Annotated in this window: 185 protein-coding genes, 2 tRNA genes and 19 pseudogenes (1 of these 206 running past the window's edge); 97 read left to right on the top strand and 109 right to left on the bottom strand. The window is 35.0% G+C overall.

From position 1 onward, the window contains the following. The 4 genes from AAGD79_RS03705 to AAGD79_RS03690 form a co-directional block, all read left to right on the top strand. Window positions 1–160: the final stretch of an AAA family ATPase gene (locus AAGD79_RS03705; RefSeq protein WP_341811127.1), read on the top strand. The gene continues 458 nt to the left of window position 1, outside the view; the window shows 160 of its 618 coding nt (coding positions 459–618); the start codon falls outside the window, past its left edge; the stop codon is at window positions 158–160. 176 nt (window positions 161–336) lie between these two features. Beyond that, entirely contained in the window at window positions 337–1,659 is a 1,323-nt protein-coding gene (locus AAGD79_RS03700; protein ID WP_341811126.1) for a hypothetical protein, read from the top strand. A 30-nt stretch (window positions 1,660–1,689) separates the two neighbouring features. Then, window positions 1,690–2,364, top strand: coding sequence for an orotidine-5'-phosphate decarboxylase (gene pyrF, locus AAGD79_RS03695; protein ID WP_265042827.1), 675 nt, complete (start codon window positions 1,690–1,692; stop codon window positions 2,362–2,364). Window positions 2,365–2,413: 49 nt separating this feature from the next. Beyond that, a complete protein-coding gene (locus AAGD79_RS03690) occupies window positions 2,414–3,211 on the top strand; it encodes a hypothetical protein (protein ID WP_341811125.1) in 798 nt (265 codons plus the stop codon). A 192-nt stretch (window positions 3,212–3,403) separates the two neighbouring features. Here AAGD79_RS03690 and AAGD79_RS03685 read toward each other — a convergent pair whose 3' ends face one another. Further along, the gene (locus tag AAGD79_RS03685; protein ID WP_010962608.1) at window positions 3,404–3,697 is read right to left on the bottom strand and encodes a hypothetical protein; all 294 of its coding nucleotides are present in this window, start codon (window positions 3,695–3,697) and stop codon (window positions 3,404–3,406) included. 48 nt (window positions 3,698–3,745) lie between these two features. On the opposite strand from AAGD79_RS03685, the gene AAGD79_RS03680 reads away from it, so the two are divergent. Then, window positions 3,746–4,945 carry a phage major capsid protein gene (locus AAGD79_RS03680; RefSeq protein WP_065094900.1) on the top strand — a complete coding sequence of 400 codons (1,200 nt, stop codon included), beginning with the start codon at window positions 3,746–3,748 and terminating at the stop codon, window positions 4,943–4,945. A gap of 356 nt (window positions 4,946–5,301) precedes the next feature. On the opposite strand, the gene AAGD79_RS03675 is transcribed toward AAGD79_RS03680, so the two are convergent. From AAGD79_RS03675 to AAGD79_RS03665, 3 genes are read right to left on the bottom strand one after another with little or no spacing between them, the layout of a single operon-like run. Further along, on the bottom strand, window positions 5,302–5,934 hold the full coding sequence (locus AAGD79_RS03675) for an amino acid ABC transporter ATP-binding protein (RefSeq protein ID WP_341811124.1): 633 nt from the start codon (window positions 5,932–5,934) through the stop codon (window positions 5,302–5,304). Further along, window positions 5,927–6,574 (bottom strand): amino acid ABC transporter permease, encoded by a 648-nt coding sequence (locus AAGD79_RS03670; protein ID WP_022626279.1) that lies wholly within the window; start codon window positions 6,572–6,574, stop codon window positions 5,927–5,929. Before AAGD79_RS03670 ends, AAGD79_RS03675 begins: the two co-directional genes overlap by 8 nt. Continuing rightward, complete coding sequence (locus tag AAGD79_RS03665) at window positions 6,574–7,308, bottom strand: substrate-binding periplasmic protein (protein ID WP_265042817.1); 735 nt, start codon at window positions 7,306–7,308, stop codon at window positions 6,574–6,576. The genes AAGD79_RS03670 and AAGD79_RS03665 overlap by 1 nt, the downstream gene beginning before the upstream one ends. 125 nt (window positions 7,309–7,433) lie before the next feature. Here AAGD79_RS03665 and AAGD79_RS03660 point away from each other — a divergent pair, with 125 nt between their 5' ends. Then, window positions 7,434–7,889 carry an arginine repressor ArgR gene (locus tag AAGD79_RS03660; protein WP_010081874.1) on the top strand — a complete coding sequence of 152 codons (456 nt, stop codon included), beginning with the start codon at window positions 7,434–7,436 and terminating at the stop codon, window positions 7,887–7,889. A gap of 53 nt (window positions 7,890–7,942) precedes the next feature. Here AAGD79_RS03660 and tatC read toward each other — a convergent pair whose 3' ends face one another. Both tatC and AAGD79_RS03650 read right to left on the bottom strand, forming a co-directional pair. Then, on the bottom strand, window positions 7,943–8,704 hold the full coding sequence (gene tatC, locus AAGD79_RS03655) for a twin-arginine translocase subunit TatC (protein ID WP_341811123.1): 762 nt from the start codon (window positions 8,702–8,704) through the stop codon (window positions 7,943–7,945). Next, window positions 8,701–9,798 (bottom strand): type I glyceraldehyde-3-phosphate dehydrogenase, encoded by a 1,098-nt coding sequence (locus AAGD79_RS03650; protein ID WP_341811122.1) that lies wholly within the window; start codon window positions 9,796–9,798, stop codon window positions 8,701–8,703. The genes tatC and AAGD79_RS03650 overlap by 4 nt, the downstream gene beginning before the upstream one ends. Before the next feature lie 1,253 nt (window positions 9,799–11,051). Here AAGD79_RS03650 and AAGD79_RS03640 point away from each other — a divergent pair. Continuing rightward, window positions 11,052–11,585: an HK97 family phage prohead protease gene (locus AAGD79_RS03640; RefSeq protein ID WP_174515881.1), complete on the top strand. Its 534-nt coding sequence runs from the start codon at window positions 11,052–11,054 to the stop codon at window positions 11,583–11,585. A gap of 135 nt (window positions 11,586–11,720) precedes the next feature. Next, window positions 11,721–13,301, top strand: a complete 1,581-nt coding sequence (locus AAGD79_RS03635; RefSeq protein ID WP_341811121.1) for a hypothetical protein — start codon at window positions 11,721–11,723, stop codon at window positions 13,299–13,301. A gap of 282 nt (window positions 13,302–13,583) precedes the next feature. On the opposite strand, the gene AAGD79_RS03630 is transcribed toward AAGD79_RS03635, so the two are convergent. After that, window positions 13,584–14,756 (bottom strand): CCA tRNA nucleotidyltransferase, encoded by a 1,173-nt coding sequence (locus AAGD79_RS03630; protein WP_341811120.1) that lies wholly within the window; start codon window positions 14,754–14,756, stop codon window positions 13,584–13,586. A 75-nt stretch (window positions 14,757–14,831) separates the two neighbouring features. Further along, window positions 14,832–15,764 (bottom strand): hypothetical protein, encoded by a 933-nt coding sequence (locus AAGD79_RS03625; protein WP_341811119.1) that lies wholly within the window; start codon window positions 15,762–15,764, stop codon window positions 14,832–14,834. A 117-nt stretch (window positions 15,765–15,881) separates the two neighbouring features. Between AAGD79_RS03625 and ychF the strand changes: the two genes are divergently transcribed. The 5 genes from ychF (at window position 15,882) to AAGD79_RS03600 (ending at window position 23,296) form a co-directional block, all read left to right on the top strand. Continuing rightward, window positions 15,882–16,976: a redox-regulated ATPase YchF gene (gene ychF, locus AAGD79_RS03620; RefSeq protein WP_341811118.1), complete on the top strand. Its 1,095-nt coding sequence runs from the start codon at window positions 15,882–15,884 to the stop codon at window positions 16,974–16,976. A 102-nt stretch (window positions 16,977–17,078) separates the two neighbouring features. Next, window positions 17,079–18,272 carry an ankyrin repeat domain-containing protein gene (locus tag AAGD79_RS03615; RefSeq protein WP_070356816.1) on the top strand — a complete coding sequence of 398 codons (1,194 nt, stop codon included), beginning with the start codon at window positions 17,079–17,081 and terminating at the stop codon, window positions 18,270–18,272. Next, window positions 18,265–20,070: a pentapeptide repeat-containing protein gene (locus AAGD79_RS03610; RefSeq protein WP_341811117.1), complete on the top strand. Its 1,806-nt coding sequence runs from the start codon at window positions 18,265–18,267 to the stop codon at window positions 20,068–20,070. The genes AAGD79_RS03615 and AAGD79_RS03610 overlap by 8 nt, the downstream gene beginning before the upstream one ends. After that, complete coding sequence (gmk, locus tag AAGD79_RS03605; protein WP_341811115.1) at window positions 20,054–20,662, top strand: guanylate kinase; 609 nt, start codon at window positions 20,054–20,056, stop codon at window positions 20,660–20,662. The genes AAGD79_RS03610 and gmk overlap by 17 nt, the downstream gene beginning before the upstream one ends. A 282-nt stretch (window positions 20,663–20,944) precedes the next feature. Further along, window positions 20,945–23,296: an ankyrin repeat domain-containing protein gene (locus tag AAGD79_RS03600; RefSeq protein WP_341811114.1), complete on the top strand. Its 2,352-nt coding sequence runs from the start codon at window positions 20,945–20,947 to the stop codon at window positions 23,294–23,296. Here the strand turns inward: AAGD79_RS03600 and sdhA are convergent, their stop codons facing one another. Both sdhA and gltX read right to left on the bottom strand, forming a co-directional pair. Continuing rightward, the gene (sdhA, locus tag AAGD79_RS03595) at window positions 23,297–25,096 is read right to left on the bottom strand and encodes a succinate dehydrogenase flavoprotein subunit (RefSeq protein ID WP_044471210.1); all 1,800 of its coding nucleotides are present in this window, start codon (window positions 25,094–25,096) and stop codon (window positions 23,297–23,299) included. Between the two features lie 845 nt (window positions 25,097–25,941). Continuing rightward, window positions 25,942–27,363, bottom strand: coding sequence for a glutamate--tRNA ligase (gltX, locus tag AAGD79_RS03590; protein WP_341811113.1), 1,422 nt, complete (start codon window positions 27,361–27,363; stop codon window positions 25,942–25,944). A gap of 150 nt (window positions 27,364–27,513) precedes the next feature. Between gltX and AAGD79_RS03585 the strand changes: the two genes are divergently transcribed. Together AAGD79_RS03585 and AAGD79_RS03580 are read left to right on the top strand one after the other, a co-directional pair. Beyond that, window positions 27,514–28,281 carry an ankyrin repeat domain-containing protein gene (locus AAGD79_RS03585; protein ID WP_341811112.1) on the top strand — a complete coding sequence of 256 codons (768 nt, stop codon included), beginning with the start codon at window positions 27,514–27,516 and terminating at the stop codon, window positions 28,279–28,281. Between the two features lie 72 nt (window positions 28,282–28,353). Continuing rightward, window positions 28,354–30,567: an acetyl-CoA carboxylase biotin carboxylase subunit gene (locus AAGD79_RS03580; protein ID WP_341811111.1), complete on the top strand. Its 2,214-nt coding sequence runs from the start codon at window positions 28,354–28,356 to the stop codon at window positions 30,565–30,567. Here the strand turns inward: AAGD79_RS03580 and AAGD79_RS03575 are convergent. Genes AAGD79_RS03575 through AAGD79_RS03550 form a run of 6 tightly spaced genes read right to left on the bottom strand, consistent with a single transcriptional unit; the run spans window position 30,516 to window position 35,341 of the window. Further along, window positions 30,516–31,790: a COX15/CtaA family protein gene (locus tag AAGD79_RS03575; protein WP_265042791.1), complete on the bottom strand. Its 1,275-nt coding sequence runs from the start codon at window positions 31,788–31,790 to the stop codon at window positions 30,516–30,518. The two genes, AAGD79_RS03580 and AAGD79_RS03575, sit on opposite strands and share 52 nt — an antisense overlap. Continuing rightward, the gene (locus AAGD79_RS03570; RefSeq protein WP_341811638.1) at window positions 31,748–33,346 is read right to left on the bottom strand and encodes a glycosyltransferase family 2 protein; all 1,599 of its coding nucleotides are present in this window, start codon (window positions 33,344–33,346) and stop codon (window positions 31,748–31,750) included. The genes AAGD79_RS03575 and AAGD79_RS03570 overlap by 43 nt, the downstream gene beginning before the upstream one ends. 14 nt (window positions 33,347–33,360) lie before the next feature. Next, window positions 33,361–33,837 (bottom strand): hypothetical protein, encoded by a 477-nt coding sequence (locus AAGD79_RS03565; protein WP_065094793.1) that lies wholly within the window; start codon window positions 33,835–33,837, stop codon window positions 33,361–33,363. 8 nt (window positions 33,838–33,845) lie between these two features. Continuing rightward, on the bottom strand, window positions 33,846–34,325 hold the full coding sequence (locus tag AAGD79_RS03560) for a hypothetical protein (protein ID WP_065094794.1): 480 nt from the start codon (window positions 34,323–34,325) through the stop codon (window positions 33,846–33,848). Between the two features lie 3 nt (window positions 34,326–34,328). Next, window positions 34,329–34,556, bottom strand: a complete 228-nt coding sequence (locus AAGD79_RS03555) for a F0F1 ATP synthase subunit C (RefSeq protein ID WP_006014985.1) — start codon at window positions 34,554–34,556, stop codon at window positions 34,329–34,331. A 59-nt stretch (window positions 34,557–34,615) separates the two neighbouring features. Further along, window positions 34,616–35,341: a F0F1 ATP synthase subunit A gene (locus tag AAGD79_RS03550; RefSeq protein ID WP_022626288.1), complete on the bottom strand. Its 726-nt coding sequence runs from the start codon at window positions 35,339–35,341 to the stop codon at window positions 34,616–34,618. Between the two features lie 229 nt (window positions 35,342–35,570). On the opposite strand from AAGD79_RS03550, the gene AAGD79_RS03545 reads away from it, so the two are divergent. Both AAGD79_RS03545 and pheT read left to right on the top strand, forming a co-directional pair. Beyond that, a complete protein-coding gene (locus tag AAGD79_RS03545) occupies window positions 35,571–35,858 on the top strand; it encodes a hypothetical protein (RefSeq protein ID WP_077188073.1) in 288 nt (95 codons plus the stop codon). 120 nt (window positions 35,859–35,978) lie between these two features. Continuing rightward, window positions 35,979–38,318 (top strand): phenylalanine--tRNA ligase subunit beta, encoded by a 2,340-nt coding sequence (gene pheT / locus AAGD79_RS03540; RefSeq protein ID WP_253303032.1) that lies wholly within the window; start codon window positions 35,979–35,981, stop codon window positions 38,316–38,318. Here the strand turns inward: pheT and AAGD79_RS03535 are convergent. Together AAGD79_RS03535 and AAGD79_RS03530 are read right to left on the bottom strand one after the other, a co-directional pair. Continuing rightward, window positions 38,309–41,056 carry a hypothetical protein gene (locus tag AAGD79_RS03535; RefSeq protein ID WP_341811110.1) on the bottom strand — a complete coding sequence of 916 codons (2,748 nt, stop codon included), beginning with the start codon at window positions 41,054–41,056 and terminating at the stop codon, window positions 38,309–38,311. The genes pheT and AAGD79_RS03535 overlap by 10 nt on opposite strands. Window positions 41,057–41,114: 58 nt before the next feature. Next, complete coding sequence (locus tag AAGD79_RS03530; protein WP_341811109.1) at window positions 41,115–44,456, bottom strand: class I tRNA ligase family protein; 3,342 nt, start codon at window positions 44,454–44,456, stop codon at window positions 41,115–41,117. A 176-nt stretch (window positions 44,457–44,632) separates the two neighbouring features. Between AAGD79_RS03530 and AAGD79_RS03525 the strand changes: the two genes are divergently transcribed. Then, entirely contained in the window at window positions 44,633–46,099 is a 1,467-nt protein-coding gene (locus AAGD79_RS03525; protein WP_007548626.1) for a peptide MFS transporter, read from the top strand. A gap of 139 nt (window positions 46,100–46,238) precedes the next feature. Here AAGD79_RS03525 and miaB read toward each other — a convergent pair. Continuing rightward, a pseudogene (miaB, locus tag AAGD79_RS03520) lies at window positions 46,239–47,557 on the bottom strand (tRNA (N6-isopentenyl adenosine(37)-C2)-methylthiotransferase MiaB). Between the two features lie 879 nt (window positions 47,558–48,436). On the opposite strand from miaB, the gene AAGD79_RS03515 reads away from it, so the two are divergent. Together AAGD79_RS03515 and AAGD79_RS03510 are read left to right on the top strand one after the other, a co-directional pair. Beyond that, complete coding sequence (locus AAGD79_RS03515) at window positions 48,437–48,766, top strand: transposase (protein WP_141456678.1); 330 nt, start codon at window positions 48,437–48,439, stop codon at window positions 48,764–48,766. 122 nt (window positions 48,767–48,888) lie between these two features. Then, on the top strand, window positions 48,889–49,377 hold the full coding sequence (locus AAGD79_RS03510; RefSeq protein ID WP_341811108.1) for a transposase: 489 nt from the start codon (window positions 48,889–48,891) through the stop codon (window positions 49,375–49,377). Here the strand turns inward: AAGD79_RS03510 and AAGD79_RS03505 are convergent. Both AAGD79_RS03505 and hemJ read right to left on the bottom strand, forming a co-directional pair. Then, entirely contained in the window at window positions 49,370–49,546 is a 177-nt protein-coding gene (locus AAGD79_RS03505; RefSeq protein ID WP_341811107.1) for a hypothetical protein, read from the bottom strand. The two genes, AAGD79_RS03510 and AAGD79_RS03505, sit on opposite strands and share 8 nt — an antisense overlap. Beyond that, window positions 49,543–49,971 carry a protoporphyrinogen oxidase HemJ gene (hemJ, locus tag AAGD79_RS03500; RefSeq protein ID WP_010082641.1) on the bottom strand — a complete coding sequence of 143 codons (429 nt, stop codon included), beginning with the start codon at window positions 49,969–49,971 and terminating at the stop codon, window positions 49,543–49,545. The genes AAGD79_RS03505 and hemJ overlap by 4 nt, the downstream gene beginning before the upstream one ends. 55 nt (window positions 49,972–50,026) lie before the next feature. Between hemJ and pdhA the strand changes: the two genes are divergently transcribed. Next, on the top strand, window positions 50,027–51,007 hold the full coding sequence (pdhA, locus tag AAGD79_RS03495) for a pyruvate dehydrogenase (acetyl-transferring) E1 component subunit alpha (protein WP_341811622.1): 981 nt from the start codon (window positions 50,027–50,029) through the stop codon (window positions 51,005–51,007). A gap of 408 nt (window positions 51,008–51,415) precedes the next feature. Continuing rightward, a complete protein-coding gene (locus tag AAGD79_RS03490) occupies window positions 51,416–52,339 on the top strand; it encodes an RluA family pseudouridine synthase (protein WP_265042769.1) in 924 nt (307 codons plus the stop codon). A gap of 7 nt (window positions 52,340–52,346) precedes the next feature. Here the strand turns inward: AAGD79_RS03490 and AAGD79_RS03485 are convergent, their stop codons facing one another. Together AAGD79_RS03485 and aspS are read right to left on the bottom strand one after the other, a co-directional pair. Then, window positions 52,347–53,609 carry an MFS transporter gene (locus tag AAGD79_RS03485; protein ID WP_341811621.1) on the bottom strand — a complete coding sequence of 421 codons (1,263 nt, stop codon included), beginning with the start codon at window positions 53,607–53,609 and terminating at the stop codon, window positions 52,347–52,349. Between the two features lie 61 nt (window positions 53,610–53,670). Then, a complete protein-coding gene (gene aspS, locus AAGD79_RS03480) occupies window positions 53,671–55,473 on the bottom strand; it encodes an aspartate--tRNA ligase (protein ID WP_007548818.1) in 1,803 nt (600 codons plus the stop codon). Between the two features lie 196 nt (window positions 55,474–55,669). Here aspS and AAGD79_RS03475 point away from each other — a divergent pair, with 196 nt between their 5' ends. The 3 genes from AAGD79_RS03475 (at window position 55,670) to AAGD79_RS03465 (ending at window position 59,113) form a co-directional block, all read left to right on the top strand. After that, the gene (locus AAGD79_RS03475) at window positions 55,670–56,101 is read left to right on the top strand and encodes a hypothetical protein (RefSeq protein ID WP_174515653.1); all 432 of its coding nucleotides are present in this window, start codon (window positions 55,670–55,672) and stop codon (window positions 56,099–56,101) included. 3 nt (window positions 56,102–56,104) lie between these two features. Then, window positions 56,105–56,728, top strand: coding sequence for a heme ABC exporter ATP-binding protein CcmA (ccmA, locus tag AAGD79_RS03470; protein ID WP_155968378.1), 624 nt, complete (start codon window positions 56,105–56,107; stop codon window positions 56,726–56,728). Window positions 56,729–57,817: 1,089 nt separating this feature from the next. After that, window positions 57,818–59,113: a Na+/H+ antiporter NhaC family protein gene (locus AAGD79_RS03465; RefSeq protein WP_174515651.1), complete on the top strand. Its 1,296-nt coding sequence runs from the start codon at window positions 57,818–57,820 to the stop codon at window positions 59,111–59,113. A gap of 613 nt (window positions 59,114–59,726) precedes the next feature. On the opposite strand, the gene AAGD79_RS03460 is transcribed toward AAGD79_RS03465, so the two are convergent. Next, window positions 59,727–59,951, bottom strand: coding sequence for a hypothetical protein (locus AAGD79_RS03460; RefSeq protein ID WP_341811620.1), 225 nt, complete (start codon window positions 59,949–59,951; stop codon window positions 59,727–59,729). A gap of 288 nt (window positions 59,952–60,239) precedes the next feature. On the opposite strand from AAGD79_RS03460, the pseudogene AAGD79_RS03455 reads away from it, so the two are divergent. Further along, a pseudogene (locus AAGD79_RS03455) lies at window positions 60,240–61,104 on the top strand (IS982 family transposase). On the opposite strand, the gene AAGD79_RS03450 reads toward AAGD79_RS03455, so the two are convergent. The 4 genes from AAGD79_RS03450 to AAGD79_RS03435 form a co-directional block, all read right to left on the bottom strand. Continuing rightward, entirely contained in the window at window positions 61,082–61,399 is a 318-nt protein-coding gene (locus tag AAGD79_RS03450; RefSeq protein WP_341811619.1) for a type II toxin-antitoxin system RelE/ParE family toxin, read from the bottom strand. The pseudogene AAGD79_RS03455 and the gene AAGD79_RS03450 sit on opposite strands and share 23 nt — an antisense overlap. Beyond that, window positions 61,377–61,601: a hypothetical protein gene (locus tag AAGD79_RS03445; protein WP_010962565.1), complete on the bottom strand. Its 225-nt coding sequence runs from the start codon at window positions 61,599–61,601 to the stop codon at window positions 61,377–61,379. The genes AAGD79_RS03450 and AAGD79_RS03445 overlap by 23 nt, the downstream gene beginning before the upstream one ends. Window positions 61,602–61,695: 94 nt before the next feature. After that, complete coding sequence (gene argS / locus AAGD79_RS03440; protein WP_341811618.1) at window positions 61,696–63,402, bottom strand: arginine--tRNA ligase; 1,707 nt, start codon at window positions 63,400–63,402, stop codon at window positions 61,696–61,698. A gap of 95 nt (window positions 63,403–63,497) precedes the next feature. Further along, window positions 63,498–63,716, bottom strand: a complete 219-nt coding sequence (locus tag AAGD79_RS03435) for a hypothetical protein (protein ID WP_010962563.1) — start codon at window positions 63,714–63,716, stop codon at window positions 63,498–63,500. Window positions 63,717–63,933: 217 nt separating this feature from the next. On the opposite strand from AAGD79_RS03435, the pseudogene AAGD79_RS03430 reads away from it, so the two are divergent. After that, window positions 63,934–64,798, top strand: a pseudogene (locus AAGD79_RS03430) (IS982 family transposase). Here the strand turns inward: AAGD79_RS03430 and AAGD79_RS03425 are convergent. The 4 genes from AAGD79_RS03425 to AAGD79_RS03410 form a co-directional block, all read right to left on the bottom strand. After that, window positions 64,795–66,570 (bottom strand): ankyrin repeat domain-containing protein, encoded by a 1,776-nt coding sequence (locus AAGD79_RS03425; RefSeq protein WP_341811617.1) that lies wholly within the window; start codon window positions 66,568–66,570, stop codon window positions 64,795–64,797. The pseudogene AAGD79_RS03430 and the gene AAGD79_RS03425 sit on opposite strands and share 4 nt — an antisense overlap. Before the next feature lie 787 nt (window positions 66,571–67,357). Next, the gene (locus tag AAGD79_RS03420) at window positions 67,358–67,936 is read right to left on the bottom strand and encodes an RlmE family RNA methyltransferase (RefSeq protein ID WP_264719218.1); all 579 of its coding nucleotides are present in this window, start codon (window positions 67,934–67,936) and stop codon (window positions 67,358–67,360) included. A gap of 76 nt (window positions 67,937–68,012) precedes the next feature. Continuing rightward, complete coding sequence (locus AAGD79_RS03415) at window positions 68,013–68,588, bottom strand: PopZ family protein (RefSeq protein ID WP_010082598.1); 576 nt, start codon at window positions 68,586–68,588, stop codon at window positions 68,013–68,015. Between the two features lie 19 nt (window positions 68,589–68,607). Beyond that, on the bottom strand, window positions 68,608–69,843 hold the full coding sequence (locus tag AAGD79_RS03410; RefSeq protein ID WP_341811616.1) for a TolC family protein: 1,236 nt from the start codon (window positions 69,841–69,843) through the stop codon (window positions 68,608–68,610). Between the two features lie 129 nt (window positions 69,844–69,972). Here AAGD79_RS03410 and rplM point away from each other — a divergent pair, with 129 nt between their 5' ends. The 3 genes from rplM (at window position 69,973) to AAGD79_RS03395 (ending at window position 71,355) form a co-directional block, all read left to right on the top strand. Further along, entirely contained in the window at window positions 69,973–70,431 is a 459-nt protein-coding gene (rplM, locus tag AAGD79_RS03405; RefSeq protein ID WP_010082596.1) for a 50S ribosomal protein L13, read from the top strand. A 10-nt stretch (window positions 70,432–70,441) separates the two neighbouring features. Further along, window positions 70,442–70,897, top strand: a complete 456-nt coding sequence (rpsI, locus tag AAGD79_RS03400; RefSeq protein ID WP_341811615.1) for a 30S ribosomal protein S9 — start codon at window positions 70,442–70,444, stop codon at window positions 70,895–70,897. A gap of 146 nt (window positions 70,898–71,043) precedes the next feature. Continuing rightward, window positions 71,044–71,355 carry an HU family DNA-binding protein gene (locus tag AAGD79_RS03395; RefSeq protein ID WP_006279876.1) on the top strand — a complete coding sequence of 104 codons (312 nt, stop codon included), beginning with the start codon at window positions 71,044–71,046 and terminating at the stop codon, window positions 71,353–71,355. On the opposite strand, the gene AAGD79_RS03390 is transcribed toward AAGD79_RS03395, so the two are convergent. After that, window positions 71,348–72,055 (bottom strand): pyridoxine 5'-phosphate synthase, encoded by a 708-nt coding sequence (locus tag AAGD79_RS03390; RefSeq protein WP_006279877.1) that lies wholly within the window; start codon window positions 72,053–72,055, stop codon window positions 71,348–71,350. The genes AAGD79_RS03395 and AAGD79_RS03390 overlap by 8 nt on opposite strands. A 136-nt stretch (window positions 72,056–72,191) precedes the next feature. Between AAGD79_RS03390 and AAGD79_RS03385 the strand changes: the two genes are divergently transcribed. The 7 genes and pseudogenes from AAGD79_RS03385 (at window position 72,192) to AAGD79_RS03360 (ending at window position 75,193) form a co-directional block, all read left to right on the top strand. Next, entirely contained in the window at window positions 72,192–72,494 is a 303-nt protein-coding gene (locus AAGD79_RS03385; RefSeq protein WP_213863658.1) for a transposase, read from the top strand. Further along, a pseudogene (locus tag AAGD79_RS03380) lies at window positions 72,479–72,697 on the top strand (IS3 family transposase); the annotation flags it as partial. The gene AAGD79_RS03385 and the pseudogene AAGD79_RS03380, both read left to right, overlap by 16 nt. Before the next feature lie 18 nt (window positions 72,698–72,715). Next, entirely contained in the window at window positions 72,716–72,898 is a 183-nt protein-coding gene (locus tag AAGD79_RS03375; protein WP_341811145.1) for a hypothetical protein, read from the top strand. 122 nt (window positions 72,899–73,020) lie between these two features. Then, window positions 73,021–73,197: a hypothetical protein gene (locus AAGD79_RS03370; RefSeq protein WP_182319925.1), complete on the top strand. Its 177-nt coding sequence runs from the start codon at window positions 73,021–73,023 to the stop codon at window positions 73,195–73,197. After that, a complete protein-coding gene (locus AAGD79_RS03365; RefSeq protein ID WP_341811362.1) occupies window positions 73,191–74,855 on the top strand; it encodes a recombinase family protein in 1,665 nt (554 codons plus the stop codon). Before AAGD79_RS03370 ends, AAGD79_RS03365 begins: the two co-directional genes overlap by 7 nt. A 19-nt stretch (window positions 74,856–74,874) precedes the next feature. Further along, entirely contained in the window at window positions 74,875–75,036 is a 162-nt protein-coding gene (locus tag AAGD79_RS06995) for a DDE-type integrase/transposase/recombinase (RefSeq protein WP_010082071.1), read from the top strand. Further along, window positions 75,029–75,193, top strand: a complete 165-nt coding sequence (locus AAGD79_RS03360) for an IS3 family transposase (protein ID WP_084741697.1) — start codon at window positions 75,029–75,031, stop codon at window positions 75,191–75,193. Before AAGD79_RS06995 ends, AAGD79_RS03360 begins: the two co-directional genes overlap by 8 nt. Before the next feature lie 100 nt (window positions 75,194–75,293). Here the strand turns inward: AAGD79_RS03360 and AAGD79_RS03355 are convergent, their stop codons facing one another. The 3 genes from AAGD79_RS03355 to dnaG form a co-directional block, all read right to left on the bottom strand. Beyond that, a complete protein-coding gene (locus tag AAGD79_RS03355) occupies window positions 75,294–76,376 on the bottom strand; it encodes an efflux RND transporter periplasmic adaptor subunit (protein WP_341811614.1) in 1,083 nt (360 codons plus the stop codon). Window positions 76,377–76,577: 201 nt separating this feature from the next. Next, the gene (locus tag AAGD79_RS03350) at window positions 76,578–77,660 is read right to left on the bottom strand and encodes a Fic family protein (RefSeq protein WP_341811613.1); all 1,083 of its coding nucleotides are present in this window, start codon (window positions 77,658–77,660) and stop codon (window positions 76,578–76,580) included. A 237-nt stretch (window positions 77,661–77,897) separates the two neighbouring features. Then, complete coding sequence (gene dnaG / locus AAGD79_RS03345; protein WP_341811612.1) at window positions 77,898–79,646, bottom strand: DNA primase; 1,749 nt, start codon at window positions 79,644–79,646, stop codon at window positions 77,898–77,900. A gap of 900 nt (window positions 79,647–80,546) precedes the next feature. Between dnaG and ubiG the strand changes: the two genes are divergently transcribed. Next, window positions 80,547–81,722, top strand: a complete 1,176-nt coding sequence (ubiG, locus tag AAGD79_RS03340) for a bifunctional 2-polyprenyl-6-hydroxyphenol methylase/3-demethylubiquinol 3-O-methyltransferase UbiG (RefSeq protein WP_341811611.1) — start codon at window positions 80,547–80,549, stop codon at window positions 81,720–81,722. 11 nt (window positions 81,723–81,733) lie between these two features. Here the strand turns inward: ubiG and AAGD79_RS03335 are convergent, their stop codons facing one another. After that, a complete protein-coding gene (locus tag AAGD79_RS03335; RefSeq protein ID WP_341811610.1) occupies window positions 81,734–82,174 on the bottom strand; it encodes a TrbC/VirB2 family protein in 441 nt (146 codons plus the stop codon). Window positions 82,175–82,313: 139 nt separating this feature from the next. Here AAGD79_RS03335 and metG point away from each other — a divergent pair, with 139 nt between their 5' ends. Then, on the top strand, window positions 82,314–83,903 hold the full coding sequence (gene metG, locus AAGD79_RS03330) for a methionine--tRNA ligase (RefSeq protein ID WP_341811609.1): 1,590 nt from the start codon (window positions 82,314–82,316) through the stop codon (window positions 83,901–83,903). Between the two features lie 73 nt (window positions 83,904–83,976). On the opposite strand, the gene AAGD79_RS03325 is transcribed toward metG, so the two are convergent. Continuing rightward, a complete protein-coding gene (locus tag AAGD79_RS03325) occupies window positions 83,977–85,134 on the bottom strand; it encodes a hypothetical protein (protein WP_341811608.1) in 1,158 nt (385 codons plus the stop codon). A gap of 121 nt (window positions 85,135–85,255) precedes the next feature. After that, window positions 85,256–86,707, bottom strand: coding sequence for a replicative DNA helicase (locus tag AAGD79_RS03320; protein WP_015589094.1), 1,452 nt, complete (start codon window positions 86,705–86,707; stop codon window positions 85,256–85,258). 114 nt (window positions 86,708–86,821) lie between these two features. Between AAGD79_RS03320 and AAGD79_RS03315 the strand changes: the two genes are divergently transcribed. The 4 genes and pseudogenes from AAGD79_RS03315 to radC all read left to right on the top strand — a co-directional run bounded on the left by AAGD79_RS03315 (window position 86,822) and on the right by radC (window position 88,545). Then, a tRNA-Leu gene (locus AAGD79_RS03315) sits at window positions 86,822–86,904 on the top strand. Window positions 86,905–86,928: 24 nt separating this feature from the next. After that, entirely contained in the window at window positions 86,929–87,525 is a 597-nt protein-coding gene (locus tag AAGD79_RS03310; RefSeq protein ID WP_015589093.1) for an RDD family protein, read from the top strand. 192 nt (window positions 87,526–87,717) lie between these two features. Beyond that, a complete protein-coding gene (locus AAGD79_RS03305) occupies window positions 87,718–87,897 on the top strand; it encodes a hypothetical protein (RefSeq protein WP_065094818.1) in 180 nt (59 codons plus the stop codon). Continuing rightward, a pseudogene (radC, locus tag AAGD79_RS03300) lies at window positions 87,872–88,545 on the top strand (RadC family protein). The gene AAGD79_RS03305 and the pseudogene radC overlap by 26 nt, the downstream one beginning before the upstream one ends. A 404-nt stretch (window positions 88,546–88,949) precedes the next feature. Here the strand turns inward: radC and AAGD79_RS03295 are convergent. Then, the gene (locus AAGD79_RS03295; protein ID WP_341811607.1) at window positions 88,950–92,282 is read right to left on the bottom strand and encodes a UvrD-helicase domain-containing protein; all 3,333 of its coding nucleotides are present in this window, start codon (window positions 92,280–92,282) and stop codon (window positions 88,950–88,952) included. Window positions 92,283–92,363: 81 nt separating this feature from the next. On the opposite strand from AAGD79_RS03295, the gene AAGD79_RS03290 reads away from it, so the two are divergent. From AAGD79_RS03290 to AAGD79_RS03225, 15 genes and pseudogenes are all read left to right on the top strand, one after another. Continuing rightward, window positions 92,364–93,230: a 4-(cytidine 5'-diphospho)-2-C-methyl-D-erythritol kinase gene (locus AAGD79_RS03290; protein WP_006280386.1), complete on the top strand. Its 867-nt coding sequence runs from the start codon at window positions 92,364–92,366 to the stop codon at window positions 93,228–93,230. 3 nt (window positions 93,231–93,233) lie between these two features. Then, a complete protein-coding gene (locus AAGD79_RS03285) occupies window positions 93,234–93,590 on the top strand; it encodes an Mth938-like domain-containing protein (RefSeq protein WP_341811606.1) in 357 nt (118 codons plus the stop codon). 1 nt (window position 93,591) lies between these two features. After that, a complete protein-coding gene (locus AAGD79_RS03280) occupies window positions 93,592–94,392 on the top strand; it encodes a metal ABC transporter permease (protein ID WP_010962536.1) in 801 nt (266 codons plus the stop codon). 131 nt (window positions 94,393–94,523) lie between these two features. Then, complete coding sequence (locus tag AAGD79_RS03275) at window positions 94,524–94,703, top strand: hypothetical protein (protein ID WP_010082539.1); 180 nt, start codon at window positions 94,524–94,526, stop codon at window positions 94,701–94,703. A 5-nt stretch (window positions 94,704–94,708) separates the two neighbouring features. After that, complete coding sequence (gene holA, locus AAGD79_RS03270) at window positions 94,709–95,701, top strand: DNA polymerase III subunit delta (RefSeq protein ID WP_341811605.1); 993 nt, start codon at window positions 94,709–94,711, stop codon at window positions 95,699–95,701. A 169-nt stretch (window positions 95,702–95,870) separates the two neighbouring features. Continuing rightward, window positions 95,871–96,905, top strand: coding sequence for a Fic family protein (locus AAGD79_RS03265; RefSeq protein WP_209472855.1), 1,035 nt, complete (start codon window positions 95,871–95,873; stop codon window positions 96,903–96,905). A 363-nt stretch (window positions 96,906–97,268) separates the two neighbouring features. Beyond that, a complete protein-coding gene (gene dapB, locus AAGD79_RS03260) occupies window positions 97,269–98,054 on the top strand; it encodes a 4-hydroxy-tetrahydrodipicolinate reductase (protein ID WP_010962542.1) in 786 nt (261 codons plus the stop codon). After that, window positions 98,051–98,809 carry a phosphate ABC transporter ATP-binding protein PstB gene (gene pstB, locus AAGD79_RS03255; RefSeq protein ID WP_065094809.1) on the top strand — a complete coding sequence of 253 codons (759 nt, stop codon included), beginning with the start codon at window positions 98,051–98,053 and terminating at the stop codon, window positions 98,807–98,809. Before dapB ends, pstB begins: the two co-directional genes overlap by 4 nt. 239 nt (window positions 98,810–99,048) lie before the next feature. Then, window positions 99,049–99,913: pseudogene (locus tag AAGD79_RS03250) on the top strand (IS982 family transposase). A 243-nt stretch (window positions 99,914–100,156) separates the two neighbouring features. Further along, window positions 100,157–100,375, top strand: a pseudogene (locus AAGD79_RS03245) (IS3 family transposase); the annotation flags it as partial. A gap of 18 nt (window positions 100,376–100,393) precedes the next feature. Continuing rightward, entirely contained in the window at window positions 100,394–100,576 is a 183-nt protein-coding gene (locus AAGD79_RS03240; protein ID WP_341811145.1) for a hypothetical protein, read from the top strand. Window positions 100,577–100,698: 122 nt separating this feature from the next. After that, window positions 100,699–100,875, top strand: coding sequence for a hypothetical protein (locus tag AAGD79_RS03235; RefSeq protein ID WP_182319925.1), 177 nt, complete (start codon window positions 100,699–100,701; stop codon window positions 100,873–100,875). Continuing rightward, the gene (locus AAGD79_RS03230) at window positions 100,869–102,533 is read left to right on the top strand and encodes a recombinase family protein (protein WP_341811362.1); all 1,665 of its coding nucleotides are present in this window, start codon (window positions 100,869–100,871) and stop codon (window positions 102,531–102,533) included. The genes AAGD79_RS03235 and AAGD79_RS03230 overlap by 7 nt, the downstream gene beginning before the upstream one ends. Before the next feature lie 19 nt (window positions 102,534–102,552). Beyond that, on the top strand, window positions 102,553–102,714 hold the full coding sequence (locus AAGD79_RS06990; protein ID WP_010082071.1) for a DDE-type integrase/transposase/recombinase: 162 nt from the start codon (window positions 102,553–102,555) through the stop codon (window positions 102,712–102,714). Next, entirely contained in the window at window positions 102,707–102,871 is a 165-nt protein-coding gene (locus tag AAGD79_RS03225; RefSeq protein WP_084741697.1) for an IS3 family transposase, read from the top strand. Before AAGD79_RS06990 ends, AAGD79_RS03225 begins: the two co-directional genes overlap by 8 nt. Window positions 102,872–103,343: 472 nt before the next feature. Here AAGD79_RS03225 and AAGD79_RS03220 read toward each other — a convergent pair whose 3' ends face one another. The 8 genes from AAGD79_RS03220 to AAGD79_RS03185 all read right to left on the bottom strand — a co-directional run bounded on the left by AAGD79_RS03220 (window position 103,344) and on the right by AAGD79_RS03185 (window position 112,084). Next, complete coding sequence (locus AAGD79_RS03220; RefSeq protein WP_155968855.1) at window positions 103,344–103,979, bottom strand: hypothetical protein; 636 nt, start codon at window positions 103,977–103,979, stop codon at window positions 103,344–103,346. Between the two features lie 128 nt (window positions 103,980–104,107). Beyond that, the gene (gene leuS, locus AAGD79_RS03215) at window positions 104,108–106,624 is read right to left on the bottom strand and encodes a leucine--tRNA ligase (RefSeq protein WP_341811604.1); all 2,517 of its coding nucleotides are present in this window, start codon (window positions 106,622–106,624) and stop codon (window positions 104,108–104,110) included. Between the two features lie 12 nt (window positions 106,625–106,636). Further along, window positions 106,637–107,233 carry a murein hydrolase activator EnvC family protein gene (locus AAGD79_RS03210; protein WP_006279879.1) on the bottom strand — a complete coding sequence of 199 codons (597 nt, stop codon included), beginning with the start codon at window positions 107,231–107,233 and terminating at the stop codon, window positions 106,637–106,639. A gap of 45 nt (window positions 107,234–107,278) precedes the next feature. After that, window positions 107,279–107,605 carry a MerR family transcriptional regulator gene (locus AAGD79_RS03205; RefSeq protein ID WP_341811603.1) on the bottom strand — a complete coding sequence of 109 codons (327 nt, stop codon included), beginning with the start codon at window positions 107,603–107,605 and terminating at the stop codon, window positions 107,279–107,281. Next, a complete protein-coding gene (locus AAGD79_RS03200; protein WP_006279881.1) occupies window positions 107,605–107,910 on the bottom strand; it encodes an integration host factor subunit alpha in 306 nt (101 codons plus the stop codon). Before AAGD79_RS03200 ends, AAGD79_RS03205 begins: the two co-directional genes overlap by 1 nt. A gap of 60 nt (window positions 107,911–107,970) precedes the next feature. After that, entirely contained in the window at window positions 107,971–109,149 is a 1,179-nt protein-coding gene (locus AAGD79_RS03195) for an MFS transporter (protein ID WP_264953844.1), read from the bottom strand. Between the two features lie 694 nt (window positions 109,150–109,843). Further along, complete coding sequence (locus AAGD79_RS03190; RefSeq protein WP_265044058.1) at window positions 109,844–111,346, bottom strand: leucyl aminopeptidase; 1,503 nt, start codon at window positions 111,344–111,346, stop codon at window positions 109,844–109,846. A gap of 96 nt (window positions 111,347–111,442) precedes the next feature. Continuing rightward, window positions 111,443–112,084 carry a protocatechuate 3,4-dioxygenase gene (locus AAGD79_RS03185; protein WP_010962336.1) on the bottom strand — a complete coding sequence of 214 codons (642 nt, stop codon included), beginning with the start codon at window positions 112,082–112,084 and terminating at the stop codon, window positions 111,443–111,445. Between the two features lie 423 nt (window positions 112,085–112,507). Here AAGD79_RS03185 and AAGD79_RS03180 point away from each other — a divergent pair. The 3 pseudogenes from AAGD79_RS03180 to AAGD79_RS03170 all read left to right on the top strand — a co-directional run. Continuing rightward, window positions 112,508–113,120 (top strand): annotated as a pseudogene (locus AAGD79_RS03180) (IS66 family transposase); the annotation flags it as partial. A 54-nt stretch (window positions 113,121–113,174) separates the two neighbouring features. Then, window positions 113,175–114,485 (top strand): annotated as a pseudogene (locus AAGD79_RS03175) (IS4 family transposase); the annotation flags it as partial. 96 nt (window positions 114,486–114,581) lie between these two features. Next, window positions 114,582–115,446 (top strand): annotated as a pseudogene (locus AAGD79_RS03170) (IS982 family transposase). A 95-nt stretch (window positions 115,447–115,541) separates the two neighbouring features. On the opposite strand, the gene AAGD79_RS03165 reads toward AAGD79_RS03170, so the two are convergent. Then, a complete protein-coding gene (locus AAGD79_RS03165; protein ID WP_341811602.1) occupies window positions 115,542–117,257 on the bottom strand; it encodes an ABC transporter ATP-binding protein in 1,716 nt (571 codons plus the stop codon). An 811-nt stretch (window positions 117,258–118,068) separates the two neighbouring features. On the opposite strand from AAGD79_RS03165, the gene AAGD79_RS03160 reads away from it, so the two are divergent. After that, entirely contained in the window at window positions 118,069–118,932 is an 864-nt protein-coding gene (locus tag AAGD79_RS03160; protein WP_182320143.1) for an Rpn family recombination-promoting nuclease/putative transposase, read from the top strand. Window positions 118,933–119,302: 370 nt separating this feature from the next. Here the strand turns inward: AAGD79_RS03160 and AAGD79_RS03155 are convergent, their stop codons facing one another. The 8 genes from AAGD79_RS03155 to rpsD form a co-directional block, all read right to left on the bottom strand. After that, entirely contained in the window at window positions 119,303–120,418 is a 1,116-nt protein-coding gene (locus AAGD79_RS03155; protein WP_341811601.1) for an FtsW/RodA/SpoVE family cell cycle protein, read from the bottom strand. Beyond that, window positions 120,415–121,131, bottom strand: coding sequence for a bifunctional demethylmenaquinone methyltransferase/2-methoxy-6-polyprenyl-1,4-benzoquinol methylase UbiE (ubiE, locus tag AAGD79_RS03150; protein ID WP_341811600.1), 717 nt, complete (start codon window positions 121,129–121,131; stop codon window positions 120,415–120,417). The genes AAGD79_RS03155 and ubiE overlap by 4 nt, the downstream gene beginning before the upstream one ends. 60 nt (window positions 121,132–121,191) lie before the next feature. Beyond that, window positions 121,192–122,055 (bottom strand): lipoyl synthase, encoded by an 864-nt coding sequence (gene lipA, locus AAGD79_RS03145; RefSeq protein ID WP_010082514.1) that lies wholly within the window; start codon window positions 122,053–122,055, stop codon window positions 121,192–121,194. After that, window positions 122,048–122,362: a 50S ribosomal protein L28 gene (gene rpmB / locus AAGD79_RS03140; protein ID WP_006279619.1), complete on the bottom strand. Its 315-nt coding sequence runs from the start codon at window positions 122,360–122,362 to the stop codon at window positions 122,048–122,050. The genes lipA and rpmB overlap by 8 nt, the downstream gene beginning before the upstream one ends. Before the next feature lie 37 nt (window positions 122,363–122,399). Further along, window positions 122,400–122,741, bottom strand: coding sequence for a DUF721 domain-containing protein (locus AAGD79_RS03135; RefSeq protein WP_010082513.1), 342 nt, complete (start codon window positions 122,739–122,741; stop codon window positions 122,400–122,402). 439 nt (window positions 122,742–123,180) lie between these two features. Beyond that, a complete protein-coding gene (gene iscX, locus AAGD79_RS03130; RefSeq protein ID WP_007552114.1) occupies window positions 123,181–123,381 on the bottom strand; it encodes a Fe-S cluster assembly protein IscX in 201 nt (66 codons plus the stop codon). A gap of 30 nt (window positions 123,382–123,411) precedes the next feature. Next, window positions 123,412–123,498, bottom strand: a tRNA-Leu gene (locus tag AAGD79_RS03125). A 9-nt stretch (window positions 123,499–123,507) separates the two neighbouring features. Next, a complete protein-coding gene (gene rpsD / locus AAGD79_RS03120; protein WP_010962555.1) occupies window positions 123,508–124,122 on the bottom strand; it encodes a 30S ribosomal protein S4 in 615 nt (204 codons plus the stop codon). A gap of 113 nt (window positions 124,123–124,235) precedes the next feature. Here rpsD and tkt point away from each other — a divergent pair, with 113 nt between their 5' ends. Further along, entirely contained in the window at window positions 124,236–126,269 is a 2,034-nt protein-coding gene (gene tkt / locus AAGD79_RS03115; RefSeq protein ID WP_341811599.1) for a transketolase, read from the top strand. Window positions 126,270–126,806: 537 nt separating this feature from the next. On the opposite strand, the gene AAGD79_RS03110 is transcribed toward tkt, so the two are convergent. The 5 genes and pseudogenes from AAGD79_RS03110 to AAGD79_RS03090 form a co-directional block, all read right to left on the bottom strand. Beyond that, on the bottom strand, window positions 126,807–127,880 hold the full coding sequence (locus tag AAGD79_RS03110) for an ankyrin repeat domain-containing protein (protein ID WP_341811598.1): 1,074 nt from the start codon (window positions 127,878–127,880) through the stop codon (window positions 126,807–126,809). Beyond that, complete coding sequence (locus AAGD79_RS03105; RefSeq protein WP_341811597.1) at window positions 127,877–129,619, bottom strand: ankyrin repeat domain-containing protein; 1,743 nt, start codon at window positions 129,617–129,619, stop codon at window positions 127,877–127,879. Before AAGD79_RS03105 ends, AAGD79_RS03110 begins: the two co-directional genes overlap by 4 nt. A gap of 132 nt (window positions 129,620–129,751) precedes the next feature. Then, a complete protein-coding gene (locus AAGD79_RS03100; RefSeq protein ID WP_341811637.1) occupies window positions 129,752–130,906 on the bottom strand; it encodes a multidrug effflux MFS transporter in 1,155 nt (384 codons plus the stop codon). A gap of 185 nt (window positions 130,907–131,091) precedes the next feature. Beyond that, window positions 131,092–131,907 carry a hypothetical protein gene (locus AAGD79_RS03095; protein WP_341811596.1) on the bottom strand — a complete coding sequence of 272 codons (816 nt, stop codon included), beginning with the start codon at window positions 131,905–131,907 and terminating at the stop codon, window positions 131,092–131,094. Between the two features lie 57 nt (window positions 131,908–131,964). Beyond that, window positions 131,965–134,406 (bottom strand): annotated as a pseudogene (locus AAGD79_RS03090) (glycoside hydrolase TIM-barrel-like domain-containing protein); the annotation flags it as partial. A gap of 98 nt (window positions 134,407–134,504) precedes the next feature. Here AAGD79_RS03090 and AAGD79_RS03085 point away from each other — a divergent pair. Continuing rightward, a pseudogene (locus AAGD79_RS03085) lies at window positions 134,505–135,369 on the top strand (IS982 family transposase). On the opposite strand, the gene AAGD79_RS03080 reads toward AAGD79_RS03085, so the two are convergent. Continuing rightward, a complete protein-coding gene (locus AAGD79_RS03080) occupies window positions 135,328–136,161 on the bottom strand; it encodes a hypothetical protein (RefSeq protein ID WP_341811595.1) in 834 nt (277 codons plus the stop codon). The pseudogene AAGD79_RS03085 and the gene AAGD79_RS03080 overlap by 42 nt on opposite strands. 427 nt (window positions 136,162–136,588) lie before the next feature. On the opposite strand from AAGD79_RS03080, the gene AAGD79_RS03075 reads away from it, so the two are divergent. Continuing rightward, window positions 136,589–137,593: a hypothetical protein gene (locus AAGD79_RS03075; protein WP_341811594.1), complete on the top strand. Its 1,005-nt coding sequence runs from the start codon at window positions 136,589–136,591 to the stop codon at window positions 137,591–137,593. A 3-nt stretch (window positions 137,594–137,596) separates the two neighbouring features. On the opposite strand, the gene dcd is transcribed toward AAGD79_RS03075, so the two are convergent. Then, a complete protein-coding gene (dcd, locus tag AAGD79_RS03070) occupies window positions 137,597–138,154 on the bottom strand; it encodes a dCTP deaminase (RefSeq protein WP_006280485.1) in 558 nt (185 codons plus the stop codon). 141 nt (window positions 138,155–138,295) lie between these two features. On the opposite strand from dcd, the gene AAGD79_RS03065 reads away from it, so the two are divergent. Then, entirely contained in the window at window positions 138,296–139,312 is a 1,017-nt protein-coding gene (locus AAGD79_RS03065) for a substrate-binding domain-containing protein (protein WP_341811593.1), read from the top strand. Between the two features lie 72 nt (window positions 139,313–139,384). Here the strand turns inward: AAGD79_RS03065 and AAGD79_RS03060 are convergent, their stop codons facing one another. Both AAGD79_RS03060 and AAGD79_RS03055 read right to left on the bottom strand, forming a co-directional pair. Then, window positions 139,385–139,876: a hypothetical protein gene (locus tag AAGD79_RS03060; RefSeq protein ID WP_341811592.1), complete on the bottom strand. Its 492-nt coding sequence runs from the start codon at window positions 139,874–139,876 to the stop codon at window positions 139,385–139,387. A gap of 95 nt (window positions 139,877–139,971) precedes the next feature. After that, a complete protein-coding gene (locus tag AAGD79_RS03055) occupies window positions 139,972–140,142 on the bottom strand; it encodes a hypothetical protein (protein ID WP_341811591.1) in 171 nt (56 codons plus the stop codon). A gap of 141 nt (window positions 140,143–140,283) precedes the next feature. Here AAGD79_RS03055 and AAGD79_RS03050 point away from each other — a divergent pair, with 141 nt between their 5' ends. After that, window positions 140,284–141,744 (top strand): TrkH family potassium uptake protein, encoded by a 1,461-nt coding sequence (locus AAGD79_RS03050; protein WP_341811590.1) that lies wholly within the window; start codon window positions 140,284–140,286, stop codon window positions 141,742–141,744. Window positions 141,745–142,007: 263 nt separating this feature from the next. Here AAGD79_RS03050 and mgtE read toward each other — a convergent pair whose 3' ends face one another. Continuing rightward, window positions 142,008–143,378 carry a magnesium transporter gene (gene mgtE, locus AAGD79_RS03045; protein ID WP_006280192.1) on the bottom strand — a complete coding sequence of 457 codons (1,371 nt, stop codon included), beginning with the start codon at window positions 143,376–143,378 and terminating at the stop codon, window positions 142,008–142,010. A 153-nt stretch (window positions 143,379–143,531) separates the two neighbouring features. Here mgtE and prfB point away from each other — a divergent pair. Then, window positions 143,532–144,636, top strand: a protein-coding gene (gene prfB / locus AAGD79_RS03040; RefSeq protein ID WP_341811589.1) for a peptide chain release factor 2 whose coding sequence is annotated in 2 segments (ribosomal slippage) — window positions 143,532–143,606 and window positions 143,608–144,636 — 1,104 coding nt in all. Because the reading frame shifts where the segments join, the coding sequence is not laid out codon by codon here. A gap of 179 nt (window positions 144,637–144,815) precedes the next feature. On the opposite strand, the gene AAGD79_RS03035 is transcribed toward prfB, so the two are convergent. From AAGD79_RS03035 to AAGD79_RS03020, 5 genes are all read right to left on the bottom strand, one after another. Beyond that, window positions 144,816–144,980, bottom strand: coding sequence for an IS3 family transposase (locus AAGD79_RS03035; RefSeq protein WP_084741697.1), 165 nt, complete (start codon window positions 144,978–144,980; stop codon window positions 144,816–144,818). After that, complete coding sequence (locus AAGD79_RS06985; protein WP_010082071.1) at window positions 144,973–145,134, bottom strand: DDE-type integrase/transposase/recombinase; 162 nt, start codon at window positions 145,132–145,134, stop codon at window positions 144,973–144,975. The genes AAGD79_RS03035 and AAGD79_RS06985 overlap by 8 nt, the downstream gene beginning before the upstream one ends. Before the next feature lie 19 nt (window positions 145,135–145,153). Next, on the bottom strand, window positions 145,154–146,818 hold the full coding sequence (locus tag AAGD79_RS03030; RefSeq protein WP_341811362.1) for a recombinase family protein: 1,665 nt from the start codon (window positions 146,816–146,818) through the stop codon (window positions 145,154–145,156). After that, the gene (locus tag AAGD79_RS03025; RefSeq protein WP_182319925.1) at window positions 146,812–146,988 is read right to left on the bottom strand and encodes a hypothetical protein; all 177 of its coding nucleotides are present in this window, start codon (window positions 146,986–146,988) and stop codon (window positions 146,812–146,814) included. The genes AAGD79_RS03030 and AAGD79_RS03025 overlap by 7 nt, the downstream gene beginning before the upstream one ends. 109 nt (window positions 146,989–147,097) lie before the next feature. Beyond that, a complete protein-coding gene (locus tag AAGD79_RS03020; protein WP_341811588.1) occupies window positions 147,098–147,697 on the bottom strand; it encodes a helix-turn-helix transcriptional regulator in 600 nt (199 codons plus the stop codon). Window positions 147,698–148,451: 754 nt separating this feature from the next. Here AAGD79_RS03020 and ltrA point away from each other — a divergent pair. After that, complete coding sequence (gene ltrA / locus AAGD79_RS03015; RefSeq protein WP_264731897.1) at window positions 148,452–149,933, top strand: group II intron reverse transcriptase/maturase; 1,482 nt, start codon at window positions 148,452–148,454, stop codon at window positions 149,931–149,933. Next, window positions 149,930–150,949: an Rpn family recombination-promoting nuclease/putative transposase gene (locus AAGD79_RS03010; RefSeq protein WP_341811587.1), complete on the top strand. Its 1,020-nt coding sequence runs from the start codon at window positions 149,930–149,932 to the stop codon at window positions 150,947–150,949. The genes ltrA and AAGD79_RS03010 overlap by 4 nt, the downstream gene beginning before the upstream one ends. Window positions 150,950–150,953: 4 nt before the next feature. Here the strand turns inward: AAGD79_RS03010 and AAGD79_RS03005 are convergent, their stop codons facing one another. The 7 genes and pseudogenes from AAGD79_RS03005 to AAGD79_RS02975 all read right to left on the bottom strand — a co-directional run. Beyond that, window positions 150,954–156,194 carry an ankyrin repeat domain-containing protein gene (locus AAGD79_RS03005; protein ID WP_341811586.1) on the bottom strand — a complete coding sequence of 1,747 codons (5,241 nt, stop codon included), beginning with the start codon at window positions 156,192–156,194 and terminating at the stop codon, window positions 150,954–150,956. A 125-nt stretch (window positions 156,195–156,319) separates the two neighbouring features. Beyond that, a complete protein-coding gene (locus tag AAGD79_RS03000; protein ID WP_341811585.1) occupies window positions 156,320–162,346 on the bottom strand; it encodes an OTU domain-containing protein in 6,027 nt (2,008 codons plus the stop codon). A 204-nt stretch (window positions 162,347–162,550) separates the two neighbouring features. After that, complete coding sequence (locus AAGD79_RS02995; protein ID WP_341811584.1) at window positions 162,551–163,801, bottom strand: hypothetical protein; 1,251 nt, start codon at window positions 163,799–163,801, stop codon at window positions 162,551–162,553. A 646-nt stretch (window positions 163,802–164,447) separates the two neighbouring features. Then, window positions 164,448–166,949 carry a hypothetical protein gene (locus AAGD79_RS02990; protein ID WP_341811583.1) on the bottom strand — a complete coding sequence of 834 codons (2,502 nt, stop codon included), beginning with the start codon at window positions 166,947–166,949 and terminating at the stop codon, window positions 164,448–164,450. Window positions 166,950–167,017: 68 nt separating this feature from the next. Further along, on the bottom strand, window positions 167,018–167,251 hold the full coding sequence (locus AAGD79_RS02985) for a hypothetical protein (protein ID WP_341811582.1): 234 nt from the start codon (window positions 167,249–167,251) through the stop codon (window positions 167,018–167,020). Window positions 167,252–167,462: 211 nt separating this feature from the next. Continuing rightward, a complete protein-coding gene (locus AAGD79_RS02980; RefSeq protein ID WP_341811581.1) occupies window positions 167,463–168,950 on the bottom strand; it encodes a recombinase family protein in 1,488 nt (495 codons plus the stop codon). 9 nt (window positions 168,951–168,959) lie between these two features. After that, window positions 168,960–169,121 (bottom strand): annotated as a pseudogene (locus AAGD79_RS02975) (DUF2924 domain-containing protein); the annotation flags it as partial. 96 nt (window positions 169,122–169,217) lie between these two features. Here AAGD79_RS02975 and AAGD79_RS02970 point away from each other — a divergent pair. Then, window positions 169,218–170,082 (top strand): annotated as a pseudogene (locus AAGD79_RS02970) (IS982 family transposase). A 251-nt stretch (window positions 170,083–170,333) separates the two neighbouring features. On the opposite strand, the gene AAGD79_RS02965 reads toward AAGD79_RS02970, so the two are convergent. Beyond that, window positions 170,334–172,580 (bottom strand): hypothetical protein, encoded by a 2,247-nt coding sequence (locus tag AAGD79_RS02965; protein WP_341811580.1) that lies wholly within the window; start codon window positions 172,578–172,580, stop codon window positions 170,334–170,336. Further along, window positions 172,555–173,940, bottom strand: coding sequence for a hypothetical protein (locus AAGD79_RS02960; RefSeq protein ID WP_264685343.1), 1,386 nt, complete (start codon window positions 173,938–173,940; stop codon window positions 172,555–172,557). The genes AAGD79_RS02965 and AAGD79_RS02960 overlap by 26 nt, the downstream gene beginning before the upstream one ends. Before the next feature lie 184 nt (window positions 173,941–174,124). Here AAGD79_RS02960 and tnpA point away from each other — a divergent pair. Beyond that, window positions 174,125–174,421 (top strand): annotated as a pseudogene (gene tnpA / locus AAGD79_RS02955) (IS200/IS605 family transposase). Between the two features lie 325 nt (window positions 174,422–174,746). Here tnpA and AAGD79_RS02950 read toward each other — a convergent pair. Then, the gene (locus AAGD79_RS02950) at window positions 174,747–175,820 is read right to left on the bottom strand and encodes a hypothetical protein (RefSeq protein ID WP_264685342.1); all 1,074 of its coding nucleotides are present in this window, start codon (window positions 175,818–175,820) and stop codon (window positions 174,747–174,749) included. Between the two features lie 177 nt (window positions 175,821–175,997). Between AAGD79_RS02950 and AAGD79_RS02945 the strand changes: the two genes are divergently transcribed. Then, the gene (locus AAGD79_RS02945; RefSeq protein ID WP_341811579.1) at window positions 175,998–176,426 is read left to right on the top strand and encodes a hypothetical protein; all 429 of its coding nucleotides are present in this window, start codon (window positions 175,998–176,000) and stop codon (window positions 176,424–176,426) included. On the opposite strand, the pseudogene AAGD79_RS02940 reads toward AAGD79_RS02945, so the two are convergent. The 4 genes and pseudogenes from AAGD79_RS02940 to mutL all read right to left on the bottom strand — a co-directional run bounded on the left by AAGD79_RS02940 (window position 176,385) and on the right by mutL (window position 180,423). Continuing rightward, a pseudogene (locus tag AAGD79_RS02940) lies at window positions 176,385–177,249 on the bottom strand (IS982 family transposase). The gene AAGD79_RS02945 and the pseudogene AAGD79_RS02940 sit on opposite strands and share 42 nt — an antisense overlap. 77 nt (window positions 177,250–177,326) lie before the next feature. Then, a pseudogene (locus AAGD79_RS02935) lies at window positions 177,327–177,446 on the bottom strand (DNA repair protein RadC); the annotation flags it as partial. 171 nt (window positions 177,447–177,617) lie between these two features. Beyond that, window positions 177,618–178,556, bottom strand: coding sequence for a helix-turn-helix transcriptional regulator (locus AAGD79_RS02930; RefSeq protein WP_341811209.1), 939 nt, complete (start codon window positions 178,554–178,556; stop codon window positions 177,618–177,620). A gap of 67 nt (window positions 178,557–178,623) precedes the next feature. Next, window positions 178,624–180,423 (bottom strand): DNA mismatch repair endonuclease MutL, encoded by a 1,800-nt coding sequence (gene mutL / locus AAGD79_RS02925; RefSeq protein WP_341811208.1) that lies wholly within the window; start codon window positions 180,421–180,423, stop codon window positions 178,624–178,626. A 428-nt stretch (window positions 180,424–180,851) separates the two neighbouring features. On the opposite strand from mutL, the gene AAGD79_RS02920 reads away from it, so the two are divergent. Beyond that, window positions 180,852–182,048, top strand: coding sequence for an ankyrin repeat domain-containing protein (locus AAGD79_RS02920; RefSeq protein ID WP_341811207.1), 1,197 nt, complete (start codon window positions 180,852–180,854; stop codon window positions 182,046–182,048). A 482-nt stretch (window positions 182,049–182,530) separates the two neighbouring features. Here the strand turns inward: AAGD79_RS02920 and AAGD79_RS02915 are convergent, their stop codons facing one another. Further along, window positions 182,531–182,728 (bottom strand): hypothetical protein, encoded by a 198-nt coding sequence (locus tag AAGD79_RS02915; RefSeq protein WP_155968442.1) that lies wholly within the window; start codon window positions 182,726–182,728, stop codon window positions 182,531–182,533. Between the two features lie 1,080 nt (window positions 182,729–183,808). Between AAGD79_RS02915 and guaA the strand changes: the two genes are divergently transcribed. Further along, the gene (gene guaA / locus AAGD79_RS02910) at window positions 183,809–185,371 is read left to right on the top strand and encodes a glutamine-hydrolyzing GMP synthase (RefSeq protein WP_341811578.1); all 1,563 of its coding nucleotides are present in this window, start codon (window positions 183,809–183,811) and stop codon (window positions 185,369–185,371) included. A 32-nt stretch (window positions 185,372–185,403) separates the two neighbouring features. On the opposite strand, the gene AAGD79_RS02905 is transcribed toward guaA, so the two are convergent. Next, a complete protein-coding gene (locus tag AAGD79_RS02905) occupies window positions 185,404–186,111 on the bottom strand; it encodes a TerC family protein (protein ID WP_264723269.1) in 708 nt (235 codons plus the stop codon). A 397-nt stretch (window positions 186,112–186,508) separates the two neighbouring features. Between AAGD79_RS02905 and AAGD79_RS02900 the strand changes: the two genes are divergently transcribed. The 7 genes from AAGD79_RS02900 (at window position 186,509) to AAGD79_RS02870 (ending at window position 195,164) form a co-directional block, all read left to right on the top strand. Next, window positions 186,509–186,691 (top strand): hypothetical protein, encoded by a 183-nt coding sequence (locus AAGD79_RS02900; protein ID WP_341811577.1) that lies wholly within the window; start codon window positions 186,509–186,511, stop codon window positions 186,689–186,691. Window positions 186,692–186,876: 185 nt separating this feature from the next. Next, the gene (locus tag AAGD79_RS02895; RefSeq protein ID WP_341811576.1) at window positions 186,877–187,689 is read left to right on the top strand and encodes an ankyrin repeat domain-containing protein; all 813 of its coding nucleotides are present in this window, start codon (window positions 186,877–186,879) and stop codon (window positions 187,687–187,689) included. Window positions 187,690–187,963: 274 nt separating this feature from the next. Beyond that, on the top strand, window positions 187,964–190,459 hold the full coding sequence (mutS, locus tag AAGD79_RS02890) for a DNA mismatch repair protein MutS (RefSeq protein ID WP_341811575.1): 2,496 nt from the start codon (window positions 187,964–187,966) through the stop codon (window positions 190,457–190,459). 703 nt (window positions 190,460–191,162) lie between these two features. After that, a complete protein-coding gene (locus tag AAGD79_RS02885; RefSeq protein WP_010962423.1) occupies window positions 191,163–191,297 on the top strand; it encodes a hypothetical protein in 135 nt (44 codons plus the stop codon). Window positions 191,298–191,334: 37 nt separating this feature from the next. Then, complete coding sequence (locus AAGD79_RS02880) at window positions 191,335–192,513, top strand: ribonuclease D (protein WP_341811636.1); 1,179 nt, start codon at window positions 191,335–191,337, stop codon at window positions 192,511–192,513. Between the two features lie 310 nt (window positions 192,514–192,823). Beyond that, window positions 192,824–193,411: a dephospho-CoA kinase gene (gene coaE / locus AAGD79_RS02875; protein WP_264329792.1), complete on the top strand. Its 588-nt coding sequence runs from the start codon at window positions 192,824–192,826 to the stop codon at window positions 193,409–193,411. A gap of 349 nt (window positions 193,412–193,760) precedes the next feature. Next, window positions 193,761–195,164 carry an NAD(P)H-dependent flavin oxidoreductase gene (locus tag AAGD79_RS02870; RefSeq protein ID WP_341811574.1) on the top strand — a complete coding sequence of 468 codons (1,404 nt, stop codon included), beginning with the start codon at window positions 193,761–193,763 and terminating at the stop codon, window positions 195,162–195,164. Between the two features lie 91 nt (window positions 195,165–195,255). On the opposite strand, the gene AAGD79_RS02865 is transcribed toward AAGD79_RS02870, so the two are convergent. From AAGD79_RS02865 to AAGD79_RS02830, 9 genes are all read right to left on the bottom strand, one after another. Beyond that, window positions 195,256–195,420 carry an IS3 family transposase gene (locus AAGD79_RS02865; protein WP_084741697.1) on the bottom strand — a complete coding sequence of 55 codons (165 nt, stop codon included), beginning with the start codon at window positions 195,418–195,420 and terminating at the stop codon, window positions 195,256–195,258. After that, window positions 195,413–195,529, bottom strand: a complete 117-nt coding sequence (locus tag AAGD79_RS06980; RefSeq protein WP_406722028.1) for a hypothetical protein — start codon at window positions 195,527–195,529, stop codon at window positions 195,413–195,415. The genes AAGD79_RS02865 and AAGD79_RS06980 overlap by 8 nt, the downstream gene beginning before the upstream one ends. Before the next feature lie 64 nt (window positions 195,530–195,593). Further along, the gene (locus AAGD79_RS02860) at window positions 195,594–197,258 is read right to left on the bottom strand and encodes a recombinase family protein (protein ID WP_341811362.1); all 1,665 of its coding nucleotides are present in this window, start codon (window positions 197,256–197,258) and stop codon (window positions 195,594–195,596) included. Continuing rightward, window positions 197,252–197,428, bottom strand: coding sequence for a hypothetical protein (locus tag AAGD79_RS02855; RefSeq protein ID WP_182319925.1), 177 nt, complete (start codon window positions 197,426–197,428; stop codon window positions 197,252–197,254). Before AAGD79_RS02855 ends, AAGD79_RS02860 begins: the two co-directional genes overlap by 7 nt. A 122-nt stretch (window positions 197,429–197,550) precedes the next feature. Beyond that, a complete protein-coding gene (locus AAGD79_RS02850; RefSeq protein ID WP_341811635.1) occupies window positions 197,551–197,883 on the bottom strand; it encodes an IS3 family transposase in 333 nt (110 codons plus the stop codon). A 71-nt stretch (window positions 197,884–197,954) separates the two neighbouring features. Continuing rightward, a complete protein-coding gene (locus AAGD79_RS02845) occupies window positions 197,955–198,257 on the bottom strand; it encodes a transposase (protein ID WP_081600753.1) in 303 nt (100 codons plus the stop codon). Window positions 198,258–198,336: 79 nt separating this feature from the next. Continuing rightward, a complete protein-coding gene (locus AAGD79_RS02840; RefSeq protein WP_010962526.1) occupies window positions 198,337–198,651 on the bottom strand; it encodes an FtsB family cell division protein in 315 nt (104 codons plus the stop codon). 49 nt (window positions 198,652–198,700) lie between these two features. Continuing rightward, on the bottom strand, window positions 198,701–198,829 hold the full coding sequence (gene ykgO, locus AAGD79_RS02835; protein WP_006279631.1) for a type B 50S ribosomal protein L36: 129 nt from the start codon (window positions 198,827–198,829) through the stop codon (window positions 198,701–198,703). A 49-nt stretch (window positions 198,830–198,878) separates the two neighbouring features. After that, a complete protein-coding gene (locus AAGD79_RS02830; protein ID WP_006280267.1) occupies window positions 198,879–199,709 on the bottom strand; it encodes a pyruvate, water dikinase regulatory protein in 831 nt (276 codons plus the stop codon). Between the two features lie 135 nt (window positions 199,710–199,844). Here AAGD79_RS02830 and ccmC point away from each other — a divergent pair, with 135 nt between their 5' ends. Both ccmC and AAGD79_RS02820 read left to right on the top strand, forming a co-directional pair. Then, window positions 199,845–200,555: a heme ABC transporter permease CcmC gene (ccmC, locus tag AAGD79_RS02825; RefSeq protein WP_010962525.1), complete on the top strand. Its 711-nt coding sequence runs from the start codon at window positions 199,845–199,847 to the stop codon at window positions 200,553–200,555. Between the two features lie 8 nt (window positions 200,556–200,563). Beyond that, on the top strand, window positions 200,564–200,980 hold the full coding sequence (locus AAGD79_RS02820) for a GNAT family N-acetyltransferase (RefSeq protein ID WP_083250453.1): 417 nt from the start codon (window positions 200,564–200,566) through the stop codon (window positions 200,978–200,980). Window positions 200,981–201,031: 51 nt separating this feature from the next. Here the strand turns inward: AAGD79_RS02820 and AAGD79_RS02810 are convergent. Next, a pseudogene (locus tag AAGD79_RS02810) lies at window positions 201,032–202,740 on the bottom strand (hypothetical protein). A 180-nt stretch (window positions 202,741–202,920) separates the two neighbouring features. On the opposite strand from AAGD79_RS02810, the gene AAGD79_RS02805 reads away from it, so the two are divergent. From AAGD79_RS02805 to AAGD79_RS02785, 5 genes and pseudogenes are all read left to right on the top strand, one after another. Then, window positions 202,921–204,198 carry an adenylosuccinate synthase gene (locus AAGD79_RS02805; protein WP_070357042.1) on the top strand — a complete coding sequence of 426 codons (1,278 nt, stop codon included), beginning with the start codon at window positions 202,921–202,923 and terminating at the stop codon, window positions 204,196–204,198. Window positions 204,199–204,301: 103 nt separating this feature from the next. Next, window positions 204,302–205,030: pseudogene (locus tag AAGD79_RS02800) on the top strand (IS5 family transposase). A gap of 251 nt (window positions 205,031–205,281) precedes the next feature. Further along, window positions 205,282–207,759: a hypothetical protein gene (locus AAGD79_RS02795; RefSeq protein WP_341811572.1), complete on the top strand. Its 2,478-nt coding sequence runs from the start codon at window positions 205,282–205,284 to the stop codon at window positions 207,757–207,759. 112 nt (window positions 207,760–207,871) lie between these two features. Next, window positions 207,872–208,135 carry a translation initiation factor IF-1 gene (gene infA, locus AAGD79_RS02790; protein WP_007550159.1) on the top strand — a complete coding sequence of 88 codons (264 nt, stop codon included), beginning with the start codon at window positions 207,872–207,874 and terminating at the stop codon, window positions 208,133–208,135. Beyond that, window positions 208,113–208,709, top strand: coding sequence for a Maf family nucleotide pyrophosphatase (locus tag AAGD79_RS02785; protein ID WP_341811571.1), 597 nt, complete (start codon window positions 208,113–208,115; stop codon window positions 208,707–208,709). The genes infA and AAGD79_RS02785 overlap by 23 nt, the downstream gene beginning before the upstream one ends. On the opposite strand, the gene AAGD79_RS02780 is transcribed toward AAGD79_RS02785, so the two are convergent. From AAGD79_RS02780 to AAGD79_RS02760, 5 genes are all read right to left on the bottom strand, one after another. Further along, window positions 208,701–211,379, bottom strand: a complete 2,679-nt coding sequence (locus tag AAGD79_RS02780; protein ID WP_341811570.1) for a hypothetical protein — start codon at window positions 211,377–211,379, stop codon at window positions 208,701–208,703. The two genes, AAGD79_RS02785 and AAGD79_RS02780, sit on opposite strands and share 9 nt — an antisense overlap. A 112-nt stretch (window positions 211,380–211,491) precedes the next feature. Further along, complete coding sequence (locus tag AAGD79_RS02775; protein WP_341811569.1) at window positions 211,492–212,826, bottom strand: alanine:cation symporter family protein; 1,335 nt, start codon at window positions 212,824–212,826, stop codon at window positions 211,492–211,494. A 503-nt stretch (window positions 212,827–213,329) separates the two neighbouring features. Then, complete coding sequence (locus tag AAGD79_RS02770) at window positions 213,330–213,833, bottom strand: protein-disulfide reductase DsbD domain-containing protein (protein WP_044471194.1); 504 nt, start codon at window positions 213,831–213,833, stop codon at window positions 213,330–213,332. Window positions 213,834–214,137: 304 nt separating this feature from the next. Continuing rightward, window positions 214,138–214,626 (bottom strand): transposase, encoded by a 489-nt coding sequence (locus AAGD79_RS02765; protein WP_341811108.1) that lies wholly within the window; start codon window positions 214,624–214,626, stop codon window positions 214,138–214,140. 122 nt (window positions 214,627–214,748) lie between these two features. Next, entirely contained in the window at window positions 214,749–215,078 is a 330-nt protein-coding gene (locus tag AAGD79_RS02760; protein ID WP_141456678.1) for a transposase, read from the bottom strand. 33 nt (window positions 215,079–215,111) lie between these two features. On the opposite strand from AAGD79_RS02760, the gene AAGD79_RS02755 reads away from it, so the two are divergent. Further along, window positions 215,112–215,252, top strand: a complete 141-nt coding sequence (locus AAGD79_RS02755; protein ID WP_153296794.1) for a hypothetical protein — start codon at window positions 215,112–215,114, stop codon at window positions 215,250–215,252. A gap of 56 nt (window positions 215,253–215,308) precedes the next feature. Here the strand turns inward: AAGD79_RS02755 and nusB are convergent, their stop codons facing one another. From nusB to yidC, 3 genes are read right to left on the bottom strand one after another with little or no spacing between them, the layout of a single operon-like run. Further along, the gene (nusB, locus tag AAGD79_RS02750) at window positions 215,309–215,791 is read right to left on the bottom strand and encodes a transcription antitermination factor NusB (protein WP_007549265.1); all 483 of its coding nucleotides are present in this window, start codon (window positions 215,789–215,791) and stop codon (window positions 215,309–215,311) included. Next, window positions 215,791–216,219, bottom strand: coding sequence for a 6,7-dimethyl-8-ribityllumazine synthase (locus tag AAGD79_RS02745; protein WP_006279647.1), 429 nt, complete (start codon window positions 216,217–216,219; stop codon window positions 215,791–215,793). Before AAGD79_RS02745 ends, nusB begins: the two co-directional genes overlap by 1 nt. Beyond that, window positions 216,197–217,906, bottom strand: a complete 1,710-nt coding sequence (gene yidC, locus AAGD79_RS02740; protein ID WP_155969187.1) for a membrane protein insertase YidC — start codon at window positions 217,904–217,906, stop codon at window positions 216,197–216,199. Before yidC ends, AAGD79_RS02745 begins: the two co-directional genes overlap by 23 nt. Before the next feature lie 134 nt (window positions 217,907–218,040). On the opposite strand from yidC, the gene AAGD79_RS02735 reads away from it, so the two are divergent. Next, the gene (locus AAGD79_RS02735; protein ID WP_341811568.1) at window positions 218,041–218,556 is read left to right on the top strand and encodes a TIGR02281 family clan AA aspartic protease; all 516 of its coding nucleotides are present in this window, start codon (window positions 218,041–218,043) and stop codon (window positions 218,554–218,556) included. Between the two features lie 6 nt (window positions 218,557–218,562). Here AAGD79_RS02735 and secF read toward each other — a convergent pair whose 3' ends face one another. From secF to AAGD79_RS02720, 3 genes are all read right to left on the bottom strand, one after another. Next, a complete protein-coding gene (secF, locus tag AAGD79_RS02730; RefSeq protein WP_010082185.1) occupies window positions 218,563–219,438 on the bottom strand; it encodes a protein translocase subunit SecF in 876 nt (291 codons plus the stop codon). 200 nt (window positions 219,439–219,638) lie between these two features. Next, window positions 219,639–221,630, bottom strand: a complete 1,992-nt coding sequence (locus AAGD79_RS02725; RefSeq protein ID WP_341811567.1) for a hypothetical protein — start codon at window positions 221,628–221,630, stop codon at window positions 219,639–219,641. 173 nt (window positions 221,631–221,803) lie between these two features. Further along, a complete protein-coding gene (locus tag AAGD79_RS02720; RefSeq protein ID WP_246165592.1) occupies window positions 221,804–223,765 on the bottom strand; it encodes a heme lyase CcmF/NrfE family subunit in 1,962 nt (653 codons plus the stop codon). A 22-nt stretch (window positions 223,766–223,787) separates the two neighbouring features. On the opposite strand from AAGD79_RS02720, the gene AAGD79_RS02715 reads away from it, so the two are divergent. From AAGD79_RS02715 to typA, 6 genes are all read left to right on the top strand, one after another. Continuing rightward, window positions 223,788–223,976, top strand: coding sequence for a hypothetical protein (locus tag AAGD79_RS02715; RefSeq protein WP_022626229.1), 189 nt, complete (start codon window positions 223,788–223,790; stop codon window positions 223,974–223,976). A gap of 80 nt (window positions 223,977–224,056) precedes the next feature. Next, complete coding sequence (locus AAGD79_RS02710) at window positions 224,057–225,298, top strand: hypothetical protein (RefSeq protein WP_265042952.1); 1,242 nt, start codon at window positions 224,057–224,059, stop codon at window positions 225,296–225,298. A gap of 122 nt (window positions 225,299–225,420) precedes the next feature. Then, window positions 225,421–226,746: a dihydroorotase gene (locus AAGD79_RS02705; protein ID WP_265042954.1), complete on the top strand. Its 1,326-nt coding sequence runs from the start codon at window positions 225,421–225,423 to the stop codon at window positions 226,744–226,746. A 198-nt stretch (window positions 226,747–226,944) separates the two neighbouring features. Next, window positions 226,945–228,129 carry a dicarboxylate/amino acid:cation symporter gene (locus tag AAGD79_RS02700; protein WP_010082165.1) on the top strand — a complete coding sequence of 395 codons (1,185 nt, stop codon included), beginning with the start codon at window positions 226,945–226,947 and terminating at the stop codon, window positions 228,127–228,129. A gap of 3 nt (window positions 228,130–228,132) precedes the next feature. Then, window positions 228,133–228,729 (top strand): orotate phosphoribosyltransferase, encoded by a 597-nt coding sequence (gene pyrE / locus AAGD79_RS02695; protein ID WP_006279657.1) that lies wholly within the window; start codon window positions 228,133–228,135, stop codon window positions 228,727–228,729. A gap of 97 nt (window positions 228,730–228,826) precedes the next feature. Beyond that, window positions 228,827–230,656, top strand: a complete 1,830-nt coding sequence (gene typA / locus AAGD79_RS02690) for a translational GTPase TypA (RefSeq protein ID WP_341811565.1) — start codon at window positions 228,827–228,829, stop codon at window positions 230,654–230,656. Window positions 230,657–230,686 lie beyond the last annotated feature (30 nt).

Below are 230,686 nucleotides of genomic sequence, written 5' to 3'. Positions count from 1 at the left end.
GAAGACTCATAATATTAAAAAGGTGTCGAATAAGCAGACTAACGGGAAAATTGAAAATTCTATAGGAGAATCACAGCAATACACATCCAGACCATCACATAAGCTGAATGACGCTTTATGTGATTCTGGATATACCAGTATGTTCTACCCCGATCAATAGCTAACTAGACTTATAAGTACAATGGTACACTCGATACACAAGGTCTAAGTCATTTTTTAGCTAGCAGACTGAAGATGGGAAGTTTGTTGTAGGTGCAGCACTATAATTCCTCCACAGATAAGAGAATTTTAATAAATATATACAAGACTGCTGAACGTGGGGGGAGGAGGGGAGTAATGAGCAATTTGCTTAGTGAGGCTAACACATTTTATTTTATAGCTAGTTCCTTAGCTACTCTTACGTTACTTACATCTTTAGCGCTTATTGTAACTTCTAATGTGCCTCTTCCTCTAATTCTTGCTTTAGCTACATTATCTGTTTTGGTGCTTGCACTTTCGTATAAAATAATTAGTAATAATAAAAAAATAGAGGTTGAGAGAAATAAATTCGCTCAGAAAGAGCAAGAGTTGGAAAATAAAATAACTCTAGGAAAGGAAGCTGAAGAAGCTGCAAACAAAGAAGTGAAGAATCAATTACATGAATTAACTAGAGAGAAGCAAAATTTAGACAAGAGAGCAAAAAAATTGAATCAGAAAGTAAATGAGTCAGAAGCTGAGAGAAAATCTTTTCTTAAAGAAAAAGAATCTTTAGAGAAAAAATTAGAAACAGCAAAGAATCGTACGTTTGAAATAGACAATGAATTGGACAAAACAAGAAAGGAAATAGGTAAGCTTAATGAGCAGGAAGAGAAATTAAAACTTGAAATCTCATGTTTGAAGAAACAGTTGGAAGAAAGAAGTAGATTTATTGCAAAGCTGAAGATGGAAGTGGATGATAATAAACATTTAGAGCTAGAGAATAAGGGGTTAAATGATAGAATAGAAACGTTACGTGAAGTACAAAAGGCACTACGTGAGAAAAAACATGAACTTAGTGAAAAAGTAGAGGCATTGAATAAGGAAAAAAATAAACTTTCTAAAGAAGTAGAGGAATTACGTGAAGAACAAGAAAGGCTGCATGCAAACTTAGATAAGCTACAATGTAAAATTAAAGAGGTCAACAAAAAAAAGAAAAATTTATCTAAAGAATTAAAAGAGAAATTTGAAGAGTTAGATGAAGCAAATGGTTTAATTAAAAATCAATCTTTTGAGTTAGATGGGATAAGAAAAGATTGTAATAATGAAGTAAAAAGTTTAAGAAATTCACTTTTAGAACGAGACAGTCAAATAGAAGATTTTTTGAAAGAGAAAGAAAAACAAGTGAATTTTGCGCAACTGTTGATAAGATGCGTAACAGACAATATAGAAGAACCAATAAGAAATAATGATGGAAAAGCAATATTAGATACGATTCAAATATTAAAGTCTGCGTTACAAGGAGAAATTGCACGGCTTTTGCCAGACGAAACGCCTTCTTCTTCGCTGGAAGATCTTGGATATGAATCATTATTTGTCAGTCGCTCATCCACCCCGACCAAGTTGCCAAATTCACTATTGACAGAATCTTATGAACGCAGTCAGTTCAATCAGAGTGAAAGTATTTGCAAAACACAACAATGAGTCTTATTATAAGATAAATCATGCAAGATAATGAACCCAATAATATGCGCACTGGATACACAAGACTTAAATAAGGCTATTTCTCTAGCTAATGCTCTGCGTGGTAAAGTTGGCATGGTAAAGCTGGGATTAGAATTTTTTGCTGCTCAAGGTCTTTCTGGAGTGCAAGAAGTTGCAAAATGCAATGTACCAATTTTTTTAGATCTGAAATTGCATGACATTCCAAACACTGTAGCCAAAACAGTTGAAGTAATAAAAGTTCTGAACATTGAAATGTTAACTCTGCACATCAGCGGTGGAACAAAAATGCTTGAAGAAGCGCTAAGTGTAGTGCAAGGCACAAAAATAAAGCTGATTGGAGTGACAGTGCTAACTAGTATGAACAATGAGGATTTAAACGAGCTTGGAGTAGCAAGAGAGGCAAAATCACAGGTAATTTTGCTTGCAAAGCTTGCAAAAAAGATTGGACTCCATGGAATAGTCTGTTCTGCACTAGAAGCTCAAGAAGTGCGCCGAGAATGCGGTGAAGACTTTAAAATTATTACTCCAGGAATTCGTATAGATCCAGGTCATGACGACCAAAAAAGAACAGCAACACCAAAAGAAGCAATAAATTCAGGAGCTGATTATATCGTCATTGGCAGACCCATTACAAAAACTACAAGTAGTGCGGAGCTAATATTGAAATCCATGAAAGAATTTTAATATAATAACTTAATTTATAAAAATACTAACATATTAATTAGGAATAAGCATGAGTAATATCAATAGAATAATACGCGAAGTAATCAAGGAATTCCGCTCAAAATTACCAGATAAGGAAATAGAGGAATATTATGGCAAATTGAATAAGCTACATATCTACCAGTGCAATAAGCATATAATAGAAAATAAGAAGCTATATCATTATACAATAAATGGGAAAACCCATGCTATGGGTCAGCATGGGCATAATTTTGTCAAGAGTTTAGAAGTTATCTTGAGGAATAAGCCACAAATTTCCTTAGAAGAGGTAATTGATTTTATGGAAAAAATAATTAATTTTGGTATTGATAGTTGTTATGGAGCATTTGAGATGATATTTGAATCTCGCTCTGGTGTTACAATAGATGATGCAGTTAATTTTGTAAAAGATAGCTTATCTAGTAAATTTTATAGATTCCATGGCAGTGGGATTTTCAAAGTAATATTAGAACTTAATCCAGAGAGCTCTCTTGAAGAGATAGAGAAACAATTTAGCAAAGTAGTAGATCCTTACTTTCTTAATGCTTGGAGTCGAGAAAGTGAAAGGGCTTTTGCTAAGATATGTAGGTTATGTAGAGAAGGACATGTGGAGAATATGCAGAAATTTGATTTTAGCAATTTTAATTTAGATCAAGATAGTGCTGGAGCATTAAGAGCACTGTTACAGTATTGTGTTGACGTTTCTAATCAAAAAGCTTTAGGTGATTCACATGAATTGCATAGAGAAGAGATGGAGGGGATATATAAATTTGATGATAATTACGATTTAAATTTAGATAGTGATCATAATGATAGTATCTGGCATTGAAATTATACTACAATAATAAAATAACTGGATAAAAATTATCACCAAAAAAATTCAAAAAAGTGCTTGACATAAAAGAACGAACATTATATAGTGTCATTATCTTTTATTTTACCTCGCTTAATTTAATTACTGGATTAAGCTTACAGTACTAAGCGTGGCACTTTGTGCCACGCTATTTTTCGGTTTACATTTTCAACAGATAAAAAATGATGCCATTTCAGTGCCAAGCACATAACTGTACGGATATTCATTTTTAAAGGTAAATTGCACAACAGATGATGTCATTCCAGTGCTTGACACTGGAATCCAGAAATTTTGCTTATAACTGAGCTGATGAGCTAAAGGTAGTTGTCTTACGCTAAAACAAACGTTTTTAATTAAGTTGCATAGAAGCTGGATCCCAGTGTCAAGCACTGGAATGACATCGTTTACTATGTACCATATTGCAATATTCGTACAACTGTGGGAAACATCTATGGATGCCATTCCTATTACCTTATTTCCATTTTTATTTCATTTTCAAAGGAGGCTATTATGTCACTTACCGATATCGCTCACCGTATCAATGAACTCGCTTCATCATGGGAGCAATTTAAATTAATAAATGATCGCAAACTAAAAGAAATTGAAAGCAAAGGGCGTGCTGATTCTGCAACAATTGAGCAGCTATGCAAGGTAAATAATGCCATTGATAGTTGCAAAGAGCGTTTAGACTTGATCGAAACTGCAGCTCAACGCCCAGAAGTAAATACAGATTTTAGCACAAGCGATAAATATTTTTCTGATTATATCCGCAAGGGAATGGAAAGCGGTTTATCACACAAAACCCTCAGTGGAGATGACAGTGATATCGGGGGGTATCTAGTTACTCCGCATATTGTAAAACGCATAAACAAGCGCGTAACTGATTCGTCCCCAATGCGACAAATATGCTCCAGTCAAAGAATCTCTACTGAAACATTGGATTACATTATAGAAGATTTTGACCGCGCCGGTGCAGGTTGGAGCAGTGAAACAGTAGATGATGAGGACGGTGGCAATAAGTCTAAGTATGATTTTGCAAAAGATACGGACACGCCCAAAATCCAAAAGATTTCCGTCACAACTTACGAGTTATATGCTCAACCACAAATATCACAAAAGTTACTCGATGATGCGTTTGTCGATGTTGAGAGTTGGCTGGTGGAAAAGATTGCCGAGACTTTTAGTAAGGAAGAAAGCGAAGCCTTCATTAAGGGTGAGGGCACTTTTCAACCAAAAGGAATTTTAGCTTATGAAAATGGAAACAGTTATAATAAAATAGAGCAAGTTAAAACTGAAAAATTAGATAGTGATTCAATAATGATGTTGTATTACTCTCTGGACGAATATTATTCCAAAAATGCGTCATTTTTGATGAACAGGAGTACGTTGAAGGATATCAGGCTGCTAAAATCTCAAACAGGTCAGTATCTCTGGCAGCCAAGTCTGTCGCTTGAAGCTCCAGATACTTTAATGGGAATACCAGTATATCAATCTGCCGATATGCCACCAGCGCCAAACAATCAGCTACCAGTAATTGCGATGGCAGATTTCAAACAAGCTTATAAGATTGTAGATAACAGAGGAATGAGAATATTAAGAGACCCTTATACGAATAAACCTTATGTGAGGTTTTTTGTCACTAAGCGTGTCGGCGGAGAGGTTGTAAACACCAGTGCTATTAAATTGTTGAAAGTTGCGAGCAAGTACTAAAAACTTCCGCAGCATCATCTTTATAGCTGATCAAAGCAACACGTCATACCGCGATTCATTCCATAACTGTACGAACATTGTGATTTTGGCCCATCAGGAGGGTGTCATCCCAGTGCTTGACACATATAGCTAAACTGACTTAGATTTACCGACAGTTTGAAAAACAAAAATTCGTCATTCCGCTACTTGTTAGCGGAATCTATGCTGAGATATCGCGGCGGTATGACGTAGGAAAACCTTTCTTGGGTTAGCTATAGTTTGCTATATTATGTAATTTTGTTTTCCATAATGTATATTATGTAATTTTTGATGCTAAAATCTGTTATAGCTCTCAGTATGATATGAGTGATTCTCTTTTAATAATTATTTTTTAAATAGTTTGTTGGTTCATCAATTTCTTTAGGATTGATATCTACAATTATTTTTCCGTTTTTTAACAGAATAATCCGATCTGATATTTTTGTTAAAAAATCCAAATTGTGAGAAGCGATAATCATAGTAATACCCATATCTCTAACTGATTGTAATAGTTCCACAACGTCGACTATTGTTGCTACATCTAAACCAGACGTTGGCTCATCGCATAATAGAATCCTTGGATTCATCATTAAGCTTCTGGCAAGCGCAACCCGCTGTTTTTGCCCACCGGATAGATTACTAGGGTAATCATTTTTTTTAGAGGCAATACCCAAAGACTCAAGTAGTGAATCACTTTGATCCTGAGTTTTGTTTTTAAGTTTGGGAGCATATGTAAGATTTTCCCAGACAGTCATATGTGAGAAAAGTTGAAAATCCTGAAATACAAAACCAGTACTATCATTGCATTCAATGCTACCAGAATCTAAAACTTCGAGTTTTTGTATACAACGTAACAATGTTGATTTACCACTACCAGAAGGACCAGCAAGACCAACTATAGATTGCTCTATAATCAGGTTAATATTATTAAGTACTGGAATATTATTAAATAATTTACAAATATTATGCATTTTTATCATATATACCTTTCTGTTCAATCTTTTTGCCTATATATTCAATTAGTAATACAAGAGCGTAATAATAAGCCCCAGCAAGACAAAGTGGTATAAAATAAGTAAATTGTTCTGCTGCAAGCATTTGCGCAGAGCGCATAATATCAACACCACCAATAGTAGAGATTAATGCCGTTTCTTTAAGAAGTGCAATGATCTCATTTATCATTGCAGGAAGAATATTTTTAATAACTTGTGGTAATATAATATCTCTCCACATATAGAAACTAGGTATTTGTAAAGTTTTAGCTGCTTCAAACTGGTTTTTTGATATAGTTTCAATACCAGCTCGTAAAATCTCAGCAATATAAGCACAGCTATTTAGACCAAATGCTATAATGCCAGCACTAAATATGTTTAATTTAATTCCTGCAATGGTTGGGGTCATAAAATAAACAACACTTAACTGTAATATAAGGGGGGTGCCACGTATTACAGATATAATTCCATTAATTAATGGAATACAGATCTTATTATATCTGAGTACTGACAATAATCCCCCTAGACTCACACCTAAAAGCAGTCCTCCAATCAATAATTTTAAAGTAAAGGCAAGGCCTGTTCCAACAAACAAGAAATTAGAAATTAATTCTTGCATCAGTTATCTCCTAGCCATTTTTCTGCTATCTTTTGTATTACACCTTTACTTTCTAAACTTTTTAACGCCTCGTTTATTTTATCCTTTAAATTAGATCCTTTATTCACAGCAATAGAATAACCATTATCTGACTTAGCGATGGCTGACCATGATAGACCAGGATTTTTTTTGCTAAATACTTTACCTTGGAATCCATCGATTAGGACGCCATCAACATGACCAGACTTTAATGTTTCTACAGCTTGATTATTATTGTCCATAGCAATAATTTGAGCTGTTGTAGGAACATGCTCTTTTAGCCAAATTTCCATGACAGTTCCTAGTTGAACGGCTATCTTCTTGTGAGTTAAGTTGTTTATACCGGCTATGGGTTTATTTTTGTGATATAGAATACCAAATTCCCCTGTATAATAACTATTTGAAAAATCAAAATTTTTTTCACGCTCTTCTGTGCTACCAATAGTAGATATAGCAGCATCTACAGAATTACTTTGTAATGCTGCAAATATAGCACTAAACTGCATATCTTTAAACATTGCTTCTTTACCTAACTCTTTTGCTACTAATTGAGCAAGCTCAATGTCAAAGCCAGTAAATTTACCATTTTCATAATATTCAAAAGGTGGATAATCTGCAGAAATTGCAAATCTAATGATATTATCGTGTTTATTTTCCTTGCATCCTGTTAATAGAATACTTATCACTATAATAGCATTTAAAATATATTTTTTCATATTACTAATTTATATTCATATTTTATTCATCTTATGAATATAGACATTAAAAATTGAATAGTCAAGAAATAATGAATATAATTTCAAATATACTTATTACATATTCAATATGAGGAAAATGCATAATGCATGACAACACACTAGGTGAACATATTTTAAATATTATTCAAAATCACGAAATTTTAGAGCAGAGCGATTTACAGACCTTGCTTAAAGAAAGAGGGCACAACATTCCTCAGGCTACTTTATCAAGAAAATTAAAAAAACTTAAAATTGCCAAAGTTGCTGGTATGTATAAAGTAATTGACATCAACCAATATCGATTACCATTAATACTTAATATGCAAATTTCGGATTTTGGTTTAATAGTACTACACACTCAACCAGGACAAGCTAGCAGCCTAGCTTACTTTCTAGATCAGAAGTATGTTATTTATTCATTAAATAATAGCAAAAACATAGGAATTATAGGAACTATAGCAGGTGATGATACAGTATTATTGATCATCAAAAGTAAGGCTGAACTTAACAAAGTATTACAATCAATTTATGAAACATTTCCATATTTAAGTCCTGAATAAGAATGTTGTAAGTTAAAAATGTGATATAAAGGAGATAAGAGGGATTTCTTTGTTTAAATCTTTGTCTTCTTTTTTTCAATATACCTACATATCAGAATGGACAATTCATATAGAATCAGCATAGGTATTGCAAGCCCTACTTGGCTTAATACATCAGGTGGAGTTAAGATTGCAGCGATAATAAAAATTACCACTATCGCGATTCTGCGTTTATTTGACAAACTTTGTGTAGTGAGTAACCCTACTCTCACCATTAATGTGAGTATTACTGGAATTTGAAATGCAGTGCCAAAAGCAAACATAAATTGGAGAACGAGGTCTAAATATTCGCTAACTGATGGCATAAACTCTATTGGTATACCGAAAGATTTCCCACTATGTTCAAAAGTGATGAAAAACTTCCAGGCTAAAGGAAATATATAGTAATAGACTACAGTAGCTCCCGTTACAAATAAAACCGGTGTTGCAATCAAGTATGGCAACAACACTGCCCTTTCACTTTTATATAACCCAGGTGCTAAGAACATATAAAATTGCCATGCAAACACAGGAAAAGAAAACAAAAGTGCGCTCATTATTGCAACTTGGAGATACACAAAAAATGCCTCTGTTAAGTCTGTGTAAATTAAAGAAAAACCTTTGCTACCTTTTGTTGCTTCTATTAAAGGTGCGAGTAAAAAACGGTATATATTTTCCTTAAAGTAATAACAAAAACCAAAAGCAACGCAAAAAAATAAAAAGCAAAAGATAACTCTTTTTCTGAGTTCCGCAAAGTGCTCATAAAATGAGGCGTATTTGCTTGAGTTCCAGTTCATACTTTACTATAGCTCAATAATGCTATGTCTAACATTCTCAGCGAAAAAGCCCACTCATTGTCATACCACGCTGCAACCCTGCATATATCACCTGTAACATATGTACCAGTTAAATCCACAATTGCACTATAAGGGTTATGCACAAAATCTATTGAGACTAAAGGTTCCTCGCATATAGAAAGTACATTTGACATTGGATAACCCTCTGTCATCCTAGTACCCTCTGATGTCATCCGAGTAGCTGACACTGGGATCCAGAAATTAGATTCCAGCGTCACGCGCTGGAATGACGTAGAGGAGAGAGCTGCATCCTTAAACATTTCATTGATTTCTTTAACGGTCGCTTTCTTATCAGTCGTAAATGTAAAATCAACCATAGAAACATTGCTAACCGGAACTCTGACGGCAGTGCCATCTAGCTTTCCCTTTAATTCAGGAATTACAGAACCGATTGTTTTTGCTGCCCCGGTTGTAGTTGGCACCATAGATAATCCGCAAGCCCTTGCTCTACGCAAATCTTTATGATTACCATCAAGAACATTTTGATCATTCGTGTAGGCATGTATAGTAGTCATAAAACCGCTTTTTATGCCTAAACTAGAATGTAGGACTTTCACAATCGGAGCAAGGCAATTTGTAGTGCAAGAACCTGCTGATATCACTTTATGCTCTTTTTCGAGCATATCGTTATTCACACCATAAACTATAGTGACATCAGCATACGGAACTGGAGCAGAGACAATTACTTTCTCTGCATTGTGCCTTATTGCTTCTTCACGTTTATTGAATGCACCAGTACATTCAAGTATTACATCAACATTCCAAGGAATATTTTCAGGGCTCCGTTCTCTATACAAAGAAAACTTTTTGCCATTTATAGAAATCCAATTTTGAGACTCATTAAAATCAATATCACCACTGAATTTGCCATGAACAGAATCATATTTAATCAAATGTGCATGCTGCTCAGCACCGAGCGATCCATTGATAGCTACAACTTCTATTTGCTCACTATACTTTTCTATTTCATAAATAGCACGCAATACACTTCTGCCTATTCTACCCAGACCATTAATTCCTACGCGAACCGTCATCTCTTCATTCAAAAAATTTAATTATAGAGGATATCACTTGATATTTCATTCTATTCTTTTGCTTTTCTATCGATATGAACATTATAGCAAGGAGACAGGGCTAAAAACTTGCTTGACAAACTCCGCCAGCCCCCTTATCATGAAACTGAAGCTATTGTATTTGCTTTCGCCAATCTGCAGATTAAAAGGTAAGGATTACTTAATGTATCGGCGTCTTATGTTTAATTTTTTGCAGTATATAGATACTGTATGTCTTTACAAAACTTCATCTACATCTAGATTTTTATCTAAATAAGCTGAACGCGCTTATAAAGCGTTACAAGACATCAAAAAATGCCAATACTTGACAGAGATAGTAAAAGACTAGCTAACTCGGGGATTCTTTGTCTTTTTTTCTGCTTGGTAAATTTCTTAAACATTTGCAGCGTAGGTTAGTTGCAATTAAAAGCGGCTGAATCTCGCTTGTCAAGCGTTTAAAACATAAAAAACGCCAATATTTTAAAGCAGATAATAACCCCAGGGCTTCTTTTGCCTTTTTTTTATTTGGTAAATTTCTTAATGTTTATAGCTAAAAGAGCCCAAGAGAGGTCAATGCCCCTGTGATGTCATTCCAGTGCTTGACACTGGAATCCAGCCTTTATTATGCAGCCACTTGGTTGAAATTAAGTCTTCTGGATCCCAGTGGGCTTTGTTGCATCGCTACTTATGAAAGGCTAACTATAGTTAGGATTATAAGCAACCTATTGAAAATCTTGTTTTTTTGCAATCAATCTGATCAAATTTAAGAATAGTAATTTGTTATTTATATTAATAAATTTAATTCTATTGAAAATAGCTAAAGCATTGAAATTCTTGAATTTTAGCCGGATTGGTAAATGGTAGTGAAATTTCTTTTACTCAAATTTAGGTATTCATTGACCGTTCTTGTTATAAATACCAGAATAATAAGCTACTGATATTCCCTATCTTTTTTATCTTTAATCCATCATAGCTAGCGATGCAACAAAGCCATCCCAGTGTCAAGCACTGGGATGACAAAAAAAGGAGGCTACTCGGATGACAGGAGAAGGTACTGCCGTCATAAAGGAACCAGTTTCAGCTACTTTCATGACATCGTTGTAACATTGTACCATATTACAATTTAGCGTTTTTAGTAACTAAGAAAAGTGCTTCCCCCTTTTAGAGCACTGCATATAATAGAATTATATCGCAGTGCATTGCGAAACAAAATTCCCAATACTACAGGAGGCTTTATGAATAAGAAATTTCTCTATTCACCATTGTCAATAAAAAGCATAGGAGAAAACGGTGTATTTTCTGGTTATGCTAGCGTTTTTAATATAGTTGATAAACAAAATGATCTGATATTGCCTGGAGCATTTAAGGAAAATTTAAACAGAAATAAAATAAAACTCCTTTGGCAGCATAATCCTGACGAACCTATAGGTAGTATCATAGATATTTACGAAAATGATGTTGGTCTATATATAATTGCACATTTACTTTTGGGTATTCAGAAAGCAGAAGAAGTGTATTTGATGCTCAAAACTGGGGCAATTAACGGACTTTCCATCGGCTATATACCTATAGAGTATGATGTTGATCATAAAAGTGGAGCTAGAGTGTTAAAACAAGTGGAATTATGGGAAGTCAGTTTGGTCACTTTTCCTGCAAACTTGGCTGCTCAGGTAATCAATGTGAAAAATCAGAACAATGAACAGGAAGTGTTAGCAAGAGCGATAGAAAAAGCAAATGCTGTACTTGCAGACATGTACATTTCTGCTTAAAGTGTATTAGGCGGGCAAAGACTTTACCATAATTTGACACCTGTGTTAGTATTTGTTTAACATTTATACTAATATATATAACTTTATTACTATTAAAATTTTCTGTAAATTAAAGTTAAAAAATAAGGTAATTTTATGCTAAATATTAATAATAAGGTTAATTATGAAATTAATATTAAGCGAAAGGAAAAAAAATACAGCTGGTCTACTGTATTTGCTTGGTTATATCTAAAAACGATTGGACGAATATTGCCCAAGAGATGGAATAGATGGGCAGAAAATATTTTGTACTACGATAAAACTACTGCAAACAATGAAGTTCAAACTGATGCTTTTAAGACAATAGATGGAAGTGTTCAAGTTGACTTAAAACCTGAAGTTGTAGAGAAAGAGAGCCAAAGTGTAGTGATAAACAAAGATGGAGGGGTTCAGACTGATGGAGTAGCATTGATAACAGAGGAAGATGATGAAGCATTAGAAGAACAGCTGGAGGGCATAAATCAGGAATTAGAACTTGAACGTTTACAAAATGCTTCCTTAAAAGAAGAAAATAGAGAATTACGATCTGCAATTGAAGGACTTGAAAAGAGTTATAAGGGACTTACAGAAGATGCAGGCGAACGAGAAGAGGAACTAACCAAATACAAACAAGATAAAAAAGCAATGCAGGATAAAGTTGATGAACAACAGAAAACTATATTTGATCAATACATGATAATAAGAGAGCAAGGAGAAGAAATTGAAGCTACTAGGAAAGATAATGAAAGTCTGCAAGCACAAATAATAGAACTTAAGAGTAGGTTAAAGGACAAGGAGGATAAATTAATTGAATTGAATCAACAATGGCAAGCTAGCAAATTAGTGGCTTTACTTAAATCACAGACTGATAAATTGTGTCAGGCTAAAGACAAAAATACTGAATTAGAAAATAAAGTCAGTGACTTAGGTCATGAAAACAAAGCTCTACGATTAAGTGTAAATACATTGACTGCTCAATTGGGTGAAATGGAGAACTTGGGGAAGCAATTACAAAGTGTTCAAGAATCTAAACAACAATTGGAGATTGATTTAGAAGGTCAATTGAAAGCTGACACTAAGAAACTACAGGAAGCAAAAGAAGGTCAATTGGCTAAAAAGGCAGGTGCAGTGAGTACAGTATCTACTGCAAAATCAACTCTTTCAAAATTACGAAACTTGCCCAATAAGCTTTCTAGGGATAAGGGTCTCAATAACTTTTTATCTGGGAAAAACGAGGAGTTAAAAAAAGGTTTTCCTGAATTTAAAGAGAAACACTTTTGCCATAACGTGCTTAATGAAACTATAAAGTCTCTATCAAATCAAGATGATGGCAAATTTGAAAGCAGTAAGCTGCTTGAATTATTAGAAAGTAATTTGAAACAATCCGCAAGGGAGATCATAGAAGCTAAGGTTAAAGAAGTTGTCAACGAACATTGTAACATTGGAAAAAATATGGGTAAAGAACTACGAGATGACACGTTAAAAGCCAAGTTGTCACCTTCTGTTAGAAAATGCGTAAAAAAATTAGAATTTAACAAACAAGAAGGGGTAAATAAGATTGTAGACTCTATCTTGCACAGCTTTAATAGCAAGAAGAATAATAATAACGACTCAGGAGAATTGCTTAAAGAAATTGTTACAGGAAAATTAACAGAGGCTAAAATGAAATGTTTTTCAAATAAGATTCAAGAGTTATAGCCTTTCTTATAATAGTCCGAATGCGATAAGATATGTGTTTATGGCTATAGCAGGCCAGTAGCATATTACGGTCTGTTCGGATTATTGTAAAAAGAGCTATACAACTGGCATTAAGCATAAGAGATAAATTTTTATCTCCAGATCAGGGAATGTGTAATCAAACTCAAGGAGGAGTAAACGAATATCAATTAACAGAAAAAGCTAAAAAAGAACATATACCTAATTCCTCTATGAGTTCCCCTAATATTGCAAGCATACATTCATTGAACAGTCAGAAAGCAGTTAGAATAGGCTCTTAGCATAAAGCACCAGCTCCTCTTTTGTTAAAGTGTAGGAGCTATCTTCCCAATGTTGTTTTAGCAATTCCAAGTTTCTACCTAAACTTTTTCCTGGCTGGTGACCTATACTTATTAAATCATCGCCAGATAAAGGAAATTTTGGAATATTGAATGTGTTAGCAAATGAAATGTATTCATCAACATTTTCTCCAGACTCAACACCACAAATTTTCACTAAATCACAATATAATTCTCTACCAAATAAAGATATGTATTTTTTTTGCTCTTTTTCTGAGAGTTCTGTTTTGATATCGTTGGATAATAAAAATAACAGCTTTTTCTTTTGCTTGTTTGAAAGACGTAGAAACTTACTTACATATTCTCCAAGACTTAGCCTGTCATTTTTGGTGGTCCTAAGGAGTAACGCTAATTTTACTAGTGCATCAGTGCCGAAAAGAAGTGACGAAGACAGAATTTCGCATTTTACTTTTTTTGGGATAATCTTTTGCAAAACATCAGATTCTTGCATGCTCTTAAGTGTTGGAAAAGGATCATTGCACTCCAGCAATTTAAGTATTTCATCTCTTATTCTCTCTCCAGAGAGGTTTTGAATCATATGCGAATGCTTTTTGCATACGTTTAGTATTTCATCACTCAAATCTCCGACACATATTTTTGCATGAAAACGAAATGCTCTTAAAATACGTAGATAGTCTTCTTTAATTCTATCTTCAGCGTTGCCTATAAAGTTTAACCTTCGCGCTTTTAAGTCCTCTATACCACCAAAGTAGTCATATATATGGCCATGCTTATCTGCATACAGAGCATTAAATGTAAAGTCGCGCCTTGAAGCATCCGCTTGCCAATTATTGGTAAATTCTACTTTTGCATGCCTACCATCACATTTCACATCATGCCTTAGTGTTGTGATCTCAAAAGATCTTTGATTTAGAACCGCAGTGATAGTTCCATGTTTTAAGCCAGTTGGAATAGTTTTAATATTACGGAGTTTTAGCGCTTTAATCGTTTGATTGGGAAGCAAATTAGTAGCTAAATCGATGTCGTGGACATCACGCTGCAAAATTGAGTCTCTCACACACCCGCCGACAAGCCTAGCCTCACCACCAAATTCCTCTATGGCATCAATAATTAAACTAGTCTCATGGTCAACTTGCATTTAGGTTAGTACGTACTGCAAGTTCATATTATATGAAATGCTTGCAAAAGCCCTATATAAAAATATACAGGGCTATTAAGATTTTACAAGTTGTGGTGCTCGTTGTTGATGAAATGGTTCTGCCATCGATTCCGTACCACATCTTAGTAAACTTGAAGGGTTTTGCTGCTCTATGCGCTGCTTTATATCACTAACGCACTGCCCTACAACATCACCAATTTTTCCATCAGCATTTTCTGCCAATAACTTATCAAATCCCTTTTCAACCTCTGCTCTCTCAGAGATATCCTTTGAAAGGTTACAATATTCTAAGATCTCGTCTAGCTGCAGTTTTTTTGCTAATAGGAAATCTTCTTGTTCTTGCTCTTGTTTAAGCTTGGTTTCCTCTTGCAGTTGTTTTGCTAAACTTTTATTTCTATCAAGCAATGGTTCGAAATGCAATCCGCCTTTGTTTATTATATGCACAATACTACTATCATCATAATCAACTTTATTGTATTCACCTGCACTTTTTGAACCTGAATTGTCTATTAATTCATGCAAAGACAGATCTTGGTTATCAACATTCTGGTTCTCTATAACATGTAGCTTTACCTTATACTTTTCACAAAGTATTCTGCCTTCAACGTCAGGATCACCCCACCTACTGTTACGCATAATGTCTGCTGTATAATCATCTACAGTTTCACTACGGTGCTGGCCATTGTTATCATGACTATTGACAATTGCATTTGTAAACCACTTTGGTGGATTCTTTTGCGCAAATTCCCTACAATCATTTCTTAATTTTTCGGCAGTAACTTGCTCTCCTGTCTGTTGTTCTAGACTTTGCCTGAACGAGTCAAAAAAACAGCTTCCATTACCAATTGCTTGTCCTACATAGAAATTGTCAGGGTAAGGGTTACTATTTAAAAGAGTTATTTCTTGCCCTGAGATCTTGGGCCTTTTTATTCCAACCTCAACATCATGAAAGTCACTTGGTAGTTTCCGTTTCTTAGCTGTAGTCATAGTTTTACCTTAATTTAAGCTATATATTACTATACCAACAAAATTGTCAATAAGCGACTAATTAAGTATAGCAGAAATTTTTAAATTATGCAATAGTTATAATTTTACATAGCAAATATGAGTTTTAACTGCGGTATAGTTGGGTTACCAAACATAGGAAAATCAACCTTATTTAATGCGCTTACAGAGTCAAGTGCAGCCGAAGCTGCAAATTATCCTTTTTGCACAATCGAGCCAAATATAGGCAAGATTTCGATAAAAGATCAACGTTTGAAACAAATCGCAGCAATTGCAGGCTCAGAGAAGGTAATCTACAACCAATTAGAAGTTGTAGATATTGCAGGTCTGGTAAAGGGTGCGAGTAAAGGTGAAGGGCTCGGCAATAAATTTTTAAGCCATATCAGAGAAGTTGATGCCATCGTTCATCTGCTCAGGTGCTTTACGGATGACGATATCAGCCATGTACACAGTAAAATAGATCCAATATCAGATGCTGAAGTGGTAGAAATGGAATTAATCCTAGCTGATATTGATAGCATAGAAAAAAGGCTTCCTCAATTGGAAAAGAAAGCAAAGCAAGGTGATAAAGAGCTAAAGAGACAACTTGAATTAATGCAAGAGGTACTGGCTACTTTAAAATCAGGTAGACCTGCAAGAAGTTTGGAGAATATCGATGGAGATGAGATGAAGTTGCTTCAATTGCTGACAACAAAGCCCGTTATGTACGTTTGCAATGTTGAAGATACAAATGTTATAACTGGCAATGAATTATCTAAAAAGGTAGAGAGAATGGCAGAGGAAAATAAAAGCAAATTTTATTGCATTTCAGCAAAACTCGAAGCAGATATTGCAAATCTTGATAGTGAAGAGGAAAAACAGAGTTTTTTATCAGAATTTGGCTTACAAGAATCAGGCCTTGATGGAGTAGCGCGTATTATGTATGAAGTGCTGAGTATGATAACTTTCTTTACTGTGGGCCCCAAAGAAGCACGGGCATGGCCAGTAAAAATAGGGTCAACAGCCGATAAAGCAGCAGGTGTAATCCACACTGATTTTGAGAAAGGCTTTATAAAAGCAGAGACAATAAGCTTTGCAGACTACATAAAGTATGGAAGTGAACCGGCTTGTAAAGACGCAGGAAAAATTCGCTTTGAAGGCAGAGATTACATCGTGCAAGATGGTGATATAATGCACTTTAGGTTTAATGTGTAGTAATTTATCCTTTCTATTGGTTTTTTATCTAAGGCATTTTTTACTGTAGATTAATCATTTGATTATAGTATCATTTTAATTAAGCTTATGCTTGGGATATTTATGAAGAATATTTTATATTTTATATTATTAGCTGTCGTATTCGGATCACCCATCCTGTTTGCCGTAGAGCAGCTTGAAGAAAAGAAAATTGAATCAGTTCATAAAAACGAAAATGTAGGTGTAAGGAAGCAAGATAGCACAAATCAAAAAGATGAGTTGAAAAGCAACGTCGATGCTAAACAAACACAAGAGGCTGAGAGCAAAAGATTAGACGGCACTACCGATAAAGAGAAACTGCAACACAACGAGAACAAAGCTTTCGTGGTTGAAAAAACTATAAGTGAAGGTGAAAGGATTGATAAAGATTTGCCAAATGACCAGCTAGAAGGAAGCACAGACAAATTTGCTCAAAATTTACCAAATGTGGCCAATAAAGAAGTGAATAAAGATTTGAAACCAGAGCCTTTGCCTTTAAGTGCTGATTTAAATGAGAATACAGCTAACCCGCAAAAAAATCTACAAGCTGATCAGAAGATTGATATAAAAGATAATGAACTTTCAAAAAGTGATGCGAGTCAATTATTAGAGGGAAAAAAAGAAAAAGTAGAGAATCAGTCTGAAGAAAAAAAAGTGAAAGAAACAAACAGTAATTCCAAGGACCGCAATAGAGTAAAACCTATAACTAAAAAAGATGAAGAAGAGCAAAGTGAAAAGAAAAGTTTACAAAAATGGACAAAGCTAAACAGAGAACCAATAAAAGAATGGGGTCATAAAGACATACAAAGCAAGTCAATATATAAACGACAATATGATAGCCTTAATGAGCATCTTCCTACAACTGTGTTTATTGATGATTACAGTAAGCAATTTTTTTACTGCATTAAGAAGAACAACTTAACTTGCTTAAGAGGAGTAATAAGTAAGCTAGAAAAAATTGGATTAACAATTCAAGAGATACTAAGGTTTAGAAATAAATTGGGTGATACTCCTCTCATTTATTCAGTTAAACAAGGTGAGGTAGACATAGTGCGCTTTCTCTTATTACAAGGTGCTGATCTTAGAGTAGTTAACAATAATTTTCAATCCCCAATTGATATAGCAATCGAAAAAAAGCAGATCAATATAATAAATGCGATTGCCGAAATGATGCCACATCTTTTGGAGGATAGAAAAATAGACAATAAAGAAAGCTCAGCAATGTACGATTGGGCTGTGAAAACGAAAGAAATACAGTGCGATAAGCAAGATGATTAGATTTTTGATATTAATTTTAGTTGGTCATTTATGTTATGGAAACGAAACAAATGATGAAAAAAATCAGATTAGTGATTTTTTAAACGCTTTGCGTGATGCAAAATACGTATCTTACAGTAAAAAAGACTTTGCTGAATTTTTGGTGCAGTGCCACAAAGAGGGCGTGCCAGAAGATTTTAAGAAAGGTTTTGGTTCTAACTTAAATGGAGCTAATTTTAACCAACTGTACCTAAGTAAATCTGTTTTTGATGGAGTAAGTCTGATTGGTGCCGATTTTTCTAACACCGATTTATCCGATGTGTCTTTCATTGATGTTGATTTACGTGGTGCTAATTTTTCCAATGCTAATTTACATGGCATTAAAATAAAAGGTACAAATTTGAGTTTTACAAAATTTGTTTCTGCAAACTTAACAGATATCGTATTTGATCAGTCTAATGTTAGTTATGCTGATTTTATCAGTTCCGATCTCAAAAAAGTAAGTATGCACAACGTAATTGGTTTGCATACTAATTTCTCGAATGTGAAAATGAATTTCTCCAACTTATCAAACTCGAATGTTAGCCACGTAAATTTTAGTGATAGTGAAATAAACGATACTGTTATGCAGAAAAACAACCTTGATAATGCAAGTTTCTTTGGAGTGGATGCATATAAATTAAAGATACAATTTTCTTCATTAAAAAATGCTAACATATATGGTGCAGAGTTAAAAGAATCAGACTTTACAGGTAGCAATCTTTCCGATGCTTGCCTTAATTCTTCTATCATAATTAACAGTAACTTCGACGAAACTGATTTAAGCAACACACAAATTTCCTATGTGAATGACGATAATTCAAGTTTTGTTCAATCTATACTAAATGGTTCCAAGATAAAACATGCATATGTTTCTGAAGCAAATCTTCATGATGCTGATTTATCCAATATTGATTTTAGTTTTAGTGAACTGCATCAAGTTAATGTCTCTAATGCTGACATTCGTCACGGAAAGTTTCATAATACTAAAGTTGCAAATTCTAACATGAATGGCTCATTTTTTGACCATTCACTATTCACCTCTGCGAAGATAGAAGATTCAGACCTTTCTACAACTTCAATGTATAAGATAAAAATCCAAGACTCTCAAGTTTATAACAGTACACTTTCTCGCCATAATATTGATTCCAGTGAAATAGAAAATTCAACATTCTTTAATTTATTAGCTGATAATTCGAGCTGGTCCAATTTAAAAGTAACTAATTCAAATTTTATTGAAAGCGATTTCAGATCTTCTTTGCTTCACGCTAATGCCTTTAGGAAAACTAGCTTTTTTCTTAGCAATTTGAGTAATTCAACAATTAGTGATATGTCTTTTCTCTCTTCAAGCATATATAAAAGTTCAGTTGTTGATGCTCACTTAACAGGTTGCAAATTTGATAATTCAATTTTGATTGACAATAAAGGACAGAAAAAACTTGCAGGTTCAGAAAATGCTATAACTTCGATTAAAGATTTGCAAGAGAAAATATCACAGGGTGAAAAATTTAATGTAAATTATTCTTACTTTGAATTTAAGAATATGAATTTAGAAAATGCCGATTTTTCTAATTCAACATTGAGTAGAGCAAAGTTTGTAAACGTTAATTTGAATAAGGCAAATTTTGAAAAGACCGATTTGCGCTATACTGTCTTTGATAACTCTTCTCTCATTGGCACCAACTTATCAAATTCTAATTTAGAAGGTTCTAGCTTTTTAAACTCTGATCCAAAAAGCACCATGTTAAAAAATGCAAAGAAAAATGACCGTAAAAAGTGAGGGCGTATTATTGGTTCTATCCTCCCCTTCTGGAGCTGGAAAAACTACTATATCAGCAAAATTACTTGAGCGATCAACTAATTTAGTTAGGTCTGTTTCTATGACTACGCGCAAGCCTCGCCCCGGCGAAATAAATGGAAAAGACTATTTTTTCGTTACCGAAGAAAAATTTCACGAGTTATGCAAAGCTGGCCAAATGCTTGAATACGCCAAAGTTTTTGAGAATTTTTATGGTATACCAAGAAATTTTATAGAGCAAAACTTAAGCAATGGAATAAGCATTTTACTCAGCATAGACTGGCAAGGAGCATTTCACTTATTCAAGCTCATGAGAAAAAAAGTTGTAAGTGTTTTTATACTTCCCCCTTCAATGGAAGAGCTTAGGTTGCGTTTGCAAAAGCGTAATAGTGATGATGCAAGCGAAATAGAGCGCAGATTAGCCGAAGCTCAAAAAGAGATAAGCAAACGTGATAAATATGATTATGTAATAATCAATGATGATATTGATAAAAGTGTAGAAGAGATAAGCTCCATACTAAATAAAGAAAGACTTAAAAAACTAAAAGAAAAACCAAGTCTGGAAGATTTATAAAAAATCAATTTGGATATTTGCAGCTATAGTTTCTTATCCTATTTTAGCCAATAGCACATTTCACAGTTTAGCTATATTTATTATTTTTTAAGATTAAATGGTTAAAATAGTAGCAACTGTTCAAGTGAGGATTTGACTATGATAACAGATTTTCTAATAGAAACTAGTTTTCTGCCTTTCCACCTATACATATACAACGTTTAGCTCAATTTAAAAGTCAAACTTCTTGGTTGTTAGTTTAGTGCTGACAACTTAAATAGCTTTTAATATTGAGGTTTTAGTATGGGTATAGATATAACTGCACTAACTACTAATGCAGATAAATTAGGTGAATGCATAGATAAAAATAAAAAGCAAGAGCAGGATAGAAAAGACGAGCAATTGTATGGCATTATAGAGAGAAAGGTAAAAAAAGAAGAACACAAGCGTGAAAAACCAAGAGGTCAAGATGGAACCCTCAAGAAGTGTAAAAGGTTATTTGAGAAAGATGCTAGTCCTGAAGTATTAACTAAATTAGAAGAATCACTTAGAGAACAAGAAAAATATTATAGGTATTATGTCCAATGCTTCCTTCCAGTGCTAGATAAAGCAATAGAACGATCGAAAAAAATATCAAATGAAACAAAAGAGCGAGTAAAGCAAGCAATTTCAGAAATTACTTATAATAGCAGATATTGTTTTACCCACAACCGTAGGGACAGCGAAACAGAGAGTGGCTACGGCAGTGATGTTGAAGATGATCATGAAGTAGAAATAAGCAACGAAATAACAAATAACAATGCTCTACTACTAAAAGCGATCAAAAATGGAAATAACAGGAAATTTAGAAAATATCTAAAAGATTGTACGGATATTAGCAGCATAAAAGCTGAAGAAGGGAAAAATATTTTACACCTCATTGCGTCGTTGGAAAAGAAACAGAAATGCAAGTTTCTGGGTACCCTAATAAAAACGGTCACCAAGGAAGATCTAGCACAACTCATTAATAGTGAAAATCAGACCCCTTTTCAGGTAGCACTAATTAACAAGGTAACAAAAGAAAAACATGAGTCTAATACAATTCGAAGTAACGATAACACACTTAAGTTTCTTACAAAATTGTTAGAGCATGGAGCCAGCTCTGATAATTTAGAATTATCTACAGAAGAATTACAAAACTTAAAAGAGGAGCAAAAGACATACTACCGTAATTTCTTAGAAAAATTAGCAGAGCAAGGAAAGAAATCTAAATTAAAGCCAGAAATAAGAATCAATACAGAAGCAAAAATTAAAGAAATTATACCACATACCATAAATACTCCAGATAGTAATGATAATTATCTATTACATCCAGTAATTAAAAATAGTGATAAAAAACTTTTTAAAGAACTATTGGAAAAAGGTGCGGATATTAGCCTTAAAGACACAGATGGTAACAATGCTTTACACTTGATTGTTAAACCTGAAACAAAACAAAAACTTAAACTTCTCAATATATTGCTAGAAACAGGCCAAAAAGAACAATTTATAAAAGCTGTAAATGATAAAAAAGAAGGGCAAACACCGCTCCATCAGATACTCCAGCGCATACAAGAGAAGAGTGAGAACCGATCACTTAAGAAATTTGAAAAAACTAAAAGGTATGAAACCCTAGAACTATTGCTAAAAAACGGTGCAGATATTACTGTGCAAGATAAAGATGAAAAAAATGCTCTGCACTATATTGCTTCATTCAAAGGAGAACAAAAAGTTGCATGTTTGGAATTGATTTTAGGTTTAGTAAAAAATGGAACAATATCTAAAGATAAATTAGGTAAAGCTATAAATGCTAAGAATGGAGAAGGGAGCACACCCCTAGAATTGGCATTAAAGAAAAAAGCAAAAAAAGGAAGTATCGAACACCTATTGCAAGGAACAATTTTTGATACAGCAACTGCTTATGACAATACAACAAAATTTTGTACAATGCTGCTAGAAATAGGCGCTGATCCCTGTTCTCTGGAGCTGAAAGATCCAAAATTCCATACTAAAAAGTACTATTTAACTTTACGAGATCTAAAAGATTATTCAGGGACTCCACAGAAAGCACAGGAGAAAGCTAAAGAACTAAAAGAGAAGCTTGAAGAAAAATACCACTGTAAAACTGCTTCAAAAAAATGCAAGTCTGGCATTAAAGAAGCAGGTTCTGGTATAAAAAAAGGAGTATCTGCTGTAGCAGGATTCATAGATCCAGCAAAAAGGACCCGCGAACTGTTAGCAATCACGATAACGATTACTGTTATTGCAATGGTAACATTTGCTTTCTTTCAGGGTCAAATGGCAATTGGAGCAGCCATTCCTATCATAGCTACTGCTGGAGTTATATGCCTTACTTTAACTTTAGGATTTAGTGGTATTAAGAAACTTTTTGAAAAATCAACCAACAAAGCACAGAACACATTTAACGACAAAAACCGCTCTAATTCAACAACAGAGCAGAATCAAGCTTCGAAGAACCTTGTTAATAATGATCAACAGAATTTAAGGAATGAGACTAAAACTCAAGCAGTACAAGAGTCACCAAATCAATCAGAGCATACTGAGAGTCATCCAGACACTAAAATGAGTGCCATATCAATAATGAACTCGTTGAAAAATTGTGTAGGGATAGTGTAACTAGTAAACCCTCTTCTCTGGCGCTATGAAATCAATCTCACCGCTCAGAGTTTTTTCAGCCACTTTTTTATAATCAATTTTTACGTTAATTTGCCCTTTCTTTTCTTCAAGCCACGCTATAGTGTGCTTCATCCAGTTTTTGTCATCACGTTCAGGAAAGTCTTCACGAGCATGGGCACCTCTGCTTTCCTCGCGATTAGCTGCGCATTCCATGGTAATAACCGCTTGTGGGATCATGTTAGCAAGCTCCAGTGCTTCAACTAAATCACTATTCCACATCATACTGCGATCCTCAAGTGAAATATCAGGCATCATTTTTGCTACCTTTTTTATAGCTTTTTTGCCTTCTTCTAAAACTTCAGCAACACGGAACACTGATGCGTACTTTTGCATAGTGTTCTGCATTTCGCTGCGTATTTTTGCTACTTTTAGCCCACCGGAGGCAAATCGCATTTTATTAAATCTATCTACTATCCAGTCTGTGCAGTCTGAATGCAATTTTTTATGTGGTGTACCGGACTTTAGCTTCTCTTTTGCTCTGAGCGCTGCAGCTCTACCAAAAACCACAAGATCAAGAAGCGAGTTAGAGCCAAGTCGATTTGCACCGTGCACAGAGACACACGCAGCTTCTCCAATTGCAAATAGTCCATCTACCACCTCTTCCTTACCTTGCTTCAGCGTGATCACTTCTCCATAATAATTGGTTGGAATGCCACCCATGTTATAGTGAACAGTCGGAATGACCGGTATTGGATCTTTAGTGACATCAACTCCAGCAAAAGTTCTTGCGGTTTCGCTAATGCCCGGCAATCTGAGTTTTATTACTTCCGGATCAAGATGCGCTATAGTTAAATACATGTAATCTTTTTTCGGTCCAACTCCCCTTCCCTCTCTAATTTCAATTGTTATTGCGCGACTTACCACATCACGGGAAGCTAAATCTTTTGCTTTTGGTGCGTAACGTTCCATAAACTTCTCGCCCTGAGAATTAACGAGGTACCCCCCTTCACCACGGCATCCTTCTGTCATCAGGCACCCTGAGCCATATATTCCTGTTGGATGAAATTGTACAAATTCCATATCTTCAAGTGGTAATCCAGCCCTTACTACCATGCCATTACCATCACCTGTGCAGGTATGCGCACTTGTTGCAGAGAAATAAACACGTCCATATCCACCTGTTGCTAACACCACTCTATGCGCACGAAATCTATGTAATGTGCCGTCGCATAGCGACCAAGCAAGAACTCCGCAGCATGTTTCGCTATCCATAATTAAATCAATCACAAAGTATTCAACAAAAAATTCAGCGTTGAATTTAAGACACTGCTGATATAGAGTGTGAAGGATTGCGTGCCCAGTCTTATCTGCTGCCGCACAAGTGCGCTGCGCTGATTTTCCTTTACCAAAGTGAGTTGTCATTCCACCAAAGGAACGCTGGTATATTTTGCCATCTTCTGTACGAGAAAAAGGTACGCCAAAATTTTCAAGTTCAATAACAGCTTTAGCAGCGTTTTTACACATATATTCTATTGCATCTTGATCACCAAGCCAGTCTGAACCTTTTATTGTGTCATATGCATGCCAGCGCCAATCGTCTTCACCGATATTACCTAAAGCTGCACTAATTCCGCCTTGTGCTGCAACTGTATGACTTCGTGTAGGGAAAATTTTAGAAATGCAGGCAACTGAAAAATTAGTTGCAGCCATCCCAAGCGTTGCTCTGAGCCCTGCTCCACCTGCACCTACTACTACCACGTCATACTCATGTTCTATGATCTCATACGCTGACTTATCCATATTTACTTATTTTATCATTACAGGCTTATGATATCACAGAAGTAGAAAAAATCTATACAAGTTTTCTATAGTTAAGACGTCATGCCGCCGCGGCGCTAACAAGTAGCGGGATGACGGTTGTCGGGGTGTCATGAAAGTAGCTGACACTTGGGGTCTATGTTTTTTCTGGTCACACGTACAGCTGTACGAACATTGTGCTACTAGTAGGGTGTCATGCCAGTGCTTGACACTGGCATCCAGGAATTTTATTAAGTTGGTGAGTATAAAAGTAGCTGTTTTATGTTAAAATACGACGTTTTCGATGAGATTATATGGAAAACTGGATTCCAGTGTCAAGCACTGGAATGACACCTCTCTTGGGCTCTTTTAGCTATAAACATTAAGAAATTTACCAAATGAAAAAAAAGGCAAAAGAAGCCCTGGGGTTATTATCTGCTTTAAAATATTGGCGTTTTTTATGTTTTAAACGCTTGACAAGCGAGATTCAGCCGCTTTTAATTGCAACTAACCTACGCTGCAAATGTTTAAGAAATTTACCAAGCAGAAAAAAAGACAAAGAATCCCCGAGTTAGCTAGTCTTTTACTATCTCTGTCAAGTATTGGCATTTTTTGATGTCTTGTAACGCTTTATAAGCGCGTTCAGCTTATTTAGATAAAAATCTAGATGTAGATGAAGTTTTGTAAAGACATACAGTATCTATATACTGCAAAAAATTAAACATAAGACGCCGATACATTAAGTAATCCTTACCTTTTAATCTGCAGATTGGCGAAAGCAAATACAATAGCTTCACTGTCATGATAAAGGGGCTGGCAAAGCTTGTCAAGAAATTTTCTTATTTCATTTAAATTGCTTGTAACCTTCTTATACACTCATCTTTACCAAGAATCACCATGATATCAATGATTCCAGGTGCATCCATTACTCCAGTTATAGGGGCGCGTAATGAGTGGTATACATCGCTTATTTTCATATCGTGCAATTTTGCACATTCCTTGATCTGAGAAGATAAAAAACCCTTATTCCAATTTTCATCACCGATCTTTGACAGAAATGATGCGAGTAACTTAATTATATTGAGGTTAGATTTGACAATTTGACAAGCTTCTTCACTTAAATCAAGTGGCGGATCTTGAATATAAAATTTTGCTAAATCCAATAATTCGGTCAGGTAGTTTGCTCTTTTTTTTAGCTCTGTCAGTCCCTGCAGTAAATAGCCCTTTTTTTTGTCAGTTAGAGTATTTTCTCTAAGCATTAGAGTCAGAATATCTTCATTGCTCATATTACTAATATAGTGGTTATTCAAATGCTCCAGTTTTTTGAAATCGAGCCGTGCAGGTGAACGACCAATACTTTCTAAATTAAACCACTCTATTGCTTGCTCATCGCTAATAATCTCATCGTTGCCGTGACTCCAGCCAAGTCTCAGCAAGTAATTACGCATCGCTTTTGGCAATATTCCCATCTTTTCATAATCGCAAACGCTTGTGGCACCATGCCTTTTGGATAGCTTATTCCCATCTTCCCCATGGATAAGCGGCACATGTGCAAAGCGTGGAATGTCAAAATCAAGAGCCTGGTATATTAGCAGATGTTTAAAGGTATTAGTGAGATGGTCAGAACCGCGTATTATATCAGTTATTCCAGCATCATGATCGTCAATTACGACAGCAAAAATATATGTTGGAGTGTTGTCAGAGCGTAAGATCACTATATCATCAAGCTGGTTGCTATTTACTTTGATTTGGCCGTATATTTTATCATCAATAACGATCTCTTGCGAATCTGGCACTTTAAAGCGGACAACTGACCTCACACCCGATGTCATTCCAGCGCGTGACCACATATTTTTCCAGTGTCGGCTACTTGGATGACAAGAAGGAGGTTTTGTAGTACATTTATGCTTGTATATCTTGCCCTCTTCTCTTGCTTTTATTTTCTTTTCTGCAACTTCATCCTCAGGGCAATAACAGTGATACGCCCTACCCTTCTCAACTAAAAGGTTTGCTACTTCTTTATGCCGCTCTATTCTTTTTGACTGATATACTATTTCCCCATCATAGCTCATACCGAGCCATCTTAGCCCTTCTATAATTGCATCAATTGCTTCTTTCGTTGAACGTTTTCTGTCGGTGTCCTCAATTCTTAGCAAAAACCTGCCACCATGATGCTTTGCATAGAGCCAATTGAATAAAGCAGTACGAGCTCCTCCAATGTGCAAAAATCCTGTTGGTGATGGAGCAAATCTCGTGACTATACCTGGCATATTTGTCTGTTACAGTAATGTAAATGATGATAGCTAAAATTTATGTTTGTAACAATTTAGAATTTATTTGTTCTGAGAGATAAAATTTTATTTATTTTTCATAAATTGTGTTGTATAATTTAGTATTGGTTGAATATAGCGAGGTGAGTTATGGATGGACTTGTAGATATAGCAAAATTGCTTTCAGATAATGAAGCTAATATCAATTGGCGTTACACCGGCCCTTTTGATAAAACAAAACAAAGAGTACAGGCAGATAATCTCCTGCATTTAGCTGCAAGAATACAAAACAAAGGTAAATTTGTAGACATTTGTAAGAAGAACATTGCTTCTGTAACTGCGCATAATGAATATGGAGATAATCCATTTCATGAAGCAGCAAGAAGTGGAATTTTGCTGCCTGCAGTACAAGAGATTGTGAATGACTTAGAGACGGAAGCTGATAACAAAATTACGAAAGCAGAAGAAGCTGGAGATCGGAAAGAAGTAAGCAGATTGAAAGAGGAACTCAAATGTAATAAAAAATATATTAAAGATGCGCTCTGCAGTAAAGGCTATGCTTTTAATAAGAAGAGGGAAACTCCTCTTTATTACTTAAATGCTGCACAACAGAAAGAAATTAAGCAAATCGCAGGCATAAAAGACAGCTTTATATGTAACCAGAAGTTTCACCTGTGCTTATATATAATAGGAGCGATAGCATGTATCGCTGCTTTATGTTTGTCTTTATACTTTTTATTTTTAGTTTCTCAATCTCTTGCACTAAGCTCGATGGTTGCAATAGCTTCTGGCGGAGTCACATATCTGTCAGTTAAAGCATTTAGTGAGATACACGATTTACATGACGTAAGCACTCCAATGGAGGTTGTTAGTACTGATAGCCTCTTCAGCAACAAGGAAATAGAGGTTCCTGTTTAACGAAGCTAGAAATTACTTGCAGGCAATGATATAGAAATTTACTTTCTTAACTTAAGAAAGTATACTCATACGATGACGGAAAAGAAGTACAGTAAGATTTTAATAGCAAACAGAGGAGAAATTGCCTGCAGGATTATCAGGACTGCTCGTAGGATGGGTATATCTTGTGTATGCGTATATTCGGATGCGGATATAAATTCTGTGCATGTAAGGCAAGCAGATGAGTTAAGATATATCGGCCCTTCGCCTTCTTGCCTCAGTTATTTAAACATTGAAAAAATATGTGAAGTAGCAGTTGAAACAGGTGCTGAGGCGGTTCATCCTGGCTATGGTTTTTTAGCAGAAAATCCAGATTTTCCACGTGCTTTGCAGAAGCATAATATAGACTTCATCGGTCCCAGTGCAGAAACAATAGAAGTTACAGCCAACAAAATAACAGCAAAAGAAGCGGCAAAAAAAGCTGGAGTGAATGTAGTGCCAGGATATATGGGTAAGATCAGCGATGCTGCCCATGCAGCTCAAGTTGCTGAAGAGATCGGTTTTCCCGTTATGCTTAAAGCTGCATCAGGCGGTGGTGGCAAAGGAATGCGAATTGTAAATTCCAAAAAAGAAATTGAACTAGCGTTCACATCAGCAACAAATGAAGCAGAGAAAAGTTTTAAGGATGGCAGTATCTTTATAGAGAAATATATAGAACTACCAAGACATATTGAAATACAAATCATAGCAGATAAATATGGCAATATAGTGTGTCTTGGAGAAAGAGAATGCTCGATACAAAGGAATAACCAGAAAATAATAGAAGAAACGCCAAGTCCATTCATTAGTGAAGAAGTAAGACAAAAAATGTATGTCCAATGTGTTTCTCTAGCAAAGCAGGTTGGTTACTTTTCAGCAGGCACTGTTGAGTTTGTTGTAGATAAAGACCAAAACTTCTATTTTCTTGAGGTAAATACGAGATTGCAAGTTGAGCATCCAGTAACAGAATTTATAACTGGAATAGACATAGTAGAAGAAATGATTAGAACTTCCTGTGGAGAGAAATTAAGGTTTAGTCAGAATGGTATTAAACTTACTGGTTCTGCAATAGAAAGTAGAATTTGCGCTGAAGACCCATCGAAGAAATTTTTCCCTTCCAGCGGAAGAATGAAATATTACGATAAACCGGGTGAAAATGATTATGTAAGAATAGATGATGGAGTTGCTGCAGGTTCAGAAATTAGCATGTTCTATGATTCGATGATTGCCAAAGTGATAACATATGGAAAAGATAGAGTAGAAGCGATCAGCAGAATGCAAAAAGCATTGTCTGAATGCTATATAGAAGGAGTAACAAATAATATAGAATTTCTAGAATCCATCTTCCATCACCCAAATTTTATCGCAGCAAAGCTCCATACGAGATTCATTCCAGATCATTACCCTAGTGGGTTTCACGGCGATTTTGTTGCAGAGGAGTATATTAAAATATTTATTTTCACTGCGTTATATGTTCATTTGGAAAATGAAGAAAGGTACCATCATAAAGCAGTGAATGAAACATCTCAGGTGTCATTCCAGTGCGTGACACTGGAATCTAGTAAAAAAGAAGGGGCACCAGTATCAGCTACTCACTCTCCGGTGTCATTCCAGTGCGTGACACTGGAATCCAGAAAAGAAAAAGAGTGGATCCCAGTGTCACGCACTGGAATGACATCTTGTAGTATTGGGATAACACCTCATGATATTGGGGCAATATCTCATAGCGCTGAGATTACAGGTGGTTATGCAAGAGGTTTATTCATAGTGAATATAAATGACAATGAGTACTCCGTAAATGCAAAATACCAAGATAATATATTAATAACGGTATATAATCACAATAAATACTCCGTTATAGGCAAGTGGAAATCAAGTTATAGATTGCTATATATCACAATTAATGACGATACCAATATAGCACTTAAAATAGAAAGACAAGGCAGCAAGTACTTCATAAGACATGCAGGTATGAAAGCTGAGTGTTGTATATTAAAACCTCATGTAGCTGAATTAAGTAAGTTAATGCTAAATAATGAAACAGAAGGGATTTCAGCAGATGCTGTAAAATCCCCAATATCTGGTTTATTAGTTAAATTACACGTAAATGTAGGAGATCAGGTGGAAATAGGACAACCTTTATTTGTGGTGGAGGCAATGAAAATGGAAAATATCATATGTGCTGAAGTAGCAATGGTGATAAAAAATATTCCCGTTCAAGAAGGAAAAAATGTGCAGATCGGTGATGTAGTCTGCTTTCTTAAATAACACAAGAAGTACAAACTTGACCCAAACAAGATAAATGAAAACACTTGATGAGCTATGGCAATGGCTATTGGTATGTGTAACAAAAGAGTAACCACTCCTAAAATTATCTGAATGATGATGGAGAGCAGCATAATATATACCGGTTTTACGCTAGCATTTTTTACTGTGAGTATTACTACCAAAGTTAGTATTAGCAATGCCAGTGCTCGATGTATAAATTGCACTGTCGCTCTGTTCTCAAAGATATTCAGCCATATAGGCTGTAAGAAAAATAAATCTTCTGGAACGATTTGTCCGTCCATTAGTGGAAAGGTATTGTAAATCAAACCAGCATTTAATCCCGCAACAAATGCGCCGAAAATTATTTGTATTACAATTAGAATCAGAATAAGTATTGTGTAATATATACTACTGTTAGTAGATTGAAATCCTGTCATCCGAGTAGCTGACACACAACTGTACGAACGCTTACTTTTGAAAATAAATTGCACAGCAAATGGTGTCATGAAAGTAGCTGACACTGGAATCCAGCTTTTACTATGCAGCCACTTATTTAAAGTTAAGTTTTCTGGATCCCAGTGTCTGGGCACTGGGATGACATCTTTCTTGGTGAAAATTACTCTTATACTGCAATGTTCGTATAGTTGTGTACGTAACACTGGGATCCATATTTGGTAATCAAAAAATTGATATGACAATAATGCAAAGATAATTAATGCTAATAATAAGTGAAGTGCAAGCCTATAGTGGCTAACATGAGGTTCAGTTACTAAACCACTTTTAACCATATACCAACCAGCAAAAGCTTGTAAAGCTCCAAATAATAATGCCACACATAGCTTTATTACTACCTTTTTAGATATTTTTCTTCTTAATATGAAATATATAAATGGCAGGACAAAAACTAAACCTGTTAGTCTTGCAACCAATCTGTGTACATATTCTATTAAGTATATAGCGCGAAACTCCTCCATACTAATACCATAGTTAAGTGCTTTATATTCAGGTGTAGCTTCGTATTTTAATTTTTCTTGTAGCCAGTCTTGTTCACTCAGTGGTGGTAATGTTCCAGTAATTGGTTTCCACTCCGTGATTGACAATCCTGCTTTTGAAAGTCTGGTAAATCCACCAATCCCTACCATGAGAATTACCATGACCGAGCAGAGAAAAAGCCAAATAGCTACAGGTTTTGCTTCCATAAACCATGCTGAGTTTTGTTCCATCGCTCAGGGTAAAGAATAAATTCCCATAAGGCAAGAAAAGCTGCAACACTATGTAGCAGACTATAGACCGGAAAAAATATCGATACTATATAAAAATAAAAAGGCATCTTTTGCTGTTTGACAGCTATTACCAAAAGAATCAGGTTAGTAACGTATACCACTACAAAGTAGTACAAAAATAATCCATTTAAAACTTTAGTTAATATCAATGAAAGCAGTAAAAATGGAGTAGTAAAAAATATAAAAGCTGCAGAGCCAACAAAAAGATTCAATAGCAAAATTCCCTTAAATCCAGTGTGTTTATAAAGAGACTTTATATTTTTTAAATGAACAATATAAGTTTGCATATAGCCTTTGATCCAGCGCGCTCTTTGCTTAATCCAAGCAAATACAGCAATTGGTGACTCTTCCAATGTTTCTGAGTCAATCATCCTGGTTTTATATCCCATTTGCGCAAGTCTCAAACCGAGGTCAGCATCTTCGGTAACACTATAAGCATCCCAGAAAAACATTTTTCTTAGAATTTTTACTGAAAAATGATTACTGCTACCACCCAAAGGCATTGGCATGTTCATTTTTTGGAATCCAGGCAATAAGTATTGAAACCAGTTCATATACTCCAGAGAAAAGGATTTTGTGAGAAAATTACAATCACAATTATAGTAATTTAATTTCGCCTGTGTACAGGCTAACTTATCGTCGCCCTTATTAAATTCAATCAGTGCTTTTTTTAACTGCAATGGGTCTGGTTTATCGTCCGCATCATATATTACTGCATACTTTCCTCTAGCAAAGCTCATAGCATAATTGCATGACTTGGCTTTTGTTCTAGGCAAAGAATAAGGCACTTTTATTACTTCAAAATACTGCGGTAAAGTGTACTTTTCTATAGCTGCTAGCGTTTCTTGGTCATCACTTTCTACCTGAAGCTTCACATCTAATTTTGATTTTGGATAATCCAAACTTTCAATGCTTTCAACCAATTGCTCTATCACTGCACTTTCTTTAAAAGCAGGCAATAAAATAGTATATATAGGAAAATCTTCTTCACTCAGCTTACTATAATCCACTTTTTGGTTGGAGGTTTCACATAAGTTAAAAATTGTAGCTATAAACTTGAATAAATAGCTAGAACATCCGATTATAAATATCAACATCAAAGCAAAATATGTATATTTCTCTGTTAGTGTTAAAATTGAAGTTACAATAAAGAAAGAAGCAAAAAATATTGAGCTTAGTTTAATGCTTTTGGCTGAAAAATTAGGATTCTTGTAATATAAGTAGTTGCTTGCAAATTCTGAAATACCAAAGTGCGAGTTAAGAAGATTTAAAATCTGTTCGCTATCCACTTTTATTAATACATAGTCAATACCGTAATGAGCTTCGACCCAACGGTTGATATCTCGGCTTGTGTCTTCAACCATAAAAAAAGTAGTATTATTTAATTTTTGCCAAGGAATTATATTAAATTTATAGTAAAAAAGTTTCTCTGGCTCTTTGCACAAACTAGAATCAAACTTAATTTTTTCTACATTATCAGCTTGAAGTATAGGCAATTGTTGCATTGAACCTAATGCAATTTTTTATTTAAGTCACGTGAAAATGAAGATATGACCTCGCTACTACGCTTATCATCTTTACGTTCATGCATTATTTTTTTTACAGCATCAGCAGCTATATTCGCTGTGTTAGCCTGTAAATCTCCAAGAGCTTTTTCAACTTGGTCAGTGACTTTCTTCAAGTTAGAATGGGCATTGTCATCTAATGTCTGATCTAGCTGCTGTCTATTGTGCTTAATGATACTATTAGCTTTATCAAGTGCTTCATTCATCATTTTATTAACTTCTGCATCTAATTCTTTGTATTTTTTAGAAGATTTTTTGTAATACTCCAACATATCTTTCCTGAATTTTTCAGTTTCTTCACTTGAAAATTTGCTTTTGTTACGCTTATTGTTAAGCGCATTTTTTATCACTTTCTTTAGCAATTTATACGAAAGGACAAAACTTACCAAGAAGGCAAGACCGATAATCAGTGATGTAGACATAAAAACCCCTAAAATTCTTTGGACACCAAGTCAGCAATAAATTCCTCTTCAATTTCAGAATTAGTCAATTTAGTATAATAAATTAAAGCAATACTAGTAGCCATTTGTTTTAACTGATCAGTATATTCAGATTTAAATTCTGCCACTTTTTTTTCAATAAGCTTGCTCTTTTTTTTATCTTCCTCTTCTAATATATTCTTAACATTAGCTCTCATTTCTTCTACCTGAGCAAGTGCATCATCTATGATTTTTTTTGCCTGTATTCTAGCTTGGTTTAAAGCGGCATTATACTTGGCAACCTGATCTTCCGTGAGTCTTAAAAGATGAACAGAACTATTAAAAGAATCCAATACTTCTTTACTTCTAGTGCTTATTATTTCATCTAACTTTGGCAAAAATAAACAACTTACTACGAAAAAAAGTGAAGAGAAAAAAATTAAAAACCAAAAAACTTGAGAAAAGAAGGTTGAAACATCAAGCTGTGGCATCTGTTAAGCAGCAAATATTAATAACATTGCAAGTACAAACGCAAGCAATCCCATGATTTCAACCATGGCAGCACCAATATAAACATAACTTTTCATTTTACCTTCTGATTCAGGGTTTCTCGCAATCCCATTTAACATAGCAGAGAAGATATTAGCTATACCTAAACCAGCACCGAGCATTCCAAACACAGCTAAACCAATTGCTATAAATTTTAAAGCTACTAAATCCATATATTACCTTTAATTATTTCTTTATAATATAATTGTAAAATATTCTACAAGGAAGTCAATTACTTTACTGCATCTGACAAATATACACATGTTAATATAGTAAATATATAAGCTTGTAAAATTGCAACAAATACTTCAAATCCTATCAATGCAATTATGAACAAAAACGGCGCAGGAGTGAAAAATATGTTCATATTTACAATAAACCCTGCTATCACTTTGATGATTGTATGACCAGCAATCATATTTGCTGCAAGCCTTATTGATAGGCTAACCGGCCTTACTAAATAAGCAAACAACTTAATAATAATTATTATAGGTGCAAGCCACGAAGGAGTTCCTTTTGGTAGCAATATGCGTAAAAATTCTACTCCCCTTTCTTTAAATCCAACAATCGTTATATAAATAAAAACCACCATCGATAAAGCGAAGGTGACTATCACATGACTTGTGACCGTGAAACTATAAGGAAGAACACCAACTAAATTACACGATAAAATGAAAATAAATACTGTGAATATCAATGGAATGTGCTGCAAGCCTTTGCTTCCAGTGTTATTTTCTATTATTGAAATAACAAAATCATATACATACTCAACTGCAGCTTGCAAATATCCTGGTATTACTGACCCCTTCTTTATTCCAAAAAGCAAAAAGAGTATCATCAATATCACCGAAATCATCGTGAAAAAAGATGAATTGGTAAAGCTTACGTCATACCCAAATAACCTAGGTAACTCTATTATTGTATATACTTTAAATTGCTCTAGCGGATTTAACGCCATTTTGACCCTATGTACTTGAACTATAACAGTAAATAAAGTATGAATTTTATAGGACAAAGTCAAGGGTTAAGATAAGGCTCTGTGTTATTATAACATTGATACATTAACAAAATATGTAATTAGAGTGTTAATTACAGTCAGCTCTGTATTTTAAAATTTACTAATCTTATTAAATTATTTAACTTAACATCTTATTTTAATTATAATTTAATTTTTAGTGAGGTATATAATGAACGAAATAGATTTTATTAACGCTAATCATCCTTTAAATTTAGAGCAGGAATTTGGTAACGGATACATCAAATTGACAGATGGTTCCTTTAACGAATATACTGGCCATTATCAAATAGGAAGCGAAATACTAGATGAAAGCCATAATATGATAGGAGACTTAACTATAGATGGCTACATTCATAGCTTCCATGCAGATACCCACAATATGAATCTTAAATCCTTTACGGAGATAGATTTAAAAGGTGATATAAAGAAGATAAATTCTCTTTATAAGAAGATATAAAGTTACAAAAACTTCTGCATCATTGCTTGTGATACAGAAGTCACTTTTCATTCCACTACAATAAGCTTTAAAATCACCACATTTTACATTACAATAACTTTTTCACTTCTTTTTAGGTCCATGAAATTCACATTATCTTGGTTATTAGAACACTTAGAAACCAATGCTAGTTTAGAAGAAATTACCGATAAATTAACTCACATAGGGTTAGAAGTAGAAGATGTGATCGATAATTCCAGATTGACTGGGTTTATTGTTGCAGAGGTATTAGAAGTCGTACCTCATCCAAATGCTGATAAATTAAAATTATGTAAAGTAAATGATGGAAGTAAAATTCTACAAATAGTCTGTGGAGCAAACAATGTTAGAGAAGGTATGAAAACTGTACTTGCATCTCTTGGTAGCACGTTGCCAGAAAGTGATCTCACAATTAAGTCCACAAAAATACGAGGAATGCTAAGTGAAGGGATGCTCTGCTCTGCTTCTGAACTTGCGCTGGTTCAAGAGGAAAGTGAAGGAATAATCGAGCTTTCCGATGATTATAAAGTAGGGGATAAATTTTTCAATTGTGACCCTGTAATTGATATAAATGTTACTCCAAACCGTGGAGATTGCTTAGGCATTTATGGAATAGCTCGCGACCTTGCTGCAACTGGAATTGGGACATTAAAGACTTTAAGCATTCCACAACTTACCAGCTCCATAAATTCACCAATCGATGTTGAAGTTACTGACGGGGAAAGTTTTATTAGTGGAATATACATCGCCAATGTAAAAAATCAAGAAAGCCCAAAATGGTTAAAAGATAGGCTGGAATCGATAGGAATGCGCTCCATTTCTGCAATAGTTGATATCACGAACTATATTATGATATCTTTCAGCCGCCCAATGCACGCGTATGATGCAAAAAAAATAGAAGGAGAGCTCACAGTACGCAAAGCAAACGACGGAGAAAAATTTGCTGGTTTGAACGGTAAAGAATACTTATTAAACAAAGACATAAGCGTTATTGCAGGTGATAAAAATATTCATGGAATTGCTGGAATTATAGGTGGTAAGTGCAGTGAATGTACTCTTGAAACTACTGATATCTTTTTAGAGTCTGCTTGGTTCGATCCCATCTCTATTACTAAATCTTCAAGGCAGCTCGGCATCTCCACAGACGCTAGTTACAGATTTGCACGTTCAGTTGATCCTGGATTTACTTTTGATGGACTCAACCTTGCAGCTAAAATGATTCTGGACTTATGTGGTGGAGAAACCTCAAGCGTAGTGTCTGCTGGCAGTTTAGATAGTGCTGACACCAAGGTGAGCTTTGATTATCAGGATGTGAACAAGTTTGGAAGTGTGTCTGTATCGCCTGATGAGGTGCTTGATATCTTAACGAAACTAGGGTTTAGTATTGATAAAAAAACCGAAGGCAATTGGAATGTACAAGTACCAAGCTGGAGACCGGACGTGACAATACCGGCTGACCTAATCGAAGAAGTAACAAGGATATACGGCTATGACAAAATAAAAGAAGAACCACTACCAAATAATGTTGAAGAAGTAGATAGTACATACGACAATTTGCGTATTTTGATGACAAACAGAGGGTTTCATGAAGTGCTAACCTGGTCGTTTATGAGTGAATCAACAGCTGAAAAATTTGGTTACTCGAATAAGTTATTTATCATCGATAATCCGTTTAACAATAGCTTTAATATAATGAGACCAAGTATTATGCCAAATTTATTGCAAGTTACTGCTGATAATATTGCCCATGGAATATCTGATCTTGCAATCTTCGAAATTGGGCCGATTTACGATGGTGAAGCTCGGTCTAAACATGTTTTAAGTGGGATAAGAACAGGAAATAATTTACCACGAAACCATTATAATACTGATAGAAAAGTAGATGTTTTTGACGCAAAGGCTGATTGCATAGCAGCTTTGGAGTTTTTTAACGTCAATTGTGATAATTTAACGATAGAGAGAGCAGAAAAAGAACATTATCACCCAGGAAAGTCAGGCACTCTCTCTTTTAAGAATAAAGTAGCAGGTTATTTTGGAGAGTTGCATCCTAATATATTAGATCTTTTTGATATCAAGCAAAAAGTTGTAGGTTTTGAGGTGATATTAGAAAATATTGAAAATTTACCTGTAAGTAGAAAGAAATTTATCGATTATAAATACCAAAGTGTAAAACGTGATTTTGCATTTATTGTAAATAAGGATGTGAAAGTAGGTAACATAATCAATGTGGTAAAAAAAAGCTCAGAGCTCATCACAGAAGTTTTAGTATTTGACGTATACCATGGAAATAATATAGAATCGAATAAGATGTCTATAGCATTGTCAGTTACTTTCTGCTCTCCAACTCACACTTTAACTGAAAAAGAGATCCAAAAAGAATCAAGTGCTATAGTTAATTTAGTATGTGAAAATACCGGAGGAACTTTGAGAACTTATCGTTGAGTCACAATCATAGTTTCCTGCCGTTGCTGTGTCACACTTACTTCATCCAATTTATTTCCAATATTGAATTCAATATCCTTGAAAAATCTATCCCACATTCCATGCAAATGCTCTTCTATTTTAGGCCACACATCATTTTTAAATGTTACCCCATCATCAGAAAATAAATTACCTAAAAAGGCTCCAATACCTTCATAATTTGACTGAAAACATTGAAGAAATGTCTCTCCTTCTTTATAAGTATTATGTGCCACATTTAACGCTTTTCTCTCTGTAGTCTCTTTATAAGCATTTGATGCTCCAATCTTTATTGCACCAAACATAACTTTACTCCAGTTCTTAACTTTCTGTATACAACCTTCACTATTTCCTGGTATATTATTTATTATATCTTTTGTCAAATTATCTATCAAAGGAGACAATAAACCTTGATAAAAGTGCTTGATATTATTTTTTGTTTTTATCACAGGACTTTTTATGCATTTTTCTGCCAAATAGTATTCAAGTTCCGCTTCCTCTAACAACTTCTTAACTGCTTCTTCGTTAAAAGTTTCACGCTCGAACTCCTTCAGTAAATCATCCTCTATTATTGCAAACTTTATTTTTTCGCGAGATTCTAGTTCTTCTATATAATCATTTTTTGTTTCTTCATTTATCAACAATCCTTTTTCTTCTAATTCTAACTGTTTTAATGCTTTGAGAATTTCTTGGTTATTTTTCAAATGCTTCTCTATTAATTTTGTACTTGGATGCTGTTCTCCTTTCCTATTTCGCTCACCTTCTAAATATTTGTTTAAATCCTCATTTTCTTCTATTACTTTCCTTAACGATATAGGTTGCTCTAAGCATTCTGCAATTTCCGCTCGGTGCGCATTAATCCTCTGTACTAAATCCGGCTCCTTTTCCTCTAACAGCTTACATGAATCCTCTATACCCTTTGCTTGGCCTTTGAGTACATTTTGTTTTTTGCATTTCGTTATTTCTAAATATATCTTTGCTACAAAAGCATTTACTTTATCTGAAGCTTCTTTTAAATTCTCACTCAAAGAACCTTTTATCTCCTTTTCTAAATCCCGAAACTGGTCTATTAAGCTGAGCATACCTAATAGGCCTAACTCACCCTTGGCTTTTTTCATTACTGATTTTACTAGCCTTTGCTCAACTTCTTGATCATCATACTCGAACTTAAAAAGACCTTCTAACCTTCTTCTTAAAACATCACCTGCTAAATTATTCTTTTTTACATCTCCATATATTTCTTTCAATTTTTCATGTATCCTAATATATCTTTTTTGTCCTTCTTTTTTTAAAAGATTAATCTCTTCTTTAGCATTACCTAGAGCTGTCTCTGTTTCTCTACTATGTATATATTTATAAACATCAATAATTGTTCTCTTAGCTATCTTCCCTTCTTCTTTAAGCCGCTTCCATTCTGCTTTAAATATAGGAAGCTCACTATCATCTAAAACATCCGGTACTTTTGCTCCTGCTTTTTTCAGATCTCTTATTATCACTTCTTTCTCACCTGGTAATTCCTTACCTTGACTCTCTAATTCCTGTCTCACTAAAGAATTTTTTATCTCATCTTCCAGTGAAAAACCTTCTTTCCGTCTATCCAGCTGAAACCTAACTGCTTGTATAAAGGCAACTTGATAGGCGTTGTATATTAAGTGAGTTGTCAACTTAAAATCTATGCTACTTACCACTTTTAACCTGAATTCGTCCAACAATTCCTTCAATTTATCATATGTAATCTCTTTCTTTTCTAGCTTTATCAGTTCTTCCATAGTCTTCGCAAATTCTTGAATAGAAGTTGCAAGCACATCCTTGATTTCATTGCGTAAGGGCTTAAGACCATTTTTTAAATTGATGTTAGTTGACAATTTCAGTACGATGCTATGCTCTGAATCCCGCGTCACATCAAACCACTTGTTATTTTCATTTTCATACAAATCTCTAAGCAATCGTTTAAATTGCGGTGGAAATTCTATTTCCATATCCCACGCAATATTTGGTCCAGTAACTTCCTTTTCATGAAAAGACACCTCAATATTTTGATGCTTATTAGAATACCGCCCCATACTTATTTTAAGAGCAGTAACTAAAGAGTGAGATAAATCTCTATTTAAAAGATAAAAAGTAGCCAAAGCAATTGTTGCAGGAATAAGTAATGCTGCAAGCATAGCTATATTAACAAGAATCACTATTGCAGCAAGAACACCATATACCAGTCTTTTTGCTGTACTTTCACTTACTTCACTTTTTTTTGTTTTATTCTCCTCTGAACTGATTTGTGTCTTATCATTTGTTTTTAATTTATTATATACGGCTAATCCTAACGCAGTGAAAACTATATAAGGAAACATTAAAACTGATAGAGCTAAATTTAATACTTTCTTCTCCGGGCAAGCTCGATTTACCTCTTTAAATATTCTACTTGATATATTATACCAAGAAGTAAAAAAATCAGAGTTATAATCTTTATAATGAAATATACTGAGTGGAACGTTAAAATTAGCTAACGGCTCTTGTTCTTCCACAGCATCAAAAAATTCTTCTTCCTCTTCTGAAGTAGCAAGACCTAAATCATTCCCTTCTTCTACATTAGAAACAGCTTCCATAGCATCAAAAGACTCTTCCTCTTCCAAAGTAACATTGGAAATAGATTCTACTTTACCTAAATCATCACTATTGTTATTTAAGTCAACAACTTTCTTACAATCTACAACAGCATGCATACCATAACCTTACCTCAAGTAACCTAAGTATAGCATAAACAATGACAACTTTCAACTACTAATAATTTAACCTAATACCAACTATCAAATTTTGGTACTCCTTAAAATAAAAGTTAGTTCCAATTTCTGTATTAATGTCCAAAGATAAGGTAAGGGTCTGCTCTTTTATATATTCAATCCACGTATTTATTGCTTCCTTAATTTTCTCATCTTCTGTTTTGATTATTACTCTGATTCTATCGGACATATGAAAATCAGCTTGTTTCCTGGTTTCCTGAATGAGCCTCACGACATCTCTTGCAAGCCCTTCTAGAATTAATTCATCATTTAGTTCAGTATTTAGAATGACAATCCCTTTATTGTTATCAAATACAGAGGAATATTCACTGTTTGCTTTTAACAATAGTTCATATTCGCCTTTTTCTATAATATAGTTCTCTGATTCGTCTCCTAGAAATATCTGCTCATTCTCAACTTGCTTCCATTTTCCCTCCTTGACATATTGAACTAGCTTCTTGATTTTGTCTGGAATTCTTTTCCCAAGCAGTGGGAAATTTAGCTTTAACTCTAGTGATGCAATACCTTCAAGTCTGTTTACTAATTCCAAGCTTTTTACATTCACCTCATCTTTTATCATCTCCTGGTACTCATTTGAATTTGCAGCACACTGGATCCCAGTGTCAGCTACTTGGATAACAGGAGAGAACTCTGGGATGACAGAAAGCGGTTCACCTTCAAGAAAACTACAGGAAGACTGATGATAAATGATCATACTGCCAAGCGGCTGTCTGATACGTATATTAAAAGTGTTTCTGATCGAAAGTGCAGAGTTGCACACCTCTCTCACTAGATCCATCTTGGCAATGAGCTGACTATCAAACTTCTCTAATTGTGGAAAATTAGCCAAATGAACAGATGTTTCTTCATACTTAAGCCCTTGCCATATATTCTCTGTTATAAGTGGCAACAAAGGAGCTGCAGCTCTTAGTATGTAATAAAAAACCGTATATAGAACATTATAAGCACCAGTTTTATCCTGATCCAAATCACTTTTCCAAAAACGCTCGCGACTGCGACGAATATACCAATTATTTAGCACTTCAAAAAAGTTCATTAAAATTTTGCAAGCCTCTTGGGAGTTATAGCTGTTCATAGAAGCTTGGATACTTTCTACAGCTTCAAAACATTTGGAAATCATGTAGCGATCAATAGTACTTTGATAATCCTTACAAACTTCAGCTTTAATTCCATCTGCATTTGCATACATAGTAAAAAAGTGATAACTGTTCCAAATAGGTTTTATTACGTTTTTCAGAACATCTCGTATTGAGTTTCCTTCTTTATCAAGTAGCAAATTACCACCACAAACAATAGATCCAGAAAGCATAAGAAAACGCAGCGCATCAGAACCGTATCTATCAAAAACCTCCATTGGATCTGCATAGTTATTCAAACGTTTGGACAATTTTTGCCCTTTTACATCCAAAACAACACCGTGGCATATGCAGTTCTTAAATGGTTCCCTATCAAACAAAGCAGTAGACAATACAAAGAGCGTATAAAACCACCCCCTGGTTTGTGCTATGTACTCGGTAATAAAATCCGCAGATTCAAACCACTCCTTATTTTCAAACGGATAGTGGATTTGCGCAAATGGCATCGAGCCAGATTCAAACCAGCAGTCAAACACGTCAGGTACACGGCGCATAACTGATTTTCCTATTGGGTCATCAGGATTTGGTCTTGTTAAAGTATCGATAAATGGTCTGTGCAAGTCGTCTATTTTAACATTAAAATCTCTCTCCAGTTCTTCTATTGAACCATATACATCTACTCTTGGATATCTCGCATCGTCTGATTTCCATACAGGGATTGGTGTACCCCAGAATCGATTGCGTGAAATTGACCAGTCGTGTGCCCCTTCAAGCCATTTTCCAAATTGACCATCTCTAATGTGGTTTGGTATCCAATTAACTCTCTTATTTAGCTCTACCATTCTGCTTTTGAATTTTGTAACAGCAACATACCAAGAAGGCATAGTGCGATAGATCAAAGGAGTGTCAGTTCTCCAGCAGTGTGGATAATTGTGAATATATTGTTCAGTTTTAAACCAATTCCCTTGCTCTTTTAATTTTTTTATTACTGTATCATTGGTATCAAAAACATGAACCCCTGCCAAATCTGAAATTTCAGCAGTAAATTTTCCACTGTTATCAATTGGACAAATAACTGGAATATCATGGCTTTGGCAAAGGTAAAAATCTTCCTCACCAAATCCAGGAGCAGTATGCACAACGCCAGTACCGTCTTCTTCCGTCACATAATCAGCAATAAAAACGCGAAATGCATTTTTTGTGTCTTTAAAATAGTCAAACAGTGGTTTGTAAGAAAGACCTGCAAGATCATTCGCTTTAAGTTTTATATTGCAGTTTTCATATGGAATATTGTTTTGTTCAGAGTGGCTGATAAATTTCTCTAAGTAGCTTTCAGCAAAAATGTATATTTCACCATTCATTGAACTTCCTTCACTACTCCCTGTCATCCCAGTGCCCAGACACTGGGATCCAGAAATAGATTCCAGCGTCACGCGCTGGAATGACATCAAAGGGTGGACTGACACTGCACAATACTTAATATCTTTTCCTATTGCTAAAGCCAAGTTGCTCGGCAACGTCCAAGGAGTTGTAGTCCAAGCAAGTAATTTACACTTTCGTTTAACACTTTTAAATTGCTGTGGGTTTTCTAAAAGCTCAAATGCAACAGTTACAGCTTTGCTAACTTTTTCTCTATACGCGTTATCAAGCCTTGTTTCGAAATTAGATAATGGAGTTTCGCATGCCCAGCTATATGGTACAACGCGCACTGATTCATACACCAGACCCTTATCATAAAGCTGCTTGAATGCCCACATGACCGACTCCATGAATGATTTATCCATAGTCTTATAGTCATTGTGAAAGTCTACCCACCTTGCTTGCCTATTTACATACTTCTCCCACTCTGATGAAAATTTCATCACAGAAGTACGGCAATGATCGTTAAATTTATCTATACCAAACTTCTCTATCTCAGTTCTACCAGATATTCCAAGTTCTTTTTCTGCACCCATCTCAGCCGGCAATCCATGGCAATCCCAGCCAAATCTACGTTCAACCCTTTTTTGAAGCATAGTTTGATATCTTGCAAATGCGTCTTTGATGAAACCAGTGAGTAAATGTCCATAATGCGGAAGTCCATTTGCAAACGGAGGCCCATCGTAAAAGACAAAACAATTATCCTTGGAACGTTCTTCAACTGACCGCTCAAAAACTTTGTTTTCCTGCCAAAATTTTATGATTTCCTTTTCTAACGATGAAAAATCAGGACTACTTACTGTATCAGGATAATGCTTTGACTTCATGTTCGCTATGTAAAACTAAAGAATATAGGGCTTTCTGAAAAATTACAAATTCAAAAATATTTCCGTAGCTCACACCCCAACAAACTATTCTGCCAAGCTTCCAATACCTTTTTTTAAGTTTTACTTGCAGTTTTTATTGTTTTACTTAACATTAACCCAAGCTTTAGGGGTATTTTATGGATCAGAAGACAGATAAGTTTCCACAATTTTTAAAAATGTTGTGCTTTGTTGAAATGTGGGAACGTTTCTCTTACTATGGAATGAGGGCACTTTTGGTCCTATTTTTGACTTCTCACTTAGGTTTCACTGATGAGAGGGCCTTTACTATTTACTCATTATTTGCTGCAACAGGTTATGCTATACCAATACTTGGAGGTTTTTTAGCTGATAAGTTGATGGGATTCCGCAACATGGTGTTGCTTGGAGGGATAGTGATGATAGCAGGTCATGCTTGCATGTCATTGGTTAAGTTTGAACCAGGTTTATTATATTTAGGTTTATCTCTAATAGCCATAGGTACTGGTATGTTTAAAGGGAACGTAACTAACTTACTTAGTTCATGCTATGGCAAAGACGATCCTGAACGTAGCAGAGGCTTTACTTTATTTTACGTAGGTGTGAATATTGGAGCAATATTGGCTTCTATTTCATGTGGTTATGTAGCCCACTTGTTTGGCTGGCACTACGGCTTTGGTTTAGCTGGTATTGGGATGTCTATAGGGCTAATCTTTTTTCTCAAATTTCAGAATCTTTTAGGAGATAGCGGCCTTTCTCCTTATCCAGAGCTTATGAATAAGCGCATATTAGGGATTAAAATTTTTGGTATAGTATTGATAGGAAGCTTTCTGTCATCATCAATAATTGCTAAAATGCTTATACATAGTGAATTTTTTACTAATATGCTCATATTTATTGGAATAACAGCTCTGGGCATATTTATTTATATAATATCTAAATTATCAGCAGAACAAAGACGAAAATTAGTGGCATTATCTATTCTTGTGGTATTTTTCTTGTGTTTTTTTGCTTTAGAAATGCAGCTTGGCTCTTTGGTTAACTTATTCACCGAAAGAAACGTTATTAACAATGTATTAGGTATAACAATCCCAGCTTCAGTTTCTCAAGCCATAAATCCTTTGTCAATTATAATATTTGGCTTTCTTTTTGGAACATACATGAAGTTTAAGCAAAAATATGCAACTTCCATGTTTACCCTTGGCCTTCTGACAATGGCTATGTGTTTTTTCACACTGTACATAGGATGTTTAAACTCTAACATTGAAGGTAAAGTAGAATACTTATATTTAATAATTGCTATCTCCTTTATGGGACTGGGAGAATTATGTATTGCTCCATTAGTCCAAGAACAAGCAACTACACTAGCCCCCAAAAACCTTAGAGGAGTAGTGATGGGTATAGTAATGCTGTCATTAGCGTTTTCTAACCTAGCCGGAGTTGCAATATCAAAATTTATGTCAGTTCCTTCAGTAAATGGTAAAATAAATTATTTAGAATCTTTAGAAATATATAAAGAGGGTTTTTTAAAGGTGGGAATATTTAATTTAATGCTCGTTATTGTATTTTTATTCTTCTTCAATTTTATACATAAAGTTGTTACTAACTCATCTTGTACAAAAAATTGATATAGGTAAGCTCAAATTTGTAGGTTTAAGGTACCCGTTCAGCAGAGGTAGCAATTAAACTTTGTAACTTTTGAAAAAGATTATGATTGCATTTTTTCAATACTCTTTGCTTAAGATTTATATTTAACGCTGCTTAAAATCAGTGAAATGCACACCCCAGCAAACTACTCTGCCGAGCTTCCAACACTTTCACATTTACTATTTTGTCCCTGTATTTATCTTCAGAATCATCAATGCACACTGATTGCATATATGGGCTTTTACCAATAATTTGGTTTTGGTGTTTACCTTTTTTATCGCTAAATAGAACAGGTATAGTTTTACCTACCATACTCTGGTTAAACTCAAGTTGTTGCTTACTAATTAATTTCTGTAAACGAAGAAGGCGCTCTATTTTAACCTCTTCTGGTACTTGATCTTTTCTTTCCGCTCCCGGTGTGCCTGGTCTTGGGCTGTATTTAAAACTATAAGCCTGAGCATATCTAACTTTTTCTACTAATTTCATAGTTTCTTCAAAATCTTTTTCGGTTTCTCCAGGAAAACCAACAATAAAATCAGAAGAAAATTCGATTTCAGGTTTCAATTTGCGAAATCTGTCTATTATTTCCAAATACTCCTCTGCAGTGTGTTTCCTGTTCATCGCGTGCAATATTTTATTCGAACCAGACTGCACAGGCAGGTGAACAAACGGCATGAGCTTTGGCTCTTCCGCATGTGCCAAGTAGAGAGATTCATGCATATCTCTTGGATGAGAAGTTGTATAACGAATCCTCTCTAGCTTTTCAATTTTAGCAATATGACTAATTAATTTTCCTAAATCCCACACTTCCCCTTCGCACTCCCCATGGTAAGCATTGACGTTCTGACCAAACAAATTGATCTCATTTGCCCCATTTGCAACTAATTTCAATGCTTCACGAAATATTTCATTCACTGGCCGTGAATACTCAGCTCCACGAGTATAGGGCACTACACAAAACGTACAAAATTTATCACAACCTCTTGTATGGCAAGAAACGCAGAAGACCCCTGGCTATTGCCATAGCATTCATCTGGCAATTTATCAAACTTTGCAACTTCAGGAAAATCAGTGTTTATTACATGACCTTTACTTCTGCTTGCTTTGACTATCAGCTCCGGTAAGGTAGCGATACTCTGCGGACCAACAACAATATCAACAAAAGGAGCCCTTCTGAACACTTCTTCTCCCTCTGCTTGCGCTACACACCCAGCCACCACTATAGTCATTTCTTTTCGTAACGAATGAATCTTCCCAAGCTCTGAGTAAAGTTTTTCTGCTGCCTTCTCTCTAATGTGACAAGTATTCAGTATCACTAAATCGGCTTTCCCTGCATCACTAACAACGTTGAACCCCAAAGGTTTAATTACATTTTCCATTAAAACGGAGTCATAAACGTTCATCTGACAGCCGTAAGTTTTAATATATAGGCCTTTCATATTTGGTATGTCTTTTTCAAAATTTCTTCACCCTACACGTAAATGTCTAACAGACCAGCGCGTGACGCTAGTGAACTTGCTAGCACAATAGATTTTGACAAAATTATACGAAAAACTGGATCCCAGTGTCAAGCACTGGGATGACAAGTTCTCGGCAACCCCTACGTCATACCATCACGGTATCTCTAGATCCCGCTAACAAGTAGCGGGATGACGGTTGTCAGGGTGTCATGAAAGTAGCTAACACTGGCTTCCATCCAAGAGGGCAGTGCCCTCTTCTTGTCATCCCAGTGCTTGACACTGGGATGGCTTTGTTGCATCGCTACTTATGAAAGGCTAACTATAGTTAGGATTATAAGCAACCTATTGAAAATCTTGTTTTTTTGCAATCAATCTGATCAAATTTAAGAATAGTAATTTGTTATTTATATTAATAAATTTAATTCTATTGAAAATAGCTAAAGCATTGAAATTCTTGAATTTTAGCCGGATTGGTAAATGGTAGTGAAATTTCTTTTACTCAAATTTAGGTATTCATTGACCGTTCTTGTTATAAATACCAGAATAATAAGCTACTGATATTCCCTATCTTTTTTATCTTTAATCCATCATAGCTAGCGATGCAACAAAGCCCACTGGGATCCAGGAAAAAGAATGGTGTCATCCGAGTAGCTTGACACTGGCATCCAGGAAACTTAATTGCAAGTAATGCATTGAGTTTGGTGAGTATGGGTTTTGCGTTATAGAATGAAGCACTTTTGGTGAATTTGTAAAGAAAGCTGGATCCCAGTGGGCTTTATTGCATCGCTCAAGTGAAAAGAACTGGCAGTTACTGACAAAATTCATTATAAATAGCCATTTAACTGTTGAAGAAAAAATATGCCACAAAAAATGAGAGTCAGTAACTGCCATGAATATAACAAATTTCTCCAAGAAAGAGGAAGCATTTTTTGTTATATCAATGACGCCATAGAAAATTGGTACGAGAATTGTCCAAAAATGCAGGGCGGCAACTATATTTATAGTGATAAAGTTGTGATTTTGGTGCATATAATCGTCAGTTTCTTTAGAATTGGTTTAAGACAAACAGTCGGGTTTATAAAAGGGTATTTGCAACAAATAGGAAGAGATTTGGCAGTTATCAGCTATTCACAAGCATCAAGAAGGTTTAAGAAACTTAATATTAAGATAAATGATTGCAGAAAATAATATGGAAGATATCGAAATTGCTATAGACAGTACAGGAATTAGTATATACAACAACACACAGTAAGGAAAATAGCACTGACAGAAAATATCGTGGCTATGAGCAAACGAGAAAATTGCACGTAATGTTGAATATAAACAACAAAAAAGCCATAGCTGTAAAATACAGTAACGGTGTCTACTCTGATCACTATGGAGCTTGTGATTTGCTAAAAGAAGTTGATTTTCAGCATGCCATAAAAGCACTATATGCAGATAGAGCATGTGATAGGCACAAGTTTTATAAGTTGTGTAACGAATATGATATAAAGACAAAAATTCCACCAATAAACAATGCGGCAGAACATCCAGAAATAGATTATATGTCTAACAGGAATACTGCTATTAGGTTAATAAAATTATACGGTGAAGATGGCATGAAAGAATGGAAAAAAGAAGTAAATTATGGGAAAAGATCTTATATTGAAGGGTTTTTCTCAAGATTAAAGCAAATATTCGGATTTAGTTTTAGGAATAAATCTGAGATAAATCGAGAAAAAGAACTGCTAATCAAATGCTATTTGCTTAATAAATTCACTGATATTGGTATGGCTAAATTTGAGATAGTTACATGAATTTACCATAAATCACCATCTCATAAAGTGTGATGCAACAAAGCCATCCCAGTGTCAAGCACTGGGATGACAAGAAAGGGAGCACTGGAATTTTTATTTCAGTATTGTACATTAGCCATGCATCTGAACAGATACGAGCTTTCTGCTTTTTTTGGGTAAGGTCAGTCAAAAAGGTTTTACAACAACCATAATAACTATAACTATTATCAATACTGTAACTGCTTCATTTAAAACGCGAAAATAAATATGTGACTTCTTATTCGAACCCATTGCAAAATTTTTCCTATATTTTGCAAGTAGCATATGAATAATTAACATCAAAAGTATTGCAAATGCTTTTACATGAAACCATCCTTCACGATATGCTTCCCTAATAACCATTAGTGTAATTCCAAGACCAAGTGAGAAAAGCATTGCAGGGTTTATGATATATCTAAGTAGCCTCTTTTCCATTGTTTGAAGCAAGCTATCATTTTCCGATCCCGGTTTTACAGTTGCATGGTAGACATAAAGCCTGGGTAAATAAAGCATACCTGCCATCCACATGATAACAGAGATAACGTGAAAAGCCTCAAGCCAGTGGTAATAGTTCATTAGCAAAAATTTAAAATTCCTGGTATTGTGTTAGTTTAATGAAAAAGAAATCGATATGAAAGCAGAAAATTTCACTAAAGAACAGATAATTGGATTCTACAGGAAAATGCTACTCATACGCAGATTTGAGGAAAAAGCAGGACAATTATATGGGATGGGATTAATAGGCGGGTTCTGTCACCTATCAATAGGACAAGAAGCAGTTGCAGTTGGAACTCAAGCTGCATCAAAATTAGGTGACGCTTTTATCACAAGTTATAGAGACCATGGCTTAATGCTCGCATGTGATTCTGATCCAAATGTTGTAATGGCAGAGCTTACCGGCAAAGAAACAGGATGCTCGAAAGGTAAAGGTGGTTCGATGCACGTATTTGACGTTGAAAAAAAATTCTTCGGCGGGCATGGAATAGTGGGAGCACAAGTTCCAATTGGCACAGGAATAGCATTTGCTAATAAATATAAGAAAAAAGATAATGTGGTATTTACATATTTTGGCGACGGTGCTGCAAATCAAGGACAAGTATATGAATCGTTTAATATGGCATCTTTGTGGGAGTTGCCTGTGGTTTACATCATAGAAAATAATGAATACGCAATGGGAACCTCCGTGCAAAGGTCAACTTTAGTAACAGAGTTATATAAAAGAGGAGAAAGTTTTGGTATTCCTGGAAAACAAGTTGATGGAATGGATTTTTTCTCTGTTTATGAGGCTACAAGCGAAGCAGAGGAACACACACGCAGCGGAAAAGGGCCTATCCTGCTTGAAATGAAGACATATCGATATCGCGGTCACTCAATGTCAGATCCTGCTACTTATCGCTTAAAAGAAGAAGTTGAAGATATGAAGCAAAATCATGACCCTATAAGCACTTTAAAGAAATACATGACAGATAATAAAATGGCTTCAGAAGAAGAGTGCAAAGTAATTGATAAGGAAATACGTGATTTAGTAAAAAAGTCGGAAGATTTTGCCAAAAATAGTAAAGAACCAAGCGTTGATGAGCTGTATACTGATGTTTATAAATTTGTTAGCTAATTTTTTTATCCAGAACTGTACAAACATTGTATAGTAAACGATGTCATCCAAATAGCTCCTTCTCCCGTCATCCAAGTGCCCTCCTTTTTTTGTCATCCCAGTGCTCTGACTACTTGGATCCAGCTGAGTTGGTGAGTATAAAAGTATAGCTAACGCAAGCTCTACGTCATGCCGCCGCGAACCGTCATCCCGCTGCTTGTTAGCGGTATCTCTAGATCCCGCTAACAAGCAGCGGGATGACGGTTGTCAGGCTAGCTGTCATCTCAGTAGTCTCCTTCTCCTGTCATCCGAGTAGCTGACACTGGTTCCTTTATGACGGCAGTAGCCCCTTCGGTGTCATTCCAGTGCTTGACACTGGAATGACACCAATAATTGACATTTCACTAGATATTCATTATAAATAATGGAATGCTACAAAGTATAAAAACCATATTAATAGAAGACGATAACGTTAGGCTGGATAGGTACATCAGAAGAATCTTTCCTGATCTAAAGCAATCTGTAATTGAAAAATCTTTAAGGAAAGGATTAATCAAAGTTGATGATTGCAAAGCAAAGTCCAGTGATAGAGTAAATTCTGGGCAAACTATAACGCTGAAGCACTTGAATTACATTGAGAACGCTAATTCTGATCGCAAATATAACGAAAAGTTAGTGAATCTACTAAGAGAGAACATATTATATGAAGACGAATATATATTAGCTATAAACAAACCCGCAGGGGTCATCGTTCAAGGTGGCGTAAAAGTAAAGATTAGTATTAGTGATTTGCTTGACCAAATAAGAGAGGGAGAAACATTTAAAATTGTCCATAGGCTAGATAGAGATACGAGTGGAGTGATAATATTCGCACGCAATGCTAATGTTGCAAGATACCTTATGGAGGAATTTAAAGGACGAAGAGTAAAAAAAACTTATTTAGCATTGACTTCTGGCATACCGAGCAAGGATAGTGGAACAATAGACTATCCATTGGCGAAAAAATATGTTTCAGGTCAAGAAAAAGTGATCGTTGATGAAAATTCACCTCAAAATGCCACTACGCATTTTTCAATTATAGCAAAATCCAAACACAATGTTGCTTATTTAAAATTACAACCAATTACCGGCAGAACCCATCAGTTACGTGCACATTTAGCTCATATAAATTGCCCTATTCTTGGTGACGGTAAATACGGCGGTAAAAAAGCTTTTATTGACGGAGTGGCAAGTAAAATTCACCTTCATTCGCATTCTTTATTTTTAAAATTGCCAAACAATAAAGAAATCACTATTACCGCTCCTATCCCTAAGCACATTGAAAAGTCTATTGAAGCGCTATTTTTCGACTGAAACGATTTCACCAATCAACTTTTCTGTCTTTGGCTTTGATTTGAAGCACAGATATTAGGCTAATTAATGCGCAGGTGGTAAGATAAACACCTGCTGCAAGTTTTGTTTCGGTTTTTTCTATGAGCCACATGCATATGGATGGAGAAAGGCCACCAAATATTCCTGCAGATATGTTATGTGCTAAACTGAAGCCAGTGCATCTAACTTTCGTTGGAAATAACTCGCAGGCAAGAGAATTGTATATTCCAAAAGATGCACTTATCGGTATGGTCATTAGCAAATAAACGGGCGTTATAACATAGTGGTTATCATAGGACAGTAGCGAAAATGCCGGTAAGCTAATGCAAGCCAGCACTATTAATAAAGGAACCATCACGCTTTTCCTTCCAACTTTATCAGACAGCGTTGCAAACAGCACTGCAGACACTCCAAATATAATTTCACTTATAATCCTTACTACATTTTTAATATCAATACCTGATAGAATGAGCTCTTTTACAGATATGTTGTAAAACATGATTGCTGAGTAAACAATTGCATTATGGGCAATACCAAGTCCAATTGCTATCATAAATGCTTTTTTATAGTCCCTGATTAATTCTAAAAATGGAGAATGAGATAAGCTTTTATTTTTATCGTGTGTTTTATATGCTAAGCTCTCTTCCATTATATATCTTGTTAAAAAGCCTATTATGCCCATAACGGAGCAGAAATAGAAGAGCAACCTCCAACCCCAAATTTCAAAGTTTTCACCTGTAAACTTTTTGCAAATAGCTATCATTATAAAGCATGTAATAGAACCAAGAGCACCACTAAAAGCTTTCATGCTGCCTAAAAAACCTAGATCTTTTTTATCGATCGAATGCTCTATTAAAAAAGCCGAGTTGATACTCGTTTCTCCGCCTGCTGCCATTCCTTGTGTTATTCTACAAAGCAGAAGCAATATAGGAGAAAATATTCCTATTTCTTTAAAGCTTGGTATAACCGCAATTGCAGTAGATGATATTGAGGCTAATATTACGGAAGTCAGCAAAATTTTCCTTCTGCCGTATTTATCTCCAATGTAACCAAAAATAAATGCACCAAGTGGTCTAAATCCAAATCCAATTGCAAAACTGCCAAGAAATTTGATTTTTTTTATGTAATCACTTTCTGATGAAAAAAAAACGTCACTTATTATGTGAGTTAACACTCCAAATAGAGTTAACTCATACCATATAATCATGTTGCAGATTATGCCTGATAGTATTGCTTTTTGGATATTATTCATGGTCTTTCAATTTAACATAACCTAATATATCATTAACCGGTGCTCCTTGCTATAAAATTTTTCATTCAATAACCTTCAAGGATAATTCACGTAAATGCTTATCCTCCACCTTGGAAGGAGCACCCATTAGAACATCTTCACCTTGCTGGTTCATAGGAAAACAGATTACTTCACGAATATTTGGCTCATCAGCAAGCAGCATAACTATTCTATCAACTCCTGGTGCTATTCCACCATGAGGAGGAACACCAAATCTGAATGCACGTACAAGTGCACCGAATCTTGTATCAACTTCTCCCCGGCTATAACCTGCAATGGCAAAAGCTTTATACATGATATCCAGTTTGTTATTACGAATCGCCCCACTTGACAGTTCTATTCCATTGCAAACAAGATCATATTGGTAAGCAAGGATATCCAGTGGATTTTTGTCCTCTAAATCTTTCAGACCACCGTGTGGCATGGAGAATGGGTTATGAAAGAAATCGATTTTTTTACTTTTATCGTCATATACAAAATATGGAAAATCAATGATCCAACAAAACTTGAAGATATTATCATCTATAAGACTGAGTTCTGACCCTAAAAGAGTGCGTACTTTTCCTGCAATGTTTGCCGCCTCATTCTCTTTGTCAGAAGCAAAAAATACACTATCTCCTGGCTCTATGTTTGTTGCTTCTCTTATGTGGTTTAGCCTATTTTCATCAAGAAATTTAGCAATTGGGCCTTTCGCAGTTCCATCTTTATCAAACGTTATATATCCGAGACCCTTAGCACCGAATTCTTTTTGCGCATGTTCTATCTTTTTATCAAAGAAGCTGCGTGGTTCCTCTGCTGTTTTAGGTGCAGGGATGGCTCTCACTACCATACCACGCTCAATATTGCTTTTGAAAATATTGAACCCTGAATCACGAAAAATTTCTGTAACATCGCTGATTAATAGTGGATTGCGCAGATCTGGCTTATCAGAACCATATTTAAGCATTGCTTCTTTATATGTAATACGTGGAAAATCTTTATCAACAGACTTACGAGAAAATTTAGCAAACACTCTATATAAGGTAGACTCAATAATCTGAAAGATGTCTTCTTGAGTTACAAAAGACATTTCAAGATCTAGCTGATAAAACTCTCCCGGAGAACGGTCAGCCCTTGCGTCTTCATCACGAAAACACGGTGCAATTTGGAAATATTTATCAAACCCTGAAACCATGAGCAACTGTTTGAAAATCTGCGGAGCTTGTGGCAATGCATAGAACTTGCCAGGATTTAGCCTGCTTGGCACTAGGTAGTCGCGTGCTCCTTCAGGAGAGGAAGCAGTGAGTATTGGAGTTTGAATCTCTAAAAATCCTCGCTCTATCATGAGCTTGCGGAGCTCTGCAATAATTTGTGAGCGCAAAATAATATTGTTGCGGACTTTTTCACGTCTTAAGTCAAGAAATCGATATTTAAATCTCATGTTTTCTGGGTATTCTTGCTCGCCGGTAATGCTTGCCAATATACTTCTTTCTTCTTTTGCTATTTCTTCATCAAAGTGGAACTCAACTTCCGACTCAACGCGCAAATTGTTGACTATCACCTCGATTTCTCCGGTAGAAATAGAGCTGTTTACCGTATCTTCAGTTCTAGCTTCAACTATTCCTGTAACAGTAATTACACTCTCCAATTTTAAATTTGATATCTCATCAAAAAAGTCTTTGTCATTATTAAATACTAGCTGAGTGATTCCGTAGAAGTCTCTTAAATCAACAAAAATTAGGTTACCATGGTCGCGCTTACGATATAACCATCCAGAAAGGGTAACTTCCTTTTCTACGTCGTTCTTCCTCAGTTCATTGCACGTATGAGTTTTATAGCAGTTCATATTTGTTTTACTTCTAAATTCTTTAAGAAGTATAGAAATAAACCTTATTACATACAAGCCCGTTCGTCAGATATTTGCGCAATTTTCGAAATAGAGCAGTACTGCTTTTATATTGTCTTTACCCGCAAAAAAATTGCACAATTTCTATAATTATGGTATAATAGTAAGGGTATTTTTAATGAATTAGATACAGGAAATGCCACTTACACAGATCATATTATATAGCGTAACATTACTTGCTGTAGCTGCAGTATTTCTCTTTTTGAGAAAAATATACAAAAATCGCATTAGAAAAATCATATTTCCTAGAAAAGTTTTTAAAGAAGAGTGGGAAGAAGACAGAAAATTCAATGAATTATATCAAAAAAATAAGCAAAAAGAGTTGATGAAACAACAAGAAACGCTACGCGAGAAACAAAAAGATGTGCAAGTTTATAAAGAAGATCCAGAAATAGTTGACATAGCAAAACCGGTAGGTAAATGGACAAAGATGGTTATGATGGGTAATGGTTTAATGCAGCGTTTTGCACAATTGATACATAGAGAAGGCGGACAGAAAGGATTTTGGGAGCTGTTTGTAAAAGCTCAGGCTTCAACTCAAGGTAAACATAAGGGGAAGGGCAGATAATCCATGCTTGAATGTGAAAATTTATCCTGCGCTCGTAATAATAAGGTACTATTTAAGAATCTCAGTTTTAAAGCTGAGCTAAAATCAAAGATTCTAATCACTGGTCCAAATGGTAGTGGTAAAACCAGCTTAATTAGAAGTTTATCTGGACTTTTACCACCGGTATCAGGCAATATAAGGCACTGCGGAAAAGATATATATGATGATCCAAAATCCTATATACCTTCTATGGTCTATATAGGCCATAAGAATGCCTGTAAAGATAGCTTAACTGTTGCTCAAAACGTAGAATTCTGGGCAGGAATACGAAATACTAGAGAATTGATTGTGGCAGCTATTTGTTGCTTGCAGTTGCAACCTGTACTTAATATTAGATATGGCGAACTTTCTGCAGGCTGGAAAAGGAGAGTTGCGCTTGCTCGCCTCTTGATTTCTAATGCAAACGTTTGGCTGATAGATGAACCATTTTGTAATCTTGATAGTGCAACGTGTGAATTAGTGCTGAACCTAATCTCAATACGCTCTGAGCAAAATGGTATAGTAATTATTACAGGGCATAGCTCTACAGAGCAATTGTGTGATTTTACAACGATTGATATACGTAATTTCAATAGACTTCTTGTATAGTTTTTGGCAACAACCGTTAGAAACGAAAAACTTCCTTGACAAGTTTCGCCAGTCCCCGTATCATGAAACTGAAGGTATTGAGTTATCTTCATCTGTGCAGATTAAACAGCAAGAAAACAACGTAGTTGGCGTCTTATTTTTAATTTTTTGCACTATGTGCACCTTATGTCTTCACAACATTTCTAGGTTTTTACCTATATAAGCTGAAACGCGCTTATAAGTCGTTTAAGACAGTATAGTACGCCAATTTGCAGGATTAGAGAGTGACAACTAGCTAACACGGGTTTTCTTTGCCTTTTTTTTCTGCTTAGTAAATTTCTTAAACATTCAAACTAAGGTGAGTTGCATTTAAAAGCAGCTAAATTGCAGTGTTTAAGACTTAAAAAACGCCAATACTGAAAATAGACAATGACTAGGGCTTCTTTTGCCTTTTTTTTTATTTGGTAAATTCCTTAATGTTTATGGCTAAACGACAACCGTCATCCCGCTGCTTGTTAGCGGGATCTAGAGATACCGCGAATGAATCGCGGTATGACGGTTCGCGGTGGCATGACGATAAGCTCGTCATCCCGCTGCTTGTTAGCGGCTAAGGGATACCGCGAAGGGATACTGCGAATGAATCGCGGTATGACGGTTAATTATTCTGCGGCGGTATGACGTAGAGCTCGCGTTAGCTATACTTTTATACTCACCAACTCAGCTGGATCCAAGTAGTCAGCTACTTGGATGACAACCTGTTGAGGCTGCGCTTACACATTCCACTTTCTATGCTCACCAAACAAATTTGCTTACTCGCAGCAAAATTTTCTGGATCCAAGTAGTCAGCTACTCGGATGACATCTTTGTGTTTGAGGCAAAACCAGCTATAACATTTCTTCGCAAACAAATGTTCGTACAGTTGTGCGCGTGATGCTGGAATCTAGACAACAATTAGATCCTATTGTCAAGCAATAAGCTACATGTGCTATTTATTTAGTAGATTAAATATGAAGTTTAAAACTCTGCTATTGACTTCCTGTAGAACTAGTGAAAACCAAACTTGCTTAAAACCACTTAATTAGTTATAGTTATAAGTTTAGGTACAGTAAAATGACAGCTTTTGTCCCCTTGATTATTTTTTTAATCTTGTATCTTGGAAGTGGTGCTTATTTTTCTTTTATCGGAACTGATAATCCACTTCATCAGGTTTCACCAGTAATATGCTTGTTACCAGCACTATTTTTTGCTGTCTCACGTGGTACAAATAAAACTCAGCATAACATCGATACTGTTATCAAGGGCATGGGTGACAAAAACACCCTTACTATGTGTTTAATTTTTTTATTTTCTGGAGCATTTTCTGCAGTTACTCAATCAATTGGTAGCGCAGACACTGTTGCTAATTTAATTCTTAATTTCCTTCCAGCAAGATTACTGCTGCCTGGAGTATTTTTGGCTTCTGCTTTTATTTCAACTGCAATTGGCACATCTATGGGAGTTGTTGCGCTGATGGTACCTATAGCTGTTAATCTGGCAAAAAGTGGAGCTTTTGGTCTCGAAATAGGAACTGCAACTGTAGTAGGTGGTGCCGTGTTTGGCGATAACCTTTCGATGATATCTGATACCACCATTGCATCTGTTTCTTCACAGGAAGCTTCAGCAAAAGATAAACTTAAAATGAACTCTAAAGTTGCACTTATTGCCAGCATTATAACACTCATCTACCTAGCAGTTGCCTCAAATAGTACAAAAATTATTTCTATATCAAATTTAGATTATTATTCTATAATAAAAATTATTCCTTACATTTCTTTAATAATCATGGGGCTGCTTGAAGTCGCCACTTTAGTAACAATAACTATAAACATAATTATTGCTGGTGTGCTAGGAATAACTTTTTTTGACTATGCTATCATTCAATTTCCTCATGACGTGTATGACGGTTTCAAAAAAGTAAACGAAATAGTGATATTTGCTCTATTTATCGGTGGATTGAGCCATATAATGTACAAGCAAGGTCAAAAAGCGTTGCATAAACTCATCGATGAAAGCAATATCACAAAAACTAAAGCTGAATTTGTGATAGCAGGAATTGCGTCTATGTTTACTACCTTAGTTGCCAATAATACCATTGCTATTTTACTAAGTGGTGGCATTGCAAAAAGGCTTGCACAAAAACACAGTATTGCGCCACATCGCAGCGCATACTTATTAGATGTTTTTGCTTGTGCTACAAAAGGTATCTTACCTTATGGTTCCCAACTATTGCTAGCAGGTAGCATCGCCTCTGTATCACCTATTTCTTTATTAACACAGGTATATTATTGCTTTATTCTAGCGGCAGTTACAATAGGCGAAATAATCATCAACAGCAGAAAAGAGAAACATTGTGCGGCTGCAACTTAGAGTTTCTCTCTTTTTACCCATAAGGAACGGAATTACTTGACACCCTTCGCCAACCCCCTTATCATGAAACTGAAGCTATTTATTTATCTTCGCAATCTGTGCAGGTTAATGACAAAAAACTTAGGGTATTTGGCGTCTCATGTTTAATTTTTCGCACTACGTGCATCGCATGTCTTTAAAAATTTCTGGGTTTTTACCTATATAAGCCGAAACGCGCTTACAAAGCGTTTAAGACAGCAAAAAACGTCAAATTGACAAGGGAGAATTTGAATGCTAGCTACTACGGGGTTTCTTTGCCTTTTTTCCTGCTTAGTAAATTTCTTAAACACTTGCGGTGTAGGTTAGTTGCAAGTTAAAAGCAGCTAAATCGCTCTTAATCAAGCGTTTTAGAATAAAAAAAACGCCGATATTTTAGTACATAGTAAATAGCCAACCACCATGGGGCTTCTTTTGCCTTTTTTTTCATTTGGTAAATTTCTTAAACATTTATAGTTGCAATTTAAGAGCCCGTAAAGGGTGTCATTCCAGTGCCCCTGTGATGTATTCCAGTGCTTGACACTGGAATACAGTTTTCCATATAATCTCATCGAAAATGTTGTAACCACTTTCCATGCTAGTTTGCTTGTGAACAAGCAAACTTTTCTGGATCCCAGTGTCTGGGCACTGGGATGACAAGAGAAGGTACTAGCCTGACACCCTGACAACCGTCATCCCGCTGCTTGTTAGCGGGATCTATGCTAATGCCCTTTATTCTTTCAATTATGTTATTTCCATTTAAATCTGTCTGTTCCGCAACTTCAGTGAATACAGTTGAATACTCCCTAAAACTGATCGTCATAACTTTACCCTACTTTGAATAATATTTTGATCATTACATATTGTAACAAAAAAAAAATCAACTCATTTCTTCTAACGGCTCTATATTAAAGATAGAAAGTCCAGAAGCAATGACGTGTGCTAAGGCTTGGACAAGTTGCAGCGGTGAGATCTTTCTTATATTTTTAATTGTGTAATCTCCTGTGTTTGTAAACCCCAGTTATGGATTAGAAAACAGATAAAAGTAGAATTAATAAAGAGGGAAATAGGGTAAACTCAAGTATTTTAACAATAATTTAAGAGGTTACCCATGAAGAAAGATATTACAGAACTTTACTGCTGCGTCGAGGATTTTTGTCGTGTAGTAGATGAAAATTTTGCAAATAAGTTCTTATCAAATGGCAAAAAACCAACCAGAGTACCAGAAATAGCGCACTCAGAAATGCTAACCATAATCCTGTTATACCACCAATCGCCATGTAAAAACTTCAAGGCTTTTTATCTTTGTTACCTTAAGTTACTCTATAGATCAGAATTTTCAAAGATGCCTTCATATCACAGATTTATTGCCTTAAAGCCGAGAGTTTTACGGTATTTAGCATTACTTCTTCAATGGTTCTGCGAACAAGCGAAAATGACAGGTACTTCCTACATTGACACTTCTACGATTGCCATTTGCCACAAGAAAAGGATCTCTAGGAACAAAGTTTTTGATGGTTTAGCAGAAATTGGTAAGAGCACGTATGGTTGGTTTTTTGGCTTTAAATTGCACTTGGTGATTAACGAAATTGGAGAAATTCAATCACTTACTCTAACCAAAGGTAACGTTGATACCTGTGCCAACTATAACTAAAAGACTGACAGGACTTTTGTTCGGAGATAAAGGCTATATCAAGAAGGAGCTCTTTGAGGAACTCTTCGATAGAGGTTTAAAGCTTGTCACTAAAGTGAAAAAAGGCATGAAAAACGCACTAATCTCACTAAAAGAGAAGGCTTTATTGAGAAAAAGGTCGATTATTGAGACAGTCTTTGGTTGTTTAAAAAATAAATTTGAGCTTGAACATACACGGCACAGATCGCCAATAAATTTTCTGGTACATATTTTTTCTACATTAATTTCATATTCCATGCAGTCAAAAAAGCCTTCTATTTCTAAGCCTTACTGTGTTGGTTAATCCATAACTGGGGTTTGTAAATGTTTTTTCTATGCCCCACTGCAGTAATAAGTACTCTGCGCTCTGAATGATTTATGCTGTAAATTATACAGTAGTTGCTAACCCTTATCCTATATTGCCCTCTAAAGCTATGACACAAAGGCTTTCCTAGATTAAAAGGATCAACTGTAAGGCGTTTCTTTATGGCCTCCTGAACCATTAATTTAATCTTTGCCGGAAGAGCTGGAATTTCTTTTTCAATAACATTTTTTAAGAATTTTATAGTGTAAGTTTTATTTCCAGATGTTTTCATCATCCTCTACTTCTTCTTCACCTTCAGAGAGGCGATCGTCAGCTATTTTGGATAGCTCTACATCTTCTTCGAACTCTTCTTCCACTAAATCTACTAAAACTTCAGGAATAGTTTTATTTTGAGTCTCTGCCATTTCTGTAAGATACTGAGCCAATTTACTGTCAAAACTTACATTAACATTGAGCTTTTTTTGACTGTGAGCCATATATTAACCAGAAAATACTACTATAAACTATAACATTTTTACTTAATTTTGTCAACTTCTCTATTCGTTGAAAAAACAATCTTGCATAAAAAAATCAACTCATCTCTTCCAAAGGCTCTATATTGAAGATAGAAAGTCCAGAAGCGATGACGTGTGCTAAGGCCTGCACGAGAAACATTCTTGCAGCGGTGAGGTTTAAGTTGTCTTTCAGTATGAAACGCATGTTTAAATCACTCTTGCCATACCCCCATAAAACGTGAAACGCTTCTGCAACTTCAAGTAAGTAGAAAGTAATTCTGTGTGGCTCACAAAGCCTTGCTGCAATTTCTACCACATCTGGCCACTTTGCTAAGGTTTTTATGAGGAAGAGCTCTCCACCTGTCCTTAAAAGTGAAGGATCTGCTGTTGGGAGCTCTTTTGGAGCATTACGCATTAACGAATGAGCACGAGCATGCGCATATTGCACGTAAAAAATAGGGTTGTCTTTTGACTGTTCTTTAACTTTAGCAAAATCAAAGTCCAAGACCATATCATTCTTGCGTGTTAGCATTATAAAACGAGTTATGTCCCTGCCAACTTCTTCCACTACATCTCTTGCTGTTAGGAAGTTTCCTGATCTTTTGGACATCTTAACAGGTTTGCCGTTCTCGAAAAAATTCACAATATTATGCAGTTTTACCTCTATTTTTGCTTGATCATCACTGAGCGCAGAGACGACTGCTTTGAGTCTTTTGACATAACCGCCGTGGTCACTACCAAGCTCTACGATCATATTGTTAAAACCACGCGATATCTTATCAAAATGGTAAGCGATATCCGAGGCAAAATAAGTCCAACTGCCGTCCTCTTTCTTCAATGCACGGTCAACGTCATCACCAAATTTTGTAGAGCGAAATAGCATCTCTTTTCTGGAAGTCCAATTTTCGCTTTCTTTGCCTTTTGGTTTCTCCAGGTACCCTTCATACACTAGACCCTTGTCAGACAATATCTTTATACTCTCTTCAATTTTGCCACTTTTTTGTAGCTCATACTCTGAAGTAAAAACATCATGATTTACTCCAAGCAAGTTCATGTCTTCCTTTATGAGTTCTAAGATAAAACTTAAAGTATATTCCCTAATTATTTGATTATCTTGCTTTTTTAGAAATTCCTTGCCATATTTTTTAGCTAGCCCCTCCCCTATTGGTTTTAAATATTCACCTGGGTATAAACCTTTTTCTATACTGATTTTTTCTCCCAGAGCTTCTTTGTACCGCAGATATACTGACTTTATTAGTGTATCTATCTGCGCTCCAGCATCGTTAATATAGTATTCCTTAGTAACTTTATAACCAACTTTTTTCAATAAATTTGCCAGAACGTCACCAAATACTGCCCCTCTTGCATGACCAATATGCAGTGGACCAGTTGGATTTGCAGATACAAATTCAACATTGATGGCCTGATTGTTCCCTATATCTAGGGTGCCAAACTCTGTTTTTAGCTCATTTATTTGTTTTAAAATCCCATGCCATGCTTTTATTTTTAAGTGTATGTTGATGAAACCAGGGCCCGCTATTTCCACTTTTGCAACTTCATCAAAAAGTTCAAATTCTTTGGCTAAAACCTCTGCAATTTCAATGGGATTCTTCTTTTCATGCTTTGCGAGCACCATAGCAACGTTTGTGTAAATGTCTCCATGTGCTCTGTTACTTGGGGGTTCTACGATAAAGTTTGTTGTATCTGTATTTATAATACCCCTTTGCTTCAACTCGTTTAATTTACTCAAAATTAAGGAAGAAGCCCTTTTGAAAATGTTCATCAACTAGAAAAACTATGAAAACCTCCAACAATATAGCGAATAAGTGGGGCTAGTTGAAGGTTTATCTTAACTATTTTATCTTCCTGGATCAGAGTTTATATTAAGTCGTTGCCGTAACCATGGTAAGAGAAAGCCATACCTTCACTGTAACCATCATTACCAGCATCAGGCTCTTCAACATCATCAGTTACTACCTGATCTTCAGTTGTGATTTTATCCTTGATCGTCTCATCTACACCCTCATCACTATAAGAAAATTTGTTAGTATATGAATAGCGATTATTGATTTTATCACTATAGTTATGTTTTAACATAGAGACCTCCTATACAGTCAAAATTGGAATTACATTAAGATAGAACAAGCTATGAATATAACGTGAATGAAAGAAACTACAGATCACGAAATTTCCGGATAACTATGGAACCATTATAAAACCCCAGTTATGGATTAGAAAACAGATAAAAGTAGAATTAATAAAGAGGGAAATAGGGTAAACTCAAGTATTTTAACAATAATTTAAGAGGTTACCCATGAAGAAAGATATTACAGAACTTTACTGCTGCGTCGAGGATTTTTGTCGTGTAGTAGATGAAAATTTTGCAAATAAGTTCTTATCAAATGGCAAAAAACCAACCAGAGTACCAGAAATAGCGCACTCAGAAATGCTAACCATAATCCTGTTATACCACCAATCGCCATGTAAAAACTTCAAGGCTTTTTATCTTTGTTACCTTAAGTTACTCTATAGATCAGAATTTTCAAAGATGCCTTCATATCACAGATTTATTGCCTTAAAGCCGAGAGTTTTACGGTATTTAGCATTACTTCTTCAATGGTTCTGCGAACAAGCGAAAATGACAGGTACTTCCTACATTGACACTTCTACGATTGCCATTTGCCACAAGAAAAGGATCTCTAGGAACAAAGTTTTTGATGGTTTAGCAGAAATTGGTAAGAGCACGTATGGTTGGTTTTTTGGCTTTAAATTGCACTTGGTGATTAACGAAATTGGAGAAATTCAATCACTTACTCTAACCAAAGGTAACGTTGATACCTGTGCCAACTATAACTAAAAGACTGACAGGACTTTTGTTCGGAGATAAAGGCTATATCAAGAAGGAGCTCTTTGAGGAACTCTTCGATAGAGGTTTAAAGCTTGTCACTAAAGTGAAAAAAGGCATGAAAAACGCACTAATCTCACTAAAAGAGAAGGCTTTATTGAGAAAAAGGTCGATTATTGAGACAGTCTTTGGTTGTTTAAAAAATAAATTTGAGCTTGAACATACACGGCACAGATCGCCAATAAATTTTCTGGTACATATTTTTTCTACATTAATTTCATATTCCATGCAGTCAAAAAAGCCTTCTATTTCTAAGCCTTACTGTGTTGGTTAATCCATAACTGGGGTCTTAAGTGTTGTGTTTTCACTTTCTAGATCTTGTATTTCTTGTCTTAGTGATTCATTCTCTTTATTGAATTCTTTCAACTTAGTCCCATATCCAGCTATACAACTTTTTGATTCTTCTAGTTCTTTTTGCGCTTTTTCTAACAACACTTCTGTTTTAGAATGCTGACTTTCTGTTTTGTCTAATTTATCCTTAAGCGTTGCTTTTTCACTTTCTAGATCTTGTATTTGTTGTTTTAGCAATTCATTCTTTTTCTGCTTATCCTTTAGCTGAGTACGTAATTCTTTTAACTTAACTTTACTTTTTTTAACCTTTTCTGCTTCTTCTGGAGTTTCCATTGCGTTGTGTGTTTTGGAATGGGAAGAAGTACTAGATACAACCTCAGATGGCTGATCACACATACTGTTTAGTCTATCTATTAGGTCTTCATCCTTTATCAATGAGCGATCTGCTCCATATTTTATCAAAAGTTTTGCTAATTCTTTATTGTCATTTGCAACAGCAAAATATAAAGGGGTATGTCCATCTTTATCTTGTGCATTAATATTTGCTTTACGTTTTATCAAAAGTTTTACTGATTCTTTAGCGCTTTTTGCAGCAGCATAGTGTAAAGGGGTCACGCCATCTTTATCTTGTGCATCAACATCTGCTCCATTATCTATTAGATATTCTGCAATCTCTACATAACCATATGTAGCAGCATAATGTAAATGGGTCACGCCATCTTTATCTTGTGCATTAATGTCTTCTCCATTTTCTAATATAGATTGGCCTAAAGCTTCAGATTCATCTGCATCAAAATATATTCCACTATCGCCACTATTACTTTTATTTAAAAAGGTCTGTTCACCATTATATGTAGCACCGTATTGTTCCGAATGTTGATTATGACCGGTTTGTTCTATGCGCTTCTGATTATTGGCAAGTCTTTGTTCTACCTCTTGCAACTTTTGCTCCACAGCATTTCTTTCTCTTAGAGCCTGTTCTCTTTCTAATGTATCATCTACTTTGTCTGTATTGTTTTCATTAATGATTGAGTTTGAAGAAGTCTGTTCATCCTCATCTTGTACATAGATTTTTCTGTTGTTTGGTGTAGTTCCGTTGTTCTCTTCCTGATCTCTTGCATTACATGCTTGCACTGCAGCAGTTGCGTTATTTCCGTTCACAGCTAAATTTCCTGGAGTTTTATTATTAGGCTGCGGTAAAGTGCCTTGTCTATTTTGTCTTCTCGTAGCTCCTGCCTCAGCATAACGTTGTTCTCCTTCCTTTAACATTTCTATTATAGCCTTTTTACCTTTTACATCACCGACAATATCCCTTGGAGTTCGGCCTTGACTATCTTTTAGTAAAAGATTTGCGTCATTATTCAATAAAAGCTGAACTATCTCTTGATGACCATGCAAAGCAGCAATGTGCAAAGCAGTTAATTGAGACTTAACTCCCCCAAGTTCATGTGTTGGTTCATTAACTTTTACTCCCTTTGCTAGTAGGAGTTTTACTATTGGTACACTGTTACATTCCACAGCAAGATGTAACAACATACAATTTACAGTTTTGTCTGAATTTAATATACTGAAGATCTTATCTTTTAACCGCCCACTTTTTTTTAAATCACTATACATATTATGTGTTGTATGCTCTTGTGAGTTTATCTTTTCTAACTCATTTCCTATTCTTTCAAGTAAATTATTCTCATTTAAACCTTCACTCTTGCTTACCTCATTTATTATTTCAAAAAACTTTTCCTTTTTTATTGCCATAACCTTTCCTCTCAATTTATTTATTATTGCTGAACAGTCTCACAAAAAAGTTAAGTTTGTCGAAATTCCATGTTTGATCTAAAAATTAGTCATAAACATTTTCTATGCAAGTAGCTGACACTGGTTCATTCTATAATGGTGTCACAGCAGTCCTACATCATGCCACCGCGAACCGTCATACCGCGATTCATTCGCGGTATCTCAGCCGCTAACAAGTAGCAGAATGACAGCAGTCCTACGTCATACCGCCGCGGTATCTCCAGATCCCGCTGGGATGACGATTGTCGTTTAGCTATAAATATTTAAGAAATTTACCAAATAAAAAAAAAGGCAAAAGAAGCCCTGGGGTTATTATCTGCTTTAAAATATTGGCGTTTTTTATGTTTTAAACGCTTGACAAGCGAGATTCAGCCGCTTTTAATTGCAACTAACCTACGCTGCAAATGTTTAAGAAATTTACCAAGCAGAAAAAAAGACAAAGAATCCCCGAGTTAGCTAGTCTTTTACTATCTCTGTCAAGTATTGGCATTTTTTGATGTCTTGTAACGCTTTATAAGCGCGTTCAGCTTATTTAGATAAAAATCTAGATGTAGATGAAGTTTTGTAAAGACATACAGTATCTATATACTGCAAAAAATTAAACATAAGACGCCGATACATTAAGTAATCCTTACCTTTTAATCTGCAGATTGGCGAAAGCAAATACAATAGCTTCAGTTTCATGATAAGGGGGCTGGCGGAGTTTGTCAAGGAAGTTTTTTGTTTCTGCGAACTACCTAGATTAATATTATATAGAAAGTCTGCTGCCAATAAAGCCTAAACTTACCAAATACATTTCTGTAGATTCAGATCTACTTGACTTTGGTTTAAAGTATTTTACTGTTTTAAACATTTTTTTTAGCTCGTTACAAAAATCTTTATCAGATTCTCCTTGGAAAATTTTTACTACAAACGTGCCACCATGGCTCAAGAAATGCTTTGCAAAATTGAGCGCTGCCTCACATAAAAGCATAATTCTGATATGATCCAACGATTTTAAACCACAAGATTCGGGCGCCATATCAGATAAAATTACATCAAATTTTTGATCCTTGAATTTTTCTCTTAAAATTTCAAGCTCATTGATAATATCACATTGTATAAACTCTACTCCATTAATTGCGTTCATTGGTTTTACGTCAAGAGCAACCACATTTGCACCTTTCTGAGATGCAACTTGTGACCATCCACCAGGAGAAGCACCAAGATCAATAATTTTTTGCCCTTCTTGGAATAATTTAAATTTGTTATCCATTTCTACCAGCTTATATGCTGAGCGTGACCTATAACCATCCTTGCTAGTTTTTTGCACATACTGATCATTCAAATGACGATGTAGCCACCTTGTTGAAGATAGTTTTCTGCCTCTAGCCGTCTTTACTCTAGTTTTTATTGCTAATACCCTACTTATTATTGATTATATCTTTAAGCTCTTTTTCAACTACTTCTTTTACCAGTGCATGTAGATATTTATTCAGCCATTCTGAGAGCTGAGGTTTTAAAAGAGATGTAACTAATTCTTCAACAGTAAGGTTCGCTTTTTTTTGTTGTTTATGCTGTAATTCGTTTTGCATTTTTCCAAGCAACGCTTTGATCTCTTCCATATTCTCTTTTAAAATTAGATGATCGTTATTTTGCGCTTGTAAGCCGCTATTACTCGCTTTGTTATTACTCATTTGGATATTATCGTACAAATAAATATCTTTTTTTTCTTCTGAATTGTAGCTATGGCCATTAAATTGGTTATTGTTGCAAGCCATTTCCTCACTTTGGTCATCATTATCAATGTCCTCTTTTTCATTATTTTCTTTTTTGCCATCTTCTTCTATTTCTTCTGGATACTCTTCCTCAAGGTATAGCACATCATCATTTTCATCCTTTATTTCTGCTTTATCGTTACTCGCGTTTTTACCCGATATAGCTTTTTTTATATCTTCTAGGATATCTTTTACAGATTGATTGCCTTGTTCATCATGCATAGTGCTAATACCATTAAATTTAGAGGTCTATACTATTTATCATAAAAAGCAAGTTGTAAACACTAATCACATAATTGCTTTTTGCTTCAACTAAGTCTGAACGTGCTTTAAATAATGCATCTTCAGTGTCCAAAAGGTCAGATGTACTCTTTAAATTTAAGTTTACTTCTTGCTCAACTCCTTCCAATGCTAGAGCTGCTGCTTTTTCCGCTTCTTGACTTGCTTTGATAATGGCCTTTGCTGTCAACACATTATTCCAAGCATTTACAACTGCTTGTTCTATATTTTTTACCGTTTCATAATAATCGTAGGTAGATTTTTTTGCATCCATTTTAGCTTTACTGACACCAAAAGCATTAACTCCTCTCTTAAAGATTGGAACATCAAGAGTAAAAACTACATGAACATTTTCTAATAGTTTGTCTACCTTCATACCATCCTCCCCAAAATTTTTGCTTGCACTTAGATTTAAAGAAGGAAGCCACTTGGAGCTTTGAGCAATCACTTCCATTCCGGCTGCTCTTTTTTGATAAACTGCTGCTTTTAGAGATAAATTATTGGTTTTTGCTAACTGTAAACATTCATTTAGCTCTGGAACAGAAGGTAGTTTATCATTAGCTTCAGAAAGGTCATCAGCATCTTCGCCAATCAAATGATAATAAGCAATATTTACCAACTTTAATTTACCTTCAGCATCAACTCTTTCGGATATAGAAGACGAAAATTTTGCTTTTGCTAACAAAACTTCAGCATTGGTTACCTCTCCAAGGGAAAAGCGTTTTTTCATAGCTGACAAATGTTCCAAAGAAACGCGTTCTTTATGTTCTCTGAGCTTTAATATTTCTGTCTTTTGTAAAACATTAACATATGCTTTCACAGCATTAAGTGCAAGCTCTTGTTTTAATTGCTGAAATCGCATCTTTTCTGCTTTGAGAAGATGGCTTGATCGACTGAATGTGGCAAAGGTACCACCGCCATCTATTATCCTTTGGCTTAATATCAGGCGTTTTCCAGAGCCTTGTGAATTGTTAATAATATTAAAATTACTATCAAAATTGTATTGCAAACTAATGTCAGGTAAAAATCCAGCTAACCCAGAAGATTTATAGTGTTTTTCTGCGCTTTTATATTGGTAAAATTGAGACTTTATTTTTGAGCTATTTTTGATGGCTTTGCTTATCACTTCTCCCACATCGGTTGCATAGCAACTTATAGTACCAAAAATGATCGCAAGTGTGATAATCAATCGAAACATTCTAATTCCTATGCATATTGGTTGCGCAGCTCAATTACTAACATAAATTACTTTAATAATCAATAACTAATATTGTTGACACTATTGAGAAATTAAGTATATCATAGCTTACTATTGTTGGATCAAATAATGAAGACTTTTTTCTTAAAGGAGAAACAAATCAATAAAAAGTGGTTTGTCATAGATGCAGAAGGACTAGTGGTAGGGAGGCTTGCAGCATTTGTAGCGACACTATTACGTGGAAAGCATAAACCTGAGTATACACCTCATATGGATTGTGGCGATAATGTAATTATTATCAACGCAGAAAAGGTGCATTTCACCGGGAAGAAGCTTAAAGATAAAATTTACTATAAGCATACAGGTTATTCTGGTGGTTTGAAGAAAACTACTCCAGATAATATTTTAAATGGCAAATTTCCTGAGCGTGTAATAGAAATGGCAGTGAAAAGGATGCTTGATGATGGCCCTATGGCACGTAGACGCTTTGAAAATTTGTATGTTTATTCTGGTTCAGAGCATAAGCATCAAGGACAGCAACCTGAAAAGATAGATTTTGCCTCTTTGAATCGTAAAAATAAAAAGTAATGGAGTAAAAATGAAGAGTTCTACAATAAATAACAATGATTGGTCAGAAAAGACAATTAAATCAGCAGTTGATTCGCTTGGTCGTTTATATGCTACAGGCCGAAGAAAAGAATCTGTAGCAAGAGTATGGATAAAGCCGGGGAGTGGAAAATTTAGTGTTAACAAAAAAGGCGATCTAATTTCTTATTTTAAAAGAGAGTCAGTGTGCCAAATAGTAAAAATGCCATTTGTTGCAACTTCCACATTGGATAAATACGATGTATTTGCAACTGTAAAAGGTGGAGGGCTATCTGGTCAAGCAAGTGCTCTAGCTCATGGAATAAGCAGAGCTTTAAGTAGTGTAAGCCAAGATTTGCATTCCATACTACGTAATGGTGAGTTCTTAACTAGAGATTCACGTGTTGTTGAACGTAAGAAATATGGTCAACATAAAGCTCGGAAAAAGTGTCAATTTTCTAAGAGATAGTTATTTTATAGGGGTGTTTTTTTGTAAGTATTATACAAATATTTGCAAAAATGTATGATATCCTCTATTTTTGTGATGAATTTAGTTGACTATCGGTGTCAACATAATATGCTATTTATGTGATTTTTTCAATATTAAGGTAATTTATGAGTAAAGAAGATATAATAAAACAATTAAAGGAAGATTGTTCTAGTCAGAATATAGATATAACAAAATCTGATTTGAGCAAGATTCATGATGCATTTATTAAAATAATAAAGAATGAGCTGCATGGGAAAGGTGAAATACGTTTGCATGGAATAGGAACATTTTCTACTGCTATCAGTCAGGAAAAACAATGTCGTAACCCCCAAAGTGGTGAGATCATGACTGTTCCTAAAAAGACAAGGGTAAAATTTAAAGCAAGCCAAACTCTTTTAAGTATTTTAAATGAGAAGGAAAAAGCAGCAGTTAGTTAGACATTGTCATTTTCATTGTTTTTACTACGCTGTGTAAGCCGTAAAATACAGCTTCGCTAATTAAATAGTGGCCTATGTTAAGAGCTGAGATGTGAGGTATTCTTGTCATCTTCTTAGCGTGTTTATAAGTTATGCCATGTCCTGCGTGGCATTCTATTCCTAATTTATTGACGTACTCTGCAGCATTAGTAATTAACTGTAACTTTTTTTCTGATGGATTATCACAGTAATCCCCTGTGTGAATTTCTATTATGTCAGGTTTTGTCCCTAGCTTTTCAAGATATTTTAGTTGATCAATATTTGGATCGATAAACAGTGAGACTTTTATGCTAGAGCTATGCATTTCCTCTATTATACTAGAAAGTTTACTGTGCATATTCACGATATCCAGGCCACCTTCGGTTGTTAATTCTTCTCTTTTTTCTGGTACTATACTAATCGAATAGGGTTTTACCTTTTTTGCTATTTCAAGCATTTCTTCCGTGGCTGCAATTTCAAGATTTAACTCAGTGCTAATGCTTTTTTTTAGGTTAAATACGTCTTCATCTCTAATATGCCTTCTATCTTCTCGTAAGTGTACAGTAATAAAGTCTGCTCCAGCGTCAATGGCTATTTCTGCTGCTTTCAATGGATCTGGATAAGAAGTTCCGCGTGCGTTGCGGAGGGTTGCAACGTGATCGATATTAACACCTAGTTTCACAATCTACCTCAGAAATTATTTATAGATTATACATGTTATTAGGTTTTTTGCATAGTCATTGTTTGACCTTACCCAGAAAAAGTGGAGAGAAAGAAAAGAGTTTTTTTGGGTAAAATAAAATTTTGGAGGATTAGAAATGGTAAGAGAATATACAGCAGAATTCAAATTGGAAGCTGTTAAACTGGCAAATGAACAAAGAAAGGTAGGTCAACCAGTTGCAAAAGTAGCAAGAGATCTAGGAATAAGGGATAGTGTATTAGGAAAATGGATAAAGAAACACAACGAAAAAAAGTCGGCAGCAGATGCATTTCCAGGTAGAGGTAACATGGCTCCTTACGACAAAGAGAGGTTTGATTTACAAAGCAAGAGTAACAAGGGAAAGAGACATTTAAAAAAAAGCCCTGGCCAGTCAAAAAGAGTAAAATATTTTTTTATATAGTAACTGCTATAAAGTACAGGAATTATGTAGGATTTTCTGCTAGTGGCTACTATAAGTGGACCACAAGAAAAATAAGCAGTAGAGAATCAGCAAATAAAGAGCTACTCGCAGCTATTCAAAAAATATATCAAGTTTCTAAATGTAGATATGGAGCTCCTAAAATTCATGCTGAATTGAAGGCTTTGGGTAAAAGTTGCAATTTGAAAACGGTGCAAAGTATTATGCAGAAAAATGACATCAGGGCTATACTGAGAAGAAAGTTTAAAATTAAAAAACAACAAACAGATAATAGAGCTGTAGCTCCCAATATACTAGATCAAAACTTTATTGTTGATCAACCAAATAAAGTATGGGATTACTTACATCAAAACCAAGGAGGGACTCCGCCAACAATATTGCAATAAACCTGAAACTTGAGAAGACTATTTCCCGAAAGCTTCTACAAAAAGAACGGAGAGTTGAATTTATTTATAGAGCTAATGATCAAATAACCATATGTCTCGATGGATAATATATGGTAGAGCTCATGGGCAACAAGAAATTAATAGTTCGTATTAGTTGTAGTTATGAAGTAAATCGATTAGCAGAGTTGTATCTATTAGATGCATATGAAAAATTAGTGTTAAGTAAACCAATAAAAGCGAGCAAAAAGGAAGAAAACTCTGAATATAAGAAAGTAGATTTGAGGACGGTAAAATGGTAACAGTTAGTTTATATGCAAGAGTTTCTTCAGGGAAGCAAGCACAAGAAGATACAATAGCAAGCCAAATTGCTACTATAGAGAATCAAATTAGTATGGATGGACATAAATTATTAAATGAATATAAATTTATTGATAATGGTTATAGTGGTTCTAACATAATCCGTCCTGGTTTGGAAAAATTACGTGATAAAATAGCAGAAGGTAACATTGATAAGGTTTATATTCATTCTCCTGATCGTTTATCTCGTAAGTATGCATATCAGATGATATTACTTGAAGAGTTTAAGAAATTAGGAGTGGAAGTCATTTTTTTAAATCATCAAATTAGCGATAATCCAGAATCTCAATTACTATTACAAATGCAAGGTATGATAGCAGAATACGAACGTGCAAAAATCATGGAACGAAGTCGTCGAGGAAAGATTTATGCAGCAAATAAGGGTTGTATAAGTGTAATGAGTGCTGCTCCTTATGGCTATCGTTATATAAACAAAAATACAGAAACAGGACAGGCCTTATTTGAGATTTATGAAGAAGAAGCTGAAGTTGTTCGTAAAGTATTTTCTTGGGTAGGAAGAGAAAGAGCCAGTATAGGAGAAGTATGTCGTAGGCTAAGTGCTATGTCCATTATGACGAGAACTGGAAAAGAGTATTGGGATAGGGCTGTAGTTTTGAGTATGTTAAAAAACTCTGCTTATAAAGGACAAGCAGCTTTTGGTAAAACAAGGTTTGGTGTCAAACTAAAACATATAAGACCGAAAAAAAACTCCTGCGAGCATCCAAAAGATAATTATTCTACTTATCCTGTTCCAAAAGAGGATTGGATTTATATTAAAGTACCTAGTATAGTAAGCGAAGATTTATTTGAAATCGTTCAAGAACAATTAGCTGAGAATAGAAAAATAGCAAGAACAAGACAAAGAGGAGCAAGACATTTATTGCAAGGTTTAGTAGTATGTAAGCTTTGCAATTATGCATATTATGGTACTAGCACTGCAAGGAATAAGGAGGGGGAAAAAACTAATAATCAGGTATATTATCGTTGTGTTGGCACGGATTCATACCGTTTTGGCGGTAATAAAATGTGTAACAACAAATTAATTCGTACAGATACATTAGACATGGCTGTGTGGGAAGAGGTAAAACATCTATTAAAAAATCCAAATAGAATATTAGAGGAGTATAAACGTAGACTTTCAGAACTTAAAAAATCACCACTAGATCAAAAAAGTGCTTTGCTTGAAATACAAGAAGATAAGTTAAAACGAGGTATTGCAAGGTTAATTGATAGTTATGCTCAAGAATATATTGATCAAGAAGAATTTGAGCCAAGAATTAAAGCAATGAAACAAAACTTAAAAATGGTTGAAGAACAAAAGAAAAAGATATTTGATCAGAAAAAACTCACACAAGAGTTAACTCTAGTAGTAACAAATTTAGAGGGGTTTTCCTCTAGTATTAACTCAAGTCTTAATAATGCAGACTGGCTAACTAAACGTGATATTATTAGAACGTTAGTTAAGCGAATTGAGATTAATTTTGAGGATGTAAACATTGTGTTTAGAGTAAAAGAGCTTCCAGACTCTTTTCATATGGAGAAAAATCAATGCTTGCAATGTTGTTGTAGGGGTAGGGATGGCTATATTTGGCAGCAATAATTCTCACGTATGGTAGTTAATGAGTAGTGCAATAAATAAACAATTGGTTATGAACTCTTTATTAATGGCCATTAATAGGCGTAAACCTGTTAAAAATCTACTGCTGCACAGTGACCAAGGTTCACAATATACTGCGCAAGGGTATCAATATCTCTTAGCTGTAAAGAATATAGATGAGTAATAAAGGCTGTTGTTACGACAATTCTGTTGCAGAAAGCTTCTTTAGCTCATTGAAAAGAGAAATACTTATTGATACTTCACAACACTCTGCTCAACACACTAGAACTGCAATATTTGAATACATAGAAATTTTTTATAACAAACAACGTCACTATTAACTATTGCATTCCAGAACAATTTGATGCATCATTCTTTTTGTAAAAAACATTCCACACTTTCTCTCCACTTTTTCTGGGTAAGGTCAAAGGATCTTATGTCTTAAACCTTATCACCAGGCTTAACAAATAGGTGGCCCAATACTATTAACTTTATGGGTTTATCTTCGTTATTTGCTACTATCCAAACCCCATCGCTCTCATGATCAACAATTTCTATTGGTGCAAATACTACATAATTATTGTCATCAACAATCTTTATTCCAAGAGCACCCTCGTCACTTAAGCTCAGGGCTGAAGAAGGAACTTTATATGCAAATCTTTCGCCTGAAGGTAGCCTTACGTTGGCAGTTAGTCCCTGCAAGGATATCATTTTATTATTAGTTACCTTTACTTCTATCCTATAAGACCCAGTTTTAGGCTCAGCAATTTTACTAATAAAACTTACTTCACCTGCCAATTCTTTTCCGTCCAGCAAATTAATTTGAGCTGTGCTGCCTAGCTCTATTTTATTTACTTCATTTTCCGAAACGTATAACACTACAAGAATTTGATCGAAATTAACCACGTCAGCTATTTTTTGCCCAGCATTAACAAAATCCCCTTCGTTTGCATTGATTTTATCAATATAACCATCTATAGGAGATGTGACTGCAGTATTTTCTAAATCCAATTCTAGCCTTTTTAGGTCAGCTTTTGCACTTTGTAACGCAGTAAAAGCTGCTTCTACTTGTATTTGTGCCCCATAGCCTTTTTTATTCAGTTTGTGAGAGGAATCATACTCAATTTCACGCTGCTTTAATAAAGCTTTGGCTTTCTGAGCTTGCTCAATCCTGTCATAATCTTCTATCTTTAACACTACATCATCTCTTTTTACCTTTTCACCATCAGGTAAATAAATAGCAATAATCTTACCACTTATTTTTGAGACAAGGCTAGCTCTATGTAAGGGATTTACTGTACCAGAAAAATTTAAATATATAGTGCGGTTTTGCGGCGCACATTCTTGAGTTTTTACTGAAAAGCTACTAGTTGCATTATCGCTATGAACCGCCTGATCTTTTTTTAAAAATGCACTGCTGATAAAAAACAGTAGAATAAAAGCAATACTGGAAATGATGATTACTTTGTTTCTCACCTTTAAACAATAGAATTTGTTGACCAATCTTGTTAGAAACAACTGCATAAATTTTCGAATCAGAAATGTAAGTATAATACATGTACCATTGTCACTCCATAAATAGTTTTATATGAGAACAAACACAAGATTTTCCTACAATAAGTAAGTTTTTTATTGCTAAAATGCAATTTTTAATCGAATAAAATTGCAAACAAAGTTGTGCATAAGACTGGATTTAAAAAAATCTTGAAAAACATACTAAAACTTTTAAATAATAACTTTATATCTAGTGGCTTTGCCTTCTCCAAGACGCTGTAAGTATTTCATCCCTAGCAGTTTCTTTGTAATTGCCTCTACTGTTCTTGGAGGAAATCCTAGAGCTTCTATAGCATCTTTTCTACTAAATTCTTTATCTGCAAGGCTAAGTGCCCATTCCCAGAAGAACAATTGTTTTCTTGATAATAAATATTCAGTATTCTCCCTCTCAAGAATATAATGCGCCTCATTTGCTTGCGTTTTGAGTACATTAAGAAAAAATATTAACCACGGGGAAATATCTTCTTTGCCACTTTTCCAGCTACTTTGTGTTTTATTAAGCGCTAAGTAGTAATCAAGTTTGTTAGTTTCAATTATCTTTTCATGTGATACAATAGATACAAAATCATAACCCTGCTGCAACAGCATTAAATTAGTTATCAATCTACTAGTTCTGCCATTTCCATCTTGAAAAGGGTGTATTGCCAAATACTCAAAAACAAAGTTAGCAACAATAATAAGAGGATGCTTAAATTTATTATTTAAGGACCAGTGATACCAATCAATAAGCTCTTGTACTTCCTTTCTAACAAGGTAAGGTGGTGTGGGATCAAAAATTATACCAACAACTTTTCCATTCTGATCTTTTGCCTCAACTCTATTAGAACTTGCTTTGTATTTTCCTCTATGATACAAATCTTTTTCACTATAAAGTAGCATCTGGTTGTTAATGTGCAATATTGATGACTCACTAATTGGAATATCCGTATAATCATGAAATATTAGTTTAAGCATTTCTAAGTAGCCAGCAATTTCTTGCTCATCTCTATTTTTAAATTTTTTGACACGTAGGTTTTTATATAGATCCTCAACTTCTTTATCGGTTAGACGATTTCCTTCAATACGGTTAGAAGCGCCAGAAGATGTAACAATAACTGAATGAGTTAATCTTTCAATTGTTTGTGGTAGTAGTTTTTTCGTTATCTGCCAGCTATTTTTAACACTATCAACTGCAGTAATTAACTCGTACACTTGCTCAATTACAGGCCTTTCTAGGTTGAGACGTGTACTAAGACGAAAATTCTTCCAGTTCATATTCTTCTCACATGCATATTATGTGAGATAATGTGAGATAATGTGATAAAAGTCAATAGTAAGCTTTATATGCATAGCAGAGCTAACTACAAAAATTATACATTTTCAAGTGATCCTAACCATATCAAAAACTACAGGGCAAAGCTGTTGGAGGAAGGCTTAATTAGTTAAAAATTTCAATCTTATGTAAAATATTGTCTTATTTTGTAATTTTCTTGTTGACTAACGAGACGATATCTACTTTTCAATAAACTCCATTTGCATTTCTTGTATACTACTTTCTATTTGCTCTATTTGTTCTATTAACCTTTCTTCTAAGTCAAGATTACCGCTCAGCCTCGCTTCGGTTCTTTCTTTTCGTAATGCATTTAACTCTTTTAGTAACACTATATTATTCCACACAATTTCTGCAGATTTTCTCTCGTTCAGTTGGCTATTTAGTACACTAGTTTTTTCAAATACATACTTTATAACGTTAAACTGTTTCAATTCTTGTAACAAAGCCTCTTTATCGAGTTTGCTTTTGTTACTTATTACATCAATTATACGCTGTTGTAATCTTTTCATCTCATTAGTAAATTCAAAATGAGAAAATTGCTCAAAAAATATAGGACGGTTCAAGATTTCAGGAAATTCTACGGCTATACGCAAAATTACGGCCTGATTTTGCTCTGCTTCAATTAGCTCTGGAGATTTGTTATGAAGATACTCACCTTTTGTTGCTCCAGTTTTACTATTAAAAATCTGTTTTTTGAAGCTACTTCTTAGTTCACTAGCCTTATTGTAAAAATAATCTCTGTAATACCTTCTAATACTGCTGTTGCTAATAGTATTTACATATTCCATGAACTTGTGCTCAAGAATTGAATATTTTTCCGGAGCAAGTTTTTCATAATTTTGCAAATTGCTATCGATTATGTGATGCCATAAATATTCAGAATGCAGTTTTGTTGAATGGTCAAGAGCAGTCAACACGTCTTCTTTCTTGTATGCCAGTTCGTTACATATATCGTATGGATCTTTATTACTTGGCAAAGTCACAAACTTTAACGTGTATCCAGGCTCTAATATTAGCAGAGCAAGTTCTGCAACTCGAGTAGCAGCATGACGTCCAGCACTATCGCCATCCATACAGATGGAGATTTCTTTAGCAAATCTCCATAGATTTTTTATCTGTTCTGCAGAAATTGCGGTACCAAGCGGAGCAACTGCATTACTAATTCCCGCTTGATGTAGCGCTATAGTGTCCATATATCCTTCAACAACAAATATGTGCTGTTTTTTACGTATTTCGCTTAAAGCAAAGTTTAATCCGTATAAATTCTCCCTCTTCTTGAAGAGCTGACTCTCTGGGCTATTTAAATATTTCGGCTGTTGCTCAGAACTTAGCGCACGTCCACCAAAACCAATAACTCTTCCTGCAATGTTGTATATAGGAAATATCAGCCGGTCATAAAAATAATCACGAAAATTTTTGTTTACTAATCCAATATCAATCAAAATTCTGTCTTCAATACCTGAAGAATTTAAATACTCTTTCAAACCAGAGCTTGGTGCATAACCTATCTTAAATTTATCTATGATTTTAGGTGAAATCTTACGCTGCTTTAAATAATCTACAACACTTTGATTTTTTTGTGCAAACCAATTTGCAGCTAAATCAAGCGCTAAAAATAGTTTATTGTTCTCTTTTGTAATACTAAGATTTTTGGGCAGTTCAACACCTGTAACCGATGCTAATTTTTCCAATGCTTCTTTAAAGCTTAATCCTTCAGTTTGTGAAATAAATTCAAATGCATCACCACTAGCTAAGCAACCAAAACAGTAATATAACCCCTTAGTATTGCTCACCGAAAAAGATGGGGTTTTTTCGTTATGAAATGGACAGAGCCCAACAAAACTATCTCCTCTTTTTATTAATCTGACTTTTTTACCTACTATGTCGGATAATAATAATTTTGATTTTATAATATCTATATGATCCATCTTGTTAAATTAGTAGTAGGATAAAAATTATATAGAATTTATACACATCTGACTCGAAATTTATTTCTATAACTAAAGCAATTTAGATTTACCGACAATGTAGCTATACAAATTCAAGAGCAATCCTGTCATCCAGGTAGCCCACAGAAACAAAAAACTTCCTTGACAAACCTCGCCAGCGCCCTTATCATGAAACTGAAGCTATTTATTTATCTTCTCTGTACAGATTAAATGACAAAAAAACTCAACGTATCTGGCGTCTCATGTTTAATTTTTTGCACTATGTGCACCTTATGTCTTTATCAAATTTCCGGGTTTTGACCTACACAAGCTGAAATACGCTTATAAAGCATTTAAAACATTAAAAAACGCCAACTTAAAAAATGGATAGTGAATAACTAGCTACCCTAGGGTTTCTTTTGCCTTTTTTTCTGTTTAGTAAATTTCTTAACGTTTATAATTTAGATTAGTTGCGGCTTAAAAGCAGCTAAATCGCGGTTATTAAGTGTTTAGAATAAAAAAACGCCATACTTGAAAGTATAATGTAAGTAATTAGCCAACCACGGGGCTTCTTTTGCCTTTTTTTTCGTTTGGTAAATTTCTTAATATTTATACAGAAGGTGTCATTCCAGTGCTTGACACTGGAATCCAGTTCTTATTATACAGCTATCTGGTGTACTTATTTAAAATTAAGTTTTCTGGATCTCAGTGCCAAAGCACTGGGATGACACCCTTCCTGGCGGAGATTATTCTCAAATCACAATGTTCGTACAGTTGTGGAATGAATTGCGGTATGACGTAGGAAAACCTTAGCTATAGCTTTAGAACTCCCAAAAGGTCAGAAGCATTGAATGACTTGACAGAAAGTTCAAACCCATATAAAATGTCCTTATTTCTTATATGTTAGATGTAGTATCAATTGCCTCAGATCATGCTGGTTATGAATTAAAATCAGAAATAAAACCTTACCTGGAAACCCTAGGTTATAGAGTGGTAGATCAAGGCTGCACTGCTCAGCAAAAGTGCGTGGATTATCCAGACTATGCTGTTAAAGTTGTAGAAGATATAACAAGCAAAAAAGCAAATTATGGGATATTAATTTGTGGTACAGGTTTGGGCATGAGTACTGTGGCAAATCGTTTTGAAGGAATCTACGCTGCTTTGTGTAATAGTGTTGAAATCGCAAAATTAGCTCGCGAGCATGGCAACGCAAATGTACTGTGTCTTGGTGCAGGATTTACTGCGAGTGGATTAGCAAAAGACATAGTCAAACAATTCCTCGAAACAGAATTTTCAAAAGAAAGCAGACATAAAAAACGCCTTGATAAACTCAGCAATATAACCTCTAAGAAAAAAAAAACAAAAACTTATAACGAAGATGAAATATCAAAATTCGCTAAAATGGCAGGCCAGTGGTGGGATGAGAACGGCAAATTCAAACCATTGCACATGATGAATCCTGTTAGAGTATCTTACATTATTGAGAAAATAAAAGAGTTAAAAAAATGCAATTTAAAAGAATTATCATTGCTTGATGTCGGGTGTGGTGGTGGCATTTTGTCAGAGTCAATGGCACGCGTTGGCATTAACGTTGTGGGAATAGATGTATGTGAAGAAAACATAAAAGTAGCGCATTCACATGCGAAAAAAGTAGGGTTAAATATAGAATATATACACACCAGCATTGAAGAGCTAAGCAATGACAAGAAGTACGACGTGGTTCTGCTGATGGAAGTAGTTGAACATGTGGATAATTTAGAGCTTTTCATGAAAAAAGCGATAGAACTGCTAAAACCGGAGGGGTTAATCTTTATATCCACAATAAATAGAACTATTAAATCCTTTTGTCTTGCAATAATTGGTGCAGAGTACATATTAAATTGGCTGCCAAAAGGTACACATAACTGGAATAAATTTCTCAAGCCGTCAGAAATTGCAAATCACTTAAGAGAAAATAATGTAACGCTGCAAAACATGGCTGGCATGGAGTACAACGTAATAAAGCGTGAGTGGAATCTAACTAAAGGCGTGGATGTTAATTATATACTCTGCGGTTTGTTAGATTTAACTCTATAAAAGCACCATTTTCACTTCCAATACTTTGAAGGATCTTGGCCAGCTTTTATACAGTAGCCTTTATTAGTTAGCGCCCAACCGGAACGACAAGCATAACCTGTACCTACACGTTCATATCCAGGAGCAGCAACACACTTTCCATTCTCCAAGGTTTGACCTTTAAAAAGACAACAAACTTCTTTTTCTGTTACCTTTGTTACAATTTGAGGAGCACCAAAAAACACAGCAACAAACATACCCAGTGCGAAAAGTACAGGCCAAGGCATTCTGCCAAATATTGCAAGTAAGCTTGAACCAATTATTACCACTGTAATCATTGGTCCACCTATTCCATGAACGTAACCTATTACATTACACATTACATCTGTTGCTCCATCAGCGTGTGCATCAAATGCATAGAAAACTATAAATAGAATTACAAGAAAATTTCTCATTGTTTTTTCAATAATCATGCCTGATTGTTTCTTATTTTAATAAAATTTCAGTAAATAGCTTTTTTCAAAAATTATGCTTAACCCAATCAATATTTATTTATTACTGCCTTTTTAATACTATAATTAACTCAGTTGATTTTTATCAAAATGCTAAACCATGGAACAATTCGAGAACTTTTACATCACCACGCCAGTATATTACGTAAACGATAAGCCGCATATTGGTCATGCATACACTTCTCTCTTGTGTGACGTGGTGGCAAGGTTCATGAAACTAGCTGGGAAAAATGTCAAATTTACCACCGGTACAGATGAACATGGACAAAAAATAGAAAAAGCAGCTAAAGCAAAGGAAATGCAGCCAAAAGAATTTACAGATGAAGTGAGCGTTTCATTTAAAGAATTGGCTAAGTTCATGAATTTTGAGTATGACGATTTTATTCGCACTACGGAGGAACGTCACAAAAAAGCAGTTATAGCTTTATGGAATAGACTTGAAGAGAGAGGGCAAATATATTTGGATTCCTATTCGGGTTGGTATTCAGTTCGTGATGAAGCATTTTATCAGGAATCAGAGCTGATAGATGGCAAAGCACCAACAGGTGCTGAGGTCCAGTGGATAAAAGAAGAGAGTTACTTTTTTCGCTTATCAAACTGGCAAGAAAAATTACTGGAACTCTATAAAAATCAGCCAAGTTTTATCTTTCCTGAGAGCAGAAGAAATGAAGTGATATCGTTTGTAAGATCAGGGCTCATTGACCTCTCAATCTCTCGCACTAGTTTTAACTGGGGAATAAAAGTACCAGGTAATGACAAACACGTAATCTATGTCTGGATAGATGCATTAACCAATTATCTTACATCAATAGGTTTCCCTAGTACTGAAGGTGAGGAATATAAGAGGTTTTGGGCAGAACCAGAAACACAGATTTCAGTGTCAAGCGCTGCAAACCTAGCTGACAACTCTTTCAACGTTCATGTAATCGGTAAAGACATATTGCGCTTTCATGCTGTATATTGGCCAGCGATTCTCCTTGCAGCAGACCTGCCACTGCCAAAACAAATTGCAGTTCATGGTTGGTGGTTGAACGAGGGAGAGAAAATATCCAAGTCTCTTGGTAATGTCATAGATCCAATTGGCCTCGCTCAAGAGTTTGGTGTTGATCAGCTACGCTATTTTCTCCTCAGGGAAGCAAGCTTCGGCCAAGATGGCAACTTTAGTAAGAAAAATATGATCAGCCGGATAAATTCAGAACTGGCAAACAACATAGGCAATTTAGTACAAAGAACAATTTCATTTTTACACAAGCAATGTTCTGGAATTGTACCAACAATCGATCAAAGCCTACTTAAAGGTGAAGAAAGTCTTCCAGGTTGCAAAGCTATACTCGATCAAGTGATGAATCACCTATCAAAGTATGAATTTAACCATATCATACTTCTAATCATCAACATCTCTTCTGAAGCAAATGCCTACATAGACAAAAGTGCACCCTGGACACTAAGCAAAACTGACAGAGAGCGCATGAATTTAGTAATTTACAAGTTACTGGAATATATCAGGATAATAGGCATTTTATTGCAGCCAATTGTCCCGAGGTCAGCGGAAATGATACTTGATCAACTGCAAATCCCGAAAGAGCAACAAGATTTAAAATCTCTGTGCAACGCATGCGTAAGCTTAGGCATTACGCTGCCTAAACCTACGCCGGTTTTTTTGAGGGTTGATGCTAAAGACGAGAAATAGTGTAAAAACTATTTCTCCTGGATGGGATTATCTTTAGTTAACGACGGTGCACACCGCTGTCTACATATTCAAGTTAGGTGGCAAGTGCCTTAGTTACTTTAGCAAAATATGGTTTAGTAACATCAGCATCTATCACTACTACTTCAGTCATTGCCGACTTAACCTTTCCTAGGCTCCATGCAAACCAGCCTTGACCATTTTCTTCTTTAGTTGGCTGACTTTCTGGGCTAGAAATCTCAGTACCTTTTTCATCACCAGATTCTGCATCATAAAATACATCCTGATCCTCAGAAAGACTCATTAAATCACTTTTAGCAGCATCAACATTTAAATGATCAGGTTGCTTAGGAACGTTATCAATATTTAAATAATCCAAACTATTAGCTCGTTGCTTTTGCTCACTGGAAAGAACCTCAAGATTTAAATAATCCAAACGAGTTAGTTCTTGCATGCTAGGTTTAGATCCATCTTCACGCTTAAACTGCTCTTCCGGACTAGAAACCTTAGTACCATAAATCCTACTGTACAAGCTGCTTCCAACGCTGTTAAGTGCTCCTCTTACAGATGCAATTGACGCATCATAAGTATTTTTCAAGCCACCTCCAATACCACTAAGTGTTCCTTTTGTAGACTCAGTTGATGGCACATAATTATTGTAAGCATATTTGCCAGAATACAAGACACCATTAACTGCTTCTTTTGCAAACCAAACAGCGCTATTAACTGTTCCTTTTGCAAGCTGAACAGTGCCATCAGCAATTGCCACTTTTAATTTGTCTTCTTCTATCTTTTTATTTTTTTCAGCTAGTTGAGTTTTTTGCTCAGAACTTTTCTGCTTTTGAGTGCGTACTTGATCTTTTAACTTAGAATTTTCTTCCTCTTGAGCTTCTACTTTATTTTTTAACTTAGAATTTTCTTCCTCTTTAGCTTTTACTTCCGCTTCTTTTTTAGCTAGTTGAGTTTTTTGCCCAGAAATTGTTTGCTCTTGAGCTTTCATTTCATTTTTTAACTCAGAATTTGTTTTGTTCTTACTAATTGCTTTATACGAAAGTGCAATAGTTACAACAGAAAACACAGCATAACCAATAATAAATGGCAAGCCAACACTTAATGCTGCAACTGGAGCTAAGAAACCAATATAAGGAGCTGCAGCAAACACTTCAGATGCTAATAAAGTGAAAGTAGCCAAAGTTCCAGCTATATAATAGGGTACATTGTCTTTACTTATCATGATTATTCCTCACGTATTATAAAATATAATACCATTATAAAAGGATTTTTAAGAAGTTGTCAAGCTATCTTTACATAAAAAAATAATTGATAAACTTGGGAACAAGAAGATTGCTGCCAAGCTATGAACTATGCCTTTCCGTGTAATCTTTAAATGCACCTCTGTTAGAGTCAAAATATAGCTTCACACTGCCAATTGGTCCATTTCTCTGCTTTGCAATAATGAGCTCTGCAATGTTTCTAATTTTTTCCATTTTCTCTTGCCATTCCCGATGTTTATTGTTTCCTTCATTTGGCTGTTTTCTTAGTTCATAATACTCTTCTCTATAGAGAAACATTACTATATCTGCGTCTTGCTCTATGCTCCCTGAATCACGTAAATCAGAAAGTTGTGGTTTTTTATCATCCCTCTGCTCAACAGAACGAGAGAGCTGAGATAGTGCAACAATGGGAATATTTAGCTCCTTTGCAATTGCTTTCAAACCCTGCGTCACTTCCGAGATTTCTTGCACTCTATTTTCATTACTCCTTTTTGTTGTTCCTCTGATTAGCTGCAAATAATCAATGAATACCACTTCTACATTATATAATTGATACAGCAAGCGTATTCTGGTGCGAAGGGCACTAATTGATAGCGCAGGGGTGTCATCTATGATGAAAGGCAGTTCAGATAATTCTGTACTAGTATTGATAAATTCATGCAATTCAAAATCACTAATTCTCCCGGTTAATGCCTTATAATAACTAATTCCTGAATCTATAGTGATCAGCCTTGCAGTTAATTGCTCTGCTGACATTTCAAGCGAGAAAAACGCTACATAGTGTTGCTTATCTGCTCTTTTTTGCAACATCTTACAAGCATTAAGTGCGATGTTTAGCGCCAATGCTGTTTTACCCATAGAAGGCCTTGCAGCTAAAATTAATAAATCAGATTTTTGTAGACCACCAAGAAGCTGATTTAGATCTTGAAGTCCGGTTGTAACGCCTAGCGCTTCTGGATTATTTTTCAGTGTGCTGATCTTCTCAACTACATCTTTAATTGAACTTGCAAGTTTTATATATGTTTTCTCACCTTGTTTTTTTACTGCCAAATTGAACAATTTTGTCATTGCTTGTTCAATTTGCGCCTGTGCAGGATTTTCAATATCGTAGTTGTAGCTATCACCAACTATTTCTTGCCCGAGCTTGATTAAACATCTCCTTAAGTAAGTATCACGGATTATTCTAGTCAAACTATAAATATCAAGTGCAATACTTGCCTTCGCTGCAAGCTTTGCTAAGTACTCTACCCCGCCACACTCGGTAAACGCTTGGTCGTTCTCAAAAAACATTTTGAGGCTCAGTTCATTGGCAACTATACCGTGTTTCCTGGTTTTAGATATTTGCGTAAAAATACTTTGATGCAGTGGATCATAGAAATTTTCTGCTGTAATTGTGTCTTCAACTGCATCACAGATTCTATTATCACGAATCATTGCACCAATAAGCATCTGTTCAGCTTCTAAATTATGCGGTAATTTACATATTTCCTTATCTACACTTCTTGAACTGAGGAGATTGGCTAATTCATTCATTTTAAGTTTTGAGAGTAACTGTTGATTATTGTAGAATATTTAGTCCTCATTTGAAAGATGTAAAGGCAAAAAAATTTGACTAATTCCGTGTTGCCTATAGCATTAAAACTTAATGCCCCTGTGGTGGAATGGTAGACACGGCAGACTCAAAATCTGTTGCTTGCAAAAGCATGCTGGTTCAAGTCCGGCCAGGGGCACGTTAAATATTGGAAAGTATATATATGTTACATAAATTTTTTAATCGTTTATTTTCTATTTTTTCTTCTATAAATGTTATTCAAAAGGTAAAGAAAGATGAAAATGGGATATGTTATGTAACGGGCCTCAGGCGCTATATATCAGTATTGCTTGATTTGATTATTATCGTTTTGTTCTTGCAGTTTTGCAGCCAAGCCTTAAATCAGCTCTTTATGAACTCAGAGGATAGCAAAATATTAAGTCAAATTGCTGCAAAATCCCCAATGCAAGCACCACTGTCTGCGGAAGAAAAGACAACGCAGAGTAGACTTATAAAATTACTAATCCTAAATCAAATAGTCCAGTTTATTATGCTCTTTTGCTATGTAATATATATGTGGGTAAAGTTTGCTACTACACCTGGAAAACTATTATTTGGGCTTAGAGTTGTGGATGCACAAACTTTCGAAAAGATGACCCTAAAACAAGCAACAAAGAGATTTTTTTCCTTTATATTGTCAGTTGCACCATTGTTCTTGGGCTTTTTATGGTCAAATTTCAACAAACGCTGTCAAACTTGGCACGATAAGATCGCAGGCACAGTGGTTGTCACGAGTAAAAGCCTTAGAAGGCAGAGCTAAAAACTACTTGACACCCTTCGCCAGCCCCTTTATCATGATACTGAAGGTATTCATTTATCTTCAATCTGTGCAGATTAAACGACAACAGTATTACGTATTGGCGTCTTTTTTTAATTTTTTGCACTATGTGCATGCACTGGGATGACACCTCTGGGCACTGCCGTCGTAAAGGAACCAGTGTCAGCTACTCGTATGACAAAGGAGGACAGTGTCTCAGCTACTTTCATGACACCATTTGCTGTCTTTAAAAATGAATGTTCTTACAATTGTGCGTCATGCGCTTTATTAAATATTTTACTTAAAAATCTAATTTCTTATTATACAAGAGATAAGCAATTCATTGATGATGAAAAATTACAAAAAGGGGCATAGAAAGCGCCTAAGAGAGAAAATTATTTTAGATAATGGACAATCATTACTTGATTATGAAGTTTTAGAGCACATTTTATATTCAGCATATAGTAGAATTGATGTAAAACCGGTGGCAAAGAGTTTGATAGAAAGTTTTGGCAGCTTAAATAAAGTTTTTAATGCTGACCTGGAAGCGCTGCAAAACGTTGATGATGTCAGCAATGCAGCGATATCTGCCATCTTTTGTGTAAAACAAGCCTTTGTTCGTTCTGCAAGAGAAGAAATAAAAAACCTGCCTGTAATCGATAACTGGGAAAAATTGCTTGATTATTTAAGAATAAGTATAGGAAGCCTCAATAAGGAAAATTTTCGTGTCATCTATATGAATAAAAAGTATCGTCTAATAGCGGAAGACCTGCAAAATATTGGTACAGTAGATCAAACTCCTCTTTATGTCAGAGAGATCATCAAGCGCGCACTTTTGATTGGTTCAACATCCATTGTAATATCTCACAATCATCCAAGCGGAGATACACAACCTTCAATAGCGATATATCTCTCACTAGACAACTAGCAGAAGCTTGCCAAAGTATAGGAATAGAATTAATAGACCACATTATTATTACATTCAGTAGCTATTTTAGTTTCAAGGAAAATAGGTTGTTGTGAAAGCCTTTATAGCTACAGTAACTTAGATTTACCGACAATCGTCATTCCGCTACGTGTTAGCGGCTAAGAGATACCGTGACGGGATGACGTAGGGGTTGCCGAGAACTTGTCATTCCAGTGCTTGACACTGGAATCCAGTTTTCTTTACAAATTCACCAAAAGTGCTTCATTCTATAACGCAAAACCCATACTCACCAAACCCAATGCATTACTTGCAATTAAGTTTCCTGGATCCCAGTGTCTGGCACTGGGATGACACCGTCATAAAGGAACCAGTGTCAGCTACTTTCATGACACCCTTCTGGTAGGCCCAAATCGCAATGTTCGTACAGTTGTGGAATGAATCGCGGGATGACGGTTCGCGGTGGTATGACGTAGTAGCTATTTCTTGCAATCAAGTTTCGTTAAAAGTCAGATTGAATGGTTAAATCTTCCACCCAAATAACCACGCACTCTACTTGCTTGTTTGGATATATTTCTTGTACTAAGGTTTTATAGATTAACATCTGTTTTTTTATTTCATTTAATAAGGAAACAGAAACGTTACGGTGTGATTTGTAGTCAATTATGATTGCTTTATCTTGCGTTATGCATAGCCTATCTAGTCGTACTAATACTGACTTGCCATCAATTGTTCCACTCAGTGTAATCTCTGATTTGCCTTCCAAGTCAAACAAATAGCCATATTTTTCATTAAAGGCTAATATTTTACTGTAAATTTCATCCTTATCTTCGCTGATGTTATCAAGGTATTTTCTGACCCAATTTTTTCTCCTTTCTTTTTCTATCTTGGGCATATACTGCAATATGCTGTGAATAATCAGGCCTCTTGCATAACCATCTGTCATCCAAGTAGCTGACACTGGGATCCATTCTGCTCCTTCTTTTTCACTGGATTCCAGCGTCACGCGCTGGGATGACACCGAAGAGTGGGCTAAAGCTGGTGGAAGGTAAATGACCGGAACGTCAAAGTAATCACGTTTTTTATAAATGTAAGGGTAGTTTGCATTCACGCATAATACTTCAACTTTTTCTTTAAATATTGGCCGTAAACCCCTTTGTTTCTTTTCATATGGTTCTCCATACTTAGTGATTAGATCATACCAAGAGCCCTTTTGCACTGGCTCTTTACTTAAGATGTATAACTCATCTTCAGCACGCGTGAGTGCTACGTATAATAAACGCAAATATTCATTATAATCCTCTAGTTTTTTCTCTCTTTTTACTTGATCGCAATAAGCGTTGTTGTTTTTTCCACACCAAAATGGTGCTTCCGTTCCATCAAAGATAATGCTTTCACTGTTTCTTGGCACTGTGTTTGTATCAACCAAAAATACTATGGGAGCTTGCAGACCTTTTGATTTGTGAATTGTCATTATTCGCACAGCATTGCGTTCTGATTGCATATCATTCTTAATCTCCGGGTTATTCTCCTTGATCCACTGAACAAACGCTTGAAGAGATGGATTTTCAAATTGCAACACAAGGTTCATAAATTCGTCTAGGACCTCGAAGCACTCAAGACCTAGCCTTGCAGCAAATTTCTTCTTACCTGTACGTAATATATGCGTAAATAGTGCAAGAGGAGACTCTGTGCGAGATAAGTTAATGAGATAGTTTAATTCACTATAGATAACCACAGAATAATCCTGAATTCTTTCCCATAGTGAATGCTCTTTACGGTCGTATGCAATGTTAAATAAATCATCCTCGGTGAAATTAAATAGCGGTGATTTTAAAGCATTTGCAAGAGCTAAATCATTTGCCTGGAGGAGTAAAAATTCGGCCAAAGCTATTAAGTCCTGCACGGCTATATAGTCCATAATTCTAAAATAATCCCGGCCTACAACTGGCACATTTGCTTTTTTAAGTTCGCTTATTATGTAATCAACTAACACGTTTCGTTGTCGCACCAAAATCATAATGTCTCTTGGCTCTATATGGCGATCTTTAGCGACTAAAATCCGCCCTTCGTTTAACCAATTGTGAATTCTGTTAGCTATTGTTTGAGCAAGTAATCGATCTGCTATTGTATAACCTTCCTTGCATGTCAGAGGAATTTGTAAAGCTCGCTGTTCTTTCTCTTTGCGCCTTGGTAACGCTGGCCAAATTTCAATATATCCTTGGTCATTTTCTCTATGTGGAACATGTTTTATTTCATTATCATTAAAAGATATTTCTGCGCGGAAGTTATTAAATATTCTATCTACAAGCATCAAAACTTCTGGAGTTGAACGAAATGACTTTTCAAGTTGGCATGATATCCAACCAGTTTTCGTATGAAAGTATTGTTGCATATAGTTGAATAGATGGGGATTTGCTCCTTGAAATCTGTATATGGATTGTTTTACGTCACCAACTACAAATAAGGTTCGCTTTTCATCATTACCGGCAAAAAATTCATCGCAGAGATTTGTTATAATTTTCCACTGGCTGATGCTATTGTCTTGTGCCTCGTCAACAAGGATGTGATCTATTTTTTGATCCAAGTTAAACAATATCCAATCTTTATAGTTTGGATTGCTGAGAAGATTTGTTGCTAAGTCAATTATATCATTGTAGTCAAGCAGTGCATTTTTTGATTTTTCACTATTATACAAATCAACATATACTTTAAATACACCAAGTAAGCTACTGGTTCTCTTGAATATTTGATAAGAGTTCATGTCTCTTATATGGGTAAATACTACATTCTGAACGCTCTCTATTATTTGCTCTGCATCTTTGAATTTCTCCAAAATACTTTTTGTTGCAATGGATGATATGCTCTTTTTTTCGTGCGATTCTGATTTTAGAAATACCTTGGCTAGGTTTTCTATTTTGGTGTCATTCCACTTTATTCCGGTATCATCCGAGTAGCTGACACTGGTTCTTTTTTTCTGGATCCCAGCTGGGATGACAGTAGAATAAAGTATTTCACTATAACTCTGATCTCTTTTACTGCCTTCACTTAATATCTCGGCTAGTCTTCCCACGTGCTCAATTGTTTCACTCTGTAAGTCATGAATTTCATCTGGGGCGCTCAATTTATCTTTGATATATTTCGAATCATTTGCTGATATCGATCTTTTTATACATAAAGTATAAAGCAAATCGCGTAGTTTATTTTCATCAATTTCAGTTGCAATAAGGTTGATATCATCCTGCACAGTTTCGTTATGAAGCACTTTATTGAATATGATGGAATGTAATTCTTTACATTCACTCAGCGTGCAATTTGGAGCAATGCCAGCTTCTATAGGAAAGCTGGAGATTAATTTGTAACAGAAAGCGTGTATGGTTTGTATAGTTAGACCAAGATTTTCCAGTTCAGAGAAAAGCCTTCTTGCTCTTGTTAAGTGACGATCAAGTGCTTCATTTTTTCTGGATCCCTCCGTTATCCCAGCACTCTCCTTTGTCATCCCAGTGCTTGACACTGGGATCCATTCTTCCTTTTTTCTGGATTCCAGCGTCACGCGCTGGGATGACACCGATTCCTCACTTAAATGCAAGAGGTCTAGTTGTTCCAGATCCATTATTAATTCACTCTCTGAGCATATTGCCCACTTACTGAGTATGCTGTGAATGCGATTCTCCATTTCGTTTGCTGCAGCATTGGTGAATGTTAAGCAAAGAATATTTCTTTTGTTTTCTAATAAAAGTCTCAATACTCTGTCTATTAAGATTTTTGTTTTGCCTGTACCAGCGGACGCATTTACCCACACAGAGAAATTAGGATTTATGGCATTTGATCTCATCAGAAGTGCGAGAACCTTATAAAAGTTGACTAGAATAGCATTATACATATAATGTAAAAATAGTGTTAGTGAAGATATATAATGAAAAGTTTTTGTGTAAAGGCGCCTGCAAAAATCAATCTTTTTTTGCATGTTGTAGACAAAAAAGAAACAGGGTATCACTTGATTGAAGGTTTATTTGTCTTTGCTAATCTCTCTAATTTTTTGGAAATAAAAGTAGGTGAGAAGGATTCTAGATACGATAACTCTACAGTTGAATTTATAAACTCCGAGTCTAAAATAAATAACCAATATAACACTGTAATGAAAGCGGTTAATCTGCTGCTTAGGCATGCTCCTGTACGCACTAAAGTCACTGTAAAGGTTGTAAAAAACATACCAATTGCTGCAGGACTTGGTAGCGGATCCTCAGATGCTGGAGCTGTGGTACGTACGCTAGGGAAGCTGTGGGAGATTGATAGGACGATTTTAAATGAAATAGCCTTAAACGTTGGTGCTGATGTTCCCGCAAGCGTAGATAGCAAGCCAGTTTTTGTTAGAGGTATTGGCGAAGAATTATGCCACATTAAAAAATTCTCTTTACCTACAAATGTGGTGCTTGTGAAACCGAAAAAAAGGTTTTTGAGTACACCAGAGGTATTTTCCAAACATGAAGGAAAATTTTCTGAGCCAATTAAATGGAGCGATGACGCTGAAAAGGATTTGTTGAAGCTTCTTAAAGAGACGAGAAACGATCTTCAAGAAATAGCAATAAGCTTTGTACCTGAAATTAAGGATGTGATATCAACACTTGAGTCACAAGAAGGCTCTATACTTTCTCGCATGTCAGGCAGTGGTGTATCATGTTTTGGAATATTCGATAGTGAGGAAAATGCAAAAGCTGCTGCAGTTAATATCGGAAAAAAGCAACCAGAATGGTGGGTATGTGACACTCAATTAATAGTTTGACTTATGCCCTTAATTTCCGAGAATAAAAATCTTATAAATGGTTACAGGGAAGGAAAATTTTTGGTGAATAATAGAGAATATTGCGGCTCAATTATAATTTTTCCTGAAAAGGTGATTAAATTGAAAGAAAGTGATATAAATAGCAAGGAACATTTTAAATCTTTTTTAACAGAGGAAATAGAAATTTTGTTAATAGGTACTGGTAAAACACGCAATATACCAAGTTCTTCAGTGAAGTCCTATCTTATGGAACAAAAAGGTTTAAATTTTGAATTTATGACAACAGGTTCTGCATGCAGAACCCATAACGTTTTAATATCCGAAGATAGATTTGTTGTCAGTTATCTAATAGCCATATAGCATGCTTACCCAGGACTTTTTCATCAATAGTCTAGTTGCAGTAGTTGTAATTAGCCTAGTAACAGGCGCTTTAGGATCGTTTATGATATGGCAAAGGTTATCTTATCTTGGTGATAGTTTGTCCCATTCTTCGTTGCTTGGTGTTGCACTTGCTTTAATCTTTAAGATTAGCCCATCGCTTAGCATAATGCTCATTGCAATTACATTTGCTATACTACTTTCTCTTAATTTTAACAGATTATATTCTGCTGATACGATATTGAACATTGTTACCAATGTAGTTTTATCATCGAGTTTAATACTTATGTCTTTTCTTCCATCTGGCAATAATAGTATTATTAGCTCACTGTTTGGTGATATATTAACGCTCGATCAAAGTGATATAGTATTGATTTTTTTAACCTCTGCAGTAGTTACTTTGATATTAATATTTAGATGGCGTTATTGGTTAATGATTTCAATTAATCAAGATTTAGCAGTAGTTGAAAAAATTAATGTTACCTTTGTTAGACTAGAATTTTTAATCACTCTTGCTATATTTATAGCAATTGCTGCCCAACTAATAGGAATATTACTCATTGCTGCATTTTTGCTAATACCAGCAGCATCTGCAAGGCTCATTTCGAAAACTCCAATGCAGATGATTATTGTTGCAACAGTTTTTTCTGTGATCTCTGGGATATCAGGTCTCATGTTATCTGCAAGTTTTGATTTGTTAACTGGACCTGCAATTATACTTGTTGCAGCGGTATATTTAATTATCGCTTATTTTATAAGGCTAGTATTAAGCAGGTTGGCTTAATTTTGATCTCGAATGTTAATAATTTTGTAATATACTCATTATAAAACATCACTATCTTAGCACAAAATAGTTTTTGCTATACTATTATTTATATGCTAATGATAAGTTGTTAATTTTATGGAGTAAGCAATATGAGCGAAGAAGGATTTTTTTCCAAATATATATCTCAACCTGTGAAAAAATTTTATAATTATATTACAGGAAAAACAGAAGAGTCAGATGATGTAGCAGGTGATGTGCATAATATTGCACAAGGAGACTCAGAGTCTTTGGATACTCATGTACAGTCAAATGAGAATGATATCATATAGATAGCATGAGGGTCACACCATCCAAAGTTAAAAAATTCCTAGAGAAACCTGATGCTTTACGTGGTGTGTTAATTCATGGAAGTGATAACAGTAGGGTTGATTTTTATATACAAGAAATAATTGCTAATTTGGGTGAGTATTCAGTTCAGGTGATGGATTTTGCAATAGTGCATAAGTCACCCAGTTTACTGTTTTCTGAATTGGCAAACGTTTCGATGTTTACCAGCAAAAAATTAATTAAGCTGATAAATGTGAGTGGAGGTATATCCAAGGAGTTAAAAAATGTATTGGATTATAACGCAAGTGGTCATTATGTAATGATGGTAGCAAATGATCTTCCATATAATTCTGCGACTAAAAGTTATATGGAGAGTTCAAAAATTTTTGGTGTGATTGCTTGCTATAAGGACAGCAACAGCAATCTTTATGACATTATATCAAGTTACTTAAAACAAAATGATATAAAATGCACAAATGAGATAATCTACCATTTGCAATCTTACTTTAATCATAGCAAGCTGCCTATATGTTCAGAACTTGAGAAGTTAGTTTTATACTTAGGGGAGAGAAAAGACCTAAAACTTACTGATATAGAATTATGCTTTTCAACTTCCGGCAACGACTATGCTACACTTGATGATCTATGCTCTGCCATAGCAAGTAAAGATATGTCGCGTTTCATTAGAATTTCTGATGCATTGATATCGCAAGAAAATTTTTCACCGATAGCACTAATTCGCATTATATCAAATTATTTCCTACGCCTTGAAAACGTTTTGCTGTCAGTGCAAGGTGGAATGAGTGAGCAGACTGCGATTGATCAGCTAAGCCCTCCATTGTTTTTTAAACAATTGCAGAGTTTTAAATCTCATTTGAAAAGTTTGCAACTTTCAGAACTTAAGAAGATCTTGGAAAAATTGATAAGCTTAGAAGTTACCTGTAAAAAAACTGATTTAGATCATAAAATGATTTTTCAACATGCACTGACGGGTAGCTGACTACTCGGATCCAGCCTTTCTTATAATTTCATCAAAATGTTGTATTTTAACATAAAATAGCTGCTTTTATGCCTACCAAAATTCATTCTTTAGTGTGTGTCTCACAAGTATTCTTTGCTAATAGGATATTTTCGAATATAATTGAATATAACTAGATAAAAATACAGATATGTTTGACATTTCAAAAATTGTAATAACACCTGAAATGTTAAAATTAGTTGCTGAAATTGATGAATTTAAAGGAGCATGGCAATTGTTTGGTAATTTAGCTCCAGAACGTTTACAAATGCTCAAGAAAATTGCAACAATTGAAAGTATTGGTTCTTCTACTCGTATTGAAGGGGCAAGATTATCAGACCGTGAAGTTGAGCAATTACTATCCAAACTTGATACACGCTCATTTCGTTCTCTAGATGAACGAGAAATAGCCGGATATGCGTATGTGTGTGAAGAAGTATTTCAAAACTTTAACAAGATGCCATTTACAGAAAACACTATAAAACAGTTTCACATCTGGCTTTTACAATTTTCATATAAAGATCAAAGGCACATGGGAGAATATAAAAAATTCCCCAATCATGTTGAAGCGTTTGATGAATCTGGAAAAAGCTTGGGCATAGTTTTTGAAACAGCCTCTCCATTTGAGACAGCAACACAAATGCAAGAACTTATTTATTGGACTAGCCAGCAATTAGAGGTGAAATCGTTACACCCTCTATTAATTATTGGCATTTTTATAGTTACTTTTTTAGCTATTCATCCCTTCCAGGATGGAAATGGCAGATTATCACGCATTCTCACAACTTTCTTGTTACTAAAGTTAGGGTATATCTATGTACCTTACAGTTCCCTTGAAAGTAATAAGGAGAGTTACTACTTAGCTTTGCGTCGTACTCAACAATCCTTGAAGACGAGCAGCTATGATTTTAATCCATGGCTTATATTCTTTTTAAGGTCACTACAAAAGCAAAAATTTCATCTTGAACAAAAGGTGTCACATGAAAAAGTGTTAAATCTCTATTTACCACCACTTTCTGCTAAAGTATTAGCACTACTCAGCAAACATGGACGTCTTACAATTAAGGATTTGGAAAATATTACTAAAGCAAACTGCAATACCTTAAAGAAGCACGTATCTAATCTCGTAAAGAGTAATCACATCACTCAGCATGGAAAAGGCAAAGCAACCTGGTATGTAATATAGAGCTCAATAGGATATGTATTCATTTTGAATTGTTAAATTATTCAGCTATAGAATATAGATCACAGCTGTACAAACATTGTAGTTTGAGCCCACTAGATCCCAGTGCCCAGACACTGGGATCCAGAAAAGTTTGCTTGTAAGCAAGCAAATTAGCATAGAAAGTGGTTACAACGTTTTCGATGAGATTGCAGAAAGGCTAGATTCCAGACTGGAATGACATCGTTCACTATGTACCATATTGCAATAGTTGTGGTCAAGGCACTGGGATCTGAAATTGCAGTGTTCGTACAGCTATAGAATATAGATCAGAAGTGACAGAGCTTAAAAAAAGGCCTAACATTCTTAATAAACGTAAAAAGCTTTATGAAAATCAGAGTTGGAGTAATAGGCTGCTTAGGCAGAATGGGCAAAAAAATACTCAATGAATTAATTACAAATACCAAAGTGGAAATAGCAGGTGCTGTTGCCCGTTCAGGCAGTAAGTACATAGATTCAGATATTGGACCAATTATAGCCAATCTAGGAATTAAAGTTACAAGTTCTATTAGTGGCATATTTGAGTCATCTGACGTTGTAATAGATTTTACAACTAAAGAATGTATGTTAGACTGCCTTAAAGCAGCTGTAAAATTTAAAACACCGCTGGTTAGTGGCACAACTGGAATAGAAGGTGTCGATTTGAAAGAATATGCTGCTGAAGTTCCAATATTATGGTCAGCAAATATGAGTGTTGGGGTTAATGTGTTGCTGAAATTGGTAAAAAAAGCTGCTGAGCTTTTAGGTAATGAATATGACGTTGAGATTTGGGAAATGCATCATAACTTAAAAAAGGATTCACCATCTGGAACAGCTATAGAACTTGGCAAAACAATTGCTAACGCTTCAAAAGTGGATTTTCAGTCCAATCAATATTTACATAGTGGTTCAAACATAAGGAAAAAGGGGGGAATAGGTTTTGCAGTATCTCGTGGAGGTGGAGTAATAGGAGATCACAGCGTGATGTTTGTTAATTCTGATGAACGGATAGAACTAAACCACAAAGCAATTGATCGCACAACATTTGCTAGAGGAGCTGTTCAAGCAGCAGTATGGCTATACGAAAATAAAAGAGAAATTCCGGGGCTCTATTCAATGCAGGATGTGATATGAGCAATACACGTGCCTCTGTTAAAGATTTAAATCTCTGGTACGGCTCTAAGCAAGTTTTATTCGATATAAATTTGAATATTTATAAAAGAAAAGTTACTACTTTTATCGGACCATCCGGGTGCGGTAAATCAACATTTTTGCGTTGTTTTAATCGTATGAATGACTATGTACCAGGTTGCAAAACTGTTGGTGAATTAGATATCGATGGGCTGGGTGATATATATTCACGCGATATGGATGTTGTACTACTTAGAGCAAAAGTTGGTATGGTATTTCAAAAGCCAAATCCTTTTCCAAAATCAATATATGATAATGTTGCTTATGGGCCAAAATTGCATGGTATGGCGAAGGATAAGCAAAAATTGAATGAGATGGTGGAAAATAGTTTAACCAAGGTTGGTTTATGGGAAGAATTGAAGGACAGATTGCAAGATAGCGCACTCAATTTATCCGGTGGCCAACAACAGAGGCTATGCATCGCTCGCGCAATTGCAGTGAAGCCAACTATTTTATTAATGGATGAACCGTGCTCTGCTCTTGATCCAATGGCAACCAATGCAATCGAAAATCTTATACAAGAGCTGAAATTAAGATTTACTATAATTATGGTGACTCATTCAATGAAGCAAGCTAAAAAGTTATCTGATAGTGTAATTTTCTTTCATAATGGCAGAATTGTTGAGTCTGGAAGCACTCAAGAAATATTCGAAAATGCTCAATCTCCCTTAACAAAGGAGTATATCCTGGATCATTAAATTTCTGACCTTACCCAGAAAAAGTGGAGAGAAAGAAAAGAGTTTTTTTGGGTAAAATAAAATTTTGGAGGATTAGAAATGGTAAGAGAATATACAGCAGAATTCAAATTGGAAGCTGTTAAACTGGCAAATGAACAAAGAAACCCCAGTTATGGATTAGAAAACAGATAAAAGTAGAATTAATAAAGAGGGAAATAGGGTAAACTCAAGTATTTTAACAATAATTTAAGAGGTTACCCATGAAGAAAGATATTACAGAACTTTACTGCTGCGTCGAGGATTTTTGTCGTGTAGTAGATGAAAATTTTGCAAATAAGTTCTTATCAAATGGCAAAAAACCAACCAGAGTACCAGAAATAGCGCACTCAGAAATGCTAACCATAATCCTGTTATACCACCAATCGCCATGTAAAAACTTCAAGGCTTTTTATCTTTGTTACCTTAAGTTACTCTATAGATCAGAATTTTCAAAGATGCCTTCATATCACAGATTTATTGCCTTAAAGCCGAGAGTTTTACGGTATTTAGCATTACTTCTTCAATGGTTCTGCGAACAAGCGAAAATGACAGGTACTTCCTACATTGACACTTCTACGATTGCCATTTGCCACAAGAAAAGGATCTCTAGGAACAAAGTTTTTGATGGTTTAGCAGAAATTGGTAAGAGCACGTATGGTTGGTTTTTTGGCTTTAAATTGCACTTGGTGATTAACGAAATTGGAGAAATTCAATCACTTACTCTAACCAAAGGTAACGTTGATACCTGTGCCAACTATAACTAAAAGACTGACAGGACTTTTGTTCGGAGATAAAGGCTATATCAAGAAGGAGCTCTTTGAGGAACTCTTCGATAGAGGTTTAAAGCTTGTCACTAAAGTGAAAAAAGGCATGAAAAACGCACTAATCTCACTAAAAGAGAAGGCTTTATTGAGAAAAAGGTCGATTATTGAGACAGTCTTTGGTTGTTTAAAAAATAAATTTGAGCTTGAACATACACGGCACAGATCGCCAATAAATTTTCTGGTACATATTTTTTCTACATTAATTTCATATTCCATGCAGTCAAAAAAGCCTTCTATTTCTAAGCCTTACTGTGTTGGTTAATCCATAACTGGGGTAAAGAAAGGCAGGTCAAACAATTACAAAAATAGCAAGAGATTTAGGAATAAAGGGTAGTTTATTAGGAAAATGGATAAAGAAACACAACGAAAAAAAGTCGGCAGCAGATGCATTTCCAGGTAGAGGTAACATGGCTCCTTACGACAAAGAGAGGTTTGATTTACAAAGCAAGAGTAACAAGGGAAAGAGACATTTAAAAAAAAGCCCTGGCCAGTCAAAAAGAGTAAAATATTTTTTTATATAGTAACTGCTATAAAGTACAGGAATTATGTAGGATTTTCTGCTAGTGGCTACTATAAGTGGACCACAAGAAAAATAAGCAGTAGAGAATCAGCAAATAAAGAGCTACTCGCAGCTATTCAAAAAATATATCAAGTTTCTAAATGTAGATATGGAGCTCCTAAAATTCATGCTGAATTGAAGGCTTTGGGTAAAAGTTGCAATTTGAAAACGGTGCAAAGTATTATGCAGAAAAATGACATCAGGGCTATACTGAGAAGAAAGTTTAAAATTAAAAAACAACAAACAGATAATAGAGCTGTAGCTCCCAATATACTAGATCAAAACTTTATTGTTGATCAACCAAATAAAGTATGGGATTACTTACATCAAAACCAAGGAGGGACTCCGCCAACAATATTGCAATAAACCTGAAACTTGAGAAGACTATTTCCCGAAAGCTTCTACAAAAAGAACGGAGAGTTGAATTTATTTATAGAGCTAATGATCAAATAACCATATGTCTCGATGGATAATATATGGTAGAGCTCATGGGCAACAAGAAATTAATAGTTCGTATTAGTTGTAGTTATGAAGTAAATCGATTAGCAGAGTTGTATCTATTAGATGCATATGAAAAATTAGTGTTAAGTAAACCAATAAAAGCGAGCAAAAAGGAAGAAAACTCTGAATATAAGAAAGTAGATTTGAGGACGGTAAAATGGTAACAGTTAGTTTATATGCAAGAGTTTCTTCAGGGAAGCAAGCACAAGAAGATACAATAGCAAGCCAAATTGCTACTATAGAGAATCAAATTAGTATGGATGGACATAAATTATTAAATGAATATAAATTTATTGATAATGGTTATAGTGGTTCTAACATAATCCGTCCTGGTTTGGAAAAATTACGTGATAAAATAGCAGAAGGTAACATTGATAAGGTTTATATTCATTCTCCTGATCGTTTATCTCGTAAGTATGCATATCAGATGATATTACTTGAAGAGTTTAAGAAATTAGGAGTGGAAGTCATTTTTTTAAATCATCAAATTAGCGATAATCCAGAATCTCAATTACTATTACAAATGCAAGGTATGATAGCAGAATACGAACGTGCAAAAATCATGGAACGAAGTCGTCGAGGAAAGATTTATGCAGCAAATAAGGGTTGTATAAGTGTAATGAGTGCTGCTCCTTATGGCTATCGTTATATAAACAAAAATACAGAAACAGGACAGGCCTTATTTGAGATTTATGAAGAAGAAGCTGAAGTTGTTCGTAAAGTATTTTCTTGGGTAGGAAGAGAAAGAGCCAGTATAGGAGAAGTATGTCGTAGGCTAAGTGCTATGTCCATTATGACGAGAACTGGAAAAGAGTATTGGGATAGGGCTGTAGTTTTGAGTATGTTAAAAAACTCTGCTTATAAAGGACAAGCAGCTTTTGGTAAAACAAGGTTTGGTGTCAAACTAAAACATATAAGACCGAAAAAAAACTCCTGCGAGCATCCAAAAGATAATTATTCTACTTATCCTGTTCCAAAAGAGGATTGGATTTATATTAAAGTACCTAGTATAGTAAGCGAAGATTTATTTGAAATCGTTCAAGAACAATTAGCTGAGAATAGAAAAATAGCAAGAACAAGACAAAGAGGAGCAAGACATTTATTGCAAGGTTTAGTAGTATGTAAGCTTTGCAATTATGCATATTATGGTACTAGCACTGCAAGGAATAAGGAGGGGGAAAAAACTAATAATCAGGTATATTATCGTTGTGTTGGCACGGATTCATACCGTTTTGGCGGTAATAAAATGTGTAACAACAAATTAATTCGTACAGATACATTAGACATGGCTGTGTGGGAAGAGGTAAAACATCTATTAAAAAATCCAAATAGAATATTAGAGGAGTATAAACGTAGACTTTCAGAACTTAAAAAATCACCACTAGATCAAAAAAGTGCTTTGCTTGAAATACAAGAAGATAAGTTAAAACGAGGTATTGCAAGGTTAATTGATAGTTATGCTCAAGAATATATTGATCAAGAAGAATTTGAGCCAAGAATTAAAGCAATGAAACAAAACTTAAAAATGGTTGAAGAACAAAAGAAAAAGATATTTGATCAGAAAAAACTCACACAAGAGTTAACTCTAGTAGTAACAAATTTAGAGGGGTTTTCCTCTAGTATTAACTCAAGTCTTAATAATGCAGACTGGCTAACTAAACGTGATATTATTAGAACGTTAGTTAAGCGAATTGAGATTAATTTTGAGGATGTAAACATTGTGTTTAGAGTAAAAGAGCTTCCAGACTCTTTTCATATGGAGAAAAATCAATGCTTGCAATGTTGTTGTAGGGGTAGGGATGGCTATATTTGGCAGCAATAATTCTCACGTATGGTAGTTAATGAGTAGTGCAATAAATAAACAATTGGTTATGAACTCTTTATTAATGGCCATTAATAGGCGTAAACCTGTTAAAAATCTACTGCTGCACAGTGACCAAGGTTCACAATATACTGCGCAAGGGTATCAATATCTCTTAGCTGTAAAGAATATAGATGAGTAATAAAGGCTGTTGTTACGACAATTCTGTTGCAGAAAGCTTCTTTAGCTCATTGAAAAGAGAAATACTTATTGATACTTCACAACACTCTGCTCAACACACTAGAACTGCAATATTTGAATACATAGAAATTTTTTATAACAAACAACGTCACTATTAACTATTGCATTCCAGAACAATTTGATGCATCATTCTTTTTGTAAAAAACATTCCACACTTTCTCTCCACTTTTTCTGGGTAAGGTCATTTTTGCCTTGACCAAGAAAAAATTCAGCTATTGCCTTACTTTCTCTTGCAACAACTTCTTCCTTAACAATTTTTCCTTTCTCATCAACGATACTTATAAAAGTTTCTTTTAGTGAGATCGCTATAATATTCCATGAGACTGCTCCTACTAATAAAAGTTTAAATTATTTTTGAAGAATTTATTCTACTGAATTCGTTACTTCGTGCTAAAATAATGGACTCTATCATTCAACAGCAATTACAGTATGTTTACCCTTTTTCTTGTTATTTTTCTAATCTATAGCTAGCGTTCAAAACCATATTCGAAAATACGTTTTCGGATTTTTTTTAATGCTGTTTATTTCATCCTCAACATCGTCTCTACCTTTATGAACTAAGTAGCAGCATTAAAAATTATAACGTACCCCTATCTCTAGAGTTGCATCTGGTATTTGTTTTGCTTTTATACCACTTAGTTGCCCACCCATGGTCATACCAACTGCACCAATTATCTGCGGAGTAATTTCATAATCAACACCTAACTTTAGTTTATAGGAAATAGAACTCAGTATTTTATCTACTACAGATGAACCAGCAGCTTCACCACCTGATTCTGGAGCACCTTGTGTTTCTTCTTCCTTTTCTTTTTCTTCTTGTGAACTATCGCCATCACCATCAACTGTATCACTAACACCAAAGCCAAAAGGTGTTATTTGGAGATATCCTCCTAAACCTCCGCTGACATATAGTTTAACGGGATCAATATCAAGGTCAGGATAGAAGCGGTAGTTTGCCAATAAGCTAGCTCCTATGCTCTTTAATGACTTAATATTACTGAGAACCTCAAGTTCAAATTTAGAGTTTTGGTCATAATGGTAACCAAGAACAACACCAGGTTTCATTTTAAAGCCACCACCCCAACCAGCACCAAAGTTTAAACCTGCATAGTACTTATCTTCTGACTTACTTGCACTATTACTAGCTGCACCTGCTAGAGATGAAGTAAGCAACACAGCCAAAACGCACAATCTCTTTATTTTCATATAACTCCTCATACAAAAAAATATATAATGCATAAGTATATATCCTTTATATTAAAAAAGATATAACTACATGTCAAAAAAAGTATAGCCATAAAATCAGATTATATAAAACGTACTACTCAGGTCTTTTATATAACTATATTTACTATCTTATTTGGTACAGCATATACAGTGCGAACTTTGCTTTTATCGATCTTACTGGACACAGAGTCTATCGCTATTTTCTTCAATTCTTCTTGAGGTAAGTTAATTGCCACCTTGATTGTTGTACGTAATTTTCCATTGATTTGCACTGCTATAGTTACCGTATCGTCAACTAATAATGATTCATCAGCTTTTGGCCAAGGTTGACCTCCTATTTCTTGCCATAGGCTTTCAGCTAGATGTGGTATGAATGGTTCGATTACTCTGATTAATATACATATACCTTCATCAATAAGAGATTTTCCAGTTTTTACGTCTATTTCAGCTATTAAATTCGTCATCTCACGAAATTTTGCCACTACACAGTTTAATCTGCAGTTTTCCAAGTCATCTGTAAGTCCGTGTAAGAGTTTATGAATTTTTTTTCTGTACTCTAGAAGTCCACCCGTAACATTTTCATTATCATAGTGTATATTTACAGGTCTTAGCTGCATGACCATACGCCACAATTTATTTACATAACGAGAACAACCTTCCACGCCATCATCGGACCATTCCATATCTTTCTCCGGAGGAGTGTCGGACAACACAAACAAGCGAGCAGTATCAGCACCATACTTTTCTATGATAAAGTTTGGGTCAACTGTATTCTTTTTCGATTTGCTCATTTTTTCAACTTTGCCCACTTGAACTTTTGCACCTCGCGCTATTAATTCTTTTGCTTCTGCGGGAAATAGCCACTTACCATTTTCGTCTTTATAAGTTGCATGGCAGACCATTCCTTGAGTGATTAAAGTAGAGAAAGGCTCTTTAATATCAAAATAGCCACATTTGGTTAAAGCACGGCAGAAAAATCTTGAATAAAGCAAATGCAGAATTGCATGTTCTATCCCACCTATATAATAATCAACAGGCATAAAACGATTACATGCATCTTTGTCTATTGATTTATCTTCACTACAGAATGCAGCAAAATACCAGGAAGATTCAAAAAAGGTGTCGAATGTATCAGTTTCACGCTCTGCTTGCTTTCCGCACTTTGGACAATCAACAAATTTCCAAGTTGGGTGCTTATCCAGCGGATTGCCACCACTTGTAAATTCTACATCTATTGGTAGAACTACAGGAAGGTCTTTTTCTGGCACTGGAACAGTTCCGCAATCTTTGCAATATATGATAGGTATAGGGCATCCCCAATAACGCTGCCTTGAAACTCCCCAATCGTGCAAACGATAGTTTATTGTTTTTTTGCCTATTTTTTTTTCTTCAAATTTTTTAACTATGGCTTCCTTTGCTTCACTCACCATTAATCCGTTTAAGAATTCGGAGTTAAACATTGTCCCGTCTCCAGTATACGCCTCCTTTGTCATCTGAGTAGCTTGACACTGGGATCCATTGTAAGAATTCTGGTCACGCGCTGGAATGACACCTAAGTGGGCTGAAGAAATAACGGGAATTATCGGCAAATTATATTTCTGTGCAAATTCAAAGTCACGCTGATCATGTGCAGGGCAACCAAAAATCGCGCCTTCCCCATATTCCATCAACACAAAATTCGCTATGTAAAGCGGCAATTCCTTATCAAGAAATGGATGTTTGACGTTTAATCCGGTGTAAACTCCTATTTTTTCATCGTTCTCTCTTTTTGATTTTATTTCCTGGATCCCAGTGTCAAGCACTGGGATGACAACAGAAGAACCATTCTTTAAATCCTGCACAATAGGATGCTCTGCTGCCACTGCACAAAAAGAAGCCCCAAACAAAGTATGAGGATAAGTTGTAAAAACTTTTAATTTCTTATTCAGGCCAACTACTTCAAACTCTATAGTTGCTCCTTCAGATTTTCCTATCCAACGCTCCTGCATTGTTTTGACTTTTTCTGGCCAATTTTTCAAACTTTGCAGGCACTTGAGTAAATCTTCAGCGAAATCAGTAATCTTTAAAAACCATTGGGACAACTTACGTTTTTCAACAACTGCACCTGATCGCCATCCTTTTCCATCAACCACCTGTTCATTTGCAAGCACTGTTTGGTCCACTGGATCCCAGTTAACCCATGATTCTTTTCGATAGGCAAGCCCATGCTTTAAAAAATCCAGGAAAAATTTTTGTTCGTGTTTGTAATAATCAGGCTCACATGTGGAGAGTTCACGCTCCCAATTATAAGAAAGACCTATAGATTTCAACTGTGTACGCATATTATCTATATTCTCTTTTGTCCATGTTTCGGGGCTAATATTGTTATCCCTTGCTGCATTCTCAGCTGGTAATCCAAACGCATCCCAGCCAATTGGATGCAAAACCTCAAATCCATTAGCTCTCTTGTAACGCGCTATCACATCCCCTATTGCATAGTTACGTAAGTGTCCCATATGAATTTTACCAGATGGATATGGAAACATTTCCAACATGTAACACTTTTCTTGTTTACCACTCTTGCTTACAGAAAAATCCCATTTATCTTGATAAAATTTTTCAACACTTTTAAAATCATATTTCATATAAATCCAAATTCAATTACAGTTCATATGCATCAAAGGATCAACCGCTTGGCCATTATGTCGTATTGTGAAACACATCTGTGGATCTTTATCTTGTGTGCTTGATTTACCTGCAGATCCAATTACTTGACCTTGCTTTACTTTATCGCCAATTTCAACATGTATGTTTTTTAAATAGGAGTACACAGTCATGTAATTATCTTTGTGTTCCACTATAATTAAATTCCCATACCATCTCAGCCCTTTGCCTACATATATCACTTTGCCTGGTGCAGAGGAAACTACGTTCGTTCCATTTTGAGCAGCAATTTTTATGCCATCCTTACACATTTCATCAGAAGAGGTAGCTGAACCTTTAACTGGCATTACAAATTTACAATTTACCCCCACATTTTGTGTATTATTGTTATCTTTGTATATCCTATTTATGATGGCTTTTCTACTTTCTTTTTGCACTGAAGGCTCCCTAATTAAATGGTACTCTCTTGTATATTCCAGATCTCTTTTTCCGTAAAATTCTTCGCCTTTAAGCAGCACAGGTGCAGGTTTTTGCAGGCCACAGCCTATTAATATTGCTAATAACATAAGAAATGAGGCTATATGCCACATTTTAAACTCTCACAAAACTCCAAAATTTTAGCGAGACGTAGTGTTTCACGCCTGCTTGTTATTTTCCTCGTTATTTATTTTACTAGTTAAATAGTCCCTCAAATCGGTGAGTTCTTGCAACAAATTCTTTGTGACTTTTATATCATTACCAAATTCTTTTTGCACTCCTTTTATTGTATATCCTTTATCATATAGCATGTATTTTACTTTCTTTATGGCCTCTATACACTTGCGATCATATAGCCTTCTTCCTTTACGCTTTGCAGGCTTAATTTGATGAAATTGACCTTCCCAAAATCTCAAAACATGCTGTTCCAAATGTAGCTCTTCAGCTACTTCCCCAATCGTATAAAATAATTTTTCCTTGTTCATTAATTATTGATTGATTTTTTTATAATTTTTGAAGGCCTAAAAGAAACTGAATTTCTTGCCTGAATCATCACTTTCTCCGATGTATTTGGTATATTTCCTGGTCTTTCCTTCTTTTTCTTAACCAAGAATGTTCCAAATGACGATATTTTTACTATTCCATCCTTTACCAAGCTTGTCTTTATTTCGTCCAATATATCATCTATTATCGAAACAGAGTCTTCCTTTGATAATCCTATTTCTTGGTTTATATCTCCAGCTATCGTTGCCTTAGTTACTGTTGTGTCTTTTGTTGTAACGTGATCCATTATTGATAAATATTACAATACGTAAATATAATATAGCAATCGACTCGAGATTCAGCTACTTTATTTTTTAGAGTATGTCTCTTTTGTTGCATAATTTAAAATACCGGCAACTATCAATATTGCAAAAAGTGCCATTTTATGATCTGTAAAAAGTGCTAACATTGACACTATAACTCCACTGCCAATAAACATAAATCCATTGATAATGGATGATGATGTGCTGATGTATTTTCGTTTCACAATCTCGCTGCCGACAGTAAAATTAAGCATATGTCCTCCCGCAAAAAACCCGAACATTAACATACAAAAGTACACAACGTGGACTGTTAAATGGCTGTATAGTAAAATAATAATTGAGACGCCTTGCAATAAAGCAAAAGCAGAAATTACATGTTTCCTATTTTTAAATAAGTTTGAGATTCGATCTGCAATTGGAGCACCAACTGCAAGACCAAGCCATAGTATTGCAGTTGCTATACCTGACTCCATTGCATTGAGTTCTGAGTTGCCCAGTAACCTTGGAGCCCACAAGGTATTAAGTGCTAAAAATGTTCCAAAAGTAATAGCACCCACCACTGAAGTTATCCAGATATCTCTTAATTTTAGCACTGTTAATATAGAGCACATTACTGTCTTCATAGAGCTTTTTATTGTGCGCTTTTCTGAGCTGCTTTCTGGAAGTGTGTTTGGACAAAAAAGCGTAAGTACAAATATCAACACACCAAATAGTATTATGCATACAATCAGATTTTTCCAATATGCATCTTCGGCAAGCAAGTTAGAGAACAGTATTTGAATTACCAAAGCAGAAAGGCTTGAAATTGTCTGCACTAGTGAAAACATTAGTCCAAATTGGGCAGCGGAAAAACATATGCTACTTGTGTGAGCAGCACCAATAAAACCAAATGATGCTCCAGTTGCAATCAACACTTGAGACAAAATCAAATGGGAGAAATTGTCACTATTAATAAGGACAAAAAACCCCAAGATCATAGTTGATAACGAGAAAAAATAAATTTTTTTACTGGAAAAAACATTAAACGTTGCTCCACTAAAAAATTGTAAGATGGCGAAAGTCCAAGTATATGCTGAATTAGCCAGTGCAACTTGCGCGATTGTAAGTCCAAGTTCCTTTTCGAGATTTACACTTATAAAGGTATAAATTATCTGCATGTTGCTGAATATAACAACCAAGTTACTAATCAGCCAAATGAACCAAGCCTTAGCTCTGCTTTCCATAAGATTTATTTTTATAAGTAATCTATTAGAAATTTAACACTAAGTCTCTTTTTAAGCTATTGTTTCCTGACTACTGTTATAGCTAACCCAAAAAACGGTTTCCCTACGTCATGCCGCCGCGGTATCTCTTAGCCGCTAACAAGCAGCGGGATGACGATTGTCAGGGTGTCATCCCAGCGCCCCTATGATGTCATCCGAGTAGCCAACACTGGTTTCCATCCAAGACGGTGTCATTCCAGTGCTTGACACTGGAATCCAGACTTTAATTGTTATACTTGTAAATAATCTGGTGAAAATAAACGTTCATCTCAAAATGCAGTATTTTTGTTGAAATAGCTCAACTGGATCCCAGTGTCTGGGCACTGGGATGACACCATAGGAGGCTACTTGGATGACAAAAAAAGGAGCACTGGGATGACAGCAGTCCTACGTCATACCGCCGCGGTATCTCTAGATCCCGCTAACAAGCAGCGGGATGACGAGCTTATCGTCACGCCGCCACGAACCGTCATACCGCGATTCATTCGCGGTATCTCAGCCGCTAACAAGTAGCGGGATGACGGTTGTCAGGGTGTCATGAAAGTAGCTGACACTGGAATCCAGAAAAAAAGAAATATGTATCAGCTACTTTCATTTGCTGCGCCTCGAAAATAAACGTTCATGTAGCTAAGCCATAAATCCAGTATAAAGACCTTTAATCATTGGCTTCGTAGTACTTCTCAACCAACTTATTAAGTAACCTTACACCAAAACCTACTGCTCCTCTTGGACAAATGTCAGTACCTTTCTCGTGCCAAGCAGTGCCTGCGATATCTAAATGTGCCCAGCAAGTTTCATTCACAAAACGCTGTAAAAACTGTGCAGCCATTATGCTATCTCCACCAGAGCCTGCAGGAGCGATGTTTTGAACATCAGCAATCGGTGAATCAATAATTTTGTCATAAGTTTCATTCATAGGAAAACGCCATAACTTCTCATTTACTTCATTTCCTGCATCAATCAGACGGTTTGCTAATTCATCATTATTTGAAAAAAGACCAGCATATTCGTTATTTCCAAGTGCAACCACTATAGCACCAGTTAAAGTTGCAAGATCAATCATAAATTTTGGTGAGAATCTATCTTGCGTATACCATAAAGCATCTGCAAGTATGAGCCTTCCTTCTGCATCGGTGTTCAACACTTCTATTGTTTGTCCAGACATTGAAGTTACTACATCACTTGGTCTTTGAGCATTACCACCCACTGCATTTTCTGCAAGTGCGACCACACCGATCGCATTTACTTTTGCTTTTCGTCCTGCTAAAGCATGCATCACCCCAACCACAGTAGCAGAGCCTGCCATGTCATATTTCATTGACTCCATACCACGTGAAGGTTTGAGTGATACTCCACCAGTGTCAAACGTTATACCTTTACCAACAAAAGCTATAGGCTTTTGTTCTTTAGAAGCTCCATTCCATTTTATCACTACTAATTTTGGTTCTTTACTACTTCCTTGTGCAACTCCAAGCAAGGCTCCCATTTTTTTCTCTTCCATCTGCTTTTTATCAAGCACCTCGATTTCAAGGCCAAGCTTAGTAAGTTCTTTTTTTATATGATCAGCATAGGATTCTGGATATAGAATGTTAGGAGGCTCTGTTATAAAAGAGCGCGCAAGGAATATACTCTCACCTTCTTGCCTTAAGTGCTCAAATGATCTTTCAGCATTACTTAATTGTTCATCTTTTACTAATACGGTAATCTCCTCTACCTCTGTAATTTTCTCATCCTTTTTAGTTTTATACTTATCAAATTTAAAACTACGCAGAAACGCACCATATGCAACATTTGCTGCACTACCTTCGATTAAAACCGCTGCTTTTTTAATTTTTAATCTGCTTAGCTCACAATATATTTTACCACCAATATTTAATTCTTTATTTTCATTCCACTCACCCTTCTTACCAAGTCCAACAACTATGATATTTTTTTCTTCTGGCAAAGTAGTAGAGAAAAATTCACCAAAACTTCCATTGAAATCGCTAAATTGCTTTATGTTATCTATGATCTGTTTTCCTTGCAAAACTCCGCCATCATTTACGGTTTCGTTGTCCTCAAATAAACCCGTTACTATTGTTTTAAAATCGGGCGAAATTTTAGAAATTGTTATTTTCATTGCTGGCATCTCCGTTGCAAATAATTGTAAACTGTACATAAAACACAGCAAAAACATCAGTAAGATATTTTTCATATACATCCTAAGTACAATAACACTTAAGTTTACTATGGACTCCCTTACATGCAAGGTTTTTTATCTTTTATTAGAGAACTTATTATATCCGCCCAAGGTAATGTTAAACGTATAGGTTTTTATGACCTGATCACTGTAAGTAAATGGTGTTATGAGAAGGCTTGCAAGCCCATTACTAACAAAATCTTCAAGAACAGGATCAGCGCAATTATCGCAATTATGGTCAGCAAAAAACATTTGCGTTGTGAATTCTGGAAAATCCGGATGTTGAACTAGAAAGTTGATATGTGGAGCTCTATCACCAATTTTACCAGGTGCTATCGTAATAAAATTATAATAGCCAAGATTATTCACTACAAACCTTCCTGATCCAGCAAAATTCAGATCATCCTCTATATTCTTATCGTAATGGTTCACGCCGCGTGAATTCGCGTGCCATATAGAAACTACAGCATTTTGTATTGGTAAGCAGTTTATATCAGTAATTCTACCCACTATGTGTATTAATTCCCCTATTGCACTATTTGGAGAACCAGGTTTCCTTCTTAAATTGTTTGAAGAGCTAAAATTTTTTGGCCTTGCATCAAGGTCATATATTTCCGGAGTTTTAATGCAGTTGAGCAAAACAGGATCAGCTGCAAATAGCGGCAAACTGAATATCATTTGTACTAAAAGTGCTAACAAGATATTTTTCACATTCATTTCATTTATAATAGACTTCTTGCATAACCATATAACAAACTTTTATTGGAAATAGAAACGAAAAAACTTGCTTGACACCCTTCGCCAGCCCCCTTATCATGAAACTGAAGGTATTCAGTTATCTTCATCTGTGCAGATTAAACAGCAAGAAAACAACGTAGTTGGCGTCTTATTTTTAATTTTTTGCACTATGTGCACCTTATGTCTTCACAATATTTCTAGGTTTTTACCTACACAAGCTGAAACGCGCTATTTAAAACATTAAAAAACGCCAACTTAAAAAATGGATAGTGAATAACTAGCTACCCTAGGGTTTTTTTTGCCTTTTTTTCTGTTTAGTAAATTGTATCCGTTCAGCGGAGTGGTAGAATAAGGTAGACAAAGTGATCTAAAAAGATAATCATAGAGCAAAAGTGAGGTAATGTGGTAAACCTTTTAGAACTTTGCAAAAATTTACAGCAAAAAATAGAAAAACTGAAAGCAGAGATAGAAAACTTAAAAGCAGAAAATAAAGCTTTAAAGATAGAGAACGCTGAATTAAAGGAAAGGCTCGGTTTAAATTCAAAAAGCTCATCCCTGCCCAGCTCAAAAGAGCTATACAAAATAAAAAAGGACAAGCCAAAAAGCGAAAGGAATGTTGGCGATCAGGTTGGGCATAAAGGAAATTTTCATGCCACAATGGAAGCGGATAAAGTAGTAAAAATAGAGTTGCCTAATATTTGCGAATGCGGAGGAGAGCTTGTAATATGCGAAAAACCTTATGTTCACCAAAAAGTTGATCTTCCGGAAATTAGGCCTTATGTAGTAATTGGAACATGGTCGTTGTTGGAGATGCAGAAAAAGAAAAAGTAGCAAGTTACCAGAAGGTGTTACGCCAGATACATTTGGTCCAAGGGTTAAGTCTATAATTGCAGCACTCAGCGGATTTTACAAAAACTCAAAGCGTGAAGTGGCTAGTATCATAAATGACATTTTTAATTTGAACATAAGTGTTGGCAGCATATCAAATCTTACTATTACCCACAAATATAAATGTACTTATAAATAAAGTATTACAATATTAAAGTTTGCAAATATTGAGGGTATAAAAATGGCAAACGAGAGTAATGAATGGGCTAAAAATGAATTTGGAGATGCTGTACTTGGAGATAAAAGATTAACTGACCGATTAGTAAAGATTGCTGATAGTTTGATAAGTTTACCTGAAAGCTCAATTAATGAGGCATGCGGAAGTTGGTCAGAAGCAAAAGCAGCATAACGTTTTTTTCAAAATGAGAACGTAAAAGAAGTCGATATTCTAGCTTCACACATTGATAAAACAGTTGAAAGAACAAAAGCTCATAAAAGAATTCTTGTGATTCAAGATACAACTTATATTTCATACTCAAGCCATAAGCGGATTGGGAACTATTGCTGGAAAAGGAGCAGTAATGCATACAGCCCTTGCTGTTAGTACGGAAGCTGGGAATACTGGATCAAAAGATTTACTCGAGGCAACTCATTTCTGAAGAAGAAAAAAGACTAAAGAGCCATCGTAACAACGTTCATATTGAGGATAAAGAAAGTATGAAATGGCTAGAAAGTTTAAAGAAAACAAATAATATTATAGATCTGGCCCAAACCGAAGCTATAACTGTATGTGACAGAGAAGCAGATATGCATGATTTTTTTGAACTTGCACATAATCTTAACTCAGCAATTTTAGTAAGAGCTCGCCACAACAGAAATGTAAATAAAAAATTCATGCATACCAGGAACAAGCAAAAATTATGGTCATTTATCCAAGGCCTCCCTTGCGCTGGAAAAGTAGAAGTTGAAATCCCTGCTAGAGATAACAAGCAAAAAAGGACAGCGTTTTTAGAAATTAGATTCGGAAAATTTATCACATGAAGGCCATATAAAATGTAAAGAAGGTCACATAAAATATAAACCGACAGAGTCTACAACTTCACGCAATTCATGTTGTTGAAAAAAACTCTCCTCCCGAAGCAAGTCCTCTAGAGTGGATGCTTTTTTCCGGTCAGTACTTTTGAAGAAGCTGTTGAAAAAGTTAGTTGGTATTGTTTGAGATGGAAAATAGAGATATTGCATAAGATTTTAAAATCTGGTCTCAAAGTTGAGGAATGTAGACTTGGAACAGCAGAAAGATTAATGAGGTATTTAACAGTCATGAGCATTATTGCTTGGAGAATTTTCTTTATTACATCAATTGCAAGAACTAACCCAACATTACCATGTACTGCCTTATTAGCTGAGGAAGAATGGAAAGTTTTATATGTTAAAATACACAGGAAACCATGTCCAAATATAGCCCCTACTATAAAAGAAGCCGTTTCGTGAACTTGGAGGTCATTTAGCAAGAAAAAGCGACCCAAAACCAGGACCAATTACTCTTTGGAAACCCCAGTTATGGATTAGAAAACAGATAAAAGTAGAATTAATAAAGAGGGAAATAGGGTAAACTCAAGTATTTTAACAATAATTTAAGAGGTTACCCATGAAGAAAGATATTACAGAACTTTACTGCTGCGTCGAGGATTTTTGTCGTGTAGTAGATGAAAATTTTGCAAATAAGTTCTTATCAAATGGCAAAAAACCAACCAGAGTACCAGAAATAGCGCACTCAGAAATGCTAACCATAATCCTGTTATACCACCAATCGCCATGTAAAAACTTCAAGGCTTTTTATCTTTGTTACCTTAAGTTACTCTATAGATCAGAATTTTCAAAGATGCCTTCATATCACAGATTTATTGCCTTAAAGCCGAGAGTTTTACGGTATTTAGCATTACTTCTTCAATGGTTCTGCGAACAAGCGAAAATGACAGGTACTTCCTACATTGACACTTCTACGATTGCCATTTGCCACAAGAAAAGGATCTCTAGGAACAAAGTTTTTGATGGTTTAGCAGAAATTGGTAAGAGCACGTATGGTTGGTTTTTTGGCTTTAAATTGCACTTGGTGATTAACGAAATTGGAGAAATTCAATCACTTACTCTAACCAAAGGTAACGTTGATACCTGTGCCAACTATAACTAAAAGACTGACAGGACTTTTGTTCGGAGATAAAGGCTATATCAAGAAGGAGCTCTTTGAGGAACTCTTCGATAGAGGTTTAAAGCTTGTCACTAAAGTGAAAAAAGGCATGAAAAACGCACTAATCTCACTAAAAGAGAAGGCTTTATTGAGAAAAAGGTCGATTATTGAGACAGTCTTTGGTTGTTTAAAAAATAAATTTGAGCTTGAACATACACGGCACAGATCGCCAATAAATTTTCTGGTACATATTTTTTCTACATTAATTTCATATTCCATGCAGTCAAAAAAGCCTTCTATTTCTAAGCCTTACTGTGTTGGTTAATCCATAACTGGGGTTATAAAATAATAAAATTAAAAATTTAATAATTTTAATTATAAATCTAGCATATCAACTAACGGTATGATTTAAATTTTCTTTCAATTCCACTGTATCTTCGCCAGTTTTGCATACAGCCCGTCTTTACTCATTAGAGAGTCATGAGTTCCTACTTCTTCTACTTTTCCATGATTAATTACTATAATCTTGTCAGTCTTGAGTGCGGTTGATAGCCTGTGTGTAATTACGATTGTTGTTCTGTTTTGCATTAACTTGCTCAAGGCTTTTTGCACGAGGTTCTCACTTTTGTAATCAAGGGCAGAGGTTGCTTCATCCAGTATTAAAACCTGAGGGTTTTTGAGTATGGCTCTTGCTATTATAATACGCTGTTTTTGTCCTTCAGAAAGTTTTAATCCTCTTTTTCCTACAAATGTATCAAATTTATCAGGCAGCTTATCAATAAATTCCATCGCATAAGCGCTGATTGCTGCTTGCTTCACTTCCTCATATTCGGCACCTGGTTTGCCATATAGTATATTTTCCATTATTGAGCAAGAGAATATCATGTGATCTTGTGGCACTAAGCCAAACAACGATCTGAGGTCATTTAGCGCAATTGACTTAATATTGTGCCCATCGATAGTAATGCTACCTTTGTTTGGATCATGAAAACGGAGCAGAAGCTTTAAAATGGTGCTTTTACCACTGCCAGATGGTCCAACAATTGATACTGCTTGACCTGCCTCTATAGAAAACGATACATTGTTTAACTCTGGCTTATCAAGCTGAGATTCATAAAAAAATGTTACACCATTAAACGAAATTCCTTTTTGAACACTATAAATTTTTATAGGATCATCGGCATCTACTATAGAGCTTTTCATATTTTTAAATTCAAATAAACGCTCTACTATTCCAAGACCTCGTTGTAAATCACTGATATTATCGCTCAAATTATTTATAGCTCCTGCCGCAAGCGCTGAATAAAACACAAATGAGGAGAGTTCTCCAATAGTTATATTATTGCTTAAGACTTCTTTAATACCAAAAAAGAGCAAAACAACTAGTGAACCTATCACACACGTGATAACTAGAGTTACTAAAATAGCACGCAAGAGTACTAATTTTACGTATGATTTTGATACTGAGTTTAAATACTCCTTAAAACGGGTTTTTTCATTTTCTTCGAGTACAAACGATTTGATAGTCACTATAGATCTAAAATTTTCCTCACTAAATGACGCAAGCTCACTTAATTTATCCTGAGCAAAGCGTGCATAGCTACGCACTTTTTTTCCAAGTGAGGTCATGATAATGAGTATTATAGGTATTATTGCGGCTGCATACGCAGTTAGTTGTATATTTGTATATAATAACATAGCAACACTGCCAATCAGAATCACAAAATTTCGTAATATGGTTAGTAAGCTGCTGTTTATTATTGATTGCAGCACAGAGGTATCAGTAATTAACGCTGAGATAACATCTTGTACGCCTGTGTTCTCAAAGAAACTTGGTTGCAAGTTAGTGATACTGCTATATAAGTCATATCTGATTCTTGCGATAACTTTCTCGCTGCCAATGCCAATGAAATATAACCGAGTAAATGCAGTGAGAGAAATGGCTAAAACTATAAGTATTGCAACTAATAGTTTGGTAGTAAAATCGTGCTCTGTGCCAGAATCAATTATATCGTTTAAGCCTCTGCCAAAGAGGAGGATCGTTAAGGCTGAAAATAAAACTGCAATAAAAGCTATGACAAAATAGGATAGATTAGGCTTTATATAGTAAAATAACTGCCTAATATTAGATCGCATCGTATTTTAAAGTTTCTAAAGTTAAGTATATAGATTCTAGTTTCAGGGGAAAGGGGAAAGGTGTAGTATGAAGCAATTTAGGTTCTGCAGCTGTTATAGTCCACCAAGAAAGGGTAGTAGCCCGCAGAAACGAAAAACTTGCTTGACAAACTCCGCCAGTCCTCTTATCATGGTATTGAAGGTATTCAGTTATCTTCATCTGTGCAGATTAAACAGCAAGAAAACAACGTAGTTGGCGTCTTATTTTTAATTTTTTGCACTATGTGCACCTTATGTCTTCACAACATTTCTAGGTTTTTACCTATATAAGCTGAAACGCGCTTATAAGTCGTTTAAGACAGTATAGTACGCCAATTTGCAGGATTAGAGAGTGACAACTAGCTAACACGGGGTTTCTTTTGCCTTTTTTTCTGCTTAGTAAATTTCTTAAACATTTAAACTAAGGTGAGTTGCATTTAAAAGCAGCTAAATTGCAGTGTTTAAGACTTAAAAAACGCCAATACTGAAAATAGACAATGACTAGGGCTTCTTTTGCCTTTTTTTTCGTTTGGTAAATTTCTTAAGTATTTATGGCTAAACGACAATCGTCATCCCGCTACGTGTTAGCGGGATCTATGTTAAGGTATGACGGTTAAGTAAGGGATCTATGTTAAGAGATACCGCGGCGGTATGACGGTTCGTGGCGGCGTGACGATAAGCTCGTCATCCCGCTACGTGTTAGCGCCGCGGCGGTATAGCTATACTTAAAAATATGGTTGAATAGTTGTTAATAATAGTGTATAATTATTAATCTTTTCTCAGTATTTTTACTATGGCTCTTTCTAAATTTCTCGATCCAAAGTTAGATTTAACATTTAAGAAAATCTTTGGCACTGAAAAAAATAAGAATATTCTTATCCATTTTTTAAACGATATTTTAGGATGTACTGAAGTCAACACTATACAAGAAGTAGAATTCTTAAGCACCATTATGGACCCTGAAATTGCTTCTGATAAACAAAGCATTGTTGATGTTCTTTGCAGGGATTCTAGTGGGAACAGGTATATAATTGAGATGCAGCTCACTCGTGATAAAGGCTTTGAAAAACGCGCACAACTTTATGCTGCTAAGGCTTACTCAAGACAAGCTGATAAATCTGGTAAATACGTTGATTTAAAGAAGATTTTCTTTATCGCGATTTCAAATTGTACCTTATTCCCTGATAAGCTTGACTATATATCTAGCCATACCATAAGAGATGAAAAAACCAATGAGCATGACTTAAAAGATTTTCAATTTATCTTCATAGAGCTGCCAAAATTTCCTAAGAGTAGAGAAGAACAACTAGAAAGTGTAGTAGACCGTTGGCTATTTTTTTTCAAATATGCAGATGAAACAACGGACGAAGATCTCAGAAAAATTGCGGAAAAATCACCAATAATAAAGCTAGCATATGATGAATTAGATAAGTTTCACTGGAATGAAAAAGATCTAGTAGCTTATGAAGAAAGAATAATGGATCTGCGCAAAGAAGAAGCCATTCTTGAATACAGACTTGATCTTGCTAAAGAGGAAGGTAGAAAAGAGAGGGAAATTGAAGTCGCAAAGAATCTACTTAAAGCAGGTGTTTCTTTTAATATTATAGCTCAAACTACTGGTCTTTCTATGAGTGAGATCAAAGAATTGCAGAATTAAGTGTGAATGGTTACGAAAAATATAAGTTTTTGCGATAAACGACATAGTGATGTATTTGTTGTTCAGCATGTCAGTGGAATATTTTCTGGTATCTGTTCAGATGCATGGCTAATGCTGAAACAAAAATTCCAGTGCTCCTTTTTTTGTCATCCCAGTCTGGGATCCAGATTGGGCACTAAGTTGGTAAACACGAAAGCGCTTTACAACGTTTTTGATGGAACTGTGCAAAAGGACTGGATACCAGTGTCAGCTACTTGCATGACACCCATTTGTTCCTATAGTTGCTTTTCTCGTCTACCTTATTTTGCCACTCATCTGAACAGATACCCATTTTGGAGGGATACCAATAATAGTTGTGAGCGGTACAAGTTTAGTCCATATACCTTCCAAGCATAACACGCTCACGAAACTTTAATGCGATAGCTTGGTTTCTACTGAAAGACAGCATTATGCCAAGTGCGATGCTCGAAGATAAAAGAGAAGAACCACCATAGCTAAGTAACGGCAGGGTTATGCCAGTGGTAGGAAAAACACTCAATGTTACCCCTATGTTTATTATGAATTGTGTGATGAATTGCATTGAGATACCGAGAATCACCAACAGATTAAATAATTCATTTTCCCTATATGCAATGTAAAGCAAGCGGGCGGAAATGATGCCAAATAACATCAATGTGGCTAAGCACGTAATCAAACCAAATTCTTCTGCTAAAACAGAAAACACAAAATCTGTATGACAATCAGGAAGAGAGGCTTTTACGCTACCTTCACCAGGTCCAACTCCAGTTAATTGACCTCTTTTGAATGCTTCTAATGATTTTGTGACTTGAAAGTTATCGCGCTGCGTAAAAAAGACAAAATTGTAAATCCTTTGCTTTATATGTGGGAGGCATAAGTAAGCTATTGTAGTTCCAGTTGTGGCCATTCCTATTATGCATAGAAAGTATAAAAATGGTATACATGCAATAAACATTTGACCGATAAAAGAATATGTTAAAAGCATAGACATACTGAAATCAGGTTGCAAAAGTAACAACACAAAAACTAACAGAAATATTATGATTGATATGTGTATTTTAAACTTCATTTCGCTGGCCAAGATACTAGCTATAACAACAGAAAAAAATGGCCTTACGAACTCAGATGGTTGAACAGAAATTTTGACAATATGTAACCATCGTTTCGCACCTTTTACCTCTATACCAAGTATTATCGCAATTGCTACTAGAATAGTAAATAAAATGAAACCTGCAAACGAGAGGTTAAGTATAGTTCTTGTGTTGAGAAAAGAAAATGTTACCAAGGTAATTAGTGACAGGACTATATAAATTGTGTGACGCCGTATAAAATAATCTTGTGGTAAAGAAAGACGCTGCGCAATTACAGGGCTTGCTGAATAAACAAGAATGAAGCTTATAGTGAGCAAAAAAAACACTGGAAGGATGAGATAATAATCCAGCGTTCTATACCAGAGTTTAATATTCATTTTGTTCCAATGTGTAATGCCACTATTCCATAGCTCATATTATGAAACTCAACATTCTTAAAGCCTATCTCTTCAATTTCCATTTTAAAATCAGCCTGAGTTGGAAATTCTCTGATGCTCTTCACTAAATATTCATAAGAACTCTTGTCTTTAGCAACTATGCTGCCAATTTTAGGAATTACTTTAAATGAATATAAGTCATAAAGTTTGGTAAATATCTCATTTTGATAGTGCATAGGGGCAAATTCTAAGCAGATAAATTTCCCATGTGGTTTTAATACCCTGTGCGCCTCATTTAAAGCCTTCTTGCGGTCAGAAACATTTCGCATGCCAAAAGCTATTGTGCAATAATCAAATTCGGAGTCTTCAAATGGTAAACTTTCTGCACTTGCACATACCCAATCAAAATTAATTTGGTTTGAATTTATAGCTTTATCACGTCCTCTGCTTAGCATGTTTTGATTTATATCGCATACTGTAACCTTAGCACTTGGCTCTTTTCTTACTATTCTTATTGCTATATCTCCAGTTCCTCCAGCAACATCTAAAACCTTAGAGTTTTTTGTAAAATGCACACTATTTACCATCCTATCTTTCCATAATCTGTGCATTCCGAGGCTCATTATATCATTCATGGTGTCGTAGCGACTTGCCACGGAATCGAATACCTCTTTAACTAATTGCGATTTCTTCTTGATTTTTATAGTAGACATTACGTAAAGTCGCTCAACTCCTTTATAATTAGTAAAAATTAATTTGAATTAACGCAAATGTCAACGACAAGCCTTGAGCCTGTTAAAATCTTCTTCAGCGTGGTATGATGACCGAGTTAGTGGGCTTGATGCAACCACTAGGAACCCTTTGGAGTAAGCGATATATTTATAATGCTCAAATTCCTCTGGGGTAACATACCTATCAAGTTTTGCATGTTTTGGAGTTGGTTGTAGATATTGACCAATTGTAATAAAATCAACCTCAGCACTGCGCAAATCGTCCATAACCTGCAGTATTTCCTCTTTTGTTTCTCCAAGACCAACCATAAGCCCTGACTTTGTGAAAACTTTAGGATTAATCTGCTTTACCATCTTCAGTAAATATAGTGAATGAAAATAGCGAGCTCGTGGTCTTATTTTTGCATACAATCTCGGCACTGTTTCAATATTGTGGTTATAGACATCAGGTGATGCAACAGCGATTGCTTCAAATGCTCCTTTCTTATTTAAAAAATCAGGAGTTAAAATCTCTATTGTTGTTTCTGAAGTTATCTTTCTAATTTCTTCTATGCACTGTATAAACTGATTTGCGCCACCATCTGGTAAATCATCACGATCAACAGAAGTAATGACAACATGTTTTAAGTTTAACTTTTTTATCGCTTTTGCTAAATTTTCTGGCTCATGAGGGTCTAGTTTATCAGGAATGCCAGTTGCAACGTTGCAAAATGCACAAGCACGAGTGCAAACAGAACCAAGAATCATCACAGTAGCATGACGTTTATTCCAACATTCGCCAATATTTGGACATGCAGCCTCTTCGCACACTGTATGCAAGTTATGCAGTTTAACGATGTTTAAGGTTTCATTGAATACTTCACCGGTCGGAGCTTTTGCTCTGAGCCATTGAGGTTTGCTATGCATCTGAAACTGCTAACTCTACCTCTTGCTTTACTAAAACTTTTTTCAACCTTCTTTTTATCTTCTGCGCTTTCTCACTTAGTTTAATCGTTCTTGTGTTGAGCAAAAAAGCATCTAAATCACCTTTGTAATCTATAGTTCTCAAAGTTCTTGTTGCCACACGAAATCTAAACTTTTTATTCAATATATCACTTGTCAACGTAACTTTATGTAAGTTTAAAAGAAAGGTACGCTTTGTTTTACGATTCGAATGTGATACCTTATTACCAAAAGATTTTTTTCTATTTGTTAATTCACAAACTCTACTCACTTCAATATACCAAATTATTCTATGTACTTAGATTACCTTATATAGTCAAATAGTCAATACTCTCTTGCTTAATTTTTATACCATATACTGCTTTATAGCCAAAAAATATCGTAATTTTTTCTATTATAAGAGAAATCATATGCTGAATTTCCAATGCTTTGCTGCCATTTGTTACTACCAGATGCAACACACCCGAATTTATATTCTGTGCATATGAGATCTTTTTCGGTTTTGTACACTCTGCTATTTCTTTCCCTACTATATTTCGCCAGTTTAAAATAAGACGTATTTCATTTTTGCTAATTTTATTTTTCATGCATTTTAATGCATAGTTTTCAATTATAGACTTTAATTTTTTTGGACCGCTACGTTTGAGCATTTTTCTGTTTTTTTAGTAGGTAGATAATATAAAAGTATACATATAACTTGAGATTTTGTCATTACTGCTACATGTTTGTGAGATACCGTGACGGTATGACCATAATCGTCACTCCGCAACGCATATTGCATAGTCGTCATTCCGCCGCGGAATCTAGCCCTGGTCACGCTACTTAGATGACAACCTTCTAACTGCTTTACAAACCTCTAGCCTCACACCGTAAAAGCAGTATTTTTATGCAAAACTTATCTCAACGTAGCACTTGCCAAGATCGTTCCATTTACCAAATTTTGTGCTGTCATCTTTGCCTCATAATTAACCTTATAGCTGTTTTAATTGTAATTAGTTAAATTATTATTAACTTGCCAGGCTAGATCCAAAAAATAGCATAATCAATATGCAAATTGTAATAGAAATCACGTTTGCGTATGGTTTATTGCTATGCGGTTAATCTTTCCTCAATCCAAGCTGCTTGAATAGCTTCGAGTATTTTTTCGTTACAGCGTTTTTCATCATCATCAAATTCCTCTAAACTCAAGACCTTTTTTTTAAGCTCAGTGAATCTGATACTAATTATATTCTCATTTGGAAATTTTTCCTCCAGAGCTTCCACAATATCTTCTATATCAAGCCATTTCATACTTTTTTGTATTTATCTGCTAAGTTAAATTGGTGCCCATGGGGAGACTTGAACTCCCAAGGTCGCAAAACCCACGGATTTTAAGTCCGCTGCGTCTACCGATTCCGCCACACGGGCTTTTTTTATCTATCTAGAGTAAAACTCTACTACTAAATTGACTTCCATGTCTGCTGAATAAGGAACCTCAGAATATTGAGGCGACCTCAAATATTTCACTGAATGCTCTTTACTATCTGCTTCTAAATAATCCGGAGCCTTGCGCTCTTGTTTTTGTTCAGCCTCTACTACTACAGGGATTTTTGCTGCCCTTTCTCTTATTTTTATTATATCACCTGGCTTCACTCGATAACTCGATATGTTAACCACCTTATCATTAACTGTAACGTGCTTGTGAGATATGAGCTGCTTTGCTGAGTAAATTGTTGGAACAAGACCAGAGTGGTATAAAACAGAACTTAATCTCGATTCTAAGATACCGATAAAATTATCAGCCGTATAACCCTTTCTGTTATAAGCATCTAAAAATGTACGTCTGAGCTGCTTACTTGAAATCGCATAGTAAAACTTAAATTTCTTATGCGCAGCAAACTGCTTACCAAAGTCGGATAACTTCTTGAATCCAAGAATACCATGTTGACCTGGAGGGTATTTCCTTTTGTTTACTGGGTCTTTAGCTCTACCCCATAAATTTACACCAAGTCTACGGCTAATCCTATACTTTCTAGTGATAACAGTTGTCATATAAAAACTCTCACGATTTAACTTTAGATTATTAAGGATTTTAGCACTCAGTGTCAACTTGTTTTTGCTGATATAATCTTTTATACTTCATTTTTAAGTTTTTCTATTAACACATGAATCACTCACATTTAAAATCTATGGCAAACGCCATCCGTTTTTTATCAATTGATGCAGTACAAAAAGCAAACTCTGGACACCCAGGTATGCCACTTGGCATGGCAGATGTTGCAACTGTTTTGTTTGCTAAATATCTGAATCATAATCCTGATGATTCTAAATGGTTCAATAGAGATCGCTTTGTTTTATCAAACGGTCATGGGTCAATGTTACTATACTCAATATTATATTTGACAGGTTATATTAGCATAGATGAGCTAAAAAACTTCAGACAAATGGGATCCAAGACCCCAGGTCATCCAGAGTTCGGCTTGACTTCCGGGGTAGAGGCAACAACAGGCCCGCTCGGTCAGGGGTTTGCCGCTGCTGTTGGCATGGCACTTGCTGAATCAATCCTTAAAAAGCAATTCAGAATCAATCACTACACTTACGTGATGCTAGGGGATGGCTGTCTTATGGAAGGAATAAGCCATGAAGCAGCATCACTTGCTGGGCATCTTAAATTGAATAAGCTTATAGCTCTTTTTGATGATAATGATATTTCTATAGATGGCGCTACTTGCCTTTCCTGTTCTGACGATGTAGAGAAACGCTTCTTAGCGTATGGATGGAATGTTGACAAAATTGATGGCCATGATTTTGATGCCATATCCCTTGCAATAGAGCAAGCAAAAAAGTCTGATAAACCTACAATGATCTGCTGCAAAACTATTATCGGAAAATTTTCAAGCCGTGCTGGCACATCCTCTGCTCACAGTGGTGCTTTTTCGGAGGAAGACATAAAACAGATGAGAGAGAAATTAAACTGGAATTATGAACCATTCCATGTACCAGAAGATGTGAAAAATGCCTGGAAGAAAACTGTTGAGAGAGCAAAACAAAACTACACGATGTCATTCCAGCGCGTGACCAGGAAAGAAGAAAAAGAATGGATCCCAGTGTCAAGCACTGGGATGACAAGAGAGAGTACTGGGATGACAGGGTATCATGCAGAACTTCAAAGACGGTTAGATAAATATCTACCAGATAATATCGCTGGTGTTTTAGCTGACCTGAAGAAACAAATATGTGAGCTAATGCCAAACGAAGCTACTCGATCTTCTTTCGGCAGAGTAATGGAACTTTTAACTGAGTCTATGCCGGAATTAATCGGCGGTTCTGCTGATCTTACTGGGTCAAATTGCACTAAATATAAGCACATGCAGGTAATAAATAGCAATAATTATAGTGGCTCTTATGTCCACTATGGAGTGAGAGAGCACGCTATGGCAGCATGTATGAATGGTATGGCACTTCACGGCGCGATTCTTCCTTATGGCGGCACTTTTTTGGTATTTTCCGACTATTGTCGTCCTGCTATACGTCTTTCAGCTCTGATGAAGCAGCAGGTTATGTATGTCATGACTCACGACTCAATTGGAGTGGGAGAAGATGGCCCAACTCATCAGCCAATAGAGCATTTAGCCTCTTTGCGTGCTATACCAAATCTATATGTTTTTAGGCCAGCCGATGCAGTTGAAACTCTGGAGTGTGTTAGCATTGCACTCGAAAAGAAAGAATCTCCAGCACTGTTTGCGCTCTCAAGGCAAAACGTAAGTTACATGCATTCTGATATCGATCAATCTGCTAATCTATCGAAGTTTGGTGCATATATTTTGTGTGAATGTTCAAAAGAATTAAAAGTGACAATATTTGCTACGGGGTCCGAGGTTGAAATTGCAGTTGAAGCAAGGGAGAAATTGCAGGAAAAAGGCATAGGTACAAGGGTTGTTTCTATGCCATGCTGGAGGCTTTTTGATGAGCAAAGTGATGAATATAAAGCGGCGATATTAAATAATGACAGCATCAAAGTTGCAATTGAAGCTGGAAGTGAAATGGGTTGGCATAAATACATAGGTTCAAACGGTATATTTATTGGCATGAAAAGCTTTGGAGAATCAGCACCTTATAAAACACTTTATGAGCATTTCAATATCAGTGCCGATCATGTGGTAAAATGTGTGTGTGAGAAACTGGTTTACATTCAGTAGACTTCTTGCATAACCATATGAAAGCCCACTCTTCTTTGTCATTCCAGCGCGTGACGTTATCCAAGATGATGTCATTCCAGTGCTTGACACTGGAATCCAGCTTTTGATCGAAAATGTTGTATAGTATGCTTGTTTACAATCAATTTTTCTGGATCCCAGTGGGCTTTGTTGCATCGCTAGCTATGATGGATTAAAGATAAAAAAGATGGAGAATATCAGTAGCTTATTATTCTGGTATTTATAACAAGAACGGTCAGTGAATACCTAAATTTGAGTAAAAGAAATTTCACTACCACTCACTAATCCGGCTAAAATTCAAGAATTTCAATGCTTTAGCTATTTTCAATAGAATTAAATTTATTAATGTAAATAATAAATTACTATTCTTAAATTTGATCAGATTGATTGCAAAAAAACAAGATTTTCAATAGGTTACTTATAATCCTAACTATAGTTAGCCTTTCATAAGTAGCGATGCAACAAAGCCATCCCAGTGTCAAGCACTGGGATGACACCTTTTCCGGTAGAAGATCACTATCAAATCACATTGCTCTGGTCATTATGATCACCATTATTTTGTTCAACTGATTGATCGACCTCAGGTGAAGAAGAATCATCATAAGGTTGTGTGTCAGACTTTTCTTCGTCAGACCCAAACAACCATGAAAAAAAACCACCAAAAAATGATGCAATTAATGAAAAAGGCTTCATAAGTATACTAAACAAACTACCAAAAAAAGAGCTCGGCTGTTCTTCTGTTTGTGCAGGTTCTGTGGAAGCAACAGGACCTACATCGTTGTCTTGTACATCAGTTCCTTTTTCTGATCCTGGTTGAATATTACCTTCTAGCTTTTCTTTCTGTTGTGTACCAGCATCTTCCTCTTGATCCCCTTTACTATCTGTCGATGATTCATCCACTGGATCAGTTTTTTCTGCGTTTTGCAATAGAGTTTTTATTCCTTCATCAGTGGCTAATTTGAAAGGAGTGTTTCCATGTTTATCTTCTATATTAACATCGATTCCATCTTTTCCCAATAGGGCTTCTACTACCTCTTCATGGCCCTTTACAGCAGCCCAATGTAAAGGAGTACTATCATCTTTATCTTGTGCATTAACATTGATCCCATTTACTTTCAGTAGGGCTTCTACTATCTCTTTGTTGTTGTCTCGAGCAGCCAAATGTAAAGGAGTCTTTCCACCTTGATCTGTTGCATTAACATTGATCCCATTTACTTTCAGTAGGGCTTCTACTATCTCTTTGTTGTTGTCTCGAGCAGCCAAATGTAAAGGAGTCTTTCCATCTTGATCTGTTGCATTAACACTTGCTCCTGTACTTATTAGACGGGTTACTGCATCAACATTACCACTTTTAGCAGCCTCAAGTAATTTAGCTGTGTTTTCTAATAGAGTTTGTATTTCTTCGTTAGCAGCTAATTTGAAAGGAGTCTTTCCATCTTTATCTACTGCATTAACATTTGCCCCTTTGTCCAATAGATCTTTTACTATCTCTGCATGGCCCATTTCAGCAGCGAAGTGTAAAGGAGTCTCTCCTTTATCATTTTTTACATTAACATCTGCTCCTTCCCTTAATAGATTTTCTACTTCTTTCAAGTTGCCAAGCCTAGCAGCCAGATGTAAAAATTCTTGCTATGTTCAGTTTCTATTTCTTGGTATCTACTCAACACGTCGCGTTCTCGACTAGGGTCGAAAGTATGCAAATCTGCTCCATTATCTAATAGAACTTCTGCTGTAGTAGAGTGATTATTTTTAACAGCCCAATATAAAGAATTATTTAGATTTGTATCTAATGCATTAACATCTGCTCCTTCGCTTATTAGACGCTTTAATCCATCAATATCACCTCTTTTAACAGCCTCAAATAAAGCAGCATTTTGTGGAACTTGGCTTTCTTCTTCATCATTTTGCAATACTGGACTAGCATCATCAGATTTTTCTGCGGGTTGCAATAGAGTTTTTATTCCTTCATCAGTGGCTAATTTGAAAGGAGTGTTTCCATCTTTATCTTTTATATTAACATCTGCTCCTTTTTCCAATAGATCTTTTACTATCTCTGCATGGCCCATTTCAGCAGCCCGATGTAAAGGAGTGCTGCCATATTGATCTTGTGCATTAACATTTGCCCCTTTATCCAATAGAGCTTCTGCTACCTCTTTATAGCCCTTTTCAGCAGCCCAATGTAGAAGAGTCTTTCCGCGATCATCTTTTGCTGCAACATCAACTTTTTCTGTTGTTAATAGCACCTTTACTACACCTTCATGACCATTTCTAGCAGCCCAAAATAATGCCCGAAAATATTCATTAACATCGATTTCTGCTGTTAATAGCACTTTTACTATACCTTCATGACCATTTTGAGCAGCTAAAACTAGTTCCTCAGAAAGAGTTTTAACATCTATTTCTGTTGTTAATAGCACTTTTACTACACCTTCATGACCATCTCTAGCAGCAAAACGTAATGCTTGAGGATATGTATTAACATCTATTTCTTTTGCTGTTAATAACACTTTTACCACACCTTCATGGCCATTTTTAGCAGCCCAACATAAAGAATTCATTCCATAAAAACTTTCTACTGCATTAACATCTGCTCCTCCATTTAATAGAATTTCTACTACACCTTTATGGCCATTTGCAGCAGCCAAATGTAAAGGAGTCAGATTTATACCAAATACTCCTGCATCAACATCAGCTTTTGCGTCTATTAGAGCCTTTACTACACCCGTATGGCCATTTGCAGCAGCCAAATGTAAAGGAGTGTTTCCATCTTGATCTGTTGCATTAACACTTGCTCCTTCACTTATTAGATGTTTTACTTCATTAATATCACCACTTTTAGCAGCCTCAAGTAAAGCAGTATCTATTAATAGAGTGCGTATTTCTTCGTTAGTGGCTAAATTGAGAGGAGTCTCTCCATTTCGATTTACTGCATTAACATTTGCCCCTTTGTCCAATAGATCTTTTACTATCTCTGCATGGCCCATTTTAGCAGCCTCATGTAAAGGAGTCTTTCCATCTTTATCTTGTGCATTAACATCGATCCCTTTTACTTTCAGTAGGGCATCTACTGCATCTTTACGGCCATGTGCAACAGCCCAATGTAAAGGAGTCTTTTTATCTTGACCTACTGCATTAACATCTGCCCCATTATCCAATAGATCTTTTACTATCTCTGCATCGCCATTCGTAGCAGCATAATGTAAAGGAGTCATGTTATATTCATCTACTGCATTAACCTTAGCTCCTTCACTTATTAGACGCTTTACTTTATTAGTATTACCTTTTATAACAGCAGAAAACCAATCATTATTTATACTTTGTAAATCACTCATCCCATACCTCCTGTAAAACTATATTGTTATGATAAAGTCGTTAATAATCTATGAGCTCTCACCCCCTGTAAAATTATATTATCATGATAAAGTCATTAATAATCCATGAGCTCTGGATCACGCAAATAATGGTTATTCCCTGTGTTTTTCAGTACATTTGAGCTGGCTGTACATAAGAATTGCAATTGTAGAGCATGCTATTGTTAATAGTAAATTTGGTAAAATACCATAGCGAAAAAATTTTCCTACTATATATATTCCAATAGCCCCAAACATCATATTGCAGAATGAGAGAACTGCACTACCAAGCCCTATACCTTTGATCGTTTCTAAAGCAGAAGTTACGTTATTGCTTATTATTAATGCAAGTCCGATATTGGCTGGAATCCAGGCGACTTGAAGAATTAATATATTCAACTTGTCCGCGAAATAAAAATATACCAATAAACTATCGGATATTATCGGTAACACCAAACCTATTATTAGCATTTTGCTAACCCCTACTTTTGGTACATACCTTCTATTAATTAAAGTTCCAATTATGTAAAATATGACTATGATCGATATGAGGTAGCCAAAATACTGTACTTCAATGCCCATCGATTCAAATATGAACGGGTAGTTAGCAATGTATGCCCAAAGCCACATGAAAGTTAATCCATGAATGGCTGAAAACCCAAGGAAACGATAATTTCTAAATATTGATATATATTGCTTGAAGATATTAGTAGTTATACTGGTTTCATTTTTATTTACAGTGAGTGTTTCTTGTAACTTAAAGTATATAAAAATAAGTATAGCAATTGCTGCAAGTGATATAATAAAAAACAAAAATTTCCAACTATACCCATGTGAAATTATATAACTGCCCACCACTGGAGCTATTCCAGGTGAGAGTGCCACAACCATATTTAATTTTGAAATTACTCTCGAGTATTCACTACCCGAGTACATATCCCTTATTGCTGCATACCCAACAACACCTGCAACACCAGCCCCTGTTCCTTGTATGAAGCGAATTAGTATCAAGAGTGCAATACTGTCGGCTATATAACACATGACACTTGCCAAAGTAAAAATTGTCATACCAATCAGCATCATTGGACGCCTACCATAATGGTCCGATAATGGACCATAAATTAAGCCAGATACCGCAAATCCAACTAGATTCAAGCTAATTGTAAGCTGCACTACACTGCCTTCTACTTTAAAATAATTGGCAATGCTTGGTAGTGCAACTGAGTATAGGTCAGTTGCCATATCGACAATTGCTACAGACAATATCATAATAAGAGAGATGATATTTTGCGAAAGAGCTGTTTTCACTTAATGATTTACTGGATTAAATATACTTAATTATAATGTATTTTTTTCATTAGTATAAGTACAATGTTACATAGTAAACGATGTCATTCGAGTAGCGGACACTGAAATCTTAAGCTAAAATCATGAAAAGCCTGAATTTCAATACCTTATCTTTGATTATTCACTTTAAGCTTTAAGTCTTCAACAGAAGATGCATTTGCCTCACTTACTACCTTTAGTGGTTCACCAAGGCTATGTTCCACTTTTGTCTCAAATTTAAAGCCCAATTTTTCGCAAAGCTTCTGAAAATATTCAACAATAACATCAAACAAATTCTTACCACTTACTTTGTAGTTTTTTAGCTCTTTAGGAATGGTAAGAAGTACTTTACCATCTTCATATGTTACATTTTTATCTTCACATTTCAGTTTAAACTCCGCTGAACTGCAAAAACCTGGTGTTTCGATATATGTACAATCATCATAGTTAAGCATTTTTGTATATTTCATGCTAAAACTAAGCTTTATACAATTGGGTTCACGACAATCCATAATATACTCTCTTGTCATACAGTTGCCTTGCGTTGACAAATGAAAAGATCCAAGAGCTTGATTCATATCATTAGGAAGAAAATGAGTATATCCGCCCTGATAATAGTTATTTATTAACTCCTCAATAATAGAGTTATTGGGAATTGTTGCACCAACGTGTTTAAACATTTCTGTAAAAATTTGTCTGAGAAATGGACGATAATTCCCTTTTCCGTTTTCATCCCGTAGAATTAGATTTTTATGGTTTGAATACAGATTGTTAATAAATTCGTTAGTTATTTTTTGTCCGTTAATAGCAAGGCCGTGTGTTCTATTAAGATCCTTATATGTTCCCTCACCAGAAATTACTTCGTCCCAAGTGTTAGCTTTGAAATCAGCATATTTGAGCTTCTTCACTTCAGCTTTCAACGCATTGACCATTTCCTTTGACATGTTATATCTCTACCATTAATACCTGTATATTAATTCTAGCACTTACTTTATTAAATTTCAATTACTAAATGAATTTATCACTTTCACTTCCGTATTTTCCAGCGAGTCACCGTAAGTCACTGCTTTTAGGTAAAACTTTTTTCCCCTTTGCACTTCGAAAGATATTATTGAATCATCAAGTAGAACAAATTTTTCACCTGTGGCATGATCATATTCTTTAGTATCTTCTTGTCCTCTGATTAGGTTGCTAAGCTTATATTTATTTTTATCTATTAGTTCAGCACTATGGAATTTCACTATCTCTTTTCCGATTAATGCTGAATTTGAGTCCGCAATTGAAGTTATGTTTCCAAAACGTAACACTACTATAAGCCCCTCGTCGGTAGATTCCATTACATATCCGTAAGTAGACTGCTTGTTTGTGCTTGCAATAGGCTTATAATCCTTATCGTTGTACGAAATAAAGAGTGTTGCTCCCTTCCAATTCTTTTCCTCACTAATTAAAGTAAAGCTTGCACTATTACCTTTAATATCCGGTAAATCTATCATTTCTACGATGGTTTTGCTAATGTGAGAGGGAGGGTATTCCTTCAGCATAAGTGACCTTGTTGAAGGAAAAGAAAGCTTATATATGGAGCTGTCATAACCAACACCACTTACTTGAATGGACATGCTTTCAAATTTCGTTTTTATAATTCTCACCGTATGCTTTTTCTCACCGTCTAAAATCGTCATTACATCACTTGGCGCAAGCCACGCATATCTTATCGGCAGCTTGAAATTGTATATATTTCTCTCTTGCCACGAAGAATAAAGTAAAACCTCAGCTATATTTTGCGCCTCTCCCTCCTCCATAATGAGCGGTATTTCAACTGTTATAGCAGCGCCTTGCTTTGGCAACTCAGCATATTTAACATCAATTGGATAGCCAAAATTGCGATTAAAATAAACGACGTTAACTTTATTGTTTAAATCTAATTGACTGATATTAGCAAGTTTTGAATTGTTACTGAAAACCGTTTCACCAATTGGCATTACAGTTGTAACTCCCCTGCCCTTTTGGACAAATTTCAGTTTAGAGTCCTGTTCAACCACATCAAAAAAATAGCAACTTTGCAGCATTTTAATAATAGAACGTACGGGTTGCTGGTCGTTTATCACATACCCAGACAATAACCCTTTGACGTTGCTTGTATCGAACTGATCGCTTTTTAAACCTGCTTTTTGTAATAGATCCGATAAAACATCGGAAATATTAAGCTGTGAAAGCTTTCCCTGAATCCAATGTCCTGTCTGCCAATTATGGCAGTCAGTCCACATATCACATAAATTGGGAAAGTAAGGAAATGGCCTTGCATCCCACGCCCAGAGAAACATTTTTTCTACCATTTCCGAGCTTTGCCACTTTTTTAACGTTCCTTCAATTGCAATTTTTTGCGAAAGAAAGCTCACCTCTCCGTTTGAATATCGTGGATATTTGCTCTCTATGCTGCCTTTGTCAACAAACACATTTGGTTCATTAGTGCAGCCGTTCATACTGGGAAATCCATATTCAGTAAACCATATTTTTTTCATTTTTGGTTGCCATTTTGTTTCGCTACCACCTGGATTTATGTGAGTTTCACTCCACCATTTCTCTATATTTTTCCACGCATACCTGCTGTCGTTATACTTTACTTTTTCAGGCTCACTTTTTGAGTAATCATAGAAATAATCATACCCCACTCCACTGCTCCAACCACCCATTACATCTTCCGCAGAATAGCCAAAAGGAGGCTCTGGACCATCAGTCAGTGGAAAATAAGCATCTATGCCAATAACGTCGACGTACTCTGAAGACCAAAGCTCATCCATATTATACCAACCATCATATGAATGGTATTCGCTCCAATCCGCAGCGTAAGTTACCGTTACTTCTTTTCCAAGCTGAAGTTTTATTCGCTTTGCAAGCTTAACTAGCTCTATAACGGCAGGGTAATTACCTTGTTCATCTCTCATTTTGGTAAGCCGCACAAGTTCAGAACCGATGATAAACCCTTCCACTTTAGTTTGTTTGGCAATGCTTGCATAATGCTCTATAAATTTGTTGTACTGATTCTTAAAAAAATCACTTATATCTTCAGGAGCCCCACTCAATCTTCCTCGCCACTCTTTGTTCTTTGTATCAAGTAAGGGCATTGGATAGAGCATCACCTTGTAGCCTCTGCTGTGTAGCTCTTCTATATATCTTATTAGCGCTGAATCACTAACTGTGCCACCATATCTTGGGTTTCCACTCGCATCTTTTGAAATTAGCTGAGCATTATCTCTGGTTACACCCCCTACTTGCCAATCATCAGGTAATATTGCGGAATCATCTTGAAATTCAACTGCAGGGTATATTTTACAATCTTTAATGTTCAGATTATTCACAAACCAATTGACTACCACCGACACCAACTCAACATTTGGCAAATCTTCTTTTAATTGATCCAAAGAAAGCATTGCATCGCTCTTTTTAACCCCAGTTATGGATTAGAAAACAGATAAAAGTAGAATTAATAAAGAGGGAAATAGGGTAAACTCAAGTATTTTAACAATAATTTAAGAGGTTACCCATGAAGAAAGATATTACAGAACTTTACTGCTGCGTCGAGGATTTTTGTCGTGTAGTAGATGAAAATTTTGCAAATAAGTTCTTATCAAATGGCAAAAAACCAACCAGAGTACCAGAAATAGCGCACTCAGAAATGCTAACCATAATCCTGTTATACCACCAATCGCCATGTAAAAACTTCAAGGCTTTTTATCTTTGTTACCTTAAGTTACTCTATAGATCAGAATTTTCAAAGATGCCTTCATATCACAGATTTATTGCCTTAAAGCCGAGAGTTTTACGGTATTTAGCATTACTTCTTCAATGGTTCTGCGAACAAGCGAAAATGACAGGTACTTCCTACATTGACACTTCTACGATTGCCATTTGCCACAAGAAAAGGATCTCTAGGAACAAAGTTTTTGATGGTTTAGCAGAAATTGGTAAGAGCACGTATGGTTGGTTTTTTGGCTTTAAATTGCACTTGGTGATTAACGAAATTGGAGAAATTCAATCACTTACTCTAACCAAAGGTAACGTTGATACCTGTGCCAACTATAACTAAAAGACTGACAGGACTTTTGTTCGGAGATAAAGGCTATATCAAGAAGGAGCTCTTTGAGGAACTCTTCGATAGAGGTTTAAAGCTTGTCACTAAAGTGAAAAAAGGCATGAAAAACGCACTAATCTCACTAAAAGAGAAGGCTTTATTGAGAAAAAGGTCGATTATTGAGACAGTCTTTGGTTGTTTAAAAAATAAATTTGAGCTTGAACATACACGGCACAGATCGCCAATAAATTTTCTGGTACATATTTTTTCTACATTAATTTCATATTCCATGCAGTCAAAAAAGCCTTCTATTTCTAAGCCTTACTGTGTTGGTTAATCCATAACTGGGGTTTTTAGTGTGGTTGTTGTGATTTACCCTTTGCGCCAGCCCATATGGGATATATTGGTTGCTGCTTATTTTCTCTTGCGCGATTTTCTTCTGTATTTTTGTATCATATACAAACTCACCTGAACCTGGTATGATATTGATATTCCGAATATTTTTTGCTACTGAAAATTCATTTGACTTTACTGCAGTTTGCACTTCAAACGTAAATACCGGAACATGATTATTATAGTCTGCTAAAGGAAAATTCTTGATGACTATGTAAGATATTCCCCTATAAGCCGGCACATTCCCCTCTCCTTCAATTGATGACATAAATGGATCAGGATTTTGGTCTTCTCTGCCGCTGTAAAAAGTATAATCTATTTCATCAAAGCTAAGTGATGTTGTATCTGCCCAGATTCTGTTTAATTTTTCTACTTTCCCCTTGCAGATCGCAATTGCAAGCGTTGCATAGTAATTATATGTAACGTTCATACCTCTTCCAATTTTACTTTTGGTGGTTATCGCCTCTTCTTTTATTGGCTGTGCCCAAATAATATTCCCTGCAACACGAGCAGTGCCATAGATAATTGGGATCGTTCTGCCGTAGGTTGAGGTTTGAACTTGCAGATTTTTTAGCCTTGCCCCATGCGTTACTTTTTGCTCGGCTTCAAGGCCGAACATTGCCCCATCTAGCTGTGCACCAAGAAGAGCACCAAGTTCTGAGCCGATAATCCGGCCAATTGGCCCAAAAATGCTGCCTGCTTGACCAAAAATTGATGATAAAATTATTGTAGACATAGTAATCCTCCTTTTGATAGATTTTTTTGAAATTGTTGAGAGAAGATCCAAGTGTCACGCTACTTGGATGACACCTATAACCTTGTCATCCCAGTGCTTCCTCCTTTGTCATCCCAGTGCTCCGACACTGGGATCTAGGAATTTTAATTGTAAGCAAGCACACTGAGTTGATAAGTATAAAAATGGCTGAAAAATAAACATTTTTGATGAGGTCACATAGAAAGCTGGATCCAAGTAGTCAAGGCACTGGGATGACAGATACTATGACAAGAAATTCAACAACTTACAATGAATAATTGAAGTTTTTAATTAAGAAAAGCACATGGTGTAGCTATAATTATTGTAAGCAACAATGAAAAAGTGCGGAAGTGAAAAATTTATGTTGACTTTACAATATCAATTCTTAGTATAATTTAGTATTATCAAAATGGTAGTAAAAATGAAATTTGAAATGTCGGAAGAGAATAGTAAAAGAGTCTTGTCTGGTACAAAATGGATTACTAATGTTGGTCAAAACTATCTTGCATCACTGAATAATAGCACTAAACCAACTAGTTCTGGAAAAAAATTAATCAATGCTTTTTTACTTGTTCCAATCATCGTGCCTACTGCTATAACAGCATTATCTCTTAGCTTAACTATGCTTTTTTTGAATGCTGTTAATGTTCAAAAAGATGATTCTAAATTATCTAAAGTAATAAAGTTTATAGTTAGCTCTCTAATCTATATAGCTGCTACCGTGGTTTTAATTCCGTGCATTGTATTAAATCTAATAATTTCACTGATACCTGGTCTTATTTTTTATTACATTAATAAAGACATGTTTAGTCAAAAAGACATAGAAAACAGTCAAGGTCAACCAGTAAATAAAAGTGAAGAATACAATAAGCGTGTTGAAGAAGAAGCTAGCATGTTAGGAACTGACCAACATCAAAACAATGAAGAGCACGAGCAAAATGAACTAGGGAGTAATAGTCAAAGTAATTCAGAACAACACCATTCAGCACATAATCAAGCGTTAGTAAGTAATGGTCAACTACATAATCAACCGACTGTAGAAGTAATATCTCGAGAAGTGGGTAATACGCGATTTGTAGACCAGACTGTTATAGTAAAGAATATAAATAATGATGGTATACGAGATGGTGGAATGATGATGCGAACAGTTGGAAATGATCGTAACTTCACTGCTTGTGGTGTTGTTACCGGAAATGCTACTAATAAACAAGAAGGTTTCGCTACTGCTATGGGGTTTTCATGTAACATTGTTGAAAATGGAATAGATTCCCAACTTGGCTGCAGTATGCGCACTGGAACTGACAAAAAGCAAGCAATTAAACATCTTAAGCAAAGTGAATCAGCGCGAACTTTGCTATCTGGTGATAGTGGAATATTGTCTATAGAGCAGCTTGGTAGCTCACAACGAAAGTAGTAATCACTTCACCAGCGGCAAAGTGATACCATGCTGATTCATATATTTTCCTTTCATATCATCATATGATTTCTCGCATTCACTTTCGCCGCTTAAAAATACGAATTGGCATGCGCCTTCATTAGCGTAAATTTTCGCAGGAAGCGGAGTGGTGTTTGAGAATTCGAGTGTGACATGACCTTCCCATCCAGGTTCTAAGGGAGTAACGTTTACTATAATTCCACATCTTGCGTAAGTTGATTTACCAACACAAATGACCAGTACATTCCTTGGTATACGAAAATATTCCACTGTGCTTGCAAGTACGAAACTATTTGGTGGAATTATACATACATCTGTTTCTTTATCTATAAAACTATTCTCAGAGAAATTTTTAGGGTCCACGATAGCTGAATTAACATTAGTAAAAATTTTAAATTTATTATCCACTCTTGCATCGTAACCATAAGATGATAGTCCGAAAGATATAACACCTTTGCTGCTTTTGTGGTTCACAAAAGGTTCTATCATTCCAAAATTTTCAGCTTTTTCTCTTATCCATTTATCTGGCATAACTGCCATAATTGCCCCTTAAAGTTGTGTAATACTTACAATAATATAAAATAAAATTTAAATGTAAACTGTAGCTTTTGTCATGCAATTAAAGCTTTTCAGTTTGATGTTTTGTTACAATAATTAGATTTATGTTCTTAACTAAAAATAATGCTTAGAAACTTTCTCCTGATTTTTGTATTCGTATTATTCACGCCGCTGTCAAATGCTGATGCCAGGAAATACATCAGAATTGTTGGATCTTCAACTGTTTTTCCTTTTATCTCGTTTATAGCCGAGGAGTTCAATCGTGTATTCCCTTTTAAGACTCCAGTTGTGGAATCAATAGGAAGTGGATCAGGGTTCAAAATGTTTTGCTCAGGAATAGGGGAAGACACGCCAGACATCACCACTTCATCTCGCCCTATGAAGGAAGTAGAAAGAGAACTATGTAAAAGAAATAAAATTAATGAAGTGATAGAGATCATCATTGGCTATGATGGAATTGTCATTGCAAATTCAAATCAAAGCCATAGATTTGATTTCACAAAGAAGGACTTATTTGAAACTTTATCTGCATATTCTCAAGAAAATGATAAATTAGTAAAAAATAATAAGAAGTTTTGGTCTGATGTAAATCAAGCCTTACCAAAAACAGAAATTGAAATTTATGGTCCACATCAAAATACAGGCACATACGAAACTTTGGTTAATTTTATTATGCTTGATCAATATTCATGCATGAACTCGAGAATTTTCAAAGAGAATTATAAAGATCAGGAAGAAAGAAAGCAAGCATGTGGTAATATAAGGGATGACGGAAGGTATATAGAAGTTGGAATTAATGAAAATATAATAATACAAAAATTGAAAAGCAACAAAAACGCCTTAGGGATATTTAGTTTCAGCTTTTTAATGAGGAATCAAGATAAAATACAAGGGAGCACAATTGCAGGAATTGAGCCAACTTACGAAAATATATCATCGGGAAAATATATATTAGCAAGACCTCTATACCTTTACATAAAGAGGGAACACTTGGATACTGTTGATGGATTAAGAGAATTCGTAAAAGAAATTATAGATTCGATCGGCATTGAAGATGGATATCTATCTAGGCTTGGTCTGATCCCACTTTCAAGTGAAGATATAAAGAAAGCTTCAGCAAAAGTTTATGATATAACGTGACGGCAACGTTTCTTTTATATTCTTTGTTCTAGCGTAGTCAGACCCAGCGCGGCGCGCTGGGATGACAATGGATTACTGATTAAGCAGTTCTGCGTTGTTGCAACACCCAGAAACAACCGGGTTCAAACTTTTCGTATTTGGACTTTCTGATTTCTCACAAACTCCTCCAATATAAGCTAGTACAGCCAATGCTGAAACTGCTGAAACTTCTAAAACTAATGCAACTACAGGATATGCCAGCACATAGGCTGCAATAGCACCAACTACGCATAGTCCAACAACGCCTAGAGCAATTTTCCCTTTGTGTTCACTCCAGAAGGTTGTTTCGTTCTTTTCTGGGGTTTTGTTGCCAGTAGTTGGTGTAGTAGTGTTAGTTACTATAGGAGCATTGGAATAAAGATCCTTTACCCACTTGTGATCTTCTATTTCTTGAATAACTTGTGCAAGAGCAGAATATTCTGTGTTATTAGGGTCAATTTTTTGTTGAAAGGGTTTAAGACCATCTATTGTATCTACAAAATATGGTTGACCTTCAAAAGAATTTACTACCTTGTAATCACACAAAAAATCACGAGTTTCTTTATCAGCTTTCTGCCAAATTAGTTCAATGATCCCTACTTTAGTGTTAACGCTAGTTTTAGTACAGCCAATAACATCATTTAAATGGTACCTTTGTCACTAGTCAAAGTCCCCTCGTGGCTCAAAACTGCTTGTATATCATTATGTTTATTATTGTCGAGTACGTTCTGGACTTCTTGAAAATTGCCATTCCAGACTGCCTGTCTTAATGAATCTAGAATTTCTTCTTGTGCATTAGTTAATTCAACCATATCTTACCTCTAATAAAAATTTAATTATCACACATATTTACAAGTAAATCAAGTATACTGTTAATAACTGTTAATAAAGGCCAACAAAGTGCTTGACGTTAGAGTAGCTTTTATGGCTTTGTATAGCGAGGAAGTAATTCTATGAAAAATCATCAACGTTTACAAAATTTGCGTTCAATTGTATTTATTGTGGGAATATTCCTATTGCTGTTTAGCTTAGCAATGCTTATTCCTGCTATTACTAATAAATGTCTCAGCTACAAATGGAAAAATTTCCTCGCTGGATTCATAATTACCTGCACATCTGGCGCAATTTTTATTTTACTCGGTAAATTAAGTAGATTGCATGGAATGCCAGCAATTTTTGCGATTACTAGTTGCACCTGGATTGCCTTGTCTCTGTTTGCAGCTATTCCTTTCTATTTTGATAATCTGAGCTATGTTGATGCATTGTTTGAAACGATATCTGGCATCACAACCACAGGAGCAACTATATTTAATGATATTGAAAAACAATCTCCAGGAATACTGCTATGGAGAGCAATGCTACATGGCATGGGGGGTTTTGGTGTAATCACTTTAGGAATTGCAGTTTTTCCTATGTTTAAGGTTCTCAGCCTAAATAATTTACTTTATTCTGAATATTCAGATGCTACCAAAAGGAAGTTGCCGAACACGCGAAGCGTAGTAATTCATGTTACGGCAATATATTATGGCTTAATTTTGTTATGTATATTTTCCTATTATCTAGCTGGTATGCCACTATTTGATGCAATATGTCACGGAATGTCTGCTGTATCAACTGGTGGATTTGCTAACTATAATGATTCTATAGGGCACTATAATAATCCCATACTAGAAGCCATAACGATCGTTTTTATGATTTTGGGTTCTCTGCCTTTTCTTAGCTATTTAAAAATCATAAGACGGTTAGACATTTGCTATGATGAACAGGTCTCTTACTTTGTTAAGATAGCTACTATCTCATCTTTATTTGCTTGTTTTTGGTTGTATAAAGATGTTGATTTAGGAGTGTCATTATCATTTAGATGCAGCACATTTACCATCACTTCCTTGATTACGTCAACTGGTTATGCAATCTGTAATCATATAGATTGGAGTTTCATTTCAGTCTTAGCTTTTTTTCTAACCTTTGTTGGTGGATGTAGTGGTTCTTCAAGTGGTGGAATCAAAATCTTTCGTTTGATCATTTTTCTAAGGTCTATAGAAAATCACTTTCGCCTTTTATTAAACCCAGGCGCAGGTAATAAAGTAAAATTCAATGGAAAAACCCTGGAGAATGATGAAGTTCACTCCGTCTTTATATTTTTTGCGATTTTCATGTTAACGTTTACCATTTCATCAATAGTGATGTCTTACTTAAGCAATGCGGACTTTATAACTAGCGTCAGCTCAGTCTCTGCAACGCTTACAAACTCTGGTCCAGGGTTCAGCAACTTAATAGGCCCTTCAGGTAACTATTCTTCTTTCAGTAATGAAGTAAAATTATTTCTATCGTTTTTAATGCTGCTTGGCAGACTTGAAATATTGCCAATCTATTTTTGTATAGGCAATTTATTCTTATTTAATAGAAAGAAATAGTTGGTGAAGTTGTGAAATTTGATATTATAGCTAAACTGACTTACGACAATTTGAAAAACCGTCATTCCGCTACTCGTTAGCGGAATCTATACCGCGAATAAATCCACAGATGTACGAACATTGTGATTTGGGCACACCAGGAAGAATGTCATCCAAGTAGCCCCTTTCTCTTCATCCCGCTACTTGTTAGCGGGATCTATGCTAAGAGATACCGCGAATGAATCGCGGCATGACGGTTCGCGGCGGTATAGCTATAGATAGTATTAGCTATTTAATAAAAAGATCGTAGCTAAACCAAGAAATATAAAAGCTGAGAGAATATCAGTTGTTGCCGATGTTAGGATTGAAGAAGAAACGGCAGGGTCAGACTTTAAACGGTGAAGCATTATAGGAATGAAAGTTCCGATGAACGTTGCAATAATTGACATCATAATCATGGAGACCACAAAAATCATCTCCACTTTGAAGTTGTGAAACCTTATTGCTAACACTACTAATGAAATAGTAGATAAGATCACCCCGTTTATAAGACCTATTAAAAATTCTTTCATCAGTATTCTTTTTGCATTTTGCTCAGTTAGATATTTTGTTGCGATTGCCCGGATGGTTAGCGTTACTGTTTGGGATCCTGCATTTCCGCTCATTGATGCAATTATCGGCATGATTATTGGCAGCACTATAAAACTTTTTATTACATCATCAAAAAAGCCAACTACTATGGAACACATTGTTGCAGCTAAGAGGTTAAACAGTAACCAAGGTAGCCTTTTAATTATAGTTTTATGTATAGGGGCATTTATATCGGCTTTAGAAGATACACCGCTTATTTTGAGTACATCCTCTTCTGTTTCTTGTTGAACAACTTTTATCACATCTTCAATTAAGATCACACCAATAATTTTACCATTCTTATTTACTACCGGAGCCGATAATAGAGAGTAATCTTTAAATATTCTTGCTACTTCCTCTTGGTCTATTCCAGTTTTAATGATTTTTATGTCATGATCCATTATCTCTTTTATTATTGTGTCTCCTGAGTGAGATATTACCTTATTTAAATTAACACTGCCTATAGGCTCTAATTTTGAGTTGATAATGAATATCTGGTGAAATTTTTCTGGTATTTTTTTATAGTTGCACACAAATTCTGTCAGTTGATTTATTGTCCAATAATATGGAGCTATAACCATATCTTTATGTATTAACCTTCCTGCACTTTCTTCTGGATATGATAGCAACTCCTCTACCGATTTCTGAGTTTTGCTGGGCAAATAGTAAAGTATATTTTCTACAGACTTTCTATCTAAATCTTTCACTATGGTTACTATATCTTCTACATCAAGGAGCATTAGTAACTTTGCTGTATTTTCTATTCCCAATGTTTCTATGATCTCTATTTGTAAATCTGGCACTACATGCACTAGGGCATCACTTAACAAATGTTGATCGAGGATATTAACTAATTTCTCCCTGTGATCACTGATCGAAGTAGATAAAAAATAAGCTAACTGAACACTGTCTATCGTTTTTACAATATTACGAACATTCTCTAGCTCCTCGTTATCAAGTGACTCTATTAAGTCATCAATAGCCTTTTTGTCTAAACCATAATGGGAACTTATTTCAATATTCATTACTTTACCTTGTTTTTTAATAAATATACGCGCTTGATTTCCTTAAACATTAAAGTATAATGAAATTATTTAAATTAACTATCATATGGTTAAATTTCTATTTTGTTTACTGTTATTGTTATTGATAGTAAATATATTAAAATCTAAAGTATAATGAAAACTTATCCAGAAATTCTTGAACACTTTCAAAGCTTAAATAAAAGTATTTCTCTTATCAGGAGGTGTCTTTGACATAGAAAAATTAAAGTTGCGCCTTGAAGAGCTTGACTCCCAAGCGTCGAATGATGACCTATGGCAAGATAACCAAAAAGCACAAGAAGTTTTAAAAGAACGTTCTAAAATTAAGAATGACGTAGAGTCGTTTTTAAAGCTGGAAAGCGATTACAACGATGCCATCAGCTTAATGAAGTCTGCTATTGATGAAAATGATGAAGAATTTTTCTCTGAAGTTGAAAATGAATTAGCTAAGCTAGAGAAATTAATCAAGTATAAAGAAACAGAGTCCTTATTTACTGGTGAAGCAGATAATAATAACTGCTTTTTAGAAATCCACTCAGGAGCTGGCGGAACCGAGAGCAATGATTGGGCTGAAATGCTGATGCGCATGTATATAAGGTGGGCAGAAATTTATCACAACTTTAAAGTTGAAGTTGTAGAAAAATTAGAAGGAGATTCAGTTGGTATAAAGTCTGCAATGATAAAAATCGTTGGAGAAAAAGCTTATGGGTGGGCAAAAAGTGAAAGTGGAATTCACAGGCTGGTTAGAATATCGCCGTTTGATGCAAATGGTAAACGTCATACCAGTTTTGCAAGTGTAGGAGTAACTCCAGTGATAGAAGATTCAATTGATATTGCTGTGGATGAAAAGGATCTAAAGATCGACACCTATCGTGCTTCCGGAGCAGGCGGTCAGCATGTGAACAAGACTGAAAGTGCAGTACGCATTACGCATACTCCAACTGGTGTTGTAGTTCAATGCCAAAATGGTCGTTCTCAACATAGAAATAAAGATGAGGCGTTAAAATTACTTAAAGGACGTTTATACCAAATTGAACTGGAAAAAAAAGAACAGAAAATGGCTGAAGAGTATGGTAAAAAATGCGATATAGGCTGGGGCAATCAGATCAGATCGTACGTTATGCATCCATATCAAATGGTGAAGGATTTAAGAACTGGACATGAAGTGGGCAATATAAATTCTGTTTTTGATGGTAATATAGATTGTTTCATAGTTAGTGTGCTCACTAAGCAAAATTAGGTAGGGTTGACTTTCTTGCCATAATATATAATAATTAAAATATTGTTAAAGTAGGAGTAAAGTTATGGCGATTAAATATGATCAGTGGAAAAGTGACCTTACCCAGAAAAAGTGGAGAGAAAGTGTGGAATGTTTTTTACAAAAAGAATGATGCATCAAATTGTTCTGGAATGCAATAGTTAATAGTGACGTTGTTTGTTATAAAAAATTTCTATGTATTCAAATATTGCAGTTCTAGTGTGTTGAGCAGAGTGTTGTGAAGTATCAATAAGTATTTCTCTTTTCAATGAGCTAAAGAAGCTTTCTGCAACAGAATTGTCGTAACAACAGCCTTTATTACTCATCTATATTCTTTACAGCTAAGAGATATTGATACCCTTGCGCAGTATATTGTGAACCTTGGTCACTGTGCAGCAGTAGATTTTTAACAGGTTTACGCCTATTAATGGCCATTAATAAAGAGTTCATAACCAATTGTTTATTTATTGCACTACTCATTAACTACCATACGTGAGAATTATTGCTGCCAAATATAGCCATCCCTACCCCTACAACAACATTGCAAGCATTGATTTTTCTCCATATGAAAAGAGTCTGGAAGCTCTTTTACTCTAAACACAATGTTTACATCCTCAAAATTAATCTCAATTCGCTTAACTAACGTTCTAATAATATCACGTTTAGTTAGCCAGTCTGCATTATTAAGACTTGAGTTAATACTAGAGGAAAACCCCTCTAAATTTGTTACTACTAGAGTTAACTCTTGTGTGAGTTTTTTCTGATCAAATATCTTTTTCTTTTGTTCTTCAACCATTTTTAAGTTTTGTTTCATTGCTTTAATTCTTGGCTCAAATTCTTCTTGATCAATATATTCTTGAGCATAACTATCAATTAACCTTGCAATACCTCGTTTTAACTTATCTTCTTGTATTTCAAGCAAAGCACTTTTTTGATCTAGTGGTGATTTTTTAAGTTCTGAAAGTCTACGTTTATACTCCTCTAATATTCTATTTGGATTTTTTAATAGATGTTTTACCTCTTCCCACACAGCCATGTCTAATGTATCTGTACGAATTAATTTGTTGTTACACATTTTATTACCGCCAAAACGGTATGAATCCGTGCCAACACAACGATAATATACCTGATTATTAGTTTTTTCCCCCTCCTTATTCCTTGCAGTGCTAGTACCATAATATGCATAATTGCAAAGCTTACATACTACTAAACCTTGCAATAAATGTCTTGCTCCTCTTTGTCTTGTTCTTGCTATTTTTCTATTCTCAGCTAATTGTTCTTGAACGATTTCAAATAAATCTTCGCTTACTATACTAGGTACTTTAATATAAATCCAATCCTCTTTTGGAACAGGATAAGTAGAATAATTATCTTTTGGATGCTCGCAGGAGTTTTTTTTCGGTCTTATATGTTTTAGTTTGACACCAAACCTTGTTTTACCAAAAGCTGCTTGTCCTTTATAAGCAGAGTTTTTTAACATACTCAAAACTACAGCCCTATCCCAATACTCTTTTCCAGTTCTCGTCATAATGGACATAGCACTTAGCCTACGACATACTTCTCCTATACTGGCTCTTTCTCTTCCTACCCAAGAAAATACTTTACGAACAACTTCAGCTTCTTCTTCATAAATCTCAAATAAGGCCTGTCCTGTTTCTGTATTTTTGTTTATATAACGATAGCCATAAGGAGCAGCACTCATTACACTTATACAACCCTTATTTGCTGCATAAATCTTTCCTCGACGACTTCGTTCCATGATTTTTGCACGTTCGTATTCTGCTATCATACCTTGCATTTGTAATAGTAATTGAGATTCTGGATTATCGCTAATTTGATGATTTAAAAAAATGACTTCCACTCCTAATTTCTTAAACTCTTCAAGTAATATCATCTGATATGCATACTTACGAGATAAACGATCAGGAGAATGAATATAAACCTTATCAATGTTACCTTCTGCTATTTTATCACGTAATTTTTCCAAACCAGGACGGATTATGTTAGAACCACTATAACCATTATCAATAAATTTATATTCATTTAATAATTTATGTCCATCCATACTAATTTGATTCTCTATAGTAGCAATTTGGCTTGCTATTGTATCTTCTTGTGCTTGCTTCCCTGAAGAAACTCTTGCATATAAACTAACTGTTACCATTTTACCGTCCTCAAATCTACTTTCTTATATTCAGAGTTTTCTTCCTTTTTGCTCGCTTTTATTGGTTTACTTAACACTAATTTTTCATATGCATCTAATAGATACAACTCTGCTAATCGATTTACTTCATAACTACAACTAATACGAACTATTAATTTCTTGTTGCCCATGAGCTCTACCATATATTATCCATCGAGACATATGGTTATTTGATCATTAGCTCTATAAATAAATTCAACTCTCCGTTCTTTTTGTAGAAGCTTTCGGGAAATAGTCTTCTCAAGTTTCAGGTTTATTGCAATATTGTTGGCGGAGTCCCTGCGAGGGTCCTACATCTAGCTTTTTTGCTAATTCTTCTTGAGTATATCCCCTTATTATTCTCCACTTTTTTATCTCTTGTCCTCCGTTTGGCTCGTATCTCTCTTTATCAGCATATTCTTCAGTTGATAAGCCTGTTGCTCGATAGATAATCTCAGTATCAAACCCCGCCTTAACTAGATTCTTTGCAATTCTTATTCTTGCTGCTTTTACATTACTTTCTTCCTCAGCTCGGATAGATTTGGTTAATGCGTAAATTGCTTTGCGTCCTCCTGTTTTTTCTATGAAATTATACATTTCCTGGCTCCTAGCTTCGTCAAAACAACTGTTTTCTTTTAGTACTTTTCGTCTTGGAAAGAGATTTCTAATAGGAATTAATAATGCATTTGCTATCACTTTTAGCCTTTCAATTGGAATGCCACATGTTCCTTGCTCGTATCTTATCAGTGTATGATAGTTTATGCCTGCCTTGTCTGCTAAGTTTTTCAGGGTATATTTTCTTTTTAACCTCCAACTCCTTACTTTTTGCGCTATTTGGTACCTTATCGAGATATTTGCCATAAATATTATATAGGTTAATACTACAAAATAAAGATATACAAAATGTTTGCATTTTAGTTGAATATTTCTTCACAATTGTGTATAATTATTAATGCTTTTTATCTTACTTTCTTATGGCTCTTTCGAAATTTCTTGATGCACGCAATGATTATGCTTTTGTGCGACGTGAAAGTCGTCTATTGAACTGTTTAGCTCTGACTAAACCGAGTGTTTTGCCACTCGTACCCTACTAAACTGTATAAGTACAGTAATGTCTTATGCAAAGCGTTTAGGACAATGAACCCGCCTGAAAAGGAGAAGTTCGGTCTGTGAAGAAGGAACGATGCTATTAGTGTCAAGTTGGCACGGGGGCTAGGGTGAACGGTATGGATAACAGAAGTGAATGATCGTAAGCATCGTTAAGTCGAACAAGCCAAAGACACTGACAGGCTTGGACCAAAAGGTATGTGGTAGGTTATCGGCGTGAACGCATCTGATACGCAAACATAAACACTACCGGTGTATAGATCAATCCTAACCCGCTCGTTGTTTGATAGGTGGAACACGGAAATCCCATATATCCCTAGGAATTCAGTAAGGTTGATCGTGAGAAAGACCGATGGATATGTGGGTTTGGGAGTGTGGAAAAAGTGAACGCTCATCTGTAACGGATGAGATACAGGTTTAAACGTTACCTGGCTCGAAAGAGAACTGACGTCCACTACGGTCATCTTGAACAAGATTGTTTGTAAAACCTTTTAAGTGAGGAAAGCAGATGGTTACAGGTAAAATTGTAAGTGCACCTTCCGGTACGGCAGAACACTGGAATCAAATTAGCTGGTTTCAGTGCAGAAAAAATACTAGAAGGCTACAAGCTCGTATTGTTCAGGCAACAAAAGCTAGGAGATGGAATAAAGTGAAAACTTTACAACGCCTCCTAACACGTAGTTTTAGTGCTAAAGCATTAGCAGTCAAACGCGTAACTTCAAATAAAGGAAAATGCACAGCAGGTGTTGATAACCAGTTGTGGCAAAGCCCTTCAGCAAAATCTCAAGGAATTGCAAGCCTGAGGCAACGAGGATACCGCTCTCAACCTTTGAGGCGAATCTATATTCCTAAACCTACAGGCAGCAAGCGACCTCTTAGTATTCCCACTATGAAAGATCGAGCGATGCAAGCATTATATCTTATGGGACTTGACCCTATTGCAGAAACAATGGGAGACATTCACTCATATGGATTCAGAAAGTATCGCTCAGCGGCTGATGCAGTAAGTCAAATACACACAACTTTGGCAGGACGTAGCAGACCGCAATGGATCCTAGAAGCGGATATTAAGAAGTGTTTTGATGAAATAGACCACTGCTGGTTAGAAAACTCAATCCCAATGGAAAAGAGTATTCTCAGCAAGTGGTTAAAATCTGGATTCGTAGAAAAGCAAATGTTCCGTTCCACAATAGCAGGAACTCCACAAGGGGGAATTATCTCTCCTGTACTTGCCAACTTGACCCTTGATGGTCTCGAAAATGTTATCAGTAAACATTTCGGGAAGAAGGGTACAAGAAAACGCAAGAAATATGGTGTGCACGTGATCCGCTACGCGGACGACCTTATAGTAACTGGAAAATCAAAAGAAATCCTAGAGACTAAAGTCAAGCAGCTAGTAGAGGATTTCCTCAGCGACAGAGGGTTAACTCTATCCACAGGAAAAACCAAGATCACACACGTAGAACAGGGATTTGATTTTCTAGGTCAGACAGTACGTAAGTACAAAAAGAAGATAATCATCAAACCTTCAGCAGAAAGTACAAACCGACTTCTGAAGCGCATCCGGTGCTTGATTCGTAAGAACTGCGCAGCAACCCAAGAAAAAGTAATAGAACTGCTCACACCTCAAATTCGAGGTTGGGTATATTACCACAGGGGAATATGCGCAAGAAAAGCTTATGAGAAAGTGGATTCTGAGATTTTTAAAGCCTTATGGCAATGGTCAAAACGCAGACACCCTAACAAAGGCTTACGTTGGATTAAAGAGAAATACTTTAAAACCAAAGAAGCCAGAAGATGGTGCTTTGCAACATTAACTAATAAGGAAGGTACAGTTGAGTGGAAGGAACTCTTTCAAGCAACAAGCGTACCAATTCGTCGCCATAAGAAAATTCAAGCTGAGGCAAATCCCTACGATAAAGAATGGTATGCCTACTTTGAAAAACGTAGATCAAATAATCCTTCTCTTCATGAGGATGATAAGATATGATTAACGTTAATCCTAGTAAGGAATTTGAAATGCCAGAATATTTGAAGGAAAATGTTGCCGGTTCTCAAGAAAAGGACTTAAGATGGCTCGAGCCGTATGAAGGGAAACTTTCAAGTACGGTTCCTAGAGGAGGGTTTAGTGGAAGATATCTTAGTCCACTAAACTCTTACTCGTTCAAAAGAATATTTGGCACCGAAAAGAATAAAGATATTCTCATTCATTTCTTAAACGATATTTTAGGCTTTACTGGCTTAGCTGCTATTCACGATGTTGAATTCTTAGCTACCATCTTGGATCCTGAGATTGCCGCTAAAAAGCAAAGTATTGTCGATGTTCTTTGTAGAGACTCTCAAGGTTCAAGATATATTATAGAGATGCAGTTCACTAAGACTAAGGGCTTCGAAAAACGTGCTCAATATTATGCTGCTAAAGCCTACTCAAGTCAAGCTGATCAAGGTGATGATTATCATAACCTTAAAGAAATTATCTTTATTGCTGTTGCTGATTGTATTATTTTTCCAGATAAGGCTGAGTACAAATCTAATCATGTCATTTTAGATCAAAATAGCTTTGAACATGACTTAAAGGATTTTTACTTCGTATTCATAGAACTACCAAAATTTACAAAGACCAAAGAAGACCAACTAGAAAATATAGTAGAAAAATGGTGTTACTTTTTTCGCTATGCAGGAGAAACAAGGGAAGAAGATCTAGATAAGATAGTTGGTAGTGACGTAATAATAAAACGAGCTTATGAAGAGATGAATAAGTTTAATTGGTCAGAAGAAGAGTTACTAGCATATGAACAAATGAAAAAACGCATAATGGATGAGGTAGCTGCTTTAGCTCAAAAATTTGATGAGGGTCTTAAAGTAGGTCACGAAAAAGGTAGACAAGAAGAAAAAATCGAAGTTGCAAAAAACTCACTCAAGGCTGGTGTATCTATTGATGTTATTTCCCAGACAACTGGCCTTCCTCAGGCTGACATTACACAACTTAAGGAAGAAACTTTTTAGTCTACTACCTTCTTCCAGCGACTAATTCTCTGGCATTGCCCGCAATTAATACATCATCTAACCTAGTTCTAGGTCCAGATAAACCTAAGCTTTGCGGTTCTTTTATATTATCCATTTTTAGTACGTTATTTTCATTATGTAGCATTTGGTGTATTGATTGATTTAGTGATACATCTAGCTTGTTATTAAATGTAGCCATAAACTTTTCAAATTTCTTCGGACTTAATTTACCAGCTTCTCTACTAGGACATGCCTTCTCTATATATGAGCTTAAAACCCCTGAAATCTCATTAAATTTACCACTCATGACTTTTCTAGTAATCTCTTTTTGCATTCCCATATAATCAATATTTAATCGATGCATTGATACACCACTTTTTAATCCAGCTTGCTCTACTACTTTCTCAAATCCCTTTGTAATATTGAGTGCATAGCCCTGTGCTTCTAGTGGAGATATAGACTGATCTACTGTAGAAATGTACTTCTGACCTGTAGCTTTTCTAATGAGCATGTCAAGTAACATTATTGTACCATTTACATCGATTGGTGCACTAATTTGTGAGATTGAACTTTGAGTGAATGTTTTCTCAGGTAAAGCAGCTCTAGAACCTAATAACCCACCTATAGAGCTCTTTACCCAACCAAATAAATCATTTATCCATGAAGATGGTCTTGTGCCACTACTTGCTTCTATCTCAGGTTGATTACTTGAATCTACAGAAAGGAATTTATGTGATGAGTGATTATGATTGCGACTATGATCTCCATGGTGATGACGGCGTCTGCGTTGTACAGGCTTTTCTCTTTCTTGATTAAGTTTTTCTTCTAAATATTTTACAATGTTACTATGTCCTCTGCCTCTAGCAATATCTAGTGGTGTCCTATCAGCTTCACATTTAGCATTAATATTGGCCCCTTTATCTATCAGGTACTTCACCATATCCAAATGACCGCTCCAAGAAGCCCAGTGCAGTGGTGTATGACCTTGTTTATCAGCACTATTAACTATTATCCCTTTATCGAGAAGAAACTCTATAATATTCCTGTGATCGTTTATAACAGCAAAATGTATAGGCTTTCTGCCAAGAATATCCTCAGCATTAACATTAGCTCCCTTACTAGTAAGAAACTTAGCAACATCTAAATGACCTTTCAATGTAGCCCAATGTAGTAATGTACACCCATATTTATCAGTAGCGTTTACATCAACATCTCTCTCAACAAGAAACTTGACCATGTTCAAGTTACCACTCCAAGCATAATAATATGCACCATGCCTATCTTTGCTCACATCCTGAGCAATAAGACCTTTAATTTTTTCAAGATAATTACCTTCTACAGTAGTCAATAATTCTTTATCTAAGTGTGCCTGCATTAAAACTCTTTTTGCATCTGAATTAAAACCAGAACCATCTAGAGGTGTTTTACCATTGTTATCTTTAGCATTAATATCAGCATTATTGCTTATAAGGCACTTCATTGCATCTAAGCAATTGAACCATGAAGTAAGGTGTAGAGGAGTTTTACCATACTGGTCTCTAGCGTTAATATCAACACCTTTATTTATAAGGTATTCTGCCATATCTGAGTAATTATAAATAGAAGCAAAATGTAATAACGTCCAGCCATAACTATCTTTAGTTTCTAAGCTAGTACCTTGACTTACAAGATTTTTGACTTTAATAAGATTATTTTCCAGTACAGCAATCAACAACTCATTATATTTTTTATATAGGCCTGATTGCGCTTGCTTTAAAATTTCTACTATATCTGTGTAACCTTTTTGATCAGCAATATCTAGAGGTGTTTTTCCATCTTTGTCTTTAATATTAACAAGATTAGCTCCTCTACCTATAAGATACTTTGCTACATCTAAGTGACCATTCCAAGAAGCCCAATGTAGTGGTGTCCAACCACTATTATCCTTAATGCTAGCATCAATTTTCTCCTCATCTACAAAATATTTTACTATATCCAGCTTACCGTTGGAAGCAGCGCAGTGTAGAGGAGTTTTACCACTATTATCTTTGACTTCTAAACTACTTTTTTCACCTGCAACGAGATATTCTACTACATCTAACTTACCTCCATAAGCAGCACAATGCATAAGAGTCCGGCCATCAATATACTTAGCACCTAAGCTAGCTCCTTGACCTACAAGACTTCTAATTTCATCAAGATTACCATATTGTGCTGCAATCAATAATTCTTTATCTAGTTGCACTTGTTTTAAATACCTTTCTACATCATCGTGTTTTTGATCAGTAGCGGCATCTAGCGGTGTTATGCCACCTTTATCTTGAATGTAAATATCAGCTCCCTTATCTATAAGGTACTTTACCATGTCTAAATGACCATTCCAAGAGGCATAGTATAGAGGAGTGCGACCATCTCTATCAGTATCATCAATGCTCATTCCTTTGCTGAGGAAAAATTCTATAATGTCTTTGTTATTATTTTCAGCAGCAACATGTATGGGTTTCCTGCCAAAAATGTTCTCAACGTTAATATTAGCACCCTTTTCTATTAAAAAGTTAGCAACTTCTAAGTAACCTCTCCATGCAGCAAAATGTAGCGGTGTCCAACCATTTTTGTCAGACTCATTAACATCAACACCTTTCCCAATAAGGTACTTTAGTATATCCAAATTACCACTATAAGAAGCATCACATATAGAGGGACCACAACGATGATCTTTACCCTCTAAACTAACACCATTTTCAACAAGGTATTTAAATATACCAAAGTGACCTTTTAATACAGCATTGCGCGAAGGAGTGTTACCATCTCTGTCTTTAGTATTAACATCAGCTCCTCGATTGACAGAATCTTTTACTTTGCTCATATCTCCAACTTTTGCAGCATCTAGCAATTCTTGATCTAATTCTTCTCTAGCATTACTGACAATATCTCTAACTTTTCTTACAGTAGACCCACAATCTTCAATTATCCACATCCCTTGCAGAACCTGACCTCCTGGAATCCAAGTAAATACTCTACGCCTATCATTGTCATATTTAGCATAATCAGCAGCATATAAATGTTCTTTAAGCTTAACATTCATTATAGAACAGTTGTTACCATCAGGTTTAATCATCCACACATCTCGTGCAACTCTTCCCCCTGAAATCCAAGTAAATACCATTCGTCTATCATTATCATAATTAAAATAGTTACTAGCAGCATACAAGGTTTCATTAAATGCAACATTCACTATATAAAAATTGTTACCATCAGGTTTAATCTTCCACCTAAACTTATCATTTTCTTCATTCTTTGGAGTCCAAGTAAATGCCATTCGTCTGTCATTATCATAATTGAAACATTTGTTAGCAGCATATAAATATTCATCCTGATAAACGTTCTTTATACATACTTTTGAAGCAAATATTGCATTCCTTACTGATTTTGGTAATCTATTTTCTAGCTTTTCAAGGCTAGATCTTGTTTCTAAAGGAACTTTAGGATAATACTTCATCTCCATTGCTTCTTTAATGTAAGAAGCTAACTTAAATATTGCATTATCATTTAGATCACCACTCTTTTGCATTGCATCAAATACAGCTATGTAACCTGAAATCAGCTGACCAATATAACCATGACTGCGTACACAGCTTAATATTTTTTTCGTATCTACTCTTCCATATGCATCATCTATAACTTCTTTAATTATATTATCAAATAAGTTTTTATCAAAATTATAAATTCTATTAGTAAGTTCAGTGGTCGAAGCACTACAATTACTCGATATATTACCATCCAGCTTTCTCTTTGCTTTACTTTTTATTGAATATCTTAACTCTTCTATAAAAGACTTTGCCCACTTTTTTACATTAGATGAAGCATCTACTTGATTTATAATTTCCTTCCTTATACTCTCAATCTTTCCCATCATCTTATCTGGGTCATTACTTTCAGACTCGATATCAACACTCTTATTAAGGAAGAATTTGACCATATCTAGATTACCATTGCAAGCAGCTACACGTAGAGGTGTTCTACCATTATTATCTTCAGCAATAATATTAGCACCTTTATCAACAAGAAGCTTAGCTATATTTAACTTACCTTCTTGAGCAGCCCAGTGTAAAGAATTACAACCATGAATATCTTTGTCTTTAACATTAACGGATCCTCTATTAAAAAGAAGCTTAACCACATCTAATCTACCTTCTTGAATAGCTACATATAAAGGTGTTAATTCGTGCTTATTTTCGGTATCAATATTTCCAATTCTTCTGATTAAGTCTTCAGCTTCACTGATGTTATTTTGTACTATAGCATTAAACATCTGATTTTTTAATACAACCACTTTTTCTTTATTAAGGTCCCCTATAATATCTTCTGAGTTACAAGTAGAAATTATACATTTCGAGTTAGAGAGTATTGTATCATTAAAAGCAAATATCATCTCTCTTGCTGGCTGGTAGGTATTCCAATTCTCTACTTTTATTAGAGTATTATTTTTATGTAATAGAACTAAGCTATCATTAATAACTTCTGCATCAAAACCTAATATAGATTTATCTCTGAAATCGACTAAACCAATATCATTATTATTAATTGGCTGATTATGGTAAATCTGTAATCCTTGTTCATCTGGTTTGTAATATCTGAAAAAATTAGGATTTGTTTCTATATGTTTAAGTTCTAGATTTGCACTATCGATTTTGTAAAATTTATTGTTTATCCGCAATATAATGTATTGATGCTCTGGACTTTTTAAGTAATCAATTAAACCAATAGATAAAGACCATCTGATGCCCTTACTATCTAATATTGTAATATTTTGTATTTCTAAACTGTCTTCCGTAAGATCAGAAATTGGTTTGTTATAGCATTCGTTTATATAATTCCTTTCACCTTCCCTTATATTTATACTATTAATATCCATTACATTTAATTCAGCAAAATCGATAATGTCATAAGGTATGCTTTGATGAAGCACCGCTCTATTTTTTATCTTTAAATTAAGTCTTATAGGAGATGAAAGGGGATCATACTCTAATGTATGATTATATTCTGGTAGTTTGATAATATACTGATATTGCCCTTTTCCCCCTTCTACTATGATGTCTTGATAGTGATTACATTCTATCATATAGCGATTATAATCATACTTTCCTCTATTGTCGTGGTATCTTTGGTAACTACTTGCAAAATCGGAATTATTATAACTGAAATCAACAATTATCTGATCTGAATATACACCACCAATTATCACTTTTTCTGCAGGTATTCCCATGTAATTTTTAGTGACTTCTATTTTAGATACTGGAATGTTTAAATTATTATTGTTAGCAATATCTTTTGTAATTTGGTATGCATTAGGTAACTCTAGATTTAAAATATTTGCTTGTATAAATGCTTTTAATTTTTTTCACCATTTTGTACAACTTCTCCATCAATATCCTTTCCTAAACCATTTAACTCTTGATACCAGATATCCTTTACTATATCAGATAAAGACTTATCTTGTATTACTACAGATTCTGTTATTCCCTGATATTTTGCTTGAATTACTAAGTTTTTAAAATCATCTATTTTAGTACTCGAAACAATACTTTCCATATCATCAGCTAAAAGATTTAAACTATAGCCACCTTTTCCTATATCTTCACTTATCTCCAACTGTGTAATATTAGCACCTTGAACATCTATTACATCAAAGTTTTCTTTTCCTGTATCACTTAAATCACTCACTATCTTAGCGTTATCACTATTATCATTAACAATAAATATTGTTTGTTTTAACCCTCTATAATGCACATTTTCTTTATTTACTACTCTAACTTCATAATCTTGATCTTGACAATCAAATGAACCCTGATGCACTTCTGTATTTTTTACGTTAATTAACCTTGTTTTACAGTGAGTAGTAATATTTTGTTTGCTATCAGAGTTTGACACATAGTTATACGTATTAACTAATTTTATATTATTACTACCATAATGTATTACTCCTTCATGCAAATCTACTACAACATTATTAGCTTTAACATTCATTACTAGAGTATTTTCTTTTCCTGCTCCACCTTTGAGGGTACCAGACATAGAATTATTAATAATAAAAATAGTTTCATTGTTTTTAGAGCCAATATAACGTATATTACTACCCTCTGGAATATGCATTACTGCTGGATAATTTGCTGCTGCTGTTAACGTTTTTGGCCCTGAAATATATAATATCGATCCTCTAGGAAATGTTTGCTTTTTTGTATTGCCAGGATCTTTCCTTTTCGGATTAGTAAAAATAAAAGGTTCGCCTGAGAGAGTAAAGCTCTCTTGACAGTTTCTATAAATTTTGCCACTGTTACATGGAGCGAACGCATCGTCACCTTTGTGCTTTGTATTGATTATTTTGCTGCATTGAGATTTTTGTATCGGATTTGTTAATGGTGCATCTACAACTCTTAAACCAAGATTTTCATATTCATATTTTGTTAGATGAGGGATATGTTTTGCACCTGTATTAACAATATAAACTTTCTTTTCTTCGATCTCTTGATAGCATTGAGGACTATTCTTTATACCACAGATAAACCTTTCCCAACCTTCACTCATAACCAAAGTATAAGGTGTCATAGTCAATATCTTAGAGATATCAATAGAAGACAAATCTCTTTTTACACTAGAAGCTATATTAATCTTGTCAAAAGAGATATCTTTATATTTTTTTTCTAAATCACATGTCCACTTCATCTGCGTCGCACAACCAGGACCATACGATGATGGCATAATACATATAGGCTGTGCACCCATATTTTTAATCATCTCACTATGTTTCTCTTCAATGGAGATTACGTATTGTACAACCGCATCTATGTCATAATTGTCATTTAACAGTTTAATAGCTGCTTCTTTTACGTAAGTTAAATAACCTTTTATTCTAATTGTATCTTCATATTCTTTTTCTACATCTCTTCCTGTAAAAAACTTAATCACCCCTGCAAAAAATACTTCCGCTTGTTCACCACCAGGTAATAGAGGCACTTGCTCTGCTATTGCTTTAGTATACTCCATTCTTTCATGAATTTTTACGCCCATTGTTATCAATACATCAGCAACCATAGTAACTACTGCTGCCCTACCTAAAACTTTGCCTGCAGCAGATAAACCCCTTAAAATCTTAGTAGTAGCACTTACACTTTTTATCGTAAAACTAACCCCTGCACTTATAGGCCTTATGCTCATACTTGCTAGTTTTACACCACTACTTGTTGTCCAATAATAATTTAGTGGATGATTATTACCTTGAGCTATTTCGTTTATACTGTATCCAAATTGATAAGCAATGGTTGCAAATGTAATACTTTGAACTACAGGATTACTGATAACCTTAACAAAAGCTTGACGTGCAGGCCCTGGTATTTTACCAATCAGTTTTCCTACTTTACTACTAGGAGAAATATTTACACTCGTCCTAACATCATCCATAGCATCTAGTATACCATTGATACCAAATACTTGCTTTAAAGCATCATTATCATGCCGTCCAAGTGTTGCTGTATCACCTATACTATCAAGCAAGTCATATATAGCCATAAGGGAGAAAAACTTTCCACCTTTTACTCCTTTTATTTTTGCTGAATCAAATTTATTACGATCAAATGCAATTCCTTTTTCTTTAAGGCTGCTTTCTACATTACTAATATAATCTGCAAAAACTTTTTCACCAAGATCATCAAAATGACTTTTAAACCTGTCGAAAGTATCTTCCCTAACTCCTTTTGCTAATAAATTCTGTTTAATTTCCTTTACAATATCATTGTAATCTTGATTAGTTTGAACATCACCTATGTCTTCAATGTATTTTTTATTCTCTAACAACTGCTTATCATTTGATAGTTGATGTAATTTATCAAATATTACTTCTTTTCCATCTTGAAATATACTATCTAGCTTTATTCTATAATCATCAATTTTTAAATAATATTCGCTACCTTGCTCTTTAATTTCTTCTATTATAGCATACTCTTTATCGCTGCTTACTTTTAACTTTATCTCAAGATTTTTCTCATCCAGTATATAATTTTCTATACTCTTAATATTTGCAGCATCATCTATCATTAATTCTTTATCATTACCACTATTGTCTTTGAATTTTACATTTACTTTACCACCATCAATCCTCACTTGAGGAGAATCTATTGTTATAATTTTTGTGTCATGAGCTTCAATACCAAATAACTCTTTAATAAGTCTTTCTTTTTCCTCCTCTGTAATCTTTTCTTCATCAAACGAATCTATGCAGGCCATACTTACACTTCTTTCTCTTCTTGGCTTTTTACTTGGTGAATACTCCGGCGATGAAGATTTTCTTTTAGAACACTGCCCTACAGTAGGCAACATATGATGTGAACTATGAACTACTCCAACAGGAATAAATCCTTCCTCAGCTGTCCTACTTGTTAAAATAAGTTTATTCGGATTATTAGATCCTTTATCGAAAACAACACCGATAAATTTTACCTCATCACCATCTGTAAGTGTTTTATAGGTAACACCTTCTTTGTACTCTTCATTTATTTGATCATTTGCTTCCCTCAATAAAGCTTGAGCCCCTTTACCCTGCCTTGATGCCTTAAGTTCCAATCCTATTGGAGTATACTCTTCAGCATTTCCACCTTGAGCTACAAACTTAATACCATGAACTAGCATATCAATGCGTTCCCCTCTACCAGTTTGAAACTCAGTTAAAACTAATGCTCTAGTTTCTGGTGATTCTTGTAATTTTAGGTCGCTATAATAACTAAATGCTCCATTCAATATTCCCTGGAAATGAGCTTCTTTATTAACGAGGCTCTTAAAAGGGAATATTCCTTCTCCAATTTTTTCTAATAATCTACTATATCCTCTTATTGATAAGGATTGGATATCTAGTGCTTTATCAAATGTTTCTTTTAACTCATTAGGATAAGTAACTTCTTTAAAAGTACCTTGAAATCTATTATCTCCGTTGTTGTACTCTTGTAAAGAATTGTATTTTTCAGTCCAAATAGTAAGATATCTTTTAAAATCTGACTTATATCTAGTATCAAAATTAAGATTTAATTCGACTATTTCCCTATTCTCTATTTCCTTATTTAATCTATCAAGAGGAAGCACTTCATTCATCCCGTTCAAAACATCTTTTCTGTTAGCTTCAACAATATTTATTACATAAACCAACTTTTCTGTATTTTCTGGAATAAGCACCATTGTTACAACTGCATGACTCGCATCAAGATTAGCTGACAGCCTCTCCCTGGCTCTTGCAGCTGCTGTACGTCCAAGCCCACGAAGATTAGGATGTACCTCGGTAGGTATATTGTTTCCATAGATAAAAATGTATTTTTTGAAACCAGTTTTTAAATCTTCAATTCTATTTAACAGTAGTGATTGCCCCAGTAAAAACCTGCTAAAATAATGATTATCTCCCTTCTCCGATGTACCAGGAAACGTATGATAAATACGCTCTAAATTATCTTTCACCTGTCCTTTTAATTCTATTGTTCCAATCCTTTGCGTATCCCAGTCATCAGCAGATTTTAGCATATCTTGAAAAAGAGGGATTATTTCTTCTCCACGATTTGATACTTTAATATCAGAGATAGGAGATGGATTATCAAGATTTACACCAACACATAAAATGTTATCCGCAGTAGTTAAAACTCGCTGAACGTTTGGCTGGAAGCCTTGTGCATACTTTTCTGCTTGTTGCAAAGCTTTATCTGGAGTAGCATTAGTACCTGCTCCCGCTTTTAACTCAATAATAATAGGAATAGAGTCTAATGCACGATCAGGACCACGAGCTAGCAGGATAATATCTGCATAACCCCTACCTGCAAATTGCTCTGGATAAACTCTAAGATTATACCTATAGTGGAAATTCATGAAAACGCCTACCATAAATCCATGATGTGCTGCTTCACGTGCACTACTATCATAGGTTAATGAGTTTTCATATTTAGAATGAACTTTACTAATCTCTCTAAGAATTCCCTCAAGAGATTCTTTAGCTGCTTCTTTATCAGAATTAGCAAGTTTTTCTATATCACCTTCTGGATTACTCCATACTCCTTTTTCTATTTCATGAAATTCTTTGCTAGTAGCAGAATCAAGTATCCCTTTAGTTTCCATATTAACAAAAATACCATCCTTTCCTTTATAGATCTGTACTAATCTAGATTCCATTTTACCATTAATTTCATTCTTAATCTCTTCAATTCTATTCTCAATATCTTGTTCAGTCAGTCCCTTAGACGCTATGTTCTCCTTTAATATGCTCTCCAACTCATTAACAGTAAACTGATGGCCACGCTTACCTTCTGAAATGGAAAATAAATCTATATTATTAATAGCGTCTTCAGCATTTCCAATTTGACCATTTTTAACAATAGCTACTTTTAAAGTTTTCGAAGTATCAAAACTAAAATAAATCTTTTTAATATTTAACTTTTCTGCAATCCCTGTATCCAGCAAAGTAGAAAAGCTCCCTAAGAAGAAGTGAGTAAAAAATCCTGCTTTTTCTACAGAGTGTAAATAAGATGGAATCTGATCCACAAATGACTGAAATCTTGTTTCAAAAGATCTAAAATCCTCTTCTTGCTTGCTTGTACCAACTTCTGTACCTGCTTCTTCTATTAATAACTGTATTAACTCAAAGTCTTGTGGCCTTACTTTACCCATGACTCTTTTTAAGCCTTTTGCAAGCTCTTTATCATTATCAACAATACTTCTTTCAAGACCAAAATTATAATGGTTTCGTTTACCTGGTGCACCAACATGAAATAATTGTATTTGAATATCCCCATTACCATATGAAGGAAGTTGCACTTCACCAAAAACACTAATTGTTGCACTAAGCATCCCACTCATTGCTCTTATTTCAGGTTCACCTCCCCAAGTATTAAGTTTTCTCATGTTTTCTAAGTAATCTTTGAAACTTAGTCCACTTTCACCTTCAACAAAATTTCTAAACTCGCTTTCATGATAACTTATGTGATCAACTACTCGATTGCGAAATACATTTCTTACTAAGTTTGCAAATGTATCATCATAATTCGCAGTACCTAAATTCCGAACCAAACCTCTAATATGATCTAAATTTTGGGTTACAGTTCCATCATTTCCAAATAGTACTTCATACCTTTGTCGAAATAAAGCATCGTCGTTTCTGACGGGTATTAAGTAAGCCATAGTAACAGACCAAAACAAGCAACTACCGTCTCCTGGAACATCGATTCTCTTAATCCGACTTCCACTTTCGGAATCAACATCAGATCTCCGATAACGCTTGAAATGAGGAAATTCTTTAGCTTGCCCTATATATTCTATCTCATCCGATGATTCAGTAATCTTTGAATTAACACCTTCTTTTTTTAAATGATCTGTTGGATATTGTATCTTGAACATAAACCCCCTTCATTATATTATACTAAACCTACTATACCAAGCTTATTATATAACAATTAGAGATATCAATAATAAAAGCTATTTTTACCCATATGCTGGCTTATGTATATAACATTTGTATTATAATGCAACATCTTTTTGACAGAAGCTAAAGTAGTAACAAGAAACCACCACCTGCTTTATAGAATTGCCTTATAATACTTCTCAATTACCCAAACCTAATTGCTCACATGCCTTGCTTAATTTAACCTCAGTTAAGCTAGCAGGCTCTTCAGATCTAGGCTTACCGTATGATGAAAATTTATTTAGTGAATCAACATCTCTTTTCTCTAACACAGATCGTATATACTCCGCTTGCCTAGAATCCATAAATTCTTTGATTTGATCAGGATTAGCCTTATCTAGTATTGCCCATACTGGTACCATATAACCTTTATCAATTAGAGGTACTAATAACCTTCCTTGAAATACGGAATTACTTCTCATCTCTTTATTTAACAATAAGGTACGATGGCTATTAAATCCATCTCTCATCCACATATACATAAAAAGATTTACTCCTTCATCTATACAAGACCTTGAATAATTTTCTAATTCTTTTATATATTTCAACCAAATATAATAATAATCTTCTGAAATACTACTTGGCTTTAAGCAGTCAAACAATTTTTGAAACTGATCAAAGCGAAGTGCACTCTGTAGCGTGCCTAAACTACCATAATAACCATTTTCAGCTAAGTCTCTTTTTAGAAATTCTGGATATTTATCAGGGCTTATCTGGCTGAAACAAAACTCGAATATTTCAGGATAACTATTACAACGACTACCTGCTGCATACACTGCTGTTTTCATGAAGATCTCATCCTTTTTCTGTTCGCTCATCTCACTTTCAGGTAATGATTTTATTTTATTCCAGAAGAATTCCACTGCCTGCTCTTGCTTAAAACTCATAGCACACTTAAGCCCGTACTCATATGGATGACAGCCATCTAAATTTAGTTTAGAGATGTAACCACTGATAAAATGTGACCAAAACTGCGCTAAAAGACCTGACCCGCAACACCTAACTAAGTGCTCATACTCCAATAGACTACTCTTACCTTGAGCTGATAGGCTTTTTTTTCTTTCCTCAAATAAAGCAATAATATCTTCTTCTAGACAGTACCGACAGGCAATAGCATACTTATCAAAGAGATTACCTGAATCTGGCGCAATTAACTTTTTGCCTACCACTTGCCTATCAAGCTTAACTCCACGTAAATTGTCTACTTTTTTCCAACAATCCTCACTAGACAGAACTTGTGCAAGAAAATTACGTCCTTTCTTGCCACTTTTTTGATGTAAACGCCAATTTGCATAGCACCAGCGTTCAATTTGAAAAAGCTTAGATGCTCTATAGGGATCATCCTCTTTAATAGACGAAAATAAAACTTTTGGAATATCTGAACGCAGCATGATCACCTCTCTATCAATGAAAAAACATGGAAACTGTTACATCTAACATACACTATAGTAACTTGATACCATTTGAAGTAAGATATCCCGTTTCTAAGTTTTGTCAATCCTTAATTTGAATTTTTTTTAGACTTGAATAACCTTCGACAAAAGGCGCTTAATAGGTCCAATATATAGTCTTTTATTACTTTTAAATTCTGTTTTTATTATAAGTTTACCTTAATTATTCTTTCTTAGGTAAATTGCTATTAATTTAGCAATATACATCATTAATAACTTAAACAACACAGCCATTTCCAGCACCCAAAACCAGCAAGCGTGAGAACAATTTTTCTTGGAATCGGTTGGACTACCATGTGTACCGTTCGAACTTTTTTATATGGTGATTCCATTATACGGCAAAACCAGCTACATTGGCTTACTTTTGCTAAATTTACATACGAACTGGTTTACCTAGCTTTACTGCAAACAATCTCGCACTTTTATTTTCATAACCCTATTTTTACGCTGCTTGTTCTCACAAATATATGATGTTTTTTATGTCTTTGTAGAAAGTAAATAATCAAATTTGTCATGACACTAATAGACTGGCATTTTTATAAAATCTCTTCTATATTAGAAAGGTCTTTCAAAATTTTTAAATCTTTCATATCCACCAAGAAGGTCCTACAATTGGTTCATGACTTACGTTGTTAAATGCAGAACTTGGTATTTGCAGTTGTTTTACTATCTCTTCTACCTCTACTTTTTCTTTTTCTACTTTCCTCTTTTCTTTCTCTGCTTCATCCCTTGCTTGTACTACTCTCGTTACTATGCTCAGCTTTAATCTATCAATCTCTTGGTCTTTGCATTCTGGTACATTCTCTCTTTCTTTCTTCTCTCCTTCAATAAAACTTCTGCTTAGCTTCTCAAACTCATTTGCAAGTTTTGATAACCTTTCAAAGTCAGGCTCTTTCACTTCCCTCTTCAAGTCCCTATACTCTCTACAGAGATTCTTAAATTTCATTGTGTAACCTTCGTTTAAAACCAGAAAAGTATACTGGCACTCTAAAAACCTCTGCACTTCCTTGTTTTGTTTTATTCTTTTCCTCGATATTTCTTGATCATCTGCTTCATCGTATAGTAAATCAAGAGCTTTCTTCTCTGCTCTTTCCATTTCAACTTTTGCTTCTGCTTTTTCTCTAGCTCTTCTTTCTTCCTCTTTAGCTCTTCTTTCTTCTTCTGCTCTCACTTCTGCTTCTTCTGCTTTTACTTCTGCCGCTCTCTTACCTTCACTCAATCTATTTTTCTCTACTTGATCATCCATATTTCGTTGAACTAGCTCCACATTCACTTGATGCTGCTCTACTGTTGCCTTTCTTATTTTATACTCATCTTGTTGCTCAGCTATGTACTTTTTACGATTCCCAATAAATTTTTCTGCTAGCTCTCTAAATGATAACGTCTTTTTTCTTGAATCATGTTGAGTTTTGTATACACCGTCAAACAATGCTTTATTTACCTGAAATACCCACATATAATTAGAGTTTTTCTTGATATCTTCTACTGCTTGATAGAACAACTCATCATCTCCTGTAGCAACACTTTTCTTCAAAGCCTCCTCACATATTTTAAGACTATGATTCTCTCTTTCTATATAAGATTCCCAATAAGAAGGATGGAACAATTTTGGCAAGCGAAATTCTTTTCTAGCTTTCTTTTCTAATTCATCTTTACAAAAAATTAACTGATTTACCAATCCTTGAAATTCATTATCTATTGAGGATAATAACAATCTTTCCAATTCTTCACGCTTTGGTTTATCTAGTTTTCTTAGTTGCTCTTCAAGTCTTTCACGGAATGTTACATCTTTCTCGCTTTTGATGTTATCATGAATAAAGCTTTTACATTCAACAAAACTTTTTATCTCTTTATACTGTCCATAATAAATAGGATGAAAAAGCCTTTGCATAAAACTAAACTCCAGTTCTTGCTCCAATTTATATAACTTCTCTAAATTTTCTTGCTTTCCAAAAACTTTATCAACTATGTCCTTTTTTACCTTCTTTACTACCTCTACATACTTGTTCAAGCTTTCTACCATACTCTTTAAAATATCTTCAGTGATAGAAGCAGGAAAGGCTTCTTTTATTTCTTTCAATTCTAATAATGGTAACCTCTCGCATAGCTTATGTGACTCAAATTCCCCTTGCTCTTTAAACTCTATTGAGAGCATATCTTTATATAAACGCTCAATCTCTGAAAAACTCAAGTCCGTTGGTAAAGAAAGCTTATCTTCAAATTCTCCTCCATTGCATATAGATAGCAACTCTAAATCTTTCCTCTTACTGTGTCTTTCTCTATGATTTGCTGCTCTTTCTGCTATTTCATTCAACATTTCTTGCTCTACTGCAGTAAGAAGAGATACATCCATTCTGTCCACTATGTACTGTAAACCTCTTTCTACATCATCATTCAAATTATTTTGTACAATTGACTCACTTAAGATCACCTCATTGGCTCTACTAATAATCCTATGATTTACTGCCTCATAATTCATTCTTCCTATATAATCATCAATATCAACACATTTCATGTAGGACAATAACGATTCTTTTACTCCAAAACTAGTTGGTAAAATCTTAAGGTAATCATTCACTAATTTATTTATTACTCTTCTAACTGCTTCTTTATTAAAGGAAGTACCTAGCTTGCTTTTTGCACTATTAATTTTATCTTTCATATAGGGAGAACTGCTCTTTACTATTTCTTCATGTAGTATATGTTTCTTATTCATTTCTGCTTCACAAAGAACTTCGTACAATAACTTTATATACCAGCTATCAAAAAAGGTCTTGTCCTTTATTTTGAGCAATAGAGGTTCATTATCCTTAACTGTATTACGTGCTTTTTCTCTTTTGCTATTATACTGTAAGTTTGTTTTTTGACTTTCTATATACGAGTACCTATCTTCCATTTCCTTGGCTTTTAATAGTACTTTCTCTAAGTTTTTTACCTCTTCACGAGAAATATAGTTATGATAAATTTCAATTACTTTTTGTAAGTTAAAAGTACACAAACTTGATACATCTGTTTCTTGAACATAACTTTCTAAATCAGAGCAACTATTATTAGTTAGAGATTTTAAATTATTACTTGACGATGGCAAAAGTGCTTTTTGGCGTAATCTATCCTCATTACCGCTTATTTGTCTTTCTATATCCCTTTTTATGTTGTCTACAAAAATCTCTTTTCTGCTTTTTGATATTCAGTTAGCACGTTAAGCAGAGCACTATATGCTTGATACTTTGCTTGTGCAATAACTGTTCTAGTAAGAAAAAAGCTAGAACAATATAATGATAACCCAATTGGTGCCCTTGTACCAATTAGTGCCTGCAGTAATTTTAGATCCCCCGTTCTCATTATTTCTTCTACTTGTTCTGTAAACGGTTTATCAAAAAAACTCGGCATACTACCTCTCTAGCTATACAATGAGCATACCTTAACTATCATTAAATCACAAATCAACAACTTTTTTTTTGCATAAATTTTTAATTAATTTTGAGTTAAAGTTTAATAAGAATTTCTATAGCAGCTCCTTTGTGGTATTTCTTATTTTTCAGTAATAAACTGAAATATTTTCTTTTTTCATTGTCATCTCTTCTTGTTACTTTTATAAACGTTACATCGCTAAGCCATAAAATTTCTTCACCTGCTCACTCCATAACATTGGTATTTCTCTTAAATCAGATAGCTTTAAACCCCTTGGCTGCCTCCCATTTACTATGTCTTCTTTAATTTTTGGTGCTAAATAATTCAACCTTAAAATTTGCTGTATACGTCTTGTACCTATATTAATTTTCATGCTCAGCTCCTTTACACTTCTATATTTTCCCTCTTCTAATTGCCGTTTCCAGGAATGGGCTCTCACCACTGCTTTGAGTAACGCATTATTTGTTTTTCCTTCTGGCTCTACTACTGTACATTTGTTTCCTTTCTTCTTCATTGGTATAAGTTTCTCCTCTGATTCAGAACGCACCTCTATTCCATCTTCTCTTATCATTACTCCTTTTATTAACTTTTTCACTACTTCTTTCTGTTTTCCAAAACTTAAATTTTTCCATTTTTCTTCGGTCTTTTCTTTCCCATTTTCATATAGCTGCTCTGCTTTCTTCATTACTTCTTTTTCTACTTCTCCTGCTACTACATTTCGATTTACTGATTCGCAATTTTTTCCTCTTAAATGGTTATTACATATATAATATCGGTACCTTTTATTCTCTTTTTTTGCGTACGTTAGCATCATGTTTACATCACAGCTTTTGCACTTAATTATTCCCCTAAGCAACGCTTCCTCATATTTTGCTTTTCGATACGGCTGATTTTTTATCAATTCTTGTGCTTTCTGCCATTTTTCTTCTTCTACTATCTCTTCATGCTTTCCCTCATATTCTTTCTCATAATGCCGTATTTTTCCCATATATATTGGATTTGTTATTATTCTTCTCACCGTTGCCTTTTTAAAGATATCTGATTTTGGTCTGTAACCTTGACTATTTAGCTCCCTTGCCAGTTCTGCCATTGACTTCAGCTCCAAATATCTTTCAAATATGTGCTTTACTGTCTTTGCTTCTTTTTCATTTACTATTAATTCTTTATCTTTGACATCATATCCAAGCGGCAAAGTTCCTCCCATCCATAGACCTTGTTCTTTTGATGTTGCTATTTTATTTTTTACTCTCTCTACTATCATCTCTCTTTCTAATTGTGCTGCTCCTGATAACACCGTTTGTACAAATTTTCCCATTGGTGTGTTATTGTCAAATATTTGTGTTACTGCTATAAAATTTACTCGGTGCCTTCTAAAAAATGATGTCACTTCTATGCTGTCTTTTGTTTCTCTTGATAGCCTGTCTAATGTATATACTACTACACAATCTACTTCCCCCGCCTTTACATCTTCAAACAACTCCTTTATCGCTGGTCTTTCTAAATTTTTCCCTGAAAAGCCTCCATCATCGTACCTTTTTGCCAATGATACCCAGCTCTCTCTGCTTTTTATGTACTTTTCACATGCTACCCTTTGCGCGTCCAAGCTATTAAACTTTTGTTCTAGCCCATCCTCATTTGATTTTCTTGTATATATCGCACACCTTACCTCTTTTAGCATTCTCTCTCCTCAATTTCCACTTTTATCACGCATCCCGAATAATAAAGGTCCGTTGTATCTCATTCCCATTATTTTTCCGGCTACTGCTGATAATGACGTATAAAACTCTTCTCTGTAGATTAAACCCTTATCTGTTACCCTTACCGCGTGAGTCTCGTCTCCTCTCTCTAACCCCAGTTATGGATTAGAAAACAGATAAAAGTAGAATTAATAAAGAGGGAAATAGGGTAAACTCAAGTATTTTAACAATAATTTAAGAGGTTACCCATGAAGAAAGATATTACAGAACTTTACTGCTGCGTCGAGGATTTTTGTCGTGTAGTAGATGAAAATTTTGCAAATAAGTTCTTATCAAATGGCAAAAAACCAACCAGAGTACCAGAAATAGCGCACTCAGAAATGCTAACCATAATCCTGTTATACCACCAATCGCCATGTAAAAACTTCAAGGCTTTTTATCTTTGTTACCTTAAGTTACTCTATAGATCAGAATTTTCAAAGATGCCTTCATATCACAGATTTATTGCCTTAAAGCCGAGAGTTTTACGGTATTTAGCATTACTTCTTCAATGGTTCTGCGAACAAGCGAAAATGACAGGTACTTCCTACATTGACACTTCTACGATTGCCATTTGCCACAAGAAAAGGATCTCTAGGAACAAAGTTTTTGATGGTTTAGCAGAAATTGGTAAGAGCACGTATGGTTGGTTTTTTGGCTTTAAATTGCACTTGGTGATTAACGAAATTGGAGAAATTCAATCACTTACTCTAACCAAAGGTAACGTTGATACCTGTGCCAACTATAACTAAAAGACTGACAGGACTTTTGTTCGGAGATAAAGGCTATATCAAGAAGGAGCTCTTTGAGGAACTCTTCGATAGAGGTTTAAAGCTTGTCACTAAAGTGAAAAAAGGCATGAAAAACGCACTAATCTCACTAAAAGAGAAGGCTTTATTGAGAAAAAGGTCGATTATTGAGACAGTCTTTGGTTGTTTAAAAAATAAATTTGAGCTTGAACATACACGGCACAGATCGCCAATAAATTTTCTGGTACATATTTTTTCTACATTAATTTCATATTCCATGCAGTCAAAAAAGCCTTCTATTTCTAAGCCTTACTGTGTTGGTTAATCCATAACTGGGGTAAAGAGTTCAAACGCTACGCAAGACCAATCCACCCCGCAGCGGTTTTGGTTGCTGGAAGTGATCATATTATTTAAGTTTTTAATAATATATGATACTGAGTTAATAACAATGAATTTTAAAATAAAAAGAAAATTCAAGGAAAACTTATAGTGAATTTTTATATATTCTACCACTACACTCTTGACCATATATTAGCATTATACCACTAGATTTGACACATAAACTCTCAATAACCCTTATCTACCAGGAAGATCATCTGCAGAACTATGCCCTAAGTTGTCTTTTATACGAAGAATATCCTTAACTGATATAAGAGTATTTGGCCTCTGCGCACGATCATTGAAGATGGCGTACGTTAAAACTACTGTATCCCCGTCGGTAATACGCTTATATCCTCTAGCATTAAAATAACTACCTAGCTGAGTATTTGCTTCCACAATTTTTCGCTGTAGCTCTCCAGTACCAGCAAACTTTAACTCTATTACAATTGGATGGGTACCATCTCTCGCTTCCACAGATCTTAACAGAACCAAGTCCACTTTCTGCCCTCCTCCCAACTGAAACTCAATAATTACCCTAGCTGGATTACTACAAGCGTGAAATAACCCATGCAATATAGAATGAAACCCTGCTTCCCTAGCGTTATCTCTATTTACTGTCCACCTTAATGGAAATAACACATTAGAGATGGCTTGGAATACTTGTGCATGACGATTTTGTACTTGCCAACCAGTATTCATCATTATGCCTGCAGCACTGTGCACATTACTAACACCACCTACTTGTAAAACGTTACCTTGAAAAACAGCATTACCTCTATTCTGCAGATAATTAGCAGGTGACTGGAATGGTATTATATTAACAGTTAGGCCTAAATCATCTTCATTCCTTCTATTAGGGTCTAATTGGCACATCACTTCATAAACCGTAGCATTTGGCCATTGTGCTAAATCTAATCCCACATTGGGAAATTGGTGAACTAAGATATGACGAATATGAAATACAACAACTCTCTCTTCCCTCCCTAATAACACATGTAAAACCATAGTTAAAGCACGATCTCCAACATTTACTTGTGCAATTCCTCCTTGCGGACCTAGCATCCTATCGTTATCGTGATACTCAAACAAGTAATTAGTTACATATACCTCATTTCCATCTCTTAACACAACTCTTCTTCTTGTAAATGCAGTATTTCCAAAAGTAAACCCAGTTGTATAGAGAAATACTCTTCTATCTCTAGCGCTGACACCACCTCTACTCCTCACACCAGGTACAGCAGGTACACCAAACGATGGATGGAGTAAATAATCTCTAACATTTTCTTCAACTTCTTGATTTGCTAAGGGTTCAAATAATCTTTCTACTAAAGAATATTCCCTTTCTAAGAAATTTTCTGTACTAAGCTGAAAACGTCTACGATTAAGGTCAAAGTTCAGTCCCACACAGACAGCATTGCCTGATGAGGTATGGATAGACAGTGATGAAACAGGACATCTGTTAACGTAGTTCTCTGCTTGCTCTAACGCATCTGCAGCACTTCTTCTTCCTGCCTTAAGCTCAATTATGATAGGCACAGAATCCCCTAACCTCTGCACACCACGCACAAGAAAAGTAATATCTGTATACCCTCCTCCTATAAACAATTCAAGATAAATGCCAACTACATGACGGTACCTAAAATTCATCAGAAAGCCTGACAAAAAGCCATGGTAGTCAGACTCGATACCATTAAAGTTTAACGATTGGTTATACCTATCATATGTATCCAGAATATACTGTAAAACATCTTCAATATTATCTCTTATATTAACTGCATTATTGTCTGCTAACCCATTTATTAAATTTGGTAAATAATTATTTTGCAATCCAGGTGTTCTGGTAATTTCATCAAAGCCATCACACGGAGATGCTGAATTTCCAGTAAATGCTTCTCCCTCACGAAATTGCATGCACCTTACTGCTTCTTCTTCCTCATCTTCCCCCTGATTCCATGCCCATACAAATGTTTTATACTCCTGCCAAGCTATTTGCCTTCTTCTAATACCCTGCCTCTGCAGCTCGTCTTCTACCCACTGCCTCTCTTCTTCACTAAATCTTGAGCCAAAACTGTTTTGCCTATCAGCAATAGTGTAACACCTTACAACTCTGTTATTTCTTTGATCTACCTCATTAGTTAAAACAGCAACCTTTAAATTTCCCCTTCTATGATTATCTGGATTATTATCAAAGCGAAAAAAAATCCTTTCATTATTGTTTGCAACATCAGAATCATGTGCAGTAGCAAACATACCGAAAAAAAATGCAGGAAAGAAACGGTCTTTACCGACAGAATGTAAAAAAGATGGACTCTGATCTAAAAAAGATTCAAACCTTTCCACAAAACCTTGGCAATTTCCATTTAACAGACTTCTCATTAACCCAATGTTTTCACCGTTACCATGCATATAAACACCTCTATCTTCTGTGACAAGAAAATCCACTAACTCCAGCACTCCCTAACATAGACTGTGGATCACCAGAGCCACCACCTTGAGGAGGCGTAGGTGCTTCCTTCTCTAACTCAGAAAATAGCTTTTCTGCCAATTTATCATAATCTATATCATCTTTCATACCAGCTCTGCCAACCATCTTTAGATTTTTAACTATAGACTTTTCAAGATTTTTAAAGTCTGTAGCTGAACAAAACTTCTTAGCAAACTTCAATATTTCTAATATTTCACTCTTTTTTACATTTGCAACACTACCTATTCCGCTACTCAATTCCAAGTCAATGATCAATCCTGCAAGAGCATGTTTGATTGGCACTGTGCCATTGGAAAAAAAGACTGCAGTCTTTTCTTCCTCTCTTTCGTGGCTATTAAAATTACCACACTTTATAAGATCTATCATAACCTTTCTAGCTTGAGTACTTAAGGTAGGACTTTCAACGATCTTATCCGAAAGGGAAGAAAGAAGAAGAGCATAATCCTTAGGTGAAAGTATTCTATCCTCTAATATTTTATTTTTAAACATTGGAACTATAGTTTGAACTGTATCAAAAAAATTTTGGTGTATTAACACGCTAAAAAGAGAATATATTCCTTTGTCTTTTTTTGATAACTCAGAGTTTTTCAACAGTTTGTTTTTTCCTTGAGCATTCATTTTGTTCAGACAAAAATCTAAAATAACAGCACCATTATGATTACATTGAGCAGAGGATAAGGTAGTAATTGCACCGATAATTTCCTTCTCTCTCTCTTTTTCACTTAAACGGTCATAAAAATATTCTACTCCCTCGCTCCATCTAAAACCTACAGCTCCTCTAAAACCTTCTACATTGCTATATTCTTTTAATTTTAATCCTTCAGATTCTCGGTCAATCCAGAAACTAAACACAGGATCATAGCTTTCCATAGACCCTAATAGATCACTTCTTATGTACTTGTTGTTGCTAGCTGCAGGTCTACCATCACTATCTACTGCATCAGGAGAAAACCTACCCTTATGAAATTCAAACTTCTCCTCAAAAAGCCGAGGAATTTTATCTATCACACAATACCTGCATGCCATATCATATCTAGAAAGTGGATTCTTTATTCCACCTACTTTTTCTTCAACTAGTTTCTGACCTAACGTTACATTATTCAATTTCATACCTGACCAACAACTTTCATCTTGGAATACATTGTATAAAAATTGTAACCCATCATCTTTAAGATATTCTACCTGTCTCATATAGGTTTTTACCCACCTTTCAATAGTTAAGCGCCTTCCAGCAGTAATATTAGAATCCGTATGTCTAACATTATCTTGTAGCTTCTTAAGTATTGTAGCGTGACGTTCTACTTTTTTCCTTGGCATTATAAACCCTCCTATTTAAAATTCATGATATTATGTAAAAATTATAATCAAATTACAACACTAAAATTACCAAGATATGGAAGAATTGCATGCAAACTCAGGGAAGTAAAAGTTAGTGTCCCCCCTCGGGGATTATCTCGCCTTGAGGCGAAGGAAAAGTTACAATAGTCGCATATGCGACGTTATGGATACAATACGCACTCTAAGTATGATATACTTGGTATGGATTCCCGAATATCGCAAAAGGATTCTGATAGGCCAAATTGCTGTAAGAGTTAGAGAACTGCTAAGACAGATTGCCATAGAAAATGAGATCCAAATTATCTCAGGCAAGGTAACTGTAGATCACATTCATATGTTTATATCATATAAACCACAGTAAAGTATTAGTAAAATTGTACAACTTTTTAAGGGAACGAGTTCGAGGTTGCTGATGCAAGATTTCGCAAGTTTACGAAAACAATTTTGGGTTATGGGCTAGAGGATACTTAGCAGTGAGTTCTGACAGATGAAGTGATACAAAAGTATATATCAATACAGGAAGGTGAGCCGATTCATGACAATGATCAATTTCAAATTGATTGAATTTTAACCCTTCACCTTATAGGTGATGGTTGTTGAGTTTTTCTGTACTTGTCTTTCAAGGAGAATCTCGAACAAATTATGGTAAATTTTTCAAGAAAAATCTTTAAGCTATTGACCTCATTATTTAATATTCCCTAATTTAAATTAAAATTCAAGAATTACTTTATATAAATCTTTATAATAGTTTATTCCTCAAGGCTATGTAAAAACATAGCCTCCGATCAAGAACGTCCTACGGATGTCGTCTTGTTATTTTTTAATTTATTCACCCAAGAAAAGGTCTCACTACTTTTAGAATTTTGGTCACCCCACCTTCCACACCTAGTAAAACTGCCTCTTTCTACTGCTTCTTTAATAGACATTCCACCAAATAAACACCCCTGTCCTATGATTTCTCCTATTTTTTGCAACTCATTCCACATTTCTTCGTTTTCCACCTCAACTTGTACTTGATGATAGTCTTCTGTGTCATGATATACCATTAAATTTAGCTCTCCTAGGCTAGTATAAAATGTGACTGCAAAAGCACTGCTATCTGATATATCCACGTAGTCTCTTTTGCCGTCCTTCCCAGTTTTAACTTCAACTTCACCATCACCTATTTTTATGATATTGCCACCGAGATTTAAATCTCCCTTGCTCAGGCCCAAGTTTTTTGCGCCTTCTACAACTTTGGCAACATCAACTATGCAGCTATGTGAAAATTCCATATAGAAGGTCTTATTATCAATTTCTACATTTTCAACAGTTCCTTCTATAGTAGCGTTCTCTCCGATTTCTCTGAGCTTTTTGAGCCTACTATATATTTGTGGCTCAATTTCTTTTTGCACTTTTTCAGCTATTTTCTTATCAACTTGTACATTAAAATCTGCTCCATGTAAGGCTAACTTCCTGATTATATCTTCTTGTTTATTTCCTTTGAACTCATCACGATACATCTTAAACATTGTAACGTTAGCAAGGCTAAAGCCATCTTTGTTGCAAGCATTTATTCTTATCCCTAAGTCCAAAGCTTCATCGATAACTTTACTTAACTCGTTTACATTTCTAGCTGCAATGGTTTTCTCCAAAAATTCATTTAGTTTCATATTTTCATATTCATTTAGCCTTATCTTGCATAAAGCTGATCGAAATGGATTGAGCTCTTCAGGATATTCCAATACAGGTAATTTACTAATCTTTTTATTTGCTGTTGGAACAGCTTTTATAAAATTAGGTAACAACCCTTCTTTTGCTATTCGCTCTACCGCTTTTAACATTTTACTAGACAATTTTTTACCATTTATTTTTTTCATTGTAACCCTCACTTAATTTCATTACTATTCGATCATATCGTGATAAATATTATTTAATTGTTAATATTACACGACTTATTGATTTACTTTGAGTTATAATAACAAGTTTAACGGGCATTTACACTAGAAAAACACATCTTGTAAAAATTATTTCAATTTCAATCAAAGTTGGGTATTGTGATTGTAAAACTGAAAGAAATGGATCTCTTGTCTTACTCCACTGAAAAGTTGAAGAAGCATTGTCAGCTACTTGATAATGAAGAAAAAATAATTCTATATGAGCAGCTGCTAGACAAGGCTAAAGACATACTTGAAAATTCAAGAGATAATGTTTCTGAGCTGAAAAAGATCAGTAAAGCTGCTGTAGCGATAGAGGAAATTACCGATAAAGAGTTGTTAGAAAAGTTTAATGATGATCACCCCCTAAGGGAAGTAGACATTTTAATCTATTCTCCTCAAGGAAACACTGAAGTGGCAAATTACCTGTTCAGCATAGATAACTCATCAGAGCTTTATGATTTAAAAAAAGATAAAGAAAAAGCTCTTTATAACCCCAGTTATGGATTAACCAACACAGTAAGGCTTAGAAATAGAAGGCTTTTTTGACTGCATGGAATATGAAATTAATGTAGAAAAAATATGTACCAGAAAATTTATTGGCGATCTGTGCCGTGTATGTTCAAGCTCAAATTTATTTTTTAAACAACCAAAGACTGTCTCAATAATCGACCTTTTTCTCAATAAAGCCTTCTCTTTTAGTGAGATTAGTGCGTTTTTCATGCCTTTTTTCACTTTAGTGACAAGCTTTAAACCTCTATCGAAGAGTTCCTCAAAGAGCTCCTTCTTGATATAGCCTTTATCTCCGAACAAAAGTCCTGTCAGTCTTTTAGTTATAGTTGGCACAGGTATCAACGTTACCTTTGGTTAGAGTAAGTGATTGAATTTCTCCAATTTCGTTAATCACCAAGTGCAATTTAAAGCCAAAAAACCAACCATACGTGCTCTTACCAATTTCTGCTAAACCATCAAAAACTTTGTTCCTAGAGATCCTTTTCTTGTGGCAAATGGCAATCGTAGAAGTGTCAATGTAGGAAGTACCTGTCATTTTCGCTTGTTCGCAGAACCATTGAAGAAGTAATGCTAAATACCGTAAAACTCTCGGCTTTAAGGCAATAAATCTGTGATATGAAGGCATCTTTGAAAATTCTGATCTATAGAGTAACTTAAGGTAACAAAGATAAAAAGCCTTGAAGTTTTTACATGGCGATTGGTGGTATAACAGGATTATGGTTAGCATTTCTGAGTGCGCTATTTCTGGTACTCTGGTTGGTTTTTTGCCATTTGATAAGAACTTATTTGCAAAATTTTCATCTACTACACGACAAAAATCCTCGACGCAGCAGTAAAGTTCTGTAATATCTTTCTTCATGGGTAACCTCTTAAATTATTGTTAAAATACTTGAGTTTACCCTATTTCCCTCTTTATTAATTCTACTTTTATCTGTTTTCTAATCCATAACTGGGGTTTAGAAACGTTTCTATTACTTCACGATCAAGTAGAGCTTTACCGTTGCTTTCTAATGCTCTGAATTCTATTTCTTCTCTACGATCTTTCTTATTATTCATAAAAATTACCCTTCACTAATAACAAAATGTTTTTATATATTTACTGCTGTTTTTTTGTCAGCATTGGCATAAGGCCATAGCTTTTGAGTGAAGTCAAATCAATTTTTAAATCTTTTTTGCTTATTTTTTTATGAATAGGTAAAGATATTAATATATGGCGATTTCTTTATTTTAAACTTGTTGAATTTCGTCCAAAGAGATGTCTACTGTTTTTAAAATAATATTGATAGAAATTCCTTCCTTAACTAAATTCTTTGTAATTTTCATCTTTTCTACTCTCTTCACTTTCTCTTTGCAAACTTGTATGCTTTCAAACAGAGATTTTATTAGTACATTACGTAGTTCTTGGCTTTTAATCTTTTTGTATTCTTCTATTAACCTTGATAGTTCCACTTCACTATTCTCATTTTCTGTTGTTTCTGGAAGTAGGTCTGTAATACTAATTAATAGTACCTTTGCTATTTCATCTAACATTTCAAGTGAAACACCAGCTCGTCCTTGTTCATATTCATATATTCTTTGATTTATTATACCCACTTTACTTGCTAAATCTTCTTGAGTGTATCCTCTTCTCAACCTCCATTCTTTTATTCTTTGACCTACTTTATACGGAATGGAAATTTTTTTCTCATCATTATCATATTCATCAATAGATAAACTGGTCGTTTGAGAGATAACATGAGCAGAAACTCCTTCCTTAACCAAACCCTTTGCTACTTCTATTTTTACCGCCTTTCCACTTTCTTCCTCACTAATACGGATGAATTTAGTTAATAAATAAAACGTTTCACGTAATTCTTGATCCTTAATCTCTCTATGTCTTCTTACTAGATTTAATACCTCTTCTCCCTCATACCTTCCCTCATTTGATACTTCTTGTACGCAAGCTAGATCTCTAGCAGTTGTTGATAATGCTTCTGCTAATTCATATAACTTCTTAATTGAAATTCTGCGTGTTCCTTTTTCATATTGCAGTATTACCTGATATGTTGTATCGATTTTTTTTGCTAAATCTTTTTGAGTATATCCCTTTGCTAACCTACGATTTCTTACTTCCTGTCCTATTACTTTGTAATCTAAAAAATTAGAGCATTTATTCTCTTTTTTCACATTTTATACTCATAATCAGAAGAGCCGTTACGTATACTTAATTGGGAACCTTTTTGACAAACTGAACTCATCTCCTTTCAAACAATTTTTCTATATCACTTAGTTTCATTTCTATATACGTTGGTCTTCCGTGATTGCATTGCCCAGCATACGGTGTTTCCTCCATTTGTCTCATCAACTCATTCATCTCCTCCAACTTCATTTCCCTTCCAGCTCCATGGCACGCAATGGTAGCTAACACTTTTTCTTCTATAGGTAGCGTATCTCCTATCTCCATTAATCTATCAACTATATTCATCACCATCTCTTTCACATTTATTGTTCCTAAAATTGCAGGTATTTCTTTCACCCTTACTTTATCTTCTGATTCTATTTCAATACCAAAACCCATTTCAAAAAGCTTATCTTTATAAGTTTCAACCATCTCCATCCCTGCTTGGTTTTTAATCTCAACTATTTCAGGAAGAAGAAGTTTTTGTCTTTTTATGCTTGATTTTTGCTTTAAGCACTCGTATATCAATCTCTCATAAGCTGCGTGCTGATCTACTATAATTAATTTGCCTTTAGCCTCAGCAATAATGTAAGTATTGTAGACCTGACAGCGTGCATATCCCAGAGGATAATCCTCTATTAAATCAATTTGCTTCCTTTCTAAAACCATCGTTCCCTTTTGGGGTGGAGATTCTCCATATTTAAACGTTTCTGGTAAGCTTTGCCTTCTTTCATCTGGTGCATTGAATTCTTTCATTAGACGATTTTCTAAAAGACTTGGTCTCTTTTCATAAAACTCTTTTTGATCTTTTTTCTCTTGACTATCAACCTGCTCTTGGCTTTTACTATCATTAAAAATTAGCTCCTCTTCAATACCTTGATCACCCGCTGCAAATCTCGTTGATAGTGTTTTTATTATCCCTCTTCTCACTATTTCATATATTAGCCTTTTATTCTGAAATCTTACTTCCGATTTATTTGGATGCACATTTACATCTACTTGGTCATATGGTACTTCTAAATGCAACACTGCAAAAGGATACCTATTGTTTGGAATAAAATCGTGATACGCATATCTAATTGCACCAACAAGTAGATTGTCTTTTATTGGCCTTCCATTAACAAACGTATAAATCTGAGTTGAGTTGCCACGATTGACATTAGGTTTACAGATGTGTCCCTTAAGTTTGATGCCTTCTTCTTCCTCTTTAACTTCCAGTGAATTGCTTTGAAATTCTTCTTCTATTTCACATAATCTGTTGAACAGCGAAGTTTGCTTAACATATTTTAAGAGCTTTTTATTACCAGAAGTGAGAGTAAACCCAATACTATAATTAATCATCGCTAAGTTATTCACAATATCAACAATACTTTGTGTTTCTGCCCTTTCGGTTTTTAGAAACTTTAGTCTATTTGGTGTAGCAAAAAATAAGTCACGAACTTCAATATATGTACCTTGCAACAAAGAACAAGGGGTAATCTCTCTTATTTTTTCTCCTCCCTCATACCTTATAGACCATGATTCCTTTGCTCCACTTGCCTTAGACGATAATTTCATTCTGCTTACTGCTGCAATTGAAGGTAAAGCTTCTCCCCTAAACCCAAGGTGCTTGATTTCTATTAACTCACTATCGCTTAATTTTGAAGTGGCATGCCTCATAAATGCTAGTTCTAAGTCGTCCTTTTCTATTCCATTTCCATCATCTGTCACAGTTATAAGGTTACGTCCACCACTTTCTATTTTGATCTCTATCTCTGAACTTCCAGCATCTATTGCATTTTCTACTAATTCCTTTACTACACTCGCTGGCCTTTCTATTACCTCTCCCGCTGCTATACGATTTATAGTTTTTGTGTCTAAAAGAATTATTGCCATATTTTCAACTCTCAGTCTGATCAGTTTAATATCAATTAAAATCAGATTGTCTATTAAATTCTATTCTAAGCCCTTTCATGAAGATCATTAGAATTATGTATAATTATTAATGCTTTTTAAGTGGATTTCCTATTGTTCTTTCTAAGTTCCTTGGTGCACGTAACGATTATTCTTTAAAAAGAATATTGGCTACTGAGAAGAATGAAGACATCTTCATCAGAAAAAAAGGGGCAAAAACAGAGAAAATTGACGTAGCTACTTAAGGCAGGTGTCTCTATTGCAGCTGAGACAACTGATCTACTCATGATCAAATGAAAAAGTTATAAGCATACAGATTGGATTACAGTATCTTTTTTAAGAAGAAGATTTATCTTGCTTAAAAACTTGTAGATACTATATTTTACATAAATTCTTCATGCGAGGCCTTTATGTTTACTAATAGAATATCTAATAATCTGGATCAGCTGCAATTTTTTGTAGAGTTTTTAAATGAAAATTATGAAATTCAGAAACATCTTAGTCTTACACCACTACATTTAGCAGCAGGAAATGGTCAGTTGGATTTAGTCAACACTTTATTAGGAGAAGGTTTAGATATTAATTCAGAGATTAAGTACGATGGCTTTACGCCACTGTATTTTTCAATTGCAAAAAATCGCTTAGAGATGGTTAACTTTCTTATTGCTCATGGAGCAGATGTAAACCATAAGACCATTCTAGGCTTTACACCTTTAAGTTTTGCATCCCAGCAAGGATATTTAGATATAGTCAACACCTTGATTGCAAATGGAGCAGATCTTAGTACTAAAACAGATAAACTTAATACACCTTTACACCTAGCAGCAGAGAATGGTCATCTAGATATAGTAAATGTTTTTATTGAAAAGGGATTAGATGTTAATGCTGTAAATAATGATCGAGCAAGACCTTTGCATTCTGCAGTACAAAATGGTAACCTCGAAGTAGTTAAAGCTCTTATTTCACAAGGGTCTAATATTAACGCTGGATCTTCAGGCATAGGTAATCATAAAGTTGATGCAAACATTACACCCTTACATCTGGGAACACAAACTGGTAGGTTAGATATAGTTAAAGTTCTGCTTGAAGCGGGAGCAAACGTTAATGCAAAAACAGATGATAAGATTACACCTCTACATTTAGCGTCTCAAAATGGCTTTTTAGAGTTAGTAGACATTTTACTAAAAGCAAAATCTAATGTTAATGCTAAGGATTATGAGAATCTTACACCTCTACATTTAGCAGCAGAACGTAATCACTTTGGAGTAGTTAAGTCTCTTCTTCTCGTAAGGGGAATTGATGTTAATGCTAAGGACCACGATAATTCCACAGCTTTACATATAGGATCTCAGAATGGTCACTTAGAAGTAGTGAAGCTACTAATAGAGAAAAAAGCCAATGTTAATGCTAAAAAAAACGAAGGTTTTACACCTTTGCATCTAGCAATTCAGCAAAGTCATTTCGAGGTGAGTGATTTTTTAATTAAAAATGGAGCAAACATTAACACCGTGGATGATCAGAATTGGACTCCTTTACATAATGCAGCATATAATGGTTTTTCTTTAAAAATAGTAGAGAGCTTAATTGCAAAAGGAGCAAATATATAGCCTTTCTTATAATAGTCCGAATGCGATAAGATATGTGTTTATGGCTATAGCAGGCCAGTAGCATATTACGGTCTGTTCGGATTATTGTAAAAAGAGCTATATCATTAGCTACACTACTAAGTAAGCTAAGTATAAACCAGATAACCCCAAACAAATAAGCTCTCAATCTGTAATCCATAAAGCTTCTGATTTAATAGATACGATGTACTCATATAATTTTACTACAAAACTAATAATATAAAAGTTTTCTGATGTACGTCCCCAGAATGTGATCGTAAGGGTCCATTATAAATAATTCGGGAAATTTCGTCTCTGTAGACATATTAAGAGCTATGTAACGAACGTTTGTATTTGTGAGTAATAGTAAGGCTCAAGGTAAGGAAAATGCTAGTGAGGTAAAGTAGAATAACGTTGATTTGATAATTTAAGCTCATTCCCTCTTGCTACATCTCTCTTTAAATATCTCCTCTTTTGCAGCAGGTCTATAGAATTATACAGAGTATTTTATCTTCCAATACAGGCAATCTTGACGTTCTTCCATGGCATTTCTTCTGTTCTTGAACTTTTTCCCACTCTGGGCGCACTTTTTCTACAACCTTTTCGAATTCTTCTATTTTCAAACCTGTTACATCTCGAAAATTTCTCGGATGTTCTTTTAGATTATGGTAGTTTAAGCTCATCTTCCCTCTCTATTCTCTTGCTATACCTCCCTATTTTATAACCATTCCTACTCTTTTGCAGCAGGTTTAAAGAAATACTAAAGGCAAAAGATACGCTTGCGTAGTTCGAAAGCTTTCTATAGGATAAGTCTCACCTGATTTACAAATAGAATTGTTATGTTAGATGTTTGCTATTTATTCTTAAGCTCATTTTAACAGCATTTTGCTTTTTTTAGTATGTAGGGGTTTTCTAGGAATTATCCTATTGAATTCTATGATATTATTTTTTGTAACATTGTTATACATATCATGAAACTGAAGCTATTTATTTATCTTCGCAATCTGTGCAGGTTAATGACAAAAAACTTAGGGTATTTGGCGTCTCATGTTTAATTTTTCGCACTACGTGCATCGCATGTCTTTAAAAATTTCTAGGTTTTTACCTATATAAGCTGAAACGCGCTTACAAAGCGTTTAAGACAGCAAAAAACGTCAAATTGACAAGGGAGAATTTGAATACTAGCTACCCTAGGGTTTCTTTGCCTTTTTTCCTGCTTGGTAAATTTCTTAAACACTTGCGGTGTAGGTTAGTTGCAAGTTAAAAGCAGCTAAATCGCTCTTAATCAAGCGTTTTAGAATAAAAAAAACGCCGATATTTTAGTACATAGTAAATAGCCAACCACCATGGGGCTTCTTTTGCCTTTTTTTTCATTTGGTAAATCTTTTAATATTTATACGGAAGGTGTCATTCCAGCGCGTGACGCTGGAATCCAGCCTTTCTGCAATCTCATCGAAAACGTTTTTCTATGCTAATTTGCTTGCTCACAAGCAAACTTTCCTGGATCCCAGTGTCAAGCACTGGGATGACAGCTAGCCTGACAACCGTCATCCCGCTACTTGTTAGCGGCTGAGATACTGCGGCGGTATGACGTAGATTGCTGTCATTCCGCTACTAGTTAGCGCCGCAGCGGTATGGTGTAGGAAAATTAGCTATATAGCTAACTTGCACCACACGTTAAAGCTTTTAAAGAGGTCTTGGTTTACTTACTCCATTATTTTCTTTATTATCAGATATCATTTTAAATAATATGGAGGAGCAAATTGTCAGCAATTGCCATTATTGATTTTGGTTCACAGTTTACACAGCTTATCGCAAGACAAGTAAGAGGAATGGGCGTTTATTGTGAGATATTTCCAAGCAACATCAGTTTTGAAACAATATCAAAATTCAATGGGTTTATTCTCTCTGGAGGACCACAATCTGTAAATGATGATTGTTCTGAAACAAGTAGAGTAGTACATGAAATTATAAAACTTAATGAGGCAACAAACGTTCCTATACTTGGAATATGCTATGGACAGCAACTCATTTGTCATTATTTTGGAGCAAAAGTAAAAGAGAGTTTCAAACAGGAGTTTGGTAGAACTAAAATCAAGATACTAAAAGAATCCCCCATTGTAAAGGATACCTGGGATGTTAATTCTGAAGTGGATGTATTAATGAACCATGCGGACAGTGTTGATACTATACCACATGGATTTACTGTTATTGCATCAGGTGTGATAAATCAAACAATTGCAATGATTGTCAACGAACAGCGGAAGATTTACTGTACTCAGTTCCATCCTGAGGTTAAGCCCACAACAAATGGCAGTAAATTGCTCTCTAACTTCTTGGATATTGCAAATTGCGAAAGGGACTGGACAATGAAGTCGTTTATTGAGGAGCAAAAGGAAAAAATCAAAAATGTAGTAGGAGAGAAAAAAGTAATCGCTGCAGTGAGTGGTGGGGTTGATTCAAGTGTTGCAGCGGCTCTCACACATAAAGCTATAGGAAAACAATTGAACTGTATTTTCATTGATACTGGGTTGTTACGCAAGAACCAGACTATTGCTATGTTGAAAGAGATTCCGATAAACTACGTTGATAAATCAAATTTATTTTTGAGTAGGTTGAAGGGAATAACTGATCCAGAAGAAAAGCGAAAAATTATCGGTAACACTTTTATTGAAGTGTTTGAAGAAGAAGCAAAAAAAATAGGTGATGTGGATTTTTTGATGCAAGGTACCATCTACTCTGATGTAGTTGAGTCAGGGCATGCCTCAGACAACACTAGTACAATTAAGTCTCACCATAATGTTGGTGGGTTGCCAGAAAAGATGAATCTGAAGTTAGTGGAGCCTTTACGTTACCTCTTTAAAGATGAGGTAAGGCTACTTGGAAAAGAAATTGGGCTTTCAGATGAGATAATATTTCAACATCCATTTCCTGGACCCGGACTTGCAGTGAGGATTATAAGTGAAGTCGATGAAGAAAAGGTGCAAATATTGCAACAAGTAGATGAAATATATATTAATACGATGAAAAATTACGATCTATATGATAAGATATGGCAAGCTTTTGCTGTATTATTACCAATAAAAACTGTAGGCGTTATGGGAGATGGTCGTACGTATGGATATGTTTGTGCTTTAAGGGCTGTAACATCATCTGATGGTATGACAGCCGATGCATTTCCATTTGAAGATAAGGATCAACACTTGCTAGTATTTTGGGATTTTTTACGCAATGTCGGCAGTATAATTGTTAATAATGTTCCCGGAGTAAATAGAGTTGTTTATGATATCACTTCTAAACCACCCGCAACTATTGAGTGGGAGTGAATCAAAAAGATCCCGCTGCTTGTTAGCTGGATCTAGAGATACCGCGAATGAATCGCGGTATGACGGTTAATTTTCTTTATTTTGCTTATAATTTCCACAAGCAGTGCAAACATAAATGAAGAATACAAATATCCTTTTGGTAATTCTATATGAAATCCATGAAGTATGAGGTACACACCGACAAGTAAAACAAATAAAATGGCGATTATTTTTAACCCTGGGTTAGATTTGATTAACTGGGCGGTATAACTTGATAAAAACAGCATTGCTAGCATGGAAAATGTAAATGCTGTAGCAATTATTACCATGTTATAAGTTAGTGCTATAGCAGTTAATATCGAATCAACCGAAAAAACTAAATCTATTAATATAATTTGTAGCACAACTAAAAAAAATTTTGATTTAACGTTTGCTTTCCTTTTATTTTTCTTACATACAAAGATGTCATCCCGTAACTCCATAGAGCTCTTAACAATAAGGAATAATCCCCCTGCGATCATAAGTAAATCCCTTGCTGATGCAGTGTGAAATATAGGTTTTTGCATTGACAATATAGATGATGTAAAAAATAGTATTACAAAACGCATTAATAGTGCTAATCCAAGGCCCATAAGGCGCACTCTTTCTCTCAGCGCATTTGGTACCTTATCTATTGCTAGAGAAATAAAGATTAAATTGTCTACACTAAGTATAGTTTCAAGTAGTGTAAGTGTCAGTAAAGTCCAAGCATCAGTTAACATTTTTGTTTCAAATTCGGTTCTTCTTACTCTACAATAGATGTGTAAAAATTAAGTGACTTCACTCAGAAGTTTTATAGCAGTTCTCCAGAAAAACAGGATATATAAAGTTCAGCAGCTTCTTCTATTTTCGTTTTTGAGCAAAATCAATAATAAGAGAGTTTCTTATTTTCATGCACGCAAATAAGATAAAGCCTTATTTTCATTTTTGACTTTATTTGAAAATAATATATACTATAAAAATAGTGTGCTAGGTTGAATGAATGTATATTAAAGGATCACCATCAGGCAAAGTATTCGCTGGTTATCAGGCATTTATACCAAGCCCCTTGCCACCAAAATTTGAATGGGACAATGATTTAGTTAATAGTCTTTAAACCCTTACTTTACTATAAGGAAAGTGGTTGAAAACTTAGGTGTCGTATTTACAACAGCCCAAGGAGCAATCGTAAAGCTTGAAGATTTAGGCATCGTTTCACAAACTTCTCAAGAAAAGAGAGATCGGGTTTATTGTGCAACTGATATTTTGAATATTCTAGAAGAACCAACTAAGATTACAGAGAACTTCGATAGCACATTGTAGCTATTATGATGAATAAATTCAGCAAACAGCAAGCTTAAAGAGTCTGATCCAATGGACATGCTGAACAAAAAGTAAGGAGCTCCTTTTGGAGGATTGTATTAACTTATTAATTAATTGCTTGACTTTTAGCAGGATTTATTATACTATTTATTAATGAGTAATGCAATCAAACCAAGGAGGATAGCATGATAAATAATTTGGATTCAATAATTCTTGGAATAAAAGATGGTGAAAAGGCGATTGAAGATTTAAGGGTTGTTCTTAAAAAAAGAAAAGAAGAAGTTATTACTACACAGACATTTAATTACGCTTTACAATGCCCACAAACTACAAAGGAAGCGATAGTACACGAAATTCTGCTTCATTTTATACAAAATCCTGGCGAGCAATCACTAGAACAAGTAATACAATACTTAGATGGAGCAATACAATCTAGGATATATGCAAAAAACAACCCAATAAGAAATCTAGATGAAGAATTCCGTACTCATATAAACTTTAAAGATGAAGAGGGAAATACATTACTACATCATGCAGTTATAGGTAATAAAACTGAAGAAATAACCACCCTGCTTGTTACATATAGTGCAAATCCTTTGATACAAAACGCGGATAATAAAATTCCTTCAGATTTAGCTCAAGGAAAAACAAAAGAAGTGCTTATTAAAAGTATGAAAAAACAAGCTAATACGAAAAAAGAAAGCGCTATGGTAGGCAGTTTGGTGCCTGGCGTAATAATTGGTGGTTTTCTTGGTGTTGTACTTGGAGCTGGTGTGTGTGTTGCAGTAAGTCTTTCTGGTGGTATGATACTAGGTGTAATGATAGCATCTTCTCTTGTTGCTAGTATAGCTATTGGACTGGCCATGTATTTTTTGAGTCAAGACTATGAACAGGCTAAAGCGATAGAAAAAACTATTAGCACTGTTAGCTCTGAAATATCTGTTGATGATACAACTGCCGCTAATAAAAATAATAAAGAAGGGCCACAACTTACATAGAAAAAGCTATAGTATTTTTCAAACTAAATAATAAACCTTGTAATTAGGATATTCTGGATTCCAGCGTCACGCGCTGGAATGACAACTGCGTTTTTTGTTTTTTTGTCATCAAATACTCCTACTCTTTATGTCATCCAAGTGTCCTGACTACTTGGATCCAAGAAATTTAATTGTTTTAAATTTTCCCCTCTATACACCTATTTAAAATTTATGTTATTCACATGTGCAATATAATCTATAATAACGTTTATCAATACAATAATTTAAAAATATTATGAGCTTCGTAAAAGAAAAAAACACTCCTGTGATGGAGCAGTATTTGAACCTGAAAGCTCAATACAAAGATCATCTGCTATTTTATAGGCTAGGAGATTTTTATGAATTGTTTTTCGATGATGCTATTAAAGCTGCGAAATTGCTGAATATAGTGCTCACTAAGAGAGGTAATTCGTGTGGGCAAGAAATACCAATGTGTGGAGTGCCAGCACACAGTAGTGAATCTTACCTGCACAAGCTAATAGATTTAGGATTCAAAGTAGCAATCTGTGATCAATTAGAAACTGCTGATGAAGCAAAAAAGAGGGGCTATAAATCCATAGTAAAACGTGATGTAGTGCGAGTTGTAACTCCAGGTACAATTATAGAAGATTCACTACTGGAGGATAAAAGCAATAATTATCTCGCGTCCATAGTTGAACAAAATGACGAATATGCTATTAGTTGGCTTGAATTATCGACGGGAAAATTTTTTCACACTTTAACGAGTTTGAAAGCTCTAGATAGTGATTTATTGCGTATATCACCAAGAGAATTATTAATTTCTGAAAAATTCACTGAGGACGAAAAAATTAGATCGATTTTAAAAAATTATAAAATATCAATTACGCAACACGCACAGAGCTTTTTTGAGTATAGTAAATCTCACAGAACGTTATGCGAGTTTTATAAAATCAGGGAACTTGGGAGTATAGGAAATTTCAGCAAAGTAGAAATCATGGCGTGTGGTGCACTGCTTGAATATGTCAGAGTAACGCAAAGGGGCTCCATTCCAAGGCTTGAATTCCCAAAAACCTATAAGCAACAAAATTTCATGCTTATTGATGCTTCAGCAAGGAGAAATCTTGAGTTGTTTTCAACTCAATTTGGTGAAAAGAAAGGTTCACTAATTTCAGTTATTGATCATACAGTTACAGCTTCTGGTGGACGCCTGCTCAAACAAATGCTCGCTTCACCCCTTGCTTGCTCCAAGGCAATCAATTTGAGGCTCAGCACCGCTCAATTTTTTGTAAATAATCATGATTCACGCAGAAAAATACGAGAGATATTATCTAACATTCCGGATATTGAAAGGTCTTTATCGCGCTTAATACTAGGGCGTGGTTCACCAAAGGATATGAACCTATTGAAAATAGGCCTAGGAAAGACTTTAGAATTGTCTGAGTTCTTATGTAAAATTGAATCAGGTGAAAATGGATCTCTCCCACAACAATATGTCATCCAAACTGAGATCCAGCCAGCGTCACGCGCTGGAATAACAGTAAAATCAGACGAGAGTGAACTAAGCACAATACATAAGAGCCTTGGTAATCATAAAGACCTATTTGAACTGCTAAATAGTGCTATACTTGATAATAATCTCAGTTCCGTGAAAGAGGGAGGGTTTATCTACCCAAAATACAACTCAGAATTATCTGAGTTATCTTATATATTGAACAACAGTAACAAGTTGGTAACTAAGCTCCGTGAATCTTATCGCGACCTAACTGGCATTGCCGCACTCAAAATATTACACAACAACATACTTGGTTATTACGTTGAAGTGTCGGCAAATCACAAAATAACTTCGGATATATTTATTCATAGGCAAAGCTTAGCAAATAGCATGCGCTACACTACTAATGAATTGAAAGAACTAGAAAATAAAATTCTTACGGCACGTGATGCTGCAATCGGCTTAGAAATGAAAATTTTTAGTGAACTGTATAGTGAAGTTGCTAAAGAGTCTGAAAAAATTGCTCTTGCTGCAAATGCTTTGGCAAAACTTGACATTAGAACCGCGTTTGCAGAGCTTGCAGTGCAAAATAATTACGTAAAACCCATTATTGATGACAGCAAAGAGTTCAATATCTGTAGCGGAAGACACCCAGTGGTTGAAGTTAACGATAAATTCATTGCAAATAGCATCAATTTAGCTGGTATACATCTAATTACTGGTCCTAATATGGCTGGAAAAAGCACTTTCTTGAGGCAAAACGCTCTCATTGCAATTTTAGCTCACATGGGGTCATTTGTGCCAGCAGAGAGTGCACATATTGGAGTGATTGACAAGATATTCAGCAGGGTTGGCGCAACGGATAATATAACAGCTGGTTATTCTACCTTCATGGTAGAGATGATCGAAACAGCAACGATAGTAAATCAGGCAACGGACCGTTCCTTGGTGATACTTGATGAAATTGGTAGGGGCACAGGGGTGTATGATGGATTATCTATTGCACAGGCGGTGATTGAACATATTCACAATGTAAATAAGTGCCGCGCCATTTTTGCAACTCATTATCATGAATTAACTAAAGTAAGCAAATACTTGAAGAACGTGAAATGTTTTTGTGTAAAAATAAGAGAGTGGAACGGAGAGGTTATTTTTCTACATGAAGTAATTGAAGGCATTGCAGATGAGTCATATGGAATACATGTAGCAAAACTTGCTGGTTTTCCTGATTCTGTTTTAAATAGAGCAAGTGAAGTGTTTGAGGAGCTGAAGGCTTGAATCATTATTATAAGTGAAGAATTACCTATACAATCGTGGTAGTAGCTATAGAAACGAAAAACTTACTTGACACCCTTCGCCAGCGCCCTTATCATGATAGTGAAGCTATTGTATTTGCTTTCGCCAATCTGCAGATTAAAAGGTAAGGATTACTTAATGTATCGGCGTCTTATGTTCAATTTTTTGCAGTATATAGATACTGTATGTCTTTACAAAACTTCATCTACATCTAGATTTTTATCTAAATAAGCTGAACGCGCTTATAAAGCGTTACAAGACATCAAAAAATGCCAATACTCGACAGAGATAGTAAAAGACTAGCTAACTCGGGGATTCTTTGTCTTTTTTTCTGCTTAGTAAATTTCTTAAACATTTGCAGCGTAAGTTAGTTGCAATTAAAAGCGGCTGAATCTCGCTTGTCAAGCGTTTAAAACATAAAAAACGCCAATATTTTAAAGCGGATAATAACCCCAGGGCTTCTTTTGCCTTTTTTTTTATTCGGTAAATTTCTTAATATTTATAGCTAAACGACAATCGTCATCCCGCAGCGGGATCTAGAGATACCGCGGCGGTATGAAGTAGGACTGCTGTCATCCCAGTGCTCCTTTTTTTGTCATCCCAGTCTGGGATCTATTTTGCATGTAACTCCAATTGTGTTTTGGCATAAAACGCGACGCGTATTAGACTTATTTGCAAGCAAAGCTTGCTAGATCCAAGTAGTCAGGGCACTGGGATGACAGGAGAAGGAAGCACTGGGATTGGGATGGAAAAGGCTATTTGTGTGATGCCAATGAGTGATAGAAAGTTCTGCAAGAAGTCATTAATTGCAAAAATTTAATATAAGTGGTAAAGTAGAACCACTGAATAAAAAACATATGTTAATTAATACAACGTCGGAGCTGGAGGACATATGTGAGGGGTTGATAGCAAAAAAGCCAAAATTTATAGCAGTTGACACGGAGTTCATTAGAAATAATTTAATCTACTACCCAAAATTATCGTTAATTCAAATTTCTTACGGAGAGAAGAGTTTTATTGTAGACGCACTAGTGCCAGAAATTGATTTATCATTCATTAAGAAAATAATGCTAAATCAGGGGATAACCAAAGTGTTTCATAGCTGCCAGCAGGATATAGAATCCTTACTCACTGTGTTTAAATGTATTCCCACTCCCATTTTTGATACCCAAGTTGCTGCTATGTTTTGTCATTATTATCATGACTTTATTGGTTACTCAAAAGTAGTGGAGCAATATCAAGGAATAGCACTGGATAAAATTAAAGCTAAAAATTCAGATTGGTTAAGGCGTCCGTTGTCCGAGGATCAGTTAGACTATGCAATAAACGACGTGATACACCTATATGACCTACACCAAATATTGTGCAATAAACTTGAAGAAAATAATAGGATGGGTTGGTTTCAAGAAGAGATGGAATCAATAGTTAATATAAATAAGTATTTACATAATCCAAAAGATGCATGGAAGAGGATGAAATTTAATTATGAAGTAAATCCAAGGTTGATACTAACTGTTAAAGCAGTTAGTGAGTGGCAAGAAACCTTAGCACAGCGCTATAATATGAACCGTAATAAAATAATCAATAACGCTGTAATAGCTGGTTTTATTGAAAAAAATATAGAGCATGTTGATGAGATTTTAGATGATCTCAAGAGGAATGCAAAAAATATAAAAGATGCAGATTTACTAGAGTTTGTGAATATTTTTAATGAAAATGAGGGAAATTGGATGCAGCAAAACAATACCTTATCGAGTAATTATGACAAATCTGTACTTGATATACTCTCAATTATTTTAGATAGTAAATGTAAAGAAAGTAACATATCAAGGAAATTAGTTTCTTCAAAAGATGAGTTAACCTGGTCAATATCTAGACAGACAGATAAATTATTCAAGGGGTGGAGATATGATTTTTTTGGCAGGTCAGTTGAATCATTTTTGAACACAAGCTCAAAATTTGAGATTTCAGCAGTGAAATCCGCAAATAATATAACCAAAATTCAGAGTAATTTGGTAGAGAATAACTGTTGCTAAAGTAACTTAGATTTATCGACAATCGTCATCCCGCTACGTGTTAGTGGCTAAGAGATACCGCGGCGGTATGACGGTTAAGTAGGGTGTCATTCCAGTGCTTGACACTGGAATCCAGGAAAATTGATTGTAAACGAGCAAACATTTTCGATAAAATTACCAAAAAGCTAGATCCCAGACTGGAATGACACCACCTACAAATTGCAATGTTCGTATAGTTATGTGCTTGACACTGGGATCTAGAAAATCTAGTTAATATATATAGAGAAACCTTAGCTATAGTTTCGAAAGAAGTCTAATGTGTTTTTGTTATATGATTATAGGTCTAACAGGCGGAATTGGGGTAGGAAAGAGCTTTGTAACTAATTGCTTTCAAGAGTTTGGTGCTGCTGTATTTGATGCTGATTCTGTTGTACACCAACTTTATAAAGTGGATAAAAGCATAATAAGTTATGCAGAGAAAAATTTTCCTGGAGTGGTAGTAAATGGTGAAATAGATAGAACAGTACTGTCTAAATATTTCTTAGCCTACGATGAAAATTGGAAACAATTTCAATCTTTGGTTCACTCTGCTGTGCTGCGTGAATTAGAATTTTTTATTGCCAAGGAAAAAAAGATCGATAGAAAACTTTTAGTTTTAGATGTGCCACTTCTATTAGAAACAAAATTTTATTTATATTGCGACCTTATTGTTTTTGTTCATGCAGATAGCGTTGTGCAAGCTCAAAGACTTAACGAACGCAACATAGATAAAGAAAAGCTTAATCTAATCTCCGATGTTCAGTTATCTATTGAGGAGAAAAGGAAGATGAGTGACTTTATTATCGATACCAGTGTAAGCAAAGAGTATGTTTTTTCTCAAGTAAAAGATATAGTGGATTCATTAAACCTAAACACGTAGCTCTACGTCATACCGCCGCGGTATCTCTAGATCCCGCTAACAAGCAGCGGGATGACGGTTGTCAGGATCCCAGCAGCCTCCCTCCCCTGTCATCCAAGTAGCCCCCTATGGTGTCATCCCAGTGCCCAGACACTGGGATCCAGGAAAATTGATTGTGCACTATAGCAACATTTTTGATCAAAAACTGGATTCCAGTGTCAAGCACTGGAATGACACCCTTCCGATGGGAACTGCTCTCAAACTACAACAGCATGAGTAGCTACAGAAGCTTTAATGATACAAGAAAAAATAAACAGCTATCATTTTTTTAGTAATTAAGTAAAATAGAGTGAAAGATTGCGAGGAAGTTTTGAAAAATAAGATAAAAAAGATAGTAATTTCAGGAAAGGAAGTGTGGCCAATCATCGAAGGTGGTAAAGGCATTGCAGTTAGTGATGGGAGATCAAGCGGAGCATTTGCTGCAGCAGATGCTGTGGGTACGTTTTCTGGTGCAAATGCTAAGCTTATTGATGATAACGGCGAGTTGGTGCCGCTGATTTACAAAGGCAGAACAAGAAATGAAAAACACAGCGAATTGATTGAATATAGTATTAAAGCTGGAATTAGTCAGGCAAGAATAGCAAATGAAATATCAAAAGGTCATGGAAGAGTACATATGAATGCACTTTGGGAGATGGGAGCAGCAGAACGCGTGCTTCATGGCATATTAGAAGGAGCGAAAGGTTTGATTCATGGTATTACCTGCGGTGCTGGTATGCCTTATAGGCTTGGAGAAATTGCAGCTAAATATCAGGTTTATTATTACCCTATTATCTCATCGGTGCGTGCTTTTAAAGCATTATGGAATCGTACTTACCAAAGAATATCTTCCTATTTGCTTGGTGGAGTAGTGTATGAAGATCCATGGCTTGCTGGAGGGCACAATGGACTCAGTAACAGTGAAGACCCAGAGCTACCACAGGCTCCATTTGAAAGAGTTGCAGAGCTTAGATCTTTCATGAACGAGGTCGGTCTCTCAGAAACACCAATTGTTATGGCAGGAGGAGTGTGGCATTTGAAAGATTGGGAACATTGGTTTGACAATCTGCAAATTGGACCAATAGCTTTTCAGTTTGGCACTCGTCCACTTTTGACGAAAGAAAGCCCAATTTCTGCAGAGTGGAAAAAGAAGCTACTCACTTTAGAAGAAGGTGATGTATTTTTAAATAAATTCAGTCCAACAGGGTTTTATTCATCTGCGGTGAGGAATAATTTTATACGTGAGTTACAGGAACGAAAATTACATCAAGTAAATTTTTCAGAAAATGCCAGCGAAGAATCCAATAGTGAATTTGCAATGGGTAGCAGAGGTAGGAAGATCTACCTTACTGCAAAAGACAAAGAACTGGCAAATACATGGACTAAAGCAGGGTACACAGAAGCAATGAAAACCCCAGATTCAACTGTTATTTTTGTGACGCCAGATAAATTTAAACAAATAAGAGAAGATCAAATCAATTGTATGGGATGTTTGAGCCATTGTTTGTTTAGCAATTGGAAAGATCATGGTGACCATTCAACAGGACGAAAGCCAGATCCGCGTAGTTTTTGCATACAAAAAACACTGCAAAACGTTATACACGATGGTGATATTGAGAACGAACTCATGTTTTCCGGGCACAATGTGTACAAATTTAAGCAAGATCCATTTTATGAGAATGGCTACGTACCGGCAGTAAAAGAACTGGTGGAAAGGATATTGACTGGGTATTGAGTCAGTGACCTTACCCAGAAAAAGTGGAGAGAAAGTGTGGAATGTTTTTTACAAAAAGAATGATGCATCAAATTGTTCTGGAGTGCAATAGTTAATAGTGACGTTGTTTGTTATAAAAAATTTCTATGTATTCAAATATTGCAGTTCTAGTGTGTTGAGCAGAGTGTTGTGAAGTATCAATAAGTATTTCTCTTTTCAATGAGCTAAAGAAGCTTTCTGCAACAGAATTGTCGTAACAACAGCCTTTATTACTCATCTATATTCTTTACAGCTAAGAGATATTGATACCCTTGCGCAGTATATTGTGAACCTTGGTCACTGTGCAGCAGTAGATTTTTAACAGGTTTACGCCTATTAATGGCCATTAATAAAGAGTTCATAACCAATTGTTTATTTATTGCACTACTCATTAACTACCATACGTGAGAATTATTGCTGCCAAATATAGCCATCCCTACCCCTACAACAACATTGCAAGCATTGATTTTTCTCCATATGAAAAGAGTCTGGAAGCTCTTTTACTCTAAACACAATGTTTACATCCTCAAAATTAATCTCAATTCGCTTAACTAACGTTCTAATAATATCACGTTTAGTTAGCCAGTCTGCATTATTAAGACTTGAGTTAATACTAGAGGAAAACCCCTCTAAATTTGTTACTACTAGAGTTAACTCTTGTGTGAGTTTTTTCTGATCAAATATCTTTTTCTTTTGTTCTTCAACCATTTTTAAGTTTTGTTTCATTGCTTTAATTCTTGGCTCAAATTCTTCTTGATCAATATATTCTTGAGCATAACTATCAATTAACCTTGCAATACCTCGTTTTAACTTATCTTCTTGTATTTCAAGCAAAGCACTTTTTTGATCTAGTGGTGATTTTTTAAGTTCTGAAAGTCTACGTTTATACTCCTCTAATATTCTATTTGGATTTTTTAATAGATGTTTTACCTCTTCCCACACAGCCATGTCTAATGTATCTGTACGAATTAATTTGTTGTTACACATTTTATTACCGCCAAAACGGTATGAATCCGTGCCAACACAACGATAATATACCTGATTATTAGTTTTTTCCCCCTCCTTATTCCTTGCAGTGCTAGTACCATAATATGCATAATTGCAAAGCTTACATACTACTAAACCTTGCAATAAATGTCTTGCTCCTCTTTGTCTTGTTCTTGCTATTTTTCTATTCTCAGCTAATTGTTCTTGAACGATTTCAAATAAATCTTCGCTTACTATACTAGGTACTTTAATATAAATCCAATCCTCTTTTGGAACAGGATAAGTAGAATAATTATCTTTTGGATGCTCGCAGGAGTTTTTTTTCGGTCTTATATGTTTTAGTTTGACACCAAACCTTGTTTTACCAAAAGCTGCTTGTCCTTTATAAGCAGAGTTTTTTAACATACTCAAAACTACAGCCCTATCCCAATACTCTTTTCCAGTTCTCGTCATAATGGACATAGCACTTAGCCTACGACATACTTCTCCTATACTGGCTCTTTCTCTTCCTACCCAAGAAAATACTTTACGAACAACTTCAGCTTCTTCTTCATAAATCTCAAATAAGGCCTGTCCTGTTTCTGTATTTTTGTTTATATAACGATAGCCATAAGGAGCAGCACTCATTACACTTATACAACCCTTATTTGCTGCATAAATCTTTCCTCGACGACTTCGTTCCATGATTTTTGCACGTTCGTATTCTGCTATCATACCTTGCATTTGTAATAGTAATTGAGATTCTGGATTATCGCTAATTTGATGATTTAAAAAAATGACTTCCACTCCTAATTTCTTAAACTCTTCAAGTAATATCATCTGATATGCATACTTACGAGATAAACGATCAGGAGAATGAATATAAACCTTATCAATGTTACCTTCTGCTATTTTATCACGTAATTTTTCCAAACCAGGACGGATTATGTTAGAACCACTATAACCATTATCAATAAATTTATATTCATTTAATAATTTATGTCCATCCATACTAATTTGATTCTCTATAGTAGCAATTTGGCTTGCTATTGTATCTTCTTGTGCTTGCTTCCCTGAAGAAACTCTTGCATATAAACTAACTGTTACCATTTTACCGTCCTCAAATCTACTTTCTTATATTCAGAGTTTTCTTCCTTTTTGCTCGCTTTTATTGGTTTACTTAACACTAATTTTTCATATGCATCTAATAGATACAACTCTGCTAATCGATTTACTTCATAACTACAACTAATACGAACTATTAATTTCTTGTTGCCCATGAGCTCTACCATATATTATCCATCGAGACATATGGTTATTTGATCATTAGCTCTATAAATAAATTCAACTCTCCGTTCTTTTTGTAGAAGCTTTCGGGAAATAGTCTTCTCAAGTTTCAGGTTTATTGCAATATTGTTGGCGGAGTCCCTCCTTGGTTTTGATGTAAGTAATCCCATACTTTATTTGGTTGATCAACAATAAAGTTTTGATCTAGTATATTGGGAGCTACAGCTCTATTATCTGTTTGTTGTTTTTTAATTTTAAACTTTCTTCTCAGTATAGCCCTGATGTCATTTTTCTGCATAATACTTTGCACCGTTTTCAAATTGCAACTTTTACCCAAAGCCTTCAATTCAGCATGAATTTTAGGAGCTCCATATCTACATTTAGAAACTTGATATATTTTTTGAATAGCTGCGAGTAGCTCTTTATTTGCTGATTCTCTACTGCTTATTTTTCTTGTGGTCCACTTATAGTAGCCACTAGCAGAAAATCCTACATAATTCCTGTACTTTATAGCAGTTACTATATAAAAAAATATTTTACTCTTTTTGACTGGCCAGGGCTTTTTTTTAAATGTCTCTTTCCCTTGTTACTCTTGCTTTGTAAATCAAACCTCTCTTTGTCGTAAGGAGCCATGTTACCTCTACCTGGAAATGCATCTGCTGCCGACTTTTTTTCGTTGTGTTTCTTTATCCATTTTCCTAATAAACCACCCTTTATTCCTAAATCTCTTGCTATTTTTGTAATTGTTTGACCTGCCTTTCTTTGTTCATTTGCCAGTTTAACAGCTTCCAATTTGAATTCTGCTGTATATTCTCTTACCATTTCTAATCCTCCAAAATTTTATTTTACCCGAAAAAACTCCTTTCTTTCTCTCCACTTTTTCTGGGTAAGGTCACTACTGCTATTCCACGTCAAGAACAACCATAAGTTCATTAGGGTTCACATAACCTAAAGCATTTTTTGCTTGCTCATCAAGCAGATCTAAATCTAAGCTTTTTTCATATAAGCCAAATACTTTGTTGTCCAACTTTTCCTTTTCAGAAGAGACATCCTTTAGCAAAAGTTTATTGTACTCGATTTCTTTTTTTAAATCGATTAACGTCAATAAGCCACGTTTACCTGTAATTGTGCTAATGCTGAAATATAATGTAAGGGAAGAAATGAGTAAGGCTGCGCTTAAACACAGTAACTTTTGCTTCTTTTTAGATATAAGCACCGTACTTTCACATATAAAAAATATATAACATGAAAAGGTGAACAAAAAGCTAAGAACCTTGACGCGCTTTACACCTTGGCTTTACCTTATTTATAATGTAAATCTTACCACCCCTTTTCACAACTTTACAATTTTTATCTCTGTTACGATGAGATTTTAGCGACCCTTTGACTTTCATATCTATAGTAAGAATTAAATTACTTTACATTATAATCACTTATCAAGAGTTAGTCAATTGATAACATTTTATTAAAATATTGTATAATTGTTGCTGATACTTCTTCGATCGACTTTTGCGTGACATCGATAATTGGCCAGTTATTCTGTTTAAAGAGCTCCTCTGCTTCTTTAATTTCCTTTTCTACTTTCTCAGGGTTAGCATATATATTATTATCTTCGTTGTTAATTGAAGTAAGTCTATTTTTGCGTATTTCTATTAGCCTACTTACGTCTATTGTTACCCCTATCGTTAGTTTATTTTTTAATTTTGCCAAGTCAACATAAAAGGGTACTCCACTAACAAAAGGAATATTTGCAACTTTATAGCCTCGGTAAGCTAAATACGTACTGGTGGGAGATTTTGATGTACGTGAAACTCCAACCAAAATTATATCTGCTTTATCAATATCTTGAATATTTTGTCCATCATCATGATTAATAGTGTAGTTTATTGCCTCAATGCGCTGAAAATATTCGTTATTTATCTCAGTATGCAAGTCAAGCTTTTCGTCTTTTTCAATTTCAAGATAAGACGAAATTTCTCTAATAATATGTGATAATATTGCTCTATAGGGAATTTTCAACTTTATACAGTTATCTTTTAGATATTTTCTTAGCTCATCATCAGTAATAGTGCATATAACAAAATTATGCTCATCACTTTTCCTATTAATTTCCTCCAGAATTTTGTCAATCTGCTCTTCTCCTTTTACAAAAGACCAAACATATTCGATCGTTTCTACAGAACGAAAGTGTTTCAGAGCTGATTTTGCAACTGATATAACAGTTTCACCACTTGAATCTGATACTAAGTGTAGATTAAGCTTTTTAAGGGTCATATACTAAAAATAATAGCTAGCAATCTGCTACTGAAATTATGCTAATTTGTTGACCTACGTAAATATAGAAAAACTATCCTGTTGATAAAACTCAAACTAATTGGTAAATTCTTAACACAATTATTCTCAAAATGAATGTTTTTATTAAAGCCTACAAATTTCTCTTATTTTTCTAAGAAAGCTCTACCTTGGCTTGGGGTGATTTGTTTCGCATGTTTTTTAATTGGAATGTCTTTGGCGTTATTCTTCTCTCCAGAAGATTATAAACAAGGAGAAATTGTACGAATCATGTACATTCATGTGCCTTCTGCATGGCTTGCTCTTGGAATATATGGATTAATTGCATCACTTGGTTTCATTTCATTGGTATGGAACAATAGCATTGCTAGTGTCTTGGCACATGCTGCTGCTCCTGCAGGGACAGTCTTTTCGGCAATATGCTTAATCACAGGCAGCATCTGGGGAAAAGGAACCTGGGGCACTTGGTGGGTATGGGATGCAAGGCTTACTTCAATGCTGATTTTATTTTTCCTATATGTTGGCTACCTTTCATTGTGGAGCGCTTTTGATAATGAAGCGAGGGCAGAAAAATCAGCAGCAGTATTTGCCATCTTTAGTGCTATAAATATTCCTATAGTAAAATTTTCCGTGAATTTATGGTCCACTCTCCATCAGCCAGCAAGCATTTTGAGAAAAGGTGGAATAGCAATAGAAAGTTCCCTGCTGTTGCCACTGGTTGCAATGTTTATGTTTTGTGCCACATTTTTTTTAGTAGTGTGGATACTGTATTCACTTTACTTAATTAATTTATATAAGATAAAGAGAGAAATCAGTATGCGGTATTAGGCCGAGAGATGAAAATAGAACACACCACATCACCAAGTAGCAAAGACATTGAATTCCTACTCAAAAAGATTAATGAAGAAACCGTTGATAAAGGTACGTGTAACCCATTTGCTTTTTTTATTCGCGATGATACTGAACAAATTATTGTAGGTTGTAGCGGTTTTGTTATCTATGGTTCAATTTACACTGACTTGCTTTGGGTGCACTCTGATTATAGAAGAAAAGGTATGGGAAAGCAGCTAATGGAAGAAGTTCATGATTATGGTCGTGAGATGCACTGTAAAATAGCAACCGTTGCAACCATGAATTTTCAAAAAGCGAAAGTATTTTATGAAAAGCTTGGGTATAAGTGTGATCTTGTACGTCCAGGGTATGTTAACATGTATATTTTTGAAGAAAGTGTTGTGAGATGCACTGTAAAATAGCAACCGTTGTAACCATGAACTCTAAAATATTTAAAGAGCCTACTAATATCTTTAAGGTAAATGTTCATGTGATTCCGCAGAATAATTCTGTTTTTTGATTCTATCTGTCCATTTATCATTTTCTATATCTTGTTTGTTGGTTGCTTTTTTTTCTTGCTCAACAATTGCCTTATCTATCTCCTTATGAATTGCATCAATTGCATTAATCGCACCTCCTTTTTTGTATACTTCGCTTTTCCCTTCAATAATTATAGCTCTTTTTACAATAATCCGAACAGACCGTAATATGCTACTGGCCTGCTATAGCCATAAACACATATCTTATCGCATTCGGACTATTATAAGAAAGGCTATAACTTAATAAAAGTATTTACAACAGACTGCACTTGATTATGATTAACCTGACCTTTTGTCAAAGAAGGTAAAGAGCCTAATTCCATCAATACTTCTGGTGCTGTTTTATCTTGAGTGGAAAGTCCTAAATTATCTGCTACTTTACTTATTAATAACTCTCTGTGTTCTTTATTATCTTCCAATTTAGCATAATCACTCAATAGATCTATAACGGTAGATACTCTGACTTCAACAACATCATCAACATCTTCATCTTCTAGAGCAACTCCTGACCCCAATAACCTCTCTCTGAGATTTTCGCTTAAAAGATTGATAAATTCTTCATTTGCATCTGATCCTGTGGTTGATATTGTACCATCTAAATAGTTACTTTGAGCACCGAAGCCATGCTCTATTTGTATTTTTGTCTCAGGTTTAAATCCTAATTTTGCACAGAATTTCTGAAAATATTCTTTAATAATGTCAAACAAGCTCTTGCCATTATCTTTATAATTTTTTAACTCTTTAGGAATAGTAAGTGACAATTTACCATCTCTGTATGTTACAAAGTCTTCACCATTGTGAGATTCAATTGTAAATTCCAATGAACTAGACAGATTACATATCTTATCGCCATGCATAACTTGATTTTTAACAGAGAGTATTGGTAGCCTCATATCAGATCTAATTCTCACATTATTTTGGTTAGCACAATCAATATTTATTACTTTTTTAGGATTTTCTACTATGAACGACTGTCCAAGTGCAAGTTGGGTTTGTATAAATGGAGCAGCCTCATACCCTGCTTGATTACAATTGGTAACTAGCTCTTCTAAAATAGCATCACTTGGAACTTCTGCCCCAGCGTATCTGAACATTTTTTTGAAAACTTCTTTCGCAAAGGAACGGTAATCCTTGTTTTCATCTTTCTCTGTTGGTAATAGATGGATATACCTTTGGCCAGCATTGTAAAATTCTTCAAATTCTTTCTTATATGAATCGGTTTTTTGATGATTGGCAGTTTTGGAATTTTCACAGTGATTTTTCCATAGCTCACCCAATGCATTACTTACAAGCTCTTTCTCAATATCTTCGAGTACTGAAGCAACAAAAGCTTTGCCATGATCCGTATCTATTTCTCTTGTTCCTTTTTTGTTAAATATTTCGTCATTATATATATCATCACTATTAAAAAGTTCGCTTTTGCGGTGCTTAGCTCCTTCCTTAAATGCAATAATAAGATTTTTATCTATTTCTTTTCCGTTAATAATAAAATTCATCCTTTGAAAATCTAAGAACATTGTTTCACCGGAATTCGCTAATTTATTATCTTGATCTGCTCTTAATTTACTAAAATTGAACTCTTTAGCTGTGGCCTTTAATCTAACTACTGGACTCTTATTATTTTTTCCTTTTGTCTCTTTCATAAATAACACCTTACTGTAAATATGCTGTAAGTTATATCATATAATGATGAATAATTTGGTAATATATTAAGAAAATCGACAGTATATTTCTTTATTTAAGGGGTGTAGGAAAGGCGTAGATTTCTCTTTCCATTTGTAGCGTACTGCATTAATATTTATGTATTAATCTAGAAAATAATGATGAATAACATTGTAATTGTTGGTCTGCAATGGGGTGACGAAGGCAAGGGTAAAATAGTAGATTATCTTTCTGAGAATGCAGATGTAGTTGTGAGATTTCAGGGAGGAAATAATGCAGGGCACACTATAGTAGTAGATGATGAGGTTTATAAATTAAATTTACTGCCCTCTGCTGTTTTGAGGCCAGGCAAAATATCTATCATAGGAAATGGCGTTGCTCTTGATCCACACGCTCTAATCTCAGAAATAGAGTCATTGAAAGTTAAAGGAGTAGACGTAAACTATAACAACTTGATGGTATCCGAGAGCTGTCCATTAATACTTAGCATACATAAGGACAAGGAAAAGCTATTTGAAGATTTAAATGGAAATCACAAAATTGGTACAACAAACAAAGGGATAGGGCCATGTTATGAAGATAAAGTTGGAAGGAGAGCTATACGCCTTTGTGACTTAGAAAACGCAGATGAGCTCAATAAAAGAGTGGATACTCTTTTGAATTACCACAATGCTATCAGGAAAGGCCTTAACTACCAGGTGGTTAAAAAAGAAGAAATATTAAAGGAAATTCAAGAGATTTCAGAAAAAATTCTTTCATATAAAAAACCTGTGTGGAAGATATTAAATGACTTGATGAAAGAAGGTAAGAAAATAATATTTGAAGGTGCCCAAGGCGCATTTTTAGATATCGACCACGGAACTTACCCTTTTGTTACTTCAAGTAATACTGTAGCATCGCAAGCAATAACAGGCTCAGGGTTATCCTCCAATGCTTACATTATTGGTGTGGTAAAAGCTTATACAACAAGAGTGGGCAATGGCCCATTTCCTACTGAGCAGAAAAATGAAGTAGGAGATAGCTTGTTTACTATAGGTAAGGAACTTGGAACAGTGAGCAATAGAAGAAGGCGTTGCGGATGGTTCGATGCAGTTTTAGTGCGCCAGGCCGTACAACTCTCTGGAGTTTCAAGCATTGTATTAACCAAATTAGATGTGCTTAATTCTTTTGATACAATTAAAATATGCACTGGTTACAAGTATAGCGGAAAAATGTATGATTATTTACCCGCATCGCATTCAATACAAGGGGAATTAGAGCCAATATATGAAGAGTTTCCTGGCTGGAAAGAAAACACTCAAGGTAAAAGGTCGATTGAAACATTGCCTATCAATTTAATAAAATATATAGAAGGGTTAGAAAAATTAATAGGTGTACCAATTCATCTAATCTCAACTAGTCCAAAGAGAGAGGATGTTATTAAGCTTAAAGATTTCTGAAAACGTCTTTGTATCTTAGAGCCTGTACGTAATCTCAAAAAAGAGATAAAGTGAGAGGATAAAGTATATAAAGTAGGATATGCGAAGTTTATAACCAAGTGACATAAGTCGAGAAAAGTTTGAGATTATTGTAGCAGATCTGGAATCTTGCAGAAAGAAGACAAAACCAAGAACACTTGATTTACATGATATATTTTGTGGAGTGTTATACGTGTTAAAAAGTGGTTGCCAGTGGAGAATGGTATCAAAAGAGTTCCCAAAATGGCGCAATTGTTACGACTATTTTAAGAAGTGGAGTGAAAAACCAGATGTAAATAAAGAAAGTGTTCTGGAGCTGGTATTAAAAAAAAATAATTGCGACAAAACAATGGTCGGAAAAGCTTCTGCATAATTGATGCACAGAGTATAAAAAATGCAGATACTGCTGAAGCTATGATGCAGGCAAGAAGATTTCAGGGCCGTATTGCAGTAGATACGCAAGCATGCAATTTATACAACAACAGCAGAGATAACTGACCGTAGCAGTGCTGTGAGAATGGTCGAAAATGCAAAAGAAAACCTCTCGGGAGTTAAAAATGTACTGGTTGATGCAGGCTATACTGGAGAGAATTTTGTAACTCAAATAAAAACGATTATTGGTGCAACCGTTGAAGTGATCAAAAGAAATGAATTACGTTCCTTTGTTGTATTGCCCAAAAGATGGGTTGTGGAGCGATCTTTTGCTTGGTTAGAAAAATGTAGAAGATTGTGGAAAAATTGTGAGCGAAAACTCAATACTAGCCTACAAATGGTAGTTCTGGCTTTCACTGCCTTACTTCTGAAAAAATTATGAACAGGCTCTTACTAACTCTTATCTAATAAAAAAAATACTTGTGTAACTTCGAATAGTCTATTATGCAAGACAGCAGTATAAACATGTAGTAAGAAATGTATAATGAAAAATAAAAGCTCAAGTTTAACACTTGCAGTTATTTTTACACAATTAAGTAATCATAAAAGTTAGTGTAGGGCGAGGTTATACAGTTTGATTTCTTTTAATATATGTTAATTGGTATAATATAAATATAGTTAAGGAGGTGTATTATGATTGGAAGTTTGGCTAAAGAAGAAAAAACAGCAGAGGCAGGAAAAACAGGTGATCGACTTGAAAAGTGTATTGGACCAACTTCACTGAATAGGGAGGTTTATTACTCTACGCTTATCTACTATACATTAAAAGAGTTATATTCACAATTAGGTGATATCTCTTATGCTAATAAAACAAGATCAGAAAAAGAAATAATCAATTTTTATGTTCTACCTCAATTTGCACGCTTTAAAGAAATTATTGATGAAGATATAAAAAAAGATCCTTCGTTTGCAAATTCTGCTATTGTAAAGTTTTGCTCCTCAATTATAAAAAATAACAAATTACTTAAAGAATTAGAAGAAGTTAGTATTCCTGCCAAAAACTCTAGTGTAAAGGCAAGGGTAAGCTTTCAACTGAAAAATCTGAAAGAAAAGGTGTGGTTCTTAGGAAAACTAAAGGAAAAAAAGAATTTCACTTACGTGCAGAGGGCTTTTGGGGATAAGTGGAGTTTTTATGACCTAATAAATGATGGAGATTTTAAAAAAACGTACATAGATAAAGCAGTAACAGAGTCTGCTAATAAGAGCTTTAAGGAAGATATAGATAAATGCATAAAGTTGGCAGAGCAGGGAAAAGAAGCTGCAAGTAAATATCTTGGAGAGAAAGGCGTAGAGTTTCGAGCTTATTACACAGAAACTGATAACACTCATAGAGTTTTGAATATCAATCTTATTAATTACAATAGAAGTGAGCAAACCAGGATTAGTGACATTTTACAGCAAGAGAAAGATATTAAAGAGCTGAATATCTATTGCAATAAAAAACATGAAATACACGCTCATCGGAAAGGTAAGGAAAGATATTATGAATTTAAAGAGGGCGCATATTATGAAATGAAAAGCACTTGGCCTGTAAAGGATGGATCCGAAATGTGTACCATGATTATGAATGTGAGTAGCGATGGCATAACTGAAGTACTAAAATTTAATGATGAAGATTTTGTGCTATCGGATGAGATCTTAGAATTAATAAAGCAAAACGATGAATTATATATTCAAGGTCTCTCCTTATATGATGCTGTACTAGAAAAAGGTAAGGCTGCTGATGTTGTACCTACTGCTAATAATAATTTTCAAAATGAGTCTATAGCGGCCTATCGCGAGGAACCAGAGGGGGAATTAGACCCTAAAGTTGATGCTGACAATAGCCTTCCTCCTTCTATTAATAGCAATGCATCAACTCAAACGGAAGTCAATTTACAACACACTGAAACTCAAACAGAAGTTGCTTCACAACAAATCGAAACTAAAACGGAAGTCAATTTACAGCACACTGGAACTCAGACAGAATTTGCTTCACAACAAATGGATGAATTGATTTTAAATAATCAGATGCTGTCCGAAAAAAACGTTGAATTGAAGCAAGAAATGTCAAATTTGAAAAAAGAAGCTGTTGAATTGAAGCAAGAAATAGAAGCAGGGTTGCAAGTGATAAATAAAAAGCACCATGAATTAATACAAGAAAATCAGCGACTACAGGAGAAACTAGAAACAACCCAAGCAGAAGCTAATCAAACAATTGTAAAGTTAGAGAAGCAGAATAGCAATTTACAAGACAGGTTTGAAAAAGAGGAGCAAAAAAACACGGAATTGCAAACTGAACTGGCACAAAAAAATGAAGAATTAGCAGGTGTGTTAAAAGAGCTACAAGGGAAAGCACAAGAACTTAAAGGTGTATATGAAGAAAAAAGAAAGCTAAAGGAAGAGCTGAAAATTGTTAATGCAGGAAAGAAGAATTTGGAAAAAGAGCTAAATCAAGCACGAGAAGATGCGGAACAGATAATGGTTGAACGACGCCAGCAGAAAGAGCGCTTGAAAGATCAGCTAAGAGAATTAGATCAGGAATATAAGGTACAAGTAGAAATTGAGCAAAAGATTAAAGAATCAGATAGGCAAGATAGCGATTTACAAGATACACTTGGAGAAGAGAGACTAAAACTCAACATTGAAGAACTAGAAAACGAGTACGAGGAATTTCCAGGAGATAAGGTGCTTACACTTGAACTCACTAAAGATGAAGATAAAGTCGAAGAGTTAAGAAACGAGCTAGAGCGTGAGAAAGAAAAGTGTAAACAATTATTAGAAGAAGAAAATGAATGGGGTGATGAATTGGTAGGAATGCTTGATGGACTGGAAGAAAAAATTCGTGCTGATGAACAAAGGAGCTCCAACAATCAATTAACGGGAGAAATTTCTAATGAGTCTGGTAATGCTCCACGACAGAAGAAAAGGTTATCCAAATCTTCAAGCGTTGATAATGAGTCTTATGTTCCACTGAGAGAGAAGACAACATTACTCAGATCTTTAAGCGTTGATAGTGGACTTGATAGCGATGAAGAAAATTGTGATAATGATTTATCTTTCAACATAAGTCCTATAAGTTCTATTGAGAAGGTGGCAGAGAGTAGAAACGTAGGTAGGGTATCATTGTGAAGATGGTTGGGGTTAAGTTGCAACTTAAGTGGGGCGCAAAAGGTCTTTTGTGTTGATAATAATTTAAAATCTATAGTAGACTAAAAAAGATTATTAAATTATAATATAACATATGATAAAAGACGAGAAATCGAAAACAATTTTTGAAGTGGAAGGGGCAGTAACTGCTTTACTACCTGCAGCAGAATTTAGAGTGAAACTGGACAATGAACATGAGATTATCTGTCATGTATCAGGGAAAGTGAGAAGAAGTAAAATACGCATCATTATAGGGGATAGGGTGTTAGTTGAGATGAGCATTTACGATAGGAATGCGAGAAAGGGTAGGATCATTAGAAGGCTTAAAGGTACAAGTGACAGAACGATCTCTAAATAATCTTATTCTTGCTTCATCATCGAAAAGGCGTATAGCTTTACTAAAACAAATAAACATTGAGCCAGGTTTAATTTTGCCAGCAGATATAGATGAAGCCCCTTTAAAAAAGGAACTTCCGAAGGATTACTCAATCCGTATGGCAAAAAGTAAAGCTGAGAAAATACAAAGTTTAAATCCAAATTATTTTGTGCTTGGTGTTGATACAGTTGTTGCTTGTGGTAGAAGGATATTGCTCAAAGCTGAAAACGTTGAGCAAGCAGAAAAATGTATCCGCTTGTTATCAGGAAGAAGGTATAGAGTATACACCAGTGTATGTCTATTAACTCCCGATCAATCTAAACAACATATCAGGACTGTGGTTACAATAGTGAAATTTAAACGTCTCAGTGAACAAGAAATTAAGTATTATTTAGCATCAGAAGAGTGGAAAAATAGGGCGGGGGGATGCAATATACAAGGCCTAGCTGGAGTGTTCGTATTGTTCTTACGCGGCTCCTACTCTTCCGTTATAGGGTTACCATTACATGAAACCTATTGTTTGCTAAGCAATTATTTTAACTTCAATTTATATTGAAATACCTTTATTAGTATCTTTTTTTTGTTGTGACTCAGCAACCTGTTTAGCCCAATCTAGTGGTCTTTTATTTCTGTTAGCTAATGCAATTCTATTGCGATCATAACCATCAGTGTGTTCTGTTAAAGTATCTCCTCTTTCTTCTTCTATTACTCCAGCTTTCAGTTGTGCTTCATCTTTCTCTAGTAATTTATATAGTTCGCTATTTTTATCTACAGTTGGATTAGTGTCATTATTTTCTCGTTCTGCCACTGTTTTTTCTAACCACTTACGTATAGGGTCATATTGTTTACCTTCTCCTATCTTTTCTAAAATGTTTTCTGAGAATGAATCTTTAGGAATATTTTCTTTAGTAGCCTGTTGTGCCGGTTCTCTTAACCCTTTATCCGGGTTTCCCAATGCTCCTTTTAACTCACTCGTATCTCCGATTTCTTTTGGTTCAATGTTTTCTAAGCTCTTCTTTAACTGTTCAGGATTTACTTGAGATTGTTCATTATTGTCATGAGTTGGAGATGAATAGCCCGAATCGTTTGCTTTTATGTCTGTTGAGCTGTCTTTTAGCAACCCAACTTCTCTCAAGCGTTTTTTAGTTTCTTCGCTAATCTGACTCTGATCAGCTGGTTTTAACCCGAGATTTTCTTGACCTAATGTATTTTTAAGTTCTTCAAATAGAGTTAGATTACTTTGTCTAATATGTTCTTCTAATTTCCTTCCTACCTGTTTTAAATCTGTTTGAGATTTACTATCACTATTAGTTGGAGATATATAGCCTGAATCACTTATACTATTTGGTGTTGAAGCAGAGACACTAATAGTTGGACCTTCCACTATTTTTACATCTGCTAAATCGTCTTTTTGCAATCCATCTTCTTTATCTTGTGACAGTTTATCAGTAGGATCAACTTGCCTTAATCCTCTATTATCCTGCTGTGATCTATCTCTGATTTCTTTAAGAAGATTTTCAGGTGGAGTTTGATCACTTTGTTCAATGTTCTCTAAGCTCTTCTTTAACTGTTCAGGATTTACTTGAGATTGTTCATTATTGTCATGAGTTGGAGATGAATAGCCCGAGTCACTTTTATTATTGAGTGCTGTAGCAGAGAGCGGCTGTTCACTTTCTTTCCACTTAGCATCACTAGCATCTTGGTTATCACTGTTATCTGGAGAAGATGAATAAGGAATTATGTCCTTTAATGTCTCTAACGGTGATGGGTTATTTTTTCTACTTCCTGCAATTGATGCTTTTCTATCATCAACATCAATGTGCCGTAAGTTGTTTTTCTTGAAATTTCTGATGTCTTGTAACAGATCGCCTTTGCTATTTCCTTCTTGTTGCTGGGTTTTAGGTTGTTGCTGATCATTAGGTGTTTGCTCACTTCTATCTGGTTTTTGGCTTCCAGGTACAGCATGTCCAAATGTAGGATTGTCATACCGTTCATCTTCTTGCCTATTATCTTGATTGTGGCTTACAGACTTGGTGAAAGTAGAACTATCTGAAGAATCAGAAGTTGCACCTTTTTGCTGATTATTAGGTGTTTGCTCATTTTCGCGCAAGTCATCTGGTTTTTGGCTTCCAGATTTGGCTCCCCCTTGCTCATCGAAAACACCTTTTTTAGGTGGTAGTGAACTAGTTCTAGGTGGAAGTGGCGGAGGAGTTTTTTTGTTCTGAGGATTCTCCTCAAAAAGCGATTGTAGGTTATAAACTTGACCTCCCGAATTTGCTTCTCGTGCTGCTTGTCTAAGCTCACGCTTTTCTTTAGCCTCCTGAGAATTAATTTTATCGTCAAAATCTTTTCCAATTCCGCTATCGTAAGACTGCCTTCTGCTGTTAGATTGTAGTCCAAAATGTGAATGGTGGTCTTCTTTTTTTTGAGTTATATCAGTAGCTTGAACGCTAACACCTCTATTAACATCAATTCTTGTTGTAGTTTCAGATGATAGCTCGTTACTGTCTTTATTATGTTGCATCTCATTCGCTTTTCCTTGTCCTTTCTCCCTGAATTGTATTTCATGCAAGAATAAACCACCTATTTTTACATCTCTGTTTACTTCTAACCGTTCTAGAGAAAAATCATCACCTTTAACAAGGTCTACACCGTTAGCATCAATCTTAATTTTGATCTTACATTCCTTCCCCTCCGCATACCACTTTAAAGTCATTTCATATGAACCATCAGTTACGACATAATGTCTTATTTTTTTCCCTTCTTCCTCGGCAACAAAACCATGCATTCCGCTCTTTCCATCACTATGCAATGTTGAAAATCCCGAGATTTCATTCTTCTCACAAAAATCACTATTTAAAAATTCGCTGATTTTAAACTCTTTTTTGTTATTTCCCAGCGTAATACTTGCGTGATTACCGTATATTGAAACTCCTGCAACATCATCAACATACTCTTTCAACCTTTCTTTAACTTCACTTTCAAGGTCTTGTCCAGCTTTCTTTGTCTTGTCGCATTTCTGAAGAATAACTCCATATGCTTTATCTTTGTTTTCTTCTTCGTCCCAATTCCAGTTGGCGTGTTTTGTTAAAAACTTTACTGTGTTAAAATCAACTCTAGCATTATAAATTGGGTCGTCTTCCTTTTTTATTTTACCAAATAAAGGAAAAATTTCTTGAATGCGCTCATTATAAATGTGTTCTTGTTGTGTATCGTTAGTGTTCATATACCCCTCACTAATAACCCTCTGCCTTTAGTTCTAGCTAATACTAGCTAATATAATTATCACGAGCATTGGTTGAATTTTTATTAAGGAAGGTTGTGTTAGATGGCAACTTTTAGTTGGCGCCTAATTTCAAGTATCTGTCACTCATAGTAAACACTTCTGGATCTTGAGAGGTTAGCTTGAGTATAGCGAGTATGTTGATAAACAACAAAGCGGCGATCGAAATATCAGCAACATCCCATAGCAATTGAACTTTACCTATCGCACCAAGCGGAATAATCAAGGTAAAAATTACAACCCAGATTTTAGTGTATTTATTATCCATAGACACATAGCGTATTGTCTGTTTTGAGCAAAAAAACCAAGTAAAAATAGTAGTAAAAGCAAAACAAAACATTATGGCCATAATTAAATAGTCAATATAAGGCCAATTCATTGCCTTTCTAAAAGCAAATATGCACATGTTAGTGCTCTCTAAATCAGTAATCCAAGAATCTGTGACAAGCAGTACCATTGTTGTAATAAACACTATAAACGCAACTATAAAAGGCGATATTATCGTAATTAGACTCTGCTCAATAATAAATTTATTGTTATTTTTCTTAGGAACAATTGAAGAATGTACGATTCCTTCAAGGCCAAGCCCTATATCTGTTGCAAAAATACCTCGCAAAGTTCCAACTTGAATAATAGTCAACATTTCTAAAATCAAACCTAAAGATAAACCAGAGTTAAAGCTACTGGTTGTAAAAAAACTGCTTGTTATTAGTTTTAGAGAAGGAAGAATATTTTCACTAAATTTAAATAATATGATACCGCAAAGTGTGAGGTAACTTACCGTCATTATCGGTATCATAGCCGATATAAAAATTTTAATTTTTTTTAAGCTGAGAGCTGCAACAACAAAAAATATTATGGCCATTACAATGCCACCAATGACTACAGGCACATCTATCATGTTAAGTGGTATTGATAGAGAATTTACCTGAACAAGGTTACCAACTGTTATTGAAACCATTATCATAACAACTAGAAACACAATTGTAGCTTTTCTAGAGTTAAATGCATCAGCCATGTAGGCTACAGGGCCACCTATAAACCGTCCGTTCTTTTCCTTTCTGGTTTTTATACTTAGATAACAAGTGACATATTTTATCACAGAAGTGATAACAATAATTATCGCCATCCACAAAATAGAGCCCGGTCCTCCGGTTTTTAGAGCAACAGCAGTTCCTGAAATATTTCCTACTCCCAAATTTCCCCCTAAAATTGTAAACAGAGCGGCTATAGAAGAAAATTTATTTTCTCCTTTTTTAGCTCCAAGGAGTGAAAGGGCGTATGGTAATCTAAATACCTGTAGCCATTTTAGTTTAATCGATAGGTAAACACCAGCAACTAGCATGAGTAATATTGTTGGCAGTAATAAAACAAACTTTACTGTATCCATCTGTAAAAGTGAGATTTTTATTTGAGTATACAACAAAAATTGAAAATACCTAACCTATTTTCTATGTATGACTTCGTTTCCGTCATTCTAGAAACCTTTTCTTGTCATCCAAGTAGCGTGACACATAACTGTACGAACATTGTAATATGGTACAATGTTAAGACGATGTCATTCCAGTGCTTGACACTGGAATCCAGCTTTTAATGCAACCCCTCACCAAAAATATTGTGTTTTAACATAAGGTTAGCTACTTTTATACTCACCAACTTAGTGTCCAATCTGGATCCCAGTGTCTGGGCACTGGGATGACATCTTTTTTCTTGGTACAAATTACTCTTATATCTCAATGTTCGTACAGTTAGTGCGTGACACTGGGATCTAAATTTTTTATGCGAAACCATTATGTTTATATACTTGTAGGCCCAAGTTCCTCACATAGTGAACAAAAAAGTAAATGAGATTCCAGTGTCACGCGCTGGAATGACACCTACCCCATGAGAACTCTATTTTTCATACCACTCATTTATAAGTTTATTGATATCAGAATCTATAAAATCCTTTAATGGTTGCCTGATTTTTATCTCAACATTTTTAGGGATGCACCTATCTTTACATATCGCATAATTTATATGGAAGTTAAGGTCAATATACCCTTGATTTAAAAATATATTCATCTTAAAGGGAAATAATACCATATCCTCATATACGTTACTTACAAACGTCTCTCTCCCTACTTTATCTTTATGTTCCTTTGGAATAGGCCAGTGAATATTTATATCTGATGCATTACCTTTGTAACTAATAGACGTGGGAAGGCCAAAATCTCCAGGATCTTTATAATATATGTGCCAGCCTGGTTCTACTGTAACCTTTATTGCACCTTTAAGAGTGAAGCTTGCTTCATTTATCTCGCCAATAAGTAAATCAAATTTTGCAATTTCCTCGTCAGCATATAGTTGAGTGCAAGAAAAAAATAAAAACAATATTAAATATATATGTATTTTCATTAAGGTAAATTTCTCCTTTTATAGAGAAAGTAATTTAGATTTTAATTATTATATTTAATAGTATTATATAGATTATTTATTAATATAGCATTATGCTATAGCTAAACTGACTTACGACAATCTGAAAAACGACAAATTCGTCATTCCGCTACTTGTTAGCGGAATCTATGCCGAGATACCGCGAATGAATCCACAACTGTACGAACATTGTGATTTTGGCCCATAAGGAGGGTGTCATCCCAGTGCTTGACACTGGGATGGCTTTGTTGCATCACACTTTATGAGATGGTGATTTATGGTAAATTCATGTAACTATCTCAAATTTAGCCATACCAATATCAGTGAATTTATTAAGCAAATAGCATTTGATTAGCAGTTCTTTTTCTCGATTTATCTCAGATTTATTCCTAAAACTAAATCCGAATATTTGCTTTAATCTTGAGAAAAACCCTTCAATATAAGATCTTTTCCCATAATTTACTTCTTTTTTCCATTCTTTCATGCCATCTTCACCGTATAATTTTATTAACCTAATAGCAGTATTCCTGTTAGACATATAATCTATTTCTGGATGTTCTGCCGCATTGTTTATTGGTGGAATTTTTGTCTTTATATCATATTCGTTACACAACTTATAAAACTTGTGCCTATCACATGCTCTATCTGCATATAGTGCTTTTATGGCATGCTGAAAATCAACTTCTTTTAGCAAATCACAAGCTCCATAGTGATCAGAGTAGACACCGTTACTGTATTTTACAGCTATGGCTTTTTTGTTGTTTATATTCAACATTACGTGCAATTTTCTCGTTTGCTCATAGCCACGATATTTTCTGTCAGTGCTATTTTCCTTACTGTGTGTTGTTGTATATACTAATTCCTGTACTGTCTATAGCAATTTCGATATCTTCCATATTATTTTCTGCAATCATTTATCTTAATATTAAGTTTCTTAAACCTTCTTGATGCTTGTGAATAGCTGATAACTGCCAAATCTCTTCCTATTTGTTGCAAATACCCTTTTATAAACCCGACTGTTTGTCTTAAACCAATTCTAAAGAAACTGACGATTATATGCACCAAAATCACAACTTTATCACTATAAATATAGTTGCCGCCCTGCATTTTTGGACAATTCTCGTACCAATTTTCTATGGCGTCATTGATATAACAAAAAATGCTTCCTCTTTCTTGGAGAAATTTGTTATATTCATGGCAGTTACTGACTCTCATTTTTTGTGGCATATTTTTTCTTCAACAGTTAAATGGCTATTTATAATGAATTTTGTCAGTAACTGCCAGTTCTTTTCACTTGAGCGATGCAATAAAGCCCACTGGGATCCAGAAAATTTGATTGTGTACTATACAACATTTTCGATTAAAAGCTGGATTCCAGTGTCAAGCACTGGGATCTGGTAGACAATGTTCATACAGCAGCTACTCGGATGACACCTTGTGCTTGCTGGCTATAATTGCTAAGGATTTTTATTTAATTTAACTGCATCTTTTGCCTTATCCAATAACCCATTAATAAAACCAATTTCGCTTGGTTTATCAAGTAAATCAGATGCAATGTTAGTATATTCATTAATGACAACTGGAACTGGCGTATCACAATTAGCTAACTCACATATTGCAACACGCAAAATAGATAAGCTTATAAGATTTAACCGTGAAAGGGACCAACTTGGGTGTAAATAAGACTCTATTATTTTATCATATTCTTCACTGCTTTTTATAACCTTATATAACAAGTTTTCTAAGAACTGATGTTCAAATTCTTCACATTCAAATATATCTTTCAACTTATTTATGTAGTCCTTAAGCTCACAATTTTCCAGTTTAAAAGTGCTTTTGTTGTAACCTACGAAAATATTTGAATAAGCAATTTGTACAGCAAGAAATCTTGCCGTGCTTCTTTTTATGCGCCACTTTTTATCTACTGGTTTTTCCTCCATTATTTTAATTTATTGTGTAAATCTATCATACGCAAAACAGTTGAGGCTGCATGGCCACCAACGTTCTTTTTGTTTTTATCAGCTCTAACTAGTGCTTTATCTTTGCTGTCAGCGGTAATTACACCCATACCAAGGGGTATTGCATAATGCATAACAACCTCATTTAAGCCTTCAATTACTCCTTTACAAACATATTGATAATGATCGGTTTCACCGCGAATTACGCACCCAAGAGCTAAATAACCATCATAATTAGTATGCCCACTCTTGACTGCAAAAAGAATTGTAGCTGGTATCTCAAATGTACCAGGAACCTCAACTACATCGTAACTGGCATTACTGCCTTTTAATTTATCAATTGCACCTTCAAGCAAAAGGTTCGCTATTTCAGTATAATAAATCGAATTAACTATTAGTATTCTCGACATTTACTACCACTTTTTTTGTTAAAAACAACTTTATTAATGACTGTTGAATTAGAGTTATAATATTACTAAATATCCAATATATTACCAGGCCGGCAGGAAAAGAAGAAAAAATAAAGACAGAAATGTAAGGTAAAAACTTCATAACATTTACTTGAATATCATCTTTACTGGTTTGATCTTTCTCACTTAGCTTCTGCTGAATTATCATGGTGGCACCGAAAATTATAGGTAAAATGCCTATAGAAATAGGAAAGTTATAATTAAACAACCCAAATAATGTAAAGATGTTCGTTGGGTCAGGAGCTGAAAGATCCTTAATCCATAAAAAAAAAGGAGCATGCCTCATCTCTATAGTAACAAATAATACTTTATATAGAGCAAAAAATACCGGTATTTGTATTAGCATGGGAAAAATGCTCGACATTGGATTTACGTTGTTTCTCTTAAACAATGCAATTGTCTCTTTATGCTGCTTTAAGCTGTCATTTTTATACAACTCTTTTATACGAGTTAATTCAGGCTGCAGGCTTTTTACCTTAAACATCGAAATATATGATCTATTAGATAAGGAAAGCATCAAAAGTTTGATTACTAAAGTCAGCAATAATATTGCTAAGCCAAAATTTTTTAAAACGAAGTTAAAATATTCAAGCAGTAAAAACACTGGTTTAGTTATAAAGTAAAGAACACCAAAATCTACAGCTTTATCAAACAGGGGTATATTGAGAGTGTCCTTATAAGAATCCAGTAAATTCAACTTTTTTGCTCCAGCAAAAAAATAATTCACATTAGAAACGCTTGCACCAGGCAGTATGCTCTTGTAAGGTTTGACAAAATCTACTTGGAATTTATCAGTATTATTAACGTTTGTGTGTTTAATGCTTACATTTATTTTATCAGATTTTTCAGGTATGATGGCTGTGAGCCAGTATTTATCAGCAAAACCAAACCAATTTTTTTCACTCGTGCTTGCTTTTATTAAATGTTTTTTGGAAATATCCTTATATGTCCACTCCTCTAGTTTATTATCAAATGCACCCAGTACTCCTTCATGGGATATCCAATAAGATTCGTTGATATTGTCACGTTTACGGTTAATTTTACCATAAGGAACCAAAACTACATTATCCTTTGTATTATTTTCAACAACTTGCTCAACTTTAAACATGTAATTATCGTCGAGGTTAATTTTCATTCTAAATAAAATGCCATTCTCATTGTCCCAAGATAAATTGACCTCTTTTTGATTAAGTTTATCTGCTCGCCAGACTGCTTTAGAATCTGGAACTTTAATCTTGTTACTCGGATCGAGCCACCCAAATTCTGCAAAATATACATCTTTTGATTCTGCAGGTGACAGTAACACCACTTGTGGAGAAGAAGAACTCGGTTCTAAGTGGTAATTAGTTAAAATTAAGTCATCAAACCTTGCACCTTTCAGAGAAATTGATCCTTTAATCATGTTATTGGTTAAACTAACCCTCTGTTCTCGAGTAGAATTAATAATTTCAGAACGATTTTGGTATATTATAGGAGCAAGGTCGTTAAAAGATTCGATATGTTCAATATTTTCAATCAATGGCTGGTTTTGGTTTGTACTAAAAAAATTATCATAAATAATACGCCAAGACACCATGATTAACATGGAAAGGATAGCTGCCAAAATTAAACTTTTTGCTTCTGACATGAAATTAAATCAAACATATCTTCTTAAAGTGTATACTAAATATTGTACTAAAACAATGAAATTTACTTATTTTTAATAATAACTTTTAACGCTGATCTTTAAAATTTATTTTAATAGCTTCAAATTTTAACAATATGAACGCGGTGAAAAATCTAGTTATTTGGTTGCTAATAATAGCCACTACTGCAATGCTTATTGATTCACAAAGGGACAAACTAAGCGACAGATTTCTCAGTACTTTTTTACCATATAAAGGAAGAATTCAAAATAGCGGTCAGAATAGTGGAAGTATTGAATTTACGAAGTCATATGATGGACACTTTTATATTCAGGCTCAAGTCAATGATCGCAATATAACGTTTTTGCTTGATACTGGAGCAACCGATATTGTTCTATCACAAAAAGACGCATTACATGTTGGTATTAACTTACAAAATGTTCAGGATTTTAAAATATATGAAACTGCGAAAGGTCAAATAAAAGCTGGAATGGTTCAAATACCTCAAGTTAAAATAGGAAATTTTTTGATTAATGATGTACAGGCAAGCGTTAACACTCATTCTATGTCTCATTCACTACTTGGAATGAGCTTTTTAAGGTATTTTCATTTCACTATAAGAGATAATAAGTTGATATTATACCGCGACTAAACACTTCTACAATCTACTTATCAAAGCTCTGTAGGTCAATATAGGAGCAGAAATAAATATTGCAGAACAAGTGCCAATCAAAATACCAAAAAAAATGATCAAGCTGAAGTCTCTCACTGCATCTGTGCAGATTAATACCAAAGGAAGAGCAGCAAGAAGGGTTGTACCAGAAGTTAATATAGTGCGAAATAATGTAGCGTTGATACTTGCATCTACTACCTCACTCATCCGCCCACTTTTACCACTCCTGCGATACTCTCGAATCCGATCATATATAATTACTGAGTTATTGATTGAATAACCAATGACAGTAAGGAGAGCTGCAACTGATGAAATATTAAACTCAATGCCAGTTAGGCTAATAAAACCAACAGTTAAAATCACGTCATGAATCAGTGCTGTTATTCCACTGAATCCACATTGCCAATTAAATCTAAACCAAACGTAAAAAAATATTCCAACAATCGCGATCAACATGGATAACATTCCTTCAAATATTTGTGTTGAGCTTATTTGTGGGCCAACATAGTCTATTTTACGATAGCTTATTGAGCTCCCCAGCTTTTCTTCTAGTATGCTTTTTATCTTTTTGATTTTATCTTCATCTCCTTCATCTTTAAAACGCATGACTAAATTATCACCCGCTTTTGAACTCTGCACTGTAAAACCATTTTCTTTTAATGCATCGAGAATAGAGTGATTCTCATCTGAAGATTTTATCTCTATCAAAATTCCGCCTGCAAAGTCTATGCCTAAGTTCACTCCACGCAGCACAACAGTGAATATTGAAAAGATGATAAGAATAATGCTAATTAATGCAGTCAAATCCCTATATTTACTAAACTTGATATCGAGGTTGTCTGGAATGAGTCTAAGTGCCATGCTATTTACTTAAACTTGAATTTTATATACTTTTCAAAAAATTCACTAGTTTATTCTGTGATTGTTTGATTATGTCAATTTTTCCATCAGTTAATTCTTGTCTGTCAATTAAGTTCTATCTAGTGCAAACTTTGCAATTTTGAAGTACATTACAAGAGCAAAATACCGCCAATTTGGCCCATCATTTTATCTCTGCAAGCTTATCCCCCCCTTGCTATGTTAGCAACGCAACCTAAGCTAGGTTCCTTCATAGCAGTGTTAGGTACACTGCCATATCTTTCAAAACTTTCATGCTCTATAGCTTCCTCAACACTTTTTCCTCCTAAAAGACAGTTTTCCCCTAAACTTTTTCCCCTATTTTTTAACTCATTAAACCTTGCTCTGTTTTCCCCATCAATCTCCACTTTTATTTTATTGCTGCCTTTCTCACTAGGACTTAGATAAATACTTATCTCTCCTACCTCAGTAGTAAAAGACATTTCAATACCACCTTTTGAGACATCCATGTAATTTCTTTTTCCCCCTATTTCTTCTACATTTTCAACTCTTACTATACTTTCTCCAATTTTGAGTATGCCAACTCTTAAATTTAAGTCTTTGGCTTTTTCATTGTTTAGGATTTCTGCAACTTCAACAATACTATCTTGCGAGTATTCTATACAAAAATATCCATTATCCTTGTCTACTCCTAATACATTTTGAGTCTGCTTGCTTTTGTTTACAATACTTTCATATGCTAAATTATTAAGTCCTAAAATATTTTTATTCCTTTGACTTAAAATCTCTTTTTCTCTGTAAATACAATTTACATAATCATCGTACCTCTCTTTAGTAAATTTATTTAAAGTTGCACCCTCCGATATTACTTGTAATATCTTTTTCTCCTCTAGAAGTCTAGAATTCTCAGTAGAATCGACCCAATATAGTTCTTGTGTTGTATTAATTATACGGTCTACAAAGGACTCGCCGTCTTTATATGGAAAAGTGAACATAATTCCTTGTTCCAGTGCTTGGCTTATAACTTCATCAAGTCTCCCTTTCAACTTCCCAATATCATCTTCTTCACATTCACCAGCTTCATCTGAATTACTAAGGATTTTATCCATTTCTTGCCAAATACTTTCATACTTTTCCTTTTCTGCTTTATTCAGTTCTATTTGGGCTAAAGAAAAAGAATCTTTTTTTATTATGTTTGTGTTTTCATCATGAAAACTCAGATGACTGTAGCGTTTACCACAATCTGTATCATAATGACCAACATCATTATCACCACAGTCCGAACTATCTTCTGAGTTCCCATCACTATCTGACCAATTGTCAACTTTCGGAAATTCTGAGCTTTTCTGTTCACCTTCAAAAGTCTGATTACTACCGCCAGCGCCCTTTGTCAAATTTTCTTTACTTTCACAAGAATGACCTAAAGAATAGCCTTGACCCTCTTCTTGATCTGAAGCACTTAATTTGCTACAAGTCGCTTGACTATAATCATTGAAGTTATAACCTAAACCATTACTACCATGCTGTAAAGGATCGCTTTTAAAAATTTGTGGATTATTACTTCCGTCTGGCAAATTACCTGATAAACCAGTCTGATGATTATTTTCACCTACCCAACCATCAGTTGTTGTTGGAGTACATACATTTCCTGTATATTTTTGGTTATTTTGTGCTTCTATTTTCCTCTTCTTGTACAACGGTTCAAACTGATCAATTTCAATCGATCGTACTCGTTTCCTTGAAGGAAAGTCCTCTGGAATCTGATCCTCATCGTCAGAATTGTGACCTGAATCAGTACTTTCAAAAATTTGTGGATTATTACTTCCGTTTGGCAAATTACCTGATAAACCAGTCTGATGATTATTTTCACCTACCCAACCATCAGTTGGTGTGGGAATGCATATTCCTGTATATCTTTGGCTATCAAGAGAATCATTAGTTAATTGTACTGCTGTATAAGTTGTCCGGTCATCCTCATCATCGGAACTAATACCTGAATCATGGCCATCACCTTCTTCTGAATCTGAATCACCTGACCTATGATTATTACTGTTATCACTTGTACAAGAATCATCGGAGTGCTGTAGAGGAGTTTGTGCATTACTTTCAAGATTTTGATGCCAATCGCTGTAAGGCTCCTTAAAATCGAAAGCAGTGCGTATAGCTTTTTCCTTGCCTGATACCCCACCATTCATATTGTATAACCATTACTCACTAATCCCTTAGTGAATATCGTAATATATAGGTCTGTCAATAAAAAAATATAACTTTCTTTGGTTCTAACCTTTGCAAATCAGTATCTATAGCCCGGTAATTTCTCATATATTGCACTCTGGACCTAGGAGCGTTGTTAATAAATCCACGACAGCTAGACAACCTTCGCCCGTTTACTAAAAGGAAAAGCAGCAAAGAGCGAACCAAAAGCGATAAGAAAGGATCCAAGCCAGATTATAGACATTCCAGGTTTATAGTGCACTTTAGCTGCGATTTTGCTCTTACTCTTATCAATTTCTCCAATTACAACATAAATATCAGAAAATAAATTGTGGTAGATACTGCTTTCAACATTTTTCTGACCTTCCGCAAGGTAAAATCTATATTCAGGAGTTACTTCACCCAATATCTTGTTATTCAGCAAATTCCTGATATCCATTGTACCCCTCACTGCATGGAAATTTTTTTCTTTTATTAGCTCAATATTTCGTAAAGTAACTTTAAATTTATTGACTGTTATGCTATCCCCTATTTTTAAGTAATTTTCTTTTTTCTCCTGCCAACCAACTGAATAAGCTATACCAAGCACTAGAATTGCCACTCCAGCATGAGCTGCCATCATTGCATAGTAGGATTTAGAAACTTTTCTTGCTAATAAAATTGATTCACCAAATGCTACCTTAAATAAACAAATTCTTTTACTGTATGCTTCTAAAACAAAGATTAATAATGCTATGGAGATAGTAATTGATAGCACAATTATTAGCTCCATGTGAAAAATAAACGGCAAAATAGCTGCAGCACTACAAAATGAAAATCTATATTCACGGAATATTGGCAATAGACTATTTCCCTGCCAACTGCAGTATTGCCCAATTATCGTGAGGGCTAGAATAGCCAGTGCAATAGGATTAAATAAAGAATTGTAATATGGTGCTCCAACTGAAATTAATTCACCGGTTAAATATTCGAGCACTGTAGGGTATAAAGTGCCAACGAACACAATGAAAAAGGCAGTGATGAATAATAAATTGTTCATCAGCATCATCGTAAGGCGTGAAAAGAATCTTCTACCCTCTGTCACTTGAGTAGCAGGTTTCTTTTCAGATTCCAGTGTCAAGCATTGGAATGACATCGCAGACGTGTGATTTTTTCTCGTAAATACTACAAATATTACTAAGCTACTGACTGTAATTACACCAAGTAGAGCTAATATATACAGTCCATACCTTGGATCATCTGCAAACGTGTGCACTGAGGTGAGTATTCCTGAGCGGACTAGAAATGTTCCAGTCACACTCAATATAAAAGTTGTAAGCGTAAGTAAAATAGCAAAGTTCTTTAAAACATTGAAATTCCGTACCACGAGCAACAAATGTGTCAGCGCTACTGCAATTAGCCACGGCATCAAAGAAACGTTTTCCACTGGATCCCAAAACCAAAATCCACCCCACCCAAGTTCGCGATATGCCCACCAGCTACCCAAGCTGATGCCCAAAGTGAGCAGCGACCAAGAAATAAGTACCCAAGGCCTGACAATTTTAGCCCAAACATTTCCTTCAACTTTTGCAATTAATCCAGCTATAGAGAGCGAAAAAGGAACGCTAAACCCAAGGTACCCCAAATATAATATCGGTGGATGAATAGCAAGGCCTATATCTTGCAATATCGGATTAAAACCCAGTCCATCTGTTTCAATGCCTGGCATTTTAGTGAAGGGGCTGGATTCAAGTAAAGTGAACAGTAAAAAACAAAAGCAAATCAAGCCTTGGGTGATAAGAGATATTTTTTTTAATTTACTACCATTAGTTCGTTCTGGTGTCATTCCAGTGCTTGACACTGGAATCCAGTTTTTATTATACTGCCATTTGATGTACTCATTTGCAATTAAATTGTCTGGATCCAAGTAGTCAAGCACTGGGATGACAGAAGGTATATAAATATCCATTAGTAATAAATACATGGTGAGCACTAAGGTCCAAAGCAACATAGATCCTTCTTTATTTCCCCAAACACCACAAATCTTGTAGATCAAAGGTTTTGTTGTGTGTGAGTGGTAGTATACGTTTTCAAGTGAAAAATCATTTGTAATGTGGCAGTAGATCAAAATAGCCATTGATGTTGATACACAAAAAAATATGGCAGTGGTAATAAACCGACAAGAACTAAGCGGTAAAAACAAATATGTCAAAGACAATAAGCAGGCTAGCAATAGCAATATATTCCCAAGTTCAGGCATAAAAAATTATAGTTTTTATATAAACAATATTACTGATGATAAGTTAGAAGTTAAAGTGTTAATTGATGCTAGCATAATGCTCCCGTAGTTAGCTGTGCTAGTATTAATTAAAAATTAAATATCAAATCTTTATACTTTTATAGATAGCGTTAATATTGAGGTAACATTGTGGGTACAACTAAGATTAGTAAATTTCCATTCAATATAAAAGGTAAAGTGGCAAAACAACATGCCGAACCAATAATCGAAAAAAATCTCTATACTATTTTAGGATTCAAAGATATAGAAGATTTTGAAAATAAGACAAGTAAACTTGTTAATAAAAAAGTTTGGCAATCATTTGTTGACTGCTTTGCAAAAGAAATAGATTATGCAGCAACCGAAGAAGTTGTAAAAAACATCGTTTGTAACATTGCAAAGAGTGATCAAGGTAATGCTTTTACCAAAACTGAACATCTCATATTAAATGAAAAGCAAGATAATAAAAAGAGAGAAAAAGCGATTAGAAAAGCTATTAGTATTTTGAGAAAAATCAATCCAGAAAAAGCCTTTAATGAACTTTCAGTAATAAAAAAACAAGCTGAAGATTTTTTACAAACCGATTTTTGTAAAGCACAGAGTAAATCACTTCAAGGATTTGCTCCCTCTGGTGGACAGCTCTTTGCGGAAACTCTGAAATATATAGAAACACTAGAAAGATTATCCGAAGTAAAAAAAGAAGGGCTAGTTAGAGATTTCTTGTTAAATCATGTTAGTTTATTGAATAAAAAGTATCCTAAATCACAAGGTAAAAGGGAAGATGCTATAACAATACTATCAAATGATGAGTTGAAGAATTTTTACAATAAAGGTGTAAAAGAAGGAATGTTACAACCAATGGCATCTTACAAAGGATGCAGAAACCTGTATGACAAAATGAACCAGATAAAAAATGAATCCAAAAGTATAATTAAAAGAGAAGAACGGGAAGAAAATTTAAAGAAAATAGATAAGTCGATAATCAGCGCAATTAATGACATAAAAAAACATAGAGAAGCAATCCTTAACTGTAAAGACTTTCAAAATTCTTACATAAAAGAGAAAAAAGAACATCCATTTAGAGGCAACGCATGTCAAAAAATGATTGATATATATCAAGAGAGAATTGTTGGATATCAGGAGAAAATTCGTCAAAACTTAAACCAAATAAAAGCGATATTAAAAAGTGCGCCGCAAGAAATGGATGATGTGGAAGAATTCGAGGAAATAATTGATGATATACATGAAGCAAAGCAGTGTGATGAAATTTTTGATTCAGCTTTAATTTGTTTATCGAACATACAGAATGAGCTAGATATTCAGCTGGAAAATCCTTCAACAGAACTCAGAGCTTCACACATTAACGTTAAAACTGAGCTAACTAGGTTATAAGAACCAAATCTTTAGGATAATGAAAGCACTTTAATTCAAGACAGCTCTTAGTCTGTGTTTTAATTTGGTTGTGTTTTATTAAAAAAACTTTAGATTTATTTTATAATCGATACTCAAATATAATGACTCAAACTTGGGATTTGTTGCAAACAGGGCAAAAGGAAGGCTATAAAATTGCGTATACTAATGCTCGTATTATCGACCCGGAAACTAAACTTGATATAAAAGGTTCATTATTGACTGAAGGGGATAAAATTGTTGACTTTGGTGAATCATTATTTTCAACAAGTGGAGTTGATGAAACAATAGACTGTAAAGGGCTTGTTCTAATGCCAGGCCTTATTGACATTCACGTACATTTTCGTGAACCAGGCCAGGAACATAAAGAAACTATATATACAGGCAGCAAATCTGCAGCTGCGGGGGGAGTTACAACTGTAGTTTGTCAGCCAAACACTGTTCCAGCAATTGATAGCGTTATTTTGGCTAAATATTTGAAATATAGAGCACTTGAAACTTCACATGTAAACGTTGAATTTTACGCTAAAATCACCACTTCGGAAGAACACCTGACTGAAATGGCACTTTTAAAGGAAGCAGGTGCGGTTGGGTTCACCGATGATGGCATGCCAGTTATGAACCCAATGATTATGAGACAGGCGCTGCTTTATTCAAGTATGCTGAATGTTCCTATTGCTCAACATGCAGAAGATTTAAATTTATCAGCAGGTGGTGCAATCAACGAAGGTAAAATTTCTGAAGAATTGGGAGTAAAGGGGATCTTAAGTGCGTCAGAATCGGTTATGGTAAGTCGCGATATACTGCTCATGAAAGATATGGAGAATGTGCACTACCATATTTTACATGTCTCTTCAAAAGATTCACTTGATGCTATTAAACGTGCAAAAGATTTGGGATTAAATGTTACGTGCGAAGTAACCCCTCATCACTTCACTTTGACTGAAGATATAGTAAAACAACATGGGGCAATTGCAAAAATGAACCCGCCACTTCGCACTGAAGAAGATCGTTTAGCTATGATTGAAGGTTTAAAGACAGGTGTGATTGACTGCATTGCAACCGATCACGCTCCGCATGATCGTAGTTCTAAAGATCTACCACTTGAAAATGCTGCATTTGGTATTGTTGGTCTTGAAACAATGCTGCCCCTTTCACTTGAACTCTATCACAGTGGGCAAATGGGTCTACTTGATGTGCTTGCAAAATTGACATATAAGCCTGCAGATATAATACACATACCACGTGGTCGTATACAAAAAAACCTTGCTGCAGACTTAATTTTAGTTGACCTCAATTATGAATGGGAAATTAAAACTGACAACTTTGCTAGTAAATCAAAGAATTCTCCTTTCGATGGTCGCAAAGTAAAAGGACACGTAGTACGTACTGTTGTGTCCGGCAAAACTATATACTCGCAGAAGAGTTAGTTATCATATCTTATCTATTCCAATTTGTTATCACCAGAATGGGCTAAGTGCACCTAAATTTAAATTAAGAAATCTTACACTGTCTCCGAACAAACACATCCTCTTATCTTTCCCTAATCTGTAAAGTTATTTTGTCTATCAATCTGATTCCAAAACAGCAAAATTATTGTATAATGTTACTTTGAAATTTTATTTTCAATGCACAAGTTTGCAATACTTTTTTCTATACTGCTTGCAATAGTTGCTTACTACCTAAACAATGAAATCATATTTGAAATAGCAAAGCTATTTAGTGATATCTTTATCAGCTTGCTCAAATTAATAAGCTTACCTCTGGTTTTTTTATCCATAGTTTCCACAATTTCCGGGCTCAAAGACTCAATTGAAATCAAAGTCTTAGTTAAGAAAACACTATTTTATACTCTGCTTACAACTATTATAGCTGCGTTTGTTGCATTATCGTTTTATTTGTTAATAGATCCAGCAAGAAAAAATTTCATAAGTAATACAATAGGGAGTATTAACAGCAATAACCACAGTTATTTTTCATATTTAAAATCACTCATTCCTTCTAATTTTGTGCAAGTTTTTCTTGAAAATAATATGATTGGTAGCATATTAATCGCTTTTTTGATGGGTGGAGCTATTGTTTCACTTTCAAAAGAAAAGCAGGATATATTATATCAAGTATTCTCTGCACTTTTTGATACGCTACTTAAAATTGCTCAAGGGTTATTAAAATTTATTCCGCTTGCTGTTTGGTCTTTTATTACATGTTTTTTGCATGAATTAAAAGGCGGTAGTGAGTTCTACAATCTTTTATGGTATTTTGTTTGCATAATGTCTGCAAATTTTGTGCAGGCATTTCTGATTTTACCGCTATTTATGTGGTATAAAGGCATATCACCAATTCAAACGCTGAAAGGGGTTATGCCAGCACTCACACTTGCGTTTTTTTCTAAATCATCCAGTGCAACATTGCCAACAACTATAGAATGTGTGCAGAACAAGCTAAAGGTGCCAAAGAAATTATCGTCTTTTATTTTACCAATATGCACAACAATTAACATGAATGCATGTGCTGCATTTATACTAATCACTGTAATGTTTGTTGCAGAAATGAACGGATACGTATTTTCCTTAAGCGAAATGTTGATATGGATTTTTTTAGCTACAGGGGCTGCAATTGGTAACGCTGGAGTGCCGATGGGGTGCTATTTTATGGCAACCAGTTATCTCATGTCGATGAATGTTCCTCTGCATATTATGGGACTGATTTTGCCTATTTATACAATCATCGATATGTTTGAAACTGCAATAAATGTGTGGTCTGATGTTTGTATCACTCAGATAATTAATAAAGAATGTAATAGTGAAACTTAAAAAATGATATTAGACGAAAATAACCTAATAATAAAAGAATTTAAAGAAGCAGAAGCAATTTTGCATGGGCATTTTGTTTTATCATCCGGGCTGCATAGTGACACATACATACAGTGTGCGAAGATTTTTGAAAATCCAAGCAGAGCCATGAAAGTTTGCGCATTATTAGCAGATAAAATAAAAAAAGAATTAAATAGCTCCATAGATTTAATATTATCTCCTGCAATTGGTGGAATAATTGTGGGTTATGAGATCGGCAGGCAGCTTGGAATAAAGACAATGTTTTGCGAGCGCGTTAATGGTAAGTTTGAATTACGCCGTGGATTTAAGATCAAAAAGGGTGAGAAAATATTGCTCATTGAAGATGTAATAACCACAGGTAAATCTTCACTTGAAGCAGTGGAATGTGCAGAAGGGGAAGGAGGTAAAGTTGTTGCTGAAGCTTCTTTGATAAAGAGAAATAGTGAAACGAAACTGCCTTTTCCTGTCATATCTTTGATTGAACTGAACATCAAAAACTACAGCGAGGAAGAACTTCCAAGTGAATTAAAACAACTACCCATAACAAAACCTGGAAGTAGGGAATATTTAACAAAATAATCCTATAACATCTTGGAAACACAGCACAGCTTTAGTTATTTACTCTAAGTGTATTTTATGTATACTTATTACTAAATTAATTTTGAAATGATAGAAAATGAACGAATTTAAATCGATCCGAAATATAGCAATAATCGCACACGTTGACCACGGTAAAACTACTTTGCTTGATAACATGTTAAAACAAAGTGGCACGTTCCGCGAGAATCAAGAAGTTCAAGAGCGAGTTATGGATAGTGGCGACCAAGAACGTGAGCGCGGGATTACAATACTTGCAAAATGCACATCAATAATGTGGGGTGATGAAAAAATCAATATTATTGATACGCCAGGGCACGCAGACTTTGGTGGAGAAGTAGAAAGGGTATTGTGCATGGCAGATGGTGTGTTGCTGCTGGTTGATGCTGCAGAAGGTCCCATGCCACAAACTAAATTTGTGTTGTCAAAAGCACTAAAAGCAAATCTGAAGCCAATTGTAATAATCAATAAGGTCGACCGACCAGACAGCAGAATTGATGAAGTATTAAATGAAATATATGAGTTATTTTTTAACCTTGATGCAACCAACGAGCAGCTAGATTTTCCAGTGTTGTATGCTTCAGGTAGAAATGGCTGGTGTGCTAAGGAGCTTTCTGATGAAAGAAAAGATTTAAGCCCATTATTTTCAACGGTTATAGATTATATAAAACCTTCTGTTTATAATCAAAATGCACCTTTTGCTATGTTGGTCACTCTACTTGAGTCTGATAAGTTTCTTGGCAGAATATTGACAGGAAAGGTTTATCAGGGCATTGCAAAAGTCAACTCAGATCTTAAGGTGCTTGACCTCGATGGTAAAGTAATTGAACGAGGAAGATTAACTAAGTTGCTCTCATTTTCTGGCTTGAAACGCATTCCAGTAGAACAAGCTGTGGCGGGAGACATAATTGCAATTGCAGGACTTGAGGAAGCTTCAGTTTCAGACACTATAGCAGCACCAGAGGTTACAACTGCAGTAAGCTCAACTCCAGTTGATCCGCCGACAATGGCGATTACTCTAAGCGTTAATGATTCGCCTTTTGCTGGACAAGAAGGTACAAAGCTTACCTCAACTGCTATAAAGGATCGCTTATACGCGGAGGCAGAAACAAATGTTGCAATTACTGTAACTTTGGCACCAAGCGGTGAAGCGTTTGAAGTAGGTGGACGTGGTGAGCTACAGCTTGGGGTGTTAATTGAAAATATGAGGAGAGAAGGTTTTGAGCTTTCGGTATCACGCCCTCGAGTGCTATTTAAGGAAGAAGATGGCAAAAAACTTGAACCTATAGAGGAAGTAGTAATTGATGTAGATGATGAATATAGTGGAATCATCATGGAAAAACTCAGCTTCCGAAAAGGTGAAGTGACTGACATGAGACCTTCTGGTAATGGCAGGACAAGATTAACGTTTTTAGTGCCATCAAGAGGATTAATTGGTTATCAAGGAGAGTTTTTAACTGATTCTCGGGGTACGGGCATAATCAACCGTTTATTTCACAGTTATGCTCCACATAGAGGTCCAATTTCTGGAAGGCGCAATGGAGTTTTAATTTCCACTGATAAGGGTGAAGCAGTAGCATACGCAATTTTCAATTTGCAAGATAGGGGAATTATGTTTATTAAGCCACAGGATAAGGTATATTGTGGCATGGTTGTCGGCCAGCATAGCCGTGAAAATGATTTGGAGATAAATGTGTTAAAGGGTAAGCAATTAACAAACGTAAGAGCTTCAGGTAGTGATGAAGCTATAAAGCTCACTCCACCAAAGATAATGACACTGGAGGATATGATAGCGTATATAGATGATGATGAATTGGTGGAAGTAACTCCAAAATCTATACGTTTACGCAAGAAATTCCTTGATCCAAATGAACGTAAGCGTGCAGGAAGGGCAAAGAATAAGGAGTAATCAGAGGTTGAACATTTGCGAAAAATAGTG

This window comes from Wolbachia endosymbiont (group A) of Oxytorus armatus (genome assembly GCF_964027005.1).
In the GTDB taxonomy this organism is placed as follows: Bacteria; Pseudomonadota; Alphaproteobacteria; order Rickettsiales; family Anaplasmataceae; genus Wolbachia; species Wolbachia pipientis.
Note: the sequence above shows the minus strand (reverse complement) of the source record. Positions and strands in the feature narration are given on the sequence as shown.

Bases quoted from the DNA above. Each gene is read 5' to 3' on its own strand.
- AAGD79_RS03700 (WP_341811126.1), top strand. From the start codon at position 337: ATGAGCAATTTGCTTAGTGAGGCTAACACATTTTATTTTATAGCTAGT.
- pyrF (WP_265042827.1), top strand. From the start codon at position 1,690: ATGAACCCAATAATATGCGCACTGGATACACAAGACTTAAATAAGGCT.
- AAGD79_RS03690 (WP_341811125.1), top strand. From the start codon at position 2,414: ATGAGTAATATCAATAGAATAATACGCGAAGTAATCAAGGAATTCCGC.
- AAGD79_RS03685 (WP_010962608.1), bottom strand. From the start codon at position 3,697: ATGGCATCCATAGATGTTTCCCACAGTTGTACGAATATTGCAATATGG.
- AAGD79_RS03680 (WP_065094900.1), top strand. From the start codon at position 3,746: ATGTCACTTACCGATATCGCTCACCGTATCAATGAACTCGCTTCATCA.
- AAGD79_RS03675 (WP_341811124.1), bottom strand. From the start codon at position 5,934: ATGCATAATATTTGTAAATTATTTAATAATATTCCAGTACTTAATAAT.
- AAGD79_RS03670 (WP_022626279.1), bottom strand. From the start codon at position 6,574: ATGCAAGAATTAATTTCTAATTTCTTGTTTGTTGGAACAGGCCTTGCC.
- AAGD79_RS03665 (WP_265042817.1), bottom strand. From the start codon at position 7,308: ATGAAAAAATATATTTTAAATGCTATTATAGTGATAAGTATTCTATTA.
- AAGD79_RS03660 (WP_010081874.1), top strand. From the start codon at position 7,434: ATGCATGACAACACACTAGGTGAACATATTTTAAATATTATTCAAAAT.
- tatC (WP_341811123.1), bottom strand. From the start codon at position 8,704: ATGAACTGGAACTCAAGCAAATACGCCTCATTTTATGAGCACTTTGCG.
- AAGD79_RS03650 (WP_341811122.1), bottom strand. From the start codon at position 9,798: ATGACGGTTCGCGTAGGAATTAATGGTCTGGGTAGAATAGGCAGAAGT.
- AAGD79_RS03640 (WP_174515881.1), top strand. From the start codon at position 11,052: ATGAATAAGAAATTTCTCTATTCACCATTGTCAATAAAAAGCATAGGA.
- AAGD79_RS03635 (WP_341811121.1), top strand. From the start codon at position 11,721: ATGCTAAATATTAATAATAAGGTTAATTATGAAATTAATATTAAGCGA.
- AAGD79_RS03630 (WP_341811120.1), bottom strand. From the start codon at position 14,756: ATGCAAGTTGACCATGAGACTAGTTTAATTATTGATGCCATAGAGGAA.
- AAGD79_RS03625 (WP_341811119.1), bottom strand. From the start codon at position 15,764: ATGACTACAGCTAAGAAACGGAAACTACCAAGTGACTTTCATGATGTT.
- ychF (WP_341811118.1), top strand. From the start codon at position 15,882: ATGAGTTTTAACTGCGGTATAGTTGGGTTACCAAACATAGGAAAATCA.
- AAGD79_RS03615 (WP_070356816.1), top strand. From the start codon at position 17,079: ATGAAGAATATTTTATATTTTATATTATTAGCTGTCGTATTCGGATCA.
- AAGD79_RS03610 (WP_341811117.1), top strand. From the start codon at position 18,265: ATGATTAGATTTTTGATATTAATTTTAGTTGGTCATTTATGTTATGGA.
- gmk (WP_341811115.1), top strand. From the start codon at position 20,054: ATGACCGTAAAAAGTGAGGGCGTATTATTGGTTCTATCCTCCCCTTCT.
- AAGD79_RS03600 (WP_341811114.1), top strand. From the start codon at position 20,945: ATGGGTATAGATATAACTGCACTAACTACTAATGCAGATAAATTAGGT.
- sdhA (WP_044471210.1), bottom strand. From the start codon at position 25,096: ATGGATAAGTCAGCGTATGAGATCATAGAACATGAGTATGACGTGGTA.
- gltX (WP_341811113.1), bottom strand. From the start codon at position 27,363: ATGCCAGGTATAGTCACGAGATTTGCTCCATCACCAACAGGATTTTTG.
- AAGD79_RS03585 (WP_341811112.1), top strand. From the start codon at position 27,514: ATGGATGGACTTGTAGATATAGCAAAATTGCTTTCAGATAATGAAGCT.
- AAGD79_RS03580 (WP_341811111.1), top strand. From the start codon at position 28,354: ATGACGGAAAAGAAGTACAGTAAGATTTTAATAGCAAACAGAGGAGAA.
- AAGD79_RS03575 (WP_265042791.1), bottom strand. From the start codon at position 31,790: ATGGAACAAAACTCAGCATGGTTTATGGAAGCAAAACCTGTAGCTATT.
- AAGD79_RS03565 (WP_065094793.1), bottom strand. From the start codon at position 33,837: ATGTCTACATCACTGATTATCGGTCTTGCCTTCTTGGTAAGTTTTGTC.
- AAGD79_RS03560 (WP_065094794.1), bottom strand. From the start codon at position 34,325: ATGCCACAGCTTGATGTTTCAACCTTCTTTTCTCAAGTTTTTTGGTTT.
- AAGD79_RS03555 (WP_006014985.1), bottom strand. From the start codon at position 34,556: ATGGATTTAGTAGCTTTAAAATTTATAGCAATTGGTTTAGCTGTGTTT.
- AAGD79_RS03550 (WP_022626288.1), bottom strand. From the start codon at position 35,341: ATGGCGTTAAATCCGCTAGAGCAATTTAAAGTATATACAATAATAGAG.
- AAGD79_RS03545 (WP_077188073.1), top strand. From the start codon at position 35,571: ATGAACGAAATAGATTTTATTAACGCTAATCATCCTTTAAATTTAGAG.
- pheT (WP_253303032.1), top strand. From the start codon at position 35,979: ATGAAATTCACATTATCTTGGTTATTAGAACACTTAGAAACCAATGCT.
- AAGD79_RS03535 (WP_341811110.1), bottom strand. From the start codon at position 41,056: ATGCATGCTGTTGTAGATTGTAAGAAAGTTGTTGACTTAAATAACAAT.
- AAGD79_RS03530 (WP_341811109.1), bottom strand. From the start codon at position 44,456: ATGAAGTCAAAGCATTATCCTGATACAGTAAGTAGTCCTGATTTTTCA.
- AAGD79_RS03525 (WP_007548626.1), top strand. From the start codon at position 44,633: ATGGATCAGAAGACAGATAAGTTTCCACAATTTTTAAAAATGTTGTGC.
- AAGD79_RS03515 (WP_141456678.1), top strand. From the start codon at position 48,437: ATGCCACAAAAAATGAGAGTCAGTAACTGCCATGAATATAACAAATTT.
- AAGD79_RS03510 (WP_341811108.1), top strand. From the start codon at position 48,889: ATGTTGAATATAAACAACAAAAAAGCCATAGCTGTAAAATACAGTAAC.
- hemJ (WP_010082641.1), bottom strand. From the start codon at position 49,971: ATGAACTATTACCACTGGCTTGAGGCTTTTCACGTTATCTCTGTTATC.
- pdhA (WP_341811622.1), top strand. From the start codon at position 50,027: ATGAAAGCAGAAAATTTCACTAAAGAACAGATAATTGGATTCTACAGG.
- AAGD79_RS03490 (WP_265042769.1), top strand. From the start codon at position 51,416: ATGCTACAAAGTATAAAAACCATATTAATAGAAGACGATAACGTTAGG.
- AAGD79_RS03485 (WP_341811621.1), bottom strand. From the start codon at position 53,609: ATGAATAATATCCAAAAAGCAATACTATCAGGCATAATCTGCAACATG.
- aspS (WP_007548818.1), bottom strand. From the start codon at position 55,473: ATGAACTGCTATAAAACTCATACGTGCAATGAACTGAGGAAGAACGAC.
- AAGD79_RS03475 (WP_174515653.1), top strand. From the start codon at position 55,670: ATGCCACTTACACAGATCATATTATATAGCGTAACATTACTTGCTGTA.
- ccmA (WP_155968378.1), top strand. From the start codon at position 56,105: ATGCTTGAATGTGAAAATTTATCCTGCGCTCGTAATAATAAGGTACTA.
- AAGD79_RS03465 (WP_174515651.1), top strand. From the start codon at position 57,818: ATGACAGCTTTTGTCCCCTTGATTATTTTTTTAATCTTGTATCTTGGA.
- AAGD79_RS03460 (WP_341811620.1), bottom strand. From the start codon at position 59,951: ATGACGATCAGTTTTAGGGAGTATTCAACTGTATTCACTGAAGTTGCG.
- AAGD79_RS03450 (WP_341811619.1), bottom strand. From the start codon at position 61,399: ATGATGAAAACATCTGGAAATAAAACTTACACTATAAAATTCTTAAAA.
- AAGD79_RS03445 (WP_010962565.1), bottom strand. From the start codon at position 61,601: ATGGCTCACAGTCAAAAAAAGCTCAATGTTAATGTAAGTTTTGACAGT.
- argS (WP_341811618.1), bottom strand. From the start codon at position 63,402: ATGAACATTTTCAAAAGGGCTTCTTCCTTAATTTTGAGTAAATTAAAC.
- AAGD79_RS03435 (WP_010962563.1), bottom strand. From the start codon at position 63,716: ATGTTAAAACATAACTATAGTGATAAAATCAATAATCGCTATTCATAT.
- AAGD79_RS03425 (WP_341811617.1), bottom strand. From the start codon at position 66,570: ATGGCAATAAAAAAGGAAAAGTTTTTTGAAATAATAAATGAGGTAAGC.
- AAGD79_RS03415 (WP_010082598.1), bottom strand. From the start codon at position 68,588: ATGCATGATGAACAAGGCAATCAATCTGTAAAAGATATCCTAGAAGAT.
- AAGD79_RS03410 (WP_341811616.1), bottom strand. From the start codon at position 69,843: ATGTTTCGATTGATTATCACACTTGCGATCATTTTTGGTACTATAAGT.
- rplM (WP_010082596.1), top strand. From the start codon at position 69,973: ATGAAGACTTTTTTCTTAAAGGAGAAACAAATCAATAAAAAGTGGTTT.
- rpsI (WP_341811615.1), top strand. From the start codon at position 70,442: ATGAAGAGTTCTACAATAAATAACAATGATTGGTCAGAAAAGACAATT.
- AAGD79_RS03395 (WP_006279876.1), top strand. From the start codon at position 71,044: ATGAGTAAAGAAGATATAATAAAACAATTAAAGGAAGATTGTTCTAGT.
- AAGD79_RS03385 (WP_213863658.1), top strand. From the start codon at position 72,192: ATGGTAAGAGAATATACAGCAGAATTCAAATTGGAAGCTGTTAAACTG.
- AAGD79_RS03375 (WP_341811145.1), top strand. From the start codon at position 72,716: ATGCAGAAAAATGACATCAGGGCTATACTGAGAAGAAAGTTTAAAATT.
- AAGD79_RS03370 (WP_182319925.1), top strand. From the start codon at position 73,021: ATGGGCAACAAGAAATTAATAGTTCGTATTAGTTGTAGTTATGAAGTA.
- AAGD79_RS03365 (WP_341811362.1), top strand. From the start codon at position 73,191: ATGGTAACAGTTAGTTTATATGCAAGAGTTTCTTCAGGGAAGCAAGCA.
- AAGD79_RS06995 (WP_010082071.1), top strand. From the start codon at position 74,875: ATGAGTAGTGCAATAAATAAACAATTGGTTATGAACTCTTTATTAATG.
- AAGD79_RS03360 (WP_084741697.1), top strand. From the start codon at position 75,029: ATGAGTAATAAAGGCTGTTGTTACGACAATTCTGTTGCAGAAAGCTTC.
- AAGD79_RS03355 (WP_341811614.1), bottom strand. From the start codon at position 76,376: ATGCAGTTGTTTCTAACAAGATTGGTCAACAAATTCTATTGTTTAAAG.
- AAGD79_RS03350 (WP_341811613.1), bottom strand. From the start codon at position 77,660: ATGAACTGGAAGAATTTTCGTCTTAGTACACGTCTCAACCTAGAAAGG.
- dnaG (WP_341811612.1), bottom strand. From the start codon at position 79,646: ATGGATCATATAGATATTATAAAATCAAAATTATTATTATCCGACATA.
- ubiG (WP_341811611.1), top strand. From the start codon at position 80,547: ATGTTAGATGTAGTATCAATTGCCTCAGATCATGCTGGTTATGAATTA.
- AAGD79_RS03335 (WP_341811610.1), bottom strand. From the start codon at position 82,174: ATGATTATTGAAAAAACAATGAGAAATTTTCTTGTAATTCTATTTATA.
- metG (WP_341811609.1), top strand. From the start codon at position 82,314: ATGGAACAATTCGAGAACTTTTACATCACCACGCCAGTATATTACGTA.
- AAGD79_RS03325 (WP_341811608.1), bottom strand. From the start codon at position 85,134: ATGATAAGTAAAGACAATGTACCCTATTATATAGCTGGAACTTTGGCT.
- AAGD79_RS03320 (WP_015589094.1), bottom strand. From the start codon at position 86,707: ATGAATGAATTAGCCAATCTCCTCAGTTCAAGAAGTGTAGATAAGGAA.
- AAGD79_RS03310 (WP_015589093.1), top strand. From the start codon at position 86,929: ATGTTACATAAATTTTTTAATCGTTTATTTTCTATTTTTTCTTCTATA.
- AAGD79_RS03305 (WP_065094818.1), top strand. From the start codon at position 87,718: ATGACAAAGGAGGACAGTGTCTCAGCTACTTTCATGACACCATTTGCT.
- AAGD79_RS03295 (WP_341811607.1), bottom strand. From the start codon at position 92,282: ATGAGATCAAATGCCATAAATCCTAATTTCTCTGTGTGGGTAAATGCG.
- AAGD79_RS03290 (WP_006280386.1), top strand. From the start codon at position 92,364: ATGAAAAGTTTTTGTGTAAAGGCGCCTGCAAAAATCAATCTTTTTTTG.
- AAGD79_RS03285 (WP_341811606.1), top strand. From the start codon at position 93,234: ATGCCCTTAATTTCCGAGAATAAAAATCTTATAAATGGTTACAGGGAA.
- AAGD79_RS03280 (WP_010962536.1), top strand. From the start codon at position 93,592: ATGCTTACCCAGGACTTTTTCATCAATAGTCTAGTTGCAGTAGTTGTA.
- AAGD79_RS03275 (WP_010082539.1), top strand. From the start codon at position 94,524: ATGAGCGAAGAAGGATTTTTTTCCAAATATATATCTCAACCTGTGAAA.
- holA (WP_341811605.1), top strand. From the start codon at position 94,709: ATGAGGGTCACACCATCCAAAGTTAAAAAATTCCTAGAGAAACCTGAT.
- AAGD79_RS03265 (WP_209472855.1), top strand. From the start codon at position 95,871: ATGTTTGACATTTCAAAAATTGTAATAACACCTGAAATGTTAAAATTA.
- dapB (WP_010962542.1), top strand. From the start codon at position 97,269: ATGAAAATCAGAGTTGGAGTAATAGGCTGCTTAGGCAGAATGGGCAAA.
- pstB (WP_065094809.1), top strand. From the start codon at position 98,051: ATGAGCAATACACGTGCCTCTGTTAAAGATTTAAATCTCTGGTACGGC.
- AAGD79_RS03240 (WP_341811145.1), top strand. From the start codon at position 100,394: ATGCAGAAAAATGACATCAGGGCTATACTGAGAAGAAAGTTTAAAATT.
- AAGD79_RS03235 (WP_182319925.1), top strand. From the start codon at position 100,699: ATGGGCAACAAGAAATTAATAGTTCGTATTAGTTGTAGTTATGAAGTA.
- AAGD79_RS03230 (WP_341811362.1), top strand. From the start codon at position 100,869: ATGGTAACAGTTAGTTTATATGCAAGAGTTTCTTCAGGGAAGCAAGCA.
- AAGD79_RS06990 (WP_010082071.1), top strand. From the start codon at position 102,553: ATGAGTAGTGCAATAAATAAACAATTGGTTATGAACTCTTTATTAATG.
- AAGD79_RS03225 (WP_084741697.1), top strand. From the start codon at position 102,707: ATGAGTAATAAAGGCTGTTGTTACGACAATTCTGTTGCAGAAAGCTTC.
- AAGD79_RS03220 (WP_155968855.1), bottom strand. From the start codon at position 103,979: ATGAAAATAAAGAGATTGTGCGTTTTGGCTGTGTTGCTTACTTCATCT.
- leuS (WP_341811604.1), bottom strand. From the start codon at position 106,624: ATGAAATATGATTTTAAAAGTGTTGAAAAATTTTATCAAGATAAATGG.
- AAGD79_RS03210 (WP_006279879.1), bottom strand. From the start codon at position 107,233: ATGTGGCATATAGCCTCATTTCTTATGTTATTAGCAATATTAATAGGC.
- AAGD79_RS03205 (WP_341811603.1), bottom strand. From the start codon at position 107,605: ATGAACAAGGAAAAATTATTTTATACGATTGGGGAAGTAGCTGAAGAG.
- AAGD79_RS03200 (WP_006279881.1), bottom strand. From the start codon at position 107,910: ATGGATCACGTTACAACAAAAGACACAACAGTAACTAAGGCAACGATA.
- AAGD79_RS03195 (WP_264953844.1), bottom strand. From the start codon at position 109,149: ATGGAAAGCAGAGCTAAGGCTTGGTTCATTTGGCTGATTAGTAACTTG.
- AAGD79_RS03190 (WP_265044058.1), bottom strand. From the start codon at position 111,346: ATGTACAGTTTACAATTATTTGCAACGGAGATGCCAGCAATGAAAATA.
- AAGD79_RS03185 (WP_010962336.1), bottom strand. From the start codon at position 112,084: ATGAATGTGAAAAATATCTTGTTAGCACTTTTAGTACAAATGATATTC.
- AAGD79_RS03165 (WP_341811602.1), bottom strand. From the start codon at position 117,257: ATGCGATCTAATATTAGGCAGTTATTTTACTATATAAAGCCTAATCTA.
- AAGD79_RS03160 (WP_182320143.1), top strand. From the start codon at position 118,069: ATGGCTCTTTCTAAATTTCTCGATCCAAAGTTAGATTTAACATTTAAG.
- AAGD79_RS03155 (WP_341811601.1), bottom strand. From the start codon at position 120,418: ATGAATATTAAACTCTGGTATAGAACGCTGGATTATTATCTCATCCTT.
- ubiE (WP_341811600.1), bottom strand. From the start codon at position 121,131: ATGTCTACTATAAAAATCAAGAAGAAATCGCAATTAGTTAAAGAGGTA.
- lipA (WP_010082514.1), bottom strand. From the start codon at position 122,055: ATGCATAGCAAACCTCAATGGCTCAGAGCAAAAGCTCCGACCGGTGAA.
- AAGD79_RS03135 (WP_010082513.1), bottom strand. From the start codon at position 122,741: ATGCTCAAACGTAGCGGTCCAAAAAAATTAAAGTCTATAATTGAAAAC.
- iscX (WP_007552114.1), bottom strand. From the start codon at position 123,381: ATGAAATGGCTTGATATAGAAGATATTGTGGAAGCTCTGGAGGAAAAA.
- rpsD (WP_010962555.1), bottom strand. From the start codon at position 124,122: ATGACAACTGTTATCACTAGAAAGTATAGGATTAGCCGTAGACTTGGT.
- tkt (WP_341811599.1), top strand. From the start codon at position 124,236: ATGAATCACTCACATTTAAAATCTATGGCAAACGCCATCCGTTTTTTA.
- AAGD79_RS03105 (WP_341811597.1), bottom strand. From the start codon at position 129,619: ATGAGTGATTTACAAAGTATAAATAATGATTGGTTTTCTGCTGTTATA.
- AAGD79_RS03100 (WP_341811637.1), bottom strand. From the start codon at position 130,906: ATGATATTGTCTGTAGCAATTGTCGATATGGCAACTGACCTATACTCA.
- AAGD79_RS03095 (WP_341811596.1), bottom strand. From the start codon at position 131,907: ATGTCAAAGGAAATGGTCAATGCGTTGAAAGCTGAAGTGAAGAAGCTC.
- AAGD79_RS03080 (WP_341811595.1), bottom strand. From the start codon at position 136,161: ATGTCTACAATAATTTTATCATCAATTTTTGGTCAAGCAGGCAGCATT.
- AAGD79_RS03075 (WP_341811594.1), top strand. From the start codon at position 136,589: ATGGTAGTAAAAATGAAATTTGAAATGTCGGAAGAGAATAGTAAAAGA.
- dcd (WP_006280485.1), bottom strand. From the start codon at position 138,154: ATGGCAGTTATGCCAGATAAATGGATAAGAGAAAAAGCTGAAAATTTT.
- AAGD79_RS03065 (WP_341811593.1), top strand. From the start codon at position 138,296: ATGCTTAGAAACTTTCTCCTGATTTTTGTATTCGTATTATTCACGCCG.
- AAGD79_RS03055 (WP_341811591.1), bottom strand. From the start codon at position 140,142: ATGGTTGAATTAACTAATGCACAAGAAGAAATTCTAGATTCATTAAGA.
- AAGD79_RS03050 (WP_341811590.1), top strand. From the start codon at position 140,284: ATGAAAAATCATCAACGTTTACAAAATTTGCGTTCAATTGTATTTATT.
- mgtE (WP_006280192.1), bottom strand. From the start codon at position 143,378: ATGAATATTGAAATAAGTTCCCATTATGGTTTAGACAAAAAGGCTATT.
- AAGD79_RS03035 (WP_084741697.1), bottom strand. From the start codon at position 144,980: ATGAGTAATAAAGGCTGTTGTTACGACAATTCTGTTGCAGAAAGCTTC.
- AAGD79_RS06985 (WP_010082071.1), bottom strand. From the start codon at position 145,134: ATGAGTAGTGCAATAAATAAACAATTGGTTATGAACTCTTTATTAATG.
- AAGD79_RS03030 (WP_341811362.1), bottom strand. From the start codon at position 146,818: ATGGTAACAGTTAGTTTATATGCAAGAGTTTCTTCAGGGAAGCAAGCA.
- AAGD79_RS03025 (WP_182319925.1), bottom strand. From the start codon at position 146,988: ATGGGCAACAAGAAATTAATAGTTCGTATTAGTTGTAGTTATGAAGTA.
- AAGD79_RS03020 (WP_341811588.1), bottom strand. From the start codon at position 147,697: ATGGCAAATATCTCGATAAGGTACCAAATAGCGCAAAAAGTAAGGAGT.
- ltrA (WP_264731897.1), top strand. From the start codon at position 148,452: ATGGTTACAGGTAAAATTGTAAGTGCACCTTCCGGTACGGCAGAACAC.
- AAGD79_RS03010 (WP_341811587.1), top strand. From the start codon at position 149,930: ATGATTAACGTTAATCCTAGTAAGGAATTTGAAATGCCAGAATATTTG.
- AAGD79_RS03005 (WP_341811586.1), bottom strand. From the start codon at position 156,194: ATGGGAATACCTGCAGAAAAAGTGATAATTGGTGGTGTATATTCAGAT.
- AAGD79_RS03000 (WP_341811585.1), bottom strand. From the start codon at position 162,346: ATGTTCAAGATACAATATCCAACAGATCATTTAAAAAAAGAAGGTGTT.
- AAGD79_RS02995 (WP_341811584.1), bottom strand. From the start codon at position 163,801: ATGCTGCGTTCAGATATTCCAAAAGTTTTATTTTCGTCTATTAAAGAG.
- AAGD79_RS02985 (WP_341811582.1), bottom strand. From the start codon at position 167,251: ATGCCGAGTTTTTTTGATAAACCGTTTACAGAACAAGTAGAAGAAATA.
- AAGD79_RS02980 (WP_341811581.1), bottom strand. From the start codon at position 168,950: ATGCTAAAAGAGGTAAGGTGTGCGATATATACAAGAAAATCAAATGAG.
- AAGD79_RS02960 (WP_264685343.1), bottom strand. From the start codon at position 173,940: ATGCCAAGGAAAAAAGTAGAACGTCACGCTACAATACTTAAGAAGCTA.
- AAGD79_RS02950 (WP_264685342.1), bottom strand. From the start codon at position 175,820: ATGAAAAAAATAAATGGTAAAAAATTGTCTAGTAAAATGTTAAAAGCG.
- mutL (WP_341811208.1), bottom strand. From the start codon at position 180,423: ATGGCAATAATTCTTTTAGACACAAAAACTATAAATCGTATAGCAGCG.
- AAGD79_RS02920 (WP_341811207.1), top strand. From the start codon at position 180,852: ATGTTTACTAATAGAATATCTAATAATCTGGATCAGCTGCAATTTTTT.
- AAGD79_RS02915 (WP_155968442.1), bottom strand. From the start codon at position 182,728: ATGAGCTTAAACTACCATAATCTAAAAGAACATCCGAGAAATTTTCGA.
- AAGD79_RS02905 (WP_264723269.1), bottom strand. From the start codon at position 186,111: ATGTTAACTGATGCTTGGACTTTACTGACACTTACACTACTTGAAACT.
- AAGD79_RS02895 (WP_341811576.1), top strand. From the start codon at position 186,877: ATGATAAATAATTTGGATTCAATAATTCTTGGAATAAAAGATGGTGAA.
- mutS (WP_341811575.1), top strand. From the start codon at position 187,964: ATGAGCTTCGTAAAAGAAAAAAACACTCCTGTGATGGAGCAGTATTTG.
- AAGD79_RS02880 (WP_341811636.1), top strand. From the start codon at position 191,335: ATGTTAATTAATACAACGTCGGAGCTGGAGGACATATGTGAGGGGTTG.
- coaE (WP_264329792.1), top strand. From the start codon at position 192,824: ATGATTATAGGTCTAACAGGCGGAATTGGGGTAGGAAAGAGCTTTGTA.
- AAGD79_RS02865 (WP_084741697.1), bottom strand. From the start codon at position 195,420: ATGAGTAATAAAGGCTGTTGTTACGACAATTCTGTTGCAGAAAGCTTC.
- AAGD79_RS06980 (WP_406722028.1), bottom strand. From the start codon at position 195,529: ATGGCCATTAATAGGCGTAAACCTGTTAAAAATCTACTGCTGCACAGT.
- AAGD79_RS02860 (WP_341811362.1), bottom strand. From the start codon at position 197,258: ATGGTAACAGTTAGTTTATATGCAAGAGTTTCTTCAGGGAAGCAAGCA.
- AAGD79_RS02855 (WP_182319925.1), bottom strand. From the start codon at position 197,428: ATGGGCAACAAGAAATTAATAGTTCGTATTAGTTGTAGTTATGAAGTA.
- AAGD79_RS02845 (WP_081600753.1), bottom strand. From the start codon at position 198,257: ATGGTAAGAGAATATACAGCAGAATTCAAATTGGAAGCTGTTAAACTG.
- ykgO (WP_006279631.1), bottom strand. From the start codon at position 198,829: ATGAAAGTCAAAGGGTCGCTAAAATCTCATCGTAACAGAGATAAAAAT.
- AAGD79_RS02830 (WP_006280267.1), bottom strand. From the start codon at position 199,709: ATGACCCTTAAAAAGCTTAATCTACACTTAGTATCAGATTCAAGTGGT.
- ccmC (WP_010962525.1), top strand. From the start codon at position 199,845: ATGTTTTTATTAAAGCCTACAAATTTCTCTTATTTTTCTAAGAAAGCT.
- AAGD79_RS02820 (WP_083250453.1), top strand. From the start codon at position 200,564: ATGAAAATAGAACACACCACATCACCAAGTAGCAAAGACATTGAATTC.
- AAGD79_RS02805 (WP_070357042.1), top strand. From the start codon at position 202,921: ATGAATAACATTGTAATTGTTGGTCTGCAATGGGGTGACGAAGGCAAG.
- AAGD79_RS02795 (WP_341811572.1), top strand. From the start codon at position 205,282: ATGATTGGAAGTTTGGCTAAAGAAGAAAAAACAGCAGAGGCAGGAAAA.
- infA (WP_007550159.1), top strand. From the start codon at position 207,872: ATGATAAAAGACGAGAAATCGAAAACAATTTTTGAAGTGGAAGGGGCA.
- AAGD79_RS02780 (WP_341811570.1), bottom strand. From the start codon at position 211,379: ATGAACACTAACGATACACAACAAGAACACATTTATAATGAGCGCATT.
- AAGD79_RS02775 (WP_341811569.1), bottom strand. From the start codon at position 212,826: ATGGATACAGTAAAGTTTGTTTTATTACTGCCAACAATATTACTCATG.
- AAGD79_RS02770 (WP_044471194.1), bottom strand. From the start codon at position 213,833: ATGAAAATACATATATATTTAATATTGTTTTTATTTTTTTCTTGCACT.
- AAGD79_RS02765 (WP_341811108.1), bottom strand. From the start codon at position 214,626: ATGTTGAATATAAACAACAAAAAAGCCATAGCTGTAAAATACAGTAAC.
- AAGD79_RS02760 (WP_141456678.1), bottom strand. From the start codon at position 215,078: ATGCCACAAAAAATGAGAGTCAGTAACTGCCATGAATATAACAAATTT.
- AAGD79_RS02755 (WP_153296794.1), top strand. From the start codon at position 215,112: ATGAATTTTGTCAGTAACTGCCAGTTCTTTTCACTTGAGCGATGCAAT.
- nusB (WP_007549265.1), bottom strand. From the start codon at position 215,791: ATGGAGGAAAAACCAGTAGATAAAAAGTGGCGCATAAAAAGAAGCACG.
- AAGD79_RS02745 (WP_006279647.1), bottom strand. From the start codon at position 216,219: ATGTCGAGAATACTAATAGTTAATTCGATTTATTATACTGAAATAGCG.
- yidC (WP_155969187.1), bottom strand. From the start codon at position 217,906: ATGTCAGAAGCAAAAAGTTTAATTTTGGCAGCTATCCTTTCCATGTTA.
- AAGD79_RS02735 (WP_341811568.1), top strand. From the start codon at position 218,041: ATGAACGCGGTGAAAAATCTAGTTATTTGGTTGCTAATAATAGCCACT.
- secF (WP_010082185.1), bottom strand. From the start codon at position 219,438: ATGGCACTTAGACTCATTCCAGACAACCTCGATATCAAGTTTAGTAAA.
- AAGD79_RS02725 (WP_341811567.1), bottom strand. From the start codon at position 221,630: ATGAATGGTGGGGTATCAGGCAAGGAAAAAGCTATACGCACTGCTTTC.
- AAGD79_RS02720 (WP_246165592.1), bottom strand. From the start codon at position 223,765: ATGGCTATTTTGATCTACTGCCACATTACAAATGATTTTTCACTTGAA.
- AAGD79_RS02715 (WP_022626229.1), top strand. From the start codon at position 223,788: ATGGCAGTGGTAATAAACCGACAAGAACTAAGCGGTAAAAACAAATAT.
- AAGD79_RS02705 (WP_265042954.1), top strand. From the start codon at position 225,421: ATGACTCAAACTTGGGATTTGTTGCAAACAGGGCAAAAGGAAGGCTAT.
- AAGD79_RS02700 (WP_010082165.1), top strand. From the start codon at position 226,945: ATGCACAAGTTTGCAATACTTTTTTCTATACTGCTTGCAATAGTTGCT.
- pyrE (WP_006279657.1), top strand. From the start codon at position 228,133: ATGATATTAGACGAAAATAACCTAATAATAAAAGAATTTAAAGAAGCA.
- typA (WP_341811565.1), top strand. From the start codon at position 228,827: ATGAACGAATTTAAATCGATCCGAAATATAGCAATAATCGCACACGTT.